Annotated in this window: 184 protein-coding genes and 2 pseudogenes; 71 read left to right on the top strand and 115 right to left on the bottom strand. The window is 73.2% G+C overall.

All coding sequences use genetic code 11. From position 1 onward, the window contains the following. Positions 1–250: 250 nt before the first annotated feature. The 7 genes from D2L64_RS12315 to gltB form a co-directional block, all read right to left on the bottom strand. Complete coding sequence (locus tag D2L64_RS12315) at positions 251–676, bottom strand: hypothetical protein (protein WP_119575518.1); 426 nt, start codon at positions 674–676, stop codon at positions 251–253. A gap of 16 nt (positions 677–692) precedes the next feature. Beyond that, the gene (locus tag D2L64_RS12320) at positions 693–956 is read right to left on the bottom strand and encodes a DUF6244 family protein (protein WP_119575520.1); all 264 of its coding nucleotides are present in this window, start codon (positions 954–956) and stop codon (positions 693–695) included. An 85-nt stretch (positions 957–1,041) separates the two neighbouring features. Then, entirely contained in the window at positions 1,042–2,007 is a 966-nt protein-coding gene (locus tag D2L64_RS12325; protein ID WP_119575522.1) for a hypothetical protein, read from the bottom strand. Position 2,008: 1 nt separating this feature from the next. Then, on the bottom strand, positions 2,009–4,594 hold the full coding sequence (locus D2L64_RS12330) for an FtsK/SpoIIIE domain-containing protein (protein WP_119575524.1): 2,586 nt from the start codon (positions 4,592–4,594) through the stop codon (positions 2,009–2,011). A 250-nt stretch (positions 4,595–4,844) separates the two neighbouring features. Next, the gene (locus D2L64_RS12335) at positions 4,845–5,645 is read right to left on the bottom strand and encodes an SGNH/GDSL hydrolase family protein (protein WP_119575526.1); all 801 of its coding nucleotides are present in this window, start codon (positions 5,643–5,645) and stop codon (positions 4,845–4,847) included. Positions 5,646–5,854: 209 nt separating this feature from the next. Further along, entirely contained in the window at positions 5,855–7,351 is a 1,497-nt protein-coding gene (locus D2L64_RS12340) for a glutamate synthase subunit beta (protein WP_119575528.1), read from the bottom strand. After that, a complete protein-coding gene (gene gltB, locus D2L64_RS12345; protein WP_119575530.1) occupies positions 7,344–12,080 on the bottom strand; it encodes a glutamate synthase large subunit in 4,737 nt (1,578 codons plus the stop codon). Before gltB ends, D2L64_RS12340 begins: the two co-directional genes overlap by 8 nt. A gap of 147 nt (positions 12,081–12,227) precedes the next feature. On the opposite strand from gltB, the gene D2L64_RS12350 reads away from it, so the two are divergent. Beyond that, positions 12,228–13,163, top strand: coding sequence for a GNAT family N-acetyltransferase (locus tag D2L64_RS12350; protein ID WP_119575532.1), 936 nt, complete (start codon positions 12,228–12,230; stop codon positions 13,161–13,163). Positions 13,164–13,340: 177 nt separating this feature from the next. Here D2L64_RS12350 and D2L64_RS12355 read toward each other — a convergent pair whose 3' ends face one another. The 5 genes from D2L64_RS12355 to trpC all read right to left on the bottom strand — a co-directional run bounded on the left by D2L64_RS12355 (position 13,341) and on the right by trpC (position 18,710). After that, positions 13,341–14,525 (bottom strand): FAD-dependent oxidoreductase, encoded by a 1,185-nt coding sequence (locus D2L64_RS12355; protein WP_119575534.1) that lies wholly within the window; start codon positions 14,523–14,525, stop codon positions 13,341–13,343. 13 nt (positions 14,526–14,538) lie between these two features. Continuing rightward, on the bottom strand, positions 14,539–15,612 hold the full coding sequence (gene lgt, locus D2L64_RS12360) for a prolipoprotein diacylglyceryl transferase (protein ID WP_119575536.1): 1,074 nt from the start codon (positions 15,610–15,612) through the stop codon (positions 14,539–14,541). A gap of 197 nt (positions 15,613–15,809) precedes the next feature. Beyond that, a complete protein-coding gene (trpA, locus tag D2L64_RS12365) occupies positions 15,810–16,613 on the bottom strand; it encodes a tryptophan synthase subunit alpha (RefSeq protein ID WP_119575538.1) in 804 nt (267 codons plus the stop codon). Then, entirely contained in the window at positions 16,610–17,833 is a 1,224-nt protein-coding gene (trpB, locus tag D2L64_RS12370) for a tryptophan synthase subunit beta (protein WP_119575540.1), read from the bottom strand. The genes trpA and trpB overlap by 4 nt, the downstream gene beginning before the upstream one ends. Positions 17,834–17,906: 73 nt before the next feature. Continuing rightward, entirely contained in the window at positions 17,907–18,710 is an 804-nt protein-coding gene (gene trpC, locus D2L64_RS12375) for an indole-3-glycerol phosphate synthase TrpC (protein WP_199714513.1), read from the bottom strand. Positions 18,711–19,141: 431 nt separating this feature from the next. On the opposite strand from trpC, the gene D2L64_RS12380 reads away from it, so the two are divergent. Both D2L64_RS12380 and D2L64_RS12385 read left to right on the top strand, forming a co-directional pair. Further along, the gene (locus D2L64_RS12380; RefSeq protein WP_119575823.1) at positions 19,142–19,393 is read left to right on the top strand and encodes a hypothetical protein; all 252 of its coding nucleotides are present in this window, start codon (positions 19,142–19,144) and stop codon (positions 19,391–19,393) included. A gap of 104 nt (positions 19,394–19,497) precedes the next feature. Then, positions 19,498–19,686, top strand: a complete 189-nt coding sequence (locus tag D2L64_RS12385) for a hypothetical protein (RefSeq protein ID WP_119575542.1) — start codon at positions 19,498–19,500, stop codon at positions 19,684–19,686. Between the two features lie 82 nt (positions 19,687–19,768). Here the strand turns inward: D2L64_RS12385 and D2L64_RS12390 are convergent, their stop codons facing one another. From D2L64_RS12390 to D2L64_RS12405, 5 genes and pseudogenes are all read right to left on the bottom strand, one after another. Beyond that, complete coding sequence (locus D2L64_RS12390) at positions 19,769–20,341, bottom strand: Trp biosynthesis-associated membrane protein (RefSeq protein ID WP_233558926.1); 573 nt, start codon at positions 20,339–20,341, stop codon at positions 19,769–19,771. Positions 20,342–20,573: 232 nt separating this feature from the next. Further along, positions 20,574–22,127, bottom strand: a complete 1,554-nt coding sequence (locus tag D2L64_RS12395; RefSeq protein WP_119575544.1) for an anthranilate synthase component I — start codon at positions 22,125–22,127, stop codon at positions 20,574–20,576. Further along, entirely contained in the window at positions 22,124–22,552 is a 429-nt protein-coding gene (gene hisI / locus D2L64_RS27880; protein WP_119575829.1) for a phosphoribosyl-AMP cyclohydrolase, read from the bottom strand. Before hisI ends, D2L64_RS12395 begins: the two co-directional genes overlap by 4 nt. A 180-nt stretch (positions 22,553–22,732) precedes the next feature. Then, positions 22,733–23,437 (bottom strand): annotated as a pseudogene (locus D2L64_RS28385) (phosphoribosyl-AMP cyclohydrolase); the annotation flags it as partial. 102 nt (positions 23,438–23,539) lie between these two features. Then, complete coding sequence (locus tag D2L64_RS12405; protein ID WP_119575546.1) at positions 23,540–23,932, bottom strand: MerR family transcriptional regulator; 393 nt, start codon at positions 23,930–23,932, stop codon at positions 23,540–23,542. A 112-nt stretch (positions 23,933–24,044) separates the two neighbouring features. Between D2L64_RS12405 and D2L64_RS12410 the strand changes: the two genes are divergently transcribed. The 3 genes from D2L64_RS12410 to D2L64_RS12420 are packed head-to-tail and all read left to right on the top strand — an operon-like array spanning position 24,045 to position 26,177. Continuing rightward, complete coding sequence (locus D2L64_RS12410) at positions 24,045–24,779, top strand: ABC transporter ATP-binding protein (protein ID WP_119575832.1); 735 nt, start codon at positions 24,045–24,047, stop codon at positions 24,777–24,779. Then, entirely contained in the window at positions 24,776–25,531 is a 756-nt protein-coding gene (locus D2L64_RS12415; RefSeq protein WP_119575548.1) for an ABC transporter permease, read from the top strand. The genes D2L64_RS12410 and D2L64_RS12415 overlap by 4 nt, the downstream gene beginning before the upstream one ends. A gap of 49 nt (positions 25,532–25,580) precedes the next feature. Then, positions 25,581–26,177 (top strand): TetR/AcrR family transcriptional regulator, encoded by a 597-nt coding sequence (locus D2L64_RS12420; protein ID WP_119575550.1) that lies wholly within the window; start codon positions 25,581–25,583, stop codon positions 26,175–26,177. A gap of 11 nt (positions 26,178–26,188) precedes the next feature. Here the strand turns inward: D2L64_RS12420 and D2L64_RS12425 are convergent, their stop codons facing one another. The 3 genes from D2L64_RS12425 to D2L64_RS12435 form a co-directional block, all read right to left on the bottom strand. Further along, entirely contained in the window at positions 26,189–26,944 is a 756-nt protein-coding gene (locus tag D2L64_RS12425) for a DUF2470 domain-containing protein (protein ID WP_119575552.1), read from the bottom strand. Between the two features lie 61 nt (positions 26,945–27,005). After that, on the bottom strand, positions 27,006–28,784 hold the full coding sequence (locus D2L64_RS12430) for an ABC transporter ATP-binding protein (protein ID WP_119575554.1): 1,779 nt from the start codon (positions 28,782–28,784) through the stop codon (positions 27,006–27,008). 2 nt (positions 28,785–28,786) lie between these two features. After that, the gene (locus D2L64_RS12435; protein ID WP_119575556.1) at positions 28,787–30,649 is read right to left on the bottom strand and encodes an ABC transporter ATP-binding protein; all 1,863 of its coding nucleotides are present in this window, start codon (positions 30,647–30,649) and stop codon (positions 28,787–28,789) included. A 154-nt stretch (positions 30,650–30,803) separates the two neighbouring features. Here D2L64_RS12435 and D2L64_RS12440 point away from each other — a divergent pair, with 154 nt between their 5' ends. From D2L64_RS12440 to D2L64_RS12450, 3 genes are all read left to right on the top strand, one after another. Continuing rightward, positions 30,804–31,433, top strand: coding sequence for a TIGR03085 family metal-binding protein (locus D2L64_RS12440; protein WP_119575835.1), 630 nt, complete (start codon positions 30,804–30,806; stop codon positions 31,431–31,433). Positions 31,434–31,558: 125 nt separating this feature from the next. After that, the gene (locus D2L64_RS12445; RefSeq protein ID WP_119575558.1) at positions 31,559–32,497 is read left to right on the top strand and encodes a terpene synthase family protein; all 939 of its coding nucleotides are present in this window, start codon (positions 31,559–31,561) and stop codon (positions 32,495–32,497) included. A gap of 146 nt (positions 32,498–32,643) precedes the next feature. Then, positions 32,644–34,467 carry an AMP-dependent synthetase/ligase gene (locus tag D2L64_RS12450; protein WP_119575560.1) on the top strand — a complete coding sequence of 608 codons (1,824 nt, stop codon included), beginning with the start codon at positions 32,644–32,646 and terminating at the stop codon, positions 34,465–34,467. An 81-nt stretch (positions 34,468–34,548) separates the two neighbouring features. Here the strand turns inward: D2L64_RS12450 and D2L64_RS12455 are convergent, their stop codons facing one another. Together D2L64_RS12455 and yczR are read right to left on the bottom strand one after the other, a co-directional pair. After that, entirely contained in the window at positions 34,549–35,859 is a 1,311-nt protein-coding gene (locus tag D2L64_RS12455; RefSeq protein WP_407663091.1) for a low temperature requirement protein A, read from the bottom strand. 69 nt (positions 35,860–35,928) lie between these two features. Further along, a complete protein-coding gene (yczR, locus tag D2L64_RS12460; protein WP_119575564.1) occupies positions 35,929–37,386 on the bottom strand; it encodes a MocR-like transcription factor YczR in 1,458 nt (485 codons plus the stop codon). Between the two features lie 57 nt (positions 37,387–37,443). Here yczR and yczE point away from each other — a divergent pair, with 57 nt between their 5' ends. Then, positions 37,444–38,097, top strand: a complete 654-nt coding sequence (gene yczE / locus D2L64_RS12465) for a membrane protein YczE (protein WP_119575566.1) — start codon at positions 37,444–37,446, stop codon at positions 38,095–38,097. 154 nt (positions 38,098–38,251) lie between these two features. Next, positions 38,252–38,713 carry a hypothetical protein gene (locus D2L64_RS12470; RefSeq protein WP_119575568.1) on the top strand — a complete coding sequence of 154 codons (462 nt, stop codon included), beginning with the start codon at positions 38,252–38,254 and terminating at the stop codon, positions 38,711–38,713. A gap of 104 nt (positions 38,714–38,817) precedes the next feature. Here the strand turns inward: D2L64_RS12470 and hisF are convergent, their stop codons facing one another. The 8 genes from hisF to hisD are packed head-to-tail and all read right to left on the bottom strand — an operon-like array spanning position 38,818 to position 44,655. Next, the gene (gene hisF / locus D2L64_RS12475; RefSeq protein ID WP_119575570.1) at positions 38,818–39,585 is read right to left on the bottom strand and encodes an imidazole glycerol phosphate synthase subunit HisF; all 768 of its coding nucleotides are present in this window, start codon (positions 39,583–39,585) and stop codon (positions 38,818–38,820) included. Positions 39,586–39,604: 19 nt separating this feature from the next. Next, positions 39,605–40,330 (bottom strand): bifunctional 1-(5-phosphoribosyl)-5-((5-phosphoribosylamino)methylideneamino)imidazole-4-carboxamide isomerase/phosphoribosylanthranilate isomerase PriA, encoded by a 726-nt coding sequence (gene priA / locus D2L64_RS12480; protein WP_119575572.1) that lies wholly within the window; start codon positions 40,328–40,330, stop codon positions 39,605–39,607. Positions 40,331–40,349: 19 nt separating this feature from the next. Further along, positions 40,350–40,670, bottom strand: coding sequence for a hypothetical protein (locus tag D2L64_RS12485; protein WP_119575839.1), 321 nt, complete (start codon positions 40,668–40,670; stop codon positions 40,350–40,352). A 30-nt stretch (positions 40,671–40,700) separates the two neighbouring features. Continuing rightward, a complete protein-coding gene (gene hisH / locus D2L64_RS12490; RefSeq protein ID WP_119575574.1) occupies positions 40,701–41,378 on the bottom strand; it encodes an imidazole glycerol phosphate synthase subunit HisH in 678 nt (225 codons plus the stop codon). Continuing rightward, complete coding sequence (locus tag D2L64_RS27555) at positions 41,375–41,548, bottom strand: hypothetical protein (protein WP_407663092.1); 174 nt, start codon at positions 41,546–41,548, stop codon at positions 41,375–41,377. The genes hisH and D2L64_RS27555 overlap by 4 nt, the downstream gene beginning before the upstream one ends. A gap of 43 nt (positions 41,549–41,591) precedes the next feature. After that, on the bottom strand, positions 41,592–42,203 hold the full coding sequence (gene hisB / locus D2L64_RS12500; RefSeq protein WP_119575578.1) for an imidazoleglycerol-phosphate dehydratase HisB: 612 nt from the start codon (positions 42,201–42,203) through the stop codon (positions 41,592–41,594). Beyond that, positions 42,200–43,321, bottom strand: a complete 1,122-nt coding sequence (locus tag D2L64_RS12505) for a histidinol-phosphate transaminase (RefSeq protein ID WP_119575580.1) — start codon at positions 43,319–43,321, stop codon at positions 42,200–42,202. The genes hisB and D2L64_RS12505 overlap by 4 nt, the downstream gene beginning before the upstream one ends. 14 nt (positions 43,322–43,335) lie before the next feature. Continuing rightward, positions 43,336–44,655 (bottom strand): histidinol dehydrogenase, encoded by a 1,320-nt coding sequence (gene hisD / locus D2L64_RS12510; protein ID WP_119575582.1) that lies wholly within the window; start codon positions 44,653–44,655, stop codon positions 43,336–43,338. A 106-nt stretch (positions 44,656–44,761) separates the two neighbouring features. Here hisD and D2L64_RS12515 point away from each other — a divergent pair, with 106 nt between their 5' ends. Continuing rightward, the gene (locus tag D2L64_RS12515) at positions 44,762–45,463 is read left to right on the top strand and encodes an LON peptidase substrate-binding domain-containing protein (RefSeq protein ID WP_119575584.1); all 702 of its coding nucleotides are present in this window, start codon (positions 44,762–44,764) and stop codon (positions 45,461–45,463) included. On the opposite strand, the gene D2L64_RS12520 is transcribed toward D2L64_RS12515, so the two are convergent. The 24 genes from D2L64_RS12520 to mraZ all read right to left on the bottom strand — a co-directional run bounded on the left by D2L64_RS12520 (position 45,375) and on the right by mraZ (position 70,707). Beyond that, positions 45,375–46,280, bottom strand: a complete 906-nt coding sequence (locus tag D2L64_RS12520) for a DUF2567 domain-containing protein (RefSeq protein WP_325049905.1) — start codon at positions 46,278–46,280, stop codon at positions 45,375–45,377. The two genes, D2L64_RS12515 and D2L64_RS12520, sit on opposite strands and share 89 nt — an antisense overlap. Beyond that, entirely contained in the window at positions 46,277–47,716 is a 1,440-nt protein-coding gene (locus D2L64_RS12525) for an AAA family ATPase (protein WP_119575586.1), read from the bottom strand. The genes D2L64_RS12520 and D2L64_RS12525 overlap by 4 nt, the downstream gene beginning before the upstream one ends. 97 nt (positions 47,717–47,813) lie before the next feature. Further along, positions 47,814–48,863, bottom strand: a complete 1,050-nt coding sequence (locus D2L64_RS12530; protein ID WP_119575588.1) for a hypothetical protein — start codon at positions 48,861–48,863, stop codon at positions 47,814–47,816. Positions 48,864–48,906: 43 nt separating this feature from the next. Further along, positions 48,907–49,851 (bottom strand): RluA family pseudouridine synthase, encoded by a 945-nt coding sequence (locus tag D2L64_RS12535; protein WP_119575590.1) that lies wholly within the window; start codon positions 49,849–49,851, stop codon positions 48,907–48,909. After that, a complete protein-coding gene (locus D2L64_RS12540; protein WP_119575592.1) occupies positions 49,848–50,507 on the bottom strand; it encodes a signal peptidase II in 660 nt (219 codons plus the stop codon). The genes D2L64_RS12535 and D2L64_RS12540 overlap by 4 nt, the downstream gene beginning before the upstream one ends. Before the next feature lie 68 nt (positions 50,508–50,575). After that, positions 50,576–50,995 carry a TraR/DksA family transcriptional regulator gene (locus D2L64_RS12545; RefSeq protein ID WP_119575594.1) on the bottom strand — a complete coding sequence of 140 codons (420 nt, stop codon included), beginning with the start codon at positions 50,993–50,995 and terminating at the stop codon, positions 50,576–50,578. 293 nt (positions 50,996–51,288) lie between these two features. Next, positions 51,289–51,594, bottom strand: a complete 306-nt coding sequence (locus tag D2L64_RS12550; RefSeq protein ID WP_119575596.1) for a DUF167 domain-containing protein — start codon at positions 51,592–51,594, stop codon at positions 51,289–51,291. 9 nt (positions 51,595–51,603) lie between these two features. Further along, the gene (locus D2L64_RS12555) at positions 51,604–52,149 is read right to left on the bottom strand and encodes a hypothetical protein (RefSeq protein ID WP_119575598.1); all 546 of its coding nucleotides are present in this window, start codon (positions 52,147–52,149) and stop codon (positions 51,604–51,606) included. A 68-nt stretch (positions 52,150–52,217) separates the two neighbouring features. Beyond that, positions 52,218–53,018 (bottom strand): DivIVA domain-containing protein, encoded by an 801-nt coding sequence (locus D2L64_RS12560; protein ID WP_119575600.1) that lies wholly within the window; start codon positions 53,016–53,018, stop codon positions 52,218–52,220. 44 nt (positions 53,019–53,062) lie between these two features. After that, positions 53,063–53,368 carry a YggT family protein gene (locus D2L64_RS12565; protein WP_092382392.1) on the bottom strand — a complete coding sequence of 102 codons (306 nt, stop codon included), beginning with the start codon at positions 53,366–53,368 and terminating at the stop codon, positions 53,063–53,065. 29 nt (positions 53,369–53,397) lie between these two features. After that, the gene (locus D2L64_RS12570; RefSeq protein ID WP_119575602.1) at positions 53,398–54,090 is read right to left on the bottom strand and encodes a cell division protein SepF; all 693 of its coding nucleotides are present in this window, start codon (positions 54,088–54,090) and stop codon (positions 53,398–53,400) included. Between the two features lie 194 nt (positions 54,091–54,284). Further along, positions 54,285–55,031, bottom strand: a complete 747-nt coding sequence (locus D2L64_RS12575; protein ID WP_119575604.1) for a YggS family pyridoxal phosphate-dependent enzyme — start codon at positions 55,029–55,031, stop codon at positions 54,285–54,287. Between the two features lie 9 nt (positions 55,032–55,040). Continuing rightward, the gene (ftsZ, locus tag D2L64_RS12580) at positions 55,041–56,156 is read right to left on the bottom strand and encodes a cell division protein FtsZ (protein WP_119575606.1); all 1,116 of its coding nucleotides are present in this window, start codon (positions 56,154–56,156) and stop codon (positions 55,041–55,043) included. Positions 56,157–56,398: 242 nt separating this feature from the next. Continuing rightward, entirely contained in the window at positions 56,399–57,178 is a 780-nt protein-coding gene (locus tag D2L64_RS12585) for a cell division protein FtsQ/DivIB (RefSeq protein WP_199714515.1), read from the bottom strand. A 32-nt stretch (positions 57,179–57,210) separates the two neighbouring features. After that, positions 57,211–58,740, bottom strand: a complete 1,530-nt coding sequence (murC, locus tag D2L64_RS12590; protein WP_119575610.1) for a UDP-N-acetylmuramate--L-alanine ligase — start codon at positions 58,738–58,740, stop codon at positions 57,211–57,213. Between the two features lie 58 nt (positions 58,741–58,798). After that, positions 58,799–59,908 carry an undecaprenyldiphospho-muramoylpentapeptide beta-N-acetylglucosaminyltransferase gene (gene murG / locus D2L64_RS12595; protein ID WP_119575612.1) on the bottom strand — a complete coding sequence of 370 codons (1,110 nt, stop codon included), beginning with the start codon at positions 59,906–59,908 and terminating at the stop codon, positions 58,799–58,801. Further along, positions 59,908–61,326 (bottom strand): FtsW/RodA/SpoVE family cell cycle protein, encoded by a 1,419-nt coding sequence (locus D2L64_RS12600; RefSeq protein ID WP_119575614.1) that lies wholly within the window; start codon positions 61,324–61,326, stop codon positions 59,908–59,910. The genes murG and D2L64_RS12600 overlap by 1 nt, the downstream gene beginning before the upstream one ends. A gap of 439 nt (positions 61,327–61,765) precedes the next feature. After that, positions 61,766–62,899 carry a phospho-N-acetylmuramoyl-pentapeptide-transferase gene (gene mraY, locus D2L64_RS12605; RefSeq protein ID WP_119575616.1) on the bottom strand — a complete coding sequence of 378 codons (1,134 nt, stop codon included), beginning with the start codon at positions 62,897–62,899 and terminating at the stop codon, positions 61,766–61,768. Beyond that, complete coding sequence (locus D2L64_RS12610) at positions 62,896–64,320, bottom strand: UDP-N-acetylmuramoyl-tripeptide--D-alanyl-D-alanine ligase (protein WP_119575618.1); 1,425 nt, start codon at positions 64,318–64,320, stop codon at positions 62,896–62,898. The genes mraY and D2L64_RS12610 overlap by 4 nt, the downstream gene beginning before the upstream one ends. Next, positions 64,317–65,837: a UDP-N-acetylmuramoyl-L-alanyl-D-glutamate--2,6-diaminopimelate ligase gene (locus D2L64_RS12615; RefSeq protein ID WP_119575620.1), complete on the bottom strand. Its 1,521-nt coding sequence runs from the start codon at positions 65,835–65,837 to the stop codon at positions 64,317–64,319. The genes D2L64_RS12610 and D2L64_RS12615 overlap by 4 nt, the downstream gene beginning before the upstream one ends. Before the next feature lie 294 nt (positions 65,838–66,131). Further along, complete coding sequence (locus D2L64_RS12620; RefSeq protein ID WP_119575622.1) at positions 66,132–68,354, bottom strand: peptidoglycan D,D-transpeptidase FtsI family protein; 2,223 nt, start codon at positions 68,352–68,354, stop codon at positions 66,132–66,134. Between the two features lie 3 nt (positions 68,355–68,357). Next, a complete protein-coding gene (locus tag D2L64_RS12625; RefSeq protein ID WP_119575624.1) occupies positions 68,358–68,963 on the bottom strand; it encodes a hypothetical protein in 606 nt (201 codons plus the stop codon). After that, on the bottom strand, positions 68,960–70,066 hold the full coding sequence (gene rsmH / locus D2L64_RS12630) for a 16S rRNA (cytosine(1402)-N(4))-methyltransferase RsmH (protein ID WP_119575845.1): 1,107 nt from the start codon (positions 70,064–70,066) through the stop codon (positions 68,960–68,962). Before rsmH ends, D2L64_RS12625 begins: the two co-directional genes overlap by 4 nt. A 209-nt stretch (positions 70,067–70,275) precedes the next feature. Continuing rightward, positions 70,276–70,707 (bottom strand): division/cell wall cluster transcriptional repressor MraZ, encoded by a 432-nt coding sequence (gene mraZ / locus D2L64_RS12635; RefSeq protein WP_119575626.1) that lies wholly within the window; start codon positions 70,705–70,707, stop codon positions 70,276–70,278. Positions 70,708–71,061: 354 nt separating this feature from the next. Here mraZ and D2L64_RS12645 point away from each other — a divergent pair, with 354 nt between their 5' ends. Genes D2L64_RS12645 through D2L64_RS12655 form a run of 3 tightly spaced genes read left to right on the top strand, consistent with a single transcriptional unit; the run spans position 71,062 to position 73,779 of the window. Then, the gene (locus D2L64_RS12645; protein WP_119575628.1) at positions 71,062–72,309 is read left to right on the top strand and encodes a Mur ligase family protein; all 1,248 of its coding nucleotides are present in this window, start codon (positions 71,062–71,064) and stop codon (positions 72,307–72,309) included. Then, positions 72,299–73,021, top strand: coding sequence for a type 1 glutamine amidotransferase (locus D2L64_RS12650; protein ID WP_119575630.1), 723 nt, complete (start codon positions 72,299–72,301; stop codon positions 73,019–73,021). The genes D2L64_RS12645 and D2L64_RS12650 overlap by 11 nt, the downstream gene beginning before the upstream one ends. Further along, a complete protein-coding gene (locus D2L64_RS12655; protein ID WP_119575632.1) occupies positions 73,018–73,779 on the top strand; it encodes a TVP38/TMEM64 family protein in 762 nt (253 codons plus the stop codon). Before D2L64_RS12650 ends, D2L64_RS12655 begins: the two co-directional genes overlap by 4 nt. Positions 73,780–73,848: 69 nt before the next feature. Here D2L64_RS12655 and leuS read toward each other — a convergent pair whose 3' ends face one another. From leuS to mbhE, 7 genes and pseudogenes are all read right to left on the bottom strand, one after another. Further along, positions 73,849–76,680: a leucine--tRNA ligase gene (leuS, locus tag D2L64_RS12660; RefSeq protein ID WP_119575634.1), complete on the bottom strand. Its 2,832-nt coding sequence runs from the start codon at positions 76,678–76,680 to the stop codon at positions 73,849–73,851. A gap of 258 nt (positions 76,681–76,938) precedes the next feature. Further along, positions 76,939–77,289 (bottom strand): monovalent cation/H(+) antiporter subunit G, encoded by a 351-nt coding sequence (gene mnhG, locus D2L64_RS12665; protein ID WP_119575635.1) that lies wholly within the window; start codon positions 77,287–77,289, stop codon positions 76,939–76,941. Then, positions 77,286–77,543 (bottom strand): monovalent cation/H+ antiporter complex subunit F, encoded by a 258-nt coding sequence (locus D2L64_RS12670; protein WP_119575851.1) that lies wholly within the window; start codon positions 77,541–77,543, stop codon positions 77,286–77,288. The genes mnhG and D2L64_RS12670 overlap by 4 nt, the downstream gene beginning before the upstream one ends. Further along, a complete protein-coding gene (locus tag D2L64_RS12675; protein ID WP_119575637.1) occupies positions 77,540–78,001 on the bottom strand; it encodes a Na+/H+ antiporter subunit E in 462 nt (153 codons plus the stop codon). The genes D2L64_RS12670 and D2L64_RS12675 overlap by 4 nt, the downstream gene beginning before the upstream one ends. Further along, a complete protein-coding gene (locus tag D2L64_RS12680) occupies positions 77,998–79,461 on the bottom strand; it encodes a proton-conducting transporter transmembrane domain-containing protein (protein WP_119575639.1) in 1,464 nt (487 codons plus the stop codon). Before D2L64_RS12680 ends, D2L64_RS12675 begins: the two co-directional genes overlap by 4 nt. A gap of 101 nt (positions 79,462–79,562) precedes the next feature. Beyond that, positions 79,563–79,859 (bottom strand): annotated as a pseudogene (locus D2L64_RS12685) (sodium:proton antiporter); the annotation flags it as partial. 46 nt (positions 79,860–79,905) lie between these two features. Then, positions 79,906–82,686, bottom strand: a complete 2,781-nt coding sequence (gene mbhE, locus D2L64_RS12690) for a hydrogen gas-evolving membrane-bound hydrogenase subunit E (RefSeq protein WP_119575643.1) — start codon at positions 82,684–82,686, stop codon at positions 79,906–79,908. Between the two features lie 283 nt (positions 82,687–82,969). Between mbhE and D2L64_RS12695 the strand changes: the two genes are divergently transcribed. Genes D2L64_RS12695 through D2L64_RS12705 form a run of 3 tightly spaced genes read left to right on the top strand, consistent with a single transcriptional unit; the run spans position 82,970 to position 87,813 of the window. Next, positions 82,970–84,022 carry an AAA family ATPase gene (locus D2L64_RS12695; RefSeq protein ID WP_119575645.1) on the top strand — a complete coding sequence of 351 codons (1,053 nt, stop codon included), beginning with the start codon at positions 82,970–82,972 and terminating at the stop codon, positions 84,020–84,022. Position 84,023: 1 nt separating this feature from the next. Further along, positions 84,024–85,322: a DUF58 domain-containing protein gene (locus D2L64_RS12700; protein ID WP_119575647.1), complete on the top strand. Its 1,299-nt coding sequence runs from the start codon at positions 84,024–84,026 to the stop codon at positions 85,320–85,322. Positions 85,323–85,338: 16 nt separating this feature from the next. Beyond that, on the top strand, positions 85,339–87,813 hold the full coding sequence (locus tag D2L64_RS12705; protein ID WP_119575649.1) for a transglutaminase TgpA family protein: 2,475 nt from the start codon (positions 85,339–85,341) through the stop codon (positions 87,811–87,813). Between the two features lie 263 nt (positions 87,814–88,076). Here the strand turns inward: D2L64_RS12705 and D2L64_RS12710 are convergent, their stop codons facing one another. The 6 genes from D2L64_RS12710 to D2L64_RS12735 all read right to left on the bottom strand — a co-directional run bounded on the left by D2L64_RS12710 (position 88,077) and on the right by D2L64_RS12735 (position 97,130). Beyond that, positions 88,077–88,472, bottom strand: a complete 396-nt coding sequence (locus tag D2L64_RS12710) for a DUF3040 domain-containing protein (protein ID WP_119575651.1) — start codon at positions 88,470–88,472, stop codon at positions 88,077–88,079. Positions 88,473–88,587: 115 nt separating this feature from the next. After that, on the bottom strand, positions 88,588–89,847 hold the full coding sequence (locus D2L64_RS12715) for a DNA polymerase IV (RefSeq protein ID WP_119575653.1): 1,260 nt from the start codon (positions 89,845–89,847) through the stop codon (positions 88,588–88,590). Positions 89,848–89,886: 39 nt separating this feature from the next. Next, the gene (locus D2L64_RS12720) at positions 89,887–91,125 is read right to left on the bottom strand and encodes an alkaline phosphatase family protein (protein ID WP_119575655.1); all 1,239 of its coding nucleotides are present in this window, start codon (positions 91,123–91,125) and stop codon (positions 89,887–89,889) included. Further along, complete coding sequence (locus D2L64_RS12725; protein WP_119575657.1) at positions 91,122–91,886, bottom strand: methyltransferase domain-containing protein; 765 nt, start codon at positions 91,884–91,886, stop codon at positions 91,122–91,124. Before D2L64_RS12725 ends, D2L64_RS12720 begins: the two co-directional genes overlap by 4 nt. A gap of 27 nt (positions 91,887–91,913) precedes the next feature. Next, positions 91,914–95,375, bottom strand: a complete 3,462-nt coding sequence (locus D2L64_RS12730) for an error-prone DNA polymerase (RefSeq protein WP_119575854.1) — start codon at positions 95,373–95,375, stop codon at positions 91,914–91,916. 72 nt (positions 95,376–95,447) lie between these two features. Beyond that, entirely contained in the window at positions 95,448–97,130 is a 1,683-nt protein-coding gene (locus D2L64_RS12735) for a DNA polymerase Y family protein (protein WP_119575659.1), read from the bottom strand. On the opposite strand from D2L64_RS12735, the gene D2L64_RS12740 reads away from it, so the two are divergent. Further along, positions 97,129–97,725 carry a hypothetical protein gene (locus D2L64_RS12740; protein WP_147376230.1) on the top strand — a complete coding sequence of 199 codons (597 nt, stop codon included), beginning with the start codon at positions 97,129–97,131 and terminating at the stop codon, positions 97,723–97,725. The two genes, D2L64_RS12735 and D2L64_RS12740, sit on opposite strands and share 2 nt — an antisense overlap. A gap of 116 nt (positions 97,726–97,841) precedes the next feature. Here D2L64_RS12740 and D2L64_RS12745 read toward each other — a convergent pair whose 3' ends face one another. Both D2L64_RS12745 and D2L64_RS12750 read right to left on the bottom strand, forming a co-directional pair. Further along, entirely contained in the window at positions 97,842–98,564 is a 723-nt protein-coding gene (locus tag D2L64_RS12745; RefSeq protein WP_119575856.1) for a hypothetical protein, read from the bottom strand. A gap of 132 nt (positions 98,565–98,696) precedes the next feature. Beyond that, entirely contained in the window at positions 98,697–99,146 is a 450-nt protein-coding gene (locus D2L64_RS12750) for an SAV_6107 family HEPN domain-containing protein (protein ID WP_119575663.1), read from the bottom strand. 552 nt (positions 99,147–99,698) lie between these two features. Here D2L64_RS12750 and D2L64_RS12755 point away from each other — a divergent pair. The 6 genes from D2L64_RS12755 to D2L64_RS12780 all read left to right on the top strand — a co-directional run bounded on the left by D2L64_RS12755 (position 99,699) and on the right by D2L64_RS12780 (position 105,015). After that, positions 99,699–100,187 (top strand): YbaK/EbsC family protein, encoded by a 489-nt coding sequence (locus D2L64_RS12755; protein WP_119575859.1) that lies wholly within the window; start codon positions 99,699–99,701, stop codon positions 100,185–100,187. Continuing rightward, positions 100,184–100,924, top strand: coding sequence for a monooxygenase (locus tag D2L64_RS12760; RefSeq protein WP_119575665.1), 741 nt, complete (start codon positions 100,184–100,186; stop codon positions 100,922–100,924). Before D2L64_RS12755 ends, D2L64_RS12760 begins: the two co-directional genes overlap by 4 nt. Beyond that, the gene (locus D2L64_RS12765; RefSeq protein ID WP_119575667.1) at positions 100,921–101,487 is read left to right on the top strand and encodes a GNAT family N-acetyltransferase; all 567 of its coding nucleotides are present in this window, start codon (positions 100,921–100,923) and stop codon (positions 101,485–101,487) included. The genes D2L64_RS12760 and D2L64_RS12765 overlap by 4 nt, the downstream gene beginning before the upstream one ends. Next, the gene (locus D2L64_RS12770) at positions 101,484–102,341 is read left to right on the top strand and encodes a carotenoid biosynthesis protein (protein ID WP_119575669.1); all 858 of its coding nucleotides are present in this window, start codon (positions 101,484–101,486) and stop codon (positions 102,339–102,341) included. Before D2L64_RS12765 ends, D2L64_RS12770 begins: the two co-directional genes overlap by 4 nt. Further along, complete coding sequence (locus tag D2L64_RS12775; RefSeq protein WP_119575671.1) at positions 102,338–103,465, top strand: glycosyltransferase; 1,128 nt, start codon at positions 102,338–102,340, stop codon at positions 103,463–103,465. Before D2L64_RS12770 ends, D2L64_RS12775 begins: the two co-directional genes overlap by 4 nt. 62 nt (positions 103,466–103,527) lie before the next feature. Continuing rightward, complete coding sequence (locus D2L64_RS12780; protein WP_119575673.1) at positions 103,528–105,015, top strand: phytoene desaturase family protein; 1,488 nt, start codon at positions 103,528–103,530, stop codon at positions 105,013–105,015. Positions 105,016–105,031: 16 nt separating this feature from the next. On the opposite strand, the gene D2L64_RS12785 is transcribed toward D2L64_RS12780, so the two are convergent. Then, positions 105,032–105,721, bottom strand: a complete 690-nt coding sequence (locus D2L64_RS12785) for a CDP-alcohol phosphatidyltransferase family protein (RefSeq protein ID WP_119575674.1) — start codon at positions 105,719–105,721, stop codon at positions 105,032–105,034. Between the two features lie 43 nt (positions 105,722–105,764). After that, a complete protein-coding gene (metF, locus tag D2L64_RS12790) occupies positions 105,765–106,682 on the bottom strand; it encodes a methylenetetrahydrofolate reductase [NAD(P)H] (RefSeq protein WP_119575676.1) in 918 nt (305 codons plus the stop codon). A 233-nt stretch (positions 106,683–106,915) separates the two neighbouring features. Between metF and D2L64_RS27560 the strand changes: the two genes are divergently transcribed. Both D2L64_RS27560 and D2L64_RS12805 read left to right on the top strand, forming a co-directional pair. Then, complete coding sequence (locus tag D2L64_RS27560) at positions 106,916–107,434, top strand: helix-turn-helix domain-containing protein (RefSeq protein WP_199714511.1); 519 nt, start codon at positions 106,916–106,918, stop codon at positions 107,432–107,434. Positions 107,435–107,443: 9 nt separating this feature from the next. Beyond that, positions 107,444–108,526, top strand: coding sequence for a polyprenyl synthetase family protein (locus D2L64_RS12805; RefSeq protein WP_119575678.1), 1,083 nt, complete (start codon positions 107,444–107,446; stop codon positions 108,524–108,526). Positions 108,527–108,654: 128 nt separating this feature from the next. On the opposite strand, the gene D2L64_RS12810 is transcribed toward D2L64_RS12805, so the two are convergent. Then, positions 108,655–109,038, bottom strand: coding sequence for an Rv2175c family DNA-binding protein (locus tag D2L64_RS12810; RefSeq protein WP_233558927.1), 384 nt, complete (start codon positions 109,036–109,038; stop codon positions 108,655–108,657). Between the two features lie 164 nt (positions 109,039–109,202). Here D2L64_RS12810 and pknB point away from each other — a divergent pair, with 164 nt between their 5' ends. Beyond that, positions 109,203–111,191 (top strand): Stk1 family PASTA domain-containing Ser/Thr kinase, encoded by a 1,989-nt coding sequence (gene pknB / locus D2L64_RS12815; RefSeq protein WP_119575682.1) that lies wholly within the window; start codon positions 109,203–109,205, stop codon positions 111,189–111,191. Then, positions 111,191–112,063 carry a deoxyribonuclease IV gene (locus D2L64_RS12820; protein WP_119575684.1) on the top strand — a complete coding sequence of 291 codons (873 nt, stop codon included), beginning with the start codon at positions 111,191–111,193 and terminating at the stop codon, positions 112,061–112,063. The genes pknB and D2L64_RS12820 overlap by 1 nt, the downstream gene beginning before the upstream one ends. 177 nt (positions 112,064–112,240) lie before the next feature. Here the strand turns inward: D2L64_RS12820 and D2L64_RS12825 are convergent, their stop codons facing one another. The 5 genes from D2L64_RS12825 to D2L64_RS12850 form a co-directional block, all read right to left on the bottom strand. Beyond that, entirely contained in the window at positions 112,241–113,215 is a 975-nt protein-coding gene (locus D2L64_RS12825; RefSeq protein WP_407663095.1) for a threonine aldolase family protein, read from the bottom strand. A 223-nt stretch (positions 113,216–113,438) separates the two neighbouring features. Beyond that, complete coding sequence (locus D2L64_RS12835; RefSeq protein ID WP_119575689.1) at positions 113,439–114,845, bottom strand: class II 3-deoxy-7-phosphoheptulonate synthase; 1,407 nt, start codon at positions 114,843–114,845, stop codon at positions 113,439–113,441. Between the two features lie 87 nt (positions 114,846–114,932). Then, positions 114,933–115,412: a hypothetical protein gene (locus D2L64_RS12840; protein ID WP_407663093.1), complete on the bottom strand. Its 480-nt coding sequence runs from the start codon at positions 115,410–115,412 to the stop codon at positions 114,933–114,935. A gap of 129 nt (positions 115,413–115,541) precedes the next feature. After that, the gene (locus D2L64_RS12845; protein WP_119575691.1) at positions 115,542–117,146 is read right to left on the bottom strand and encodes a glycosyl hydrolase family 18 protein; all 1,605 of its coding nucleotides are present in this window, start codon (positions 117,144–117,146) and stop codon (positions 115,542–115,544) included. Positions 117,147–117,304: 158 nt separating this feature from the next. Further along, positions 117,305–117,922, bottom strand: a complete 618-nt coding sequence (locus D2L64_RS12850; protein ID WP_119575693.1) for a hypothetical protein — start codon at positions 117,920–117,922, stop codon at positions 117,305–117,307. A 706-nt stretch (positions 117,923–118,628) separates the two neighbouring features. Here D2L64_RS12850 and D2L64_RS12855 point away from each other — a divergent pair. The 4 genes from D2L64_RS12855 to D2L64_RS12870 all read left to right on the top strand — a co-directional run bounded on the left by D2L64_RS12855 (position 118,629) and on the right by D2L64_RS12870 (position 122,142). Then, positions 118,629–120,320, top strand: a complete 1,692-nt coding sequence (locus tag D2L64_RS12855) for a hypothetical protein (RefSeq protein WP_119575695.1) — start codon at positions 118,629–118,631, stop codon at positions 120,318–120,320. Then, a complete protein-coding gene (locus D2L64_RS12860; RefSeq protein WP_119575697.1) occupies positions 120,295–120,666 on the top strand; it encodes a hypothetical protein in 372 nt (123 codons plus the stop codon). Before D2L64_RS12855 ends, D2L64_RS12860 begins: the two co-directional genes overlap by 26 nt. Before the next feature lie 104 nt (positions 120,667–120,770). After that, positions 120,771–121,256, top strand: a complete 486-nt coding sequence (locus D2L64_RS12865; RefSeq protein WP_119575699.1) for a glutathione peroxidase — start codon at positions 120,771–120,773, stop codon at positions 121,254–121,256. Positions 121,257–121,470: 214 nt separating this feature from the next. Beyond that, positions 121,471–122,142 (top strand): NADPH-dependent F420 reductase, encoded by a 672-nt coding sequence (locus D2L64_RS12870; RefSeq protein WP_119575701.1) that lies wholly within the window; start codon positions 121,471–121,473, stop codon positions 122,140–122,142. Positions 122,143–122,283: 141 nt separating this feature from the next. Here the strand turns inward: D2L64_RS12870 and D2L64_RS12875 are convergent, their stop codons facing one another. The 7 genes from D2L64_RS12875 to D2L64_RS12905 form a co-directional block, all read right to left on the bottom strand. Then, positions 122,284–122,853 (bottom strand): GNAT family N-acetyltransferase, encoded by a 570-nt coding sequence (locus tag D2L64_RS12875; protein ID WP_119575703.1) that lies wholly within the window; start codon positions 122,851–122,853, stop codon positions 122,284–122,286. After that, the gene (locus D2L64_RS12880) at positions 122,853–123,344 is read right to left on the bottom strand and encodes a GNAT family N-acetyltransferase (protein ID WP_119575705.1); all 492 of its coding nucleotides are present in this window, start codon (positions 123,342–123,344) and stop codon (positions 122,853–122,855) included. Before D2L64_RS12880 ends, D2L64_RS12875 begins: the two co-directional genes overlap by 1 nt. An 88-nt stretch (positions 123,345–123,432) precedes the next feature. Next, positions 123,433–123,801, bottom strand: a complete 369-nt coding sequence (locus tag D2L64_RS12885; protein ID WP_233558928.1) for a DUF2203 domain-containing protein — start codon at positions 123,799–123,801, stop codon at positions 123,433–123,435. Positions 123,802–123,938: 137 nt separating this feature from the next. Continuing rightward, positions 123,939–124,757, bottom strand: coding sequence for a pyrroline-5-carboxylate reductase (proC, locus tag D2L64_RS12890; protein ID WP_119575709.1), 819 nt, complete (start codon positions 124,755–124,757; stop codon positions 123,939–123,941). 70 nt (positions 124,758–124,827) lie between these two features. Next, positions 124,828–125,856, bottom strand: a complete 1,029-nt coding sequence (locus tag D2L64_RS12895; RefSeq protein WP_119575711.1) for a 6-phosphofructokinase — start codon at positions 125,854–125,856, stop codon at positions 124,828–124,830. Positions 125,857–126,012: 156 nt separating this feature from the next. Further along, the gene (locus tag D2L64_RS12900) at positions 126,013–126,513 is read right to left on the bottom strand and encodes a pyridoxamine 5'-phosphate oxidase family protein (protein ID WP_119575713.1); all 501 of its coding nucleotides are present in this window, start codon (positions 126,511–126,513) and stop codon (positions 126,013–126,015) included. Between the two features lie 96 nt (positions 126,514–126,609). Beyond that, positions 126,610–127,107: a polyadenylate-specific 3'-exoribonuclease AS gene (locus D2L64_RS12905; protein WP_119575865.1), complete on the bottom strand. Its 498-nt coding sequence runs from the start codon at positions 127,105–127,107 to the stop codon at positions 126,610–126,612. 261 nt (positions 127,108–127,368) lie between these two features. Between D2L64_RS12905 and D2L64_RS12910 the strand changes: the two genes are divergently transcribed. Beyond that, positions 127,369–128,061 (top strand): Crp/Fnr family transcriptional regulator, encoded by a 693-nt coding sequence (locus D2L64_RS12910; protein ID WP_119575715.1) that lies wholly within the window; start codon positions 127,369–127,371, stop codon positions 128,059–128,061. 196 nt (positions 128,062–128,257) lie between these two features. On the opposite strand, the gene D2L64_RS12915 is transcribed toward D2L64_RS12910, so the two are convergent. Next, positions 128,258–128,476, bottom strand: a complete 219-nt coding sequence (locus tag D2L64_RS12915) for a hypothetical protein (protein ID WP_119575717.1) — start codon at positions 128,474–128,476, stop codon at positions 128,258–128,260. Between the two features lie 173 nt (positions 128,477–128,649). On the opposite strand from D2L64_RS12915, the gene D2L64_RS12920 reads away from it, so the two are divergent. From D2L64_RS12920 to D2L64_RS12930, 3 genes are all read left to right on the top strand, one after another. Continuing rightward, a complete protein-coding gene (locus D2L64_RS12920; RefSeq protein WP_119575719.1) occupies positions 128,650–132,189 on the top strand; it encodes an ATP-binding protein in 3,540 nt (1,179 codons plus the stop codon). Between the two features lie 442 nt (positions 132,190–132,631). Then, positions 132,632–133,480, top strand: a complete 849-nt coding sequence (locus tag D2L64_RS12925; RefSeq protein WP_119575868.1) for a DUF308 domain-containing protein — start codon at positions 132,632–132,634, stop codon at positions 133,478–133,480. A 175-nt stretch (positions 133,481–133,655) separates the two neighbouring features. Then, positions 133,656–135,071, top strand: a complete 1,416-nt coding sequence (locus D2L64_RS12930) for an alpha,alpha-trehalose-phosphate synthase (UDP-forming) (protein WP_119575871.1) — start codon at positions 133,656–133,658, stop codon at positions 135,069–135,071. A gap of 55 nt (positions 135,072–135,126) precedes the next feature. Here D2L64_RS12930 and D2L64_RS12935 read toward each other — a convergent pair whose 3' ends face one another. The 6 genes from D2L64_RS12935 to D2L64_RS12960 form a co-directional block, all read right to left on the bottom strand. Then, positions 135,127–135,960: an alpha/beta hydrolase gene (locus tag D2L64_RS12935; RefSeq protein WP_407663094.1), complete on the bottom strand. Its 834-nt coding sequence runs from the start codon at positions 135,958–135,960 to the stop codon at positions 135,127–135,129. Further along, positions 135,957–137,363, bottom strand: a complete 1,407-nt coding sequence (locus D2L64_RS12940; RefSeq protein WP_119575721.1) for a flavin-containing monooxygenase — start codon at positions 137,361–137,363, stop codon at positions 135,957–135,959. Before D2L64_RS12940 ends, D2L64_RS12935 begins: the two co-directional genes overlap by 4 nt. A gap of 92 nt (positions 137,364–137,455) precedes the next feature. Then, positions 137,456–138,160 (bottom strand): endonuclease/exonuclease/phosphatase family protein, encoded by a 705-nt coding sequence (locus D2L64_RS12945; protein WP_119575723.1) that lies wholly within the window; start codon positions 138,158–138,160, stop codon positions 137,456–137,458. A gap of 1 nt (position 138,161) precedes the next feature. Then, a complete protein-coding gene (locus D2L64_RS12950) occupies positions 138,162–139,118 on the bottom strand; it encodes an ROK family glucokinase (RefSeq protein WP_199714517.1) in 957 nt (318 codons plus the stop codon). Positions 139,119–139,180: 62 nt separating this feature from the next. Further along, positions 139,181–139,855 (bottom strand): hypothetical protein, encoded by a 675-nt coding sequence (locus D2L64_RS12955; protein WP_119575725.1) that lies wholly within the window; start codon positions 139,853–139,855, stop codon positions 139,181–139,183. Between the two features lie 40 nt (positions 139,856–139,895). Next, positions 139,896–140,351 carry an SRPBCC family protein gene (locus tag D2L64_RS12960; RefSeq protein WP_119575727.1) on the bottom strand — a complete coding sequence of 152 codons (456 nt, stop codon included), beginning with the start codon at positions 140,349–140,351 and terminating at the stop codon, positions 139,896–139,898. 169 nt (positions 140,352–140,520) lie between these two features. Between D2L64_RS12960 and D2L64_RS12965 the strand changes: the two genes are divergently transcribed. The 5 genes from D2L64_RS12965 (at position 140,521) to D2L64_RS12985 (ending at position 147,406) form a co-directional block, all read left to right on the top strand. Continuing rightward, the gene (locus D2L64_RS12965; protein ID WP_119575880.1) at positions 140,521–142,320 is read left to right on the top strand and encodes an AMP-dependent synthetase/ligase; all 1,800 of its coding nucleotides are present in this window, start codon (positions 140,521–140,523) and stop codon (positions 142,318–142,320) included. 14 nt (positions 142,321–142,334) lie between these two features. After that, positions 142,335–144,029 (top strand): sensor histidine kinase, encoded by a 1,695-nt coding sequence (locus tag D2L64_RS12970; protein ID WP_119575729.1) that lies wholly within the window; start codon positions 142,335–142,337, stop codon positions 144,027–144,029. 7 nt (positions 144,030–144,036) lie between these two features. Next, positions 144,037–144,705, top strand: a complete 669-nt coding sequence (locus tag D2L64_RS12975) for a response regulator transcription factor (protein ID WP_007072219.1) — start codon at positions 144,037–144,039, stop codon at positions 144,703–144,705. Positions 144,706–144,864: 159 nt separating this feature from the next. Next, the gene (locus D2L64_RS12980; RefSeq protein WP_119575731.1) at positions 144,865–145,674 is read left to right on the top strand and encodes an SAM-dependent methyltransferase; all 810 of its coding nucleotides are present in this window, start codon (positions 144,865–144,867) and stop codon (positions 145,672–145,674) included. Positions 145,675–145,753: 79 nt separating this feature from the next. Further along, positions 145,754–147,406, top strand: coding sequence for a putative bifunctional diguanylate cyclase/phosphodiesterase (locus D2L64_RS12985; protein ID WP_119575883.1), 1,653 nt, complete (start codon positions 145,754–145,756; stop codon positions 147,404–147,406). 46 nt (positions 147,407–147,452) lie between these two features. On the opposite strand, the gene D2L64_RS12990 is transcribed toward D2L64_RS12985, so the two are convergent. The 3 genes from D2L64_RS12990 to D2L64_RS13000 all read right to left on the bottom strand — a co-directional run bounded on the left by D2L64_RS12990 (position 147,453) and on the right by D2L64_RS13000 (position 151,369). Then, positions 147,453–148,577, bottom strand: a complete 1,125-nt coding sequence (locus tag D2L64_RS12990) for a glycosyltransferase family 4 protein (RefSeq protein ID WP_119575733.1) — start codon at positions 148,575–148,577, stop codon at positions 147,453–147,455. Further along, positions 148,577–149,833, bottom strand: coding sequence for a M48 family metallopeptidase (locus D2L64_RS12995; protein WP_119575735.1), 1,257 nt, complete (start codon positions 149,831–149,833; stop codon positions 148,577–148,579). Before D2L64_RS12995 ends, D2L64_RS12990 begins: the two co-directional genes overlap by 1 nt. A gap of 102 nt (positions 149,834–149,935) precedes the next feature. Then, the gene (locus tag D2L64_RS13000; RefSeq protein WP_119575737.1) at positions 149,936–151,369 is read right to left on the bottom strand and encodes an NYN domain-containing protein; all 1,434 of its coding nucleotides are present in this window, start codon (positions 151,367–151,369) and stop codon (positions 149,936–149,938) included. A 127-nt stretch (positions 151,370–151,496) separates the two neighbouring features. Between D2L64_RS13000 and D2L64_RS13005 the strand changes: the two genes are divergently transcribed. The 5 genes from D2L64_RS13005 to D2L64_RS13025 all read left to right on the top strand — a co-directional run bounded on the left by D2L64_RS13005 (position 151,497) and on the right by D2L64_RS13025 (position 157,197). After that, positions 151,497–153,251: a DEDD exonuclease domain-containing protein gene (locus D2L64_RS13005; protein WP_119575739.1), complete on the top strand. Its 1,755-nt coding sequence runs from the start codon at positions 151,497–151,499 to the stop codon at positions 153,249–153,251. A gap of 129 nt (positions 153,252–153,380) precedes the next feature. After that, positions 153,381–155,168, top strand: coding sequence for a RelA/SpoT family protein (locus D2L64_RS13010; RefSeq protein ID WP_119575886.1), 1,788 nt, complete (start codon positions 153,381–153,383; stop codon positions 155,166–155,168). Positions 155,169–155,221: 53 nt separating this feature from the next. After that, entirely contained in the window at positions 155,222–155,764 is a 543-nt protein-coding gene (locus D2L64_RS13015; protein WP_119575740.1) for an NUDIX hydrolase, read from the top strand. Next, the gene (locus D2L64_RS13020; protein WP_119575742.1) at positions 155,761–156,696 is read left to right on the top strand and encodes a sugar phosphate nucleotidyltransferase; all 936 of its coding nucleotides are present in this window, start codon (positions 155,761–155,763) and stop codon (positions 156,694–156,696) included. Before D2L64_RS13015 ends, D2L64_RS13020 begins: the two co-directional genes overlap by 4 nt. Before the next feature lie 210 nt (positions 156,697–156,906). After that, on the top strand, positions 156,907–157,197 hold the full coding sequence (locus D2L64_RS13025) for an Lrp/AsnC family transcriptional regulator (RefSeq protein WP_119575744.1): 291 nt from the start codon (positions 156,907–156,909) through the stop codon (positions 157,195–157,197). Between the two features lie 76 nt (positions 157,198–157,273). Here D2L64_RS13025 and D2L64_RS13030 read toward each other — a convergent pair whose 3' ends face one another. From D2L64_RS13030 to ctaE, 5 genes are all read right to left on the bottom strand, one after another. Continuing rightward, positions 157,274–157,951: a DUF4142 domain-containing protein gene (locus tag D2L64_RS13030; RefSeq protein ID WP_119575746.1), complete on the bottom strand. Its 678-nt coding sequence runs from the start codon at positions 157,949–157,951 to the stop codon at positions 157,274–157,276. A gap of 167 nt (positions 157,952–158,118) precedes the next feature. After that, positions 158,119–159,744 carry a cytochrome bc1 complex cytochrome b subunit gene (qcrB, locus tag D2L64_RS13035; protein WP_119575748.1) on the bottom strand — a complete coding sequence of 542 codons (1,626 nt, stop codon included), beginning with the start codon at positions 159,742–159,744 and terminating at the stop codon, positions 158,119–158,121. Then, positions 159,741–160,817 (bottom strand): cytochrome bc1 complex Rieske iron-sulfur subunit, encoded by a 1,077-nt coding sequence (gene qcrA / locus D2L64_RS13040; protein ID WP_119575889.1) that lies wholly within the window; start codon positions 160,815–160,817, stop codon positions 159,741–159,743. The genes qcrB and qcrA overlap by 4 nt, the downstream gene beginning before the upstream one ends. 11 nt (positions 160,818–160,828) lie before the next feature. Continuing rightward, positions 160,829–161,665: a cytochrome bc1 complex diheme cytochrome c subunit gene (gene qcrC, locus D2L64_RS13045; protein ID WP_119575750.1), complete on the bottom strand. Its 837-nt coding sequence runs from the start codon at positions 161,663–161,665 to the stop codon at positions 160,829–160,831. A 70-nt stretch (positions 161,666–161,735) separates the two neighbouring features. Then, positions 161,736–162,335 (bottom strand): aa3-type cytochrome oxidase subunit III, encoded by a 600-nt coding sequence (gene ctaE / locus D2L64_RS13050; protein WP_119575752.1) that lies wholly within the window; start codon positions 162,333–162,335, stop codon positions 161,736–161,738. 107 nt (positions 162,336–162,442) lie between these two features. Between ctaE and D2L64_RS13055 the strand changes: the two genes are divergently transcribed. The 4 genes from D2L64_RS13055 to D2L64_RS13070 all read left to right on the top strand — a co-directional run bounded on the left by D2L64_RS13055 (position 162,443) and on the right by D2L64_RS13070 (position 165,479). After that, positions 162,443–163,426 carry a cytochrome c oxidase assembly protein gene (locus D2L64_RS13055; RefSeq protein WP_119575754.1) on the top strand — a complete coding sequence of 328 codons (984 nt, stop codon included), beginning with the start codon at positions 162,443–162,445 and terminating at the stop codon, positions 163,424–163,426. Between the two features lie 163 nt (positions 163,427–163,589). Further along, positions 163,590–163,985, top strand: coding sequence for a response regulator (locus D2L64_RS13060; RefSeq protein ID WP_119575756.1), 396 nt, complete (start codon positions 163,590–163,592; stop codon positions 163,983–163,985). An 81-nt stretch (positions 163,986–164,066) separates the two neighbouring features. Beyond that, positions 164,067–165,113: an anthranilate phosphoribosyltransferase gene (gene trpD / locus D2L64_RS13065; protein ID WP_119575758.1), complete on the top strand. Its 1,047-nt coding sequence runs from the start codon at positions 164,067–164,069 to the stop codon at positions 165,111–165,113. A 171-nt stretch (positions 165,114–165,284) separates the two neighbouring features. Further along, a complete protein-coding gene (locus D2L64_RS13070) occupies positions 165,285–165,479 on the top strand; it encodes a hypothetical protein (protein WP_119575892.1) in 195 nt (64 codons plus the stop codon). A 230-nt stretch (positions 165,480–165,709) separates the two neighbouring features. Here the strand turns inward: D2L64_RS13070 and D2L64_RS13080 are convergent, their stop codons facing one another. Together D2L64_RS13080 and ctaC are read right to left on the bottom strand one after the other, a co-directional pair. After that, entirely contained in the window at positions 165,710–166,138 is a 429-nt protein-coding gene (locus D2L64_RS13080; protein ID WP_119575760.1) for a cytochrome c oxidase subunit 4, read from the bottom strand. Positions 166,139–166,148: 10 nt separating this feature from the next. Then, a complete protein-coding gene (gene ctaC / locus D2L64_RS13085; RefSeq protein WP_119575762.1) occupies positions 166,149–167,120 on the bottom strand; it encodes an aa3-type cytochrome oxidase subunit II in 972 nt (323 codons plus the stop codon). A 195-nt stretch (positions 167,121–167,315) separates the two neighbouring features. On the opposite strand from ctaC, the gene D2L64_RS13090 reads away from it, so the two are divergent. Then, complete coding sequence (locus D2L64_RS13090) at positions 167,316–168,467, top strand: cysteine desulfurase family protein (protein ID WP_119575764.1); 1,152 nt, start codon at positions 167,316–167,318, stop codon at positions 168,465–168,467. After that, positions 168,464–168,703 carry a sulfurtransferase TusA family protein gene (locus tag D2L64_RS13095; protein WP_119575766.1) on the top strand — a complete coding sequence of 80 codons (240 nt, stop codon included), beginning with the start codon at positions 168,464–168,466 and terminating at the stop codon, positions 168,701–168,703. The genes D2L64_RS13090 and D2L64_RS13095 overlap by 4 nt, the downstream gene beginning before the upstream one ends. Positions 168,704–168,760: 57 nt before the next feature. On the opposite strand, the gene D2L64_RS13100 is transcribed toward D2L64_RS13095, so the two are convergent. The 3 genes from D2L64_RS13100 to D2L64_RS13110 form a co-directional block, all read right to left on the bottom strand. Beyond that, a complete protein-coding gene (locus D2L64_RS13100; RefSeq protein ID WP_119575768.1) occupies positions 168,761–169,738 on the bottom strand; it encodes a carbohydrate kinase family protein in 978 nt (325 codons plus the stop codon). Positions 169,739–169,980: 242 nt separating this feature from the next. Further along, on the bottom strand, positions 169,981–170,349 hold the full coding sequence (gene erpA / locus D2L64_RS13105) for an iron-sulfur cluster insertion protein ErpA (protein WP_013735179.1): 369 nt from the start codon (positions 170,347–170,349) through the stop codon (positions 169,981–169,983). A 192-nt stretch (positions 170,350–170,541) separates the two neighbouring features. Then, a complete protein-coding gene (locus D2L64_RS13110; protein ID WP_119575770.1) occupies positions 170,542–171,681 on the bottom strand; it encodes a glycerate kinase family protein in 1,140 nt (379 codons plus the stop codon). A 67-nt stretch (positions 171,682–171,748) separates the two neighbouring features. On the opposite strand from D2L64_RS13110, the gene nadA reads away from it, so the two are divergent. The 3 genes from nadA (at position 171,749) to D2L64_RS13125 (ending at position 175,215) form a co-directional block, all read left to right on the top strand. Then, positions 171,749–172,924 (top strand): quinolinate synthase NadA, encoded by a 1,176-nt coding sequence (nadA, locus tag D2L64_RS13115; protein WP_119575895.1) that lies wholly within the window; start codon positions 171,749–171,751, stop codon positions 172,922–172,924. Between the two features lie 212 nt (positions 172,925–173,136). Continuing rightward, a complete protein-coding gene (gene murA, locus D2L64_RS13120; RefSeq protein ID WP_119575772.1) occupies positions 173,137–174,492 on the top strand; it encodes a UDP-N-acetylglucosamine 1-carboxyvinyltransferase in 1,356 nt (451 codons plus the stop codon). Positions 174,493–174,606: 114 nt separating this feature from the next. Beyond that, positions 174,607–175,215, top strand: a complete 609-nt coding sequence (locus D2L64_RS13125; RefSeq protein WP_119575773.1) for a DUF3043 domain-containing protein — start codon at positions 174,607–174,609, stop codon at positions 175,213–175,215. A gap of 135 nt (positions 175,216–175,350) precedes the next feature. On the opposite strand, the gene D2L64_RS13130 is transcribed toward D2L64_RS13125, so the two are convergent. Continuing rightward, complete coding sequence (locus tag D2L64_RS13130) at positions 175,351–175,659, bottom strand: AzlD domain-containing protein (protein WP_119575775.1); 309 nt, start codon at positions 175,657–175,659, stop codon at positions 175,351–175,353. Then, positions 175,653–176,567 carry an AzlC family ABC transporter permease gene (locus tag D2L64_RS13135; RefSeq protein ID WP_233558929.1) on the bottom strand — a complete coding sequence of 305 codons (915 nt, stop codon included), beginning with the start codon at positions 176,565–176,567 and terminating at the stop codon, positions 175,653–175,655. The genes D2L64_RS13130 and D2L64_RS13135 overlap by 7 nt, the downstream gene beginning before the upstream one ends. A 65-nt stretch (positions 176,568–176,632) precedes the next feature. Here D2L64_RS13135 and D2L64_RS13140 point away from each other — a divergent pair, with 65 nt between their 5' ends. Continuing rightward, on the top strand, positions 176,633–177,193 hold the full coding sequence (locus tag D2L64_RS13140; protein WP_119575898.1) for a helix-turn-helix domain-containing protein: 561 nt from the start codon (positions 176,633–176,635) through the stop codon (positions 177,191–177,193). A 333-nt stretch (positions 177,194–177,526) separates the two neighbouring features. Then, positions 177,527–181,360, top strand: a complete 3,834-nt coding sequence (locus tag D2L64_RS27890) for a WG repeat-containing protein (protein WP_233558930.1) — start codon at positions 177,527–177,529, stop codon at positions 181,358–181,360. Positions 181,361–181,408: 48 nt separating this feature from the next. Here D2L64_RS27890 and D2L64_RS13150 read toward each other — a convergent pair whose 3' ends face one another. The 3 genes from D2L64_RS13150 to D2L64_RS13160 form a co-directional block, all read right to left on the bottom strand. After that, entirely contained in the window at positions 181,409–182,923 is a 1,515-nt protein-coding gene (locus tag D2L64_RS13150) for a hypothetical protein (RefSeq protein ID WP_147376231.1), read from the bottom strand. A gap of 39 nt (positions 182,924–182,962) precedes the next feature. Continuing rightward, entirely contained in the window at positions 182,963–183,532 is a 570-nt protein-coding gene (locus tag D2L64_RS27070) for a hypothetical protein (protein ID WP_147376232.1), read from the bottom strand. 91 nt (positions 183,533–183,623) lie between these two features. Next, entirely contained in the window at positions 183,624–184,163 is a 540-nt protein-coding gene (locus tag D2L64_RS13160; protein ID WP_147376233.1) for a DUF3558 family protein, read from the bottom strand. Between the two features lie 177 nt (positions 184,164–184,340). Between D2L64_RS13160 and D2L64_RS13165 the strand changes: the two genes are divergently transcribed. Both D2L64_RS13165 and D2L64_RS13170 read left to right on the top strand, forming a co-directional pair. Then, the gene (locus D2L64_RS13165) at positions 184,341–185,000 is read left to right on the top strand and encodes a TetR/AcrR family transcriptional regulator (protein WP_119575783.1); all 660 of its coding nucleotides are present in this window, start codon (positions 184,341–184,343) and stop codon (positions 184,998–185,000) included. A gap of 56 nt (positions 185,001–185,056) precedes the next feature. After that, positions 185,057–186,055 (top strand): aldo/keto reductase family protein, encoded by a 999-nt coding sequence (locus tag D2L64_RS13170; protein WP_119575785.1) that lies wholly within the window; start codon positions 185,057–185,059, stop codon positions 186,053–186,055. A gap of 56 nt (positions 186,056–186,111) precedes the next feature. Here D2L64_RS13170 and D2L64_RS13175 read toward each other — a convergent pair whose 3' ends face one another. Both D2L64_RS13175 and D2L64_RS13180 read right to left on the bottom strand, forming a co-directional pair. Beyond that, positions 186,112–186,903: a site-2 protease family protein gene (locus tag D2L64_RS13175; protein ID WP_119575787.1), complete on the bottom strand. Its 792-nt coding sequence runs from the start codon at positions 186,901–186,903 to the stop codon at positions 186,112–186,114. Further along, the gene (locus tag D2L64_RS13180) at positions 186,903–187,103 is read right to left on the bottom strand and encodes a hypothetical protein (RefSeq protein ID WP_119575789.1); all 201 of its coding nucleotides are present in this window, start codon (positions 187,101–187,103) and stop codon (positions 186,903–186,905) included. The genes D2L64_RS13175 and D2L64_RS13180 overlap by 1 nt, the downstream gene beginning before the upstream one ends. Before the next feature lie 173 nt (positions 187,104–187,276). Between D2L64_RS13180 and D2L64_RS13185 the strand changes: the two genes are divergently transcribed. The 4 genes from D2L64_RS13185 (at position 187,277) to D2L64_RS13200 (ending at position 191,615) form a co-directional block, all read left to right on the top strand. Continuing rightward, a complete protein-coding gene (locus tag D2L64_RS13185) occupies positions 187,277–187,483 on the top strand; it encodes a Rho termination factor N-terminal domain-containing protein (protein WP_119575791.1) in 207 nt (68 codons plus the stop codon). A gap of 70 nt (positions 187,484–187,553) precedes the next feature. Beyond that, complete coding sequence (cobU, locus tag D2L64_RS13190; protein WP_119575793.1) at positions 187,554–189,491, top strand: bifunctional adenosylcobinamide kinase/adenosylcobinamide-phosphate guanylyltransferase; 1,938 nt, start codon at positions 187,554–187,556, stop codon at positions 189,489–189,491. Then, entirely contained in the window at positions 189,481–190,254 is a 774-nt protein-coding gene (locus tag D2L64_RS13195; RefSeq protein ID WP_119575795.1) for an adenosylcobinamide-GDP ribazoletransferase, read from the top strand. The genes cobU and D2L64_RS13195 overlap by 11 nt, the downstream gene beginning before the upstream one ends. A gap of 68 nt (positions 190,255–190,322) precedes the next feature. Then, complete coding sequence (locus tag D2L64_RS13200; RefSeq protein WP_119575797.1) at positions 190,323–191,615, top strand: DUF2314 domain-containing protein; 1,293 nt, start codon at positions 190,323–190,325, stop codon at positions 191,613–191,615. A gap of 113 nt (positions 191,616–191,728) precedes the next feature. Here D2L64_RS13200 and gcvT read toward each other — a convergent pair whose 3' ends face one another. Then, positions 191,729–192,853 carry a glycine cleavage system aminomethyltransferase GcvT gene (gene gcvT / locus D2L64_RS13205; protein ID WP_119575799.1) on the bottom strand — a complete coding sequence of 375 codons (1,125 nt, stop codon included), beginning with the start codon at positions 192,851–192,853 and terminating at the stop codon, positions 191,729–191,731. Positions 192,854–193,015: 162 nt separating this feature from the next. On the opposite strand from gcvT, the gene D2L64_RS13210 reads away from it, so the two are divergent. Further along, positions 193,016–194,587 carry a leucyl aminopeptidase gene (locus D2L64_RS13210; RefSeq protein WP_119575801.1) on the top strand — a complete coding sequence of 524 codons (1,572 nt, stop codon included), beginning with the start codon at positions 193,016–193,018 and terminating at the stop codon, positions 194,585–194,587. Between the two features lie 63 nt (positions 194,588–194,650). On the opposite strand, the gene D2L64_RS13215 is transcribed toward D2L64_RS13210, so the two are convergent. Further along, positions 194,651–194,980: a hypothetical protein gene (locus tag D2L64_RS13215; protein ID WP_119575803.1), complete on the bottom strand. Its 330-nt coding sequence runs from the start codon at positions 194,978–194,980 to the stop codon at positions 194,651–194,653. A gap of 260 nt (positions 194,981–195,240) precedes the next feature. Here D2L64_RS13215 and lpdA point away from each other — a divergent pair, with 260 nt between their 5' ends. Continuing rightward, complete coding sequence (gene lpdA / locus D2L64_RS13220) at positions 195,241–196,632, top strand: dihydrolipoyl dehydrogenase (RefSeq protein ID WP_119575805.1); 1,392 nt, start codon at positions 195,241–195,243, stop codon at positions 196,630–196,632. A gap of 72 nt (positions 196,633–196,704) precedes the next feature. Continuing rightward, a complete protein-coding gene (gene sucB, locus D2L64_RS13225; protein WP_119575807.1) occupies positions 196,705–198,504 on the top strand; it encodes a 2-oxoglutarate dehydrogenase, E2 component, dihydrolipoamide succinyltransferase in 1,800 nt (599 codons plus the stop codon). A 273-nt stretch (positions 198,505–198,777) separates the two neighbouring features. Here sucB and D2L64_RS13230 read toward each other — a convergent pair whose 3' ends face one another. Beyond that, entirely contained in the window at positions 198,778–199,725 is a 948-nt protein-coding gene (locus tag D2L64_RS13230) for an SDR family NAD(P)-dependent oxidoreductase (RefSeq protein WP_119575809.1), read from the bottom strand. Positions 199,726–199,861: 136 nt separating this feature from the next. On the opposite strand from D2L64_RS13230, the gene D2L64_RS13235 reads away from it, so the two are divergent. The 3 genes from D2L64_RS13235 to D2L64_RS13245 all read left to right on the top strand — a co-directional run bounded on the left by D2L64_RS13235 (position 199,862) and on the right by D2L64_RS13245 (position 204,088). Continuing rightward, positions 199,862–200,440, top strand: a complete 579-nt coding sequence (locus tag D2L64_RS13235) for a TetR/AcrR family transcriptional regulator (RefSeq protein ID WP_199714512.1) — start codon at positions 199,862–199,864, stop codon at positions 200,438–200,440. 295 nt (positions 200,441–200,735) lie between these two features. Further along, positions 200,736–202,064 (top strand): low temperature requirement protein A, encoded by a 1,329-nt coding sequence (locus tag D2L64_RS13240; RefSeq protein WP_119575814.1) that lies wholly within the window; start codon positions 200,736–200,738, stop codon positions 202,062–202,064. 308 nt (positions 202,065–202,372) lie between these two features. Continuing rightward, positions 202,373–204,088: an LVIVD repeat-containing protein gene (locus D2L64_RS13245; protein ID WP_233558931.1), complete on the top strand. Its 1,716-nt coding sequence runs from the start codon at positions 202,373–202,375 to the stop codon at positions 204,086–204,088. A 72-nt stretch (positions 204,089–204,160) separates the two neighbouring features. On the opposite strand, the gene D2L64_RS13250 is transcribed toward D2L64_RS13245, so the two are convergent. Continuing rightward, on the bottom strand, positions 204,161–204,796 hold the full coding sequence (locus D2L64_RS13250; protein ID WP_158603496.1) for a DUF305 domain-containing protein: 636 nt from the start codon (positions 204,794–204,796) through the stop codon (positions 204,161–204,163). A gap of 298 nt (positions 204,797–205,094) precedes the next feature. Between D2L64_RS13250 and D2L64_RS13255 the strand changes: the two genes are divergently transcribed. Beyond that, positions 205,095–205,994: a TIGR01777 family oxidoreductase gene (locus D2L64_RS13255; RefSeq protein WP_119575907.1), complete on the top strand. Its 900-nt coding sequence runs from the start codon at positions 205,095–205,097 to the stop codon at positions 205,992–205,994. The last annotated feature ends 162 nt before the right edge of the window (positions 205,995–206,156 follow it).

The raw sequence follows: 206,156 nt of genomic DNA on the forward strand, positions 1-206,156 counted from the left end.
TCCCCGGGGCTGCCAGCCACGGCGCCAGCGCGGATCATCCAATGCTGTCTATCGATCACCGGCCCGCCGCACCCGACTTCGAGACACGACCTAGCTAGACCTTCGCTGCGCCCGCAGCCCCGCCCCGAGTTAGGACTTACTCGTCTAGGGGCCGGGACGACGGTGGGCTGACCGACCGCGCCGGCCATCGGGTCACGTTGCGACCGGTCGCTGCGTCCACGCTCCGGCACCGCCCGCTCGACCCGGGTGGCTACCCGGCCGGCTCCGGCTGCCGGCCCACGCCACGCGCCACGGCGAGCAGCACGTCGCCGTGGATCAGCTCCGGGTCGACCAGGACGTGCACGGCCACGCCCGGCTCGGCGAGCCGGAACGCCTGACCGTCACCCACCAGGCCCGCCCCGTCGTCGTGCGGGAACTCGGCCAGCTGCCAACCGTCCGGATCCCGCTCGTGATAGCTGGCGAGGAAGGCGCGCAGCGCGTCGAGATCGCCCAGCCGCTCCCCGCGCAGCACGTGCACCCGCAGGTCCACCCGGTAGCCGTCGGCCGTCTGCCGTTCCCAGACCCGGGTGGTGAACCGCACGTCCTCCCACTCGGTGGCGAAGTCCGACACCTCCTCGCCGACCTCGTCGGGTACGACCGCGATGTGGAACCCGTCCAGCATCCCGCCGTCACGCATTCCTGCCTCCCAGTGGTCAGTTGCCCAGGGCGCGTACCTTCGCGATGGTCTCCTGCACGTGCTGCCGGGCGGGCTCGCCGCCCTGCGCGGCCTGGGCGAGCGCCTGCCGGTACGAGTCGATCATGTTGATCAGCGGGCCGGCGGCGACGCCCTGCAACGCGCCCGCGACCAGTTGCCGCGCCTCGGCCGCGTCCTGAGCGGCAGCCGCCGTCTTCGCCTTGGCCTCGTCCAACTTCTGCGCCGCCGCGGCCAGCCTGGCGATCATCTCCGCCGCACTCACACACCCTCCCGAGGGCTCGAAGAGACGGATCTCGGCACGAAACCGTGCCGACCGGGGCCGGAACGTACCACGATCCGAAGTGGATTCATCGCATCGTCCGGACCAGGATCAGGTATCCGCAGTAGGCCAGGGGAACGGCCAGGAAGCAGAGCAGGAAACCGAGCACCGGGTAGCGGGGTGGGGTGGCGGCACCGGCCGCGGGTCGGCCCCACCGACCGAGCACCAACCAGCCACCGATCAGCGAGACCGCGGGTAGGCCGGCGCACATCCAGGAGTAGAGGGTCCATCCGCTGACCACGCCGACCCCGGAGGCCAGCACCAGCACCAGCATGAGCAGCACCGAGGCGGCGGCGAAGCCGAGGTAGACGGTGACCGCCCGCGCCATCGGCGACCAGGTCGGCAGCAGCGCCGGCCGCTGGGCCAGCAGCTGCGCCTGCTGCGCGTACCGGTCGGCCTCGTCGGCCCAGCGCCGGGCCAGCTCCAGCTCCGTGGCCGGGTCCACCTCGGCGGCCCGCTGCGCCGGCACCCCGGCCGCCGTCGCGCTCAGCGCCACCGGCAGTGCGCGGTCCGTCTCCCCCACACCCACCTGGGGGTACGCCCCGAGCACCGGCCGCCCCGGCGCGGCGGCTGCGCCGCCGTCCGACCCCGTTCCCGGTACCGCGGTGCCGCCCGCACCGGCCATCCCGGACGTACCACCCACCGCGCCGGGCGCACCCACCGGACCGGGCGGAGCGGGCGCATCCGACGCACCGGGCGCACCGGCAGTACCTGGCCCGCCCGCCGCATGGTGCGCGGGCACACCCGGCGGGGCGGAGACCGGCACACCCGGCGGGGCGGAGACCGGCGCGTCGGTGGGTGGCGCCGTGGCGCCGATGGTCCGGCCGAGGTGGTCGAGGCGTTGGCCCTGGGCGAGCAGGCGCCGGTCCAGGTACTCCACGGTGCTGCCGAGATCCCGACGGCGGTCGGCCTCGGCGGCGGCGCCCTGCTCGTCAGCGCGCTGCTGGGCAGCCAGGTGCCGGGCCAGCGCGGCGTACTCGTCGAAGGTGGACACGTCACTCCTGCCCGTCGGTGCCGTGCTCGTCGCGCGCGAACGGCACGATCAACCGGACCCGTTGGTCGTGCCGGTCCACCAGCAACGCCCGGTCGGCCCGAGGGGTGTACGCGAGATCGTGCACCCCGAGGTGCAGGCCCAGGTCGGCACCGGGCACGTTCAGCGCGACCAGGCAGGCGACGTCGTCGCGGTTCTGGGTACCGCCGAGGTCGTCGGCGAGCCGGCGCAGCCCACGCCACCAGCCGAGCAGGTGCACCCCGTGACCCGGGCCCTGGCGCAGCAGGGTACGCAGGTCGTCGTGGCCGGAGCGGAAGGTGGCCGGATCGGTCTCGGCGAGCAGCCCGGCGGCGGCGTCCATCCCGAAGACCACCAGGTAGCTACGGTCCGGTGTCGAGCCGGGCGACCGACCCGCGGGCCCGTCGTCCACGGGTGGACCGGCGGACCCGGGTGCGGTGCTGGCGAGGGTGCCGATGTGGGCGCGTACCCCGGCGGTGTCGAGGCGTTCGACCCGGTGCCCGGCGGCGGTCAACGCGGCGAGGGTGTCGTCGGCGGCCGAGTCGGCGGCGGCGACCAGCGGGGCGAGCAGGAACGTCACCTCGCCGGGGGCGTGTTGCCGGGCCAGGCTCAGGGTGGCGGCGCGCAGCACCTCCGCGCCGGTGGGCGAGGTGCCCACCACGGCCAGGTGCCGGCCGGGGGCGGTGTCCATGATGAACAGGGCGGTGGTGCCGTCCACGTCGACGGTCCGGCCGACCAGGGCCAGCGGGCGCCGGCCGCCGGGGCGCAGGCCGGTGAAGGTGGCGTCGTCCTCGACCCGGGCAGTCTCGTAGCCCCGGAACACCGACGGTGGCCGGGCACCGGCCGGGCGGGCCTGCCACAGCTCGTGGCGCAGGCGGGTCAGTTCGCCGGCGGCGGCGTACGCGTCGGGGAAGCGGACCAGCGTGTTCGCCCCGGGTGCACCGGCGGCGGTGTTGAGCACCGCCGAGCCGACCGGCAGGGTGGCCGCGGCGTCGTTGAGCGGGTCGAGCACTCCCCCGCCACCGGGCAGCGCCACCCGCAGGGCGAACTGCCCGAAGACCGCCTCGGCCCGACCGTAGAGCGCCTCGATGCCCGTGGTGCTCTGGCTGGCCAACACCAGGTGTACGCCGTACGAGCGGCCCTTGCGGGCCAACTCCTCCAGCAGGTTCACCGATTCCCGGGCGATCGGGTCGTTGCCGGCGAGCAGCACCTGGAACTCGTCGACCACGGCGACGATCCGCGGCACGGCGGTGTCGGCGGGCAGGTCGGCGAGCTTGGTGACGCCGTGCCGTTTCAACACGGTGGCCCGGCGGTGCAGTTCACGGCGCAACTCGCGGAGCACGGCCACGCCGTACTCGCGGTCGCTCTCGATGCCGACCGCACGGGCGTGCGGCAGCCAGGACGGGTCACGTCCGGTGGGGACGAACTCGGTGAAGCTCACCCCCTCCTTGAAGTCGAGCAGGTACAGCTGCAACTCGGTGGGCGGGTAACGGACCGCCAGTCCGTAGAGGACGTCGAGCAGGAACACGGTCTTGCCGGCGCCGGTGCGCCCGCCGACCAGCCAGTGCGGGGTGGCGTCGTCGAAGGAGACGGTGCACGGTTCCCGGCCGGCCCGGCCCACCACGGTGCGCAGCCCGGCGCGGGCCGAGCCGGCCCACCGCCGCGGCGGCAGCAGGTCGGCGAAGTCGACGCCCGCGCCCCGACGGGCGGCCTCGCCGAGGTGGGTGGCGAGGGCGGCGACCGAGGCCGGTGGTGGGTCGCCGTCGAGGATCACCGGGGCGGCCAGGCCGCTGCCGTCGGCGCTGAACGGGGCGTCGGGCGGGTCGCCGACCCGCGCGTACCGGTCGGTCATCCGCAGTGGGGTGGTGCCGCCCAGCGGCGGTGCCGCCTCGCCCGGTCCGGCGGCCGGCCAGCCGGCGAGCAGGACGCAGACGGCGGCGGCCGGGCCGGCGTGGGTGAGCGCGGCCAGCCGGGCGGCCTCCCGCGGTGAGGGTACCGACGCGGCGACGAGCACCAGCAGGTCCTGGTCGGGCCGGTCGGCCTGGCGGGCCTGCCGGGCGTGCCGTTCCGCGGCGTCGAGCAGCGCGGCGACCTCCGCGTCGCTGGTGGCGGGTGCCTCGATGACGCCGGCGTCGAGCAGCGGCCGCAGTGGACCGAAGGTCGCGCCGAGAGCGGCGCTGTCCAGTCCAGCCACCCGGACACCGCCGGGCACGGCGGTGGCCAGCAGCCGCAGTACGAGCGCACGCAACAGCCCGGCCACGGCCGGGTTCCGGGCGTCGGCGTCGACGGCCAGGTGATGACCGGCTCCGAGCGGCACCAGCACGGGGAAGCCGCCCCCGGCGGTGACCGCCTCGCCGAGGCGTACCGGCACCGGCCGGCGGGTCAGCGGCGTGCCGGGGGTGGGGGTGGCCAGGGCGGTGCCGACCCGGTGTAGCCGGGCCAGCAGGTCGGGGTCGGCCGCCGGGGTGGACGGTGCGGGCGCCCGCAGCGCGTCCCGGGCGGCGTCGAGGTGGGTCCGGGCGGCTCGGTGGGCGGCGATCGCCTGTCCGTACGCGGCCGTGAGCCTGCCCAACCTCTGCCCCTCCGCCGAGCGTCGTCTGGTCGGTGAAACCCTAACGGACCGCGGCCGGGCGGGCACGTGTCCGACGCGGGACGTGTCGGCCGGCGGCGCGGCGCGGCGCCCCGCGGTGCGACGCGGCGCGGTGCGGCGCGGCGCGGCGCCCCGCGGTGCGGCGGTGCGGCGCGGTGCGGTGCGGGCACAGTGGAGGGCCGGCGGCGGCCGGTGGCACGCGGGTGCGTACCACCGACCGGTGCGGCTCGGCTCAGCCGGTCACCGCGTTCAGCGCCGGCAGGAAACCGTGGCGGTAGCCGTCGGCGTTCGGGTGGTACGCCTCGATGACGCCGGTGACGTCGCGGATCCACGGCTGGGCACCACAGACGCCGTGGCCGGCGAAGGTGGGTCGGGTGTCGGCGAAGGTGGCACCGGCCGCCGCCGCCCGCTCGGCGGTCACCTCGGCGAGCACGTCGGCGGCCTCGTTGAGGATGGTTCGCTTGTAGCTGCTCATCGCGAGCAGGCCGCACGAGCCGGTCTCGAACAGCCTCGGGTAGCCGAGCACGATCAGCCGGGCGTTCGGCGCCCGGTCCCGGATCGCGGCGTAGGTGCGGTCGAGGCGGGTCGGCAGCGTACCGGTGGCAAAGCTCTTCGCCTGGTTGACCGCGTTGGTGCAGGTGGAGGTGCTGCCGAACCGGCAACTGGTCATCACGTCGGCGAAACCGGCGTCGTTGCCGCCGATGGTGATGGTGACCAGGGTGGTGGTGGCGCTGAGCGAGCCGAGCTGGTTGTCGAGCACGTCGGCGGTGACGGCGCCGCCGCAGGCGGGGAAGCGGAAGCTGGCCACGCCGTTGGCGGCGGCCCACAGTGGGGCGTACGACTTCTGGCTGCGCAGGCAGGTGGACAGGTCGTACGGGCCGGCGCCGACGCCGGAGGAGTACGAGTCCCCGAGGGCGACGTAGTGGATGGGGGCGGCGGCCTGGGCGGCGCCGGGTGCGACCAGCGCACCGAGGGTGGCGGTGGCGAGGGCGACCAGCGCGGCCAGGGCACGGGCCAGCGGACGGTGGGGCATGGCGGACCTCCACAGAGGGTGGTGGTGGAGCCCGAGAACCGCGCGCGTGGCCAAGGGTTGTTACTGGGCGGTAATGCTATCGAAACGCGCCGATGAAGTGAATACCCCGAGGTGCACCAACGACGTACGCCCGGTCGCTGTCGACCGGGCGTACGTCGGGTGGACAAGGTGCCCCTGCTGGGCACGAGGGCGTCCGGAGGGTTCCTTCCTCACACCGCCAGCGGGCGGGTGGCGGGGTGTACGGGGGCCGGCAGGGCGCCGGTGCCGCCGAGGTAGGTGTGGATCGCCGCGGCCGCCGCCCGGCCCTCGGCGATCGCCCAGACGATCAACGAGGCCCCCCGGTGCATGTCGCCGGCCACGAAGACCCCGTCGGCGGCCTGCCAGTCCGGCCCGGCGTCGATCGCGCTGCGGGCGTTGCGGGCCACCCCGAGCTGGGTCAGCAGCGGCTGTTCCTCGGTGCCCTCGAAGCCGATCGCCAGCAGCACCAGGTCGGCGGGCAGTTCCCGTTCGGTGCCCGGCACGACGGTGAGGATGCGCTGCCCGTCGCGCTTCTCGACGGTCACCTCGGCGATCCGGACCGCCCGGACCGCGCCGGTGCCGTCGTCGACGAACTCCTGCACCGCCACCGCGAAGACCCGCTCACCGCCCTCCTCGTGGGCCGCGTACTCGCGCAGGATCCACGGCCAGGTCGGCCACGGGTCGCGGGCCTCGTCCCGGCCCCGCGGCGGGCGCGGGTAGAGGTCCAGCTGGTGTACGCCGGCCGCGCCCTGCCGGTGGGCCACCCCGAGGCAGTCCGCCGCGGTGTCCCCGCCGCCGATGATGACCACGTGCTTGCCGGCCGCGTCGATCGGCGTACCGTCGGCGAGGGTGGCCAGCGCGGGGCGACCCGCGCCGGCCGCGGCGACCACCCGGTTCGCGGCGACCAGGTGCGCCATCGCCTGGTGCACCCCGCGCAGCTGCCGGCCCGGGGTGTCGGTGTCGCGGCCCTGCAACGCCCCGCAGGCCAGCAGCACCGCGTCGTGCCGCGCCCGCAGCTGCTCGGCGGTGACGTCGACCCCGACGTCCACCCCGGTACGGAACTCCACGCCCTCGGCGGCGAGCTGCGCCAGCCGAGCGTCGATGTGCCGCTTCTCCAGCTTGAAGTCGGGGATGCCGTACCGCATCAGGCCGCCGAGCGCGTCGTCGCGCTCGTACACCGTGACGGCGTGCCCGGCCCGGGCCAGTTGCTGCGCGGCGGCGAGCCCGGCCGGCCCGGAGCCGACCACGGCGACCGACCGGCCCGACGGTGGCGGCACCGGGCGCGGCGTCAGCCCCCGGGCCGCGGCCGCGTCGGCGATCTCCACCTCGACCTGCTTGATGGTCACCGGGTCGCCACCGGCGATGCCGAGGACGCAGGCGGCCTCGCAGGGTGCCGGACAGAGCCGGCCGGTGAACTCGGGAAAGTTGTTGGTGGCGTGCAGCGACTCCACCGCCGCGTCCCAGTTGCCGGTGCGGACCAGGTCGTTCCAGTCCGGGATGCGGTTGCCCAACGGGCAACCGTCGTGGCAGAACGGGATGCCGCAGTCCATGCAGCGGGTGGCCTGCTCGCGGATCAGCTCCTCGCCGGCCGGCGGGTAGACCTCCCGCCAGTCGCTGATCCGCACGGGCACCGGCCGGCGCGCCGGCAACTGCCGGGGATAGCGCAGGAAACCGTTCGGGTCAGGCACGAGCCACCTCCTGGGCGATCACCCGCGTTGCGGGCGGGACCGGCAGCGACGCGTCGGAGGGCGCCGGCTGCGGTTGCTGCGCGGCCGGCACCGCGAGGGCGCTCATCACCGCGTCGTCGACGTCCTGGCCGGCGGCTTCGGCGGCCCGCATGATCTCCATGACCCGGCGGTAGTCCCGGGGTACCACGGCGGTGAACTCCTCGACCGCCTCCGGCCAGCGCTTGAGCAGCGCCTCGGCGACCGCCGAGTCGGTCTCGGCGAAGTGCCGCTGCACCAACTCGTGCAGCCGGACCCGCTCCTGCTCACTGGGCGCGGAGAGGTCGACCAGCTCGGAGTTGACCCGGCGGCGGTCCAGGTTCCAGACGAAGGCGGTGCCACCGGACATGCCGGCGGCGAAGTTACGCCCGGTCGGACCGAGCACCACCACCGTGCCGCCGGTCATGTACTCGCAGCCGTGGTCGCCGACGCCCTCGACGACGGCCGAAGCGCCGGAGTTGCGAACCGCGAACCGCTCCCCCACCCGGCCACGCAGGAAGACCTCGCCGGAGGTGGCGCCGTACAGGATGGTGTTGCCGGCGATGATCTGGTCCTCGGCGCGGCCACCCGCGGCGGCGTCGGTGGCGACGAACGGCGCCACCGCGTGCGGCCGGACGACCAGCCGGCCGCCGGAGAGCCCCTTGCCGACGTAGTCGTTCGCGTCGCCGTACAGCCGCAGGGTGACCCCGCGCGGCAGGAAGGCACCGAAGGACTGCCCGGCCGTGCCGCGCAGGGTGAACTCGACGGTGTCGGTGGGCAACCCGGCGCCGCCGTGCCGACGGGTGACCTCGCCGCCGAGCATCGCGCCGACGCTGCGGTGCTCGTTGCGGATCGCCACCTCGGCCCGTACCGGAGTGACCTGCCCATCGTCACCCGCACCGCGCAGCGCCGGCTGCGCCAGCGCGATCAGCTCGTTGTCCAGGGCCAGCTCCAGGCCGTGGTCCTGGGCACGGACGCCCCGACGGGCCGCGCCCGCCGGCAGTTCCGGCAGGTGCAGCACCCGGTGCAGGTCGAGCCCACCGGCCTTCCAGTGCTCGATCGCCGGTGCGACGTCGAGCAGTTCGGTGCGGCCGATCGCCTCGTCGATGCTGCGCAGGCCCAGCTCGGCCAGGTAGCCGCGGATCTCCTCGGCGAGGAAGAGGAAGAAGTTCTCCACGAACTCCGGCTTGCCGGTGTACCGCTCCCGCAGCACCGGGTTCTGGGTGGCGATGCCGACCGGACAGGTGTCCAGGTGGCAGACGCGCATCATGATGCAGCCGGAGACGATCAGCGGTGCGGTGGCGAAGCCGAACTCCTCGGCGCCGAGCAGCGCCGCGACCACCACGTCGCGGCCGGTCTTGAGCTGGCCGTCGACCTGCACGGTGACCCGGTCGCGCAGCTTGTTGAGCAGCAGCGTCTGCTGCGCCTCGGCCAGGCCCAGCTCCCAGGGGGTGCCGGCGTGCTTGAGCGAGTTCAGCGGGGAGGCGCCGGTGCCGCCGTCGTGCCCGGAGATCAGGATGACGTCGGCCTTGAGCTTGGCCACCCCGGCGGCGACGGTGCCGACGCCGACCTCGCTGACCAGCTTGACGTGCACCCGGGCGGCCGGGTTGACGCACTTGAGGTCGTGCACCAGCTGGGCGAGATCCTCGATGGAGTAGATGTCGTGGTGCGGCGGCGGCGAGATCAGGCCGACGCCGGGGGTGGCGTGCCGGGTCCGGGCGATCCACGGCCACACCTTGTTACCGGGCAGCTGCCCGCCCTCGCCGGGCTTGGCCCCCTGCGCCATCTTGATCTGCAGGTCGTCGGCGTTGACCAGGTACTCGCTGGTCACCCCGAACCGGCCGCTGGCGATCTGCTTGACCGACGAGCGGCGTTCCGGGTCGTGCAGCCGGTCGACGTCCTCGCCGCCCTCACCGGTGTTGGACTTGCCGCCGAGCCGGTTCATCGCGATCGCCAGGGTCTCGTGCGACTCTGCCGAGATCGACCCGTACGACATGGCACCGGTGGCGAACCGCTTGACGATCTCGCTGGCCGGCTCGACCTCCTCGATCGGCACCGGCGGCAGCTCGCCGGTACGCAGCCGGAACAGCCCGCGCAGCGCACCGGCCCGGGCGGCCAGGTCGTCGACCTTGGCGGTGTAGGTGCGGAACACGTCGTACTGGCGGCTGCGGGTGGCGTGCTGGAGCAGGAAGACCGTCTCCGGGTTGAACAGGTGCAGCTCGCCCTCGCGGCGCCACTGGTACTCGCCGCCGACGGGCAGCCGGTCGCTGGCGGTGGCGCCGGGCGCTGGCCAGGCGAGCGCGTGCCGGGCGGCCACCTCGGCGTGGATGCCGTCGAGGCCGACGCCGCTGATCGTGCTCGGCGTGCCCCGGAAGTACCGCTCGACCAGGCGGGTGTGCAGCCCGACCGCCTCGAAGACCTGCGCACCGCAGTACGACGACACGGTCGAGATGCCCATCTTGGACATGATCTTCAGGACGCCCTTGCCGAGCGCCTTGACGTAGTTGCGGATGGCCGCCCGCGGCTCGACGCCGGTCAACGCACCGGTGGAGATCATGTCCTCCACCGACTCGAAGGCCAGGTACGGGTTGACCGCCGCCGCGCCGTAGCCGATCAGCACCGCCGCGTGGTGCACCTCGCGGCAGTCACCGGACTCGACGATCAACGCCACCTGGGTACGGGTCTGCTCGCGGACCAGGTGCTGGTGCACCGCCGCGGTGAGCAGCAGCGACGGGATCGGGGCCAGGTCGGCGTTGGAGTCCCGGTCGGAGAGGACCAGGATCCGTACGCCGTCCTCGATCGCCTCGGAGACGTGCCGGCAGATCTCGGTCAGCCGCGCCTTGATCCCGGCGCCGCCGTCACGGATCCGGTAGAGCCCGGAGACCCGGACCGCCTTGAAGCCGGGCAGGTCGCCGTCCTCGTCGATGCTGAGGATCTTGGCCAGTTCCGCGTTGTCGATCACCGGATAGGGCAGCACGATCTGCCGGCAGCTGGCCGGGCCGGGATCGAGCAGGTTGCCCTCCGGGCCGATGGTCGAGGCCAGGCTGGTCACCAACTCCTCACGGATGGCGTCCAACGGCGGGTTGGTGACCTGCGCGAAGAGCTGATGGAAGTAGTCGTAGAGCAGCCGGGGCCGGGTGGACAGCGGGGCGATCGGGGTGTCCGTGCCCATCGACCCGATCGGCTCCGCGCCGGTGCGGGCCATCGGGGCGAGCAGGATCTTCAGCTCCTCCTCGGTGTAGCCGAAGGTCTGCTGCCGGCGGCGTACCGAGTCGTGGGTGAAGACCTCGTGCTCGCGGGCCGGCAGGTCGTCCAGCTCGATCAGCCCGGCGTGCAGCCAGTCGGCGTACGGCTGGGCCGCGGCCAGCTCGGTCTTGATCTCCTCGTCGTGCACGATCCGGCCGGCGGTCGTGTCGACCAGGAACATCTTGCCGGGCTGGAGGCGACCCTTGGCGACCACCGTGGCCGGGTCGAGGTCGAGCACGCCCGCCTCGCTGCCGAGCACCACGAGCCCGTCGGTGGTCTGCCACCAGCGCCCCGGGCGCAGGCCGTTGCGGTCGAGCACCGCGCCGACGATCTCGCCGTCGGTGAAGGCCACCGAGGCGGGGCCGTCCCAAGGCTCCATCAGGCTGGCGTGGAACCGGTAGAAGGCGCGCTTGTCGGCGGCCATGTCCGGGTCGTTCTCCCAGGCCTCCGGGATCATCATCAGCACCGCGTGCGGCAGGCTGCGCCCGGCCAGGTGCAGCAGCTCCAGGACCTCGTCGAAGTTCGCCGAGTCGGAGGCGGCCGGGGTGCAGACGGGGAAGACCCGGCGGATGTTGCCGGGCAGCTCCGGGGTGCGCAGCAGCGCCTCGCGGGCCTGCATCCAGTTCCGGTTGCCGCGAATGGTGTTGATCTCACCGTTGTGGGCGATGAACCGGTACGGGTGGGCCAGCGGCCAGGACGGGAAGGTGTTGGTGGAGAACCGGGAGTGCACCAGGGCGATGGCGCTGTCCACCCGCTCGTCGGTGAGATCCGGGTAGAAGGCGGGCAGCTGGTCCGGGGTGAGCATCCCCTTGTAGACCATGGTCCGCCCGGACAGCGACGGGAAGTACGCCGGCACCCCACGCTCGGCGGACTCCCGCTCGGCCTGCTTGCGTACGCAGAACGCCACCCGCTCCAACTCGATGCCGCGCAGCGGGGAACCGGCCGGCCCGGCGGGAGTGTCGGTGAGCCGGTTCGCGGCGAGGAAGAGCTGCCGGACCCGGGGCATCGCCGCCAGGGCGGTCTCACCGAGGTCGGACGCGTCGACCGGAACGTCCCGCCAGCCGAGCAGCTCCGCCCCCTCGACCAGGGCGTACTTCTCGACCACCTGCCGGGCGCGGGCCTCGGCGGCGGCGTCGTCGGGCAGGAAGACCAGACCGGTGGCGTACTCGCCGGCCGGGGGCAACGGGAAGTCCACCACCGCGCGCAGGAACGCGTCCGGCACCTGGATCATGATGCCGGCACCGTCGCCGGTGTTCGGTTCCGCACCGCGGGCACCCCGGTGGTCCAGCCGGCACAACGCGCCGAGGCCGTTGGCGACCACCGTGTGGGAGCGCCGCCCGTGCAGGTCCGCCACGAAGGCCACCCCGCAGGCGTCGTGCTCGTGGGCGCCGTCGTAGAGGCCGGTGGGGGACGTCACCTGGCCGTGTCGCGGCACCGGCTGGGGGCGGTGAGGGTACGCAAAGGCCACCGGGCCTCCTGTCGTCGTTCAGGGTGGATCATGGTCGGGACGACGTCGGCCCTCTGACGGACTATTGAGTCTACGTTAGGGCGTGGTACGCAAGGCCAGTGCAGATTGATCACACCGTCCAGAGTCTGGGACGGATAGTCTCGCGCGGTGGATACACGGCACGCTAACCTGCTGGCCCGCCTGGAACACTTCTACGACGCGGTGCCCCGCGACGCCGCCCGCGTGGAGGATCACGGCGGCTGCGTCCTGTTCGTCCGCGAGGGTGCCGGCTGGCCGTTCTACGCCCGACCCCGCCTCGGCGCCGACCGGTCACCGACCCTTGCCGACCTCACCGCCGTCCGGGCCCGACAGCGGCAACTGGGCCTCCCCGAGGCCCTGGAATGGGTACACGAGGTGCATCCCGAACTACTCGCGGTGGCCCGTTCAGCCGGGCTCGCCGTACTGGAAGCACCGCTGATGGTGCTCGACCCGACCACCCTGGCCAGGCCGGCTGCCCTGGCCGGCACGGGCGCCCAGGGCGAGCCGGGTGCCCAGGTCGGGCCGGCTGCCCTGGCCGGCACAAACGCCCAGATCGGGAGCGCGGGATCGGGCGGGGCTACGGTGCGGTTGCTGGCCCCGTCGGGGCCGACCGTCGCCGACGACGTGGCCGCTCGACGAGCGGTCGCCGCGGTCGGGTTCTCCGTATCCGGCACCGGTCGCGGCGAGGCCGGACCGGCCCAACGCGACGCCGCCCGCACCGGGCTCGACGTCGCCGTACTCGACGAGGAACGGACCCGCCTCGCCGACGGCAGCCGGTACGCCGCACTGGCCGAGACGCCCACCGAGGGAGCGCTGGCCAGCGGGATGGCCATGCGGGTCGGCGACATCGCCGAGATAGCCGGGGTGGCCACCCTGCCGTCGGCCCGCCGCCGGGGGCTGGCCACCGCGATCACCGCCACCCTGGCCCACGCCCTGCTGGCCGACGGCGTCGAAGTGATCTTCCTCTCCGCGGGCAGCGAAGAGATCGCCAGGATCTACCTACGAGTCGGCTTCCGCCGCATCGGCACCGCCTGCATCGCCGAACCCCCCACCATCACCCCCTAAACCCCACCCCCACCCCACCCCCGCGCACCCCCGCGCCGCAGCTCCGTCGATCATGGAGTTTCGGTCGCCGTTTAGTCCGCTATCACCATCTTTGTCCCGACAGAGCGCCATGATCGGCGCAACATGGCGGGTGACCGGGCACGCGGGGCGCGGAGGGGAGGGGAGGGAGGGGCGGGGTTAGCGGGACGGGGGGCGCCATTGGGCGGCTACGGTGGCGGCGCTGCCCAGCAGGCGAGGGGTGATGGTGCCGAGGGCGGCGTCGCGGGCGCGTAGCGCCAGCCGGCCCCGGGTCTGCAGCACCGCCGACATCCGGCGGGTCTGCCGGACCACGGCCGCCGCGCGTGGTCGACGGACCCGGTCGTAGGCGACCACCGCGTCGGGCAGGGTCGACTCGCGCAGCAGTGCGGCCAGCGTCGCGGCGTCCTCGAAGGCGAGGCAGGCGCCCTGGCCGAGGTGCGGGGGCATGGCGTGCGCGGCGTCGCCGAGCAGCACCACTCCGCCCGGTCCGACCGGGAAACCGTACGCCTTCGGCAGCGGGCGCAGTTCCCGGATCTCCTGCTGCACCAGGTCGACCGGGTCGGTAGCGGCCAGCAGGTCCTCGACCGGGGCGGGCCAGCCGGCGTACCAACGGCGCAACAGCGCGAGCTGCGTCTGCGGCGGCTCGGGTCGGGGCGCACCGGCCGCCGTGGCCATCCAGTAGATGCCGCCCCGGCTGGAGGCACCGGAGGAGCCCCGCTCGCCCAGGGAGGCGGCGCCGAAGCGGTACCCGGCGCCGAGGATCTCACCGCCCACGGAGTCGGGCAGGCTCGGGGCGCGGTACCAGGGGATCACCGCCCGCCAGGCGGCGCAGCCGGAGCTGACCACGGCGGCCTCGGGCGCGAGCTGCCGGCGGATCACGCTGTCGACGCCGTCGGCCGCCACCACCAGGTCCGCCTCGTACGTGTGCCGCCCGTCACCGACCGCCGGCCGCTCGCCCTGGCTCGCGCGGACCGTCCGAACGGTCACCCCGGTACGCAGTTCGACCCGGTCTCCCAGGCCTGCGATCAGCGCGTCGTGCAGGTCTTCCCGGTGCACCACCACGGGCAGCCGCTCGGCGGGGGCCGGCCGGGGCTGCACCAGCCAGTGCCCGTCCGGACGTCGCACCCCGCCGTCGGCCAGCGGGGTGGCGATGGCGTCCAGGCCCGCGCCGAGGTCCAGGGCGCGCAGCGCGCGGACCCCGTTGGGCCACAGTACGACGGCGGTCGGCTCCGGCCGGATCCGGTCGGCCCGTTCCAGGAGGGTGACCTGCCAGCCGGATCGGGCGAGGGCACCGGAGACGGCCAGGCCGCCGAGTCCTCCGCCGACCACCACCGCCGTCCGCATGCCGCCCCCTCGTTCAGCTGTCGCGGTCGGCGGGCCGGGCCGACGCGGTCGAGGCGTCCTCGGCGGGTTCGGTCGGCGCCTCGCCGGTCTGGCGCCAGTGTTCGAACTCCGCCTCGTCGACCACCCGGTAGCCCTCCGGGGCGACCTGCTCGGTGCCGGCCGCCTTGCTGGCCGACAGGTCCACCTGGGAGACGTCGGAGGTGGCCGCCGGCGGGGTGGCGGCGGCCGTCCCGCCGACGGGGATCAGGTAGTCACGCGGACCGCGGACCCGGACGAAGTAGATCAGGGCGCCGAGGAACACCAGCGCCGCGGTCCAGACGTTGAGGCGTACGCCGAAGATGGTGTTGGCCTCGTCGGTGCGCATCATCTCGATCCAGAACCGCCCGACGGTGTAGCCCATCACGTACAGCGCGAACGCCCGGCCCCGGCCGAGCCGCAGCTTACGGTCGACGAGGTACACCAGCGCGGCGACGCCGACGTTCCAGAGCGCCTCGTAGGCGAAGGTCGGGTGGTAGAGCCCCTCCTCCAGGATCGGCTGGCCCGCCTCGTCGCGCAGCGCCTGGCCGCCGTCCATCCGGTGGATCTCCAGCCCCCAGGGCAGGTCGGTGCGGCCACCGTAGAGCTCGTTGTTGAACCAGTTGCCGAGCCGACCGATCGCCTGCGCCAGCGGCAGGCCGGGCGCCAGCGCGTCGGCCACCACGGTGAACGGGATGCCCAGCTGCCGGGCGGCGAGCCAGGCACCGACCGCGCCGCCGCCGACCGCACCCCAGATGCCGAGCCCACCCTCGTGGATGAAGAAGATCTTGAACCAGTCACCGCCGGTGCCGAAGTAGGCCGCCGGAGAGGTGATCACGTGGTAGATCCGGGCGCCGATGATGCCGGCCGGCACCGCCCAGAGCGCGATGTCCAGCACCGCGCCGGGTGCGACCCCGCGCTGGCGCAGGCGTCGTTCGGTGACCCAGCAGGCCACCACGATGCCGGCGATGATGCACAGCGCGTACGCCCGGAGCGGGAACGGTCCGAGCTGCCACACGGCGGTGCTCGGGCTGGGGATGGCGGCCAGGTACGTCGGCGAGGCGAGACTCACGGGTGCACACGCTACCGCTGCCGACCCCCTCGGCGTCACCCCGGTCCGGGCACTCCCGCCAGCCCCACTCGCCGCGATCTTGCCCCTACTGTCGCGACAAACCCTGACATTCCAGGCATTCCGTCGACCAGAAGTGCATGATCGCCGCCAAAGTGGGGCGGGGGTGCGGGAGGAGCGGGGCTAGAGGTGGGTGAGGTTCAGGGGGTGGGGTGGCGGACGCCGTCGGCGAGTTCGGCGCTGAGCGTGCTCAGGGCGGCCAGGGCGGTGGTCTCGTCGGGCGCGTCGAACAGGCAGCGGATCAACGCGCTGCCGACGATCACCCCGTCGGCGTACCCGGCGACCGCGGCGGCCTGCGCCCCGGTGCCGACGCCCAGCCCGACACCGACCGGCAGGTCGGTGACCTCCCGTACCCGGGACACCAGCACCGGCGCCGCCTGCGAGGTCTGGCTACGGGCACCGGTCACGCCCATGATCGCGGTGGCGTAGACGAAGCCCCGGCAGTGCTCGACCGTCATCGCCAACCGCTGGTCGGTCGAGGAGGGCGCCACCAGGAACGTGCGGTCCAGCCCGTACGCGTCCGAGGCGGCGAGCCACTCCCCGGCCTCCTCGGGGATCAGGTCCGGGGTGATCAGCCCGGTGCCGCCGGCCGCAGCGAGATCCCGGGCGAACGCCTCGACGCCGTACCGCTCGATCGGATTCCAGTAGGTCATCGTGACCACCGGCGCGCCGGTGGCCGCGACCTCCTCGACGATCCGCAGGGTGTCCCGGGTGCGTACGCCGCCGGCCAGGGCGATGTCGCTGGCCCGCTGGATGACCGGACCGTCCATCACCGGATCGGAGTACGGGATCTCCACCTCGATCACGTCGACCCCGGCGGCGACCATCGCCTTCATCGCGGCGATGCTGCCCTCGACGGTGGGGAACCCGGCCGGCATGCAGCCGACCAGCACCGCCCGGCCGTCGGCCCGCGCCTTGTCGAACGCCACCCCGATCCGGCTCATGCCGACTCCCCGTCCAGGATCCCGAAGTACCCACCGGCGGTGTGCACGTCCTTGTCGCCCCGACCGGAGAGGTTGACCACGATGGTGGGCTCCCGACCCAGCTCGGCGGCGAGCTTCCCGGCCACGGCCAGGGTGCCGGCGAGGGCGTGCGAACTCTCGATCGCCGGGATGATCCCCTCGGTACGACAGAGCAGTTCGAACGCGGCCATCGCCTCGTCGTCGGTGACCGGCAGGTAGCGCGCCCGACCCGTGTCGTGCAGCCAGGCGTGCTCCGGACCCACTCCGGGGTAGTCCAGGCCGGCGGAGATCGAGTGCGACTCCACGGTCTGCCCGTCGGCGTCCTGCAGCACGAAGGTGCGGGTGCCGTGCAGCACCCCGGTGGAACCGCCGGTGATGCTGGCCGCGTGCCGGCCGGTGGTGACGCCCTCGCCGCCGGCCTCGAAGCCGTACAGCCGCACCTGCGGGTCGTCGACGAAGGCGTGGAAGATGCCCAGCGCGTTGGAGCCGCCACCGACGCAGGCGGTGACCGCGTCCGGCAGCGCGCCGGTCAGCTCCAGGCACTGTGCCCGGGCCTCGTCGCCGATGCCGCGGACGAAGTCGCGGACCAGCGCCGGGAACGGATGCGGACCGGCGGCGGTGCCGATCAGGTAGTGGGTGTCGTCGACGTTGGCGACCCAGTCCCGCATCGCCTCGTTCATCGCGTCCTTGAGCGTGCGGGAACCGTTCGTCACCGGCACGACGGTGGCGCCGAGCATCCGCATCCGGGCCACGTTCAGCGCCTGCCGCTCGGTGTCGACCTGCCCCATGTAGACCACGCAGTCCAGGTCGAACAGGGCCGCGGCGGTGGCGGTGGCGACGCCGTGCTGACCGGCACCGGTCTCGGCGATCACCCGCTTCTTGCCCATCCGGCGGGTCAACAACGCCTGGCCGAGCACGTTGCGTACCTTGTGCGCGCCGGTGTGGTTGAGATCCTCGCGCTTGAGCAGCACCCGGGCACCGGCCCGGGCGGAGAACCGGCGCGCCTCGTACAGCCGCGACGGGGTGCCGGCGTAGTCCTGCAGCAGACCGGCGAACTCGGCCCGGAACGTCCCGTCGGCCATCGCCGCGCGGTGCGCCGCCGCCAACTCGTCGAGGGCGGCGACCAGGGCCTCCGGTACGAACCGGCCGCCGAAGCGACCGAAGTGACCGGCGGCGTCGGGCAGCGCAGCGGGGGCGCTCATGCCGGGGCCGCGCTGACTCGATGACACGCGCTCATCGCGGGAATCCTCTCCCTGTGCGGGACCGGCGCGCAGCTCAGCGCACCGGGCGGGGCGTGGCGGGGTGGTTGCCGGCGTTGACCAGCTCGGCCACCGCCTCCCGGGGGCTCTTCTGGGTGACCAGTCCCTCGCCGACGAGCACCGCGTCGGCACCGGCCGAGGCGTACCGGATCAGATCGTGCGGACCCCGCACCCCGGACTCGGCGATCTTGACGACGCTGCTCGGCAGCCCGGGCGCGATCCGCTCGAACACCGACCGGTCTACCTCCAGCGTACGCAGGTCACGGGCATTGACCCCGATCACCTGCGCGCCGGCCTCGAGGGCCCGGTCGGCCTCTTCCTCGTCGTGCACCTCGACCAGCGCGGTCATGCCCAGCGACTCGATCCGCTCCAGCAGGCCGACCAGCGCGTTCTGCTCCAGCGCGGCGACGATGAGCAGCACCAGGTCGGCACCGTGCGCACGGGCCTCGTGCACCTGGTAGCTGGAGACCACGAAGTCCTTGCGCAGGACCGGGATGTTCACCGCGGCCCGCACGGCGGCGAGGTCGTCCAACGAACCGCCGAACCAGCGCCCCTCGGTAAGCACGCTGATCGCCCGGGCACCACCGGCGGCGTACTCACCGGCCAGGTCGGCCGGATCGGCGATCTCAGCCAACTTGCCCTTGGACGGCGAGGAGCGCTTCACCTCGGCGATGACGGCGACGCCCGGCCGCCGCAGGGCCGCGTACGCGTCCAGCGGTGGCGCAGCGGCGGCGGCGAGTTCGCGGATCCGCTCCAGCGGAACCTGCTCCTGCCGCCGGGCCACGTCCTCCCGGACGCCGGCCAGGATCTCGTCGAGCACGCTGGTGGGCGCGGCCGAAGCGGCGTCGTCCCCCTCCGCGTGCGCATGCTCAGCAGTCACCATCGGACTCCCCTCTCCGGGTGTCATGGGCCGATGCTAGGGGGCTCGACCTGGCACCGAGCGCCGGGGGTATGGCGCTCCTCACGAAATGGGCTGGGGCATAATGGCCGACTTGCGCGAACGCGCTGTGACTCTACGTCACCAGCCCATCGACGATCAACCATATCGGCCCGACCGGCGACTCTCACCACGACCGGCGTCGATGCTGTGAGCAAGCTCAAGGACGAACGGCCCTTTGCCTGGTCAGGGCCGCTGCCGCAGAGTTGACGGCGCAGTCATCACGACGAAACCTCAACCGCGCAGCATCTACCTCGGGCAGACTCGATGACGCGCCTGCCCCACCATCACGACGATCTCTCCCCGGGGTGATCATGACTTCCTCCGCGCCGCACCAGACCATCGGGCTCACCACCATCTCGCGCACCGTCGCGTCGCTCGCCGTCGGTGTCGTACACACGCTGGAGCGCGCCATGGTCGGCCCGGACCGGATGCGGACCGCGCGCGGCAACGCCTGGGAGGCCATCTGCGCCGACCGCGCCCGCGCCGACCAACGCGCCGCCCTGGACCGGCTGGTGGCCGAGTTGGCCGCGACCCCGCTCCGCGACCGGCAGCCGGTCGCCTAACCGCCCCGCCTCCCACCGAACTCGACCGGCGCCCGGGTGGCGACCACCGTCCCGACCGCGCCCGACGGCGAACCTCACCGACCGGCGCAATCCCGACGAGGCCCATGATCACGCCCGATCAGACCGGCGCAATCCCGACGAAGCCCATGATCACGCCCGATCAGACCGGCGCAATCCCGACGAAGCCCATGATCACGCCCGATCAGACCGGCGCAATCCCGACGAAGCCCATGATCACGCCCGATCAGGGATCGAGTGGTCTCGCAACGACCGCCAGGCCACTCGATCCCTGATCGAGCACGATCTTGCGCCGCCAGCCCCCCGGGACCGCGCGAAACGGCGTGCAAGCTGGGCGCTGCGCCGCCGGGGGCGGCCTCAGCGCACCGTCGGGTCCTCGCCCCGGTCCAACGCCTCCCAGGCGTCCGCCGTGCCGGCCCCCTGGATCGGGCCGCCCGGCTCGACCGGCCGGCGTGACCGCCGCTCGTAGCGGGCGCCCATCGCCGGCCACCGCTGGCCACGCAGGGCCGTCAGCAGTCCACCGGCCGCGACCAGCAGCCCGCCGAACAGGCAGAGCGCCGGCCAGTGCCAGACCACCCGGCCACCGAAGTCGGCGACCAGGCCGTAGACCCCGCCCGCCGCCACCGTCAGACCGAGCAGTGCCAGCAGCCCACCCAACACCCGGCGCAGGCGGCCCCGGGTGGCCAGCACCGCGCCCCCACCGGCCAGTCCGACCAGCGCCAGCGCCGACAGCCAGGGCAACAACTGCGCGCCGGTCCGTCCCTCGGCCAGCAACGGCATCGGATCCTGGCGGACGACCTCGACCGACTCCCAGGTGGCCGAGGTCGCCCAGACCGCCAGTCCCGCGCCGGCCAGGCAGAGCAGCACGGCGTACGCCAACCCACGCCGGCCCGCCACGGGCGCCCCGGGCACCGCCGAACCGCCGCTCACGGGTTGGACCCTTCGCTCACGACTGCGGGACTCCGCTGCGCTGCGTTCCTCGCGCTCACCGGACCAACCCTTCGCTCACGACCGCGGGACTCCGCTGCGCTGCATTCCTCCCGCTCACCGGACCAACCCTTCGCTCACGACTGCGGGACTCCGCTGCGCTGCATTCCTCCCGCTCACCGGACCAACCCTTCGCTCACGACTGCGGGACTCCGCTGCGCTGCGTTCCTCGCGCTCACCGGGCCGGCCTGAGGGTTTCGGCGGTGGCGATGGCCGCCAGTACCGCGGCGGCCTTGTTCCGGGTCTCCTGGTCCTCGGCGGCCGGGTCGGAGTCGGCCACCACCCCTGCGCCAGCCTGCACGTACGCCCTTCCGGCGCGGATCAGCGCGGTCCGGATCGCGATGGCCATGTCGAGGTCGCCGCCGAAACCGAAGTAGCCGACCGTGCCGCCGTAGAGGCCCCGGCGTACCGGTTCGAGTTCCTCGATGATCTCCATGGCGCGCACCTTGGGCGCGCCCGAGAGGGTGCCCGCCGGGAACGTCGCGGCGAGTGCGTCGAAGGCCGTGCGGTCCTCGCGCAGGGTGCCGACCACCGTCGAGACGATGTGCATCACGTGGCTGTACCGCTCGATGGTGGCGAACTCCGGCACCTCGACGGTGCCCGGCCGGCAGACCCGGCCCAGGTCGTTGCGGCCCAGGTCGACCAGCATCACGTGCTCGGCACGTTCCTTCGGGTCGGCGAGCAGTTCGGCGGCCAGCCGGGCGTCGGCCTCCGGGGTGGCGCCGCGCGGCCGGGTACCGGCGATCGGGTGCAGCAGGGCCCGCCGCTGCCCGTCGGTCTCGCCCGTCACCTTCAGGTGCGCCTCGGGCGAGGAACCGACGATGTCGAAGTCGTCGAAGCGCAGCAGGTACATGTACGGACTGGGGTTGGTGGTACGCAGCACCCGGTAGACGTCCAGCGGGTCGGCGTCGGTGTCGCGTTCGAAGCGCTGGGCGAGCACGATCTGGAAGCACTCGCCGGCCCGGATCGCCTCCTTCGCCGCCTCGACCGCCTTCGGGTAGCCGCCGTCGGGGGTGCGGCTGCGGACCGGGCCGGCCGGTGGGCGACGCACGGTGGCGACCATCGGCGGGATGGGCCGGGACAGCGCCGTGGTCATCGCGTCCAGCCGCCCCACCGCGTGGTGGTACGCGGCGGCGACCAGCGCCGTGCGGTCCGGGGCGTCCGGTGGCGGCAGGACCGCGTTGGCGACCAGGATGGCGGAGCCGTCGAAGTGGTCCAGCACGACCAGGTCGGTGGCGAGCATCATGCCCAGCTCGGGCAGGGCCAGGTCGTCCTCGGTGAGCGCGGGCAGGCGCTCGAACCGGCGGATCAGGTCGTAGCCGAGGTAACCCACCATGCCCCCGGTCAGCGGGGGCGTCCCGGCGTCCGGGTCGCCGGGCGGACCGGCCAGCGCGGCCACCGTCGCCCGCAGCACCGCGACCGGGTCGCCGGTGGTCGGCAGTCCGGCCGGGGGCGTACCGAGCCAGGCGGCGACGCCGTCCCGTTCGACCAGGGTGGCGCTGCTGCGTATGCCGATGAAGGAGTACCGGGACCAGGCCAGCCCCGCCGATCCGGCGCCCTGCTCGGCGGACTCCAGCAGGAACGTGCCCGGGCCGCCGGCGAGCTTGCGGTAGACCCCGACCGGGGTCTCCGCGTCGGCGAGCAGCCGCCGGGTCACCGGCACCACCCGCCACCGACCGGCCAGTTCGGTGAAGGTGTTCTCGTCCGGGCTGACCGTGCCGTCGGTCACGACGCCACCTCGCCGGAGCTGACCGGCAGCTCGGTGGAGAAGCAGGTGCGCTGACCGGTGTGGCAGGCGGCACCGACCTGGTCGACGCTGACCAGCACGGCGTCGCCGTCGCAGTCGATCGCCACCGAGCGGACGTACTGGTGGTTGCCGGAGGTGGCGCCCTTGACCCAGTACTCCCGCCGGCTGCGCGACCAGTAGGTGGCCCGGCCGGTGGTGAGGGTGCGGTGCAGGGCCTCGTCGTCCATCCAGGCCACCATCAGCACCTCGCCACTGTCGTGCTGACGGACCACGGCGGCCACCAGTCCGTCGGGGGTACGCCGCAGCCGGGCGGCGATCTCCGGGTCGAGCCGGGACGGCCGGTCCGGACCGTCGGGCGGCGGCACTTCGAGGTGGGCGCCGGTCACCGGCGCGTCAGGTACGGGCACAGTGACCCATTGTCCCGCACGCGGCGCGGGTACCCCAGCGGGCTCCCGGCTGACGGACGACACCGGCCCGGCGGGCCGCGTCAACTGGGCCACGTAACGGTCCAGCCGGCCGTCGAGCAGGGCGTCGGCGAGGTCCCGGCCGCCCACCTCGGCCACCTCGGCGGCGTACGGACGGACCAGCGGAAGGGTGCCGGTCACCAGCCGGGCCGCGGCCGCGCAGAGCTGGGCGGTGGTGCCGGGGCGCAGCCCGAGGCAGCGCAGCATGTCCTCGCGGTAGCCGGCCGGCGCGACCGGCAGGTCGAGCGCGGCGGCGAACGCCGACCGGCGGGACACCACCCGCACCGACGGGTTCGCCAGCCGCAGCACCGAGGGGCAGAGGCGGGCCAGGTCGGCGGCGGCCAGTCGGACGCCCAGCGCGTCGGCGGCGGCACGGGCCGCGGCGACCTTGCCGAGGGTGGCGATCAACTCTTCCAGCCGGGGTTCGTCCGCGGGCTGGCAGAGCACCGGCAGGTCGATCCGGTGCCGCCAGTACGGATCCGCCCAGAGCAGCCGGGCGGGGGCCGTCACCGGCAGGCCGAACGCCCAGTCGGCCGGCTCACCGAGCCGGGTCACCCAGGACCGGACGTCCCGGGCAGCGACCGAGACGTGGGTCAACCGACCGGAGTGCTCCGCGAAGTACGCCTGCCGGGCGGCGTACGGCGCGCCGCCGACCAGCACGTCGACGTCGACGTCGCTGTGCGCGGTGGCGGCGCGACGGGCGTGGCTGCCGCGGAGCAGGATGCCCACCACGGGCCGGTCGGCGCTCGCCCGCAGCCGCGCGGTCCAGTCGTCGAAGAACCTACTGTCCGGTGACGGAGCGTGATCCACTGCGCCATCCTGTCGCACGTCCGATCAGGGCGCAATGACCGATGACGGACCCAGTGTCCGATACGATGGCTGTCGCCCGTGGTATGGCTTTGACGCCTTACGGGCCTTTCGGGCGTACGGTCAATCCGCCCCGCCCGACTCCATCCGGCGATAGGCGTCCACCTTGAAGTCGAGCACCTTGAGATCCTCCGCCAACTCGGCCATCCGGCGCCGCACCCGCACCCGGTGCTCCTCGAAGAGGGCCCGCCGGGCGCCGAGCGTGCCGTCACCCTGCCGGGCCAGCTCGACGTAGCGGCGCATGTCGCGCACCGGCATCCCGGTGCGACGCAGCCGGGTCAGCAGCATCAGCCAGTCCAGGTCCCGCTGGGTGTAGCGACGCCGCCCGGCCGAGTCCCGGTCGACCGGGGCGACCAGCCCCTCCTGCTCGTACCAGCGCAGCGTGGAGGCCGTCAGGCCGACCCGCTCGGCCGCCTCGCCGACGGTCAGGGCCGTCTCCCGCGTACCGATCTCCATCTCGCCAGGGTCTCAGCCACCGTCAATGCCCCGGCCGGGGCCCTTGCTCCGGCGCCTGGATTTCATCTAGCGTTGATTTCAACAGTTGATGAGTTTTATGGAGGTGGGTGCGATGGACCACGTGATCGCCGTCCGTGGCCTGGTCGTGGACCGGGGCCGGCGGCGGGTGCTGGACGGCATCGACGCCGCCGTCCCGCGCGGCTCGGTCACCGGGCTGCTCGGGCCGAGCGGGAGCGGCAAGACGACGCTGATGCGGGCGATCGTCGGCGTCCAGGTGATCGCGGCCGGCACGGTGACCGTGCTGGGCCAGCCGGCCGGTTCGGCGGGGCTGCGCCACCGGGTCGGCTACCTGACCCAGGCGCCGAGCGTCTACGCCGACCTGACGGTCCGGGAGAACGCCCGCTACTTCGCCGCCCTGCACGGCCGTGGCCGGGCCGAGGCGGACCACGCCGTCGCCGACGTCGGTCTCGCGTCGGCGGCCCGGCAGCTGGTCGGCAGCCTCTCCGGCGGCCAGCGCAGTCGGGCATCGCTGGCCTGCGCCCTGGTCGGCGAGCCGGAACTGATCGTGCTCGACGAGCCCACGGTCGGCCAGGACCCGGTGCTGCGGGCCGACCTCTGGGCCCGTTTCCACGCCCTGGCCGCGGCCGGGACGACGCTGCTGGTGTCGAGTCACGTGATGGACGAGGCGGCCCGCTGCGACCGGCTGCTGCTCATCCGGGAGGGGCGGCTGATCGCCGACGACACGCCGGACGCGGTCCGGGCCGCCGCCGGGGTGGACGACCTCGACGAGGCGTTCCTGCGGCTGATCCGGGCCGGCGAGCCCGAGCACACCGGGGAGGCGTCGTGAACCCGCGGATCCTCGCTGCCACCGTCGGACGCATCCTGCGCCAACTGCGCCACGACCGGCGCACCGTGGCCCTGCTGGTGGTGGTGCCCACCGCCCTGCTCACCCTGGTCTACTACATGTACGCCGACCAGCCCACCCCACCCGGCGCGCCGTCGGCTTTCGACCGGATCGCGTTGGTGATGCTCGGCTTCTTCCCGTTCATCATCATGTTCCTGGTGACCAGCATCGCCATGCTCCGCGAGCGGACCAGCGGCACGCTGGAACGACTGCTCACCACCCCGCTGGCCAAGACCGACCTGCTCTTCGGCTACGGCATCGCCTTCGGGCTGGCCGGCGCCGCGCAGGCCACCATCGCCTCGGCCGGGGCGTACTGGGTCTTCGGCCTGCAGACCGCCGGCAGCAGCGGGCTGGTGATCATGATCGCCGCGCTGAACGCGGTGCTCGCCGTCGCCCTCGGGCTGCTCTGCAGCGCTTTCGCCCGTACCGAGTTCCAGGCCGTACAGTTCATGCCGGTCGTGGTGGCGCCACAGCTGCTGCTCTGCGGACTGTTCGTACCCCGCGAGCAGATGGCGGGCTGGTTGCAGGCGGTGAGCGACGTGCTGCCCCTGACGTACGCCGTCGAGGCGCTCCAGGAGGTCGGGGCGCACGCGGAACCGACCGGCACGATGTGGCGTGACGTGGTCGTGGTCGGCGGTGCGGCGGTGCTCGCGCTGGTGCTCGCCGCGGCCACCCTGCGGCGGCGCAGCGGCTGACGACGGCGCGGCGCCCGCGGGCGCGGGCATCCAGCGAGTGGGGAGGGCGATGGCACGGCGTACCGGACGGCGGCCCGGCAATCCGGCGACCCGGGACGCGATCCTCGACGCGGCCCGGGCAGCCTTCGCGCAGCGTGGCTTCGACGCCAGCACGATCCGGGCCATCGCCGCCTCCGCCGGGGTGGACCCGGCCCTGGTGCACCACTACTTCGGCAACAAGGACCAGCTCTTCCTCGCCGCCATGCAGGCGCCGGTCGATCCTCGGGAGTTGCTGCCGAAGGTGCTCGCCGGTGACCGTGACGGGCTCGGCGAGCGGTTGGTGCGGATGTTCCTCACCGTCTGGGACTCCCCCGCCGGTACCGCCGGGGTCGCCCTGTTGCGCTCCGCGGTCAGCAACGAGTGGACCGCGCGGCTGCTGCGCGAGTTCCTCGCCACCCAGGTGTTGCGCCGGGTCCTCGACCACCTCGACGTGGACCCGGCGGAACTGCCGTTGCGCGGATCCCTGGTGGCCACCCAGCTGATCGGGCTGGCGATGATGCGGCACGTCGTCCGGCTGGAGCCGGTCGCCTCCGCCACCCCGGAGAGCCTGGTGGCGCTGGTCGGCCCCACCGTCCAGCGTTACCTCACCGGCGACCTGCCCGGCTGAGCGGCCGAGGGCTACCGCCGCCGGTCACCGCTGGCCGAGCGGGCGCCGAGCACCGGACGCAGCAGCCGGGCCAGGTCGGCGGGGCCGGTCAGGGCCCGGCCGAAGGCGAGCCGGGCCCGCCGCCGGGCGCCGGGCCGCCCGAAGGTCACGAGCATGCCGTACCTGTCGATCCGTTCGACCCGGGGAGCGTGGTCGGCCGGTCCGGCGGCCAGGCCGAGCTGCCGGCGCAGGTAGCCGGTCATCCGGTCGGCGTGGTGTTCGGTGAGGTGGCTGAGCAGACTCGCCTCGGTCGCGTGCAGCGGATCCGCCTCGGCCTCGGCGTACGCCACGGGGTCGATCCGACGCGGCTCGCCGCCGCGCTCCCACCGGGCCTCGGCCACCTCGAAGCGGAACAGCCCGAAGCGGGTGCCGACGTCGAGCAGGTCGCCGGTGGGTGCCACGGCGGCGAAGTCGAGCGCGGCGGCGCGGGCCCGCTCGCCGTCGAGTCGGCGGACCCAGCCGGAGACCAGGGCCCGGCCGAGGGACGGCGCCCCGGCGACGGGTGGCAGGTCGAGCACGTCGAGCACCGCCGCGACGGCGTCCGCGCCGTCGCGCGGACGCAGCGCCGGCACGAGATCGCTGACCACCGGCACCAGCAGCAGCACCCGCCCGTCCGGGTCGGTGACGTGCCGGACGTGGTGCAGGCCGGGCCGGCAGGCGAGGTGCACCAGGCCGGGCAGCCGGCCCGCGACCAGGGTCCGGACGATCTCAGCGGGGCTGGGCCGCATGACGACCTCCTTAAGGTTAGGCTTACCTAACTCGGAGGGTATGGCATCGGCCCGGCGACGTCTACCGGGTCTGCTCAAGCCAGGAGGCGTAGAGCAGGGCGTAGACCGAATCGGGATCCCGGACCAGTTCCTCGTGCGGGCCGCGCTGCACGATCCGGCCACGGTCCACCACGATCACCTCGTCGGCGCCCTGCGCGGTGGAGAGCCGGTGCGCGATGGCCAGGGTGGTACGCCCCCGGGTCACCGCGTCCAGGGTCCGCTGCAACCGGACCTCGGTGGCCGGGTCCACCGCACTGGTCGCCTCGTCCAGCACCAGCAGATCCGGATCGGCCACGTACGCCCGGGCCAGCGCCACCAGCTGCCGCTCCCCCACGCTCAACGCCTCGCCACGCTCGCCCACCCCGGTGGCCAGTCCGGCCGGCAGGCCGTCCAGCCAGTCGGCCAACCCCAGCTCGGTGAAGGCGGCGGTGAGCTGCTCGTCGGTGAGTTCCGGCCGCCCGAACCGGACGTTGTCGGCGACGGTGGCGTCGAACAGGAACCCGTCCTGCGGCACCATCACCACCCGGGCCCGCAACGAGTCGAACCGGACGTCGGTCAACGGCACCCCGGACAGCAGCACGCTGCCGGCCGTCGGGTCCATCAGCCGGGTCAACAACTTGGCGAAGGTGGTCTTGCCGCTGCCGGTCTCACCGACGATCGCCACCCGGCTCTTCGCCGGGATCTCCAGGCTGACGTCGTGCAGCACGGTCGGGCCGTCCGGATAGGCGAAGCGGACCTCGGCGAAGCGGATGTCCAGCGGACCGGCCGGCAACTCGCGTCCCTGCCGGCCCGGATCGGCCACGTCCGGCGCGACGTCCAGCACGTCCAGCACCCGGCGCCAGCCGGCGATCGCGTTCTGCGCCTCGTTGAGCACCTCGGTGGCGATCTGCACCGGCTGGATGAAGAGGGTGACCAGGAAGAGGAACGCGGTCACCGCGCCGATGCTCAACGTCTGGTCGGCGCCGAGGAAGACCCCGAGCACCACCACGCCGGCCAGCGCCACCCCGGCGGCCAGTTCACCTATCGAACTGCCGAGGATGCTGATCCGGATCGCCTTCTGCTGGGCCCGCTGCTGGCCGTCGATCGCCTGGTCCAGCCGGCGGGCCGTGCGCCCGGCGATGCCGTAGGCCCGGATCACCGGCGCGCCGACCACGCTCTCCCCGACCGCCGCCAGCAACGCGCCGGTACGCTGCCGGACCACCCCGTACGCGGCGGCCAGCCGGCGCTGGAGCCGCCGGATCACCACGACCGCCGGCACGAACGCGGCGTAGACCACCAGGGTCAGCTGCCAGGAGTAGGCCAGCATCACCACGGTGGTGACCGCCAACTGCCCGAGGTTGACCAGCAGGATCACCCCGCCCCACTGGAGGAACTGGGTGATCTGGTCGACGTCGCTGGTGACCCGGGAGACCAGCGAACCGCGCCGCTCGGACTGCTGGTGCAGCATGGACAGGTCGTGCACGTGCCGGAAGGCCCGCACCCGCACCCCGGCCAGTGCCGTCTCGCTGACGGTGAACAGCCGCCGCATCATCAGGTAGCCACAGGCGGTGGTCACCACCAGCACGGCGGCGGTGATCGCGACCACGGTGAAGAGCGCGTTCAGGTCGAGCCCGCCGACGATGCCCCGGTCGATGCCCTGCTGTACGGCCACCGGGACGGCCACCCGGCCGACCATGTAGACCAGCGCCAGGCCCAGCGTGCCGGCCAGCCCGACCTTCAGCTCCGGGGAGAGGGCCAGGCCACGACGCAGCGTCCGCCAGGTCGACTCGATCGGCTGCGCTGCCGGCGTCGTCTCGTCCACGCTCACCGGTCCACCTCCAGGCCGGAGGCCAGCGGGGTGACCTCGTCGTAGCCGCGCTTGGGTTCGTGGTCGACCTCGGCCTGCTCGTACGCGGTGACCAGGTTCGCGTAGCCCGGCACGGTGGCCAGCAGGGTGGCGTGGGTGCCGCGGGCGAGTACCCGACCCTGTTCGAGGTAGATCACCTCGTCGGCGAGCGCGATGGTGGCCCGGCGGTACGCGACCACCAGGATCGACGCGCCCGGCCCGCCGTCGGCCGAGGAGCGCAGCCCGGCCAGGATGGCCGCCTCCACCCGGGGGTCGACGGCGCTGGTCGCGTCGTCGAGCACCAGCAGCCGGGGGCGCCCGGCCAGGGCCCGGGCCAGGGTGAGCCGCTGCCGCTGCCCGCCGGAGAGCGAGGTGCCCCGCTCGCCGACCATGGTGTCCAGGCCGTCGGGCAGGGCGGCGACGAAACCGTCCGCCTCGGCCAGCCGCAACGCGGCCCAGACGGCCTCGTCGTCGATGCCGGGCCGGTCCAGCGAGACGTTGGCCCGGACCGTGTCGTCGAAGACGAACGGCACCTGGGCCACCAGCGCGGCGGTGCCCGCCAGCGAGTCCGCGGCCAACTCCCGGACATCGACCCCGTCCACGCGCACCGTGCCGGAGCGCGGATCGACCAGGCGTACGGCCAGCGCCGCGATGGTGGACTTGCCGGCGCCGGTCGGCCCGACCAGCGCCACGGTCCTACCGGCGCCGACGGTGAAGGAGACCTCGCCGAGCACCTCCGTGCCGGGCTGGTGCGCCTCGGCGGGTTCGTACCCGAAGGCCACGTCGGCGAAGGTCAGGGTGGCCGGACCGGTCCCGTCGAGTCGCGCGTCGCCGTACGGCATCTCGCCGGTGGCGTCGAGCACCCGGCGGACCCGGTCCCAGCCGGCGACGCTGCGCGGCAACTCGGCCAGCACCCAGCCGATGGCCCGGACCGGGAAGGCCAGCACGGTAAAGAGGAAGGCGACGCTGACCAACTCGGAAACCTCGATGGCCCCCTGCCGCAGCCGGTACGCGCCGACCACCAGCACGGCGAGGGTGCCGAGGCTGGGCAGGGTCTCCAGCATCGGGTCGAAGATGCCGCGCAGCCGGCCGACGGAGATCAGCGCGTCGCGCAGTTGCCCGGCCCGGTCGGCGAACCGGGCGGTCTCCTGCGCCTCCCGACCCATCGTCTTGACCACCAGCGCACCGTCGAAACTCTCGTGGGCGATGCCGCTGACTTCGGCGCGCAGCCGCTGGGCCCGGGCCTGCCGCGGGGCCATCCGCCGGGAGTACGCCACGTTGAGCGCGAACAGCGCCGGGAAGACCGTCGAGCCGACCAGCGCGAGCGCCCAGTCGGTGACGAACAGTGACGCCATCGCCCCGATCAGCATCACCAGCGTGCCGACCGCGAACGGCAGGGGGGCGATCGGATGCCAGGCGGCCTCCACGTCGGAGTTCGCGTTGGACAGCAGGGTGCCGGTGGCGTTGCGGTGGTGCCAGGACAGCGGCAGGTCGAGGTAGCGGCGGGTGACCCGACGCCGGTACGCGGCCTGGAGCCGGTACTGCATGTAGCCTGCGCCGAGCCGACGGCCGAAGATGCCGACCACCCGCAGCACGCTGAGCCCGAACAGTGCCGTCGCGGCCAGGGTGAGGGCGCCCACCGCGACCGAGCCGCGCTCGATCGCCGGGAGCACGACGTCGCCGACCACCCGGCCGACCACGAACGCGCTGGCGACCACCATCGCGCCGAACAGCACGCTGCCGCTGACCGCGACCGCGAAGATCCTCGGCTGTTCCCGGATGGCCCGCCCGAGGACGGCCAGTCCACGACCCAGCACGTCCCGACTAGTCCCGCTCGCCACCTGTCCCCCCGCCGTAAGCCGCCACAATCCTCCCTCATCCTTACCGGTGCCCGCGGCTCACGCCGACCGGCGGTGATATGTCCGACGTCACCCCGCCGGGGTTGAACCGGTTCGCCCGTCGGCGCCGGTGCCGTCGGCGATCTACGATCACCACATGCCGCGGTACGCCCGATCGGAGCGCGAGGCGCTCGCCGACCTGATGTCGACGCTGGGCCCGGAGGCCCCCACCGTCAACGAGGGCTGGACCACTCGTGATCTCGCCGCGCACCTGCTGGTGCGGGAACGCCGGCCGGACGCCGCGGCGGGCATCTTCGTTCCGCCGCTGGGTGGTTACGCCGAGCGGGTCCGGCGCCGGGTCACGGCGGGCGACTGGGCGCAGCTGCTCGACCGGCTCCGCCGTCCTCCGCTGTGGAGTCCGGTGAGCAATCCGTTGACCGACGAGCTGACCAACACGCTGGAGTTCTTCATCCACCACGAGGACGTGCGCCGGGCCCAGGCGGGATGGCAGCCCCGGCAGTTGCCGGCCGGGCTGGACCAGACACTGTGGCGCCGAGTCGGGATGCTGGCGCGCCTGGCATTGCGCCGTTTCCCGGCCCGGGTACGGGTGCGCGCGCCGGGGCACGGCGAGGTTGCCGCCGGTCGGGGTGGCGAGCAGTTGCAGTTGGTGGGCGCGCCGGGCGAGTTGGTGCTCTTCCTGTCCGGCCGGCAGCGGGTGACGCGGGTACAGCTCGACGGGGCGCCGGAACTCGCAGCCCGGTTGCAGGCGGCCCACCTGGGCTTCTAACCCTCTGTGCAGAAACGGTCACGGCGATATCCGAAACGTTATCCGCCCGATCGCCCAGGTGACCGGAGCGTTACCGTACGCTGGCCGCGCCGCTCCGTGGGGGGGCGGCGTGACCAGGGAGCGCGATGCGAAGCTTTGCGGTCTCCGCCCTGCGGGAGCCCCCGTTTTCCGGCGCTCGGCACGACCACACGCAGCGGGTGGCCCGGGAGAGCACCGACTGGGCGCAAGCGCTGGGGTTGATCAGTAACGGGCAACGCCTGCGGCGGGCGGACGCGGCCGGGCTGGCCGGTCGGGCCTGCCCAGAGGCGCCGCTGGATCGACTGCGCCTGCTGGCCGATCTGATCTCCTGGCTGTTCGTCATGGACGACGCCTGCGACGAGGACGGTCTCGGCGCCGACCCGACCCTGCTCGCGCCGACCGTGGCGGCGCTGCTCGACGTGCTGGACCGGCAGGGCGCGCCGGACGACGTACCGCCCGGCGCCGCCGGGCCACTGAGCGTGGCGCTGGCCGACCTCTGTCGGCGCACCCGCGCCCACGGGCATCCCGCGCTGCTGCTGCGGTTCACCACCGCCATGCGCGACTACCTGCTCGCGCTGCTGTGGGAGGCGGCCAACCGCGAACACGAACGGGTCCCCTCGGTGGGCGAGTACGTGCAGATGCGCCGGCACACCGGCGGCGTCTACCCCAGCCTCACCCTCACCGAGCTGGCGCTGGACGGCTTCCCGCCGGCCGCCCGCCGCGCCGATCCCGACTGGGCCGAGTTGGAGACGCTCGCCGCGGACCTCATCTGCTGGTGCAACGACGTCTTCTCCTACGGCAAGGAGCACCAGGTCGGACCGGACGCGCACAACCTGGTCACCGTGCTGGCCCGGGAGACCGGCGACGAGTCGGCGGCGCTGCGGGCGGCCGCCGACCGGTTCAACGACACCCTCGGCGCGTACCTGGCGGCCGAGAACGAACTGCTGGCCGCCCACGGTGACGCGGTACGGCCGGCGCTGGCCGCCCGGCGGAACTGGATCCGGGGGACGTACGACTGGTCGCTGGCGGCGGAGCGGTACGCCTGAGGCCGGAAACCGGCCCCGGAGGGCACCGGGACCGGTTGTGATGATCACCTGAGGACTAGCCGATGCCCTGCGCACGCAATACCCTTCGGTAACGAACACCCGACGTGACGATGGTCACGCCTCCACCCCCGAAGGCGGCTACAGCGATGGCTCTCGATGTACCGTACCGTTCCATTCCTGACATGTTCCTCAAGCGCGTGGCGGCGACCCCTGACCGCCACGCTTTCGGTCGCCCCGGCCACGACGGCTCCCCGGTCTGGCTGACCTGGGCGCAGGTCGCCGACCGCGCCAAGGCGGTCGCCGCCGGCCTGCACGGGCTCGGCGTCGGCCAGGAAGACCCGGTGGCGATCCTGGCGAACACCCGACTCGACTGGGTGATCGCCGACTTCGGCATCATGTGCGCCAGCGGCGCCACGACCACGGTCTACCCGACGACCGAGCCGCAGGATGCCTCCTACATCCTGGCCGACTCCGCGTCCCGGGTGCTGTTCGCCGAGGACCCCGGCCAGGCGGCGAAGATCGCCGGGGCGGACCTGCCCGCGCTGACCCACGTGGTCCTCTTCGACGGCGAACCCGACCCGTCGGCGGCCGTACCCCAGCTGACCCTCGCCCAGCTCGAGGAGCAGGGCGCCCAGCGGCTCGCCGAGGACCCGGAGCTGGTGGACCGGCTGGTGGCCGAGATCGGCCCGGAGCACCTGGCCACCCTGATCTACACCTCCGGCACCACGGGCCGGCCCAAGGGCGTCGAGCTGCTGCACGGCGGCTGGTGCTGGGAGGGCGTCGCGCAGGAGGCGGTCGGGCTGCTGCGCAGCGACGACCTGCAGTACCTCTGGCTACCGCTGTCCCACTCGTTCGGCAAGACGCTGCTCTGCGGCGCCACCCACGTCGGCCTGCCCACGTACGTGGACGGTCGGGTCGACAAGCTGGTCGAACTGCTCTCGGTGGTCCAGCCGACGCTGATGTGCGGCGCTCCCCGGGTGTTCGAGAAGGTCTACAACAAGTCGGTGACCACCGCCCGGGACGCCGGCGGCGCCAAGGAGAAGATCTTCGGCTGGGCGGTCGGTGTCGGCAAGGAGAAGGTCGCCCTGGAACAGGCCGGCAAGCCGGTGCCCGGCGGGCTGAAGGTCAAGTACGCGGTCGCCGAGAAGCTGGTCTTCAGCAAGCTCCAGGCTCGCCTGGGTGGCCGGATCCGGGTGCTGGTCTCGGGCGCCGCCCCGCTCAGCCCGGAGATCGCCACCTTCTTCGCCGCCGCGAACCTGCCGATCTCCGAGGGCTACGGGCTGACCGAGAGCAGCGCCGGCAACTTCGTCAACCCGCCCGGCGGGTTGCGCATCGGCACGGTCGGTAAGGCCCTGGGCGACCTGGAGTGCCGCATCGACACCGACGGCGAGATTCTGATCAAGGGTCGGCCGGTGATGCGGGGGTACCACAACCTGCCCGCGGAGACCGCCGCCGCCTTCACCGACGACGGCTTCTTCCGTACCGGCGACATCGGCAACCTCGACGAGGACGGCTACCTGCGCATCACCGACCGGAAGAAGGATCTGGTCAAGACCTCCGGTGGCAAGTACATCGCGCCGTCGCACATCGAGGGCATGTTCAAGGCGACCTGCCCGTACACCTCGCAGGCGGTGGTCATCGGCCAGGCCCGCAACTACTGCACCATGCTGGTCACCCTGGACCCGGACGCCATCGTCGGCTGGGCGGCCGGCACCCCGCTGGAGGGCCGTCCGTACGCCGAGATCGTCGCCTCGCCCGAGGCGCAGGCCATGGTCGAGGAGTACGTCGCCGAGCTGAACAGCAAGCTCAACCGCTGGGAGACCATCAAGAAGGTCACCATCCTGCCGCGCGACCTGACCATCGAGGACGGCGAGGTCACCCCGTCCATGAAGATCAAGCGCCGTGGGGTGGAGAGCAACTTCGCCGCCGAGATCGACAAGATGTACGCCGGTACGGTCGCCGAGATGTGACCGGGCGTCCCGCCGTCGACGGCGGGCACCCGACGTCGGCCCCGCGCCCGGCAACGGGCGTGGGGCCGAGGCGTACCCGCCTCACAGGTGGCGCCCCCGCCAGGTGGTCTGCTCGGCCTCGGCGGCCAGTTGCTCGGCCATCGCCGTCTCCCGGACCTCGCGGCGCAGCGGCGCGTCGGCCAGCGTCTGCGCCACCGTCACCGCCAGCACGACCACGGTGAGCAGCGTCAGGGCGAGCAGTTCCGGCACCCGGGCGACGAGCGGGACCAGCAGCACCAGCAGGAGCACGCCGCCGATCGTCGGCCACCGCAGCGTGTGCAGCACCCGCCAGCCCAGCGCCACCAGCGTCACCAGGTAGAGGGCCACCCCGCCGTGCAGCACCAGCAGGTCACCGCCGGGCAGCAGGCTCCCGGCCGGGGTGGCCGGGGTGGCGGCTCCGCTGAGCACCCGCTTGAGCCCGAGGGCGAACAGGATCGGACCGGCCACCAGCGGCAGGTGCAGGTAGGTGTAGGCATCGCGGGCCAGCGCCGACCGGGCGCGCGGGTGCCGGGTCCGGTGCAGCGCCTGCTCCAGCGCCAGCGCCAGCGTGTCGAAGTACGACCACCACAGCGCGGCGACCACCGCCACCGCGAGCATCGCCGATACGATCACCAGCCAGGTCAGCGGCAGCTCGACGACGAAGCCCGCGCCGAGCCCCAGCGCGATGATCGTCTCGCCGAGCGCCACCAGCACGATCAGGGCGTGCCGCTCGGCCCAGTGGCCGGCCGAGAGCAGCGTCCAGTTGCTGCTGCCCAGGGCCAGCGCCGCGCCGTACTCGACGATGATCGCCGCGATCCAGAGCAGCAGCCGTAGCCCGATCTCGGCCGCGTCGTCGGCGAGTTGCTGCGGCAGCAGCGCGGCGGCCAGCACCAGCGTGCCGACCACCGCCGTCCGCCCCAACGCGGCCAGGAAGCGGCGACGCAGCTCGGCGTCGCCGCGGGCCAGCCAGCCCAGGATGCCCACCTGGACGGCCCGGACGGCGAAGTAGCAGACCGCGAAGACCAGCGGCCCGGGTAGTCCGCCGCCCTCGCTGCGGAACGCCTGCGGCATGGCGAGTGCGAAGATCAGGGCGCCGCCCATGGTGGCGAACGCGAGGAAGGGCAGCACTCCCTGGTCGGTACGGACCAGGTTGCCGATCACCGCGAACCCGGTCCAGGCCCACCAGAGCAGCACCAGCACGACCACGCACTGGAGCAGCCCGCGCGGCGTGAAGTTGTCCGCGGTGAGCGTGGTGACCTGGATGAAGGCGAAGACGAAGACCAGGTCGTAGAAGAGTTCCAGGCGGGTGGCGCGGGATCCGGGGGCGCTGGGTCGCACGCCGCGCGACCATCGCACCCCTCTGACGGCGTCCACCTCGGCAGTCTGCCGGTCACCCGCCGACGGCCGCAGTGGATCAGGCGATTCCGGCGCGGCCGAACCCGGTCAGGCGATGACGCTGGGCTCCCGCCAGCGGGGTTGCCCCGCCCGGTCCAGGTCGTAGCGGACCGCGGCGATCCGCCCGACCGCCTCGACCAGGTCGGCGACGGGCAGGGTGAAGGGCAGCCGCAGGAAGCGTTCCAGGGTGCCGTCCAGGCCGAACCGGGGGCCGGGCGCCAGCCGTACGCCGACCTCCTCGGCCGCCCGGGCCAACGCGCTGGAGATCGGCCCGTCCAGCTCGGCCCAGAGCGTGACGCCGCCGCGCGGGACGGTGACCCGCCACTCCGGCAGCCGGGTGGCCAGCGCGTCGAGCAGCGCGTCGCGCTGGATCGTCAGCTGGGCACGCCGGGCCGCGACGATGGCCGGTGCGGCGGTCATCAGGTGCACGGCGACCAGTTGGTCCAGTACCGGGCTGGCCATGTCGACGCCCACCCGCGCGGCGGCCAGCCGCTGCACCTGCGGCGCGGAGGCCCGGATCCAGCCGATCCGCAGCCCGCCCCAGAACGGCTTGCTCATCCCGCCGATGCTGATCACCCGGGAGTGCCGGTCGAAGCTGGCGGTGGGCGGCGGCATCGCGGTGCCGGCCAACGACAGGTCCACGAAGGACTCGTCGATCACCAGGTCGGTGCCGACCGAGTGCGCCCCGGCCACCAGCCGTTCCCGAAGCTCCGCCGGCATCAGGTGACCGGTCGGGTTCTGGAAGTCGGGGATCAGGTACGCCATCCGCGGGCGTACCTGCCGCAGCGAGCCGAGCAGCAGGTCGGCGTCCCACCCGCCGTCGGCGGCGGCCAGCCCGTGCGTGGTGATCCGGGCCCGCCGGGCGGCCAGCGCGGCCAGCGCGTTGGGATAGCTCGGCGACTCGACCAGCACCCCGCCGCCGGGGGCGAGGGCGAGCCGCAGTACCAGGTCCAGGGCGTGCTGGGTGCCGTTGGTGACCATGATCTGATCGGGTGAGGTGGGTAGCCCCCGGGCGGTGTACGCCTGGGCGACCGCCTCCCGCAGCTCGATGATGCCGATCGGGTGGTACCCGGCGCCGCCGAGGTAGCGGGGCAGGTCCTCGGCCGCGGCCCGGGCCGCCGGCAACAGCTCGGGCGGTGCGGCCAGCGCCGCCACCCCGAGGTCGAGCATGTCCCGGTCGTCCAGCGGGATCCACAGCCCGTTGCTCGCCACCCGGTGGGTGCCCGGCAGCATGGTCCAGCTGCCGGCGCCCCGCCGGCTGGCCAGGTGGCCGCTGTCGCGCAACTGCCGGTAGGCGGCGGTGACGGTGGTACGGCTGATGCCCAGCGCCTCGGCCAGATCCCGTTCGGCCGGCAGGCGTACGCCCAGGGGCAGCCGACCGTCGGCGAGCAGGCCGCGTACGGCGCCGGCCAGGGCGGCGTAGTCGGGGCTGCGTCGTCGACCGGGCAGGGCGTGCCACTGGCCGAGCAGTCGGGCCAATTGGCTGCCCCGCACCTGACTCGTCATGCCACTCCCCCGATATTGGCTCTTTGTGGAGACGAATTGGCCCCTAGGGTGGCATGCGTGGACCTCATTGGCAACCTCCGGCAGCGACCGACCCGCCGCCTCGTGCAGCTCTTCGTCGGCCTCTGCCTCTACGGCTTCAGCATGGCCCTGATGGTCCGCTCCGAACTCGGCCTCAACCCGTGGGACGTGTTCCACCAGGGGCTGTCCCGGATGACCGGGCTGAGCATGGGCACCGTGGTCATCGCCGTCGGCGCGCTGGTCCTGCTGGCCTGGATCCCGCTGCGGCAACGCCCCGGCATCGGCACCGTGGCCAACGTCGTGGTCGTCGGCCTGGCCGTCGACGCGACCCTGGCCCTGATCCCGCCGGTCCAGCCGCTCGTCGCCCAGATCGCCCTGCTGGTGGCGGGAATCGTGGGCAACGGCGCGGCGACCGCCCTCTACCTCGGCGCCCGCCTCGGTCCCGGCCCCCGCGACGGGCTGATGACCGGCGTCGCCGCCCGCCGGCCCGGCTGGTCGTTGCGGCTGGTCCGCACCGCCCTCGAACTCGGCGTACTGGCCGTCGGCGCGCTGCTCGGCGGCACACTCGGCGTCGGCACGATCGCCTACGCGCTGGCCATCGGACCACTGGCGCAGCTCTTCCTGCCGATCTTCGACGTGCCGCGGCCGGCCCCACCTGCGCCGGAACGGATCGAGCCGGCACCGGCCGGCTGACGGTCACCCGGCACAACACGCTGCGTAGGCGCCGACCGAGGACAGTACGACGACCAGGCCCGGACGCCAACCCATCGAGCCCACACCATCACGCAGCGCCACAGTGGGGTGGGCGGTGTTTTCATCTGGGTGGGTCGGACGGCAGAATCCTCACATGGGGGAGAACACCTGGCGTCGTACCGATGCATGGATCTTCGTCTCGCTGGTGATCGCCAGCGGCGCGGGTCGGCACCGACGGTCCCCGACCACCCGCCGCCCGGAGGGGGTACGCCTGGCCGACGTGCTCTCCACCGCCGACCACCTCGACCAGGCCATCCCGCAGCGCCACGACATCGAGGAGGCGATCCGGCGGTTGCTCGGTGCCGGCCTGGTCGACGTCGCCGACGGCTGGTTCCGGATCACCGCGGACGGCGAACGGCTCTGGCGGTCCCGGCCCAGCGCCGGGCTGGCCACCACCGTCGACACCGTGCAGAACGTGCTCGGGCGCCGACACACGCCGGGCAGCGCCGAATGGCACCTCGCCGAGGCCGAACACGCGGCCGCCGTGCAGGAGTACCTGGTGCGGTCCATCCCGATGCAGCGCCGCTCACCGGAGGACCGGCCCGGCCGCGCCTGAACCCGCCGGCCCGGAGCCTGCGGCCCGTCCGGGTGTGCCCTGCCGGCCCGGCCAGGCGCGACGGGATGCGCCCGGCGGCCCGCCGGGCGCGGGCCCCGGCGGAGTCAGCGGACCGGGTGACCCGCGCCCCGCAGCGCGTCCTTGACCTGCGCCACGGTCAACTCGCCGAAGTGGAAGACGCTGGCGGCCAGCACCGCGTCGGCGCCCGCTCCGATCGCCGGCGGGAAGTGACCCACCTCGCCCGCGCCACCGCTGGCCACCACGGGCACGTCGACCACCCGACGCACCGCCCCGATCAGTTCGAGGTCGAAGCCGACCTTCGTACCGTCGGCGTCCATTGAGTTCAACAGGATCTCGCCGGCGCCCAGCTCGGCGCCGCGACGCGCCCACCGCACCGCGTCCAGGCCGGTCCCCCGCCGGCCACCGTGGGTGGTGACCTCGAAGCCGCTCGGGGTGGTGCCGGCCGGGGCCCGCCGCACGTCCAGCGAGAGGACCAGCACCTGCCGGCCGAACCGTTCCGCGATCTCGGCCAACAGCTCGGGCCGGGCGATCGCCGCCGTGTTCACCCCGACCTTGTCGGCACCCGCCCGCAGCAGGGTGTCCACGTCGGCGACGGTACGCACCCCGCCGCCGACGGTCAGCGGGATGAACACCGACTCGGCGGTACGCCGGACCACGTCGAGCATGGTGCCCCGGTCACTGGACGACGCGGTGACGTCGAGAAAGGTCAACTCGTCCGCGCCGGCCCGGTCGTACGCCGCCGCCAGCTCCACCGGATCACCGGCGTCGCGCAGGTCGAGGAAGTTGACCCCCTTGACCACCCGCCCGGCGTCCACGTCGAGACAGGGGATCACCCGTACCGCCACCGTCATGCCGTCAGCCTATCGCCGCTCACGCCTCGGCCAGGACGGCCAGGGCCTGCGCCACGGTGAACGCCCCGGCGTAGAGCGCCTTGCCGGCGATCACGCCCTCCACCCCGATCGACTCCAGCGTGGCCAGCGCGCGCAGGTCGTCCAGGGTCGAGACGCCGCCGGAGGCGATCACCGGCGCGTCGGTACGGGCACACACGTCCCGCAGCAGGTCCAGGTTCGGCCCGCGCATGGTGCCGTCCTTGGTGATGTCGGTGAGCACGTACCGCGACGCCCCGGCCTTGTCCAGCCGCTCCAGCACCTCGTAGAGGTCGCCGCCATCCCGGGTCCAGCCGCGGGCCGCCAGGGTGCGCCCGCGTACGTCCAGGCCGATCGCGACCCGGTCGCCGTACTCACCACAGACCCGGTCGCACCACGCCGGATCCTCCAGCGCCGCGGTGCCGATGTTCACCCGGGCGGCGCCGGTGGCCAGCGCGGCCCGCAACGACGCGTCGTCGCGGATGCCACCGGACAACTCCACCCGCACGTCGAGCCGGCGCACCACCTCGGCGAGCAGTGCGGCGTTGGAACCCCGGCCGAACGCCGCGTCGAGATCCACCAGGTGGATCCACTCGGCGCCGTCACGCTGCCACGCCAGCGCGGCCTCCAGCGGGTCGCCGTAGGTGGTCTCGCTGCCCGCGGCGCCCTGCACGAGCCGGACGGCCTGGCCGTCGGCGACGTCCACGGCGGGCAACAGGGTGAGACTCACGTGTCTTTGTCCTCTCGATTCAGGAACGACGGTCCAGGGCGATCACCACGATCACCGGCAGTACCAGCAGCAACAGCACGACCAGCACGATGCGCAGCCCCAGGTCGGGTACGAGCACCCAGATCAGGGCCACCACCGCCAGGGTCAGCGCCACGATGGTGGCCCGCTCCCGCCGGGAGTACCGGCGTAGTCGCCCCGTGCGGCCCCGTCGGGTGGGCACCATCTTGCGGATCAACGCCCGCCGCCGGGCCCGGCGGGCGAGCGCGCGTTCCCGGGCCACCCGGCGACGGGCCGCCTCGGCCTCCCGGGCCGCCCGGCGCTGCGCCCGCTCCTTGCTCACCGCGACCTCCGGCACGCCCGGCCCGGGAACTCAACCATCGGCGGGCACCGTGGCCAACCAGTTGCGCAGCAACGCGGCCCCGGTGTCGGCGGACTTCTCGGGATGGAACTGGGCGGCGGACAGCACCCCACGTTCCACCGCGGCGACGAAGTCGGTCTCGTGGTGGGCGGTGGTCACCCGGGCCCCGGCCGAGGTCAGCGCGGCGGCGTCCCGTACCGCGTACGAGTGCACGAAGTAGAACCGGCTGTCGGCCGGCAACCCGGCGAACAGCACCGAACCCACCGGTGCCTGCACCGTGTTCCAGCCCATGTGCGGCAGCCGGGCGGCGGCCAGCCGGGTCACGCTGCCGGGCAGCAGACCCAGCCCCTTGGTGACCACGCCGTGCTCGTCACCGGACTCGAAGAGGATCTGCATGCCGACACAGATGCCCAGCACCGGCCGGCCGGCGGCGACCCGCCCGGCGATCACCGGGCCGGCGCCGAGCGCCTCGATGCCGGCCATGCAGGCGGCGAAGGCACCGACCCCGGGCACCACCAGACCGTCGGCGTCGGCCGCCGCGGCCAGGTCGTCGGTGACCAGCACGTCGGCACCGGCGGCGGCCAGCGCCCGCTGCGCGGAACGCAGGTTGCCCGAGCCGTAGTCGAGTACCACCACCCGGCGGCGCGGGCCTGCGTCGCCGGCCGGTCGGCCGGAGCGCCGATCGGTCACGAGCCCTCCCCGGGCAGCAGCCAGAGCACACCGGCGACGGTGGCCAGCACGGCAAGCAGCCCGGTGACGACCACCGCGCCGCGCGGCGCGCCCTGCCGGTGCAGGGAGAACGTCCCGCCGACCAACACCCCGGCGAAGATCAGCAGCAGCGTCGGCAGCACCCCGCTCACCGGCGCCACCCCCGCGCCACGCGCCCGGCGGCGCCCGCCGCCGTCACAGCGCGCCCTTGGTGCTGGGCACCACGCCGGCCGAACGCGGATCGATCGCGGTGGCCTCCCGCAACGCCCGGGAGACCGCCTTGAACTGCGCCTCCACCACGTGGTGCGCGTCCGGGTGGCCGCCCGGCCGGGCCGCCCGCAGCACGTCCACGTGCAGCGTGATCCGGGCCGCCTGACCGAAGGACTCCCAGATGTGCCGGGTCATGCTCGTCGGGTACACCGGCCCGATGTACGGGGCCAGCGGCGGCTCGTCGTGCAGCACATACGGCCGACCGGACAGGTCGACGGCGGCCCGGACCAGCACCTCGTCCATCGGTACCGTGGCCGAGCCGTACCGCCGGATGCCGGCCTTGTCCCCCAGCGCCTGGTCGAACGCGGCGCCCAGGGCCAGCGCGGTGTCCTCCATCGTGTGGTGGGCGTCGATCTCCAGGTCGCCGACCGTCTGCACGGTCAGGTCGAAGCCGCCGTGCCGGGCGATCTGGTGCAGCATGTGGTCGTAGAAGCCGACCCCGGTGCTGATCTCGGCCGCTCCGGCGCCGTCCAGGTCGATCTCGACCAGGACCTTCGTCTCCTTGGTGATCCGCTCCACCCGGGCGGTCCGGCTCATCGTGCGCTGCCTTTCGGTCGCGGCTGCGGGGCGGGCGGGCCCGCAAGCCGGGTCTTGTCCATCGCTGCCAGGAAGGCGTCGGTCTCGGCGGGGGTGCCCGCGGTCACCCGCAGCCAGCCGGGCAGGCCGACGTCGCGGACCAGCACCCCGTGGGCCAACATCGCCTGCCACGCCTCGGCCTGGTCACCGCCGACGGAGTACAGCACGAAGTTGGCGTCGCTGTCGGCCACCCGCAGGCCACGGCCACGCAGTTCGGTGACGATCCGGTCGCGCTGTTGCATGATCGCGGTAACCGTACCGAGCAGGACGTCGCGGTGCGCCAGCGCCGCCCGGGCCGCGGCCTGGGTGAGCGCGGAGAGGTGGTACGGCAGGCGGACCAGCTGCACCGCGGCCACCACGGCCGGATCGGCCGCCAGGTAGCCGAGCCGGCCACCGGCGAACCCGAACGCCTTGCTCATCGTGCGGGTCACCACCAGCCGCGGGTGCCCGGGCAGCACCGCCAGGGCACTGACCGTACCGGGCCGGGCGAACTCCGCGTACGCCTCGTCGACGACGACCATCCCGGGCGCGACGTCCAGCACGGCGGCGACGACCGCCGGGTCCAGCGCGGTGCCGGTCGGGTTGTTCGGTGAGCAGAGGAAGACCACGTCCGGGCGGTGCTCGCGGACCTGGGCCACCGCCTCGTCGGCGGTCAGGCCGAAGTCGACGTCGCGGCGGGCCGGCACCCACCGGGTGCCGGTGCCCAACGCCAGCAGCGGGTGCATCGAGTACGCCGGGGTGAAGCCGAGCGCGCTCCGCCCGGGCCCGCCGAACGCCTGCAACAGCTGCTGCTGGATCTCGTTGGAGCCGTTGGCCGCCCACACCCCGTCGACGGTGAGCCCGTGGCCGAGGTAGCCGGCCAGGTCGGCGCGGAGCGCCACGGCGTCCCGATCGGGGTAGCGGTTCAGGTCCCGCAACTCGGCCGCGACGGCCTTACCGATCGCCTCGACGACCGCCTCCGGCACCGGGTACGAGTTCTCGTTGGTGTTCAGCCGTACCGGCACGTCCAGCTGCGGCGCACCGTACGGCGACAGCCCGCGCAGGTCGTCGCGGATCGGCAGTTCCTCCAGGCCGGTCATGCTGTCCCCATGGTTCACGACACCCCCGGGAAGCGGGCGCTGACCGCCTGGCCGTGCGCCGGCAGGTCCTCGGCGCCGGCGAGGGTGACCACGTGCGGTGCCACCTCCCGCAGCGCCGCCTCGGTGTACTCCACCAGGTGGATGCCGCGCAGGAAGGACTGCACGGACAGGCCGGACGAGTGCCGGGCGCAGCCGCCGGTGGGCAGCACGTGGTTGGAACCGGCGCAGTAGTCACCCAGCGAGACCGGCGAGTACGCGCCCACGAAGATCGCCCCGGCGTTGCGTACCCGCATCGCCCAGTCCCGGGCGTCGACGGTCTGGATCTCCAGGTGCTCCGCCGCGTACGCGTCGACCACCCGCAGCCCGGCGGCCAGGTCGTCGACCAGCACGACCCCGCTCTGCGCGCCGCCCAGGGCGGTGCCGACCCGCTCGGCGTGCTTGGTGGCCGGCACCTGCCGGGCCAGCTCCCGGTCCACGGCGTCGGCCAGGGCCACCGACGGGGTGACCAGCACACTGGCGGCGAGCGGATCGTGCTCGGCCTGGCTGATCAGGTCGGCGGCGACGTGCACCGGGTCGGCGGTGTCGTCGGCCAGGATGGCGATCTCGGTCGGGCCGGCCTCGGCGTCGATGCCCACCACGCCGCGCAGCAGCCGCTTGGCGGCGGTGACCCAGATGTTGCCCGGGCCGGTGATCATGTCGACCGGCGCGCAGTGTGCGCTACCGGCGGCGTCGACGGCACAGCCGTAGGCCAGCATGGCCACGGCCTGGGCACCGCCGACGGCGTAGACCTCGTCGACCCCGAGCAACGCGCAGGCGGCCAGCACCCGCGGGTCGGGCAACCCGTCGTTGTCCCGCTGCGGCGGGCTGGCCACCACCAGCGACCGGACACCGGCCGCCTGGGCGGGCACCACGTTCATCACCACGGTCGACGGGTACATCGCCAGTCCGCCGGGGACGTAGAGGCCGACCCGGTCCACCGGAACCCAGCGCTCGGTGACCGTTCCGCCCGGCACCACCTGGGTGGTGTGGTCGGCGCGGCGCTGGTCGTCGTGGACCTTACGGGCCCGCGTGATCGACTCCAGCAACGCGGCGCGCACCTGCGGGTCGAGCGTCTCCTCGGCGGCGGCGATCGCCTCGACCGGTACCCGCAGCACCTCGGGCGCCACCCCGTCGAACCGCTCGCTGGCCTCGCGGACCGCCAGGTAACCATGCTCGCGCACCGCCGTCACGAGCGGACGGATCTGCTCGACGGCAACCGACACGTCGAGCTGGGCGCGGGGCAGCAGGTGGCGCGGATCGCTCGCGCCACCGCGCAGGTCGATGCGGTTCAACACGCCTGCGAGTCTAGGCGGCCCCGCGCGGCGCCGACCCGCGCCGCCCGCTGGCCGGGACGGTGAGGCAGGACACGCCGGGCGTGGCGGGTGCGGCTACGCTCGACCCGTGACCGTACGGCTGCCGGTGTTCCCGCTCGCCACGGTGCTCTTCCCCGGGCTGGTACTGCCGCTGCGCATCTTCGAGGAGCGCTACCGTGCCCTGGTCCGGGACCTGATGGAGCTACCCGAGGGCACGCCACGCGAGTTCGGCGTGGTCGCCATTCGCAGCGGCTGGGAGGTGGCGCCCGCCTCCGGCCGGATCGTCCCGGGCACCGGGGAGGTGACGCTGCACGAGGTGGGCTGCACGGCGGAGCTGCGGCAGGTCACCGAGCTGGCCGACGGGGGCTTCGACATCGTCACGGTCGGCCGGCGGCGGTTCCGGTTCGACCAGGTCGACCACCAGTCCACGCCGTACCTGACCGCCGAGGTGCGGTGGCTGCCGGAGCCGACCGGGCCGGACGAGACCGCCGACCTGCTGGCGGCCCGGGTGATCGCGGTCTTCCGGCAGTACCTCGGCCTGATCCGGGTCGAGACCGGGCAGCTGACCGAGCAGTTGCCGGAGGATCCGACCGTGCTCTCGCACCTGGTGGCGGCGACGGCGGCGCTGACCGTGGCGGACCGCCAGCGGCTGCTCGCCATCGACGACACGGCGGCCCGGCTGCGCGCCGAGCTGCACCTGCTCAACCGCGAGGCGGCTCTGTTGCGCCAGGTGCGGGCGGTTCCGGTGCCGTTGACGGAGTTGGCCACGACGCCACCGGCCCCGAACTGACACCGTCCGCCGACCCGCCCGGCGGACCCGGCCAGGACGTCGCGCCCGGCGCAGCCGGCCAGGACGTCGCGCCCGGCGCAGCCGGCCCGACCGGGAGGGCTCCGGCGGCGGGGCCCGGCCAGCCGGTGGGCTCCGGCTCGGGGCGCAGCGACGGCCACCGCGACCAACCGGCCAGCAGGGTGTACACCACGGCGGCGCCGAACGCGGGCAGCAGCAGGTTGCCGAACGGCACCGGCACTACCCCGAAGAGCAGTTCGATCCCGCCGGCCCGCAGGTCGGCCGGCTTGGTGAAGGCGGTGCCGTCCGGCAGGGTCGCCAGCATCCGCTCGTAGGTGCCCAGCCCGATCCGCCGCCCGAGCTGCCAGGCGACCACTGCGGCGGCGAGCGTCCCGGCCACCGTCACGACCAGCCCGACCGGCCCCCGCCGGGCGCGCAGCACGGCCCACACCGCGATCGCGGCGAGCACCCCGAAGCCGAGGCCGAGCAGGCTGAACCATCCGTCGGCGGCGATCGGCTGCTCCGGCTGCGGCTGGCCGTACACCGCGCCGGCCGCGGTCTTGACCACCGGCGTGGCCGGCGCGATCGCGGCCCAGAGCAGCCCCAGCGGCACACCGAGCAGAGTCAGCACCAGCAGGGGCGCCCCGGCCAGGGCCGCGGTACGGCCGGGACGGCGCGGCGGGCCGGCCGACACCGGCAGCTGGGTCGAAGCCGGCGGGTCAGTCGACGGTGCCGGTACGGGCGGTTCGGTGGCGGGCGTGTCCGGGCTCACCCGATGATCCTCCCAGTTGCCGGCGCGGGCCGTGCGGGGTGTGCTCACCTGGCGAAGGGCTCCAGCATCACCGAGGCCGCCCGTAGCCACGCCTGCCGGGTCTCGGCCTGGAGTTGGTGGTACTCGATCGAGGAACCAGTCTCCAGGGCCGGGTCGTACGGCACCACGGCCACCGCCCGGGTACGGGTGGCGAAGTGCCGTTCCAGGTCGTTCTGCAACGGCAGCCGTCCCGGCGTGGGACAGGAGATCAGGGTCACGGCGTTGTCGGCCAGCTCACCCATCCCCTCCTCGTGCAGCAGGTCGAGCATCCAGTCCGCGCTGAACGCGGCGTCCTCGCGCGGCACGGTGGTGACCACCAACTGGTCGGCCGCCTGCATCACGGTGCGCCAGTTCGGGCTCTCCACGTTGTTGCCGGTGTCCACACAGATCACGTCGTGGGTACGGCGGAGCAGTTCGAGCACCCGCTTGACGGTGAACTGGTCCAGCCGCTGGGCGAAGCGCGGGCTCTCCTCGCCGGCCAGCACGTCGTACGAGCCGTCGGAGGCGTGCCGGAGGTAGTCGTCCAGGATCTCCAGCAGGTCGTTGCCCTCGCGGATCTCGATCTGGACGAGATCGGCGACCAGATGGCGGATCGTCCGGGCGTGCCGGGCGCTGCCGGCCCGCAACCCCAGGGTGCCGCGCAGCTCGTTGTCGTCCCAGGCCAGTACGCCACGCCCGCGTACACTGCCGACGGTCGCCGCGGCCAGCACGGTGGCCGTGGTCTTGTGCACGCCGCCCTTCGGGTTGGCGAAGGCGACCACGCGCGGGCTGCCCAACTCCTTTCGGAGCACCGCGGCGGCCCGTTCCAGCTCGTTCTCCACGCCCTGGGCGCGCCACTCGATCCGCCCCGGGCGACCGGCCACCGCGGAGGCGGTCGGAGCGGGGGCGACCGGTGGTGGCGGTGGGGTCGTCGGGGCGCTCGGTGCCGGTGGGGCGGGCGGCTGGTAGCCGCCGTTGTCCAGCAGCGCGTACCGCGACTCCACCGGCGGCGCGGCGTGCCGGTAGCCGTTGTCCAGCAGGGTGTAGCGAGACTCCACCGGCTGCGGCCGACGCGGCTCCGGCACCGCGGGGTAGGCCGCCGGCTCCGCCGGGTATCCCGCCGGCTCCGGGGGGTAGGCCACCGGCTCCGTGGGGTATCCCGGCTGGGCGCGGTACGCCTGACTCGGGCGGCCGGGGTCGACCGGGTAGTTCGTCTCCGGGCGAGGCGCTGCCTCCCCGCCATAGGGGCGCTGCACCGGCGGCCCGACCGGCGCGACCCGTCCCGAGTAGCCGGAACCGCCGGGGCGCCGCGGCAGCGGCTCGGTAGGCGGCGGTGCCTCCTCGGCCTGCCGTTCGGTCGCGGGCTGCTCCGCGCCGCGACCGCCGAGGCGGGCTCGGTCGAGCAGCGCCCGCCATCGCGGTGCCGGTTCGGCGGGCCGTCCCCAACCGGTCTCGCTGCCGTCCACGGCTCGCCTCCCCAGCGCCTCGGTCTCCGTCTGACAGGCTACGAACGAAACCCTATTCAGGCCACACCGGGTCACCCACCGATGTGGCCGCAACCCGTCACGGTGTCGGGTCCGGTTCGCCCGCCAGGACGGCGTCTGCCGAGGTGGCCGGGGGCGCCGGCGGCGCGGAGGGCGACGTGGGCGGGGAACCCGCCGACGATGGTGACGAATCCGTCACGTCCGGTACGGCGGGCGTTCGGTTCTCCGGCGCCGGATCGGGAGCCGACGGCGACCAGGAGAGCGTCGGCGACGGTGTCGGCGAGCCACTGACGGCACCCGGCAGCGGCTCCGGCGCCGGATCGCGGTCGACCGGTGGCCGGGCCACGTCCCGCTGCTCGGGCAGCGGCGGGGTGAAGACCGTGCGTTCCAGTCGCCGCACCTCCGGGGCGGGGTCGACCACCCGCACGCCGGGCCGGGCCGCCACGCCCCGCAGCACCGCCGGCTCGGCGCGCACCACCAGCGCGTAGACGCAGGCACAGCCGGACCGGTAGGCGCTCGCCTCCGCCGCGGCGACCTGCGCGCCGCTGACGTACAACTGGCGCAGCTCGCGTTCCTGCGGCCCGCCGCCGCCCAGCGCGGCCGCCCGGGACCGGTAGTCGGCGGCCTCCCGGTCCTTGCGCTGCGCCAACGCGGCCATGCCGGCCGTCACGTCCTCGGGCAACCGCTGCGCCGGAATGCGGACGATCTCGGTCTGCCGGTCCGGCAGCGGCACCCGCCCGAAGACCACCGCCACCCCCACGTCGCCGACCACCGCGGCCAGCGACTGCGGGGTCAGGTACGCGGAGAGCGAGACCAGGGCGTACGTGCCCTCGGCCAGCGCCGTGGCGCCGGTCAACGCGGCCAGGTCCGCCGCCGCCGTCCGCTCGTAGCCGGGAATCGAGTCGCCGTCGGCGACCCCGACCCGGGTCACCTCCCCGACGGTGCGGTCGGACAGCGGCCCGCCGCCGGTGGCGAACACGGCGGTGGCCAGCACGGCGGCGCAGGACAGCACCGCCACCCAGCCGAGCAACGGGGTCCGCGCCGAGCCCTGGCCGAGCCGGGTCAGCACGGTGGCGAGGCGGGGCAGCAGACGCTGGTCCAGCTGCCGCAACAGATCGCCGGCGCGCACGGGCGGCCCCCTCGTCAGGTCGGTCGGGACGGGCAGGGCGCGTTCAGTCGCGGAGGATGTCCAGCGCGCGTCCCAGATCGTCAGGGTAGTCGCTGACGAAGCGGACCTCGTCCCCCGTACGGGGGTGCTGGAAACTCAACTCTCTGGCGTGCAACCACTGCCGGTCCAGTCGGAGCCGGGCGGCGAGAGTGGGATCCGCACCGTACGTCAGGTCACCCACGCAGGGGTGCCGCAGGGTGGAGAAGTGCACCCGGATCTGGTGGGTGCGGCCGGTCTCCAGCCGGACGTCGAGCAGGCTCGCCGACGGGAACGCCTCGAGGGTGTCGTAGTGGGTGATGCTCGGTTTGCCGTCGGAGACCACCGCCCACCGGTAGTCGTGGTGCGGATGCCGGTCGATCGGGGCGTCGACGGTGCCGCGCAACGGGTCGAGGTGCCCCTGCACCACCGCGTGGTACCGCTTCTCCACCTCGCGGTACTTGAAGGCCCGCTTCAGGAAGCTGTACGCCTGCTCGCTCTTGGCCACCACCATCACCCCGGTGGTGCCCACGTCGAGCCGGTGCACCACGCCCTGCCGCTCGGCGGCGCCGCTGGTGGCGATGGTGTGGCCGATCGCGGCCAGCCCGCCGATCACCGTCGGGCCGCGCCAGCCGGGGCTGGGGTGGGCGGCCACCCCGACCGGCTTGTCGACCACCACGATGTCGTCGTCGGCGTAGACCACCCGCAGCCCGGGCACCGCCTGCGGCACCACCGTCGGGGCGGCGGCCGGCGCGGGCAGCGTGACCTCCAGCCAGGAACCGGCCCGCACCTTGTGTGAGTTGGCCCGGACCGTGCCGTCGACCAGCGCGTCACCGGCGTCGACGAGGGCGGCGGCGGCGGTCCGGGACAGGCCGAACAGCCGGGCGACGGCCTGGTCCAGCCGCATCCCGTCGAGGCCGTCGGGTACGGGCAGGCTGCGGTGGTCGCCGCCGGCGGCGAAGGCGGTGGTCATGCGCGCTCCCGCCGTCCGCCGTCGGTGTCGGCGGCGTCCCCGGCGGTCTCCGCCGAACCCGCGGCGCCGCCCGCCGACTTCACACCCTTGCGGTCGTCGGCGACCAGCCGGGTGCCGTCGCGCTGACGGCCGGTGAACTCCAGCCCGATGGCCAGCACCACGCCGCAGACCAGGGCGCTGTCGGCCACGTTGAAGATCGGGAAGACCCGACCGTACGGGTCGAAGACGCTGATCATGTCCACCACGTGACCGACGAACCAGCCGGGTGCCCGGAAGATCCGGTCGATCAGGTTGCCCGTCACGCCGCCGACCACCAGGCCGAGCGAGATGGCCCAGGGCACCGAACGAAGCGTCCGGCCCATCCAGCCGATCCAGGCCAGCACCCCGATCGCGATCAGCGGGAAGATCCAGGTGTAGTCCTTGCCGAGGCTCCAGGCGGCCCCGCTGTTGCGGGTCAACGAGAGGTAGACCGCCCCGCCGAGCAGGCGCACCGGCTCGCGGTCGCTCAGCTCCACCAGCGCCAGGTGCTTGGTGAGCACGTCGACGATCACCGCGAACGCCGCGAGCCCGAGCAGAATCGTCGCGGGCCTACGCCGCGACGTCGGGACGGTGCCCGACTCGGTGGTGCCGGATCCAGCGGGCGGTGCTGCGTTCATCTGCTCCCCATCGACCTATCGCGGCGGTGCGGTCGCACCGCCGCGCACCGGTGCCGGGGAGCGTGCCGTCAGCGCCGCTCCTCCAGCTGTTTGCAGGTCACGCAGAGGGTGGCCGACGGGAAGGCGGCCAGCCGCTCCACCGGGATGGGGTTGCCGCACCGCGCGCACCAGCCGTAACCACCCTCGTCGAGGCGTTCCAGGGCCCGCTCGACCTGCGTGATCCGTTCCAGAATGCTGTTGGCGAGGGAGATCTCCTGCTCCCGCTCGAGCGTCTTGGTGCCGGTGTCGGCCTGGTCGTCCCCGGCCGAGTCGGTCAGCCGATCGCGCTGCAGCTCGGTGATCTCGCTCAGCGTCTGATCGTACTCGGCGCGCAACTCGTCATGCCGCGCCGCCAGGGCGGCGCGGATCTTCTCGGTCTCCGCGGCACTGCGGGTGGACTTCATCGCCGGTTTGCGGCCTGCGGTCCTGGTGTCGGCTGGCTTCGCCATCGTCGCTCCCTCGGCCACGGAGCCGCGGTGTCCCGCGGCGCCTGGACAGGGGCCGCCAGCATCGGCCGCCCCGGTACAAAACGGGCGCGCGACCAGCTGGCCGCGCACTCCGGAGGTTGGCAAGGATACGGAACGTACAGGCGTCCGACAACGTGCCGCACCGGAACACCCGTTCCACCCCGACTCATGCCAGATCAGGGCAAAGGGAACGCTAGCAGATCGGATGGTGCCGTCCGGGCGTACGCGCAAAGCCGCCACAGTGGATACGCCGACCGGCGCACCCCGTCGACCGGTCAAGCGACCGGTGCGGCACCGTCGCGGAGGCGACCCAGCCGCGCGGCCGACTCCGGGCCGGCGGGGGCCACCAGGAAGAGCTTGTCGCGGCTCGCCGCACCGGTACGCAGGGACACCGAGGCCGGGCGGACACCGAGCGCACCGGCCAGAGCGCGCCGGGCCGCCTCGGTGGCGCGACCGTCGACCGCGGGAGCGTTGACCGCGATCACCAGCGCGGGCCCGTGCGGGCCGTCGTACCGGCCACCCACCCGGGCCCGGGACGCCCCGGGCTTGACCCGGACGGCGACCGTGAGAACGTCGGCCATCGGAACCGCTCAGCGCAGTCCGGATTGCGACAGCAAAGTGGTGCCCGGCGTGCAGTGGGCACACGGGCTGAAGCCGAGTTCGACCGCCTCGGCGGCCCGCAACGGCTCGTGTTCCCGGCCGACCAGGTGCGGGCACTCCACGAGGTGGAACCGGGGCCGCCCGTCGACGACCCGGACCTCGTCCGACAACTGCGCCAGTCGGACAGCCTGCTCCGGCGTGATCTCCTGGGCGGCAGGCTCGTCGTCGTACGCCTCGGCCGCGCCGTCACCGGCCTCGGGCCCGACCGGCGGTCCGGGTGGTTGCCGCCACCCGGAATCGCCGCTGGCCGTGGTCGGTGGGATGTGCTGTGCCGGGATGCCGGAGTCCGACGCGGCCGTCTCGCGCGACGCCGAAGCCCGGCCGGCGGCCGCCTGGCGGGCGCCCACGACCAGCGCGACGGCGGCCAACAGGCTCGCCCCGATGGAGACGACCAGCAGCGGGCTGGAACCACCCGCCAGGCCGAACACCAGCAGTACCGCCGCGACGAGGATGAGCGCGAGACTTACGACTATCACGGCTCACCCCCGTCGCGTCGTACCGATGAGGCATCGTGCGCGGACCACCGGAATGGTCACGCCGTGGTTCAGCGACCGGCCTCGAGCGCGCCGGAGCGGCCCCCACCGAAGGAACCGGCGAGACCGGCGGCGGCCAGTCCGTTGCCGGCGGCCCGGGTGCCGTCACCGCGGGTCATCTCGGCCTCCAGGCCCTGGCCACGACCGTCGAGGTCGCGCAGCTGACTCTCCAGGTACGCCTTGAGCCGGGTGCGGTACTCCCGCTCGAACTGCTTGAGCTCCTCGATGTGCTTCGACAGCGCCGTGCGCTTGGCGTCCAGGCCGCCCATGGCCTCCTGGTGACGCTGCCGGGCGTCGCGCTCCAGCGCGTCGGCCTTGGCGCGCGCCTCGCGGGTGACCTCCTCGGCCTTGGAACGGGCCTCGGAGAGCAGCTGGTCGGCCTCGCGGCGGGCGTCGGAGACGTGGTCGTCCGCGGTCCGCTGGGCCATCATCAGCACCCGCAGTGCCTGCTGCTCGCCGTCGCCGCCCGGCACGACACCGCCACCGGCGGTCCGCACCTGCTCCAGCTCGGCCTGCATGGCGCGGGCGGCCTGCTCGGCGGCGGCCTTGTCGCGCTGCACCCGGTCGAGCTGGGTCTTGACGTCGTTGAGCTCGGCGGCCAGGCGGGCGTCGCCGCCGGGACCGGCGGGGGCACCGCCCCGCCCACCGCGCTCCACCTGGGCGCGCAGTTCGTTGTTCTCCTCGATCAGACGGGCGAGTTCGCGCTCGACCTCGTCCAGGAAGGCGTCGACCTCCTCCTCGTCGTAGCCCCGCTTGCCGATCGGCGGCTTCTTGAAGGCGACGTTGTGGACGTCGGCCGGGGTCAGCGGCATCGAAACTCCTCGGGTCAGTTGCGGCCGCGATAGCGCGTCGGTCATCAGGCGGTCCTGATGATCGCCGGCTCTAACACAAACCTCATCAGCACGAACAGGATAACCAGGAGCACAAGGGAGGCCAGGTCGATGCTCACGGTACCAATTCGCAGCGGAGGGATCACACGCCTCAACGCCCAGAGCGGGGGATCAGTGACGCTCCACACGGATTCCAGTCCGGCCGATGCTCCGCGACCAGGTTGCCAGCGCCGGCCGTACTGCAACACCGCACTCAGTACGAAACGGGCCAGAAGAATGATCAAGAAGACATAAGTGATCAGGTAGAGCACCTGAAACAAGATCGACAACACGGCAGGCGACGTCCCTCGGTTCGGGCGGGTCAACTCAGACTGAAGAACCCACCCTCAGCGATCTTGGCCTTGTCCTCCGCGGTGACCTGGACATTGGCCGGCGAGAGCAGGAACACCCGGTTGGTCACGCGCTCGATCGTACCGCGCAGTCCGAACGCCAGCCCGGCGGCGAAGTCCACCAGACGGCGGGCATCCGCCTCGTCCATCTCGGTGAGGTTGATGATCACAGGAACGCCGTCGCGGAAGTGCTCGCCGATGGTGCGGGCCTCCCGGTAGGTGGTCGGGTGCAGCGTGGTGATCTGGTAGCGCTGCTCCTCCTCGGGCAGCACCACCCGCTCCCGGGGCTGCACCTGCGGCGCCAGGGCGAGGTTGTCGCGGGTGTGGTAGGTCAGCGCACCGGACGGGTCGGCGTTCGACCGGGTGATCGACCGGACGCTCGACCGCTCGGCCCGCTCCGGACGCTCGGACTCAAGCCGCTCGGAGTCGCCGAGCCGGCCACCGGCACGCTCGCTCAACCGACCACGGTCACCGAGCCGTGGACGAGGCGCAGGCGGCTCGTCCACCTCCTCGTCCGCCTCGTCGGCGAACTCCTCGGCATACCGGCTCTGCCGATAGCGCGACTCCCGGTAGCCACCCTTGTCGTAGCCACCGTCGTCGTAGGCCCGCTCGTCGTCCTCTTCGACCAGTCCGAGCCAGACCCCCGCCTTGCGCAGTGCACCCATCCCCGCGCCCTTCCCGTCCGCCGTGCGGCACACGCCCCCGCCGTGTCGCCTGTCGCGAGTGGACCATTCCTGCCCACCGGACCGGAACGGCAATCCCCTGACGCGCAATTCGCGTTGCGCGTCACGCCCCCCGGTCGCCGGGAAGGCCGCCCCCACAAACAACACTGATGTAATTTGCTTCCCTCGCGGTCAGGCTACCGCAGCGTGGGACGCATTCCGAGCAACGCGCTGCCGACGCGGACATGTGTCGCGCCGTGTTCGATCGCCGCCTCCAGGTCACCGCTCATCCCCGCGGAGAGCACGGTGGCCTGCGGATGCTCGACTCGCACCGCCGCGGCGAACGCGGCCAGCCGCTCGAAGGCCCGCGCCGGCTCCCAGCCCAGCGGCGCCACCCCCATCAGGCCGGCCAGCCGAAGCCCCGGCGCGGCGGCCACCGCGGCGGCCACCGGACCGAGACCGAGATCCGGATCCGCCGAGCCCGGCACCGCGCCGCCCCGGCTCGGATCACCGTCGATGCTGACCTGCACCAACACGTCCAACGGCCGATCCCGGGCAGCGGTCGCGGCCACGTCCAGCGCGGACGCCAGCCGCACGCTGTCGACCGACTGGACCACATCGGCGTACCGGACCACCGACTTCACCTTGTTGCGCTGCAGCCGGCCGACGAAGTGCCAGCGTGGGCCGGCCCCGGCGGCGGCGACCTCGGTGGCCTTGGCCGCCGCCTCCTGGTCGCGGTTCTCCCCCACGTCGGTCACCCCCAGGCCCGCCAACGCGATCACGTCGGCAGCCGGGTAGGTCTTGGTCACCGCGATCAAGGTCACCTCGGTCCGGTCACGACCGGCCGCGGCGCAGGCGTCGGCGATCCGGGCACGCACCCGGGCCAGCCCGGCGGCGAGTTCGGCACGTCGGTCGGGGCGCACCAGGGCGGGGCTGTCGGTCATGGCCGGTGTTCAGGACCCGTTCTTGAGAAAGTCGGGCACGTCGACATCGTCGAAGAGCACCCGACGCGGTGACTGCGGGGCGACCGGCGGGGCCGGCGACGGCACGACCGGCGTACTGGGCTGGGCGGGTTGGTTCTGGTTGGTCTTACGGGCCGGCTCGGCCGCCTTGTAGGCCGGCGTACCGCCATCGAAGCCGGCGGCGATCACGGTCACCCGGACCTCGTCGCCCAGCGCGTCGTCGATCACCGCACCGAAGATGATGTTGGCATCCGGGTGGGCCGCGTCGGTGACCAGCTGCGCGGCATCGTTGATCTCGAACAGGCCCAGGTCCGAGCCGCCGGCGATGGAGAGCAGCACGCCTCGGGCGCCGTCCATGCTCTGCTCCAGCAGCGGGCTGGAGATGGCCGCCTCGGCCGCCTCCACGGCCCGGTTCTCGCCCCGGGCGCTGCCGATCCCCATCAGGGCGCTGCCCGCGCCACTCATCACGCTCTTGACGTCGGCGAAGTCCAGGTTGATCAGACCCGGCGTGGTGATCAGGTCGGTGATGCCCTGGACACCGGAGAGGAGCACCTGGTCGGCGGTGCGGAAGGCGTCCATCATGCTGATGTTGCGGTCACCGAGCGCCAACAGCCGGTCGTTGGGGATCACGATCAGGGTGTCGCACTGGTTGCGCAGCTCGTCGATGCCCGCCTCGGCCTGCACCTGCCGGCGCTTGCCCTCGAAGGAGAACGGCCGGGTCACCACGCCGATGGTCAGCGCGCCCAGCTTACGGGCGATGTTGGCCACCACGGGTGCACCGCCGGTGCCGGTGCCGCCGCCCTCGCCGCAGGTCACGAAGACCATGTCGGCGCCCTTGAGCACCTCTTCGATCTCGTCGCGGTGATCCTCGGCGGCGTTCTTGCCGACGTCCGGGTTGGCACCGGCGCCCAACCCCCGGGTCAGTTCGCGGCCCACGTCGAGCTTGACGTCGGCGTCGCTCATCAACAACGCCTGCGCGTCCGTGTTGATCGCGATGAACTCGACGCCCTTGAGCCCAACCTCGATCATCCGGTTGACGGCGTTGACGCCGCCGCCCCCGATGCCGACGACCTTGATGACCGCCAGGTAGTTGTGCGGAGGTGTCATCTCCGGTCCTTTCCCTTCGAGATTGGCTACTCCCCGACCGGCTACGGTGCGGCCAGACCAGCGGTCGACGCAGCTGTCACCAGCGAGGCCGAGGGGTAAACCCTCACCCTCTACTAGAGGGTTACAGTTATGTCAACCACTGATCCTCTTCCGGGCAACGTAAGCGCACCCGAGCGATGAGCCAAGGACCTGCTCGGCGTGTCGCCGGTCGAGCGCCACGGTTCACAACCCTGACCGGTCGCTCACCGGAAGGTGACCACGTCCGGCGCGCTGACGTCGATCCGGATGGCGTCCTGGTCGAGCAGGGCGGTGGTCACCCGCGCCTTGTCCGCCCCGCGGGTCGCGTCCCCCCAGAACACGGTCAGGTCACCGCGTAGCCGCAGGCTGATCCGGGCCAGCCCCTCGACCGTCAGCTCCACCAGGTCAGCGCGCAGTTGCGGGGTCAGCGCGGCGAGCACCTCCAGCCCCGCCCGGGTCGCCGGATCGTCTGGACCGGGCTCGGCCAACCGGACCAGCGGCAGGCCGTCCGGGCGCTGCGGCACCGTCCGGAACGCCACCCCGGCGGCGTCGATCACGACGAACTGCTCCCCGCTGGGCACCGCCGCCACACCGGTACGTTCGGTCAGCCGCACGACCAGCGCGTCCGGCCAGTCCCGCTGCACCGACACCCGCTCCACCGGCGCCAGGGCACCGATCCGCCCGGCCAACTCGGCCAGGTCGACCCGGGCCAGCGGGGCGTTGTCGGGCACCCCGGCGGCCGTGCGCACCTGCACGGCCGTCACCAACTCGGCGCCCTCCACCCGGACCTCCCGCACCCCGAACAGGCCGGTACCGAGCAGCACCCAGGCCACCAGCCCGGCCAGGGCGGACACGCCGCCGACCACCGCCCAGGGCAGCGCCGCGCGCATCCGGCGACGTCGGGCCCGGGCCATGAACCGCCGGGTCGAGGCGGGCACCGCGTCGCGTCCGGCGCGGACCAGCTGCCAGCGCCGGACCGGACGGCGCCCCCCGCCGCCGTCCACTCCCGTGCCGCGCCCGCGGGCCGGGCCGGGACTCATTCCGCCACGGGTGCCGGGCCGTCCACACCGACGCCGGGAACCGTCCCGCCGACGCCCGGAACCGTCCCGGTGATGCCGGCCGCGACGGTACCCACCGGTGCCTGCGGATCGACCGGACGCGCGGCCAACGCGGCCAGCAGCTCGTCGCCCAGCAACGAGATCGGCGGTGCGCCCATCGTCACCACGACGTCGCCGGGACGGGCCCGGCGAGCCACCTCCGCCGGGGCATCGTCGCCGGAGTCGACGAAGACCTTCCGCTCCGCCGGCAGCCGCACCGCCTCGATCAGCGCCGCCGACCCCTCCCCCGGGCCCCGCTGCTCGCCCGGCCCGAAGACCTCCAGCAACACCAGTTCGTCGGCGATCGCCAACGCCTCGGCGATCTCCTCCTGCAGATCCCGGGTCCGGTAGAGCCGATAGGGCTGGAAGACGACGATCAACCGCCCCTCCCCGGCTACCTCCCGCAACGTCCGCAGGGCCAGGGTCATCGAGGTCGGGTGGTAGGCGTACTCGTCGTAGACGAGGACCCCGTCGACCACGCCCTTGCGCTCGAAGCGCCGACGCACGCCGGGGAACGACGCCAGCGCCGCCTCCGCCGCCGCCAACGGCAGCCCGAGCAGGTACGCGGCCAGCACCGCCGACGCGCTGTTGAGCCCCATGTGCCGGCCCGGCACCGGCAACCGGAACTCGCCCAGCGCCTGGCCGTCGACGTGCGCCAGATAGCGCACCCCCTGCGCCGAGGAGGCCATCTCACTCAACCGCAGATCGGCGTCGGCCGCCTCGCCGTAGGTGTACACGCGGCGCCCCTCGGCCCGCAGCGTCGCGGCCAGCCGCTGCCCGCCCGGATCGTCCGCGCAGGTGATGATGAAGCCCGCCGGGTCGGTGAGCCGGGCGAACTCGGCGAAGGTGGCCTCCAGGTTCGCCAGGTCGCCGTAGGTGTTCAGGTGGTCCGCCTCGACGTTGGTGACGATCGAGACGAACGGACGGTAGATCAGGAAGGACCGGTCGCTCTCGTCCGCCTCCACCACGAAGTACTCACCGGTGCCGTGGTGCGCCCCCGAACCGCCCTCGGAGATCTCCCCACCGATCACGAAGGACGGATCCGTACCGGCCCGCTGCAGCACCATGGTGACCATCGAGGTGGTGGTGGTCTTGCCGTGCGTACCGGCCACCGCCACCGTGCGGCGACCGGTCATCGCCGCCGCCAGGGCCTCCGACCGGTGCAACACCCGCAGGCCACGCGCCCGCGCCTCGACCATCTCCAGGTGGTCCGCGGGAATGGCCGAGGAATACACCACCGTGTCGACACCGTCGAGATTGGTCGCCTCGTGGGTCATGTGGATCGTGCCGCCGAGCGCCCGCAGACCGGCCAGCGACGGCCACTCACGCAGCTCGCTGCCGGAGACCGGCAACCCCCGGGTGAGGAAGAGCCGGGCCAGTCCACTCATCCCGACCCCACCCACCCCGATCAGGTGGATGTGGCCCAGATCCTCGGCGGTCAACGTACCGGCCGGACTGAACGTTCTCATCGGGGCCAACCTTTCGTTCGCGACTGCGGGGCTCGCAAACCCGGCTCACTCCTCGCGCTCATTGGGAAGCCACCGCCTCGTAGACGAAGTTGAGCAGGGCCTCGTCGCCGTCGCGCCGGCCGTAGCCGGCGGCGGCGGCGCCCATCGTGTGCAGTCGCTGCGGGTCGCGGATCAGCGGGATCACCGTGCGTTCGAGCCAGTCCGGGGTCAGCTCGGCGTCGTCGACCAGCAGCCCGCCGCCGGCCTCGACCACCGGCAGTGCGTTGCGCTTCTGCTCCTGGTTACTGTGCGGGTACGGCACGTAGATGGTCGGCAGGCCGATCGCGGCCACCTCCGCGCAGGTCATCGCGCCACCCCGGCCGAGCATCAGATCCGCGGCTGCGTAACCGGCGTCCATGTCGGACAGGTACGGCAGGGTCACGTACGGCACCGGCAGGTCGCTGGGGATCGGCACCGGCTCGTTGCGGGCCCCCATCACGTGCAGCACCTGGATGCCGTTGCGGGCCAGTTCCTTCGCGGCACCGGCCACCGCGAGATTGATCGACCGGGCACCCTGCGAACCGCCCGCGACGAAGAGCACCGGCAGGTCCGGGCGGAGCCCGAAGTGGGCGCGGGCGGCGTTGCGCATGGCGGCCCGGTCCAGTCCGGCGATGTTGCGCCGCAGCGGTACGCCGACCACCCGCGCGTCGCGCAGCGCCTCGGCCTGCGCGGGCTGGTGCGGGAAGCCCACCGCCACGTGCTTGGTGAACCGCATGCCCAGCCGGTTGGCCACCCCCGGCGGGACGTTCACCTCGTGGATCACGATCGGCAACTCCCGGCGCCAGGCGGCCAGGTAGGCCGGCACCGAGACGTACCCGCCGAAGCCGACCACCACGTCGGCGCGTACCTCCTCGATGACCTTGCCCGCGGCGCGGGCCGCGGTCCACATCCGACCCGGGGTACGGACCAGGTTCATGTTGATCGAGCGGGGCAGCTGGTACGCCGGGATGTTGCGCAGGTCGTAGCCGGCCGGCGGGATCAGCTCGTTCTCCAGGCCCTTCGGCGTGCCGAGACAGGTGATCTGGACGCCGGGGTCGTGTCGGCGCAGGCAGTCGGCGAAGGCGAGCAGGGGATAGATGTGCCCCCCGGTGCCGCCTCCTGCGAGCACCACCGAACGCAGCGGACCCATCAACGTCTCCTCTCGTCCGCCGCCCCGCCGCGGCCCCGGCCCTGCCGGGTGCCACGCGGTACGGCCTGGTCGTCCCCGCGCCGCTTGCGAGCCCGGGGCACGGTTCCCCGGGCGGCCGGCGGTGGCGTCGCACGGCGACGCCGGCCGGGAAGCGGCGGCAACGGAGCCCACACTAGTCGGACCCACTGGGCCGGCGGACGGGCATGCAGGGCCCGGGCCGCGTCGGGTTCCGCGCGGGCGAACGAGGCCAGCATGCCGACCGCGGCGAGGGTCACGACCAGGGCGGAGCCGCCGACCGAGATGAACGGCAGCGGTACGCCGGTCAGCGGCAGCAGACCGATCACGCCGCCGATGTTGATGAAGGCCTGGCCGATCAGCCATGCGGTGGCGCCCGCCGCGGCCAGCCGGCGGAACGGGTCGTCCACCCGGCGGGCGATGCGCAGGCCGGTGTAGGCGAGTACGGCGAAGAGACTGACCACCACCACGCAGCCGACCACGCCGAGCTCCTCGGCGATCACCGCGAAGATGAAGTCGTTCTCGGCCGCCGGCAGCCAGGCCCACTTGCTGCGCCCCTGGCCCAGCCCGGTACCGAACCAGCCACCGTTGGCGATGGCGTAGCGGGCCTGCACCATCTGGTAGCAGAGCTGCTCCCGGCACTGCTCCAGCGGCGGCGGGCTGACGAACATGGTCAGTCGTTGCAGCCGGTAGTTCTCCTCGCCCCGGACCCCGGAGCCGGCGCCGAGCGAGGCCACCGCGACCAGCAGACCGATGCCGGCCAGGCCGATCGCGCTGAGCGTGGCGAAGACCCGCAGCCGCACCCCTGCCGCCCAGAGCAGGCCGACCACCAGGGCCAGCAGGCAGAGCATGCTGCCCAGGTCGTTGTAGCCGACCAGGACGAACAGCAGACCCACCACCGGGAACAGCGGAGCGGCCAGTTCCCGCCACCAACCCAGCGCCGCACCCTTGCGGGCCAGCACGTACGCCCCCCACAACACGAGCGCGAACTTCGCCACCTCCGAGGGCTGTAGTCCGACACTACCGACGTACAGCCCGAGCAGCTCGGCCTCCAGCGGCCCGATCCGCGCCGGTGCGCCGGTCAACCGCCCGTACGCCACCAACAGGTTCAGCAGCACCAGCAGCCCCACCGCGACGGCCAGCGTGGGTCGACCGAGCGCCCGGTAGGTGCTGGCCGGCAGCCGCTGGCACGCCCAGAACGCCACGATGCCGATCACCGCGAAGATCGCCTGTTTGGTCAGCGATGCGGAGGCGTTGCCACCCGCGGCGTAGTCGCGCACGCTGGTGGCCGAGAAGACCATGGTCAGGCCGATCAGCAGGAGCAGCCCCGAGCTGGCCAACAGCAGGTGGTACGAGGCCAGTGGCCGGGCCAGCAGGCCGCGCAGCGCGGCCAGCCCGCCCATCGCGTCCAGCCCACGCCAGGGACCCCCGTCGGCGCCCGCAGCGGCGGTACCCGTCCCGGCCGAGCGCGTGGCGCCCGACCCCGCCGGTCGCGGCGCGTCCTCGCCCCGTACCGCGGTGCCCGTTCGCCCTGTCTCGGCCGTTCCCGCGGCCCGCGTCGCCCCACCGGACCGGCGGCCGCCCGTCTCGTCGCCGTTGTCGCCTCGCGCCTCCCCCACAGCGCCATCATCGCCGCTGTCGGCACCCGACACCCCCGGTATCCCCCACTCGGCGTGTCGCACTTGCCATCCCCACCCCCACCCACCCCTGCCCCTGCCCGCCGCCCGCCGCCCGCCGCCGTTGATCATGAAGTTGTTGTCACGACACGCCGGGCGGGGTGACAACAGCTTCATGATCAACGGTGGCGGGCAGGTGGGGGTGGGGGTGGGGGTGGGGGTGGGGTCAGCCCATGTTGGCTAGGAAGTCGCTGTAGAAGAGGCCCAGGGCGATGGCTACGCCGATGCCGGCGATGATCCAGAAGCGGACCACGATGTTGACCTCGCTCCAGCCGGCGAGTTCGAAGTGGTGCTGGAGGGGGGACATCCGGAACACCCGTTTGCCGGTGGTCTTGAAGGAGATGATCTGGATCACCACCGACATGGTGATGATCACGAACAGGCCGCCGATGATCAGCAGCAGCAGGATGGTCCGGGTGGACATCGCCATGCCGGCGATCAGGCCGCCCAGCCCGAGCGCGCCGGTGTCGCCCATGAAGATCCGGGCCGGTGAGGTGTTCCACCACAGGAAGCCCACACAGGCCCCGGCCGCCGCCCCGGCGATCAACGCGATCTCCAGCGGATCCCGCACCGTGTAGCAGTAGTTGTTCGGGTTGGCGGTGTACGCCGGATCGGCGCACCAGTGCCGGTACTGCCAGAAGGCGATCACCGCGTACGCGCCGAGCACCATCACCGAGGCCCCGGTGGCCAGGCCGTCGAGCCCGTCGGTGAGGTTCACCCCGTTGGTCGCCGCCATCACCACGAAGATGAAGATGATCACGGCGCCGATCTTGGTCACGTCCAGCGCCGGGATGTCCCGGATAAAGCTCAGCGTGGTGCTGCCGACGGTCTCGGTGTTGGTCACCGCGCCCGAGGCGTCGGTCATGGTGGACGGGAAGTAGAGCGCGATCACGCCGAACACCGCGCCGACCAGGATCTGCCCGAGCAGCTTGCCGCGGGCGCTCAACCCACCGCTGTGCCGCTTGCGCACCTTCAGGAAGTCGTCGATGAAGCCGACCGCGCCGCAGAAGACCATCAGCCCCAGCAGCACCAGCGCGGTGATGGTCGGCTCCACCTGGGCGATCTGCGCGTCCGGCAGGGTGGTCAACGCCAGGTGACCCGCGACGTACGCGATCACGGTGGCGAGGATGAACACCACGCCGCCCATGGTCGGGGTGCCCTTCTTGCCCTGGTGCATCTGCGGGCCGTCAGTCCGGATCGGCTGACCCGCCTTCAGCCGGGTGAAGACCCGGATCGCGATCGGGGTGCCGAACAGCGAGACGAGGAAGGCCACCCCGATGGCCACGATGACCGCTCTCACGCCGCGCCACCCCCGGCCACCGGACCGGCCGGGGAGCCGGCGACCGCGTCGGCACGCAGCGCGTCGGCCACCTCCCAGGTCCGGTACCGGGACCCCTTCACCAGGACGACGTCGCCCGGCCGTAGCTCGCTGCGCAGCACCTCGACGGCCGCCGCCTGATCGGTGAGCAGCACCGATTCTCCTCCCCAGTCACCTACCGATGTCGCCCCGTGGTGGATCGGCGCCGCCGCCTCGCCGACCACGAGCAGCCGGGCGACGCCCAGCTCGGCCGCCAGGCGGCCCATGTCGGCGTGCCCCTGCGTCTCGAACTCACCCAGCTCGGCCATGTAGCCGAGCACCGCGACGGTACGCCGTCCGACGCCGATGCCGGCCAGCGCACGCAGCGCCACCGCCATCGACGCCGGGTTGGCGTTGTACGAGTCGTCGATCACGGTCACCCCGTCGGTACGCTCGAAGACGTCCATCCGACGGGTGGAGACCAGCCCGAGCGCACCCAGCGCGACGGCCGTCTCGGCCAACGGCATGCCCAGCTCCCGGGCCACCGCCGCCGCGGCGAGGGTGTTCCAGACCTGGTGCCGCCCGGTCAGCCCGAGCCGTACCGGCGCGCTGCCCTCCGGCGTCACCAGGGTGTACGCGGGCCGCCCGCGCTCGTCCAGTGTCACGTCCACGGCCCGTACGTCGGCGTGTGCCGCCTCGCCGTACCGGACCACCCGGGCGGTCGTCCGGCTCGCCATCGCGTCGACCAGCGGGTCATCGGCGTTGAGTACCGCCAGCCCGTCGGCCGGCAGCGCCTCGACCAGCTCGCCCTTGGCCAGCGCGATGTTCTCCTGCGAACCGAACTCGCCGATGTGCGACACCCCGACGTTGAGCACCACGGAGATCCGCGGCGGCGCCACCTCGCACAGGTACCGCACGTGCCCGATGCCCCGGGCGCCCTTCTCCAGCACCAGGTAACGGGTGGACGGCCCCGCCTGCAACGCCGTGTACGGATGCCCCAGCTCGTTGTTGAACGACCCGGGCGGCGCCACCGTCTCGCCGAGCCGGGCGGTGAGCTGGGCGATCAGATCCTTGGTGGTGGTCTTGCCGGAGGAGCCGGTCAGCCCGATCACGGTCAGCCCGGGCAGCCGGTCGACCACGGCGCGGGCCAACCGGGCCATCGCGGTCAGCGCGTCGGCGACCACCACCATCGGCACGCCGGGCACCTCACGGGTACCCAGCACCGCCACCGCACCGGCCGCGACGGCCCCGGCGGCGAAGTCGTGCCCGTCCACCTGCTCGCCGTCGAAGGCGACGAAGAGTCCCCCCGGGGTGACCTTGCGGGAGTCGAACTCGACGCTCCCGGTCACCTGGGCGGCGGGGTCGGCGGCGACCAGTCGCCCGTCGACGGCCGACGCGACCTCGGCCAGGCTCAGCGCGATCACCGGTGACCCGCCAGCTTGCCGAAGCGGGCCCGCAGCGCGTCGGCCAGCTCGGTCACGTCGTCGAACGGGAACACCTCGCCGGCGATCTCCTGGCCGCGTTCGTGGCCCTTGCCGAGCACCGCCACCACGTCACCGGGGGCCGCCAGCCGGACCGCCTCGTCGATCGCCGCGCGTCGCCCGGCCACCTCCACCACCCGGGCCGGTGTGTCGGCTCCGTACGCGCCGGCCAGCACCTCGGCCCGGATCGCCGAGGGCTCCTCGGTGCGCGGGTTGTCGTCGGTCACCACCACCACGTCGGCTCCCTCCGCGGCTGCGGCACCCATCAGCGGCCGCTTGCCCCGATCCCGATCGCCGCCCGCGCCGATCACACAGATCAGCCGGCCGGCACTGAGTTCCCGCAGCGCGGCCAGGACGGCCACCACGGCGTCGGTCTTGTGCGCGTAGTCGACGACCCCGCGTACCCCGCCGGCCACGCCCACCGACTCCAGCCGGCCGGGTACGCCGCCGCAGTCGGCCACGCCCCGCGCGGCGGTCGCCGGGTCGATCCCGGCGGCGACCAGGGTGGCGATGGCCAGCAGCGCGTTCGCCACGTTGTGCCGGCCGGGCAGCGCCACCCGGGCGTCCAGGACCAGCCCGTCCGGGCCGTGCGCGGTGAACCGCTGGGCGTACCCCTCGCCGTCGACGTCGTCGGCCCACCAGGTGGCGGCCCGGTCACCGGCGGCCGAGAAACCCACCGTCGCGGGCCGGAACAGCGCCTTGAGCGCCGGGTCGTCCTGGTTGAGCACCTCGACGGCGCAGCGACCGTCGAACAGGCGTGCCTTGGCGGCGAAGTAGTCCGCCGAGTCGGCGTGGAAGTCGAGGTGGTCGGAGCCGAAGTTGGTCCAGCCCCCCACGGTGAACCGCACGCCGCCGACCCGGCCCATCGCCAGGGCGTGGCTGGAGACCTCCATGACCACCGCGGTGACCCCGCGCTCCCGGGCGGCGGCCAGCATCGCGTGCAGGTCGGTGGCTTCCGGCGTGGTCCGTACGCTGTCCAGCACCAGGTCGCCGAGGCGGGTCTCCACGGTGCCGATCAGGCCGGTGGTGTGTCCGGCGGCGCGCAACCCCGACTCGACGAGGTACGCCGTCGAGGTCTTGCCGGCGGTACCGGTCACCCCGATCACGGTCAGCGCCGCGGTCGGATCGCCGTAGACGGCCGAGGCGAGCCCACCGAGTTCCGCCCGGGGGTCGGCCACCACCAGGGCCGGCAACCCACTCGCGGCGGCCAGTTCGGCGCCCGCCGGGTCGGTGAGTACTGCCACCGCTCCGGCGCCCGCCGCGGCGGCGGCGAACTCCGCGCCGTGTCGACGGGCACCGGGCAGCGCCGCGTACAGATCGCCGGGGCGCACCTCCTGGCTGGCGTGGGTCACCCCGGTCACCACCGGATCGATGCTGGTGGAGGGCGCCACGGCGAGCCGGGCGGCTAGGTCACCGAGCCGGATTCCGGGCACGGTACGGGGACGAGGATTGCCGCGCACGGCGTCAGACCCTACCCGGTCGCCCGCTGTCGGCCGCACGGCGCGCCTGAATCTCCGTCGCAGGGAGTCAGACCGCAGGTCGCCGCCGCCGGGACCGCTGCCGTCCTCGCCCGGATCATGATCACGCTCGATCCCGGACCGATTGGCCTTCGGGACGGCGGCAGCCACTCGATCCGGGATCGGGCGCATCGCACCAGACAGCGGATGCGGCCCGGCCGCCGGCGAATCCGCGACACCCCGCCACGGATCCACCGACGTCGTCGGACGGCTGGTCGAAGACGACGACCGACGTCATTACGGGAAGACCGTGAACTTCGGTGCCGGTTCGCTCGACGGCGGCACCTTGAAATGGCGCAGGGTGAAGGTCATCATTTCTCGGAACGCCGGAGCGGCGACGGTTCCGCCGCCACCACTCGGGCTGTGCACGAATACCGCGATCACATATCGAGGATTCTCCGCCGGAGCCATTCCGATGAACGAGGCTACGTCGCCGGGCTGTTTCTTGCCGTCGACCAGCCGCCAGCCGGTCCCGGTCTTGCCGGCCACCCGGTAGCCGGGCACCGCCGCGGCCCGCCCGGTGGCGTTGTCCACGGTGGTGACCGCCTCCATGATGGTACGCAGCGAGGCGGCGTGGTCCGGACTGAGCACCTGGCGGGTCACCGGGGCCTCGGCCGGCGTCCGGTTGCCCTTCGGGTCGATCGTCTCCTTGACCAGGTGCGGCTGGATGTACGTGCCGTCGTTGGCGATGGCGGCGTACGCGGCGGCCATCTGCAACGGGGTGGCGTCGACGCTGTGCCCGATCGGCACCGACCCGTGTGACGATTCGCTCCACTCCGAGATCGGCAGCAGCCGGCCGCTGGCCTCACCGGGCATGCCGACCCCGGTCGGCTTGCCGAGGCCGAATCGCCGCTGGTAGTCGAGCAGGCGTTCCGGGCCGAGCTTGTCGGCGATCTGGATGGTGCCGACGTTGGAGGAGTAGGCCATCATTCCGGCCACGCTCATCCGTCGTCCGTTGGCGAAGTGCGTGTCCGGGAACCAGGTGTCACCCTTACGGATGGCGTTGGCGACGGGGAACGACGTCTCGGGCGTGATCACCCCCTCCTGGAGGGCCGCCCCGAACGTGATCGCCTTGTGCACCGAGCCGGGGTCGACCACGAAGCTGGTGGCCGCGTCCTCCCGGTCGGTCGGGTCGCTGCTGCGCGGCCTCGCCGCGTTGTAGGTCGGGTCGCTGGCCTGCGCCAGCACCTCGCCGGTGCGCACGTCCAGCACCACCGCGGCGGCGGTGCTGGCCTGCACCGCCTTCGCCTGCTCGCTGAGGATCCGCTGCGTCATGAACTGCAGGTCCCGGTCGATGGTCAGCACCATCGAACTGCCCGGCTTGGCTTCGGTGGTCCGGCTGTAGCCGCCGGGGATGGGCGCGCCGAGACCGATCTCGAAGGTCCGTTCGCCGTCCTCGCCGTGCAGCAGGTCGTCGTAGCGCGCCTCCAACCCCTCCAACCCGGCCATGTCGAGGCTGGTGAAGCCGAGCAGGTTGGCGGCCAGGTCGCCGCCGGGCACCTCCCGCCGCTCGTCGCGCTGGGTGTGGATGCCGGACAGGTCGAGCGCGGCGATCTCCCGCGCGCGGTCGATGTCCACCCCCCGGGCCAGGTACTCGAACTCGGAGTCGACGCCGTTGATCCGCTTGCGCGGTTGCATCTTCGTCGCCAGCTCCGAGGCCGGGATGCCGAGCAGCGGGGAGAGTGTCCGGGCGGTCGCCTCGATGTCCTCGACCCGGGTGGGGTCGGCGTAGACGTACCGGGCCTCGACGCTGTGCGCCAGCGGGGCGCCGTCCCGGTCGTAGATCGCGCCGCGGGGCGCCGGCAACTTCACGGTCCGCAGCCGGTCGGCGAGCCCGCCGTCGGCGTACGCCGGTGTCTCCACCGCCTGGAGCACGACGAGCCGGACACCGATCGCGACGAACAGGGCCATCGCCAGCGCGGTGCCCAGGCGCAGTCGGCGGCCCGGGTCGGCGAGCTTGGGCGGGCGGGGTGGCTTGCGGGCCGGGCGGCGGCCCGGCGGCCGGTCGTCGCGGCGGGGATCCCGGCCGCCGACCCGCCGTCGCGGTGCCGCGGTCGTCGCCGCGTCGGACCGGGTGCGGGCGGTGACGGTACGCACCACCGTGGTGCGGCCGGCCGCACCGTCCCGACGGGCCGGACCGCCCTGCCGGTCACCGGCCCGGGTCGCGGCGGCCCGGCCGCCGTCGAGCACCTGCAACGCCGGCCGGAACGGATCCTGGGACCGGCTGCTGCGGGGCGTACGACGCTGCTCGGCACGCCCGGCGGCCGGCGCGCCGCCACCTTCCCGGACGGTCCGGCCCCGTGGGGTGTACGCGCGGGCGTCGGAGATGCCACCGATGCTCGATTCGCCGCCACGTTCCCCGCCGGTGCGGGGCGGTACCCCGCGATCCGACCCACCACGCGACGAACCGCGCCGGGAGCCTGTGGCGTCCCGGCGCGGTTCCTCCGACCTCGATGGCACGGCCTACCGCTCCGCGCCCTGGGTGCTCGTGATCGACGCCTGCCCGCCGGCCGGCTGCGGCACGCCGATCAGCTTGCCGTCGGGCAGCCGGATCAGCGCCGGCTCACCCGACTCGACCAGCCCCAGCTTGCGGGCCTGGGCGGCCAGGTTGCCCGGCGCCTCGGCGTCGGCGATCTCCTTGGTCAGCTGCTGCTGCTCCACGTCGAGCTTGGCCTGCTGCTCCTGGAGCTCCAACAGCCGGAAGGCGTTCTCGTTGATCTTCGTGTTGACCGCCAGGATGCCCAGTACCCCGCCGACCACCAGCACCACGACCAGCGCCGCGAAGGGCGCCCGGGGCACCCGTACCGGCGGCGGCGGGGCGACCCGCAGCCGCGGCGACTCCGCCCGCTGCGGCTCGGCGGCGACCCGCTCCACCGGACGCAGCGCGGCGCTGCCCTGGGTGGGGAACTCGCGCGCCCCCCGGGCGCGAGTCTCCTCCAGTCGGCTCACCCGGTCGGTGCGCCGGTTGACGTCTCCGGTCCCCCTGGCCCGCTCCGCCGCGATCCGGCCCCCCGACCGCGGTGCGCGCTGCCCGACGTCGGCGACATCCCGACGCTTGTCCACGTTCATGTTCCCTCCCCCTCTTCGTCCGTCGTCTCCCCCGGGCCCCGCCTGGGATCCGATCCGGAACCACCGGCCGAGCCCGTCCCCGGTTGGTGCATCGCCTTGACCCGGCGGCGGTACCGTTCGCGGTCGGTACGCCCCTGTTGCCGGGCCTGCGGGTCGATCCGTTCCGCCGCCCGCAGGCGGACCGAAGCGGCCCGCGGGTTGGCGTCGACCTCCCCCTCCCCGGGCAGCTCCGCGCCCCGGCTGAGCAGCCGGAACGTCGGCTCAGACCCGGGCAGTTCGACCGGGAGGTCGACCGGGCCCGTACTGCGGACCCGGCCGGCGAGCGCCTGTTTGGTGAGCCTGTCCTCCAGCGAGTGGTAGGACAGCACCACCAGGCGACCGCCGATGGAAAGTCGGTCCAGAGCGGCCGGCAACGCGGTTTCCAGCGCCGCCAGTTCCCTGTTTACCTCGATCCTTAAAGCCTGAAACGTTCTCTTTGCCGGGTGCCCGCCCGTTCGTCGGGCTGGTGCCGGAATGGACTCCCGGACCAACTCGGCCAACCGCGCCGACGAGGTGATCGGGGCCCGCTCCCGCTCGCGGATGATCGCCGAAGCGATCCGGCCGGCGAACTTCTCCTCGCCGTACACCCGCAGCACCCGGGCCAGATCCGGGTGGGCGTAGGTGTTGACCACCTGCTCGGCGGTCACCCCCCGGGTCTGGTCCATCCGCATGTCCAGCGGCGCGTCCTGCGCGTACGCGAACCCGCGGTCGGGCGCGTCGAGCTGCAACGAGGAGACGCCGAGGTCGAACAGGACGCCGTCCACGGCCGGATAGCCCAGCCGGTCGAGCACCTCGGGCAACTCGTCGTAGACGGCGTGCTCCAGGTGGATCCGGTCGGCGAACCGAGCCAGCCGGACCCGGGCGTGGGCGAGCGCCTCGGTGTCCCGATCCAGCCCCACCAGGATGGTCTCCGGGTGGGCCTGCAACACCGCCTCGGCGTGCCCGGCCAGGCCCAACGTCGCGTCGACGTGCACGGTGCGGCCACCCCGGCCCAGCGCGGGGGCCAGCAGCTCGAGACACCGCTCGAGCAGCACCGGCACGTGCGTGCCGCGTAGCTCCCCCATGTCGACCCCCACTGGTTGCACCGTTGTCGTTCCCGCGCCCTGCTCGTCGGACGACGCCGTGCCGTCGTACCGCCAGATCCCCATCCGCTCCCCGCCCGCCCGTCGGGCCACGGCCCTCCGTGTCGGATCGTGCCCCTGGCACCGGGGAAGGGATGCCAGGAACTCGAAAGCGGCTGGAGATCTCGCAGTACGTCGGGCGCCGTCACGCCCTACAGACCGCCTGGCAGCACCCCTTCCTCGATGTCGGCGAAGTCGTCTTCGCTCTCGGCGAGGTAGGTCTCCCAGGCGACCTTGTCCCAGACCTCGACCCGAGTGCTCGCCCCGATGACCACCAGATCCCGGTCGAGCCCCGCGTAGCTGCGCAGGTGCGCCGGGATGGTGACCCGGCCCTGCTTGTCGGGGACCTCGTCGTGCGCGCTGGCGAAGAAGACCCGGCTGTAGGCCCGGGCCGCCTTGTGTGTCATCGGCTGCGCGCGCAACTGCTCCGCGATGCGCTGGAACTCGGGCGTCGGAAAGACGTAGAGGCAGCGCTCCTGCCCTTTGGTGATCACGACACCCCCCGCCAGCTCATCCCGGAACTTCGCCGGAAGGATCAACCGGCCCTTGTCGTCCAGACGTGGGGTGTGGGTGCCGAGGAACATCGGCCCAACCCCCTCGCCCTTCTAGCGGCGTTCGCGCGCCGCAGACCCCCCGGGCCGGTGGGCCCTCCCGGCCTCACCAATGCGCCCCACTCTACTCCACTTCCCTCCACCCGCAACCAGATTCGACCGCGTGGCGCGCCGCTCTGGACGACAAAACCGCACGTCAGCCGGGGTGGAGCGGAGTGGAGGGCCGAGGCGCCGCGGGGGCGGGTCCGCTATCCGACATAGATCGACTCCGTCCGGCGGAGCGGTCGCCGCCCGGCCGCCACGAAAGCTGAGCCGAACGGATCGTCGTCGGTGGCGATCTGACCCCTCCGGTGGTCCGGTAACCTCGCTCGCGTGACGGACGCGAAGATGCCCCTGCGGGCGAAGGTGGCCAGCTCCGTGTCGCGGACCGCCGCGGCGCTGTCGCGCGCCGCGGGACGCGGCGACGGCTCGGTGATCGGCGGCTGGCTCGGTCTCAAGATCGACCCGGACCTGCTCGCCCACCTGTCCTCGGGGCGGGCCATCGCACTGGTCTCCGGCACCAACGGCAAGACGACCACCACCCGGTTGGCCGCCGCGGCGGTCGGCGTCCTCGGCCGGGTCGCCACCAACTCGTTCGGCGCCAACATGCCGACCGGCCACACCTCCGCCCTGGCGAAGGCGGGCAGCACCCCGTACGCGGTGCTGGAGGTCGACGAGCACTACCTGGCGCAGGTGATCGAGGCGACCGAGCCACACGTGGTGGCGCTGCTGAACCTCTCCCGCGACCAGCTGGACCGGGCCAAGGAGGTCGCCATGATGGCGCAGCTCTGGCGCGCCGCGCTGGCCCGCCACCCGGACATCCGGATCGTCGCCAACGCCGACGACCCGATGGTGGTCTGGGCCGCCACCCCGCCCGCCAGCCACGACCACCAGATCACCCCGCCGCACGTCACCTGGTTCTCCGCCGGGCAGCGCTGGCACGACGACTCCTGGGTCTGCCCCGAGTGCGGCTCCACCATCCAGCGCTCCGGCGACCAGTGGTGGTGCACCGGCTGCGCGCTGCGCCGGCCCGAGCCGCAGTGGACCGTGGACGAGGAGGGCGTGGTCGACCCGACCGGCGCCTGGTACAAGGTCAAGCTCCAGCTCCCGGGCAAGGTCAACGTCGGCAACGCGGCCACCGCCCTGGCCGTGGCCGCCGAGTTCGGGGTACGCCCGTTCGACGCCGTCCCCCGCCTCGGTGACGTCACCTCCGTCGCCGGCCGGTACGCGCAGGTGGTGCGGGACGGCCGCACCGTCCGGCTGTTGCTGGCCAAGAACCCGGCCAGCTGGCTGGAGGCGTTCGACATGGCCGACCTCGCGCCGACCCTGCTGTCCATCAACGCCCGCGACCCCGACGGGCTGGACACCTCCTGGCTGTTCGACGTCGACTTCGCCCCGCTGCGCGGGCGCCAGGTGCTGATCACCGGCGACCGGGCCTACGACCTGGCCGTCCGGCTGGACGTCAACGACGTACCGTTCCAGCACGTACGCACCTTCGACGAGGCGGTCCGGGCGGTACCACCGGGGCGGCTGGAGGTCATCGCGAACTACACCGCGTTCCAGGACATCCGAGCGGAGTTGGACCGTGTCAACTGAGACCCTGCGTATCGTCTGGATCTACCCGGACCTGCTGTCCACCTACGGCGACCGGGGCAACGTGCTGATCCTGGCCCGGCGGGCGCGCCAGCGCGGGTTCCCGGTCGAGGTGCTGGAGGTCCGCTCCGACCAGCAGCTGCCCACCACCGCCGACATCTACCTGATCGGTGGCGGCGAGGACGGGCCGCAGGCGCTCGGCGCGCAACGGCTGCTCGCCGACGGCGGGTTGCACCGCGCGGTGGCCCAGGGGTCGGTGGTCTTCGGTGTCTGCGCCGGTTACCAGCTGCTCGGCACCTCGTTCTTCGCCAAGGGCACCCAGTACCGCGGGCTGGAGCTGCTCGACCTCAGCTCGGACCGGGGCGAGACCCGCGCGGTCGGCGAACTCGCCGGTGAGATCGACGCCCGGCTGGGCCTGCCGCCGCTGACCGGCTTCGAGAACCACGGCGGGCGCACCCGGCTCGGCCCGGGTGTCGCCCCGCTGGCCCGGGTCACCACCGGGATCGGCAACGACGGCAACACCGAGGGGGCGTGGCGGGGCAAGCTGCTCGGCACGTACTCCCACGGGCCGGCGCTGGCCCGCAACCCGGCCCTGGCCGACCTGCTGTTGCGCTGGGCCACCGGCGCCCAGCAGCTCCCGCCGCTGGACGACACCTGGGCCGACCGGCTGCGGGCCGAGCGCCAGACCGCGGTGGCCGTCGCCGCCCGGCCATGACCCCGGCCGTCCGGCGGCTGCTCGGTGTCGTCCGGGCCTGGGCGACCGGGAGCGGCACCACGCGAGCCGGACGGCGCGGGCTCCGGTTCGGGCTACCCCCGTCGGTACTCCGGTTCGGCGTACTGCTGCTCCTGCTGGCCGGATTCGGGCTGACGCTGCTGCTGGCGCCGCTGCCCGACCCGGCGACGTTGCCGCAGCTGGCCGACCGGCTGGGCGCGTTCGCCCCGGTCGCGGCCGTCCTCGGCGGTGCGCTGCTGCTGGTGGCGCTGGTGCCGCGTACCTTCATCACGCTCGCCTCGGGGGCGATCTTCGGAATGCTGCCGGGCGCCCTGTACGCGCTGGGTGCCGCCCTGGTCGCGGCGGCGGTCGGCTTCACCGTGGGTCGACTGCTGGGCCGGGAGTTCGTGGCCGAACGGGTACGCGGCCGGCTGGCCCGCCTGGACGGCTGGTTCACCCGGCAGAGCGTGCTCGGCGTGATGACCGTACGGCTGCTGCCGGTCTCCGGCTTCGGCCTGGTCAGCTACGGCTACGGCACCACCGGCGCCCGGCTGCTGCCGTTCCTCGCCGGCAGCGTGATCGCCTCCGTGCCGACCGCGTTCGGCTACGCGGCGGTCGGTGCCGCCGTCACCTCCCCCGGCGGGATCAACTGGTTCGCCGCCGCGCCGGCCGCGCTCGGCCTGATCGCCAGCGCGGTGCTGATCGCCCACTGGTGGCGCGCCGAGCAGCGACGCCGCACCACCCCCGCACCACCTGGTTGATCATGAGGTTGGCGGCGGCTTGAAGATCAGCCACTGCCGCCAACCTCATGATCAACGGAGCGGGTGGGGTCACCGCACCACGGAGACCATGCGGCCCTTCACCACGATGACCTTGCGGGGATCCTTGCCGGCCAGTACGCCGGCCACCGCGGCCAGCGCCTCGGCGCGGACGGCCTCCTCGGTGGCGTCGGCGGGAACCTCGATGCGGCCGCGGACCTTGCCGTTGACCTGGACCGGGTAGGTGACCGTCTCGGCGACCAGCAGGGCCGGGTCGGCGACCGGGAAGTCCGCGTAGGTCAGCGAGGTGTCGTGACCCAGCCGCCGCCACAACTCCTCGGCGATGTGCGGGGCGACCGGCGCCAGCATCAGCACCAGCGGCTCGGCCACCTCCCGCGGCGTACGGGCCAGCCGGGTCACCCCGTTGGTCAGCTCGATCAGCTTGGCGATCGCGGTGTTGAACCGGATCCCCTCCATGTCGCCCCGGACGCCGTCGATCACCTTGTGCAGCAGCCGTCGGGTCGCCTCGTCGGCGGGCTCGTCGACCACCCGCGACTCGCCGGTCTGTTCGTCGACGATGGCCCGCCAGACCCGCTGCAGGAACCGGTACGAGCCGACCACCGCCCGGGTCTCCCACGGGCGGGACACCTCCAGCGGCCCCATCGACATCTCGTACACCCGGAACGTGTCGGCACCGTACGCCGCGCACATCTCGTCCGGGGTGACCACGTTCTTCAGGGACTTGCCCATCTTGCCGTACTCGCGGCTGACCTGGACGTCGCCCAGGAACCAGCCGCCGTCGCGCTCGACGACCTCCTCGGCCGGCACGTACGCGCCCCGGGCGTCGGTGTACGCGTACGCCTGGATGTAGCCCTGGTTGAACAGCTTGCGGAACGGCTCGAAGCTCGACACGTGCCCCAGGTCGTACAGCACCTTGTGCCAGAACCGGGCGTACAGCAGGTGCAGCACGGCGTGCTCGGCGCCGCCGACGTACAGGTCCACGCCGCCGCAGTCGCCCTCGCCGCGCGGCCCCATCCAGTACCGCTCGGTCTCCGCGTCGACGAACCGGTCGCCGTTGGTCGGGTCCAGGTAGCGCAGCTCATACCAGCAGGAGCCGGCCCACTGCGGCATGACGTTTGTCTCCCGGGTGTAGCGCTTGGGACCGTCACCCAGGTCCAGCTCCACCTCGACCCAGTCGCGGCGGCGCGACAGCGGCGTCTCCGGGTTGCTGTCCGCGTCCTCCGGATCGAAGGTACGCGGGGAGAAGTCGTCCACCTCGGGCAGCTCGACCGGCAGCATCTCCTCCGGCAGCGCGATGGCGGACCCGTCGGCGTCGTAGACGATCGGGAACGGCTCACCCCAGTACCGCTGCCGGCTGAACAGCCAGTCCCGCAGCCGGTAGGTGGTCGCGCCCCGACCGGTGCCGGTCTCCTCCAGCCAGGCGATGATCCGCGCCTTGGCGTCGGCCACCCCCAGGCCGTCCAGGTCCAGACCGCGCTCGGGCGCGGCGCTGTTGATCGCCGGACCGTCCCCGGTGTACGCCTTACCGTCGAAGCCCTCCGACGGCTGCACGGTACGCACGATCGGCAGCTCGAAGACCTCCGCGAACTCCCAGTCCCGCTCGTCCTGGGCGGGTACCGCCATGATCGCGCCGGTGCCGTAGCCGGCCAGTACGTAGTCGGCGATGAAGATCGGGATCTGCCCACCGGTGACCGGGTTGGTGGCGTACCCGCCGGTGAAGACGCCCGTCTTCTCCTTGGTGTCGGCCTGCCGCTCGACGTCGGTCTTGGCACCGGCCGCCTTGCGGTACGCCTCGACGGCGGCGCGCGGGCTGGCGTGCCCGCCGGTCCACGCGTCCCGGGTGCCCTGCGGCCAGGCCGCCGGCACCAGCGCGTCGACCAGCTCGTGCTCGGGCGCCAGCACCATGTAGGTGGCCCCGAAGATGGTGTCCGGCCGGGTCGTGAACACCCGGATCGGGGCAACGGCGGTCGGGAAGTCGATGTGCGCGCCGGTGGACCGGCCGATCCAGTTGCGCTGCATCAGCTTGATCGGCTCGGGCCAGTCCAGCTTGTCCAGGTCGTCCAGCAGCCGGTCACCGTACGCGGTGATCCGCATCATCCACTGCTTCAGGTTGCGCTTGAAGACCGGGAAGTTGCCCCGCTCGGAGCGGCCGTCGGCGGTGACCTCCTCGTTGGCCAGCACCGTGCCCAGCCCGGGGCACCAGTTCACCGGCGCCTGCGACACGTACGCCAGCCGGTGGTCGTCGACGACCTGACGGCGCTCGGCCGCGGACAGCTCGCTCCACGGGCGACCGTCCGCGGTACGCCGGGTCCCGGCGGCGAACTCGGCGGTCAGTTCGCTGATCGGGCGGGCCCGACCGGCCTCGCGGTCGTACCAGGAGTTGAAGATCTGCAGGAAGATCCACTGGGTCCAGCGGTAGAAGTCGGTGTCGATGGTGGCCACCGAGCGCCGCTGGTCGTGGGCCAGCCCCAGCCGGCGCAGCTGCTCCCGGTACCGCCCGATGTTCGCCTCGGTGGTGGCCCGGGGGTGGGTGCCGGTCTGCACCGCGTACTGCTCGGCGGGCAGGCCGAACGCGTCGAAGCCCATCGCGTGCAGCACGTTGCGGCCGGCCATCCGCTGGTAGCGGGCGAAGCAGTCGGTGCCGATGTAGCCCAGCGGGTGCCCGACGTGCAGCCCCGCGCCCGACGGGTACGGGAACATGTCCAGCACGTACAGCTTCTCGGCGCCGGTGCGCGGGTGGGCCGGGTCGGCCAGCGGACCGGACGGGTTCGGGGCGTGGAAGCTGCCCTCCCGTTCCCAGACGTCCTGCCAGCGGCGTTCGATCTCGTCGGCCAGCACCGCGGTGTATCGGAACGGTGGGCTGTCGCTGGTCGGGGTACTCATGGCCTCTCCTCGAGTCGCTCGGCGGAGTCTGTCCGTGCTGGCTGGTCTCGGAACTGCGCCCGGCGGCCCGTCCCGGGCCGGCGCCCGGGCAGGAGGTGCGGCGGGCACAAAAAAGCCCCTCGCGCAGGAGGGGCCGCCGTGCTGTCGCGCGTTCAGCGCATCAGCACGGCCCGGTAAGAAGCAGGAAGACTCCGGCCATGTCCGGCAGTGTACCGCCATCGACAGGCCACCGTCGCCCGCCACCCCCGCCCCGCCCGCTCAGTCCTGGTCGGCGGGGGTGGGGCCGGCCCGGCCGCCGAGTTCGTCGTAGCGGGTCACGGCCGCCAGCGGCGCCCCGGACCGGTACGCGGCCCGGGCCAGGGCGTAGCCGCCGACCGGCGCGGTGAACAGTTGCAGGCCGACCGCCACCAGCACCACCACGGCGGTACGCGGACCCGGCATCAGCAGCAGCACCCCCAGCAGGACGAAGCTCAGCCCGAGGCTGGCCGCCTTGGCCACCGAGTTCATCCGGTTGTACACGTCCGGCAGGCGGACCATGCCCACCGCGCTGATCGCGATCAGGGCGGTACCGAGCAGCAGCAGCACCGACGCGGCGAGGGTACGGATCACGGCTGCCGCCGGTGCACCAGTCGGGCCATCGCCACGGTGGCCAGGAAGCTCACCAGCGTGCCGGTGAGCACCAGGTCGAGCAGATCCGGTGCGTCCAGCCGGGCGGCGAGCAGGGCCAACGCCGCCAGGAAGACGAAGAACCCCAGGTCCAGCGCGGCGGCCCGGTCGGCGTCGGTCGGCCCGATCACCAGCCGGCCGATCACCACCGCCATCGCTCCCACCAGGACCACGAGCAGTACGTCGAGCAGGATCATCGCCACCTCCACGGCACGCCCGCGCCGTCGCCGGGCGGTTCGTCGTCGGGTCCGTTCTCGGCGGGGTGGTCGGCCGGGCGGATCGCGGCCAGCACCCGCCGTTCCAACTCGGCGACGTCCCGGCGGAAGGCCACCGGGTCGGCGGCGTACATGCCGTGCACCGACAACGCCGTCGGGTCGCGGTGGATGGCCAGGGTGAGGGTGCCCGGGGTCAGGCTGACCGCCAGCGCCACCGCGGCCACCTCGGTGTCGGTGACCGCCCGCAGCGGCACCCGCACCACCCCCGGCGTCAGGCCCGAGCCGGGGGTCAGGATCTCCCAGGCCACGGCGAGGTTGGCCTGGCACAACCGGACGGCGAAGTAGCCGGTGAAGCGGAGCACCCGACCGGCCCGTACCGCCACGCGCCGGGTGGGCCCGGTGGGGGTGCCCCGGCTCGTTCCGCCGGTGGGTCGCCTCATCGGCCGGTCACCGCCCGGACGTAGCCGGCCGGGTCGCGCAGCCCCGCCGCGGCGGTCTCCGCCACCACCAGCAACGGTTCGGCGGCCAGCCCCGCCACCAGTGCGACGGCGGCCAGCGCCAGCGGCGGGGCGGTCAGCGCCGGGCCGATCCGGGCCGCCACGGCCGCCGAGGCCGGCGGTTCGCTGGTGAACAACGCACTCCAGATCTTCAGCATGGACAGCAGGGTCACCAGGCTGACCAGCACCGCCACCGTCATCGCCAGCCAGGCGCCGGCCTCCGCGGCGGCCCGCAGCAGCAGGAACTTCGCCAGGAAGCCGGCGAACGGCGGCAGGCCGGCCAGCGACAGCGCCGCCCCGGCGAAGGCCACGGCCAGTACCGGTCGCACGGTGGCCAGACCGCCGGCACCGCGCAACCGATCGGTACCCCGCCCAGCGCGCACCGCCGCCGCACAGAGGAACAGCGCCGCCTTCACCAGGACGTACTGGGCCAGGTAGTAGACGGCCGCGGTGAGGCTCGCGGCGGTGAACAGCGCCAGGCCGAGCAGCACGTAGCCGATCTGGCTGACCATGTGGAAGGTCAGGATCCGGCGCATCGAGTTCTCCCCGACCGCGCCGAGCACCCCCACCACCATCGACAGCACCGCCACCGTGCCGAGCAGCCAGTGGTAGGCCGGGTCGCCGCCGTACACCACCGCGTAGACGCGGATCACCGCGTACAGGCCGACCTTGGTCAACAGGCCGGAGAAGAGCGCCACCACCACCGGCGAGGCCACCGGGTAGGTGCGGGGCAGCCACTCGTGCGTCGGCACCAGCGCGCTCTTCACGCCCAGGGCCAGCAGCACCACCCCGGCGGCCACCGCCACCAGCGGTTCGTCCCGGGCCGCGCCGGCCAGTTCGCCCAGGCCGACCACCCCGGTGGTGCCGTACACCAGGGCCACACCGGTCAGCAGCAGGGTGGAGCCGAGCAGGTTGGTCGCCACGTACACCCGGCCCGCGCCGTCGCGCCCGGCCCCACCGGCCAGGCTCAGCAGCACGTACGACGGCACCAGCATGACCTCGATCAACACGAAGAGGTTGAACAGGTCGGTGGTGAGGAACGCCCCGTACGCTCCCGCCGAGAGCACCAGCACCAGCGGCAGGAAGTGCGGCCGGCGGTCGTCTCCGCTACCCACGGCGGAGACCAGGCAGCAGCACACCACCAGCGCCGCGACGGTCACCAGCAGGGCGCTGAGCGCGTCCGCGGCCAGGCCGATCGCGGCCACCGGCGGCCAGCCACCGACCCGCAACACGGGTACCGATCCGTCGGCGGTGCCGACCAGCAGCACCACCCCCGCCACCAGCACCGCCACCGTGGTGACCAACGCGGCGGCCCGGTGTACCCGGATCCGGCCCGGCAGTACGAGCAGCACACCGGCCACCAGCAGCGGCCCGGCCACCGGCAACAGCAGCAGGGTGGTCACGACGGCTCCCCCGTCGGTCGGGTGTCGTCGGCGCGGCCGCCGGGGTCGGCGCGGCCGGGTGCGGCGGGATCACCGGCGGCGCCGGGGCCGGCGGACCCGCCGGTCGCGGTGGGCTCCGGCCCGCCGCGGCGGCGGAGCAGGCCGAGCAGGTGGATGGTGATGCCGAAGGTGATCACGATCGCGGTGAGCACGAACGCCTGCGGCAACGGGTCGGCGGTCTGCGGACCCACCTCCTCCAGCGCCGTGGTGCGGCGGTCCAGCCCTCCGGCGGCGAGCAACACCACGTTGACCGCGTGCCCGAGCAGGACGAAGCCCAGCACCACCCGCAGCTGCCCCGGTCGCAGCAGCAGGTACACGCCGGCCGCCACCAGGACACCGACCATGACCGTGGCGCTCACCCCGGCCCCCCGTCGGCGGGACGGGGGCGGCGACGGCGCCCGCCGCTCACCGGGCGACTCCGGCCGCCGGGCGGGCGGCGGGTGTCCCGAGCCGCCGCACCGCGGCCACCACCAGCGCCAGCACCATCAGGTAGACGCCGAGATCGAACACGAGCGAGGTGGTCAGCGAGGGCAGCCCGCTGGGTGACTCGACGTGCAGCGGGGCGAGCAGGGGCCGGCCGACGGTCAACGGCGCCAGCCCGGCGCCGACGGCGGCCGACAGCCCCGCCGCGAGCAGCGGTACCGCCGGCAGCCGGCCCAGCAGTGGTGCGCCGCCGGGGCAGGCGAGCTGTCCCAGGCCGACCGCGGTGCCGGCGAGCAGTCCCCCGATGAAGCCGCCGCCGGTCTCCTCGTGGCCGCGGAGGAAGAGCACCGCCGAGGCCACCAGCATCACCGGCGCGAGCACCCGGTAGGCGAGGCCGAGCACGACGTCACCGCCGGTGGGTTCACCCGCGACCGGGCCGGCGCCCGCGGCGGCGCCGCCGAGTGGCCGGGTGCCGGCGCCACCGGCCGGCGCGGTGAGGCGGACCAGCCCGAGGGCCACCACCGCGAGCACCACCGCCTCGCCGAGGGTGTCCAGGGCCCGGAAGTCGACCAGGATGGTGTTGACGACGTTCGCCCCGCCGGTCAGCTCCTCCGCCTGCTCCAGGTACCACCGGCCCGGCTCGGAGAGCTGGGTACGACCGGTCAACGCGGCGGTGCCGGCCGCCGCAGCGACCCCGGTCGCCACCGCCAACAGCGCCGCGCCGAGCACCGGACGACCCGGGCCGACGCCCGTCAGGCGGCGCGGCTGCTGCCGCAGGGCCAGCATGACGACGACCGCGGTGAGCACCTCGACCAGCATCAGGGTCAGCGCCACGTCCGGGGCTCCGGTGGTCAGGAACCAGGCCGACAGCAGCAGTCCCACCACCCCGGTCAGCCCGATCGCGGCCAGCGCGGAGCGCACCACGAGCAGCCCGGCCAGGGTCGCCACGAGCAGTCCGACCAGCAGCCAGTCGCCGGGCCGGCCCGGGCCGCCGGGCGCGGGGGCCGGGACTCCGGGCAGCACCAGGGCGAACACCGCCAGCGCCACCACCGCCAGCAGCGGCCGCACCAGGTACGGGGCCGGACCGGGCGGATGCGCCCCACGGGCCACGACCGCACCGAGGCGCAGCAGCGCGTGTCGACCCCGGTCCAGCAGTACGGCGAAGGGCGGTGTGGTCGGTACCGCCGACAGCCAGCGGTGCACCCGGACCCGTCCGACGAACAGCAACGTACCCAGCAGCACGGCGGCGACGCTCAGGCCGAGCGCTGGGGTGAAGCCGTGCCAGAACGCCAGGTAGGGCGAGCCGCCACCGGGGCGGGCGTCGTCGGCGGCCCGCTGCACCAGCGGGCTCAGCACGGTCACCGCCGGCCCGAGGGCGGTGGCGAGCACCGCGGCCAGCCCGGCCGGGGCGAGGAACGCCCAGGACGGCTCACGCAGCTGACGCTGCCGGGTCGGTCCCTCGCACATGCCGTGCACCAGCCGGGCCGCGTACCCGAAGGTGAGTACCGAGGCGAGCAGCCCGAGTCCGGCGGCGCACCAGCCCAGCCACGTCCCGCCGGGGGCGGCACCGAGCGACTCGAAGATCGCCTCCTTGCCGACGAAGCCGATGGTGGGCGGCAGCCCGGCCAGCGACATCGCGGCGAGCGCGGTGAGCCCGACCGTCACCGGCATCACCCGGTGCAGGCCGGACAGCTCCCGTACGTCGCGGCTGCCCGCCTGGTGGTCGATGATGCCGACGAGCATGAACAGGGTGGCCTTGAACAGCGCGTGCGCGACGGTGTAGAGGATCGCCGCCGCGTCGGCGGCCGGGGTACCCACCCCGATCACCCCGACCAGCAGGCCGAGTTGGCTGACCGTGGAGTACGCGAGCAGCGCCTTGAGGTCGTACTGCCGCAGCGCCAGCGCCGCGCCGAGGACCGCGGTGAGCAGCCCGACGGCCAGCAGCGTGAGATCCCACGCGAGGGTGCCACCGAACACCGCCGAGAACCGCATCAGCAGGTAGACGCCGGCCTTGACCATGGTAGCCGCGTGCAGGTAGGCGCTCACCGGTGTGATCGCCACCATCGCGCCGGGCAGCCAGAAGTGGAACGGCAGTTGCGCGGACTTGGTGAACGCGGCGACCAGGATCAGCGCACCCACCGCCCAGGCCGGGCCGCCGGTGAGCCGCTCCGGCTCGGCGATGATGGTGTTCAGGCTGGTGGTGCCGAGGTGCACCGCCAGCAGCACGATCGCGGCCAGCAGGGCGAGCCCGCCGGCGACGGTGACCAGCAGCGCCTGCACGGCGGGCCCGGTGGCCGCCGGTCGGCCGCCCTGCCCGATCAGCACGAAGGAGACGATCGAGGTCAGCTCCCAGAAGACGAAGAGCACCAGCAGGTCGTCGGCGAGTACCAGGCCCAGCATCGCGGCGGCGAAGACGGTCAGCGTCACGTACACCCGGGCGTAGTCCTCGTCGGAGTCGGCGCTCAGGTAGCGGGGGCAGTAGGCCATGATCAGCGCGCCGACGCCGAGCGCGAGCAGCGCGAAGACCAGGCCGAGCGCGTCCATCCGCAGCGCGGCGGAGACCGCCAGTTCGGGCAGCCACCGCCAGGCGACCGCGACCTCCCGGTCGTCGAGGATCACCGGCAGGCGGCTGAGTAGCAGCGCCGCCCCGACCAGGTACCCCACGGCGAGTGGGTAGCCGGCGTCGCGCCCGAACCGCCGGGTCAGCAGCGGGACGCAGGCGGCCAGGCCGAGTTGCCAGCCGAGTACGACGGCGAGGATCATGCCGGCTCGGACCGGCGGCCCCGCTGAACGTCCGTCGGCATGTTCCTCCTCTTCCGGGCCGGGTCGCGCCCTTACCCGGCAGAACCGGTGACATGCGTTCCGTGACGACAAATCGCTGCGTAAGCACTCAAACACCTGCGGCGGTCGGCGTTGGCGACAAACATGGTTAGCCTGAGAGGCCAGTGAGATTGCTGCGGCAGACGAGGCTCGCACGTCGCGAACCCAGCGGCGGGTCCAGGTGCTCTACTACAGAGCTGCCGTGACTGCGACGAGGAGGAGGCCCGTGACACAACAGACCTGGGACGAAGTTGGCGGTCTGCTGCCGTACGACGAGTTCCGCGCCGCGAGCGACGCCATCGTGGCCAACATCGAGCAGGTCATCCAGGGCAAGACCGCCACCGTGCGGCTCGCCCTGGCCGTCCTGCTCGCCGAGGGTCACCTACTCATCGAGGACGTGCCCGGGGTCGGCAAGACCAAGCTGGCCAAGGCCCTGGCCCGGTCGATCGACTGCTCGGTACGGCGCATCCAGTTCACCCCCGACCTGCTGCCCAGCGACGTCACCGGGGTCAGCGTCTACAACCAGGAGACGCACGACTTCGAGTTCCGCCCGGGTGCCGTCTTCGCCAACCTGGTCGTCGGCGACGAGATCAACCGGGCGTCCCCGAAGACCCAGTCCGCCCTGCTGGAGTGCATGGAGGAGCGGCAGGTCACCGTCGACGGGGTGACGTACCAGCTACAGACGCCGTTCATGGTGATCGCCACCCAGAACCCGATCGAGATGGAGGGCACGTACCCCCTGCCGGAGGCGCAGCGGGACCGCTTCACCGCCCGGATCGCGATGGGCTACCCGGACCCGACCGCCGAGCTGGCCATGCTCGACGGGCACGGCGCCGTGGATCCCCTGCCGGCGTTGCGGCCGGTCTCCGACGCCGACACGGTACGCCGGCTGATCGGGCACGTCCGGCAGGTGCACGTCGCCGACGCGGTCAAGCAGTACGCCGTCGACCTGGTCACCGCCACCCGTGAGTCGCCCGACCTGCGGCTCGGCGCGTCCCCCCGGTGCACGCTGCAGCTGCTGCGGACCGCCCGGGCGGTGGCCGCCCTGGACGGGCGCGACTACGTGCTCCCGGACGACCTGCAGGTGCTCGCGGTGCCGGTGCTGGCGCACCGGCTCATCCCCACCGCCGACGCCCAGCTCGCCCGGCGCACCACCGACGCGATCATCGCCGACCTGGTGCACCGGCTGCCGCTGCCGCACGACCGCAAGCGCTCGCCGTACGAGAACCGTCCGCCGGCCGGCAACGGCCGGGCCCCGTTCGAGCCGCGGAGGCCGTGACGTGCGTGCCGGGCTACGCGGCCTGACCACCCGCGGCCGGTCGTTCCTGGCCGCCGCGCTGGCGGCGGCCATCTCCGCCGGCATCCTCGGCGAGAAGGACCTGCTGCGGGTGGCGGTACTGCTGGCCGTGCTGCCGCTGCTCGCCGCGCTCTACGTCGGGCGCAGCCGGTACAAGCTGGCCTGTCACCGGTCGCTGGAGCCGCACCGGGTGCCGGTGGGCGCCAGCGCCCGGGTGGTGCTGCGGCTGCAGAACATGTCCCGGCTGCCCACCGGCACCCTGCTGCTGGAGGATCGGCTGCCGTACGCGCTGGGCAGCCGGCCCCGGGTGGTGCTGGAGCGGCTCGGCGCGCATCAGGCCAGCTCGGTGGCGTACACGGTGCGCGCCGACGTTCGCGGCCGGTACGAGGTCGGTCCGCTGGTGGTCCGGATGACCGACCCGTTCGGTCTCTGCGAGCTGAGTCGGGCCTTCCCCGGCACCGACCGACTCACCGTCGTCCCCCAGGTGGTGCCGCTGCCGTCGGTACGGCTGCCGGGCGAGTACACCGGCAGCGGTGAGAGTCGGGCCCGCTCGGTCGCGGTGCACGGCGAGGACGACGCGGCGACCCGCGAGTACCGGCGCGGCGACGACCTGCGCCGGGTGCACTGGAAGTCGACCGCGCGGACCGGTGAGTTGATGGTGCGGCGGGAGGAGCAGCCCTGGGAGAGCCGGGCGACGGTCCTGCTGGACACCCGCGCGTACGGCCACCAGGGCGACGGCCCGACGGCCAGCTTCGAGTGGGCCGTCTCGGCCGCGGCCAGCATCGCCATGCACCTGCGCCAGGCCGGTTACAAGCTGCGGCTGGTCACCGGTGCCGGCGACGACGTCGACGCGACCGAGGGTGCCGGCGACGGGCTGCTGCTCGACCAGCTCGCCGAGGTCCGGATGGACCAGCGGGTGGAGATCACGACGCTGGTGCAGCACGTCCGCCAGCGGGCCGACGGTGGTCTGATCATCGGCCTGTTCGGGTCGCTGAGCACCGCCGAGGCCGAGCTGCTGGCCGGGCTGCGGGCCAACGGCGCCACCTGCGTGTGTTTCCTGCTGGACAGCTCCGCCTGGCTCAACCTGCCGGCCGCCGCCCGGGCCGAGGCCGACCAGGCCCACGACGCCGCCGCGCTGGTGCTGTTGCAGGCCGGATGGCGGGTGATCGGCGTCGACCACGGCGGCCGGCTGCCGGCGCTCTGGCCGCAGGCGGGCCGGGGCTCCCAGGGCTTCGCCCTGCGCGCCGCGATGGCCGAGACGGTGGCCGGCGGCGCGCGATGAACGGAAGGTCCCCCTCATGATCGCCCATCGGAACCTTGGCCTGGTGGCCGCGGCCGCGACGCTGCTCGCCGCCGCACCGCTGTCGGCCATCTTCGAACGCTGGACGTGGCTGATCCAGGCGGTCATCGCGGTGGCCGCGGTGGCCGCCGCCGCCGCGCTGGCCCGGCTCGGCCGGACCCCGCTGTGGGCCCAGGTGCTGGCCATGCTCGGTGGCCTCACGCTCGCCCTGACCTGGCTGTTCCCCAGCGGCGAGGAGCTGCTGGCGGTGCTGCCCACCCCGGGCACCTTCGGGCACTTCGCCGAGTTGCTCACCGGCTCGGTCGAGGCCATGCGCTCGTACGGCGTGAAGGTTCCGGACGTCGACCCGCTGCTCTTCGTCACCGTGCTCGGCATCGGGGCGGTGGCGGTCCTGGTCGACGTGCTCTGCGTGGGGTTGCGTCGCCCGGCCCTGGCCGGGCTGCCGATGCTGGCGATCTACTCGGTGCCGGTGGCGGTCTACGTGGACAGCGTGCCGCCGGTGCCGTTCGCGATCGGCGCGGCCGGTTTCCTCTGGCTGCTGGTCGCCGACAACGTCGACCGGGTGCGCCGGTTTGGCCGCCGGTTCACCGGCGACGGCCGGGACGTCGACGTGTGGGAGGCGTCGCCACTGGCCGCCGCCGGTCGCCGGCTGGCCGTGCTGGGGCTCGCGCTGGCCGTGCTGGTCCCGCTGGCCGTGCCGGGGATGACGGTGGGCCTGATGGGCACGCTGAACTCCGGCGTGGGCTCCGGTCTCGGCGGGCCGGGCCTGGGCGCCTCGCCCGGTCGGGTGGACCTGTTCGCCGCGCTCAGCGGTGAACTCAACCAGTCCCGGGTGACCGACCTGGTGAAGGTCACCACCACCGAGCAGGATCCGTTCTACCTGCGCTTCGGCGTCGCCGACGACCTGCGCGCGGACGGTTTCCGGGTACGCGGCCCGAACGGCCAGCGCGCCACCGGCAACCTGCCCGAGCCGGCCGAACGGTCCCGGCCCGGCATCGAACGGACCCGGCACCAGGCCACCGTCGAGGTGACCCGCGAGCTGAACATGCCGCTGCTGCCGTTCTACGCCGAACCGGCCAGCTTCTCCGATCTCGGCAACAGCTGGTTCTACGACCCGAACCTGCAGGTGCTCTTCGCCAACCGGGACAACTCGCGGAGCAAGAAGTTCTCGTTCGAGTACATCCGTTCGACGTACACCCCGCAGGCGCTGCGCTCGGCCCAGCCGCTGCCGGCCGACCTGCCGCTGCGCCGCCAGCAGACCGTCACCCCCGACGTGCCGGAGGTGCGGGCCCTGGTCGCGGAGCTGACCGAGGGCGAGCGCACCGAGTACGACAAGGTGCGGGCCATCTACGACTACTTCTCCGAGGACAACGGCTTCACGTACCAGCTGAGCACCGAGGAGGGCACCAGCGGCCAGGAGATCCTCGACTTCCTGGAGAACAAGGCCGGCTACTGCCAGCAGTACGCCGCGGCGCTGGCCTGGATGGTCCGCGACGCCGGCATCCCGGCCCGGGTCGCCTTCGGGTTCACCAACGGCAACCGGCGCAGCGGTGACACCCTGACCCTGACCAACCGGAACCTGCACGCCTGGACGGAGGTCTACTTCGACCAGATCGGCTGGGTGCCGTTCGACGCGACCCCCTCCTACGGGGTACCCGGCTCGACCCGCTCGGCCTGGGCGCCGGACATCGACGCCCCGGAGGAGTCGACTCCGCAGACCGATCCGACGGACACGCCCGACGACGCCGACCCGTCGGCGGCGCCGGAGCGCGGCCCGGACCAGTTCGAGGCCGGTGACGAGTCGGGTGCCGTCGGCGGCGGCGACACGCCGGCCCGGCAGACCCCGCGCTGGCCCCTGCTGACCGTGGTCGGTGTGCTGGTGCTGCTGCTCCTGCTCGCCATGCCGGCACTGCGCCGGTACGCGCTGCGTCGTCGACGCGGACGGCCGGCGCCGGTGCTGCGTACCGTCGACGTACCGGACGGGGACTCCGCCGAACCGGGTCGGCCGCTGGTGCTGGTCGGTGCCGACTCGGACCGGGCACGGGCGGACGCGCACGCCGCCTGGGCGGAACTGATCGACACGCTTGTCGACTACCGGGTCCGGGTGGACCCGACGGAGACCCCGCGGGCGACCGCCGACCGGCTGGTGCGGGAGACGCTCACCGCCGACGCCGAGGCCGGGACGGCGGCCCGGCTACTCGGCCGGGCCGAGGAACGGGCCCGGTACGCGCGGGATCCGCTGACCGGCGAGCCACTGCCGGCGGCCCTGCACTCGGTGCGTGGCGCGCTCGCCGGGCAGGCCGACCGGCGGACCCGGCTGATCGCGGCCGCGTTGCCGCCGTCGGTGCTGCGCCGGTGGCGGACCACCCTGGCGGACGGTTCGGAACGGCTGGTGACCGGCGTGGGCCGGCTCCGGCACCGGATGCTGCGGTTCAGCCCCCGTCGGCTGATCGCCCAGCGGGTGAGCCGCTGACCGGCGGCCCGGAAACGCCAGAGACCTCCGGCGGTGGGCGACCACTGCCGGAGGTCTTGCTTCGTGGCCGGCGCCGGGCCTGCTGGCCCCGGACGGTGGCGGGCATCGTGGCACCACGACGGTGGCGGCGGAACAGCCGACCGAGCCGGCCGGCTCAGGTGTGAGCGAACGGCAGCGACTCGATCGGCGGCAGGCCGATCGAGCACGATTCACCCCGCAGGGGTGGCCCCGGTGACGCGCCCCGCCTTACCGACGGGGCGGGTTCAGCGGTGCCCCTCCGGGCGCTGACGCCACCGGTCCTCCATCCGGTCGATGAAGCCCGGTCGCCGGCCGGCACGACCGCGGGACCGGCGACGAGTCGCCGTGCCCCCGACCACGTGCAGGTCGGGCGACTGCGCCCGACGGTGCGACTGCACCGCGAACGCGGCCGAGGCCAGCATGACAACGAACCCCGCCACGGCCAGTGGCGGAGTCTTGATCACCGCGCCATACACCAGCAACGCCAGGCCGGCGACGATCAAGCCGGCAGCGACGAGCAGGCGACGCCGCGCATGGAAGCGCGGATCGCTGGCGCGCACGGCCGAGGCGAACTTGGGGTCCTCGGCAAGCGACCGCTCGATCTGCTCGAACAGCCGCTGCTCGTGCTCCGAGAGCGGCACGGCACTCCTCCCCGGTCACGTTGGTCGGTCCGGTCGGACCGACAGACCGTGGCAGCCAACCGGCTGCTTACCCGCAAGTCTACGAGGGCCCTCGCGCGTCGGAAAGCGGGACGACCTATGGCCGGGTCGGATTTTCCTTTCGGCGCAGATCGGGGGCGCCGAGAAGACTGGCCGGCGCGACGACGGACCGCCCGAAACGGGCCGCCGCGGCGTCCGCGGCGGCCTCCGCCTCCCGCCAGCCCCGCTCCGGCGCGCCCAGGGTGAGCTGCCGGGGCGTCCGGTCCGCCGCGGTCAGCCCCTCGGCGCGTACGCCGACCAGGCGGATCAGCTCACCGGGCGGCAGAGCGGTGAACAGCGCCCACGCGGTGTCGAACAACTCCCGGGCCACATCGGTGGGTATGTCGAGGGTGCGCGAGCGGCTGACGGTGCGGAAGTCGGACATCCGCACCTTCACCGACACCGTCCGCCCCAGCTGCCCGGCGGCCCGCAACCGGCCGCCGACCTTCTCGGCCAGGGCGAGCAGCGTGCGGCGGATCTCCCGCGGGTCGACCACGTCGACGTCGAAGGTCACCTCCGCGCCGATCGACTTCTCCGCCTGCTCCGGGCTGACCCGGCGCGGATCCCGCCCCCAGGACAGCTCGTGCAGGTGGGTGGCGGCCGCCGCGCCGACCGCGGTACGCAACATGCCGACCGGCGCCTGGGCGAGATCACCGACGGTACGCAGGCCGAGCCGCTGCAACGCCTCGGCGGAACGCTCCCCCACCCCCCACAGCGCGGCGACCGGCAGCGGGTGGAGAAACTCGAGCAGCTGGCCGGCGGGGACGACCAGCAGCCCGTCCGGCTTGGCCCGGGTCGACCCGAGCTTGGCCACGAACTTGCTCGGCGCCACCCCCACCGAGCAGGTCAGCCCCTGCTCCGCGGCGATCCGTTCGCGGATCCGGCGGCCGATCGCCGCGGGCGAACCGAACAGCCGCCGGGCACCGGCCACGTCGAGGAACGCCTCGTCCAGCGAGAGCGGCTCGACCAGCGGGGTGACGTCGCGGAAGATCTGCATGACCGCCCGCGACGCGGCCGTGTACCGGGTGAAGTCCGGCGGCAGGAAGACCGCGTGCGGGCAGAGCGCACGGGCGCGCAGCGTCGGCATGGCGCTGCGTACGCCGTACCGTCGGGCCTCGTAGCTGGCCGAACTGACCACGCCGCGCGGGCCGACCCCGCCGACCACGACGGCCCGGCCGCGCAGCTCGGGCCGGTGCCGCACCTCGACCGAGGCGTAGAAGGCGTCCATGTCGACGTGCAGGATCGGGCAGCCGGTGTCGTCGGCGTCCGGCCCGAACCGGGGATCACCGCCCCGGGGTAGCGACTGGCTGCGGCCCATCCGGGCAGGTTAGCGCCCCGGTCCGACGTTCTGCTCCGGTCAGCCCCGCACGGTCAGCAGCGGGATGGTCATCTCGGCCGCCGTGTCGGCGCCGTGGAAGGCCACCAGCCGGGACAGCACCGGACTCTCCGCCCGGCTGGCCAGCACCGCGTACCTGCCATTGCAGACCACCACGAGGTCGCCGATGCGGCTCAGGTGCTCCTCGGGTACCGGCCCGAACCAGCCGGTGGCCACCGCCTCGTCCCGGGTCAGCACCCGGGCGGCCGGCCCCAGCACCCCCGCCCAGGCGGCCCGGACGTCTTCGGTGGCGCCCGGTGCGACGTGCAGGTAGCGCACCCGGGGCTCACCCGCGACGACCCGCACGCCGTCGGTCAGCCGCGGGTTGGTGTCCAGGTCGAACCGGTGCCCTGCCGGCACGTCCAGCTGCCCGTGGTCGGCGGTGACCAGCAGCGCCGCGTCCGGTGGCAGCCCGTCGACCAGCCGGGCCAGCAGCCCGTCCAGCTCGGTCACCGCGGTCCGCCAGGGCACCGAGTCGACGCCGCTGAGGTGGCCGTGCCGGTCGACGTCCGGGTGGTAGCCGGAGACCAGGGTCGGCCCGTCCCCGGCGCTCAGGGCGGCCAGCATGGTGGCGGCCAGCGCGTCGACACCGGCCGCACCCCGGTAGTCGGCACCCCGGTTGGCGGCCACCGTCAGGCCGGTGCCGCCGAACTCGGGCCGGCTCACCACGGTCACCGCCACCCCGGTGGCCCGGGCCCGGGCCAGCTGGGTGGTGACCGGCTGCCAGCGCAGCGGTGCCGGGTCGCCGGCCCACTCGATGTGGTTGAGCACCCGGTCGGTGCCCGGCACCCGCAGGGTGAAACCGAGTACCCCGTGCGCCCCGGCGGCGACGCCGGTGCCCAGGGTGACCAGGCTGGTCGGCGTGGTGGAGGGAAACCCGCAGGTCAGCGGCTTGCCGACGGTGGCGGTCAGGCCCGCCAGGGTGGGCGCGTACGGCGCGGCGGCCGGGATCTGATACCAGCCGAGGCCGTCGACCAGCAGCACCGCGACCCGGCGTACCCCGGCCAGCTCGGCGGTGAGCCCGAGCAGGTCGACGGCGCCGGGCACACCGAGCACGGCGAGCGCGCTGGGCAGTACGTCGGCCAGGCTCCCACCGCCGTACGCCGGCACCACCGGAGCAAGGAAGGGCACCTCATCAACGCCTGGTGCGCAGGAAGGGCCCACTCCTGGCACCGGCTGCCCGGCGGGCGCCGGGTCGGGGGCGGGCGCCGGGTCGGTCATGCCGGGCGGCGGGCGAACAGGTGCAGTTGCGCGGCGACATCCCGCCAGGGCGGCCGGGCGGCCAGCGTCCGTTCCAACTCGACCAGGGCGGCCGGCTGGCCGTCGGCCACGACCGCGGGCAGCAGGTCCGCCAGCACGCGTACGCCGTGGATCTCCTCGACGGTGAGCCCGGCGGCGGCCAGCAGCGCGGCGGCGCCGTCGGCGTCGAAGCGGCGGCGCAGCGTGTCCCGGGGCCCGGCGGCGCCGTCGGGGTCGGCCGCCAGCGCGGCGGCCACGTCGAGGTGACCGTTCATCGCCCGGCCGAGCACCGCCGCCGACCGGCCGGCCACCAGCACACTCGCCGCGCCACCCGGGCGCAACGCGCCGGCCAGCGCGGCCACCACCGACGCCGGGTCGTCGACGACCTCCAGTACGGCGTGACAGAGCACCAGGTCGACGCCGGCCGGTTCGACCAGTCCGGCGAGCGCGTCACCGTCGCCCTGCACCGCGCGTACCCGGTCGGCCACCCCCGCCTCGGCGGCGCGGCGGCTGAGCGCGGCCAGTGCGTCGGGGCTGGCGTCGACCACGGTGACCTGGTGGCCGGCCTGGGCCAGCGGTACGGCGAACCCGCCGGTGCCGCCGCCCACGTCGAGCACGGTCAGCTCGGTGTCGGGCCGGCGGTCCAGTTCGGCGCGCAGCACCGACCAGACCACGGCGGTGCGGGGGGTCAGTGGCGGCCCGGACGGGTTGAGGGTCTGCTCCACCCGGTCGAGCCTAGTCAGCGCGGGCCGGACGTGTTCCCCCGGCGGTCAGCGGAAGTCGCGGGAGGCCGGGCTGACCGGGGGTTCGATCGCCTCCAACCGGTCGGCGACCAGGTTGACCACGCCCTCGTGCCGCTGCAACAGCCCGCGCACCACCAGGGCCGCGCTGGTCCGGGCCACCCGCCGGTGCCGCTGCCACAGCCCCGGTGAACAGGTGACGTTGAGCATTCCGGTCTCGTCCTCCAGGTTCAGGAAGGTGACCCCACCCGCGGTCGCCGGCCGCTGCCGGTGGGTGACGATCCCGCCGACCCGGATCCGGCGACCCGGCTCGACCCGACCCAGCCGGTCGATCGGCACCGCACCCAGGGCGTCCAGCTGTGGGCGGACGAACCGGGCCGGATGGTGCTCCGGGGACAGTCCGGTGGCCCACACGTCGGCGACCAGCCGGTCCACCTCCGCCATGCCGGGCAGGGTGGGTGCCGTCGCGCCGGTCACCGTGCCGGGCAGCCGGTCCGGCCGGTCCTGGGCCGCCGCGCCGGCCACCCAGAGCGCCTGCCGGCGGCTCAGTCCGAAGCAGGCGAAGGCGTCCGCGGTGGCCAACGCCTCCAACTGCGCGGCGGTCAGCCCCACCCGCCGGGCCAGCTCCGGCATGTCCCGGTACGGCCCGTGCGCCGCCCGCTCGGCCACGATCCGCTGTGCCACCTCGTCGCCGAGGGTACGCACGCCGGACAGTCCAAGCCGGACGGCCGGCCCGTCCAGCCCCCAGGCGTGCGGCGGTTCCCCCGGCCGGCTGCCCCACCGAGTCTGCGGGGTGGACTCCAGCACCGGCTGCACACCGCTGGCGTTGACGTCCGGGCGGCGTACCTGCACCCCGTGCCGGCGGGCGTCGTCGACCAGGGTCTGCGGCGAGTAGAAGCCCATCGGCTGGGCACTGAGCAGCGCGGCCAGGAAGGGCCCGGGGTGGTAGCGCTTGAGCCAGGAGCTGGCGTAGACCAGGTAGGCGAAGCTCATCGCGTGGCTCTCCGGGAAGCCGTAGCTGGCGAAGGCGGTGAGCTTGCGGTAGACGTCGTCGGCCAGCTCACCGGTGATGCCGCGCTCGGCCATGCCCCGGTAGAGCCGGTCGGCGATCTTCGCCATCCGCTGCACCGACCGCTTGGCGCCCATCGCCCGGCGCAACTGGTCGGCCTCGGCCGCGTCGAAGCCGGCCAGGTCGATGGCGAGCTGCATCAACTGCTCCTGGAACAGCGGTACGCCGAGCGTCTTCTCCAGCGCGTTGCGCATCAGCGGGTGGGCGTAGGTCACCGGCTCCTGGCCGTTCTTGCGCCGGATGTACGGATGCACCGAGCCGCCCTGGATCGGACCGGGCCGGATCAGCGCCACCTCGACCACCAGGTCGTAGAACGTCCGGGGCTTGAGCCGGGGCAGGGTGGCCATCTGGGCGCGACTCTCCACCTGGAACACCCCGACCGAGTCGGCCCGACAGAGCATGTCGTAGACCTCGGGGTCGTCAAGCGTCATGTCGCCGAGATCCAGACTCATCCCGATCATGTCGTAGCCGTAGTGCAGCGCCGACAGCATGCCGAGACCGAGCAGGTCGAACTTGACCAGGCCGACGGCGGCGCAGTCGTCCTTGTCCCACTGGAGCACGCTGCGGCCGGGCATCCGGCCCCACTCCACCGGGCAGACCTCGATCACCGGCCGGTCGCAGATCACCATGCCACCGGAGTGGATGCCCAGATGCCGGGGGAACGTCTGCAACTCGTTGGCGTACGCGATCACCGGCTCGGGGATCTCCGGCACGTCCACCGTGGCCACGTCCCCCCACCGGTCGATCTGCTTGCTCCAGGCGTCCTGCTGGCCGGGCGAGAAGCCGAACGCCTTGGCCACGTCCCGCACCGCCGACCGGGGCCGGTAGGAGATCACGTTGGCCACCTGGGCGGTGTGCTCCCGCCCGTACCGGGTGTAGACGTGCTGGATGACCTCCTCCCGGCGGTCGGACTCGATGTCCACGTCGATGTCGGGCGGACCGTCGCGCTCGGGAGCCAGGAACCGCTCGAACAGCAGCCGGTGCCGGACCGCGTCCACGTTGGTGATCCGCAGCGCGTAGCAGACCGCCGAGTTCGCCGCCGAGCCCCGGCCCTGGCAGTAGATGTCCACCCGCCGGCAGAAGTCGACGATGTCGTAGACCACCAGGAAGTAGCCGGGGAAGCCCAGCTCCTCGATCATGTTCAGCTCGTGGTCGAGTTGCGCGTACGCCTGCGGGTGCGCGGCACGGGGGCCGTAGCGTTCCCGCGCGCCGGCTTCGGTGAGGTGCCGCAGCCAGCTCATCTCGGTGTGCCCCGGCGGCACCGGGTACGCCGGCAGCTGCGGCGCGACGAGCTGGAGGTCGAAGGCGAGTTCCGCGCCGAACTCGGCGGCCCGGGCCACCGCACCCGGGTACGCGGCGAACCGGGCCGCCATCTCGGCGCCGCTGCGCAGGTGGGCGGTGCCCGCGGCGGGCAGCCAGCCGTCGATCTCGTCCAGGCTGCGCCGGGCCCGGACCGCCGCGACGGTGGTGGCCAGCCGACGCCGCCTGGGGGTGGCGTAGTGCACGTTGTTCGTGGCGACCGTGGGCAGCCCGGCGGTGGCGGCCAGCTCGGCCAGGGCGTCGTTGCGGTCCCCGTCGACCGGGTGCCCGTGGTCGGTCAGCTCCACCGCCACCGTCTCCGCGCCGAACAGCGCGGTGAGCCGGTCCAGCTCGCGGGCTGCCGCGTCGACCCCCTCGGTGAGCAGGGCGGACGGCACGTGCCCCTTGCGGCAGCCGGTCAGCACCAGTACGTGATCACGCAGGTCGGCGGCGACCTCCTCCAGTTCCCCGTAGACCGGACGGCCCTTCTCCCCGCCCCGCAACTGGGCCCGGGCGATGGTCGCGGCCAGTCGGGCGTACCCCTCGTGGCCGTGCGCCAACACCAGCAGATGGCTGCCGAAGGGGTCCGGTACGCCGTTGCGCCCCACTCCCCGGCGCGACGCGGACTCCCCCCGTGGGGCGGACGGTCTCCGGCGCTGGCGCCCCGGTGGAGCCGGTGGTCCGGGCTGCGGGTCGGGCAGGCCGAGGGTCAGCTCCGCTCCGAAGATCGTCGGCAGGTGCAGCGCGCGGGCCGCCTCGGCGAAGCGCACCACCCCGTAGAAACCGTCATGATCGGTGACGGCGAGCCCGGTGAGCCCCAACCGGGTCGCCTCCTCGACGAGTTCCTCCGGGTGGCTGGCGCCGTCGAGGAAACTGAAGTTGGTGTGCGCATGCAGCTCGGCGTACGGCACCGCATCGTCGGGACGGGTCAGCTCCGGCGGTGCGTAGTGCTCCCGCCGCCGGCTCCACGCCGGTGAGTCGCCCCCGTCGGCGTCGACCGCGAGCGGATCCACCACATGCAGATGCCGTCCGCTGTTCTTCCCGCCGCCCTTCCCCGTGTCGGGCCGCCCGGAGAGCACCCGCTCCAACTCCGACCAGGGCAACCGTGGATTGTGGAAACTCACCGCCCCCACCTCGCCACCACGATCTTGGTACGCGGGTGCCCCCGGGAGAGCCGTTTCGTACCAAGGTTCACGTCAGTCATAGATCGCCTCCACTCGCCAGCGACCTGCCTCGACGGCGAGCAGCAGAGCCGAGCCGTCGGCCAGGCAGACCTGGAAACGGGCCCGACGGACGGCCTCGGCGGGCACCCACCACCGCTCGTCGACCGGCCACGGGCCGGCCCAGCCGACGATCTCGGACGCTGCCGCGGTGGGGGCGGGGGTGGCGAGGGTCAGTCGGGCCGGCGGGGCGCTCACCGTCAGCCGTGCACTCACCACGACCGGCACACCGGTGGCGTCCACCACGTTCGCGGCGAGCGGGACGGGCAGCACCACCGCCGGTGCGGGCGCCGGCAGCCGTCCCGGCCAGGACGGTACGGCCGCCGCATCCACCCGCCGTCCACCGGCACCCGCCGCCCGGCCGGGGACGGGGTCCGGCAGCGACGGCAGGGGCAGCGCCAACGCACCGGAGGCGGGGTCGGGCGGCGGGAAGGGCAGTGGCGGCGCACCGGGGCGGGTGGGCCGCCGCTCGTCCCCCCAGGGCACCAGCCGCACCTGGTCCGCCGGTGACCGCCCGCCGCCGAGCACGGCGGTGACCACCGCCTCGGGGCCGAGCAGGCCCTGCACCCGGCTCAGCGCCCGGTGTGCCCGCTCGCGTTCCTCGCCGGCCTCCCCCCACAGGCCGGCCTGTAGGCCGACCTGGGCGAGCACCCCGTCCGGCACCAACCGCAGCCGGATGATCCCCGAGGTGGGGCGAGCGAGCCCACCCCGGCGGGCACCGGAGAGCCAGCCGTCCAGCTGCCAGCGGACCCGGTCGGCGATCGCCGCCGCGGTCAGCAGGCCGTCGTGTCGCCAGACCCGGTGCAGTTCCTGGCCGTGCTCGGTGACCGCCTCGATGCCGAGCCGGGTGCAGGCCAGCCCGTGGCCGGCGAGGCGTTCGTGCAACCGTTCGGCCAGCGTCCGGGCGGCGAACGCCGCGACGTCGACCCGCTCGATCGGCTCGTCCAGGTCGGCGGTGACCGTCAGGTCGACGGGTGGCCGCCGGACCGCGAGCGGACGGTCGTCCCGGCCGCTCGCCAGCCGGTGGGCCAGCGCCCCGTCGGAGCCGAACCGGGCCAGCACGTCACCGGCGGACAACGCGGCGAAGTCACCGAGCGTACGCACCCCGAGCCGACGCAGCAGATCGGCCAGGGTGGGCCGGCCGAGCGCCTCGACGGGCTGGGCGGCCAGGAACTCCGGCGTCCCACCGGGCGGCACGATCCGCCCCCGCCGGGCGGCCAGCCCGGCGGCGAAGACCCCGTCGGCGACGCCGACCTGGCTCTCCACCGCGCAGTTCTGGGCGACGTGCTCGACGATCCGCTCGGCGGCCGCCTCCTCACCGCCGAGGTACCGGCTCGGCCCCCGGGCGGCCAGTGCGCAGGCTCCGGGCCGGATCACCTCGACACCCGCGGCCACCTCCTCGACCGCGGCCACCACCGGCTCGAAGGCGCGCGTGTCCCGGCCGGGGTCGTGGTCGACGACGGTGAGTCGCGGGCAACGGCTCTGTGCCTCCCGGCGCCGCAGCCCGCGCCGGACGCCCTCGGCACGGGCCTGCTCGGAGCAGGCCACCACCCGGTTGGCGGACAGCACCGCGACCGGGTCGGTGGCGGGCACCCCGTCGACGATCTCGGCGGCGAGCACCGGCCAGTCCGGGCACCAGAGCAACAGGGTGCGCGTCATGACCCGAGCCACCGGTGGCGTACCCGGACCGGATCCGGCCTGGATGTGGACGTGGCGGTGCGCACAACCAGGCCGATCACTTGACTTCATCCTGGTGCCGCTCGGCCTGCTGGCCCTCGCCCAGCGCGTCGCCGACACCGGGTCGGGCCGCACCGCCGTCGCCGCCTTCGTCACCAGCACGGTCGGCGCCGGCCTGGTGCTGCCGTACTACGGCGCCGAGGCGTTCGGCCTGCACGCGATCGCCCGCCAGGCCGCCGCCGACCCGCGGATCGACCTGCTCGCCCTGGCCGACCAGGTGCGGTACGACCCGATCGCGGTCACCACCTTCGGTGCCGGCCTGCTGGCGCTCGGCGCCGGCGCCACCCTCGCCCCGGTGGCGCTCTGGCGCGGCCTGCGCCGGCCCGGCGGTGGCGGTGGCGGTGGCGGTGACAACCTGCCGTCCCGGCTCAGTGGGGTGCCGTTCGCCCTCGGGTTCCTGCTCTTCCTGCCCCAGTTCTCCACCCCGGCAGCCGTCCGGATCGGGCACGGCGTACTGCTCGGTGCCGGGCTGCTCTGGCTCGCCACGGTGCTGTGGGGTACCAGCCCCAGCCGCTGACCGGCTACCCCGGGCCGGGCCGCCGAGCCCGGCACCGACCACACCGACCGGGCCGGTGCCAATCCGCCACACCGACCTGGCGCCGACCGCACCGCGAACCGCGCACCGCGGGTCACTCATGCCGACGCCACCATGCGCAGCCCGGTGGCTCCCGACCGACTGGCACCGGTCGACCGGGGAATGATCTGGGTCAGTTCGGTACCGGGCAGCCAGAGCTTGACCTCCTTGGGCCGGGCGGCCGCGCCCCGACCACGGGCCGAGACGGTCACCTCGCGGCGGCGCAGCCGGCCCCGCCCCGCCCCGAGCCCCTCCCACGCCCCACGCACCACCTCGAGCGTCACGTCCGCGCCGTCCCACCGGCCGTACGGAACGAGCACGCTGCCACGCTGCCGGGCCCGCGCGGCCAGACGGCTGGCGACGGAGCCGGCGACGGTGTCCGGCACGGCGGTGACCACCACGTCGACCCCGTCGATGAGCGCGGCGACCACGGTGGGCCACTCGGGCCCGGGCTGCGGCACCAGGGCGAGCCGGTCCAGGGCGATCCCGGCCTCGGCCGCCGCGCCGACCCCGAAGGTCGGCATGCCGACCACCGCACACCACGAACCGGCGCGGGACGCCTCGGCGAGCAGGGCGAGCAGCAGCGAGGTGGTGCCGCTGGGCCGGGAGCGCCCCAGACCGACCGCGATGGTGCTGCCGCGCCGCAGTCCTCGGCCGGGCAGCAGCCCGGCCAACTCGGACCGTACGGGCAGCACCCGGTGCCCGCCCGCCGGGTCGGGTGCGCTGGCCGGGCGCACCAGCCCGGCCAGCGCGGCGGAACCGACGACCATGCGGCCCGCCATCGGCTCCACCCCCGTCGTGTCACCACCGGGCACCGGCCGGTGGATGGTGCTGTCGTTGATCGGACAAGGACGTTCACGCCGGACGGCGTCCGGTCACCCTGGATCCCGCCGGTGGTGACCGGACGCCGTGACTCAGGCGACGAGACCGTCGATCGCCGGCTGATGGGCCAGACCGAGCGCGCACTCCACCACCGCCACGAACTCCACGGCGGCACGGAGCAGGTCGTCGGCCTCCCGGGCGGTCACCACCCGAGGTATGCCGGCCTCGGCGGCGGCCCGCTTGCCGGCGGCGATGGCGAAGTAGCCGGCCCACTCGTCGAGTTCGGGGGCGACGCTGGCGAGCAGGACCCAGACGCTGGTGATCCGGCTGCGGCGGGTCGGCGCGGGGCGGGCCCGGGCGGCGAGCACCGCGGCGGCGGCGCGCAGGGCCGCGAGGTGCGCGGCGGCGTACCGGAGCCCGTCCGGGCCGGTCCGGGCCGCCTCGGCGAGCCCCTGCCGGGCCACCGTCAACAGTTGCGCGGGGGTGCGGTGCGGCAACACGTGCGCGGGCACCGTCGGCACCTGGGCCGGACTGGTCGGCATGTCTCTCCTCCAGGTGGACCGGGGCGGGCGATCGCGCGGCGGAGCGGATCCGTCGGCGCGGGACACCCGCGGCGGGCGGTGCGGAGGAAGACGCACCAGATGGGTGGCCGGCCGGGTGCGGAGCTTCCCCACACCACACCCGGCCGGCGTACCGGCGGGTCCGTCGCCCGCCGCCCGGGGGTCGTGGGCGGCGGGCGACGATCCTGCCTGATGGGTCCGGACTCGCGACTGCCCGAAGCCCGGTGCGGTCCGCGGCACCGCACCTCCTCCGGGCCGGTGCCGCGAAACACCTGCCCCGAGGGAGGGTTGGAACGAACGTTCGAGGCAATCGAACACTCGTTCTAACTGCTGCTGACAGTACACCCTTCCACCGACGAAAACGCAACGTGTGACGCGCCGACATCCGACCCGGTGACCGACCGCCTGCCCCCGGGCGCCCGGCTGCTGGAGATCGGCGCGGGCACCGGGCAGGACAGCGCGTACTCCGTGGACACCGGCCACGCCTACCGGCTCCAGTCGCTGACACTGCGCCGCCCCGGGGAGAATGGCGGGATGCAGTCACACCCGAACGTACGGGCGGTACAGGACGCGCTGGCCGGCGCGGACGCCCGGGACGGTGCCGGCGCACCGGCCACCGTCCGCCTGCTGCCCGACGCGGTGCACACCGCCGCGGCCGCCGCCGAGGCGCTCGGCGTCGACGTGGGCGCCATCGCCAACTCGCTCGTCTTCGACGCCGACGGGGCCCCGCTGCTGGTGCTCACCTCCGGGGCGCACCGAGTGGACACCGCCGCGCTGGCCACCCGGCTCGCCGTCGGCCGGCTACGCCGGGCCACCCCGCAGTTCGTCAAGGACCACACCGGGCAGGTGATCGGCGGGGTCGCGCCGGTGGGCCACCCGCAGCCGTTGCGCACCCTGGTGGACACCGCCCTGGAGAAGTACGACGAGATCTGGGCCGCCGGTGGCGTGCCGCAGGCGGTCTTCCCCAGCACGTACGCCGAACTGCTGCGAGTCACCGGCGGCACCCCGACCGACGTGGCGTGAACGAGCCGGCGAGCGTCCCGCGACTGGTGACCCTGCACGTGTGGCGGATCCCCCGCACCGCGCTGCCCCGGGCGCTGGTCCGGATGGCGCTGGATCCGCGCCGGCTACGCGCCCTGCCCGGCGTACGGTTCGGCAAGCTGCTCGGCACCGGAACCGGCACCGGCTTCGGGCCGGGCGACGCCGACCCGACCCGCTGGGCGGCGCTGACGGTGTGGGACTCCCCCGCCGCCGCCACCCGGTTTGCCGGCTCGCCGGTGGACCGGGCCTGGTCCGGCATCGCCGAGGCCGGTGTCCGGCTCGACCTGCGGCCGCTGACCAGCCGGGGTGAGTGGTCCGGCCGCCGCCCCTTCGGCGAGCCGACGGGTGGCCAAGTGACCGGCCCGGTGCTGGCCCTGACCCGGGCCAGGCTGCGACCCACCCGGGCACTCACCTTCTGGCGGGCGGTCCCGCCGGTCGCCGCCGCGCTGCGGGCCGCGCCCGGCCTGCTGGCCCGCTTCGGCGTCGGCGAGGCCCCGCTGGGCTGGCAGGGCACGGTGAGTGTGTGGCGTGACCCGGCAGATCTGGTGGCGTTCGCGTACCGTCACCCGGAGCACCGGGCCGCGATCACCCGGACCCCGACCGAGCGGTGGTACGCGGAGGAGCTCTTCGCCCGGTTCGAGGTGCGGGACGTGACCGGTGACCGGACGGTACTGGGGTGGGTCGCCGACGACGGCCCGGCGAAGGGTGGGCAGGCGTGAGGTTGGTGCGGTGGACACCGGACGATCTCCTCCGGCGGCTGGGCGACGTGGTGGCCGTCTACGGCGAGGCCATGGGCTACCGCGCCGACCTGCTGGAGGCCCGTCGCGGCTACATCGCCACCCACGTCCGCCGGCCCGGTTTCCGGGCCGTCGCCAGCCTGACCAGCGAGGGACACCTGGCCGGCTTCGGCTACGGCTACGTCGGCGCCCCCGGACAGTGGTGGCACGACCAGGTCTGGCGGGCCCTGGACCCGGCCACCCGGCAACGCTGGTTGACCGACTGCTTCGAGGTGGTCGAGTTGCACGTACGCCCACCGGCGCAGGGCCACGGCCTGGGCGCCGGGCAACTGCGAGCCCTGCTCACCATCGCCGAGGGCAGCACCACGCTGCTGTCCACCCCGGAGGCCGACGAGAGCACCTCACGCGCCTGGCGGCTGTACCGCCGGTTCGGCTTCGTCGACCTCCTGCGCGACTTCAACTTCCCCGGTGACGAACGCCCGTTCGGCGTACTCGGCCGGGATCTGCCCCTGCCCGCGCCCGGACAGCCGCCCGTCCGGTCATGACCGCGCGATCACCGGCCCGGGCCTACCCCTGGGTACTGCTGGCGCTGCTGGTGCTGGCCCAGATCGGCTACCCGCTCACCGAGGGGCCCGTCCGGGCCCGACTGACCGTGGCCACCGTGCTGATCGGCTACCTGCTCTCGGTCGGCCACGCCCTGGCCAGCCGAGGGCCGCGTACGGCGATCACGCTGGTCGTCCTGGTCACCGGTGGCGGCTTCGCCATCGAGGCGCTCGGCGTGGCCACCGGCTTCCCGTTCGGCAGCTACGACTACTCCGGCCAGCTCGGGCCGAAGCTCGCCGGGGTACCGCTGATCATCCCGCTGGCCTGGACCTGGATGGCCTGGCCGGCCTGGCTGGTGGCGACCCGACTGGCCGGCGGCGACACCAGCGCCGGCACCGGTCGACGGTGGCGGTGGCCGGCGCGGATCGGGCTGGCCACCCTCGGGTTGGCCACCTGGGATCTCTTCCTCGACCCGCAGATGGTGGCCGAGGGCCACTGGGTGTGGCGGGCGGCCACCCCGGCGCTGCCCGGCCTGGCCGGCATCCCGGTCAGCAACTACCTGGGCTGGCTACTGTTCGCGGTGCTGGTGATGACCGCGCTGCGCCCGCTCGCCGGGCCCGCCGTGGCCGACACCGACGCCCGCGACCATCCGATGTACGCGCTCTACCTGTGGACGTACGGCTCCAGCGTGCTGGCCCACGCGGTCTTCCTCGGCCTGCCCGCCTCCGCGCTGTGGGGCGCGGCCGGCATGGGGGTGGTCGCGGTGCCGCTGGCGGTGACGCTGCTGCGGGCCCGCCGCCGCGGCCACGACGACACCACCGTGCCCGCGCGCACCCGGGTCGACGCCCCGGCATGACCGGCCCGCTCGTCGCGCTGCTCGTCGTCGCCGCGTTGACCGCGCACACCGTGGTCAACGCCGGCCGGTGGTTGCGCCGACCGACCGACGGGCCGGTGGAGTGCGCCGAACGGGTGGTGGTGCTGCTGCCGCTGCGCGACGAGGCCACCCGGGTCACCCCGTGCCTGCGGGCCCTGCTCGCCCAACGCGGGGTACCCCGGCTGCGCGTGCTGGTCCTCGACGACGGTTCGACCGACGGCACCGCCGACGTGGTCCGCGCGGTGGTCGCCGACGACCCGCGGGTCACCCTGCTCACCGGGGCCGCCCCGCCACCCGGCTGGCTGGGCAAGCCGCACGCCTGCTGGCAGCTGGCCAGCCGCACCGAGGCGTCCGCCGACGCGCTGGTCTTCGTGGACGCCGACGTGGTGCTCGGCCGGTACGCCGTGGCGGCGGCCGTCACCGAACTGCGCGCCGCCGGGGCGACCCTGCTGTCGCCGTACCCGAGGATCGTGGTGCGGACCGTGGCCGACCGGCTGGTACAGCCGCTGTTGCAGTGGCTGTGGTTGACCTTCCTGCCGTTGCGCGCGATGGAACGCTCGGCGCGGCCGTCACTGGCCGCGGCGGGCGGGCAGTTCCTGGTCGTCGACCGGGCCGGCTACCTGCGGGCCGGCGGGCACGCGGCGGTCGCCGACCGGGTGTTGGAGGACGTCGAGCTGGCCCGGGCGGTGAAACGCGCGGGCGGCCGGATCGCGCTGGCCGACGGCTCCCGGCTGGCCTCCTGCCGGATGTACGACAGCTGGCCGCAGCTGCGTGACGGCTACACCAAGTCGCTGTGGGCCTCGTTCGGACACCCGACGGCCGCCGCGCTGGTGGTGACCGTGCTGCTCCTGCTCTACACCGTGCCCGCGCTGGTCGCCGTGGTGGCGCTACTGGCCGGGGCACCGCTGCTGGCCGGGGTGGCCTTCCTGGCGTACCTGGTGGGGGTGGCCGGGCGGGTGGTCAGCGCCCGGGCCACCGGCGGGCGGGCCTGGCCCGACGCGCTGAGCCACCCCGTGTCGGTCGCGGTCCTCGGTTGGCTGACCCTGCGGTCGTACCATCTGCGCAAGCGGCGGCGCCTGTCCTGGCGCGGTCGTCCGGTCGGCTGACGCCCGCGGCGGTGCCGCGGCGAACGACCGGGGAACTCGGCCCCGGCCTGGGAGGACGTGGGATGGCGCGGATCGTGGTCGTCGGTGCGGGGGTGGGTGGGCTGGCCACCGCCGCCCGGCTGGCCGTCACCGGGCATCAGGTCACCGTCCTCGAACGGGCCGACGTGGTCGGCGGCAAGCTCGGCCGGCACACCCGGGACATCCCGGAGGGCTCGTTCCACTTCGACACCGGTCCCAGCCTGCTCACCCTGCCCGAGGTCTTCCACGAGCTGTTCGAGGCCACCGGGGCGAAGCTGGACGAGTACCTCGACCTGGTGCCGCTGGACCCGATCGTGCGGCACGTCTTCCCCGGCGGCGGACCGGTGCTCGACTCCTGCGCCGACCCGGCGGAGTTCACCGCCCGGATCGGCGCCGCCCTCGGCGACCGGGCCGCCGCCGACTGGCAGCGGCTGTGGCGCCGGGCCGCCCGGGTGTGGCGGGCCTCCGAACACGACATCCTGCGCCGCCGCGTCGACTCGCCCCGGGATCTGACCCGACTGGCCTGGCGGCTCGGCGACCTGGCCGCCATCCGGCCCGGGCAGAGCCTGCGCGGACTGGGCCGCGCCCAGCTGACCGACCCCCGGCTGCGGATGCTGCTGGACCGGTACGCCACGTACACCGGCGCCGACCCGCGCCGGGCGCCGGCCGCCCTGGTCGCGGTCCCCTACGCCGAGCTGGCCTTCGGCGGCTGGTACCTGCGCGGTGGGCTGGGCAGCCTCGCCGACGCGCTGCTGTCGCGCTGCCTGGACCTGGGAGTGGTCGTCCGCACCGGCGCCGCGGTCACCCGGATCGACGCGGCGGGCGGGCGGGTGCACGGCGTACGCGTCGCCGGGCAGCACGCCCCGATCCCCGCCGACGTGGTGGTGGCCAACGTCGACGCGCTCACCGTCTACCGTGACCTGCTGCCCGACCCGCGTCGGCTGGCCGGGCTCACCGACCGCAGCCTGGCCGGGTTCGTGCTGCTGCTCGGCGTACGCGGAAACTCCGGGCTGGCCCACCACAACGTCTTCTTCCCGCGTGACTACGACGCCGAGTTCGACGCGATCTTCGGCGCACCGGGGCGCGGGGTGCGCGCGCGACCGGCCACCGACCCGACGGTCTTCGTCACCGTGGCGGACGACCCGACGGTCCGCCCGACCGGACACGAGGCGTGGTTCGTGCTGGTCAACGCCGCCCGCCAGGGCACGGCACCCGGTGCGGTGGACTGGCGGCGGCCGGGACTGGCGGCGGCGTACGCCGACCGGATCCTCGACGTGCTGGCCGAACGCGGCGTGGACGTCCGCGACCGGCTGCTGTTCCGCGACATCCGTACCCCGGCCGACCTGGCCACCGCCACCGGCGCACCGGGCGGGACCATCTACGGTACGGCCGGCGGCCTGCTCCGCCCGGCCAACCGGGGCCCGGCCCACGGCCTGTGGCTGGTCGGCGGCTCCAGCCACCCGGGTGGCGGCCTGCCGATGGTCACCCTGTCCGCGCAGATCGTCGCCACCGAGATCGGCCCCGCCTGGTAGCTGCGACGGGTGCGGCTCAGCCGGCGTCGATCAGTGCCCGGCGGACGGCGGAGAGCAACTGCCCCAACCCGAACGCGGCCAGCAGCACCCACACCGCCGTCGCCATGGTGATGGTGCCGGCCGCCAGGTCCAGCTGGATCAGCCCGGTCAGACCGGCCAGCAACAGTCCCGCCACCGCCACGCAGACCCGGGTGGGCCGCTCCCCCACCGTCACCGCGCCGATCTCCCGCATCCCCGCGGAGACCGCGCGGGCCCGCACGTACTCGTGCAGCCAGGACAGCGCACCCGCCGCGACGACCAGCGCCCCCGGCGCACCGACCAGCCAGAACGCCACCAGCCAGGCGGCCTCACCGAGCCGGTCGGCCAGCGAGTCGTAGACGTAGCCGAGCCGGGTGGTGCGACCGGTGGCCACCGCCACCGCCCCGTCGACGCTGTCCGCCACCGACGCCAGCAGCACGAACAGGGCACCGAGGAACGGCCCGTCGCCGGGCCGGGTCGCGAACAGCGGCACGCAGAGACAGAGCAGCACACCGACCGCGGTCACCGCGGTCGGGCCGACCCGGAGCCGGCCCAGCAGGAACCCGAGGTGGTAGGAGAACCGCAGCCAGCCGCGTACCACCGGCGTGGCGGCGCGCGGGTCGAACCCACCGTGCAGCCGGGCCCACGCGGTGGCGTACTCGTTCCAGTTCAGCTGTCTGCCCACCACGGTTCAACCGTCGCGGCGGCGCTGAGGTATCGCGCCGCGAACCTCACGTCGGGGCGCCCACCCGCAGGTTCTGCCAGATCTCCCGGGTCGCGGTGGACCGGTTGAAGGTGATGAAGTGGATGCCCGGCACCCCCTCGTCGAGCAGCCGCTGACACATCTCGCTGGTCTGCTCGATGCCGAGCCGGCGGACCGCCTCCGGATCGTCGGCGACCCGCTCGAAGCGGGCGGCCAGCGCCGGCGGGAAGGGCGCCCCGGACAGCTGCACCGATCGTTCGATCGTGCCGATCCTGATCACCGGCATCACCCCGGCCAGGATCGGGGTGTCGCACCCCGCGGCGACCACCCGGTCGCGCAGGCGGAGATACTCGTCGGCGTCGAAGAACATCTGGGTGATCGCGAACTCGGCACCGGCCCGACACTTCCGGACGAAGTACTCGGTGTCGCTGGCGACGTCCGCCGAGCGGGGATGGCGGTACGGGAAGGCGGCCACCCCGACGCTGAAGTCGCCGGAGCGACGCACCAAGCGGACCAGGTCCTCGGCGTAGTCGACGCCCTCGGGGTGGGGAACCCACTCGCCGGTCGGGTCACCGGGCGGGTCGCCCCGCACCGCCAGCACGTTGCGCACCCCGGCGCCGGCCAGCCGTCCGATCACGTTCCGCAACTCGGCCACCGAGTGGTTGACCGCGGTCAGGTGGGCCATCGGCAGCAGGGTGGTCTCGGTGGCGATCCGTTCGGTGACCGCGACCGTGGTGTCGCGGGTCGACCCACCGGCGCCGTAGGTGATCGAGACGAACGACGGGCGCAACGACTCCAACTCACGGATGGCCTGCCAGAGCTGTCGCTCGCCCTCCGCCGTCTTCGGCGGCATGAACTCGAAGGAGAAGGTCGGCTGGCAGTCACGGACCAGCTCCCCGATCGCGGGTTGCGGATTCGGGAGGACCGAGGGTAGACCGAGCGCCACGCACCGACTCTAGCGGGCCGCCGCCGACTCCCCCACCGCTTCCCACAGTGGGGACAGCCGCGTCGGCGTCCGCAGCGGTCCGCCGTCGAGAGCGGAAACGTCGTACCCCGCGGGTAGTTCTGGAACCAGCGCGGGTGGGGTTCGCGGCCACACGGGGGACGCGTGGGGGTCTGATCCGATCGGTGCGCCGGGCGTCCGGGCGCACCACCGCCGCGTCGATCCCGGAGGACCGCATGCCCCCGCCCGACCACTCTCCGCCGGCCGGTCCACCACCGACAGGCCCACGGCTGGCCCGGCTGCGGCTCGCCCGAGGCTGGAGCCAGTCCCGACTCGCCGCCGAACTCTGCGCCGCCGCCGGCGTGCCCACGTTGAGCCGGCACGAGATCTCGCGGTGGGAACGACAACGCCGGGTGCCCGGCCGGTTCTGGCGGGGCTGGCTGGCCCAGGTCCTCGACCCGACGGCCAGCCCACCGACGGCCGGCCCACCGAAGGCCGGCCCACCGACGGCCGGCTCGCTGGCGGCCGGCCCACCGAAGGCCGGCTCGCTGGCCGGGCGAGCGGCCCGCCGGACCGCCGGGGGTGCGGCCCGCCGGACCGCCGGGGGTGCGGCTGGTGACCGGGCTCGTCGGGCCGGTCCCGGCCGACCGGTTCGGGGCGGCCCGTCGCCGCGACGCGCCGTCCGGAGCAGGAACAACCACATCGCGACGCGCCGGGACGCGGGTGGGTGGGCGTGCCGCGCCACGACCCACTAGCGTCGGGACGTGACCCACGCTGCTCCCGTTTCCCCAGTCGACCGCGCCAGCCTCCGCGAGCGGGTCGACCGGGCGCTGTCCGACTTCCTCACCGGTCGCCGCTCGTGGATGACCGGCGTCGACGACGCCCTGGTGCCGGTCGCCGAGGCGATCGAGGCGTTCGTGCTGGGCGGGGGCAAGCGACTGCGGCCGGCCTTCGCCTACTGGGGGTACCGGGGCGCCGGCGGGGTGGACACCGACGCCGTGGTGACCGCCCTCGCCGCGCTGGAGTTCGTGCAGGCCAGCGCCCTGATCCACGACGACCTGATGGACCGTTCGGACACCCGCCGGGGTGAACCGGCGGTGCACCGCCGGTTCGCCAGCCGACACCGCAGCGCCGGTTGGGGTGGGGATCCGGACGGCTTCGGTGACGCGGCGGCGATCCTGCTGGGTGACCTGTGTCTGGTCTGGTCCGACGAGATGCTGCACTCCGCCGGGCTGGATCCCCGAACGGTGGCCCGGGCCCGACCGGACTTCGACGAGATGCGCACCGAGGTCACCGTCGGGCAGTACCTCGACGTGGTGACCCAGGCCGCCGGGGAGACCTCGCTGGAACGGGCCAGCAAGGTGGCCCGGTACAAGTCGGCGAAGTACACCGTGGAGCGGCCGTTGCTGCTCGGCGCGGCGCTGGCCGACGCGCCCGCCGACGTACGGGTCGCCTACTCGGCGTACGGGTTGCCGCTGGGCGAGGCATTCCAGCTGCGCGACGACGTGCTGGGCGTCTTCGGCGACCCGGCCCAGACGGGCAAGCCGGCCGGCGACGACCTGCGTGAGGGCAAGCGGACGTACCTGGTGGCGGCGGCCCTGGAGGCGGCCGGCGACGCCGACCGGGCGCTGCTGCTCGCCGGGCTCGGCGACGCCGACCTGGACACCGCCGGGGTGGCCCGGCTACGTGAGGTGATCATCTCGACCGGTGCGTTGACCCGCACCGAACAGCGCATCGTCACGCTGACCGACGCCGCGCTCGCCGCGCTGACCGGGGTCGACCTGGACACCGAGGCCCGCCAGGCCCTGGTAGACCTGGCCATCGCCGCCACCCGCCGAGCCGACTGACCCCCAACCTCACCGCCGCACCTCTCACCGCCCCGCCCCCGCCCCGCCCACGCCCCGGCCCGGGCGCGTGGGAGTGGGCCGGGAGGCGCGTGGGGGTGGGTGGGGGGCGCGTGGGGGTGGGGTGGAGGCTAGAAGCCGAGGGCTTGGGCGCGGCGCTTGATCTCGCGGGCCTGGTCACCGCCGAGAGCGGCGGCGGGGGTACCGCCGAGCAGCGTGTCGTCGGGCTCATAGAGCCAGCGCAGTGCCGCCTCGTCGTCGTAGCCGGCGTCGGTCAACAGGGTGAGCACGCCGGGCAGGTGCTTGCGCACCGTGGGGTTGGCCACCAGCTCGGCGGGGATCCGACGGACGCCGTCCCGGCGTACCGCGATCAGTTCCCGGTCCCGGATCATCTGATGGACCTTGCTGATCGTCAGGTCGAGTCGCTCGGCGACGTCCGGCAGGGTGAGCCAGTCCGCCGGTTCGGCGGCGCCGGCGGAGGGAACGGTGCCCTCGGCGGGTACGGAGTCGGTCACCGGACCACCCTGCCACGGCACCGTGCCCCCGGCGCAACAGCCTCCCCGCAGCCACGCCGAACAGGCCGAACCGGCACCTCCGGACGTACGGTGGACCCGCCGGAGTCCGCTCGGCGGTAGCATCCTGTTCAACCTTCATCCCCCGACACATAGACTCCCTGCCGATGGACACACAGGTCGCCGACACGTTGCTGGGCTCGCTGATCGACGGGCGCTACCGCATCCGCGGTCGCGTGGCCCGTGGCGGCATGGCGACCGTGTACACCGCCACCGACGAGCGGCTCGAACGCACCGTGGCGGTCAAGATCATTCATTCCACCCAGGGTCCGGGCGGGCAGGCGGGGCTGGGCGGCTTCGTCGACCGGTTCGCCGACGAGGCCAAGACGATCGCCCGGCTGACCCACCCCAACGTGGTGGCGGTCTACGACCAGGGCACCCACGCCGGAATGCCGTACCTGGTCATGGAGTACGTACGCGGGCGCACGCTGCGCGAGGTGCTGACCGAGCGGCGCCGGCTCAACCCGGACGAGGCGCTGGCCATCGCCGAGCAGATGCTCGCCGCGCTCGCCGCCGCCCACCGGGCCGGGCTGGTGCACCGCGACGTCAAGCCGGAGAACGTGCTGGTCGCCGAGGCGCCCAGCGGCGGCCCGGCCAACCTCGTCGACGGCGTCGTCAAGGTCACCGACTTCGGGCTGGCCCGGGCGGTGGAGGCCAGCACCGACCACGACAGTGGCAACCAGCTGATGGCCACCGTGGCGTACGTCGCCCCGGAACTGGTCACCGACGGCCGCGCCGACGTGCGTACGGACGTCTACTCGGCGGGCATCGTCCTGTTCGAGATGCTCACCGGCCGGGTGCCGTACGACGGCAACCGGCCCATCGACATCGCCTGGCAGCACGTCGACCGGGACGTGCCCGTGCCGTCGACGTTGGTGCCCAGCCTGCCGAGGGTGCTCGACGACCTGGTCGCCAAGGCCACCCGACGCGACCCGGCCGCCCGGCCCGCCGACGCCGGCACCCTGCTGGCCGAGGTGCAGGTGGCCCGGGACAGCCTCGGCAACCCGAACACCCACACCGCCATGCTGGCTCCCGTCTCCGACGGCCCGGCGGTGTCCCAGCCGACCATGGTGGTGGCGGCGGTCCGGCCGGCCGAGCGGCCGACCTGGGCACGGCTACCCGAGGGCGGCGCGCCCACCCGGGGACGGCGCCGGGCGGCCCCGGACGGCGAGACCGACGTGTGGTCCCGGCTGGCCGCGCTGCGTACCCGGTTGGTGGGCGAGTCGAACGGACGCCTCGCCGTCGCCGCCGTGGTGGTGGTCCTCGGCCTGGTCGCCGCCCTCGGCGGTTGGTGGTTCGGCGTGGGCCGGTACACCGACGCGCCGCAGTTGGTCAGCATGACCAAGGCCGAGGCGGAGGCGCAGGCGGCGCAGGGCGGTTTCACGCTGCGTTACGCCGACCCGCGTCACGACGAACAGGTTCCCCGCGACGGTGTGCTGGCGCAGCAACCGGCCGGCACGGACCGGATCCTCAAGGGCGGCACGATCACCCTGACCCTCTCGCTGGGGCCGGCCAAGTTCCCGATGCCCGACGTGGTGGGCAAGGAGTTCGACCTGGCCGAGGCCGACCTGGCCAGCGCCCAACTCGAGGTGGTCAAGGGCACCGCCCGGTACGACGACGGCCTGCCGGAGGGCATGGTGGTGGCCACCAGGCCGGAGGCGGGCAAGGAGGTCAAGCCGGGCGACAAGGTAACCGTCATCCTCAGCAAGGGCCGCGCCCCGATCACGGTGCCGAACCTGGTCGGCAAGAACCTCAACGACGCCCGTAACCAGATCGCGCAGCTCGGCCTGGTGCTGGTGGAGCCGACCTACAAGGAATCGGACAAGCCCCGCGACGAGGTGATCGGGCAGAGTCCGGCCGACGGCAGCGGCGTGGAGAAGGGCGCCCAGATCCGGCTGGAGGTCAGCGAAGGTCCGCCGCTGGTGACCGTGCCCCGCGTCGTCGACCTGCCGTGTCAGCAGGCCAAGCAGGTGCTGGAGAGCCAGGGCTTCCCGGTGGCGGTGCAGTTCAACCCCGAGGCGGTGGCCCGGTTCCAGAACCCGAACGAGAACGCCCAGGTGCCACCGGGTACCCAGGTCACCATCGGGTGCTTCTGATGGCGGCCACGGACCCCGGCCACCGGCCGATCGGCTCGCACACGCCCACCTCCGGCGGGCTGGCGAAGGCGGTACTGCCGTACCTCGACGCCACCGGTTCCGAGGTGGCGCAGGTCTACGTCGGCAACTCCCGGGGCTGGGCGACGCCGGCCGGCGACCCGGCCCAGGACGCGTTGTTCCGCGACGGCTGCGCGCAGCGGGGCGTCGCCGCCTACATCCACGCGTCACTACTGGTCAACCTTGGTTCGCCGACCGCCGCCACGGTCGAACGGTCGGCCCAGAGCCTGGCCCACGCGCTGCGCCGGGGGACGGCGATCGGTGCCCGCGCGGTGGTGTTCCACGCCGGCAGCGCGGTGGACGCCGGACACGCCGAGACGGCGATGCGGCAGGTACGCGAGTCCCTGCTGCCACTGTTGGACTCGGCCGCCGAGAGCGGCGGGCCGATGCTGCTGGTCGAGCCGAGCGCGGGCGGCGGCCGGTCACTGGCCAGCCGGGTGGAGCACCTCGGCCCCTACCTCGACGCGGTGGACCGGCACCCGTGGCTGGGCGTCTGCTTCGACACCTGCCACGCCTTCGCGGCCGGGCACGACCTGGCCGCCGAGGGCGGCATGACCGAGACGCTGGACACCCTGGTGGCCACCGTCGGCGCGGACCGGCTCCGGCTGGTGCACGCCAACGACTCGAAGGATCTGTGCGGTTCCACCCGGGACCGGCACGAGAACATCGGCAAGGGCAGCATCGGTGAGCCGGCCTTCGCCGAACTGATGCGCCACCCCGCCACCGCCGGCGTACCGATCCTGGTGGAGACCCCCACCGAGCGTCACGAGGGCCACGCCGCTGACATCGCCCTCCTCCGCCACCTCCTGCCCTAACACGCCCCTCCCAGCGCCCTCGCGCCCTCGCGCTCTTGCACTTCCGGTCGCAGGAGTGTCCGCTTATGCGCCTTATGTCGCGGCGAGAAGTACAAGATCGGCGGCGCGGAGCGCGCGGCGTGCGGGCGCGGGGTGCGGCGTGCAGGCGCGGGGGTGCGAGAAGGGGTGGACGGGGAGTCAGGCGCGGAGGATACCGGCCAGCACGGTGCCCGCCCGGTCTACGGCGGTGTCGGTGACGTCCATGTGGGTGACCAGGCGGGCGGTACGGGGACCGAGCACCGAGACGAGCACTCCTTCGGCGCGCGCCGCCGCGGCGAGCGAATGCGCGTCCAGTGCTGCCTTGGTCAGGTCCAGCGGGACCAGGTTGGTGCGTACCGGCCCGGCCAGCACACCGTACGGCGCGATCGCCTCGGCCAGCCGGGCGGCCTTGGCGTGGTCGTCTGCGAGCCGGTCGACATGGTGGGCGAGGGCGTACCGTCCGGCGGCGGCCAGAACACCAGCCTGGCGCATCCCGCCACCCATCCGCTTGCGGACCACCCGAGCCCGCTCGATCCGCTCGGCCGAACCGACGACCAGCGACCCGACCGGCGCACCAAGCCCCTTGGAGAGACAGACCGACAGCGTGTCGAACAGCGAACCGTACTCGACCAACGACACCCCGTCGGCGACGTGCGCGTGCCAGATGCGGGCACCGTCGCAGTGCAGCGCCAGCTGCGCCGCGTCGGCGATCTGACGCAGCCGGCGCAGCGTACCCAGTGGGATCACCCCACCGCCGCCACGGTTGTGGGTCTGTTCCACGGCGATCGCCCGGGTGGTCACCGCCCAGTAACCGTCCGGGCGGATCATGCCGGCGACCACGTCGGGGTCCACGTCCGCGCCGACCGCCGGCCAGGTCCGCGAGGTGATTGCGCCGTACGCGGCAGCCGCCCCCATCTCGTACGTGACCACGTGGGCGTCGGCGTCGCAGAGCAGCTCAGCACCCGGCGGCACCACCAGTTGCAGGGCGATCTGGTTGGCCATCGAACCGGTCGGGCAGAACAACGCGGCCTCGTGCCCGAACAGCGCGGCGACCTCGGCCTCCAGGGCGTTGACCGTCGGGTCCTCGCCGTAGACGTCGTCGCCGACCTCGGCGGCGGCCATCGCCGCCCGCATCCCGGCCGTGGGCCGGGTCACCGTGTCCGACCGCAGATCGACGATCGACTCAGCCACAGTTGTCCCTTCGGCCGCCGACTGCGGGGCTCGCAAGCTCACTCCTCGCGTCAGCCACAGTGCCCCCTTCGGCCGCCGACTGCGGGGCTCGCAAGCTCACTCCTCGCGTCAGCCACAGTGCCCCCTTCGGCCGACGACTGCGGGGCTCGCAAGCTCACTCCTCGCGTCAGCCACGGAGCATCTCGGCTACGAGGAAGGCCAGTTCCAGCGACTGCTGGGTGTTCAGGCGCGGGTCGCAGGCGGTCTCGTACCGGTCCGGCAGGTCGAGGTCGGCGATGCCCTGCGCCCCGCCGAGGCACTCGGTGACGTCCTCACCGGTCAGCTCGACGTGCAGCCCACCGGGGTGGGTCTCCAGGCCGCGGTGCACCTCGAAGTAGCCCAGTACCTCGTCGACGATCCGGTCGAAGTGGCGGGTCTTGTAGCCGTTGGACGACTCGTGGGTGTTGCCGTGCATCGGGTCGCACTGCCACACCACCTTCGCCCCGGCGGCGGTCACCTTCGCCACGATCGGCGGCAGCGCGTCGCGTACCTTGTGGTTGCCCATCCGGCTGATCAGCGTGAGCCGGCCGGGGATGTTGTCCGGGTTCAGCTTCTCGCACAGCTCGATGGCCTCGTCCGGGGTGGTGGTCGGGCCGAGCTTGACCCCGATCGGGTTGGCGATGCGGGAGATGAAGTCGATGTGCGCGCCGTCGATCTGCCGGGTGCGCTCACCGATCCACAGGAAGTGCCCGGACAGCCCGTACGCCCGGTTGCCGGAGACCCGGGTCAGCGCCCGGTCGTACTCCAGCGCCAGGGCCTCGTGAGAGCAGTAGAGGGTGACCGTACGCAGTGCGTCGTCGTCGGTCATCCCGCAGGCCCGGATGAAGGCCAGCGCCCGGTCGATCTCCCGGGCGATCGCCTCGTACCGCTCGCCGGCCGGCGAGTTGCGCACGAAGCCCTTGTTCCAGTCGTGCACCGCGTGCAGGTCCGCCAGGCCGCCGGCGAGGTAGGCACGGAGCATGTTCATCGCGGCGGCCGAGTTCGCGTACGCCCGGATCATGCGCTGCGGGTCGGCGACCCGCGCCTCCGGCGTGGCCTCCAGCGAGTTGATCATGTCGCCGCGGTAGGCGGGCAGCCCGCGGGCGTCGGTCGGCAACGACCGCGGCTTGGTGTACTGCCCCGCGACCCGGGCCACCTTGACCACCGGCAGTGACGCGCCGTAGGTGAGCACGATCGCCATCTGCAGCAGCGTGCGGGCGTTGGCCAGCAGGTGGCTCTCGGTGTTGTCGGCGAACGTCTCCGCGCAGTCGCCGCCCTGCAGCAGGAAGGCCTTGCCCTCGCAGACCAGCGCGAGACGCTGACGCAACTGGTCGACCTCGTACGGGGCGACCACCGACGGGACCGTGTCGAGCACCTTGCAGACCTCGGCGACCTGGGCCTGGTCGGGCCAGGGCGGGGTCTGGGTGCGGGGTAGCTCCCGCCAGCGGTCCAGACCGAGGGCCGCGTCCTCGGCGGAGTCGACGGTCGGACGGCTGGTCTGCAGCACCGGGCTGCCGACCGCCGGATGACTCAGCTGATGCCACTCATGGCGCATGACATGCAGCGTACGGCGACCGGCCGGGTGGCCGACCAGCCAGGGGCCGGGTTCCGGCAGATGGACGACGGTGGGCGGCGACGCAGGTCAGGGCGTCGGCGCGGGAGCCGGGCTGTGCCCGCCGGGCCGTTCGTCGGAGATGCACCAGTCGAGCCCGTCCCGGGTGACCGTGAACAGCAGCGGCCGGGTGGCCTCGCGCTTGCCCACGGTCACCGTGACCGCGGTGCTGACCTCCTGCCCGACCGGACCGGGGCGGATGTCGGTGATCTCGACCTGCGACACCTCGAAGTGGTCGGCGAAGTCGCCGTTGGGCCCGGTGGCCGCCGCGTCGAACGCCTTGTGCAGCACGGCGCAGAGTTGGCTGCGCCCGGCCGCCACGTCCTTGGCGGTCATCGCGTCCAGGTACGCCTGCACCCGTTCCCGGGACATCGCCAGCGCCTCCTCGGCCGGCGCCCGACCGGGCTTCTCCGCCTCGTCCTCGGTGTCGAGCAGACCACAGCCGACCAGCGCGAACGGCACGGTCGTGAGCAGGGCCGCGAAGGGCCAGCGCGGATGACGCATCCGCATCACCACCTCCCGGTCACCGACATCGAGACAGGTTCGACCGGCGAGTCTGTCACACCCACCCGGCACGCGGACGGGGAGGGGCCGGTGCGGCCCCTCCCCGTCGTGTGGGGTGTTGCGTCGGCCTACGGCTCAGCCGAGACCGCCCCTGATGGCGCCGATCAGCTCTCCGTTGCTGGTGTCACCGGAGAGTTCCCAGAAGAAGGCACCACCGAGGCCCTGGTTCTTCGCGTACGTCATCTTGCCGCCGATGGTCGACGGGGTGTCGTAGCTCCACCAGTTGCTACCGCACTTGGCGTACGCCGTACCACCGACGGTGCCGGTGGCCGGGCAGGTGTTCTTGAGTACCTTGTAGTCCTCGATGCCCTGCTCGTAGGTGCCCGGAGCCGGCCCGGTGGCGGTGCCACCCGGCGTGGTCTGGGTCACCCCGGTCCAGCCGCGGCCGTAGAAGCCGATACCGAGCAGCAGCTTGTTCGCCGGGATGCCCTTGCTCTTGAGCTTCTGGATGGCCGCGTCCGACCAGAATCCCTGCTGCGGGATGCCGGTGTACGAGGTCAGCGGCGAGTGCGGGGCGGTGGGGCCCTGCGGGGCGAAGGCGCCGAAGTAGTCGTACGTCATCGGCATGATCCAGTTGAGGTTGGCCGCCGCGCCGGCGTAGTCGGTCGCGTCGATCTTGCCGCCGTTGCTGCCGTCCGCGGTGATCGCGGCGGTGACCAGCGCCGAGGAGCCGAACCGGGTACGCAGCGCGCTGACCACGTTCTTGAACGCGTTCGGGCCGCTGGCGTCGCAGGTCAGGCCACAGGCGTTCGGGTACTCCCAGTCGATGTCGATGCCGTCGAAGACGTCCGCCCAGCGCGGGTCCTCGACCATGTTGTAGCAGCTCTCCGCGAAGGCGGTCGGGTTCTGCGCGGCCTGGGTGAAGCCGCCGGACCAGGTCCAGCCGCCGACCGAGAAGATCACCTTGATGTGCGGGTACATCCGCTTGAGCTTGCGCAGTTGGTTGAAGTTGCCCCGCAGCGGCTGGTCCCAGGTGTCGGCGACGCCGTCGACGCTCTCCGCCGCGGTGTACGCCTTCTCGTAGTCGGCGTAGCTGTCACCGATGGTGCACCGGCCGCCGGTGGTGTTGGCGAACGCGTACAGGATGTGGGTCAGCTTCGATGCCGAGCCGCTGGTGTGGATGTTCTTGACGTGGTAGTTACGGCCGTAGACACCCCACTGGGTGAAGTAGCCGACCACTTTCTGGCCGCTCGGCGGCGGCGTGGTGGGGGGCGGGGTGGTCGGCGGCGTCGTGGTCGGCGGGGTGGTCGTCGGCGGAGTGGTGGTCGGCGGCGGCGTGCCACCGCCACAGGAGACGCCGTTGATGGTGCAGTTCAACGGCGCCCGGTACGCACCGGTGCCGTTGTAGCCCCAGCTGAAGGAGGCTCCCGGGGCCAACGCGCCGGCCCAGCTCTTCTTGACCGCCACGTACCGGTTGCCGCTGCTGGTGACGTCGGCGTCCCAGGAACTGCTGATGCTGGTGCCCGAGGGCAGCTCGAACTCGATGCGCCAGGTGCTGACGCTGGCGTTCGACCCGTTGGTGACGGTGACCCTCGTCTCGTGACCGGTCCCCCAGTCCGAGACTCGGGCGAAGGAGGCGGTCACGCTTCCGGCGCCGAACGCCGAGGTCATCGGGACCGTGGCGACGGTCACCGCGACCACGGCGCCGACCCAGAGGGTCCGGCGGAGCGATCTCTTCATGTGGCGTCTCCAAACAGTTAGGAAACTTTCCAAAAGGTTGAGGAGACGCTACTCACACGACACCACTTCGTCAAGATGTCCATGTATCGATTTCCTGCTGGAGCGCAGGGAGACGGGAACGACCGCACCCGCCGGCCGAACAACCCGCGGGCGATCCGTCAGCACGGCGAGGAGGGAGCCGCCTTGCCGTGCAGGATCCGGTACCCGTACGCGGGGTCGACTGACAACTCGTACCGGATGCGCCACCGCGTGCAGATCTCCTCTTCCCGCCCCTTCGGCCCGTAGCCCGGTGCCTGCTCGCTCCGGAAGGTGACCTCTGCCCACAGTGCCCCGCGCCGGTCGGCGTCCCGGACGGCACGCAACACGATGTCCGAGTCCCGAGTAGTCGCCAATGCCAGACCGAACCGCTCGACCGCCTCCTCGTTGCGAGGGTCGAGCACCTTGCCCGCCGGGTCGAACAGCGCCGCCGCCTGGCGATGATCTCCGTTGTTGATGCCTCCGAAGTAGCTGTCGAACATCGCCGCGACATCGGCGGCACGCGGGTCAGACAGGGCGGACTCGACGATGGTGACCAGCCCCACGGCGACCGGCATCGAAACAGTGGGCTCGGACGAGGAAGACGGCAGTTCGCCAGCGTCCGCGCCCGGCGTCGGCTCGCCGACCGGCAGCGAGGCCACGCCACCGGACGCCGCCTGGCCGACCTGCATCTCGTCGCCGCCCTTGTCGTCGCCGTCGAGCAGCAGGAGACCGAACGCGCCACCAGCGACGACGACCACGACGACCAGAGCCAGCGTACGCGCGAGGCTGATCCCACCCGGTCCGCCACTACCGTCCGACGCAACAGGCGACGGGACGTCCGGGATCAGGGCGTCCGCAGTGTCGCCGACAATCGACGCGCCGCTCTTCGGCGCGCCCGGGCGCCCGGCAACTGGCTCCTGTGGCGCGGCGGGCGGCGCAACGGCGTGCCGTTCCGGCCGGGCGGCCGCGACAGGGCCGGCGTCAAGCGACGATCCGGGCAATCCCGCCTGGCAGATTCCACAGAGGGTCGCCGCACTGTCGTTCTTGAATCCGCACTCCGGGCACTCCGCGTTCGGCACAGACTGCTCCCTCCGTATCGGAACTGACGATTGATTCGCGGCTCCGAGTGGACCCCAGGGAGCCCGATGACGCAACCCGCCGATGAGTCCGACCCGCTTTTACCCAACCCGCCAGCCAGTCCCCAATGATCAATACGAACAACGGTCCGACCGATCCCCGCAACTGGCCAAGCGGGCCAACTGAACGAACTCACCCCGGTGGCCGAACTCCCACGAACGGGCCATGTCGGCCGACCCGGACATCTTCTAGCGTCGACGGACCGACTCACACCGCCATCGATCTGGTAGGGATATGACGAACACAACGGGAACTGACCGGAATCCGACAGAAGAGCAATTCTTCTTCACCCACGATGTACCCGGCGCCGGGAACCGTCCATCGCGGATGTCACCGACCACCCGCTACCTGTGCGGCGCGGCATATTCCAACCACGACTTCGCGGAGGAGGTGATCGCAGAACTGGTCGAGAACGGCCGGCGGGCCGTCGTGCCGGCCATCGGGTACGACCTGGGGCCGGTCCTTCGGCACTGCTATCGGGCTCGGCAGCTCTGGTTCGGCCAGAATCTGATCATCACCGTCATCCTGTTCCTCGGTGTCATCCTCGCCTTCGCCTCCACCGCGACGCTGCTACTGTTCGCGCTCGCCGTCGTCGGCTTCAGTCACCTGCTCAACAGTCCGGCCAGGTCCAACTGGCGCATCGCGATTCTGATCGGCGTCATCCTGCTACTCGTCCTCATCGCGCCGGCTCTGCTGCAGTTGGTCGCGTCTGTTGCCCCCGACTCGCCCCTGCTGCCGGGCGACGACGGCCCGTCGATGACCGCGGTGATCGGCTGGGCGGTCGGGCTCGCACTGGCGGTACTCGGCACCATCGCGGCAACTCGACGAACGGTGTTGCGCACGCTGACCCAGGATCTCGCGCCCGAGCGGAAGCCAGCGGACCTGCCGAGCGCACCGGCCGACCGCCTACTGGCACGGCATCGCGTCGAAACCGTGGAGGAAGCACAGCACGGCAACATCGTGCTGCACTCCGGGCCCGATCCCTTCCTCGGTGCTGGCCGGGTCACCCACGCCTGGTCCATGGCGCTGGAGTTGCGCCGCGACAACGCCGCCGGACAATCCGCGGAGCGGGCCGCCGACGATCGTGTGGCGGTCGATCCGGTTGCCCTCAACCGGCACGTCAAGCGTTGCCTGGCCGCGCTGGCCGGCACCGACCTCCCGCCACACGAACGCCTCGCCGGGCTCGCATTGCGCGACCAGATCATGGCTGCTGGTACCCGGTGGCGGAAGTATCCCTTGATCGACCAGGAGTTTCGGCTGCCGTATCCGTACGCGACACCGCAGGCGATGGAGGCGATCATCCGCGCGCCGCAGACCAGCGCCCGACATTTCCTGCGAGCCACCGTCGGCGCAGAAAACCGCGAGGTCGTCGAGGACAAGGGCACCACCATCATGCCGGCCGAGTACCAGAACATCGTCGTCTCCACCTTCACCCACATCGCAGTCGAGGGTGGAATGCTCTACGTCGAGAACGTCTCCACCGTCCTGGGCCCACTACGCCAGGAGTTCCTCGACATCGACCAGTACGCTCCCGGCGACGAGAACGGCAGCGAACCGCTGTTGCAGGCGTTGCGTACCTTTCCGGGCAGCACCCTGCTCGCGCCGGTGCGTCTACTCCAGGCAATCAGTCGGGCGTTCTCCGTCAGCCGGGCCATGGGGCGCGCCGAGCGCGACACCGACAGCCAACCGGTGTACGACTTCGGCGCGCGTGCCGAGGCGCGCCAACTGGCCTCCGCGCCTCGCCCGGTCACCTACCTGCAGCGGCTGGACGCGGAGAAGTACAGCAAGCTGATGGAGCGGCGCATCAGCGAGGCGATCATCGGCTACCTACGCAACAACGGAATTGACACCGCCGAGTACGAGACCCGGATGAACGTCTTCAACAACAACGGGGTGTTCATCAGAGGTGACAACCAGGGGGCCGCGGCCGCCGGCACCGGCGCCCATGCCCTGCTCAATCAGAACACGCCGAACCAGCGAAAGGACGGACAGCGTGCCGGAGCCGGAGCCCAGAAATAACTACGGCGTCTACGTACACGGGAACCAGACCGGAGCCGCGGCGGTCAACGGGGATGCGATCGTGTACCAACAGGTGCCCAACAACGACCCAGCCGAACTGGCCCGCATCCTGGATCAACTCCGGACGATCCGTAGCCTGATAGAGGCGAACCGTTCGGCACTGCCGGAGGCGGACCTGGCGATCCGCGATGTCGACCGGATTGCAGACCTGCTCCAGGCCGAACAACTCGACCGCACGAGCATCAAGGCCGGCATGGACCGGCTGTTGCATCGAATGGGGGCGGCCGGCAGCCTGGCCGGAGGCATGATCGCTCTCCATCAGCTCGTCACGGGCTTCCTGGGCTGAACACGACGCGTTCAGCTTCGTCGTAGCCTGCCCGCCGGGCTCCAGATCAACACGTTCCCCGACCTGGACCCGGCGGACGGCGCCGCACGACGTAGCCTCCGACCATGACAATCTTCGACATCCCGATCGGTGCGCTCACCGGTGGACCGGCCGACCTCGCGCAGTACCGGGGGCGTGCCCTGCTGGTGGTCAACGTCGCCTCCCGGTGCGGCCTCACCCCGCAGTACGCCGGACTGCAGGCCTTGCAGGACGAGTACGCCGGCCGGGGGCTGGTGGTGCTCGGCGTGCCCTGCAACCAGTTCGCCGGTCAGGAACCGGGAGACGCCACGGAGATCAGCGAGTTCTGCCAGGTCAACTACGGGGTCACCTTCCCGCTGACGGAGAAGGTCGACGTCAACGGTCCGAACCGGCACCCGCTCTACGCCGGGCTGGTGGATACTCCCGACGCCGACGGCCACACCGGCGACGTCCGGTGGAACTTCGAGAAGTTCCTGATCGCCCCGGACGGCACCGTCGCGGCCCGCTTCGCGCCCACCGTCACCCCCGACGACCTCACCCTCCGCACCACCCTCGAGAAGACCCTCCCCTAACAGCCCCGCCTCCCTCACCTCACCTCGGCTCGGCTCACCTCGGCTCACCTCGGCTCACCTCGGCTCGGCGATCTTGCAGCTATGGTCACCCCTTTCTGGCTTTCATGCCTCTTTGTGGCGACGCAAACTGCATGATCGGCGAGGCGGAGCGGCGCTCGGCGAGACGCGCTAGGCGAGGGGCGGGGTAGGTTCGGTGGTGGCGGAAGGGGTGGGTATGGCGACGGTGGGACTGATCGGCAGCGGCCACATCGGTGGGACGCTGGCGCGGCTGGCGGTGCACGCCGGGTACGAGGTGGTGTTGAGCAACTCGCGGGGCCCGGAGACCCTGACCGACCTGGTCGACGAGTTGGGGCCGCAGGCGAGCGCCGGGACGGTCGACGCGGCGGCCCGGGCCGGAGACCTGGTGGTGGTCACGATCCCGCTCAAGGCGTACCGGTCGGTGCCGGTCGCGCCGCTGGCCGGCAAGGTCGTCATCGACACCAACAACTACTACCCACAGCGGGACGGCCAGATCCCCGAGCTGGACGAAGGCACCGCCACCAGCAGCGAGCTGCTGCAACGCCACCTGCCCGAGGCGCGCGTGGTGAAGGCGTTCAACAACATCTTCTTCAAGCACCTGTCCGCCCTGGCCCGACCTACCGGCGCTGCCGACCGCAGCGCGCTGCCGATCGCCGGCGACGACGCCGAGGCGAAGACCGCTGTCACCGCCTTCCTCGACCGGATCGGCTACGACGCGGTGGATGCCGGCACGCTCGCGGAAGGCCGGCGCTTCCAACCGGACACCCCGGCGTACGGCACGATCTACTCCGCCGACCCGGCGAACCTGGAGCGGGAGGCCCCCGCCGACGCCGACGTGGTGCGGACCGCCCTCACCGAGGCCGGCTAGCCCCGACCCGTCCCGCCGAGGCCAGCAAGCCCCGCCCGGCCCCGCCAAGGCCGGCAAGCCCCGCCCGGCCCCGCCAAGGCCGGCAAGCCCCGCTCGGTCCTGACGGGGCCGGTCAGCCCGGCCCGGTCGGGCGAGGCCCGGTCAGCGAGGCCCGGTCAGCGAGGCCCGGTGGGTCCGCCACTCGGGGGCCAGCAGCGACCAGACCTCCAGGTCGATCCGCCCGTCCGGCCCCGGTGACACCGCACGTAGTACGCCGTCCCGGCGCATGCCGAGCCGACGGGCCACCGCGATGCTACGCACGTTGCCGGCGACCACTCGCCACTCGACCCTATGCAGGCCGCGTTCGTCGACCACCCAGTCGATCAGCCGGCTGACCGCGCGGGTCACCAGCCCGCGTCCCTCGGCGGCCGGCTCCAACCAGCAGCCGGCCTCGCAGACGCCGGTGTCCGCGTCGAGCGACACCAGCAGCACCCCGCCGACCAGCCTCCCGCCGGCCCAGATTCCCCAGATGCCGCCGTCGTCGCGGGCCCACCGGTCGGCGTAGCGTTGCAGCACGTGGCGGGCCTGGCCCAGATCGGTGGCCACGAAGGACGGCGACACCCAGGGCGAGATGCTCTGCCTCGCCCGGTCCAGGTTGGCCAGGAACTCCTCGGCGTGCCACGGGTTGAGCGGACGCAGCTGCGCGTCCTCGGTCAGCGCGGCGGCGAACATCAGTTTCCTCCTGTGCTCGGTGCGATCCACCGCATCGCCACCGTCGACGTGGGGCGGAAACCCAACTCCTGGTACAGCGCGGCGCCGTCGCCGCTGGCCTTCAGGTCGACGGTGCGTACGCCGCGGGCCGCGAACCAGTCGAGCAGCGCCGTCAGGCAGGCGCGCGAGTATCCCCGGCGGCGGTACGCCGCGTCGGTCACCACGTTGAAGACGTACCCCGATCGGCCGGTCGGGTCGGCCGGCCCGCCGAGCCGGAGGTCGATCACGCCGACCACGCAGGCGGCCAGCGTCCCCGGCCGGCCCGGGGCGTCCACCACGTACGCGGCGAGTTCGGCCTCCGGGTCCGGCAGCAGGTTCCGCAGCGTACGTAGCATGGTGTGCTGCCACGCACCGGGGGCCGGCGGTACGCCGTCCAGCGCGGCGAACATGACGGCCCGCAGCCGGAGGAGTTCGGAAACGTCGTCCACCGTCGCCCGCCGTGCGTCACCCACCGGCCCACCGTAGCGAGCTGATCTTCGCCGACCGTCGCCGGGATCGGCGCGCCGCACGGCGGCGCCGGAGCAGGGCCGGGGAGCCGGGTCAGACGGGACGGCGGCCGGCGAAGCCGCAGTCAGCGCGGTGGTACCAGCGCACGTCGGTGTCCCCCTCCAGCCAGCACCAGAGCACCTGCCGGCCCTCGCGCTCGCCAGGAAAGTCGAGCAGCACCGGTGCGATGCTCTTGACCTCGATGCCCGGTCCGCGCAGCTCGTCGAGGATGCCGTGCAGTCGGGCCTCCAACGCCTTGACCTCGGGCCGGCCGCCAAGCGCGCTCACCCCGTGGCCGGTCAGGTCGGCCTGCAACTCGGCCAGGTCGGCGCGGACCCGGATCAGTTCGTCGACGCGGGGGTGCAGGGTGGCCACCAGGTACCGAGCCTGGGCGAGAGTGAACACCGCGCCAGTATGCGTCACCCGGACATTCTTCGGGTACCAGCGCCGGGCCGACAAAGCGGCGATGGACGCGGTTTCGCCGGTCCGGCGGCATCGCCGGCTCGGGAATGCCGCTCATCGGCGCCGCGGAGTGGATCACGGCCCTGGCGGCGGGCGGCTCACTCGGCCTGGGCGGCCAGTTCGCGGGCCCGGTCGCGGGCGGCTTCGAGGGCGGCCAGCAGGGCGGCGCGTACGCCGTGGTTCTCCAGCTCGCGCACGGCGGAGATGGTGGTGCCGGCGGGCGAGGTGACCGCCTCGCGCAGCTTGACCGGATGCTCGCCGGAGTCGCGCAGCATCACCGCCGAGCCGATCGCGGTCTGCACGATCAGGTCGTGCGCCACCTGGCGGGGCAGGCCGAGCAGGATGCCGGCGTCGGTCATCGCCTCGACCAGCAGGTAGAAGTACGCGGGGCCGGAGCCGGACAGCGCGGTCACCGCGTCCTGCTGGCTCTCCGGTACCCGGATGGTGGCGCCCAGCGGCTTGAACATCTCCTCGGCCAGGGCCAGGTGCTCGCCGGTGGCGTGCGCCCCGGCGGAGATGGCGGTCATCGCCTGGTCCACCAGGGCGGGCGTGTTGGTCATCACCCGGACCACCGGGGTGCCCTCAGGCAGCCGGCGGCTGAAGAAGCTGCTGGGCAGCCCGGCGCAGAGGGAGATGACCAGCTTGCCGGTGGGTACCTTCGGGCCGATCTCGTCGAGCAGGGCGGCGGCGTCCTGCGGCTTGACCGAGACGGCGAGCACGTCGGCCTCGTCGACGGCGGTGGGGTTGTCGACCACCCGTACCCCGTAGCGGGTGGCGAGTTCCTCGGCGCGCGCCGGCCGGCGGGCGGTGGCCAGCAACCGGTCGGCCGGCCAGCCCGAGCGCAGCAGACCGGAGAGCATCAACTCGCCGATCTTGCCCGCGCCGATCACCGCGACGGTGTGCACCCCGGTTGACACCTGACGTACCCCCCTCGATGTGCCGGCGTCGCGGCGGACCGGCTGGCCCGCCGCGACGCCGGAACGACGATCAGCTACCGAAGAAGACCTCGGCCTCGGCGTAACGCTCCAGCGGCACGGTCTTCAGCTCGCGGGTGGCGTCGGCCAGCGGGACGCGGACGATGTCGGTGCTCTGCATCGCGACCATCTTGCCCCAGTCACCCTCGTGGGCGGCGTCGATGGCGTGCAGGCCGAGCCGGGTGGCGAGCACCCGGTCGAACGCGGTCGGGGTGCCACCGCGCTGGATGTGCCCGAGCACGACCGTGCGGGCCTCCTTGCCGGTCTTGGCCTCCAGCTGGTCGGCCAGCCACTGGCCGATGCCGCCGAGCCGGACGTGACCGAACGCGTCCAGCTCCTGGTTCTGCAGGACCATCTGGCCCTCCAGCGGCTGGGCGCCCTCGGCGACCACGACGATCGGGGCGTACTGGTGCTGGAAGCGCTTCTCGACGTAGCCGGCGACCTGCTCGACGTCGAAGTTCCGCTCCGGCAGCAGGATCACGTTGGCGCCGCCGGCCAGGCCGGCGTGCAGGGCGATCCAGCCGGCGTGCCGGCCCATCACCTCGACCACCAGGGTGCGGTGGTGGCTCTCGGCGGTGGTGTGCAGCCGGTCGATCGCCTCCATCGCGATGTTCACCGCGGTGTCGAAGCCGAAGGTGTAGTCGGTGGCACCGAGGTCGTTGTCGATGGTCTTCGGCACGCCGATGACGTTGACGCCCAGCTCGTGCAGCTTGGTGGCGACACCGAGGGTGTCCTCACCGCCGATGGCGATCAGCGCGTCGACGCCCTGCGCGGCCAGGTTGTCCTTGATCCGCTCGACACCGTTCTCGATCTTGAAGGGGTTGGTCCGGGAAGAGCCGAGGATGGTCCCGCCGCGCGGCAGGATCCCGCGGACCTCCGCGATGCCCAGCGGGCGGGACAGACCCTCCAGCGGGCCCTTCCAGCCGTCCCGGAAACCCACGAACTCATGGCCGTAGCTGGCGACGCCCTTACGGACCACCGCCCGGATGACCGCGTTGAGACCCGGGCAGTCGCCGCCGCCGGTGAGCACGCCGATACGCATGATCGCTCATCCTCCTGGGGAGCATCTGGTCAAGCCCGATCAAGCCCCAGGATATGTGTCAGGTCAGACCATCGGCGCCGTTGCCGGCCCGGGGCGGGCCGTCACACCGACTGTAGTCGCCACCGGGCCGCGCCTGACACCGCGCCCCGCTACCGGTCAGTAGCCGCCCTCGTCCGGCGCACCGACAGCCGGCGCCCGAGGGCGGGAGACCGGCTCCGGTCGACCGATCAGCTCCCACCGGCGGCCCCGCCGGTCCCAGCACCGGCCCCCGGTGACGTGCACGGCGACCGTGGTCAGGCCGGCCGTCTCCGGCCCACCCGGGAACCAGGCCGTCAGGCCCGGCTGCCACAGCTGCCGGGCCCGCACCGGGTCGTAGTCGTCCCGGGCGCTGCCGGACAACGACACCCGGACCGGCCCGTCTGGGTCGCCGAAGCTCACCTCCACCTCCGGGTTGACCCGCAACTGCCGGACGGTGGCCGACTTGGCGGACGCGACGAACCACAGCTCGCCGTCGAACTCCGTCCGTTGCAGGAGCATCGGCCGGCCGACCAACCGGCCGTCCAGGGAGATGGTGGTGAGCGTGCAGGTACCCGCCGCCCGGATCAGTTCGGTGACCCGTCGCCGCGCCGCCCGGACCGTCGTCGCCTCGTCACTCATGCTGGCTCTCGCTCGTGCCGGCGCTCGCTCATGGCGGTGCTCCCTCGCATCGACCCCCGCAGGCCGAACCGGTGCCCAGGACGGAACGGGCCAAACCTACGAGGTGGTCATCGCCCGCCAGCGGGCCAGGTTGTGCCGCGCGTCGACCAGGGCGTCGTGCCGGGCGGAGGCGGCGTTCGGCAGCCGGGGCCGGCCCAACTCGTCCCAGAGCTGGCGCAGCTCCTTGGTGAACCGGGGGATCTCCCGGGGCAGCGCCGGCATCGCACCCCACAGCTGCGCCAGCGCCACGTGGTCGTACGCGGCGTACCAGGCCCACAGCTCCAACTCCTCGCCGGGACGGTCCCGGATCGGCTCGACGAGGAAGTCGTACAGGTCGTCCCGGATGCGTTCCCGCGAGCGCCAGGCCCGGTCCGCCGGGGAGGGCAGCTTGTCCAGCACGTTGCGGCGGACCCAGGGCACCGCGCGGGATCCGTCGAACTCGGTGGAGACCGCGTAGAACTCGCGGCCGTACTCGTCGACGATGCCGATCGACACCAACTCGACCGTACGGCCGTCCTCGATGAACTCGCAGTCGTAGAAGTAGCGGTAGACCATCTCCGCCATCCTCGCGGACGCCGTTCCGAGCCGAACGGGCGGGGCGTGGTGTCCGGGAGCGCTTCCAGCGGTACCGACCGGACGACATCCCAGCTGAGAGTGTCACAGAAGTGATTCGAGGGGTGTACAGCACGCGACCGGACCGTCATGATCTGATGTGTACCGCTACCGGACGCCGAACGGGTGTCAGTTCGCCTAGTCAAGGGCCGCCAGGCTCACCCGGTGCGCGAGTTGGGGTTCTGACCGGGGAGGGGTGGGGCCGTGGAGATGCGCCTGCCGGAGCCGGGCGACGCGCTCACGGGTGTCGAGATGTTCGCCGGGCTGGAGCCCGAGGTACGCCAGCGGGTGATCGCCGCGGCGGTGCCCCGGACGTACCGCAAGGGTCAGCTGCTGTTCGTCGAGAACGACCCGGGCGAGTCGCTGATCGTGCTGCGCCGGGGCGCGGTGGCGGTGTTCCGCACCGCGCCGACCGGCGAACGGGCGGTGCTGTCGGTGATCCGACCGCCCGACGTGCTCGGTGAGGTGTCGCTGCTGGACGCCTCCACCCGGTCCGCCTCGGCCGAGGCGATCGAGGACTGCACCGCCCTGGCCCTGTCCCGGGGCGCCTTCATGGAGCTGGTGCACTCCAACCCGCGCATCCTCGACGCGGTGATGCGTTCCCTCGGTGCGCTGATCCGTCGGCTCACCGAGCAGAACGCCGACCACGTCTTCCTCGACCTGCCCGGCCGGGTGGCCAAGACCCTGGTCCGGCTCGCCGGTGAGAGCCAGGCTCCGATGATCACCATCGAGTTGAACCAGAGCCAGCTCGCGGAGATGGCCGGCGGCTCCCGGCAGAGCGTCAACCAGGCGATCGGATCGTTCGCCAACCGGGGTTGGCTGCGCACCGAGGGCCGGCGGATCGTGGTGACCGACGTACCGGCGCTGCGCCGCCGGGCCGGCATGAACGACCGCTGAGCAGCAGCCACCGCGGCATGGCCGAGCAGCGGGCACCGAGGCATGGCCGACCGCCGAGCAGCGGGCACCGAGGCATGGCCGACCGCCGAGCAGCGGGCACCGAGGCATGGCCGACCGCCGAGCAGCGGGCACCGAGACGCGACGTGGGGGCCGGGGCGCTGACGCGCCCCGGCCCCCACGTGGTGAGCCGCCCTGGTCAGGGCTTGGTGCTGCCCGGACCGACCCACTCGGAGCCGCCCGGGCCGACCCACTCCCCGCCCTCCTTGCCGCCGCCACCGGTGCCGGCGCCCTCGCTGACGATGCCCTGGGCCTGCAGCAGGGCGAGCGTGGCGGCATCCACGTCGACGGAGTCGCCGGCCAGGTGGCTCACCCCGTTGCCGTCGGTCCAGTCCTTCTGCAGCATGACGTAAACCATGAAACTGTCCCCCTGATCAGCGGTTCGACGATCGGCTGCCTGAATCTAGCCGTTCTCCGCCACAGCTGGAGTCCGGTGCAGTGTCCACAAACCAACAGCCCGGTACCCGACATCGGACCCGGCCGGAGATACTTCCTGTCAGACGACGTCCACGGACGTCGGGGTTCTCGGCAGTGGAGGGTGTCATCGCCGCGCGATGTGACCGTTGTGGACGCACCGCCGCCGACGGCGACCGTTTCTGCGGTGGCTGCGGGGCGGAGCTCGGCTCGGTCTGCCCGCACTGCCTGCGTCCACTCGCCGCCGACGTGGCCTTCTGCACCTCCTGCGGGGCACCCCGGGCGGGCAGCGAACGGCCGTCGGCGATCCCCCAGGAGGACCGCCGCCGGGTCAGCGTGCTCTTCGTCGACCTGATCGACTTCACACCGTACGTGGAACGGGCCGACCCGGAGCTGGTCCGCGGCATGCAGACCGGGTTCTTCTCCGCCGCCCGGCGGGTGGTCGGCCAGTACGGCGGGGTGGTCGAGAAGTACATCGGCGACGCGGTGATGGCGTTGTTCGGTGCGCCGGTCGCCACCGAGACCGACGCGCTGCGCTGCGTACGGGCCGGGCTGGAGCTGCAACGGGTGCTCACCCGGTTCACCCCCACCGGCACCGACGGGCTGCGCTTCCGGGTCGGGGTGGCCACCGGCGAGGCCCTGGTCGACGTGGCCGCGGCCCGCGACGGCGGGCAGGCGATCGTGGCCGGGGACGTGGTCAACACGGCCTCCCGGTTGCAGTCCGTGGCGCCGCCTGGCGGGGTGCTGGTCGACGGCACCACGCACGCGCTGACCCGGGACACCATCCGCTACGACGAGCAGCCCCCGGTCACCCTGCGCGGACGTTCCGCACCGACCGAGGTGTGGCTGGCCCTGGCCGCGGTCCGGCAGCAGCACACCGACCGGGAGCCGGACGCCACCCCGCTGATCGACCGTGAGCACGAGCTGGGCATGTTGGTCAACGCGCTGCACCGCAGCCTGCGCGACCGCCGGCCCCAGGTGGTCACCGTCTTCGGGCGGGCCGGGATCGGCAAGAGCCGGCTGGTGCGCGAGTTGCACCGGCACACCGGACGGCTGGTGGACGAGCCGCTGACCTGGCGCATCGGCCGGTGTCCGCCGTTCGGCGAGAACGTCACGTTCGCCGCGCTGGCCGACATCGTCAAGACCGAGGCGGGCATCCTGGACACCGACCCGGCCAGCACCGCCGCGCAGCGACTCACCGCGGCCGTCGCCGAGCTGGTCGGACCGGCCGAACGGGACCGGGTGGCCGACGCGCTGCGCCCGCTGGTCGGCCTGCCCGGCACGTCACTGCCGGCCGAGGAGGCCGAGTCGGCGTGGCGCCGCTTCCTGCTGGCGCTGGCCGCCCGCCGCCCCACCGTGCTGGTCTTTGAGGACCTGCACTGGGCCGACGACGCGATGCTGCGCTTCGTGGAGCTGCTCGGCGCGGCGGCCCGGGACGTCGCCCTGCTGCTGCTCTGCACCGCGCGGCCCGAGCTGGTGGAGCGGGATCCGAGCTGGGCGGGGACCATCACCGGCTCGGTGACCATCACCCTGCCCCCGCTGCGGGACACCGGCATCGCCGCGTTGTACGCGCACATGTTCGGCAAGGCCGCGTTCTCGGCCGACCTGCTGACGCCGCTGATCGAGGTGGCCGGCGGCAACCCGCTCTACGCCCACGAGTACGTCCGGATGCTGATCGAGCAGGGCTCGCTGCGCCAGTCGGGGCGGGGTTGGTCGCTGGAGAAGCAGCTGGAGCTGCCGATGCCGGAGAGCGTGCACGCGGTGATCGCCAACCGGGTCGACCTGCTCGACCCGAAGGACCGGGCGGTGCTGCTGGCCGCCGCGGTGGTCGGGGTGCAGTTCTGGCCCGGTGCGGTGGCCGCCGCGGTGGGGCAGCCCGTCGAGTCCGTCGAACGGGCGCTGCGCCGGCTGGAGCAGCGGGACTTCGTCCACGAGCAGGGCGCCTCCACCATGGCCGGCCAACCGGAGTACCGGTTCCGGCACGTGCTGGTACGCGACGTGTGCTACCAGCGGTTGCCGCGTACCGAGCGGGTGGCCCGGCACGAGCGGACGGCCGACTGGCTGGACACGTTGTCGCAGAGCCGGGACACCGACCTGGCCGAGGTGCTGGCCCACCACCGCTGGGCGGCGCACGAGATCGCCCGCACGCTGGGCATGGAGACCGACCGCTACGCCGGTCCCGCGCGGGCCGCGCTGCACCGGGCGGCCCGGCGGGCGTACGCGCTGCACGGGCTCGACGCCGCCGCCGGGCACGCCGGCCGGGCGCTCGGGCTGGCCGACGACTCCGACCCGGTGGGTCGGCTCCAGCTGGAACTGCTCAGCACCGAGATCTCGTTCTACCGCGACGGCAACGCCTTCCTCTCCGGTGGCGGGTCGGAGCAGGTGCAGACGCTGGCCGACCGGCTGCTGGCGTACGGCGACGAGGCGTGTGCGGCGCGGGCCTGGACGCTGCTCGGCCAGGCGGCCTGGCTACGCGCCGACCGCAAGGCCGCGCTGGCCTGCCTGGACCGCGCCGTGCAGCTGTTCGAGCCGCTACCGGACAGCGCCCAGAAGGCGGACGCCTACGCCGAGCTGGGCCGGTTGCACATGCTCAACTACGAACGCGACCCGGCGGTGCGGGCCGCCGACACCGCGGTCGAGATCGCCGAGCGGCTGGGGTTGACCGAGACCGGGACCAACGCCCGGATCACCGCGGCCACCGCCCGCTACCAGGCCGGCGACCGGTCCGGCCTGGACGAGCTGTACGGCATCGTCGAGTTCGCCCGGGCCCGGCAGCTGCTCGCGCTGCCCCGGGCCACCCAGAACCTGTCCTACGCGATCTGCGAGGAGGGTGACTCGCTGCGCGCCGACGCGCTGCTGTCGGCCGCCCCGGCCCGGACGGCGAGCGGGCAGTCGTTGACCACCAGCTACTCCGCCGAGGCGTTGCGGTCCTGGTTCGCGGGCGACTTCGGCCGCTTCCTGGCCGCCGCCGAGGCGTTCGTGGACACCCCGACCGGCAGTTGGGACATGCAGGTACGCGGCCTGCGGGCGGTGCTGCTGGTGCTGCGCGGCCAGCCGGTGCCGCCGGCCGATCCGGGGCGCGACGACGTGGCCGACGCGCTGGACACCGCCCGGCGCAGCGGCTTCCACCGGGTGCACTGGACGATGCTGGCGATGGGTGCGCTGTGCCGCGCGTTGCAGGGGCGGGCCGACGAGGCCGCCGCCCTGATCGACGAGCTGGCCGAGGCGTGGAGCGCGGTGCCGGCCCTGGCCAGCGGCGAGTGGATCGCCGCCGCCGGTTGGGCGGCGACGCTCGCCGGGCGCAAGCCGGCCGCCCGGGTACGCGGCATGCTGGACCAGGTCGGTCACCGTACGCCCTGGTCGGAGGCGGCACTGCGGACCGTGACCGGCGCGCTGACCGGCGCCGACGGCGACCACCGGCGCGCGGCCGAGCTGTTCCTGGCCGCCGCCGAGCTGTACGCCGGGATTCCCGCCCTCAGCGATCGGATGCTGGCGCTGACCTTCGCCGCCCGGGAGCAGGAGTCGGTCGGTGATCGCTCGCCGGCCGCCGCCGCGCTGCTGGCCGAGGTCCGCGCCTTCGCCCACCGCAACGCCGCGCCGGGGCTGCTCACCCTGGCCCACCCGGCCGCCGACGACGCCCCCCGGCTGGCCGGCTGACCGCCTGAACAACAGCCCCAGCACGGCCGAGCCCGAGGTACAGCGCGATGCCCGGTGGTGTCTGCCGGTACTCCAGGTCGTGCCGGTCGGCGAAGCTCTGGAACTGGGGGTGGGATCTCCTCGGGTTCCTCGTACCCCGCCATGCCGGCCTCCTTCCGATGGCTACCGGGTCACCGGAGTGCCTCGTTCTGTCCGGCGAGGGCTGGGGTGGGCGCCCTGGCGCGGCGCGCACAAAAGGACAAAGAGCGCCGCCGCCACCAGCGCCGGCAGCGACCTCGCCGTACGCCGCGCCACAAGGCACTCCCCGAACCTGGTCCGGACGTGTCACGATTCAGAGCACGGCGTGTGGTTCACGCCGAGGGGGCTGGACGCGGGCGTCGTCGCGCTCGCCTCGACGGACAAGAGCGGGGCGCGCCGACGGCGCGATGAGGAGGGTGGTCCGGTGTCAGCGGGTGGGGCCCGTCGGGGACGGCGGGACAACGGGCTCGACGCGAGCGAGTACGCCGTGGCCGGCGACGTCGATCCACGCGTCGGCGAGCACCTGCTCGACGTGCTGGCCGCCGGCGGCATCGCCGCCTATCTGCAACCGTCGGCGGATCTGAACCCGGTGACCCGCACCACCACGGTGCCGTCCCGTCCGGTCGACCGGCTCTACGTGGACCGCTCGCACCTGAGCACCGCCCGCGACTACCTCAGTCAGCTCGCCGACGAGGGCGACTCCGGGCGTACCGCGGAACCGGACATCGACGCCGAGTGGGCGCGGATCGTCGCGGGCTTCCACGCGTCGCCCGGCACCGGCGAGCACCCGTGGCCGGCTGCGGAGGACGTCGAGGAGGAGCCGCCGGGCCGGACCGGCAGCACCGCCACCGCGACCCGACCGGGCGTCGACGAGCCGGCCGGGCCGACCGCGACCGACGTACGGCGGTTGCCGTACGCGGCGGACGTCTCCGGTGTCTCGGTGGGCCGGGGCCCGCGTGACGGCGAGGGGCCCTCCCTGCTGGAGGGGCTGGACACCTTCGGCAACGACCTGCCCGACGATCCCGACGCGGAGGAGGGCTACGTTCCGCCGCCGCCTCCGCCGCTGCCCCGGGTGTCGAAGTACGCGGTGGCCGGGGTACTGGCCGTGGTGCTCGGCTTCACGTTGTTCCTCTTCCCCGACCTGCTCCCCGCCGACCAGGGGGTGGTGACGCTGCTCGGGTTCACCAGCATCCTGGCCGGTTTCGTCACGCTGGTGTGGCGGCTGCGCCCCGGCGACGAGGAGCGGGATCCCGACGACGGGGCGGTCGTCTGAGTCACGGCGCAGGGTAGCCGCCCGGATACCGGGACGCGGACCGCCCGCGCGCGGGCGCGTAACAGTGGTGTAACTTACTGTCAGTAGGAATACCGCAGTACGTCACTTCACCCCCTGGCTGCCCGGTTGTTCCTTTCTCAGGGCGGTCACTCCCCTGCTGATCGGAATGCCCGAGATGCGACAGAGCTCCCTCGTAGTTGTGGCAAATCGCCTCCCCGTCAACGACAACGTGGCGCTCGACGGCGCCTGCGAGTGGCGCCGCAGCCCCGGTGGGCTGGTGAGCGCGTTACACCCACTGTTACGACACACCCCGGCGACCTGGGTCGGCTGGGCCGGCGGCACCGGTCCCGCGCCTACCCTGCCCGACGTCGACGGGGTACGCATGCACACCGTGCCGCTGACCGGTGACGACCTGCGTGACCACTACGAGGGCTTCGCCAACGCGACGCTCTGGCCGATCTACCACGACGCGGTGGAACAGCCGGAGCACCACCGCCGCTGGTGGGACGCCTACCAGCGGGTCAACCAGCGGTTCGCCGACGCGACCGCGGAGGTCGCCGAGCCGGGTGCGGTGGTCTGGGTGCAGGACTACCACCTGCAGCTGGTGCCGGGGCTGCTCCGGGCCATGCGACCGGACCTGCGGATCGGCTTCTTCCTGCACGTGCCGTTCCCGCCGCCGGAGTTGTTCATGCAGCTGCCCCGCCGGGCCGAACTGCTGCGCGGAATGCTCGGCGCGGACCTGGTCGGCTTCCAGCGGGCCCAGGCCGCGCACAACTTCGCCCAACTGGTGACCAAGGTGCTCGGCCTGCCGGCCACGGACCGGCGGATCGGGGTCGACGACCGGATGGTGCGCATCGGCGCGTTCCCGGTCTCCATCGACACCGCCGAGATGTCCGCGCTGGCCAGTCGCCCGGAGGTCGCCGACCGGGCGCGCCGGCTGCGCCACGATCTCGGCAGTCCGGAACAGGTGATCCTCAGCGTCGACCGGATGGACTACACCAAGGGCATCGAGCAGCGACTCAAGGCGTACAGCGAGTTGCTCACCGACGGGCACGTCAAGGTCCGCGACACGGTACTGGTGCAGGTGGCGGTCCCCAGCCGGGAGCGGGTCGGCCAGTACCAGATCCTGCGTGAGCGGGTCGAGCGGGAGGTCGGGCGGATCAACGGGGAGTTCGGCCGGGTGGGCGAGCCGGCGATCCACTACCTCACCCAGCCGTTCGACCGGGCCGAACTGGCCGCGCTCTACCGGGTCGCCGACGTGATGGCGGTGACCCCGCTGCGCGACGGGATGAACCTGGTCGCCAAGGAGTACGTGGCCGCCCGGGTGGACGACGCGGGCGCGCTGCTGCTCAGCGAGTTCGCCGGTGCCGCCGCCGAGTTGCCGCAGGCGTACCTGGTCAACCCGCACGACCTGGAGGGGCTCAAGCAGGGCCTGCTCGCGGCGTTGCGCGCCGAACCCGCCGATGTGCAGGAGCGGATGCGGGCCATGCGGGCGCACCTGCGCGAGCACGACATCCGCGCCTGGGCCCGCTCCTATCTGTCCACCCTGGACCAGAGTGGGTCGCTGCTCAGCCGCCTCACCGGCGGCTGAGCAACCCGGCCCGCCGCCCGGCGGCTCGGTGCCGCCCGGTTTCGCCGCCGGTGGCTCAGGGGCGGTCGGCGCGGGCCGGGGCCTTGACCAGCCAGTCGAGGATGGCGTCGATCGGCTCCCGCCAGCGGGCGTCGAGCATCAGGTCGTGCCCCATGCCGGGGAAGAGCAACGGGGCCGAGCCGTACCGGCGGGCGGCGCGGGTCAGCGCCGAGGCGGGCACCACCCGGTCGTCCGGGCTGCCCAACACCAGCACCGGCGGCCGACCGACCGCCGGCTCCGGGTCGGCGCCGGTCAACAACTGCCACTGGGCGCGTCGGGCGGCCCGACCCAGCCGCGCGGTGTACCGCCGGGCGTCGGCGTCGGGCAGTTCCCGGCTGAACAACTGGCGCCGGTGCAACCGCAGCCCACCGCCGAACACCGCCGGCAGGGTGCCGAACGGGTGGTGCACCAGCGCGGCGCCGAGGGTGGCCCAGCCGCCGAGCACCGGTGCCACCAGCACCGCCGCGCGGGCCGGGTAGCGGGCCAGGGCGTGCGCCACCACCAGGGCCCCGGCGCCGTGGCCCACCAGCACCGCCTGCCGCGGCAGGCTCGCCGCCACCTGGGTCACGTCGTGGGCGTACGCCCGCAGGTCCGCCTCTGGTGCGGAGGCGCTGCCGCCGTGCCCGCGCAGGCTCACGGCGTACGCCGGGAAGCCCCGGGAGGCGGCGTGGCCGAGCCAGTGCTCGGCGTACGCCCAGGCGCCGTGGCCGAAGCCGGGTACGAACAGCAGCGGCGGCTGGCCCTCCTCCAGCTCCGGGGTGGCGCTGAGCACCTCGCGCCGGACCGGCCGGACCGGGCGGGCCCACTCCCAGTTCCGCAGCACCCGCGTCCGCTCGCTCAACTCGGTCACTTGCCCTCCAGGTCGCGCAGCGCACGCTCCAGGGCGCGCAGGTAGTCGACGTGGCCCACCTCGAACCAGTGCCGGGTGGAGTCCTCGACCCGGCCCGAGTAGCGCTCCCCCGCCCCGGCGCTGACCCGGGCGGCGAAGGCCGCGGCCCGGTCGGGTCGGGTCGCGCGCAGCCGCAGCAGCCGGGCGAACAGCACCGCCTGCCAGTGCGACAGCGGGAAGAGTCCGGAGTCCGGCTGCACCAGGCCGGTCACCGCGAGGGTCGGATGATCGGGGACGAAGGCGTTGAGCCACAGCCGGGGTCGGCCCACCCCCGCGTCGTCGCCGAGGATCTTCGCGTCGAGGAACTCGAAGCGCGGCAGGTAGCCGGTGGCGAAGACGACCAGGTCCGGGTCGATCTGCCGGCCGTCGGTCAGCTCCACCGCGTGGGCGTGGAACCGCGCGACGTCCGGCACCGGGGTGATGTCGCCGTGCCCGACGTGGTAGACGAGTTGGCTGTTCGCGATCGGGTGGGTCTCGTACACCCGGTGGTCGGGCTCGGGCAGGCCGAACCGGGTCAGGTCGCCGACGGTCAGCCGCAGCGTGCGGTGGTAGAGCCACTGCCGCAGCCGCAGCGGCACCCGCAGTGCCAGCAGGGTGTCGTTGACCTGGTCGGCGGGGCGACCGAAGACGTACTTCGGGGCGTACCAGTAGCCCCGGCGGGTGGAGTGCCAGCAGCGCGACGCCTGCTGCGCGGCCTCCACCGCGAGGTCACAGCCGGTGTTGCCGGCCCCCACCACCAGCACCCGCTTGCCGCGTAGCTGCGCCGGGTCCTTGTACGACGAGGCGTGCATGACCTCGCCGCGGTACTCCTCCAGGCCGTCGTAGCGGGGCAGCTTCGGCGACCAGTTGTGCCCGTTGGCGATCACCACGGCGGCGTACCGGGAGGTGCGCTCGGGGCCGTAGCCGCCGGTGCTGCGGGTGCTGACGTCCCACCGGTCACCGGCGACCGGCTCGACGCGGACCACCTCGGTGCCGAACCAGATGTGCCGGCGCAGGTCGAAGTGGTCGGCGTAGCGCTCGAAGTAGGACAGCACCCGGCTGTGGTGCGGGTAGTCCGGCCAGTCGTCGGGCATCGGGAAGTCGGGGAACTGGGTGAACGGCCGCGACGAGATCAGGTGGGTGCTGGCGTACACCGGGCTGCGGTCGTGGCGCCAGTTCCAGGCGCCGCCGACGCCGGTCTCGCGCTCGTAGCAGTCGACGCCGAAGCCGTGCTCGGCAAGGTTCTTCACGGCGGTCAGGCCACTGGCTCCGGCGCCGATGACACAGACGGTGTCGCCCCGGTCGGAGACCGGGCGGCCGTCACTGCTGCGGGCGAGCGTGGTCGTCTCCGGATCGGGCCGGCCGTGCTCGGTGGGGGTGGACACCGGGGATCTCCTTCGTCTCGGCACGAGTGCCGGGTCGCGCGAAATCCTCTCCACATCCGGGCGGGTTGTCCAGTCCGGCAGGCCCCCGCCGGTCAGTCGGCAGCGGGCAGGAGCAGGTCGACCAGGATCGGAAAGTGGTCGCTGGCGCGGCGGGTCAGCGGCGTGTCCAGCACGTCGTAGTCGACCACCGTGATCCGCGGGTCGACGAAGAGCGCGTCGATGCGCCGCCGCGGGTTGGCGCAGGAGTAGGTGAGCCGGTCGGCCCGGTCGGCCGTCACCGCCGCGTCGGTGAGTCCCGCGGCGACGGTGGTCCACGCCGGACCGCCCGGTTCCTCGTTGAGGTCGGCCGCGGCGATCACCGGGAACGGCGCGGCGGCCAGCTCCCGCTTGAACAGTTCCGCCTGGCCGGGCCGCTCGACCGGGTCGGTGGCCAGGTGCGATCCGGCCACCGTGAACCGCGCGCCCGACTCCACCGCGCAGTCGGCGTACGCGGCACCACGCAGGTGCCGGCCGGGGGTGAGCGGGAACCGCCCGCACCGGGTGTCGGTCACCCGCACCCGCAGGCTGGTCAGCAGCAGGTTGCCCAGCGACGGCAGGCCACCGGCGGCGACCACCATGCCGACCGAGGCGGCCAGCGCGGCCGACTTCTCCCGCCAGCGGAACCGGCGCGGTCCCTCCTGGACGATCAGCACGTCGGGCGTGACCTGCCGGACCGCCTCGGCCAGCGCGGCGGTGTCGTCGCGCTGGCCGTGGACGTTGTACGACACGACGCGCAGCGGCACGCCGGTGTCGGTCACCTCAGATCCGCCGGGCCAGGTCGGCGGCGCCGATGACCCCGGCGGAGTTGCCCAGCTCGGCGGGGCGGATCTCGGCCACCGGCAGCCGGCTGCGCTGGGCGAGCGCCTCGGTGTAGGACCGGCGGGTCGGCCCCATCAGCAGGTCACCGGCGTCGATGACGCCACCACCGACGACGAGCACCTGCGGGTCGAGGATCTGCGCCATGTCCGCCAGGCTGGTGCCGAGCCAGCGCCCGACCTGGGCGAACGCCTCGGCGGAGACGGGGTCGCCGCCCTTGGCCGCGGCGGTCACCATCGGCCCGGTGATCGCCTCCGCCTCGCCGTCGGCCAGCTCCAGCAGGGCGGTGGCCCGGTGCGGTTCCTGGCGGGCGGCGGCGCGGGCGAAGCGGACCAGGGCGCTGCCGCTGGCGTACTGCTCGATGCAGCCCAACCGGCCGCAGCCGCACTGGTGCCCGTCCGGGACGGTGAGCATGTGGCCCAGTTCGGCGGCGATGCCGTTGGCCCCGCGCACCAGAGCGCCGCCGAGCACGATGCCGCCGCCGACGCCGGTGCCGATGGTGAACATGACCATCGAGTCGTCGGCGTGCCGGGCGGCGCCGTAGCGGAACTCCGCCCAGGCGGCGACGTTGCCGTCGTTCTCCACGATCACCGGCAGTCCGACGGCCGCGCTGACGTACGCCCGCAGCGGTTCGTCGCGCCAGGCCAGGTTCGGGGCGAAGAGCACGGTGGAGCGGCTGGCGTCGATCCAGCCCGCCGCGCCGATGCCGACGGCCTGGATGTCGTGCCCGGTGGCCAGCTCGGTGACCAGCTCGGTGATGACGTCGCGGGTCTTGCCTACGTCGTCGGCGGGGGTGTCCCGTCGGGTCTGCACCAGCACCGTGCCGGTGTCGTCGACGACACCGCCGGCCACCTTCGTGCCACCCACGTCGACTCCGATGGTCAGCGTCACCGCTGCCACTCCCCTCTGCTGTGCCACCCCGCGCACACCTGCCCTCGCCGGTGGTGCGGGTCGTCCTGAGATCAGGCTCCGTCGCCTGGTGGGCCCTGTCGTTCGGCGCCGGTGACCGCCGACGCGCCCGCGGTGGGCTCGCCACCCGGTGCGGGCTCTCCGTCGGGCAGTCGTGAGGCGGGCACCACCCGACGGTCGTCCGGCGTCCGGTGTCCGGCCGGTGTGGCCGGCCCGGCGGCGTCGACGGGCGCAGCGGCCGGGACGGCGGCGTCCTCCGCCCGGGTCGCGGCGGACCAGACGTCCCGCTCCGGTGCCGGCTGAGAATCATGCCCGGTCCGGGTCGCCTCGCGCCACACGTGGTCGTCGGCGGGCCGGCCGGCGGTGGGTTCCGCGGCGGTGTCGGCGGGGGCGAAGGCGCGCAGGAAGCTGGCGAGACCGGCGGCCAGGTCGCCCGCGCCGGTGGCCAGCCGCTCGGCGAACTCCGGGCTGGGATCGCGCAGGGCGGCGATTCCCCGACAGACCGGGCAGACACAGCATTCCGCCGTACCGGTGGCCAACCCGGCCGCCGGTGGGCCGGCGGGCTGGCCCGGCGCGCCGCTGTGACCGAGGACACTCGTCACGATCCCGCCCAGCGGGCCCCAGGTCTCCCCGGCGGGACCGGTTCCGGCCATCCGCGCCGTCGCCAGCAGAGTGGCGACCAGCCGCTCCGCCTCCTCCCGGGCCGAACCCGGATCCGTTGCACCCATGCTGGGCTCCTCTACCGTGGCGACCGCGCCGCCGGACGCGTCACTGCGCCGAACCAGTTGCTTCTACCCGGCGCTTGAGCTGCTTCAACGCGGCGTCCATGATCATTTTCTCGGCCTTGCGGCGGAACATGCCGAGCATCCCGACCGCGAGCTCCACCTCCAGCGTGTACGTCACGGTGGTACCCCCGTCGGCGTTGCCGGCCAGGTCGTACGAACCGCGCTGGAGCTTCTGCATCTTCGAGGGCGCGACCAGGTGCCACTCGATGTGGGACAGGTCCTCGGCGTAGGCGTACTCGAGGACGTACTCGTCGGCCATCACCCCGGCGTCGAGGACGAACCGGACCTGACTGGCGTAACCGTCCTCGTACTCCTCGACGACCTCGGCCTCACGTACCGCGTCGGCCCACTCCGGATAGCTCGCGAAGTCGCAGATGACCGCCGCCACCTGGTCCGGTGACGCGCCGATGATGATCGACTGGGTGGAGGTGTCCGCCATGGGGGGAGGCTACCCGTACCAGGGTGGGCGTCGTGCCGCGCCGCCCACCTGTGCCGTGCCGCGCCGCCCCACCTGTACTGTGCCGCGGACCGCCCGGGCAGGTAGGTTTCGACAGAGCCGACCGCCAGCGGGCGGCCCGTTCGGCCAGTGCGAGCACGAGGGAGTGCAGGTGCGCGAGTTCTCCGTCCCACCGATCGTCACCGTCGGCGACTCGGCCAACCTCACCGATCCGGTCTGGGAGAACGCCGAGAGCGCTCCGGACGCGGTGCAGTTCCTCCGCCGTGACGCGGCGGGCAACTGGGTGGACGTGACCTGCCGGCAGTTCCGCGACGAGGTGGTGGCGGTCGCCCGCGGGCTGGTCGCCGCCGGTGTGCAGCCCGGCGACCGGGTCGCGCTGATGAGCCGGACCCGCTACGAGTGGACCCTGGTCGACTACGCGATCTGGGCGGCCGGCGCGGTGACCGTGCCCGTCTACGAGACCTCCAGCGCCGAGCAGGCCGCCTGGATCCTGGCCGACTCCGGCGCGGTGGCCGCCGTGGTGGAGAGCACCGCGCACGCGACGCTGGTGGCCGGCGTCCGCGGCCAACTGCCCGACCTGGTCAACCTCTGGCAGATCGACCTCGGCGGCGTCGACGACCTGATCGCCGCAGGCGCGGCGGTGGAACCGGCCGAGATCGAGCGGCGCCGCGCCGGGCTGCGTTCGTCGGACCTCGCCACCATCATCTACACCAGCGGCACCACCGGCCGGCCCAAGGGCTGCGTGCTCACCCACCGCAACATGTACGCCGACATCGCCAACGCGGTGCCGGTGCTGCCGAACCTGTTCGGCCCGAACGCCTCGACGCTGCTCTTCCTGCCGCTGGCGCACTCCTTCGCCCGGCTCATCCAGATCGGCGTGGTGCAGGCCCGGGCCACCATGGCGCACTGCTCGGACACCCAGCACCTGGTCGCCGAGTTGCAGGAGGTCAAGCCCACCTTCGTGCTCTCCGTGCCGCGGGTCTTCGAGAAGGTCTACAACGGCGCCAAGCAGAAGGCCGAGGCCGCCGGCAAGGGCAAGATCTTCGCCCGGGCCGAGGCGGTCGCCATCGCCTACAGCGAGGCGCTGGAGACCTCCGCCGGACCCGGCCTGGCGCTACGGGCCCAGCACGCGCTCTTCGACAAGCTGGTCTACGGCAAGCTGCGGGCCGCGCTCGGCGGGCGCTGCCGCGACGCCATCTCCGGTGGTGCGCCGCTCGGCGCCCGGCTGGGGCACTTCTTCCGGGGCGTCGGGGTCACCGTCGGCGAGGGGTACGGCCTCACCGAGACCTCCCCGGCCGCGTCGGCGAACCTGCCGGACTACATCCGCATCGGTACGGTCGGCCGGCCGCTGCCCGGCGTGACCATCCGGATCGCCGACGACGGCGAGGTCCTCATCGCCGGTGACCTGGTCTTCCAGGGGTACTGGCGCAACGAGGAGGCCACCGCCGAGGCGATCAGCCCCGACGGCTGGTTCCGCACCGGCGACCTGGGCTCGCTCGACGGCGACGGCTATCTGACCATCACCGGCCGGAAGAAGGAGATCATCGTGACGGCCGGCGGCAAGAACGTCGCCCCGGCCGTACTGGAGGACCAGGTCCGGGCGCACCGGCTGGTCAGCCAGTGCCTCGTGGTGGGCGACCGGCAGCCGTTCATCGCCGCGCTGGTCACCCTCGACGAGGAGGCGTTGCCGGCCTGGTTGGAGTCCGCCGGCCTGCCGGCCGACACCAGCGTCGAGACGTTGCGCGAGCACGAGGGGCTGCGGGCGGAGATCCAGGCCGCGGTGGACAAGGCGAACCGGTCGGTCTCCAAGGCCGAGGCGATCAAGGTGTTCCGGATCCTGCCCCGGGACTTCACCGAGGCCACCGGTGAGCTGACCCCGTCGATGAAGGTCAAGCGTCAGGTCGTCCACAAGACGTACGCGGCGGAGATCGCCGACATCTACCGCGGCTGACTACGATCCGTCACGTGCCCGCCTCGACATCCGCCCTGGCCCGCTCCCACCCGCTCGCCGCGGCGGCGCGGGTGGTCGTGCTGGCGCTGGTCGCCGTCCTGACCCTGCTCGCCACCCGGGACCTGAGCCAGCTGTGGTGGATCGCCCTGCTCGCGGTCGCCGGGCTGCCCGCCTCGCTGGCCCCCCAGCACCCGGTGATCGGCCCGATCAGCCGGGTGGCCGAGGTGGCGGTGCTCGGCCTGGCGGCGAGCCAGGTCGCGGCGGTCGCCACCATCGGCGGGCACATCGACGGGTTGGGTGCCTCCGCGGTGCTGCCGTACCTGGCGGTGCCGGTGACCGTCACCGCGCTGCGGCGCCGCTTCCGCGAGGGTGCCGCGCTGATCGCCACGGTGGCCGGCACGCTGCTGGTCGCCGGTGCCTTCACCGAGGTCGGCGGCGTACGCCAGGTGAGCCAACCGGGCTATCTCGCGGTCTGCGCCCAGTGGCTGATCCTGGCCGTGCTCGGCCTGTACGCGGCGCAGACCCTGCACCGGGTGATGCAGGTCCGCAACGAGGGCAAGCCCCAGCCGTACGCGGAGGCGACCCGGCTGCTGACCCAGCTGCGTACGGTGGCCCGGCAGTTGCCCGGTGCGACGCTGGACCCGGGCGGCATCTCCGAGCACCTGCTCGAAGAGCTGCGCACGGTGGCTCGGACCGACCGGGGGGCGGTGCTGTCCGCCAGCGGCGGCGGGCGGCTGGTGGTGCTCGCCCAGATCGGCGCGGACCGGGTCGACTGGGAGACCACTCTCGACGCCGACTCGGCGATCGCCGACGCGTGGGCCAGCCAGCAGCCGCAGACCGCGGCCCGCTCGCAGGCCCGGTCGCATCGCGGCGGTGAGGTGTCGGCGCTGATCGTGCCGCTGGTCGCCGGGGTCCGCACGGTCGGTCTGGTGGTGCTGGAAGCCGACGCCGCGCAGGCGTACCCGGCACCCGTGATGGCGCAGGTGACCGGGATGACCGGCGCGGCGGCGCTGCGCCTGGAGGCCGCGCTGCTCTTCGACGAGGTGCGGTCGCTGGCCACCAACGAGGAGCGGCAGCGGCTGGCCCGGGAGATCCACGACGGGGTGGCCCAGGAACTCGTGATGGTCGGTTACGGCATCGACAACGCCCTGGCCACCGTGCACGACGACGCCGAGGAGACCGCCGAGAGCCTGCGTACGCTGCGCCAAGAGGTCACCCGGGTGATCACCGAGCTGCGGCTGAGCCTGTTCGAGCTGCGCAGCGAGGTGGACCGGCACGGCGGGCTGGCCGCCGCGATCGCCGAGTACGCCCGGACCGTGGGCGCCTCCGGCGGGCTGCGGGTGCACCTGTCGCTGGACGAGTCCACCGCCCGGCTGCCCGCCGCCACCGAGGCCGAGTTGCTGCGCATCGCCCAGGAGGCGGTGACCAACGCGCGCAAGCACGCCGGAGCGGCCAACCTCTGGGTCACCTGCGAGGTGGATCCCCCGTACGCGCAGATCGAAGTGTCGGATGACGGTCACGGCATAGGTGACCAGCGCTCGGATGGGCACTATGGTCTTGCGATCATGGCCGAGAGGGCGGAACGTATCCGGGGCCGGTTGGAGATCAGACCGCGTCAGCCCAGTGGGACGACCGTGGCGGTGGTGGTCGGCTCCTCGCCCCGGCGCGATAACGTTCGCGGTAGCGCCGCCGCAGCAGAAGGGGAGTAACCCGAGGATGACCACAAGTCCGACACCGGCTACCCGTACCAAGGTCCTCCTTGTCGACGATCACGACTTGATCCGCAAGGGCCTGCGGCACGCCTTCGAGCGTGACCGGCAGTTCGAGGTCGTCGGTGAGGCCGCCACGGCGGCAGAGGGGGTACGGCAGGCCGGCGCGTTGCAGCCGGACGTGGTGATCATGGATCTGCGGCTGCCCGACGGCAGTGGCCTGGAGGCCACCCGGGCGCTGCGCAAGTCCAGCGCGTCGATGGGCATCGTGGTGCTCACCATGTACGCGGGCGACGACCAGCTCTTCGGTGCGCTGGAGGCCGGCGCGAGCGCCTTCGTACCGAAGACCGCACCGGCCGACGAGGTGGTCGCCGCCGCCCGGCACGCGGCCTCCTCCCCCAGCGCCTTCACCGCCGCCGACCTGGCCGAGGCGATGAAGCGCCGGCTGGCTCCGTCCGGCCCGCAGCTGTCGCCCCGTGAGGGCCAGGTGCTGCGGCTGCTCGCCGACGGGATGAGCGTCGCCGGCATCGCCAAGCAGCTGTTCGTCAGCGAGTCGACCGCCAAGACGCACATCTCCAAGCTCTACGAGAAGCTCGGCGCGGCCAACCGGGCGCAGGCGCTGATGACCGCGCTGCGGCTCGGTCTGCTCGAGGCACCGGACGCACCGAAGTTCTGACACCGGTCGTCGACGAGGGATCCGGGCCCGCCATCGAGGCGGGCAAGGATCCCTCGATCGATTTCCGTCCGCACCGCCGCGCTATGGTCTGGCAACCGAAAGCGGGGCAGAATACCCGCCGGGGCACTGACGCCCCATACGCGTGCGGAGAGGTGAGGCATGCAGCGGCCGGACTGGGCACCCGAGACCATCGACGTCGAGCGGCCCAGCGTCGCCCGGATGTACGACTACTACCTCGGCGGCTCGCACAACTTCGCGGCGGACCGGGCCGCGGCCCAGGCGATGATGGCCGCGGTGCCCGAGGCGCCGCTGATGGCCCAGGCCAACCGCGCCTTCCTGCGCCGGGCCGTGCAGTTCCTCACCGGCGCCGGGGTCCGACAGTTCCTCGACATCGGCTCGGGCATCCCGACCGTCGGCAACGTCCACGAGATCGCCCAGCGGCACGCCCCGGACTCCCGGGTGGTCTACGTCGACGTCGACCCGGTGGCCGTGGCGCACAGCCGGGAGATCCTGGCCGGCAACGACGGCGCGACGGTGGTCCAGGAGGACTTCCGGCACCCCGATCGGATCCTCGCCCACCCGGACGTCCGCGCGGCACTCGACCTCACCCGGCCGGTGGCCGTCCTGATCGTGGCGGTGCTGCACTTCGTCCCCGACGACGACCGGCCCGCGGAGTTGCTGCGTGCCCTGCGCGACGCCCTGCCCGCGGGCAGCTACCTGGTGCTCTCCCAGGCCAGCGACGACGGCCGCAGCGACGCGGAACGGGCCGAGGCGCAGCGGGTCTACCAGCGCACCGACAGCCCGCTGTCGGTGCGCAGCCGGGCCCAGCTGACCACGTTCTTCGACGGCTTCGAGCTGGTCGAGCCCGGGGTGGTGTGGGTGCCGCAGTGGCGGCCCGAGACCCCGGAGAGCGCGGAGAACGCCGAGCGGGCGGTGTTCCTGGGTGGGGTTGGGCGGCTCGGTGGGTGACGGTCCGGACGCCCGAGGCCATGCGGGTGCGTTCGCCCGGGCCTGGGCCAAGGCGCTCGCGGGCACCAGCTACCTGCCGATGACCCACGCCCAACTGGAACTGCTGCTGCAACGCCTCACCGACCGGCTGGCCGAGGCGCTGCGCACGGAACCGCTCGACCTGCGGGTCGGGCACCGGGTCGGCACCGAACTGGTGGCCGCGCACATCGCCTCCGCCGAGGCGCTCGGCCGTACCGTGGAGGTCATCCAGCTCCGGCTGGTCCGCGACCTCGACCTGGTCGCCGACGACATCGACGACCGGATGGCCCGGCTGCTCGCCGCGATCGCCACCGGCTACGCCCGCGCGCTGCGCGACCGCACACTGGACGAACAGGAGTCGATCCGTCGGGCCGCGTTGACCGCCCGGGCCGACGCGGAACGGGCGCTGCGCGCCAGCGAGGCCCGCTTCCGGCACCAGGCCACCCACGACCCGCTGACCGGCCTGCCCAACCGCACGCTGTTCGGCGAACGCCTCGCGGCGGTCCTCGACGGGCCCACCAGCGGGGTGCACCGGGTCGGGCTCTGCTTCCTCGACCTGGACCGGTTCAAACGGATCAACGACTCGTACGGCCACTCGATCGGCGACCGGGCCCTGGTGGCGGCGGCCCGGCGACTCAGCCGCGCCGTCGAGCCCCACCTGGTGGCCCGGCTGGGCGGGGACGCGTTCGTGATCCTGGTGGAACGCTCCACCGGTACCGGAGACGTGGTGGCCGTCGCCGAGGCGGCCCTGGCCGCCCTCGCCGAGCCGATCCTCGTCGGCGGGCACGACGTGGCGGTCCCCGCGAGCGTCGGCATCGTGGAGCGGCGGGTCGCGGACACCTCACCGGACGACCTGATGCGGGCCGCCGGCAGCACCCTGCACTGGACCAAGCTCGCCGGGGGTGCCGGCTGGACGCTGTACGACGCCGAACGCGACCGCCGGGAGCAGGCCCGCCAGGCGCTCAGCGCAGCCATCCCGGGTGGCCTGGAACGCGGCGAGTTCTACCTGGACTACCAGCCGTTGACGTCGTTGCAGGACGGCTCGCTGCTCGGCGTCGAGGCGCTGGTGCGCTGGCGGCACCCGCAGTTGGGGGTGCTGGGTCCGGACAACTTCATCGGGCTGGCCGAGGAGACCGGCCTGATCGTGCCGCTCGGCGCCTGGGTACTCGCCGAGGCGTGCCGGGAGGCGGTCGGCTGGACGGCCGCCGTGGGCGAACCCCCGTACGTCAGCGTCAATCTGGCGGTGCGGCAGGTCCGCCGCCCGGGCCTGGTGCAGGAGGTACGTGGTCTGCTCGCGCGTACCGGCCTACCGCCGAACCGGCTGCAACTGGAGATCACCGAGAGCATGATGATGAGCGGCACCGAGGAGGCGGTACGCGTCCTGCGTGCCCTGGCCGACCTCGGCGTACGCATCGCCATCGACGACTTCGGCACCGGCTACAGCAACCTGGCGTACCTGCGGAACCTGCCGGTGACCGAGCTGAAGGTGGCCGGCGAGTTCGTCCGGGGGCTGCGTGCTCCGGAGGCCGCCGACGAGCGGATCCTCGCCTCGCTGGTCTCCCTGGCCCACGCGCTGGACCTGACGGTGACCGCCGAGGGGGTGGAGACCGTCGGTCAGGCCGAACGGCTGCGGGCCATCGGCTGCGACGCCGGGCAGGGCTGGCACTTCGGCCGCCCCGCCCCCGCCGACCACATCCTCTCCCGCATCCGGTGAGCGGACGATCCCCCTGGTCGGCGTCGGCGGTGTGGCAGAGGTCCGGTCAGCCGGCCAGCAGGGCGCCCAGGCGGTGGGCCTGGGTCTCCCAGCGCCATTCCCGTTCCACCCAGGCGCGGCCGGCCGCGCCGAACCTGCGGGCCAGGTCCCGGTCGGCGAGCAGGGTACTCACCCGGTCGGCGAGTTCGGCCAGGTCCCGGCCGTCGACCACGTAACCGGTCTCGCCGTGTCGTACCGCGTCGGGTGCGCCGCCGGAGTCGCCGGCCACCACCGGCAGGCCGGTCGCCGACGCCTCGAGGTAGACGATGCCGAGCCCCTCCACGTCGAGGCCGCGGTTGCGGGTACGGCAGGGCATGGCGTACACGTCGCCAGCCGCGTAGTGGGCGGGCAGGTCGGCGGCCGGGACCGAGCCGGTGAAGACCACCTCCCGTTCGACGCCGGCCTGGCGGGCCAGCCGCGCCAGGGTCGCCCGGTACGGTCCACCGCCGACGACCAGCAACGCCGCGTCGGGCACCCGGCGCCGGATCGACGGCAGGGCCCGGATCAACATGTCCTGGCCCTTGCGGGGCACCAGCCGGGAGACGCAGACCACCACCGGCCGGTCGGCCAGGCCCAGCCGGTGTCGTACGGCGGCGCCGTCGACGGTCGGGTGGTACAGCTCGGTGTCCACGCCGGGGGCGAGTCGCCGTAGTTCGGTCAGCCCGTCCAGGGCCCGCACGAGCCGGCTGCGGGTGTACTCCCCGAGGTAGGTGACGACGTCGGTACCCCGGCCGATGCGGCGCAGGGCACCCCGGGCCACCGGCAGCGCCGCCCAGCCGACCTCGTGTCCGTGGGTGAGGGCGACCACCCGTCGCACCTGGGCCCGGCGCCGCAGCCCGGCGGCGAGCAGACCGAGCGGTGCGGCCGCGCCGAACCAGACCGTGTCACAGTCGTACGCCCGGGCCAGCCGGGCGGCGCGGCGCGCCACCAGTGGGGTCGGCAACAGCACCCGGGTACGTTCCCGGACGACTTCGAACGGTTGGTCGGCGTCGAACTTCTCGGCGTCGGGCCAGCTCGACGCGTAGACCACCACCGAGCCCGCCGGCTGGCGCACCGCGAGGTTGTGCACGAACGACTGGATGCCACCGGGCCGGGGCGGGAAGTCGTTCGTGACCAGCAACGTGCGACCCATCAACCGGCCTTTCTGGCGTACGCGCGGGCGGCGGCGATCCGCTCCACCGTGGACGGGTGGGAGGCGGAGTAGAGGTACTCCCAGCGGGGCGGATCCGGATCGGAGAGGTTGACCGCGGAGAGCCGCCGCTGCATCGACTCGAAGGCGGCCGGGTCGCCGGTGAGGGCCAGCGCGTGCGCGTCGGCGCGGGCCTCGACCCGGCGCGACATCAGCGCCTGCGCCGGGGCGAAGACCAGCCCGGCGACGGTGACCAGGGCGAGCAGCAACCCGAAGGCGCGGGGCTCGGCGATCGAGTCGACGCCGGCCAGGCGCAGCAGGGGCGGCCACGAGCCGATCAGGTAGAGCGCCACCACGGCGGCCGCGGCGCCGAGCGCGCCGGTGAGCGTACCGACCGTCACGTCCCGGTCCTTGGCGTGGCCGAGTTCGTGCGCCACCACGGCGGTCACCTCGGCCGGGGTCGCCTCACGCAGCAGGTTGTCGTAGACCACCACCCGGCGGGTCGGGCCGAGCCCGGAGACGTACGCGTTCACCGCCCGGGTGCGTCGGGAGGCGTCGGCGACCAGCACGTCGCGGACCGGTACCCCGTCGCGGGCGGCCAACTCCGTCAGCTGGGTGCGCAGTGGCCCCGGCTCCATCGGCGTGAACCGGTTGAACACCGGTTCCACCAGCACCGGCAGCACGAAGGAGAGCAGCACCACCAGGGTCGCCGCACCGGCCGCGCCGAACGCCCACCACCAGCGCGGGGCCAGCCGGACGACGGTGTAGAACCCGAGCAGCGCCACCGCGCCGATGACGGCACTGACCGCGTACGACTTGAGCAGGTCCACGGTCCAGCCGGTCCAGCCGTTGGTGGCCAGCCCGTACCGGGTGAGCACGGCGTGCCGCCAGGCGGCGAACGGCAGGGTCACCAGGTCGGCGACGAGCACCACGGCCAACCCGCCGAGGACGGCCTGGGCGGTCCAGTGGTCGCCGAAGGGGCGCCCGGCCAGCTCGATCAGGCGACCGCCCAGCGGGGTGAGCCCGAGCGCGAGCGCCACCAGCAGCCCGACGCCGAGCGCCAGCCAGCCGCCGGGGCGCAGCTCGGCGCGGAACTGCCGAGCCTGCCCCACCTGGTCGGCGGGCAGGTCACGCAGCGCGGCGAGCTGGTCTGCCCGGGGCGCCGGAGGACGGCTCCAGGGGATCAGCACCAGCGCCGCCACCAGTACCGCGACGCCGAGTCCGGCCAGCGCGAGCAGCGCCCAGCCGCGCGGGCTCATCGTCGTGCTCCGCGTCTCATCCCGTCGCTCCTGTCGCCATGGGCGCCAATCCTATTGCCCGGCCCGTCGTGGTCCCGTGGGTGTCGAGCACCGCCGGATCGGTCAGGACCGGGACAGCCGGCGCAGCAGCGAGTCCGCGCCGAGCGGGTAGGCGCCGTGTCGGCGTACCCCGTCGGCGACCTCCCGATCGGAGGAGACCACCACCACCGGGCGGCCCGGCGGTTCGGCCCGGACCAGGCGGCGGATCAGCTCGTCGGCGGTCTCCCCCTTGCGGGAGAACAGCACCCGTACGCCCCGGGGGGCGGGCGGCAGGCCGTGCATCCGTTCGGCCCCGTCGAAGACCACGGTGACCTCGTCACCGGTCTGCGCGGCGATCCCGCCGAGGCCGGTGATCAACCGTTTGCGTTGCTGCTCCAGGGACATCTCGCCGAAGCCGCGCTTGGTCACGTTGTAGCCGTCGACCACCAGGTGCGCGCGGGGCAGGGCGAGCAGTTGGTCCAGCCGGGCCGGGTCGTCGGTGTCCTGGGCGCGGGCCGCGGCGCCGGCCGAGGTGGCCGTGGTGGCCGTCGAGGAGTCGGCGAAGGCGTCCGCGACGAAGTCGGCGGGCAGTCGGTCCACCGGGTCGAGGGCCAGTTCGCGGCGCAGCCCGACGGCGGCCTGGCCGATGGTTTCCAGCAGCAGCCACAGCCGGGCGTCGTCGACCGACCGGGCCTCCTTGGCGCTGGCCCGGGCCACCCCGGCCGCCGCCTCGGCCTCGGCCAGCCGGGCCCGGGCGCGACGAAGTTCGGCGTCGGCGTCGGCCGCCGCCCGCGCGGCCCGGCCCCGTTCGGTGGCCAGCAGTTCGTTCGCCCTGCGCTCGCGGGCCTGGCTCTCCCGCAGGGTACGGGTGAGCTGCCGGGCCTCCTCGCGCAGCTGACCGAGTTCCTCGCGGACCCGGGCGAGTTCGTCGCGGAGCTTGTCGGCTTCGACGCGGGCCACCGCGCGGTCGTGCTCGGCCCGGGTGGCCCGCTGCTCGGCCTGGCGGACCAGTTCGGCCACCACCGCGGTGTCCGCCTCGGCGCGTACCGCCGCACCGCTGGCCTCGATCAGCTCCCGCCAGCCGCGCGGCCGGGCCAGGTAGGCCAGGGCGGCCACCTCGACCGGGTCGGCGGCCGCCGGTGCCGTCCCCTCGACCACGGCGGTGCCCAGGTCACCGGCGTCGGCCAGGATCCGGGCGGTGACCCGCTGCCGGAACAGCGGGTCGGCGGCGAGCTGGGCGGCGATCACGGGAGCACCGAGGCGGGCCCGCCGGTTGGGGGCGAACTTGGCGACCCGGCGCAGCGGTACGGGCACCTCGTCGGCGGGTAGGCCGGGCAGCACGGTGGCGGTCAGCGAGACGATCCGCTGGCGGACCGGCTCGGGCAGGCTCGGCTCGGGCTCCGCCGCCTCGCCCGACGCGGCGTCGGCTATCCCCTCGGTGGTGTCACCGGCGGCCGGCACGGCGACGACCTGCTCCTCCGGGAGGAGGTTGTCGTCGTGCGGCTCGGTGAGGGGCATGTGGCAAGTCTCCCACCGCGACCGGGCCCACCGCCTAGTGAGTGAGCCGATCTCTCATCCTAGACCGGTGGGGACGCCTGGGACGGTTGGGGCAGGAGTGTCGGACCGGACGGTTAACCTGCCGCCGATGGCACGACAGGACTATCTCCAACCGGCACTGGCCGGGCTCGACCCGGCCGTCGACGGGGTCGACCCGGCGCTGCCGCTGTACGCGGCGACGTTCGTCGTGGTCGACCTGGAGACCACCGGCGGGGCGCCCGACGGCGGCGGCATCACCGAGATCGGCGCGGTCAAGGTGCGCGGCGGCGAGGAGCTGGGGGTGCTGGGCACGCTGGTCAATCCCGGCGTGCCGATCCCACCGTTCATCACCGTGCTGACCGGCATCACCCAGGCGATGCTGGTGCCGGCGCCGCCGATCGAGCAGGTGCTGCCGAGCTTCCTGGAGTTCGTCGCCGACGCCGTGCTGGTCGCCCACAACGCGCCGTACGACGTCGGTTTCCTCAAGGCCGCCTGCGCGAAACACGGCTACCGCTGGCCGAACCCCCGGGTGCTGGACACCGCGGCGCTGGCCCGGCGGGTGCTGCTGCGCGACGAGGTGCCCAACCGCAAGCTGGGCACCCTGGCCGCCTACTTCCGGGCCGCCACGCAGCCGACCCACCGGGCCCTGGACGACGCCCGGGCCACCGTCGACGTGCTGCACGGGCTGATCGGCCGGCTCGGCGGGCACCGGGTCGACACCGTCGGCGACGCCATCGAGTTCGCCCGCGCGGTCACCCCCACCCAGCGACGCAAGCGGCACCTCGCCGACGGCCTGCCCCGCTCCCCCGGGGTCTACATCTTCCGGGCCGCCGACGACCGCCCGCTGTACGTCGGCACCTCACGCGACATCGCCACCCGGGTCCGCAGCTACTTCACCGCGGCGGAGAAGCGCGCCCGGATCTCGGAGATGCTGGCCGCCGCGGAGCGGGTCGAGGCGGTCGAGTGCGCACACTCGCTGGAGGCGGAGGTACGCGAGCTGCGGCTGATCGGGGCGCACGCGCCGCCGTACAACCGGCGGTCGAAGTTCCCGGAGCGGGTGCTCTGGCTGAAGCTGACCGACGGGCCGTACCCCCGGTTGTCGGTGGTCCGGGAGATCTCCCCCGGTGATCGCGCCTACCTCGGCCCGTTCTCCTCACGACGGGCGGCGGAGCTGGCCGCCGCCGGTTTCCACGACGCGGTGCCGCTACGCCAGTGCACCCACCGGCTGTCGCTGCGTACCGTCACGCCGGCCTGTGCGCTGGCCGAGCTGGGCCGCTGCCCGGCACCCTGCGAGCACCGGATCACCCCCGAGGAGTACGACGCCCGCGCGGTGGCGCCGTTCGCCGACGCCACCACGGGCGATCCCGGACCGGTGGTGGACGCGCTGCTCGCCCGGATCGAGGTGCTGGCGGCCGGTCAGCGGTACGAGGAGGCCGCGGTGCTGCGGTCCCGGCTGGCCGCGGTGCTGCGGGCAGCGGTACGCATGCAGCGGTTGGCGGCGCTGAGCGGGATCGCCGAGCTGGCCGCCGCCCGGCCGGCCGCCGGTGGCGGCTGGGAGTTGGCGCTGGTGCGGCACGGCCGGCTGGCCGGTGCCGGGGTCTCCCCGGCCGGCGTCCACCCGCGACCGACGTTGACGGCGATCCGGGCCACCGCCGAGACGGTGCCGGTGGGGCACGGTCCGGTGCCGGCGGCCGTTCCCGAGGAGTCGGAACGGATCCTGTCCTGGTTGGAGCGACCGGAGACCCGGCTGGTGGAGATGTCGTCCGGATGGGCGTCCCCGGTGGCCGGCGCGGGCCGCTTCCGCGACCTGCTGGCGAGGGCCGAGAACGCCGCGTCCCAACAACTCTGGTCCGAACGCTCATGAGCAACTGTCCGATCGGACTACGTCGACTCACTTAGGCTGTTAAGGAAGTGCATTACTGCCCGTTTCGAGGTTCTGCTCCCGGTTGCCGGTCCACCGGCGGCCCGGAGCAGGGGTTTGGGGGTGTCCCAGGTGGACGTCGACGCCGGACGCGGCGGCGCCCTGGGGGGTGCGCTCCCGACACAGCCGGGTGAACTGCCGCTCGCCCGCCGGCTCCGGTCGCTACTGAGCTGGCCGACCGCCGAGACCGAACCGGTCGGCCAACTGGTCCGCACCCACCGGAGCATCCACGCCGGTGCCGATCCGGCGGTGCTGCGCCGGTCGTACACCATCGCGGAGAACATGCACCGTGGCCAGTTCCGCAAGAGTGGTGAGCCCTACATCACCCATCCGCTCGCGGTCGCCCAGATCTGCGCCGAGCTGGGCATGGACACCACCACACTGGTCGCGGCGCTGCTGCACGACACGGTGGAGGACACGCACTACACCCTGCAGGCCCTGGCCGAGGACTTCGGACACGAGGTGGCCCATCTCGTCGACGGGGTGACCAAGTTCGACAAGGCGTTCTACGGGCAGGCGGCCGAGGCGGAGACCATCCGAAAGATGATCATCGCAGCCGGCAAGGACGTCCGGGTGCTGATCATCAAGCTCGCCGATCGGCTGCACAACATGCGCACCCTCGGCGTACGCTCGGCCGCCTCCCGGGAACGGATCGCCCGCAAGACCCAGGAGGTGCTGGTCCCGCTCTGCGACCGGCTCGGCATCCAGACCCTGAAACGGGAACTGGACGACGTGGTGCTGCTGCACCTGGCGCCGGAGGAGCACGCCCGCATCGCCCGGCACGTGCACGACCGTCCCGGCTGGGACAACTACCTCGCCGAGGTGGTGGCCCAGGCCAAGGTGGCGATGCGCCGGGGCCGGGTCGACGCACAGGTGGCCCCCCGCCCACGGCACCTCTACTCGATCTGGAAGGACACCGTCGCCGGCGGCCACACCGTGCCGTACGACCTGCCCCGCATCACCGTCGTGGTGGACGGCCCGGCCACCGACTGCTACGCGGCGCTCGGCGCGATCCACGGGCTCTGGCGGCCGATCCCGGGCCGGTTCAAGGACTTCATCGCCTCCCCGAAGAACAACCTCTACCGGTCCCTGCACACCAGCGTCTGCGGCCCGAAGAACCGCACGGTGGAGGTGCTGATCCGGACCGAGGAGATGCACCGCTCGGCCGAGTACGGGGTGGTGGCCGACTTCCGCTTCCCGCGCTCCGGTGCCACGACCGCCCGCGCCGAGCAGTTGGACTGGCTACGCCGGGTGCTGGACTGGGAGCAGGGCGCCGCCGACCCGGCGCAGTTCCTCGAGTCGCTGCGCTGTGACCTGGCCGAGGCGCAGATCCAGGTGGTCGCCGAGGGCCGGCAGATCGTGCTGCCGGCCGGCGCCACCCCGGTGGACCTGGCGTACGAGTTGGGCACCGACCGGGGCGACCGATGTCTCGCCGCGCGGATCAACGGCCGGCTGGTACCGCTCGCCTCCGAGTTGGAGGAGGGCGACGTGGTCGAGATCTTCACCGAGACCGACGAGGAGAGCAGCCTCGACGCCGAGGTCGCCCCGCGCGGTCCCCGCCGCGAGTGGCTGGGTTTCGTCAAGTCGCCGCACGCGCAGATGCAGATCAACCGGTGGTTCGCCGACCACAGCGAGCCGGGCATCTCGATCAGCGACAAGGTCCGGCTCGGCCGGGCCACCATCGGGCTGGCGCTGCGCCAGCACAACCGGGGACTGGCCAGCGACCTGCCGCTGCTGCGGCTGTCGGAGGAACTCGGCTATCCCGACCTGGAGACGCTGCTCGTCGCGGTCTTCGACCGGGTGATCGAACCGGACGAGGTGGTGCGGCAACTCATCGACCTGGTCGACCACCGACAGTGACGCGGGCGCGGTCCCCGGGCGCGAGCACGGCTCGGGGCCACTAGCCTGGACCCATGATCCCCCGCTCGCGCCGCACCGGCCGCGCCGTCGCGTACCAGGTCTTCTACCGGTTGCCCCTACCGGTACGCCGCCGGCTGGTACGACTGGCCGTGCCGAAGTACATCGTCGGCGCGGTAACCCTGGTACGCGACAGCGAGGCCGGGGGCGCGGGGCGACTGCTGCTGCTGCGGCAGCCACCCGGTCGGGGTTGGACGCTGCCGGCGGGGCTGTTGCAGCGCGGCGAGAACCCGGCGGTGGGTGCGGCCCGCGAGCTGCACGAGGAGTCCGGCATCCGGCTCTCCCCCACCGCGTTGAGCCCGGCGGCACCCAACGCCGTGGTGCACGCCAAGGGGTGGGTGGACATGGTGTTCACCGTCGAGGTGCCGGCGTCGAGCACCGAACTGAAGGTCGACGGCGCGGAGGTCTTCGAGGCCGCCTGGCATCCGCTGGACGACCTGCCGAAGCTGACCTGGCCCACCGCCCGGCTGCTCGCCTACTACGACATCGGTCCGCTGGCCGGGCAGTTCCCGCCACCGCTGCCCGACCGCCTGCCATGACCGGACCAGACGACCGAGCGGCACGGCCCGACGACCTCGCAGCACGGCCCGACGACCGAGCGGCACGGCCCGACCACCCGGCGGCGCGAGCCGAGGACGGCATCTGTGCGGTGGTGCTCGCCGCCGGAGAGGGCACCCGGCTGCGGCCGTTGACCGAGCGGCTGCCCAAGGCACTCTGCCCGGTGGGCAACGTGGCGCTGCTGGACCGAGCCCTGGCCCGGCTGACCGGGCTCGGGCTGACCGGACCGCAGCAGGTCGCCGTCAACGCCTGTTACCTGGGCGAACAGGTGGTCGAGCAGGTCGGCGACCGGGCCCGGCTCTCGGTGGAACCGGGCAGCCCGCTCGGCACCGCCGGTGGCGTGGGGCGGCTGCGGGACTGGATCGCCGGTCGCGGCGTACTGGTCGGCAACGCCGACGCGTACCTCGCCGACCCGACCACGGCACCCGGGCCGGACATCGCCGCGCTGCTGGACGGTTGGGACGGCGAATCGGTACGCCTGCTCGGCCAGCCGGCGTCCGACCCGAGGGCACCAGGCACCTTCGACGGGCACGTCTTCACCGGCTTCTCGCTGCTGCCCTGGCGACTGGTCCGGAACCTGCCCCCGGCCTTCGGTGACCTGGTCCGCGCGGTGTGGCGCCCGGCCGAGGCCGCCGGCCGACTGTCCGTGGTGCCCTACCGGGGAACCTTCTACGACACCGGCACCCCGGCCGACTACCTGGCCGCGAACCTGCACGCCGCCGGTGACGGCTGTCTGGTCGACCCGGCCGCCTCGGTCACCGGCGACTGCCGGCGTTCGGTGGTCGGCGCGGGCGCCACGGTACGCGGCACGGTGACCCACTGCGTGGTCTGGCCCGGTGCCACCGTCGAGGCCGACGAACGGCTGTCCGACGCGATCCGGGTCGGCGCCGACCTGACCGTCCCGGCCACCTGAGCCGCCCGCTGGGCCTCGTACGTGGGCCTCGTGCGAGGAGCCCCTACGTGGACCTTCATACGGCAGGCCTCCCGAGGGCTCGTTACATGGGCTCGTGCGGTGTCCAGAAACGTTCACCGGGCTCCCGCCGGGTCAGGTGACGCGACACCGCCAACACCCCTGGACGCCGCACTAACATGAGCGACGACGCCGACGAACGGAGAAGTTCCCGTGATCACCGCGATCGTGCTGATCGACTGCGCCACCGACTCGATCCCCGAGGTGGCCGAGGCCCTGGCCAACCTCTCCGGGGTGAGCGAGGTGTACTCCGTGGCCGGGCACGTCGACCTGATCGCGATGGTCCGGGTCCGCGAGTTCGACGAGATCGCGCAGGTCATCGCGGGCGGCATCTCCAAGGTGCCGGGCGTGCTAAACACCGAGTCGCACATCGCCTTCCGCGCCTACTCCCGCCACGACCTCGAGGAAGCCTTCGCCATCGGCCTCGGCGCCACCACCGACTGACCCCTGCACTCCCTAGCTCCCTAGGAGAGCCGGTCCGCCCCGGGTGGGGTGGACCGGCTCGCCGTGTGCCGTCGGGTCAGCTCTGCTGGGGTGCCGGGCTCTCGGTGACGGTGCCACCCGGAGCCGGGGCCTCCTCGGTGAAGGTCTCACCCGGGGTCGGCGTGGTGCCACCCGGAGCCGGGACGGTGCCGCCCGGGCTGGGCGTACCGGACGGGCTGGCCTCCGGCACCGGGATGCCGAGCTCCTCGGCCAGCTGCACCAGGGCGTCGTAGTGCGCCTGCAGGACCGGCAGCGCGGTCTGGGCCAGCTGGACCACCTGGGTCTCGGTACCCTGCGAGATCTCCGTCTGGGTGGCCTGGATGGCCTGCAGGTGGCCGGCGAGGCCCTGGGTCACCCAGAGCCGGTCGAACTCCTCACCACTGGCGTTGTTCAGCTGGTCGAGAGCCGTCCGCTGATCCGGGGTGGGCTCGTTCGGCAGCTGGACGTTCAGCTGCCCCGCCAGGTCCGTCACCGACCGGTCCAGCTCCTGGTGGTCGGTGACGATCATCTGGGCCAGATCCTTCAGCTGCTGGTTCTGGGCCTTCTTCTGCGCCAGTTCACCAGCCTGGACCTCGTACAGGTTGACCTGGTGGATCGCCTGCAGGTACTGGGTGTCCTGCTCCGACGGCTGCGCCGCCGCCTGGGCTGCCGCGGCGGGCGCGACGCCCACCAGCACCAGTGCGGCCAGCAGGCCGAGCCGTTTGATTCCCAACATGCTTCCTCCCCGTTGAGACGTTGGACCGCACGGATACCCGGCTGACCGGGGTTATTCCTGCGATCCGGTGACGGGCGGGAAGCTCCGACGAGGGCGCGAAGGCCAGGAAAAGGGCGTGGCGCCCGCCGGAGGACTCCGGCGGGCGCCACGTCACGCTGTGGCGAACCTCAGCTCTGCTTCTCCCCGCTGCCGATCTCGGCACGCTCGGCGCGCGGTTCGACCGGCGGGTGTCCCGGCGAGACCGGCGCCTCGGCCGGCTTCTCGATCGGGTAGAAGAAGCCCCGGACGGCCGGGCCGAGGGCACCGAGCCGGTTCATCTTCTTCGGCACGACCCAGCCGGCGTACGGCAGCTCGCCGTGCCCGTGCTCGTCGGGCGCGCTGAGCGGCTGGTGCACCTCGACGAACCGGCCGTCCGGCAGGCGCCGGATGATGCCCGTCTCCACGCCGTGCGCGAGCACCTCCCGGTCGTGCTGCTGCAGGCCGAGGCAGAGCCGGTAGGTGACGTAGTAGGCGATTGGCGGCAGGATCAACAGACCGATCCGGCCCGCCCAGGTCATCGCGTTCAGGCTGATGTGGAACTTGTCGGCGATGACGTCGTTCGCCCCGGAGAGGGTGAGGATGACGTAGAACGTGATGGCCATCGCGCCCAGACCGGTCCGGAACGGCACGTCCCGGGGACGCTGGAGCAGGTTGTGGCTCCGGTAGTCCTTCAGGTAGCGGGCCTCCAGGAACGGATAGAGCGTGGAGAGCCCCACCAGGATGCCGGGTAGCACCACGGTCGGCCAGAACAGCGGCGGGATCACGTAGCCGTCGCCGATCGGGATGAAGATCTCCCAGTCCGGCATCAGTCGGGTCGACCCGTCGAGGAACATGACGTACCAGTCCGGCTGGCTGGCGGCCGAGACCACCCACGCCTCGTACGGGCCGAACAGCCAGATCGGGTTGATCTGGAACAGGCCACCCATCAGCGCGATCACGCCGAAGACGACCATGAAGAAGCCGCCCTGCTTGATCGCGTACCGGGGGAACATCCGCTCGCCGACGACGTTGCCGTTGGTCCGCCCGGGGCCCGGCCACTGGGTGTGCTTCTGCTTGAAGACCAGGCCCAGGTGGACGCTGATCAGCGCGACCAGCAGCGCCGGGATGAGCAGCACGTGGGCGATGAAGAACCGGCTGATGATGATGGTGCCGGGGAACTCACCGCCGAAGATCGAGGTGGTCACCCAGGAGCCGATCACCGGGATGGACAGCATGATCGCCGAGGCGATCCGCAGGCCGGTGCCGGAGAGGCCGTCGTCCGGCAGCGAGTAACCGGTGAAGCCGGCCAGGAAGCCGACCCAGAACAGCAGCGAGCCGATGATCCAGTTGGTCTCACGCGGCTTGCGGAACGCGCCGGTGAAGAAGATCCGCAGCATGTGGACCACGATCGCGGCCATGAACAGCAGCGCCGCCCAGTGGTGCATCTGCCGCATGATCAGGCCACCCCGGACGTCGAACGAGATGTCCAGACTGGAGGCGTACGCGGCCGACATCGGGGTGCCCCGCAGCGGGGCGTAGCTGCCGTTGTAGATGACCTCCGTCATCGACGGCTCGAAGAAGAAGGTCAGGAAGACACCGGTGAGCAGCAGGACGATGAACGAGAAAAGCGCGATCTCGCCGAGCAGGAACGACCAGTGGTCGGGGAAGACCTTGTTGAGCAGCCGGCGCAGGGGGGTGGCCACCTGGAAGCGGTCGTCGACCGCCCGGGCGGTGTTGCCCGGCACCGCTGCTACGTCAAACTTGCGCCGCTTCACGGCCGCTCCCAGAAGTCGGGCCCGACGGTTTCGGTGTAGTCGGACCTAGCCACGAAGTAGCCCTCGGCGTCGACCTCGATCGGCAACTGCGGCAGTCGCCGGCTGGCCGGGCCGAAGACGGGCTTGGCGTTGTCGGTGATCAGGAACTGCGACTGGTGGCACGGGCAGAGCAGACGGTTGGTCTGCTGCTCGTACAGGCTCGCCGGGCAGCCGGCGTGCGTGCAGATCTTCGAGTAGGCGGCGTAGTTGCCCCACATGTAGTCGCCGTGGCCCTCGCGCTCGTTGTTGCGGCGCGATTCCTCGGCGTCGGCGTCCCGCAGGTGGATCAGCAGGGTCGGCGAGTCGGCGTACTTGTTGCTCACGCCGTGCTCCACGCCCGGGAAGACGGTGATCTGGCCACCGGCGCTGATGTCGGCCGGCCGGATCGGCCGCCCGTCCTCGCGGATCAGCCGGATCTTCTGCCCGTCCCGGGGGGCGAACCCGGTGGTGAACATCTGGTTGTTCTTGTGCGGCTGGGAGATCAGCCCACCCACCAGCGGTGCCGCGACGACCGCGCCGACCGGGGCCAACCCGGCCAGCAGCGACACGCCGAGCAGCGGGCGGCGCTTCACGCCCAGCTCGTCGGCCATGTACGTCATGGTCTCGCCGGTGATCAGCCGGTCGTCGCTGGACACCACGCCCTCATGCCGGTCCTGGATCGACACCTCCTTGGGCAGCAGCTTCTTGCCCCAGGTGAGGATGCCGAAGCCGATGCCCAGCAGCGCGATGCCGAGGGTCACGCCGAGCAGCGGGGTGTAGAGCTTGTCGCCGCCGCGACCCGGCTCGTACTCCCAGGGCCACCAGATGTAGATCACCAGGAAGGCGGTCGCCGCCACACCGGTGAGCAGGAACATCGCCGCCACCGTACGGACCAGCCGACGCTCGGCCTTGCTGCCCGGGACGACCTGCGGCTCGTAGTGGACGATCTCGATGTCGTCCCGGCGCGCGCCCTCGCGGACGATGTCGAACCGGCTCAGCCGTGGGTCGTTCAGGTCGACCGGCTCGTGTCCCGGCTCGGCGGTGTGCGTGCTCATGTTGCCCCCGGTCACGACTTGCCCGCAATCCACAGGCTGGCGAAGACCAGCGCGACGATGCCGACCAGGAAGATCGCGATGCCCTCGGTGGAGGGTCCGTACCGGCCCAGGTTGAACCCGCCCGGGTCGCCGTCGGAGTTCAGGGTCTGCTGGATGTAGGCGATGATGTCCGCCTTCTGCTCCGGCGTGATCTGGTTGTCACCGAAGACCGGCATGTTCTGCGGACCACTCAGCATCGCCGCGTAGATCTGCCGGTCGGTGGCCGGTCGCAGGCTCGGGGCGTACTTGCCGGAGGAGAGGGCACCGCCGCCGCCGCTGAACGCGTGGCACTGCGAGCAGTTGATCCGGTACAGCTCACCGCCGATCGCGACGTTGCCGTCGGCGTGCAGGTTGTCCCCGGCCGGTACGACCGGGCCGCCACCCAGCTCCTGGACGTACGCGGCCAGCTGGTCGATCTCGTCCGGGCTGAACACCACGGGCTTGCGGGCGGCCTGGGCCTCCTGCCGGGCCATCGGCATCCGGCCCGAACTCACCTGGAACTCGACCGAGGCCGCGCCGACACCGATGAGGCTCGGCCCGCGCCCCTCGACCCCCTGCGCGTTGCGACCGTGGCAGGTCACACAACTCACGTCGAACAGCGCCTTGCCGTCGGCGGCGGCGGTGCTCAGCGGCGGATTGTCCTGCGCCGACGCGCTCGGGGCGAGCAGCGTGTAGGCGCCGCCGGCCAGCATCAGCGCGGCGACCAGCCGGACCGCGGCACCCAGCCGGCGGCGGCCCCTGCTGCGCGCCACGGGCCGCCCGCGCAACCGCGCGAGCAGACCGCGTCGGCGGTCGTTGTCAGAAGTCATGACCTGTGTCCTTAACCGGTTTGGACCTTGTCTCAGGGGTGGTGCAGCGGCGCGGCGCGGCGCGCCAAGATCACTGCAGCCAGTAGATCATGGCGTAGAGCCCGATCCACACGACGTCGACGAAGTGCCAGTAGTACGACACGACGATCGCCGAGGTGGCCTGCGCCGGGGTGAACCGGCCCATGGTGGTACGGATCATGAAGATCACGAAGGCGATCAGACCGCCGATCACGTGCAGACCGTGGAAGCCGGTGGTCAGGTAGAACATCGAGCCGTAGCCGTCCGCGTTGATCTTGATGCCGTGGGCGACCAGCTCGCGGTACTCGTTGGCCTGGCCCATGACGAAGATCAGGCCCATCACGAAGGTGATGGTGAACCAGCGCCGCAGCGCGTGCACGTCACCCCGCTCGGCCGCGAACACGCCGATCTGGCAGGTGATCGAGGAGAGCACCAGGATCACCGTGAAGGTCGTCGCGTACGGGATGTTGAGCACCTCGGTGTGCTTCTCCCACTGCTCCGGCGCAGCCGCGCGGATGGAGAAGTACATGGCGAACAACGCCGCGAAGAACATGAGCTCGCTGGAGAGCCAGACGATGGTCCCGACGCTGACCATGTTGGGGCGCGTCAGGGAGTGGATCCGGCTCTTGTCAATGGCTGGGGCCGCAGTCACGCGGTCATTATTGCCGTTGACCACGGCCGGCGATCAGCGGGGGGCCAAACCCGGATACGGATGGCCCGATCGGTACCGTCCGGTTCGCCTGACCTAGGCTGATTGGCGTGCTGCACGTCGACCCGATCCCGCTGACCCTGGCGGCCGCGCCGCAGCTCACCGCGGCCCCGACCAGCGGGGCCGACGCGGGGGTGCTGGCGGCCGAGGCCGGCCCGCCGCCGTTCTCGATCACCGCGGTCGTCACCGAGGCCAGCCTGGACAACTGGCTCGCCGTCGCCCTGGTCCTGGCCGCCGGCCTCTACCTGTACGGGGTGCACCGGCTGCGGGTACGCGGCGACCGCTGGCCGGTCGCCCGGACGGTCTTCTTCCTCGGGCCCGGTCTCGGCGGCATCGCCTCGGTCACCCTCAGCGGCCTGCACGCGTACGACACCACCCTGCTGTCGGTGCACATGGTCCAGCACATGGTGCTCTCCATGATCGCGCCGATCTTCCTGGCGCTGGGCGCACCGGTGACCCTGGCCCTGCGGACGCTGCCGACCGGCCCGCGCAAGCGGCTGCTGGCGGTGGTGCACAGCCGGATCGCCCGGATCTACACCTTCCCGCTGGTGGCGTTCGCCATCTTCGTGGTCAACCCGTTCGCGCTGTACTTCACCGACCTGTACCGCTACACCCTGGAACACGCCTGGGCACACGAGCTGGTGCACGCCCACTTCATCATGACCGGCTGCGTGTTCTTCTGGCCGCTGCTCGGCCTGGACCCGCTGCCGGGTCGCTGGCCGTACCCCGGCCGGGCCCTGCTGATGCTGCTCTCCGTGCCGTTCCACACCGTGCTCGGGCTGACCATCATGCAGAGCACCACCCTGTTCGGCGGCGACTGGTACCCCGCGTTGGGGTTGAGCTGGGCCGACCCCTGGGAGGACCAGGTCCTGGCCGGCGGCATCCTGTGGGCCGGCGGCGAGTTCGTCAGTGTGACCATGCTCGCCGTACTGGTGGTGCAGTGGATGCGCCACGCCGAACGGGAGGCCCGCCGGGTCGACCGCGAACTGGACCGCCAGGAGGCCCGGCAGCGCGCCGCCGAGGCCGCCGGCTGACCAGCCGGGCACGGCGGGGGGCGTGCGGCGCAGAGCACACCGACCGGTACGATCGGCGGCGCAGCTACGAGGTGGAAGCCGTCTCGAAGCCATTCGCGGGCGGGCCAGCCGGCTCACCGCGACGGTCGGTGGCGGACGGCAGCAAGCGAAGCGGAGTGTCGGCATGAGCGATCGTCTGTGCACCGTCCTGCTCTACAGCGACGACCCACAGGTACGCGACCGGATGCGGCTCGCCGTCGGCACCCGCCCTGCGGCCGACCTGCGGATCGAGTTCGTCGAGGCGGCAAACTACGCCGAGTGCGTCCGGCTGGTCGACGACTACGAGATCGACCTGATGGTGCTCGACGGCGAGGCCTCCCCCGGTGGCGGCATCGGCATCGCCCGGCAGATCAAGGACGACTTCGACGACGCCCCGCCGACCTGCGTGGTGATCGCCCGCGCCGCCGACCGATGGCTGGCCGCCTACGCGGAGGTCGACGCCACCCTGGTGCACCCGCTCGACCCGGTGACCACCGCGGCCACCGTGACCGAGCTGCTGCGTACGCACGCACCCGCCTGACGTCCCCCTCCGGCACCGCCTCGGCGCCGGGTGAGCCGGCGCCGGTCCCCCACCCGCACTCGTCTGCTCGGGAGGCCCGCAATGGGCGATCGGACCTGGCCGCACCTGCTCACCGCGCTGCTGCGCGGGGAGGAACTCTCCACCACCGACACCGCCTGGGCGATGGGCGAGATCATGTCCGGCTCGGCGGCCCCCGCCCAGATCGCCGGCTTCGCCGTGGCGCTGCGCGCCAAGGGCGAGACGCCGGCCGAGGTGAGTGGGCTGGTCGAGGCGATGCTGCGCCGGGCCGTCCCGGTCGAGCTGCCCGAGGAGGTACGCGCCGGTGCGCTGGACGTGGTCGGCACCGGTGGCGACCTCGCCCACACGGTGAACATCTCCACCATGACCGCGCTGGTCGTGGCCGGTGCCGGGGTACCCGTGGTCAAGCACGGCAACCGCGCCGCCTCCTCCTCGTGCGGCACCGCCGACCTGCTGGAGTTCCTCGGCGTACCGCTGGATCTCGGCCCCGAGCAGGTGGCCCGGTGTGTGACCGAGGCCGGCATCGGCTTCTGCTTCGCCGCCCGGTTCCACCCGGGCATGCGGCACGCCGGTCCGGTCCGCCGGGAGTTGGGCGTGCCGACCGCGTTCAACTTCCTCGGCCCGTTGACCAACCCGGCGCGTCCCCGGGCTGGCGCGGTCGGCTGCTTCGACGCGACGATGGCGCCGGTGATGGCGGCGGTCTTCGCCGCCCGGGGCGACTCGGTGCTGGTCATGCGCGGCGAGGATGGGCTGGACGAGTTCACCACCGCCGCACCGACCCGATTCTGGATCGCCCAGGGCGGCGCCGTACGGGAGACCGTGGTGGACTCGATCGACCTCGGCGTACCCCGGGCCACCCTCGCCGACCTGCGCGGCGGTGACGCCCCGTTCAACGCCGACGTGGCCCGGCGGCTGCTCGCCGGTGAGCCGGGTCCGGTCCGCGACGCCGTCCTGGTCAACGCCGCTGCGGCGCTGGCCACCCAGGGCCCGCTGGACGGCGACCTGACCACCGCCCTTCGCGCCGGCCTGGACCGGGCCGCCGAGTCGATCGACTCCGGCGCCGCCGCCCGCGGCCTGGACCGCTGGATCGAGGTCGCCCGCACCGCCTGACCATCCGCGGGCGGCGGCAGCGGCAGCGGCAGCGGCAGCGGCAAGAGTCCCAGGGTGGCGTGGGAAACTACAGGTGAGTAATTCCCACGATCGTCGACGGTCACCGCGACGGCCGCCCCGGTGCCGTCCCGCCCGGCGGCCCCGTGGACCGGCGAGCGGGAGGAGCCGCACATGGCCGAGCGTGAACTGTACTGCGACACCTGCGAGTGCCTCCAGCCGTTCGAGGTGCCGCCCTGCCTCGACGGGCACGGCTCCACCTGCCCCGAACTGGCCTGCACCCGCTGCGGCACGGCGTTGTTCCTCGCCCCCGCCCCGACCACCTCGCCGCGCCGGCACCAACACCCCACCCCCCGCCGCGCCGCCTAACCCCCACCCCACCCCGGACCCCCACCCCGGGCCCGCGCCCCCACCCCGCGCCCACCCCGCCATCCGCGCTGATCTTGCACTTTCCGTCGCCACAATGCCGCATGTCCGGACAGAAGTGCGACCAGAACTGCAAGATCGACGGGTGGGGAGGGCGGCGCGAGGGAGGGGTGGGGTGTGCGAAGGCCCGCCTCCGGGGAGGCGGGCCTTCGTGGGTGTCGGTTGGGGTTGGGTCAGTGCTCGGCGGTGCGGCGGGTGCCGGTGTAGTACTCGAACAGCAGGCCGCAGGCGGCGAAGATGATCGCAACCGCGCCCACCCCCAGCAGCCAGAACTGCCAGAACACCAGACCCAGGCCGGCGACCGCGGCGGCCAGCGCCAGGCCGAACGGCCAGTAGCTGCCGGGGCTGAAGAAGCCGATCTCGCCCGCACCGTCGGCGATCTCACCGTCCGGCCGGTCCTCCGGCCGCAGGTCGATCCGGCGCGAGACGAACCAGAAGAAGCCGCCGCACATCGAGCAGAGCAGGAACGACAGGAGCAGGGCGACGGTGCCGATCCACTCGACGTGGCCACCCGAGTCGGCCCAGGTCCAGCCGCCGTACAGGGCGGTCGCGAAGAGCAGGAACGCGGCAATGATCAGGAAGATGCGCCACTCGGTCTTCATGCCCGCCGCCTCAGCTTCCCGCGCCGACCGGGGCGCTGCCCTGGTTGAAGTTGTCCTGGGTACGCCGCGTCTCGAACGGCCGGGTGGTGACCGCGTACGGCTCCTCACCGATCGAGGTCAACGCCTGCTGGGTCGAGGCGCCGTCCTGCTTGGCCGCGAGGAAGCGGTCGAAGTTCTCCGGTGAGACGACCCGCAGCTCGAAGTTCATGAAGGCGTGGTAGCTGCCGCACAGCTCGGCGCAGCGTCCCACGTACGCGCCCTCGGACTCCAGCGAGGAGACCTCGAAGACGTTGCGGATGCTGCCCGGCATGACGTCCCGCTTGAACAGCATCTCCGGCACCCAGAACGAGTGGATGACGTCCTTGCTGGTCTCCTCGAACCGGATGGACCGGTTGCTCGGCAGGACCAGGATCGGGATGACCTCGCTGGTGCCCAGCACCGAGGCGGTGGTGTTGGCGTCGACGCCCTGCCCGTCCCGGTAGTTGAACTGCCAGTTCCACTTGAAGGCCACCACCTCGACGGTCACGTCGGGGTTGTTGGTGGTCTTCACCACGTCGGTCTGCACGACCGCGGTGTAGTAGAAGAGGACCGCGACGACCAGCACCGGCGCGATGGTGTAGAGGAACTCCATCGGCAGGTTGTAGCGGGTCTGCACGGGCAGTTGGTTGCCGCGCTTGCGGTAGCGCACCACGCACCAGAAGATCAGAGCCCAGACGAAGACGCCGACCGCGAGCGCCGCGATGCACGAGGCGATCCACAGGTCGTACATCCGCCGGGCCTCGGGGGTGATGCCACCCTGCGGCCAGCCGAAGCCGCCGAACGCCGCGCCGACGTCACAGCCCGTGAGCAGGACCAGCAGTGCCGCCCCACCGAATCCGAGGCCGGCGAGACGCCCGGCACGACGCCCCCGCCGGCCACCGGCTTTCGGGAACGCGCTGCGCCGTACGGCCGTCGGCCGTACCTCCGAACTCCTTGCGACCACCTGGTCCTGCCTCCCTAGCGCGCCGCGGTGCTTCCTCGATCTGGCCGGCTCCGCCGAGCGGAGCCACCGCACCAGCGGCAAAGGCGTCACCGACGGTCGCAGATTACTCGACCATGACGGGCTCGACCCGGTTGGGGTCAGTGTCCGCCCCCGACGGGGGATCTTGTCCCGACCGAGGCGATAGCGTGGGCAGATGTGATCCCATCCTCGGTCTACCTGGATGCCGCCACCGCCGCGCCACTGCACCCGGTCGCGCGGCAGGCGCTGCTGGCCGCCCTCGACGACGGCTGGGCCGACCCCGATCGGCTCTACTCGGCGGCCCGGCGCGCCCGCCAGTTGCTCGACGCCGCGCGCGAGGCCGCGGCGGAGCCCCTCGGCGTACGCCCGGACGAGCTTTCCTTCACCGCCAGCGGTACGACGGCGGCACACTCGGCCGTGCTCGGTGGCCTGGTCGGGCGGCGGCGCTTCGGCACCGGACTGGTCCATTCGGCGATCGAACACTCCGCCGTGTTGCACGCCGCGCAGCGGCACGTGGCCGGCGGCGGCACCGCGACGGAGGTACCGGTGGACCGGCTCGGCCGGCTGGACCTCGACGCCTGGGCGGCGGCCGTCGCCGCCCCCGGGGTGGCGCTGGCCGCGCTGATCGCGGCCAGTCACGAGGTGGGCACCGTCCAGCCGGTGCCGGCCGCCGCGGCGGCCTGCGCGGCCGGTGGGGTGCCGCTGTACGTCGACGCGGCGCAGTCGGTGGGACGGGTGCCGGTGCCGGAGGGCTGGTCGGTGCTGACCGCGAGCGCCCGCAAGTGGGGTGGCCCGCCCGGCGTCGGCCTGCTGGTGGTCCGCAAGGGCACCCGCTGGGAGTCACCCTGGCCGGCCGACGAACACGAGTCGGGGCGTACTCCCGGGACGGTGAACCTGCCGGCGGTGGTCGCGGCGGCGGCGAGCCTGCGCGCGGCGGCGGCCGACGCGGCGGCGCAGGCGGCCCGGCTGGCGCCGCTGGTGGATCGGATCCGGTCCCGGGTGGCCGCCCAGGTGCCGGACGTCGAGGTGGTCGGCGACCCGGACGACCGGCTGCCGCACCTGGTCACGTTCTCCTGCCTGTACGTCGACGGCGAGGCGCTGCTGCACGCGCTGGACCGGCGCGGCTTCGCGGTCTCGTCCGGCTCCTCCTGCACCTCGTCGACGTTGCGCCCGTCGCACGTGCTGGAGGCGATGGGGGTGCTCTCGCACGGCAACGTACGCGTCTCGCTGCACTCCGGTACCACCGACGCCGACGTGGAACGTTTCCTCGCCGAGCTGCCCGGGATCGTGGCCGACCTGCGGGCCGAGGCCGGGGTGGTCGGGCTGTGACCGCGCCCGAGACCCCGGCTCCCGACGCGGTGCTCGACTGCCTCGGTCAGCGTTGCCCGCTGCCGGTGATCGCCCTGGCCCGTCGGCTGCCGTCGCTGCCGGTCGGTGGGGTGATCCGGGTACTGGCCGACGACCCGGCGGCGGCGGTGGACATCCCGGCCTGGTGCCGGATGCGTGGCCAGGAGTTCCTCGGCGCCACCGCCGGCCCCGGCTACGACGTGCGCCGGTCGCGGTAGGTCGCCGCGGAACCGTTCAGGCTCGTGGGCCGGGGCGCCGTCGCGGCGACCCAGCGGTCAGGGCAGCAGGTACGGGCGGACCTCGTCGGCGGTCTCGTCGCCGTACGACTCGGCGAGCCGCTTGACGAACAGGTCCCGGCGTACCTGGTACTCCTGGGTGCCGACGGTCTCCAGCACCAGGGTGGCCAGCAGCGAGCCGACCTGCGCGGCGCGTTCCAGCCCGACGCCCCAGGACAGCGCGGTGAAGAAGCCGGCGCGGAAGGCGTCGCCGACGCCGGTGGGGTCGACCGCCTGGGTCTGGCGCGCGATGGGCACGTGGATCGGGTCGATGTCCCGCCCGGCGATCTCCACACCGTCCTTGCCCAGCGTGGTGACCCGGACGCGGACCCGGTCCAGCAGCTGCTCGTCGCTCAGCCCGGCCTTGCTCTGCAGCAACGACTTCTCGTAGTCGTTGGTCATCAGGTAGTCGGCGCCGTCGATCAGCGTCACCACGTCCGCGCCGTCCATCCGGGCGAGCTGCTGCGACGGGTCGGCGGCGAACCGGTAGCCGCGCTCACGGCACTCGGCGGAGTGCCGCAGCATCGCCTCCGGGTCGTTGGCGCTGACCAGCACCAGGTCGAGCCCGCCGAGGCGCTGGGCGACCGGGTGCAGTTCGATGTTGCGGGCCTCGCTCATCGCGCCCGCGTAGAACGACGCGATCTGGCACATGTCGGTGTCGGTGGTGCAGACGAAGCGCGCGGTGTGCGCCACCTCGCTGATGTGCACCGAGTCGCAGTCCACGCCGTGCCGCTCCAGCCAGGAGCGGTAGTCGGCGAAGTCGGCGCCGACGGCGCCGAGCAGCACCGGACGCAGGCCGAGCTGCCCCATGCCGAACGCGATGTTGGCCGCCACCCCGCCCCGGCGCAGCACCAGGTCGTCCACCAGGAAGGAGAGCGACACCTTGTGCAGCTGGTCGGCGATGAGCTGGTCGGCGAACCGGCCCGGGAAACTCATCAGGTGGTCGGTGGCGATCGAGCCGGTCACGGCGATCTTCATGGCAACCCTCGGGGTCGGGAGCAGAGCGCGGTCAGCCTACCGCCACCCCGCCCACCGAGCGACCAGCCCGCCCAACCACCCAACCTCCGCCCCGGCCGCGTTGATCAAGAAGTTTCGGTCGCGCCGCGCGGGCCGGGAAGACCAGAATCCCGCGATCAACACGGCAGCTGGGTGGACGCGCGACGGCGGGGCGGCCCGGTTGGGCCGACCCGCCGTCACGGTCGAGGCTCAGTGCTCGAGGCTCAGCTGAAGGAGTCGCCGCAGGCGCAGGAGTTACCCGCGTTGGGGTTGTCGATGGTGAAGCCCTGGGCGTCGATCCGGTCGGCGAAGTCGATGGTGGCGCCGGCCAGGTACGGGGCGCTCATCCGGTCGACGACGACCTCGACACCGTCGTAGTCGGTGACGACGTCACCGTCGAGCGAACGCTCGTCGAAGAAGAGCTGGTATCGCAGGCCGGAGCAGCCGCCCGGCTGTACGGCGACCCGGAGCCGCAGGTCGTCGCGGCCCTCCTGCTCGATCAGGGCCTTGACCTTCTGCGCCGCGACGTCGGTGAGGACGACGGACGTGGGGGCCTTGGCCTCGGTCGACTCGGTCTGCGCTGGCGTGGTCACGTGGAATTCTCCCTGCGCGCGTGTGGTGTGGTCTCCCCTGGCCAACGTCAGCCGCCGGTCAGCGATTCCCACAGTGGTCCAGTTTCCGATTGTAGGCCGCCCGCCGCCGGGCCACCCGGCGGCGTGACCAGCCGGTCCACCTCCGGCGCGCGCCGGGCGGGCGGGTACCGGCACCGGCGGGCGTCGAACCGGTCAACGGCTCCACTGGCGAGCCAGTCGGGCACCCAACGCCCGCAGCCCCTCCCCCGGGCGGTCCAGGGCCGCCGCCAACCCGCCGCTCTCCTCGCCGCCGAAGTGCTCCACCAGGCTGTACGCCTCGGTCACCCCGACCGTCGCCGCCTCCCGCCGCCCGGTGCTCACCTGGCCGGCGAGCACGACGCACGGTACGCCCCGATCCCGGGCGGCACCGGCGACGCCGGCCACCACCTTGCCGCGCAGCGACTGGTGGTCGAACTTGCCCTCACCGGTGATCACCAGGTCGGTGTCGTCGAGCGCGGCATCCAGCCCGACGGCCCGGCTGACCAGCCCGATCCCGGATTCGCACCGTCCACCGAGCGCCAACAGCGCGGCGCCGACGCCACCGGCGGCACCGCCACCGGGCAGCGCGCCCAGCCCGCTGGGACTGCCGGGCAGGCTGTGCTGCAGCACCTCGGCGAAGCGTTGCAGGGCGGCGTCGAGCAGCAGCACGTCGGCCCGGTCGGCGCCCTTCTGCGGCCCGAAGACGCTGCTCGCCCCATGCAGGCCGAGCAGCGGGTTGTCCACGTCGGTGGCGGCGATCAACCGCGCCTCGCGCAGCCGGGGCGCACCGTCGAGCGTGGCGGCGGTGGACAGCGCGGCGCCGCCGTACGGCAGGGCCGCCCCGGTGGCGTCCAGCGCCACGGCGCCCAGCGCGGCGAGCATCCCCGCACCCGCGTCGTTGGTCGCCGAGCCGCCCAGTCCGACCACCACGGTGCGGGCGCCGGCCTCGACCGCGGCGGCGATCAGCAGCCCCAGGCCGTACGAGGTGGTGGTCTTCGGGTCGCGCTCGGTCACGTCGAGCAGGTGCAGCCCGCACGCCTGGGCGCTCTCCAGCCACGCGGTCGTGCCGTCGTCGGTGAGCAGGATCTCACCGGCGGCCGGGCGGCCCAGCGGGTCGACCGTGGGCACCGGTACCCGCCGACCGGGCAGCGCCTCGGCGAGCACGTCGAGGAAGCCGGGCCCCCCGTCGGCCAGCGGCCTGACCAGCAGGTCGTCGCCGGGAGCGACCTCCCGCCAGCCGTCGGCCACCGCGGCGGCCACCTCGGGGGCCGACAGCGTGCCGGCGAACTTGTCCGGACAGAGCAGTACGCGCATGCCTGGCAGTGTGGCAGCCCACACCGGTGGGGGCGGCGTGCCGGTCGCGCTGTGGGACCATGGGGGCGTGACGTCGACCTGGGTTGAGCCCTCCAACACCGCCACTGCGCTGCTGCTCCTCGGCCGCGGCAGCGACCCCGCCACCGAGCGTGGCGTGGAGTGTCCGGGTGACCTGCCGGCGCCGAGCGACCCCGACCTGGTGGCCCGGGCGGCGGCGGCGAAGGCCGCGCTCGGCGACAAGGTCTTCGTGCTGGGCCACCACTACCAGCGCGACGAGGTGATCCAGTTCGCCGACGTGACCGGCGACTCGTTCAAGCTGGCCCGCGAGGCCGCCGCCCGGCCGGACGCGGAGTACATCGTCTTCTGCGGTGTGCACTTCATGGCCGAGAGCGCCGACATCCTCACCTCCGCCGCGCAGCAGGTCATCCTGCCGGATCTGGCGGCCGGCTGTTCGATGGCGGACATGGCGGCGCTGCCGCAGGTCGAGAGCGCCTGGGACGTGCTCACCGAACTGGGCATCGCGGCGCGGACCGTTCCGGTGACGTACATGAACTCTTCGGCTGACATCAAGGGCTTCGTCGGGCGAAACGGCGGGGTGGTCTGCACCTCCTCGAACGCCAAGCGGGCCCTGGAGTGGGCGTACCAGCAGGGCGAGAAGGTGCTCTTCCTGCCCGACCAGCACCTCGGCCGGAACACGGCGGTGCTGGAGATGGGCTTCTCGCTGGACGACTGCGTGCTCTACGACCCGCACAAGCCGGGTGGCGGGCTGACGCCCGAGCAGCTGCGCGACGCGCGGATGATCCTGTGGCGGGGGCACTGCTCGGTGCACGGCCGGTTCACCCTCGACAGCGTCGACGACGTACGCGAGCGGGTACCCGGGGTGAACGTGCTGGTGCACCCGGAGTGCCGGCACGAGGTGGTGAACGCGGCCGATCAGGTGGGCTCGACCGAGTACATCATCCGTACGATCGAGGCGGCTCCGGCCGGTTCGGCCTGGGCGGTCGGCACCGAGCTGAACCTGGTCCGCCGGCTCGCGCTGGCCCACCCGGACAAGCAGATCATGTTCCTCGACAAGGCGGTCTGCTACTGCTCGACGATGAACCGCATCGACCTGCCGCACCTGGTATGGGCGTTGGAGGAGCTGGTCGCCGGCCGGGTGGTCAACCGGATCACCGTGGACGCGGAGACCGCACACCACGCCCGGGTCGCGCTCGACCAGATGCTCGCACTACCCGGCGCCTGATCACTCTCAGCAACCATTGCCGCACATAAAAGTGCCGGATCACCGATAAATGCCCCCAGGGGTAGTGTGACCGGATCCATTCTCATCACAGAGGGCTATGCTGCCGGGCGGACGACAACGCGGGCGCGTGCGTTTGGCCGCGACCGCGCCGTGGGTAGCGACCCGCGGCGAACCCACATCGACACGGCAGCACGCACGCGCTGGAGGTTGCGTTGACCGACGACGTCCTGGTCGTACACGGAGGCACCCCGCTTCAAGGGCGGATCCGCGTGCGCGGTGCGAAGAACCTGGTTTCCAAGGCGATGGTCGCCGCGCTGCTCGGCGACAGCCCGAGCCGCCTGTTCGACGTACCCAAGATCCGCGACGTCGAGGTGGTCCGCGGCCTGCTCGGGCTGCACGGCGTCAAGGTCTCCGACGGCGTCGAGGACGGCGAGCTGGTCTTCGACCCGGCGAACGTGGAGAGCGCCAGCACCGACCAGATCAACGTGCACGCCGGTTCCAGCCGGATCCCGATCCTGTTCTGCGGGCCGCTGCTGCACCGTCTCGGGCACGCCTTCATCCCGGACCTGGGCGGCTGCCACATCGGGCCGCGGCCGATCGACTTCCACCTGCAGGCGCTGCGCGAGTTCGGCGCCACCGTCGACAAGACGCCCGAGGGGCTGCACCTGTCCGCCCCGAACGGCCTGCACGGCACCAAGTTCTCGCTGCCGTACCCGAGCGTGGGCGCCACCGAGCAGGTGCTGCTCACCGCCGTGATGGCCGAGGGCGTCACCGAGCTGCGCAACGCCGCCGTGGAGCCGGAGATCATCGACCTGATCTGCGTACTGCAGAAGATGGGCGCGATCATCAAGGTGCACACCGACCGGGTGATCGAGATCCAGGGCGTACCGAAGCTGCACGGCTACACCCACCGGCCGATCCCGGACCGGATCGAGGCGGCGAGCTGGGCCGCGGCGGCCCTGGCCACCCGGGGTCACGTCGAGGTGCTCGGTGCCGAGCAGGCCGACATGATGACCTTCCTCAACGTCTTCCGCTCGGTCGGCGGCGAGTACGAGGTGACCGACACCCGTCCGCCGCGGCCGGGACAGCCGGGCCAGGAGGGCGGCATCCGCTTCTGGCACCCGGGCGGCGAGCTGCAGGCCACCGCCCTGGAGACCGACGTGCACCCGGGCTTCATGACCGACTGGCAGCAGCCGCTGGTCGTCGCCCTGACCCAGGCCCGGGGCCTGTCGATCGTCCACGAGACGGTCTACGAGCAGCGGCTGGGCTACACCGAGGCGCTCAACTCGATGGGCGCGAACATCCAGGTCTACCGGGACTGCCTGGGCGGCACCCCGTGCCGCTTCGGCCGGCGCAACTTCAAGCACTCGGCGGTGATCGCCGGGCCCAGCAAGCTGCACGCCGCCGACCTGGTGATTCCCGACCTGCGGGCCGGCTTCAGCCACCTGATCGCCGCGCTGGCCGCCGAGGGCACCTCCCGGGTGTACGGCGTCGACCTGATCAACCGGGGCTACGAGGACTTCGAGGCCAAGCTCGCCGACCTCGGCGCGCACGTCGAGCGGCCGTAGTCCGAGCCACGGTCGGGCCGCTCGACGTCAGCTCGGGCCGGCGGCGACATGGTCAGCAAGGGTCCGGTGCACCGCGATGTGCACCGGACGCCGGCCGTTGGCTACCCTTGCCGCGTGCCGTCGCTGTTTCGCCGCAAGTCCGCCGACCTCGCCGACCCCGCCTCCGAGCCGCTGACCCCGGCCGAGGAGGAGACGGCGGGCGAGTCCACCCGTCCGCGTGGCTACACCCCCGCCAAGGGGCGCGAGACGCCGAAGCGGCCGGCCGCCGGCCGCCGGCCGCCGGGGAGCACCAAGCCGCTGAGCAAGGACGAGGCGAAGGCGCTGCGACGCGAACGGCGGGCCGAGGCGGCCGCCGAGTTCCGGCGCGAGGGTGGCCCGCGCGACCGGGGCCCGGAGCGGTTGCTGGCCCGCAACGTGGTCGACTCCCGGCGTACCGTCGGCACCTGGTTCTTCGGTGGCGCGCTGGTCGTGCTGATCGGCTCGAACCAGGCGATGCCGCCGGTGATCCGGCTGGCCTCAAACCTGCTGTGGGGTGCGCTGGCCATCGGTGTGGTGATCGACTCGGTGCTGATCTCTCGCAAGATCAAGAAGCTGGTTCGGGCCCGCTTCCCGCAGAGCACCCAGCGGATGGGGTCGCTCTACCTCTACGCGATCATGCGGGCGATCACCTTCCGGAAGCTACGCACCCCGGAGCCGCGCGTGGCCATCGGCGACCAGGTCTGACCGACCCCTGCCGATCGGCGCGATCAGCGTCGGCAAGAGCCGCCGGCCGCAGCTGGCCACGTCGCCGCCGGCCCGAGCCGACCGGGTCGTCGCCAGCCCGAGCCGACCGGTTCAGCCCCAGTCGGGACTGACCGCTCAGGGCACCCCGAGCAGGCGCAGCAGCGCCGTGGTGCCGGCGGCAGCGATGACCACCAGCACGAACGGCGCCCGCCGCCAGGCCAGCAGCACACCCACCAGCACACCGGCCGGCCGGGCCCAGCCGGCGAAGCCGCCGACCTCGGTCAGCGCCGCGGTCGCCGCGAGGGCCGCCAGCAGGGCCGCCGCACCGGCCGGCAGCAACCGCAGTGCCCAGGCCGGCAGGTCGAGTCGGTCACGCACCAGCACCCCGGCCACCCGGAAGGCGTACGTCCCGACGGCCAGCGCCACGATCACCGCGATCAGCACCGTCCCTCCTCCCGAACGCTCGGCGTCCGCTGCGGCGTGGCCGACGGGACGTCGGCGAGTCGGCGGCCGGGCCGCCCTTCTCCGACCGGTGGCGACTCAGCCGACGGCAGCTCGACCGACGGCTCGTCGGCGGGCAGCCGGTCGGGGCCCGATCCGGCAGCCGACGGCGGTTCGACCGACTGATCGTCGGCCGGGGAGGATCCGGCCGAGGGCTGGTCGGGCCCACCCGACGAGGGGCGCCGGAGCCGGTGTAGCGCGAGCAGGGCCGGGCCCACCAGCGCCAACAGCACGGGCAGACCGGCCGGCAGGAGCGGGGTGGTCAGGACCGCCACCACCGCTCCACCGAGCGCGGCCGCCCGGATGTCCCGGTCCCGCAACGTGGGCAACAGCAGCGCGATCAGGCCCGCCGGAAACGCCGCGTCCAGCCCGAGCGCGGCCGGATCACCGGCCACCCCGCCGGCCAGCACGCCGAGCACGGTGCCGACGTTCCAGGCCAGGAAGAGCAGTACGCCGGCCAGCCAGAACGCCCGTCGCCGGGCGGCGTCGGAGGGACGGGACAGGGTGAAAGCGGTCGCCTCGTCGGTCATCAGATGGCTGCCGAGCAGCCGGTGCCAGCGCCGGGGGCCCAGGGCGTCGCCGAGGCTCAGCCCGAACGGCAGATGCCGGGCGTTGAGCAGCAGCCCGGCCAGCACGGCGGCGAGCGGGCTGCCGGCGGCCACCAACCCGACCGCCATGAACTGCGCACCGCCGGCGTAGACCAGCACCGACATGGTGACCGCGGCCCAGCCGGGCAGCCCCGCCGCGACCGCCATCGCGCCGAACGAGGCGCCGACCGCCACCATCGCCGCACCGATGGCGGCGACGTCGCGGATCGGGTCTGCCCCCGACGTTCGGTCTGGCGTACGCATGGCCCATCATGATGAACACGGCCCCACCGTTCGTCAAATAGAACAACATGACCGACGGAGCGAACATGCCCCCGGATCCCGCGCCCCCACTGGCCACCATCGCCGCCGCGCTGCGGCACGAACGGCAGCGCGTCGGCCTCTCGCTGACCGAACTCGCCCGGCGGGCCGGGATCGCCAAGTCGACGCTGTCCCAACTCGAATCCGGTACGGGCAACCCGAGCGTGGAGACGCTCTGGGCACTGGGCGTGGCACTCGACGTGCCGTTCAGCCGACTGGTCGAGCCGCCGGTGGCCGCCGTACGGGTGATCCGGGCCGGCGACGGCCCGCGGATCCGCTCCGAGCACGCCGACTTCTCCGGCACGCTGCTCGCCGCCGGGGCGGCGCACGCCCGCCGGGACGTCTACCTGATCGAGTTGGAACCGGGCCGGGTACGCAGCGCCGCCGCGCACACCCCACGCAGCGTCGAGCATCTCGTGGTGGGTGCGGGCCGGCTCCGCTGCGGGCCGGAGCACGAGCAGGTGGAACTCGGCCCGGGTGACTACGCCACCTTTCCCGGTGACGCACCACACCACTACGAGGCCCTGGAGCCGGGCACCTTCGCCGTACTGATCATGGAACATCCCTGACCGGCGACGACGCCGAGCCGACGGTGACCGTCGGTGGAGTATCGTCGGAAGTCCGATTCCACCAAAGACCTAAATGTCCGGATCGATAGGATAACGTTTGGGTTCACCGGGGGTGCCGCAGTGGCGGTGACCGAGCCCGCGCCGCTACCCTCCTTCCGCAGCCCTTTCGGTGCCGGGACGAGCGACTTTACCGGTTCCGGCGGGTGCCCAGCGCGACCATTTCCGACGAGGTGACATCGCCGTGAGCGAGCGGACGCGAGCCGACCACCGGGGCGCGGCCGTGAGCGAGCAGACCGGCCAGATCTCTCCCGGCCGCCGCGACGGGTCCGCCGGATGAGTCGCGGCTACGCCGACCGGTGGCACGACCCCGCCGAGCCGTCCTGGGTCGTCGAACCGACGACCGAATGGCAGCCGCAGTTCCCCGGCCAGCGCTACCCGGGCGACATTGGCGTCGAGCACCAACAGCCGCCCGCCCGGGGCCGGGCCACCGCCGTCGGGCGGGCCGAGGTGCCACCCCTGGCACCGACCAGACCGGACGGCACGTACGTGGGTCGGTCCTGGGACGACGACCCGGAGGGCCGGCCGGGCCGGCAGGAGCTACCCGACCAGCGACGTACCGACGACGCCAACGGTGCTCGGCCGTACGAGCAGTCCGGGTACCCGAGCGCCCGGTCGGCGCCACCCCGGTCCGACGGGCGATGGTCGCCACCCGCCGAGGCGACCCGCGGGCGCGACGGCGTCACCTGGTCCGACGTCGGGCCGCAGGCCCGGGGCGCGACCGGTACACCACCTCGCCGGGACCAGCGCGAACCCGACCGGTACCCGACGCGCGACGTCGACGGCTATCCACCGTACGAGCCGGACCGACGCGACCGGGGCGGTTTCGACCAGCGCGAGCGACGCGAGCCCGGTCCGTACTCCCGACGCCAGCCCGACCGACGCGAACCCGACCGACGCGAGGGCGACCGACGCGAGGGCGACCGGTACCCGCCAGCCGAGCCGGGCTGGCGCGAACGGCGCGAGGGTGACCGGCGCGAGGGTGACCGGCGCGAACCCGATCGACGCGAACCCGACCGGCGGGAGGGTGACCGGTATCCGCAGCGCGAACCGGAGTGGCGCGACCAACGCGACGCCGACCGGTACGCCCGACGACCACGCCGACCCGAGCCGACCGATCCTGACCAGTACCGGCACGGCGCGCCGGTCTCACCGGCGGGGCGGACGGAGCGCGGCTGGGCGCCGGAGCCGACCGAGGAACCGCACCGCCCGGCCGCGCACCGGCCCACCGAGGACGCCGAACGTCGTCCCGCGGCTGACGCCGAACGTCGTCCCCGCTACCAGTGGAGCAGCCACCCCGTTCAGCCCCGGTCCGAGGACGGACTCCGGGTGGGCGGCTACGGGGTGGACGGTTACCGGGAGGAGTTCACCGTCGGTGACCCCGACGCCGCCCCGTACCCGGACGGCTACGTCGACGAGGAGCCGATTCGTGGCCGGCGCGACGAACGGGGTCGCCCGGGCTGGTCGCCGGAGCGCGGCGGCGACCAGCCGGCGTCGCCGGAGGCGGAGGGGTACGCCGCCGCTCCGCGCCGCGACCTGCCGTGGCCGGAGCCGGGACCGCTGCGTCCGAGTTCCGGCCGGGACCATCGGGAGTACCAGCGCCCCGTCACTGCGGACACCGGCGACCGGCCCCGACCCGACGACCGGCGCCCCGCCGCCACCCCGGACGGGCCCGGCCCGCAACGGTTCGTCGACCGGCCGGCCGCCCAGGGGGCGGACCCGGCCGCCCGGCCCGTGTCGCCCGCCCCCGACCGCGAGCCACCCCGCCGCCACCTGTCGGTGGTCCCCGACCAGCCGGTCTCCCCCGCAGCCGGGCGGGCCCGACCGGTCTCCCCCGCCCCGACGTCGGGGCGACCCGACATCGCCCGTCCGGACCGCGACCGGTCGGAGGCGGCCGGGCCGGTTCAGGACCGGCGTGGCGTCCACCCGGACCAGGAGGCACCGGACCGCCCCGGCCCCGCCACGGAACGGCCGGCGGCCGCAGCCGACCGGGTACCGGCCGGAGACACCGTGCGCCCCGCGCCACTGCACCAGAACGAGGTACGCCCGGCACCACTGCACGAACACCAGGTCCGGCCCGCGCCGCTGCACGACCAACCGGTGGTGGCCACCCCACCAGAGGTGCCCACGCCGCTGGTCGCGTCGGCACCCCCGGCCGCCGGCCCGCCCACCCACCGACCGGTGTCGGCACCGCCCACCCACCGGCCCGTCTCGGCCCCGCCCGTCGTGGCGACACCCCCGGCCGCCGACGCGCCCACGCCCACCGGCCCGGCCTCGGACAGCCCACAGTCCTGGTTCGGATCGCCCGCATCCGGGCGACCGAGCCCACCCGAGCGCACCGACCCACCCGCCCCCACCGAGGGCCCGGCAACCCCGTCCGGCGCCGGACGCGACGCCGCCGAGGCGGCCGCCAGGTCCGAACCGGCTCACCCGGCCACCGAACCCGCACCCACTCGGCCGGTCGGACCGCCACCGAACTGGACGGCGCCGGTTTCGGCACCACCTGCCTGGCAGGAAGCCTCGCCACCGGTCTCGGCACCGCCGGCCGCGTCGAGCCCCACTCCGGCCACGCCGGTCGCCGCCCCGCCCGACGCACCGGAGTTCGCACCGCCGGTCTCCGCGGTACCGGCCGCCGCTGCGCCGACGCCGCCGACCCGGCCCGCAGAGGACGGGCCGGCCGCCGTGCCGATGGCCGCGGAGCCGGCACCCGGGTCGACACCCGAGCAGGAGCAGGAACCGAAGCCGGCGCCCGGGCCGCCTCTCGAACCAGCGCCGGAACCAGAACCGGAGCCCGAGCCGGAACCGGAACCGCCGGCCGATCCCGAACAGTTGTTGGCGGGCTACCGCTGGCGCCTCGACCCGGTGACGCTGCGGGAGATCGTGGCGGACCCGGAGGAACTGCGGACGATCCGCGAGCGGCTCACCGAGAAGCTCGGCACGGCCCTGGACAACCGGTCCCGGGCCCGGCTGCTGAGTCTGCGGGCGGTTGCCTCGCGGGTGCTCGGTGACCTCGACGACGCGCTGGACGACGGCCGGATGGCACTCACCTACGCGGAGGCGACCGGCGAACTACGCCGGGCCGCGCTGGCCCAGGCCCGGCTGGCCCACGTACTGCGCTGGCGCGGCGACTTCGCCGAGGCGGACCGGCTGTTCGCGGAGGCGAACTCGGCCGAGTTGCCCGACCGGCTGCGCGCCGCACTGCACGAACACGCCGCCCGGTGCTGCTACGACCAGGGTCGGTTGATCGAGGCGTGTCACCACTTCGAGCGGGCCCTCGACCTGCGCGGCGAGGGCGACGCCGAGTTGCTCGCCCGGGTACGGACCGGGCTGGACGCGGTCGCCGCCCGTGCCGCCGAGGCCGGCTTCGGGCCGTACCACCGCAGTGCCGACGAGGTGTTGGAGCGGGACCGCAGCCCGGTGCCCGCGCGCGACGGCGGCCAGGGCCTGTGGGGGTACGCGGACGCCGAGGGCGACATGGTCGTGCCGGCCCGGTACGCGGAGGCGCAGCCGTTCCGGGACGGCCGGGCCTGGGTGCGTGGCCCGGAGACGGACCGCTGGGCGTTGATCGGCCTGACCGGCGAAACCGTCGTCGCGCCGACCTACCTCGCGGCCCGACCGTTCTCCGACGGGCTGGCGTGGGTGGTCCGCGACGAGAGCGGCTGGCTGGCCGTCGACGCGACCGGCGAGGTGGTGGTGCCACCGGGCTTCGCCGAGGTACGACCGTTCCGCAGGGGTGTGGCGGCCGTCCGGCGGGAGGGCTGGGGTGCCGTCGACCGGACCGGCCGGATCGTGGTGCCGACCCGCTACCACGGCTTCCACACCACGCTGGCCGACGGTCGGTACGTCGACGGCTTCACCGACGAGGGCCTGGCCGTGGTCGACCTGGCCGGGCGCAAGGGTGTGGTGGACCGGACGGGTCAGGTGATCGTCGCGCCGGCCCACCCGGTGCTGCTGATCCACCCGGTGGCCTTCCTGGCGACCAACGGTGCCGGGCGCTGGGGTGCGCTCGACCGGCGGGGCGGGCCGCTGATCGACCCGGTGTTCCAGCACCCCGACGAGGTCGTCGCGGAGATCGAGGCGTTGCTCACCGACGCGACACCGGTGCTCTGACCCGGACGAGCCATGGTGCTCGGCGCTGACCGGCCACGGGCACGACGCTCAGCTCTGGCAGCCGGCCGGCTCGTACTGGGGCCGGTCGAAGATCTTCATCCGGCCGGGTGGCTGCGGAATGCCGCCGCTGGCCGCGATCGGTCTGGCCCGGAACACCCGCAGGAAGAAGTTGACGACCTGAACCACCGGCTCGGGGATGGCGTACCCGACCGAGTAGGTCAGGTGGATCGACAGACTGGCGCCCCGGCAGTCGATGCCCCGGGTGCCGGGCGCCAGGGGGAAGAACTGGGCGAGCGCCGATCCGCGGGCCACCCCGGTGGAGACGGTGAACCCGAAGTGGAGCCCGGCCTTGAAACCGAGCACGCCGAGGCCCAGGGTGAACGTGGTCTTGTAGGTCAGTACGACGCCGTTGGCGCCGACCGAGATGCCCTTGATCGAGTCGACGAGGCTGCTCCGCATGATCGGGCCTTCCGGCCGGCTCACGCCCCAGTCACCGTCGCGGTACCCGAAGCCGAGCGCACCCCGGATGTCGTACGAGCCGGCCGCGCTCAGATTGCCGTTCCGGGCGCTGAAGGCGGTCTTGACCAGCACCTCCTGGCTGGCGCTGAGGGTGAACGGAATCCCCAGCAGGTGACCGACCGGCACGGTGAAGTCGACGGGGATGGTGAACCGGCGGTCCAGTTGCCGGTCGGCGCCGACCCGGCTGTCCCCCTGGATGCTGACCTTGATGCCAGCACCGCCGAACACCTGCAGTTCGGCGACGTCCACCCGGCCGCCGGAGATGGCCAGCCGGAACCGCGCCGACGGGTTCTGCATCGCCAGCAGGACGCTGGCCCGGAACCGGATCTGGCCGTCGTCGTAGGTCAGGTCGGCGCCGACGCCGTCTCGGCAGCAGCGTGGCGTGGTGGTGAAGCCGTTCGCGCTGACCCCCTTCGGCACCCCGGACGGATGGGGCATCGAAACCCGCTCCCGTTCCGCGGGGTCGGCGGCCTGGTGTACGGCAGCCACGGTGAAGGTGGCCGGCCGCACCGACGCGGTCTTCGTGGACGTCTCCGCCGCCTCGGTGACGGCGGACTCGTCGGTCCAGAGGGCGCCTTCGGCGCTGTACGCGATCGGGTCGTCCAGGGCGACGGGTTGCTCGCTGGCGAACTCGCCGTCACGGATCACCTCGGTGAGTTCGACCGGTGCGATGGTGACGACCGTGTCGCCCGCCGCGTGTCGCACGTCGACGACCCGACCGACCCCGCGGGAGCTCGCGAACATGACACTGCCCGGCGCGAGATCCGACACGCCCCGGGCGGCGGTGTCCAGGGTCCAGGTCAGACCGTCGACCGTGACCGAGCGGACGGCCTCCGCGCCGTCCTCGATCAACACGACGTCCGGTTGGTAGGTCACCGCCCGGTATGGTCGGGGGGCCTGACCGTAGCGGTACTCCTGGTCCGACAGCTCCTGGCCGCCCACCGCAACCCGGGGCCGGTCACGGCCGGCCCCGCCGGTGCACGCCGTACCGGTGGCCACCACGACCACCACCGCCAGCAGGCCGGCGACCACACGTCCGCGCATCCGTCCCACCTCGCTCCGATCACCCACCCGGTCCGGGGGTCAGATTCGGCCGGCCACCGTGCCGGCCAGGTCCGTCAACGGCCCTCGGTTGCGGGCCGGGTCGTCGAGCCGGACGAGGCGTACCGACACCCACCGTTGCGCGCTGCTGACGAAGACCATCCGCCCCTTGGCCCACAGGTACGACTCGTCGCCGATCCCGGGCAGGACCGTCAGTTCGTGGCCGAGTGCGCGTTGGACGTCGAGCTGTTTGCGGGCGCCGTCGCCGACGTAGACCTCCACCTGTGCCGTCGGCCCGCTGACCGGCCCGGTGTAGGTGCACGAGTTGCGGGCCGGCCGGGCGTCGTTGAGCGGGGTACGCGCGAGCTCCTCCGCCTCCTGCCTGGTGACCAACAGACACGGGTCGAGGGCGGCATCGGTCGGCGGCGCGGCCGTGGCGCTGCCGGCGGGTTGCGGGCCGCTCTCGGCGGCCTGCGGATCCACGCTCTCGAAGACTGGTGGCACCGCCGGTGGTGCCGGGTCCTCGGTCCGGGTGCAGGCTGTCGACCCGACGAGCAGGAACGCCGCCAGCCAGCACGATGCCGGACGCGGTCGGCGGGGGTGGTGTCTCATCGGTTCTCCTCGTGTCTCGGCAACCGTCGGCTGTCGGCAACCGACCGGGTCCGGCGGCAGCTCGTGGGCGGGGGCTGCCCGGTGGCGGGCGTCAGAGTCGGCCGCTGACCTGACGGGCGAGCCGGATCATGGCGGTCCGGTCGCTGCTGTCGGTGACCTTGGTGACCACCCGCAGGCGGCAGATCCGGTCGCCGACGGCGAACTCCGCCTCGTCGAGTACGAACCGGATTCCGTCCGGCCCGGCCTCGGCTGGCCCGAGCATCGGGTCCACGCTGGGCAGTACGCCGCCGGGGGCGGTGCCGACGAGGCCGATGTGCAGGCTCACCGAGTGGTAGGTGTCCGGGTTCTCCCACAGGCAGCCCTCCGAGGTCGCCCGGCCACCGTCGTTACGCCCGATGACCGCGGTCACCTCCGCCTCGGTCAACAACGAACACCCGTCGACCCGCTCCGCCGCGCCGGCCGCCCGGGTGGGTTCGACAGCCGGCCCGGACCGGTCGGCCGTCGGCGCACCGGTGGGCGGCCCCTCGGCGCACCCGGCCAGGGCGAGGACCAGGGCGAGTGGAATGCAACCCCAGCGCCGGGCAGCGACCGCGCGGCGGCGACGCAGCGGAACGGCAGGTGCGGTGATCATGGCGGTGTCCCCTTCGGACGACGGAGGTTCGCGACTGGCCGGGCGGCGTACGAACGGGTGGACGGACATGGCGCCTCCCGGGGTCGACGATAATCCGATGGACAGCACTATATTCGATAGTCCCGGGCTATTGGATAGCCGCTGGTCCAGTGAATATGTTGCTAGTATGACGACGCCATGGATGAAGTCAAGGACGGAAGACCGACCAGGCCGTACCGCTCCCCGATCCGGGAGGAGAACGCCCGCCGCACCCGGCAGGCCGTGGTCACCGCCGCGACCCGCCTCTTCGTCGAACGCGGGTACACCGGGACCGCGCTGGCCGACGTGGCCGCCGCCGCCGGAGTGGCCCGACCCACCGTGTTCGCCGCGTTCGGCTCCAAGGCCGCCCTGTTGCGCCAGGTGCTCGACCAGGCGCTGGCCGGCGACGACGAGCCGGTGCCGGTCTCCCAACGCTCCTGGTACCGGCCGGTCTGGGAGGGCCGCACCCGCGCCGAGGTGCTCGACGCGTACGCCGAGGTCTGCACCCTGATCGGTGCTCGGACGGCCCAGGTGTTCGAGACCGTCCGGCGGGCCGCCGACGGCAGCCCCGAGGTGGCGGAGGTCTGGCAGACGCTGCTGCGTAACCGACGGATCGGCGCCCAGATGGTGGTCGAGCGGGTGTGTTCGCTGGCGGGGTCGCTGCGCCAGGGCTCCGATGTGGAGGCCGCTGTCGACGAGGTGTGGTTCTACAACGACCCGGCGCACTACGGTGCGCTGGTGCTGGAGCGGGGCTGGACCGAGGACGCGTTCCGCAGCTGGCTCGGCCGCACCCTGCGCGACGCGCTGCTGCCGCGCTGATCACTTCTGCCGTTCACCGCCTCGGCGCGGCCGGGCGGGCGGACTAGTGTCGGGGTATGGAATTCCGACACCTGGGCCGCTCAGGCCTGATGGTCAGTGAGATCTCGTACGGCAACTGGATCACCCACGGCTCGCAGGTGGAGGAGGACGCGGCGTTCGCCTGCGTCCGCGCCGCCCTCGACGCCGGCATCACCACCTTCGACACCGCCGACGTCTACGCCGGCACCCGCGCGGAGGACGTGCTCGGCCGGGCACTCGAAGGTGAGCGGCGCGAGGGACTGGAGATCTTCACCAAGGTGTACTGGCCCACCGGTCCGGGCCGCAACGACCGGGGCCTGTCCCGCAAGCACATCATGGAGTCGATCAACGGTTCGCTGCGCCGGCTGCGCACCGACCACGTCGACCTCTACCAGGCCCACCGCTACGACTACAGCACGCCGCTGGAGGAGACGATGGAGGCCTTCGCCGACGTCGTGCACTCCGGCAAGGCGCACTACATCGGCGTCTCCGAGTGGAAGGCGTCGCAGATCCGCGAGGCCCACGCCCTCGCCCGTGAGCTGCGCATCCCGCTGGTCTCCAGCCAGCCGCAGTACTCGATGCTCTGGCGGGTCATCGAGAGCGAGGTCGTGCCCACCAGCGAGGAGCTGGGCATCGGGCAGATCGTCTGGTCGCCGATGGCACAGGGCGTCCTCACCGGCAAGTACCTGCCCGGTCAGCCGCCGCCGGCCGGTTCCCGGGCCACCGACGAGAAGTCCGGTGCGGGCTTCATCGCCAAGTGGCTCACCGACGACGTGCTGACCCGGGTGCAGCAGCTGCGGCCGCTGGCCGACCAGGCCGGGCTGAGCATGGCCCAGCTGGCGATCGCCTGGGTGCTGCAGAACCCGAACGTCTCCTCGGCCATCATCGGGGCGTCCCGCCCGGAGCAGGTGCACGACAACGTGAAGGCGGCGGGCGTCAAGCTCGACGCCGGCCTGCTGAAGGCGATCGACGAGATCGTCGAGCCGGTGACCGAGCGCGACCCGGCCCGTACCGAGTCGCCGGCCGAGCGGCCCTGACCCGGCCGCCCCCGGCCGGCCCGCGCCGGCCGGGGACGGCGGTCCCGCCCGGTGGCTCAGCCTTGCCAGAAGCGGATCAGTTCCAGGCCGGTGGCGTAGAGCCACGGCGGCAGGCCGAGGAAGTCGGCGACCGCGAAGACCGCCGAGAAGAACCAGCCGCCGATGCGCGGGTTCCACAGCAGCGCGAAGAGCAGGATGAAGCCGTACGGCGCGAACAGGTCGTACATCCGGCGCCACTGCGGGTTCAGCCACGGCTGGATCATGTTGCCGCCGTCCAGGCCCGGTACCGGCAGCAGGTTGAGCACGCTGGCGGTGAGCTGGAGGAACCCGAGCAGCGCCACCGCGGCCCAGAACTCCACCGGACCGCCACCGGGCGCGACGAGCCGCAGCACCGCCACCAGCACCAGCGCGAACAGCACGTTGGTGGCCGGACCGGCCAGGCTGACCAGGGTGTGTCGCAGCCGACCGGGGATGACGTGCCGATCCACCCAGACGGCACCACCCGGCAGGCCGATGCCGCCGAGCAGCACCACCACGACCGGCAGCGCGATCGACAGCAACGGATGGCTGTACTTCAGCGGGTTCAGCGTCAGGTAGCCCCGGTGGGCCACCCCCCGGTCGCCGGACCGGTACGCGACCACCGCGTGGGCGTACTCGTGCAGGCAGAGCGAGACCACCCAGCCGGAGACCACGAACCCGAAGACGGCGAGCCGCACGTTGCCGATCCCGTGCCAGGTCAGTACCCCGCAGGTGACCAGCAGCGCGACCAGGGCGAGGAAGATCGGGCTGGGCCGGAACGCCGCCCGGGGCACCCCGAGCACCAGCGGCTCCGCGTCCCCGGGGGGCATCACTCCGCCACGGGCAGCAGGCTCATCCGGTACTCCACCCGGTCGTCCTCGACCAGCGTGACGGAGGTGACGCCGGACGCCGCGAGTTCCCGCCAGGCCTGGCCGATCCAGGACTCGGCGTCCGCCTGGCTGCCGAACGCCTCACCCGGCCCGTCGACCGACTCGCCGTTCGCGCCCTCGTACCGCCAGCTCCACGCCATGTGCGCGTCTCCCCTCGCCGCTGATGTCCCGAACCCCCGCCAGCGTAGTCGGCCGTGGGCCCACCGACCGGGCGCCGGCCACCACCCCGGCTCAGCGCGATGCGGTGTCGGCGAGGTTCGCCGCCCCGCCTCGGGGTATGTCCGTTGGACGCGAGGTTGGACAGGAGGCGACGATGACGAGGCCGATCCCGGAAATGGACACGGCGGAGCTACGGAACATCGCGGTACGTGGCGGCATCGAAGGGGCACGGGACATGGAGCGGCAGGATCTGATCGACGCCCTGGTCGCCCGGCCCGGCGAGGGCGCCTGGCAGGAGGATCCGAAGCCGGCGGACGTCAACCCCAACGACTACCTCTACCAGACTCCCGAACACCGCTGAGCGGTGCCGGGCCCGGCGGTACGGCGCACCTGCGGTGCCCGTGGCGGCCGGCTGGTCGTAAGGTACGAACATGTCCCTCGACGGGTGGAACACGGTCCTGGTGCTGGGCGGCATCCGCTCCGGCAAGTCGGAGTTCGCCGAGTCCCTGGTCGCCGACGCGACCACGGTCCGGTACGTCGCCACGGCCGCGGGCCCGACCGACGACGACCCCGAGTGGGCGGCCCGGCTCGCCGCGCACCGCGCCCGCCGGCCGGCCGGCTGGAGCACCGAGGAGACCTCGGCCGACCCACGGCGACTCGCCGACGTGATCGCCGCGGCCCGGCCGGACGAGACGCTGCTCGTCGACGACCTCGGCGGCTGGGTGACGGTGCTGCTCGACCCGGCCCACCAGCCGGCCGACGACACCGTCACCATCGACGAACTGATCGCCGCCGTGCGGGCCTGCCCGGCCCGGCTGGTGCTGGTCAGCCCGGAGGTGGGGCTGTCGCTGGTGCCCGCCACGCCGCTGGGTCGGGCGTTCACCGACGCGCTCGGCACGGTCAACCGGGCGGTGGCGGACGCCTGTGACACGGTGGTGCTGGTGGTCGCCGGCCAGCCGTGCCGACTGAAGCCGACCGTCACCGAGCCCACCCCGGCCGGGCCCGCCGTCGAGCCCGCACCGGCCCGGCCGGCAGCCGGGACCACACCGGCCACCGAGGCGACGCTGCCGGCGGTCGGCGCCGCCACCGGTGCGGCGGTACCCGCGCAGGCCGGTCCAGTGGCCGCAGCGGCCAACGACAGCGGCATCAGCGTGCCGGCCTCGCCGCCGGTGACCAGCCCGCAGCCGCCAGCCGCGACCGACGGCACCGGCGGGTGGACGGCGCCCACCATGGCGCTGCCGGTGGCCGCCAGCGGGCTGATCATCCAGCCCGGCATGGAGCTGCCCATGCCCGACGAGTACGCCGGCCCGCAGGCGGTGGACCGGCTGGCCACCCTGGACGTACCGGGCACCGGGCTCGGTGTGCTGGAGCAGGTGGTCTCGTTCGCCGCCGCCACCCAGGGCACCGCGACCCCGGCACCCTGGCGGTCGGTACGGGTGCTGCTGCTGCACGGTGACCACGACGGTGACGCCGCCGCGGGCAGCCTTCCCGGCGAGTCGGCCCGGCAGGCGGAGCAGGCCCGCTCCGGTGCGGGCGTACTCGCCCGGCTGACCGCCGACTACGGGGCCGGTCTGCAGGTGGTCGAGGCCCCGACCGCCGCACCGATCGAGCGGGAGCCCGCGTTGAGCGCCGAGCAGGTCGACGCGGCCCTGCGCTACGGCTGGCGGCTGGCCGAGGAGGCCGTGGACGCCGGCGTACAACTGCTGGTGCTGGCGGCCTGCGGGGCCGGCACCGAGGCCGCGGCGGCCGCGGTGCTCGCGGCGACCGCCGGTGCCGAACCACCGGCCGTACTGGCCCGGGTGGTCACCGAGAACGGCGAGATCGACGACGTGGCCTGGATGGCCCGCTGCGCGGCGATCCGGGACGCGCTGCACCGCACCCGCCGTTCCTCCCGCGACGCCAAGGACGTGTTGGCCCAGCTCGGCGGCGGCGACATCGCCGTGGCCACCGGCATCCTGCTGGGCGCCACCGCGCGCCGGACCCCGGTACTGCTGGACGGGCCGGTCGGCGTGGCCGCCGGGCTGGTCAGCCGGGATCTGGCCGGGCAGGCGCGGCACTGGTGCCTGCTGGCCGACCACGGCGGGCACCCGGCCGTCAAACTCGCCGCCGACGTGCTCGGCCTGACTCCGCTGACCGAGCTGCGGCTGGGGCTGGGCGAGGGGGCGAACGCGATGACCGTGCTGCCGATGCTGCGCTCGGTACTTGCGCTGGCCGCCGCGCTGCCGGCCCGGCCGGACCGCGACCCCGCCGACGGCGGGACCGACGAGCCGGCGCAGGAGACCGAGCCCGACTTCCGCGAGCCCGAGCCGGACGGGCCCGGGCCGACCAGCACGGAACCGGCGGAGGATCCCGGCGTCCGTGCCGGCTGAGTCCCGCCTCGGCGACGGGGCGCGGCTGGCGCTGACCACCCTCACCATCGCACCGGTACGCGCCGGTCGCGTCGACCGGGCCACGGCGGGTACCGCGATGGCGCTCGCGCCGGCCGTCGGTGCCCTGCTCGGTGTGCTGACCGCCGGCGTACTGCTGCTGTTGGACCCGCTCACCGCCCCGCTGGTCGCCGCCGGGGTGGCCGTGGCCGTGTGCGCCCTGCTCACCCGGGGGCTGCACCTCGACGGGTTGGCCGACACCGTGGACGCGCTGGGGTCGTACCGGCGGGGACCGGCCGCGTTGGAGATCATGCGCAAGCCGGACGTCGGGCCGTTCGGTGTGGTCGCGCTGGTGCTCGTCCTGCTGGTGCAGGCCGCGGCGCTGGCGGAGCTGGCGGGCCGGGACCGGGCGGCCACCCTCGTCGCGGTCGTGACGGCCACCGCGGCCGGCCGGCTCGGCGTGACGTTGGCCTGCCGCCGGGGCGTGCCGGCGGCCCGCCCGGAGGGGCTCGGCGCGCTGGTGGCCGGCACCGTCGGGCCGCTCGCGTTGGCCGTCGGCACCGGCGCGGTCGCCCTGCTGGCGGTCGCCGCGGTGCCGGGCCGGGCCTGGCAGGGACCGCTGGCCGTGCTCGCCGCGCTGGCCGTCTCGGCCGGGCTGCTGCGGCACGTGGTGCGCCGCCTCGGCGGCATCACCGGTGACGTGCTCGGCGCGACCGTCGAGCTGGTCACCACGCTGGTCTACCTGGGACTGGTGCTGTCCGGCTGAGCCGGGCGGGCGGCGGCGGGTAGCGTACCTGCATCGACAGCACCGGCGCGGCCACCCCGGGGGACCACATGCTCATCACCGACGACTTCCTGCCCGTACCGGTCCCGGAGTCGCTCAGCGCGACCTACCTGGTGCCGACAGTGGGGCTGCCGTCGGTGACCGCCCGCACGGCCGTCCGCCGGCTGGCCGGTCGACTGGCCGAACCGGTACACGGGTTGGCCACGCAGATGCTGGACAGCCCCCTGATGAGCGTCGACGTGCGGCCGATCGGCGAGTTCCCCGAGCTGCCACCGGACCTGCTCACCGCGTTCGGGGCCAGCGAGGCGCAGCTCGACCGGTTGGCCGCCGCGAGCCACCTGGTGGTGGTCCAGGCCGAGTACCGGCCGGGCTGGCCGCCGGCGCACGAGTGGGCGGCCCGGGCGGTGGCCGCCGCGGTGGCCGAGACGGTCGGCGGCGACGTGGTCGACGTCTTCGGGTTGCAGTTCCTCGACCCGGCGGCGGCGCTGCGTTCGTTGCCGGACGAGCGGGGCCGGGTCCGGCTGGTCGACTGGGTGCTGGTGCCCTACTCGTCGGACGCCGAGGGCCTGTGGTTCACCACCAAGGGGCTGCGCCGCTTCGGGCTGCTGGAGTTGCAGACCCAGGGGGTGCCGGACCACCTCACCCGGGCCTGGGGCGCGGTGATGACCGGTGCCGCCCGACGGTTGCTGCGGGACTGGACCGACGGGCTGGCCGGTGACGAGGTGCCGGCGTTCGTGCAGCTGCCGGTACTGGCCACGGTGACCGGGCACGACATCGCGGTGGCGTACGGCAATCCGGAGCAGCACGGCGCGACCGCGCCGGTGCTGTTGCGGCTGGAACTGGACCCGGCCACCGACCCGGACGCCGATTCGTTCCTCAGCCTGCGTCCGCCGGCCGGGCACCCCGGACCGGCCGGGCGCTACTACGCCACCGCCTGCGCGACCCTCTTCTCCGGCATCCAGCCCGACGTGCGCTACGCGCGGGCGGGCGACGCGATGAGCCGGGCGGTCGCCACCGCCCGTGCCGGCCTGGGCGACATCCGGGCGCGGTTCCGCACCGGCCAACTGCCGCCGGAGACGCAGCTGGTGGTCAAGTACGGATTGTCCGGCGACGACGGACCCGAGTACGTATGGGCCGGGGTGACCGCCTGGGACACGCCGGAGCGGGTCGTCGGCGCGAGCGCCAGCGACGCCAACACCGACCCGACGGTGCGGATCGGCTCCGCCGTGGTGATCGAGGCCACCGACATCGTCGACTGGGCCCTGTTGAACCCCACCGGCGTGATCGAAGGCGGCTGGACCCAGGCAGTCCTGGACGCCGGCAACCCGCCCCCCACCCCCTAACCCACCCACCCCACCCCCGGCGCCATGAATGTTGATCATGAAGTTGTTGTCACCCGCCTCGGCGTGTCGCGACAACAACTTCATGATCAACCCTGGGTGGGCGGGGGTGGGGGTTACTTGACGGAGGGGTGGGTGAAGGGGGGGCGGGTCAGGAGCATGGGGAGACGGCGGCCCCGGATGTCGACCTGGAGTTCGGTGCCGTCGGGCAGGGCGGGGGCGGTGTCGACCAGGGCGAGGGCGATGCCGCGCTTGTTGGTGGGGCTGAAGGTGCCGCTGGTAACCGTGCCGACCCGGGTGTCACCGTGGAAGATCGCCATGCCGGGGCGCGGGATGGCCCGGTCGACGGCCACCAGGCCGCGCAGCGTACGCGCCGGTCCGGCCGCCTTCTCCGCGAGCAGCGCGTCCCGACCCCAGAAGGCCGGCTTGTCCCAGCCGACCGCCCAACCCGAACGGGCCTGCACCGGCGTGATCTCCAGCGACAGGTCCTGCCCGTGCAGCGGGTACCCCATCTCGGTACGCAGGGTGTCCCGGGCGGCCAACCCGCAGGCCCGCGGCGCCGGTTCGGCGGCGAACAGCGCGTCCCAGACCACGACCGCGTCGCCGGCCGGGACCACCAGTTCGTAGCCGCGCTCGCCGGTGTAGCCGGTGCGGCACACGGTCAGCTCGACGCCGTCGAGGGTGGCCGGCGAGAAGCTCATGTACTCGTGGGCGGTGGGCAGGCCCAACGCGTCCAGCAGTTCGGTCGAGCGCGGCCCCTGCACGGCCAGGACCGCGTACGCCTCGTGCTCGTCGGTGATCGTGACCTGCGGCGGGGCGGCGGCGCGCAGCCGGCGTACCACCTCGGCGGTGTTCGCGGCGTTCGGGATGAGGAAGACGTGGTCGTCGGCGTACAGGTAGGCGATGATGTCGTCCACCACGCCGCCGGTGGCGTCGTCGCAGCAGAGGGTGTACTGCGCCCGCCCCGGACCGATGCGACCCAGGTCGTTGCTGAGGCAGGCGTTCACGAACTCCGCCGCCCCCGGGCCGGTCACCCGGACCTTGCCCAGGTGCGACACGTCGAACACGCCGACGTCGGTGCGGACCGCGGTGTGCTCGCGGAGCACCCCGCCGCCGGCGTACTCCAGCGGCATCTCCCAGCCACCGAACGGGGCGAACTTGGCGCCGAGCGCGGTGTGCCGCTCGGCCAGCGGGGAACGACGCAGCCGGGTCGCGGCGGCGTCGGTGGTCACGTCGGTCATGGGTCGCAACTTACCGGGGCCCACCCGTCTGGTTAGCATCGGCGGGACCCGCCGGATGAGCCGGCGGGTAGCACCGACGTCCGGCGGACAATCAACCGTCGGCCAACTCCATCGCCGGTACGCCACCACGCGACCGGCCCGGCCCGCCCGGGAGCACCTTCCGTGACATCGTCCAGCACCACCCTGAGCCTGGTCGACACCGACCCAGCCGAACTCGCCGTCGACGCGATCGTGATCGGCGTGCACAGCACGTCCGGCGGACAGGACGCCACCAGCGGCCTCGCCGGCACCCTACTGCTCGCCAGCGGAGCGGAGAGCATCGCCGCCGCCTTCGACGGCAAACTGACCGAGACGCTCGCGTTGCTCGGTACGACCGGTGGCCCGGGCGAGGTGATCAAGTTGGCGACCCTGGGCACCATCAGCGCCCCGGTGATCGCCGCGGTCGGCCTCGGCCCGGAGCCCAGCGGCGCGGCACCCGCCCCGGAGACCCTGCGTCGGGCCGCGGGGGCCGCCGTACGGTCGCTGGCCGGCGCGGCGCGGGTGGCGCTCGCGCTGCCGCTGCCCGACGACGCCGACGCCGCGGCCGCGGTGCGCGCGGTCGCCGAGGGGGCGCTGCTCGGTGGGTACCGGTTCGCCGGCTACAAGACCCGGCCGCAGCCGAACCGGCGCGAGCCGGTGGCCGAGGTGCTGGTCGCGGTGCCGGACGCCGCGGACGCGACGGCGCGGGCCGAGGTGGCCCGGGCGGCGGCGGTGTCCGCCGCGGTGCGGCGTACCCGGGACTGGGTCAACATCGCCCCGAACGAGCTGCGCCCGCCGGCCTTCGCCGACTCGGTGGCCGAGGCCGCCCGGGCGGCGGGTCTCGGGGTGGAGGTGCTCGACGAGGCGGCGCTGCGGGAGGGCGGCTACGGCGGCATCATCGCCGTCGGGCAGGGCTCGGAGGCTCCGCCGCGACTGGTCAAGCTGACCTACACGCCCGACGGCGGCGACAGCGGCAAGCGGGTGGCGCTGGTCGGCAAGGGCATCACCTTCGACACCGGCGGCGTCTCGATCAAGCCGGCGCAGGGCATGTGGGAGATGAAGTCCGACATGGCCGGCGCGGCGGCGGTGGCCGCCACCATGCTGGCGGTGGCCGAGCTGAAGCCGTCGGTGACGGTGACGGCGTACGTGCCGATGGCGGAGAACATGCCCTCGGGCACCTCGTACCGGCCGGGCGACGTGATCACCATGTTCAACGGCAAGAAGGTCGAGGTGCTCAACACCGACGCCGAGGGCCGGATGATCCTGGCCGACGCGATGGCCCGGGCCTGCGCGGACGGCACCGACTACCTCTTCGAGACCTCGACCCTGACCGGTGGACAGGTGGTCTCGCTGGGCAAGCGGATCTCGGGTGTGATGGGCACCATGGAGCTGTGCGAGCGGGTCCGTGTCGCGGGCGACGCGGTCGGCGAGCCGGCCTGGCCGATGCCGCTGCCGGACGACGTGCGCAAGGGCATGGACTCCGAGGTCGCCGACATCTCGCAGGTCAACGCGGGCATGGACCGGGCCGGGCACATGCTGCAGGGCGGGGTGTTCCTGCGCGAGTTCGTCACCGACGAGGTCGCCTGGGCGCACATCGACATCGCCGGCCCGGCGTACCACTCGGGTGAGGCGACCGGCTACTGGACCAAGGGCGGCACCGGTGTGCCGGTGCGTACCCTGCTGCACCTGATCGACGACGTCGCCGCCAACGGCTGACCCGCACGGAAGGGCCCCCTGCCGACGGCACGCCGATGGCAGGGGGCCCTTCGCGGCGGTCGGTCAGTACAGCTCCGGGCGGCGCTTTCGCCGCTCGTTGTAGTCGCGCATGCGCTGCGGGTAGCCCATCAGCGCCACGTCGTAGACCGGGATGCTCAGCCGGTACGCGAAGCGCCGGGCCCCGTCCGGGCCGTCGATGCGGCGCCGGGTCCACTCGCCGTCGTCGGCGATCAGGATGACGGTGGTCTCGGTGACCGTGGTCCGTGGCTCGATGAACGCCTCGACACCCTTGCGGGTGCGGACGAAGTTCTCAAGGTGCTCCAGATCGGCGCGATTGGCCGTACGGTCAGGTTCGGCCCCGCGTGCCCGCTTGCGTCGCCGGAACAGTCCCACTGAGCCGTCTCCCCACCTGTCACGTCGTCGAGAAAAGCGAACCCTCTCCCACCCTCCGTGCGGCCGTCCGACCGCAAGGACGGACGCCGCGCGCGGTTCGGGTCGAAAAGGATTCGGTGCCAAGGGTACGTGCCGACAACGTGTCGTTGGGCACCTCGGTACGCGGCTGCGGCACGGTGGTGACAAGATGGCCGAGGTGGGGTGTGTCCCTGTTACCCCGCCGTGACCCCCGATGCAGCGAAGCGACCTGGGAGTTGGACGTGAGCGAGCCGAACGACGCAACCTTCGACATCGTCATCCTCGGAGGTGGGAGCGGCGGCTACGCGACCGCGCTGCGCGCCGCCCAGCTGGGGCTTTCCGTCGCGCTGGTGGAGAAGGGCAAGGTCGGCGGCACCTGCCTGCACAACGGCTGCATCCCCACCAAGGCGCTGCTGCACGCCGCCGAGATCGCCGACCAGACCCGCGAGTCCGAGCAGTTCGGCGTCAAGGCCGAGCTGGTCGGCATCGACATGGCGGCGGTCAACTCGTACAAGGACGGCGTGATCTCCCGCCTCTACAAGGGCTTGCAGGGTCTGGTCAACGGCTCCAAGAACATCACCGTGGTGGCGGGTGCCGGCCGGCTGGTCGCACCGAACGTCGTCGAGGTCGACGGCAAGCGGTACACCGGTCGCAACATCGTGCTGGCCTCCGGTTCGTACGCCAAGAGCCTGCCCGGCCTGGAGATCGACGGCGAGCGGGTGATCACCAGTGACCACGCGCTGACCCTGGACCGGGTGCCCAGCTCGGCGATCGTGCTCGGCGGCGGCGTGATCGGTGTCGAGTTCGCCAGCGTGTGGAAGTCCTTCGGGGTGGACGTGACGATCATCGAGGCGCTGCCCCGGCTGGTCGCCGCCGAGGACGAGGAGTCGTCGAAGGCGCTGGAGCGGGCGTTCCGCAAGCGGAAGATCAACTTCAAGGTCGGCAAGCCGTTCGAGAAGGTCGAGAAGACCGACAACGGCGTGAAGGTGACCATCGCCGGCGGCGAGACCGTCGAGGCCGAGCTGCTGCTGGTCGCGGTCGGCCGGGGCCCCAACACCGCCGACCTCGGGTACGAGGAGCAGGGCGTCAAGATCGACCGGGGCTACGTCCTGACCGACGAGCGGCTGCGCACCGGCGTGCCGAACGTCTACGCGGTCGGCGACATCGTGCCCGGCCTGCAACTCGCCCACCGCGGCTTCCAGCAGGGCATCTTCGTCGCCGAGGAGATCGCCGGCCAGAACCCGGCGGTGATCGACGAGGCGGGCATCCCGCGCGTCACCTACTGCGACCCGGAGCTGGCCTCGGTCGGCCTCACCGAGGCGAAGGCCAAGGAGCAGTACGGCGCTGACAAGATCAAGACCTACAACTACAACCTCGGCGGCAACGGCAAGAGCCAGATCCTCAAGACGACCGGCTTCGTGAAGCTGGTCCGGGTTGAGGACGGCCCGGTGGTCGGCGTGCACATGGTCGGTGCCCGGGTCGGCGAACTGGTCGGCGAGGCGCAGCTGATCTACAACTGGGAGGCGTACCCGGGCGAGGTCGCGCAGCTCGTGCACGCCCACCCGACGCAGAACGAGGCCCTGGGCGAGGCGCACCTGGCCCTCGCCGGCAAGCCGCTGCACGCGCACGCCTGACCACGACGTACCCGCGGCGTCCGGCGACGGGCGATGATCCCCCCACCAGGGAAATGAAGGAGTCTGGAGAACATGCCGGTATCGGTCACCATGCCCCGGCTCGGCGAGAGCGTCACCGAGGGCACCGTCACGCGCTGGCTCAAGCAGGAGGGTGAGACCGTCGAGGTCGACGAGCCCCTGCTGGAGGTTTCCACCGACAAGGTCGACACCGAGATCCCGTCGCCCGCGGCCGGCGTGCTGACCCGGATCGTGGTGGGCGAGGACGAGACGGCCGAGGTCGGCAGCGAGCTGGCGGTGATCTCCGGCGAGGGCGAGTCGGCCGGCGGCGCGACCCCGCAGCAGGCCCCCGCCGAGCAGGCCGCCGAGGCGGCCGAGGAGCCCGAGGCCGAGGCGGAGCAGCCGGCCGTCGAGGAGCCGGCCGAGCAGTCGGCCCCGGCCGCGGCGCCGTCGGGCGAGGGCACCCCGGTGCAGATGCCGGCCCTCGGCGAGAGCGTCACCGAGGGTACGGTCACCCGCTGGCTCAAGCAGGTCGGCGAGACCGTCGAGGTGGACGAGCCGCTGCTGGAGGTCTCCACCGACAAGGTCGACACCGAGATCCCGTCGCCGGTCGCCGGCACCGTCCTGGAGATCAAGGTCGCCGAGGACGAGACCGCCGAGGTGGGCGCCACGCTGGCCGTGGTCGGTACCGCCGGTGCGGCGCAGGCCGAGCCGGCGCCCAAGCCCGAGCCGAAGGCGGAGGCCAAGCCCGAGCCGAAGGCGGAGGCCAAGCCCGAGCCGAAGCCGCAGGTCTCCGAGCCGACGCCCGGCACGTCGTACAACGAGCCGGCCGCGGAGGCCGAGACCGCGCCGGAGCCGGCCAGGGTCGAGCAGGCCGCCACTCCCCCGGCTCCGACCCCGAAGCCCACCGCCACCCCCAGCGCCAACGGCGAGGCCGCCGGGTACGTGACCCCGCTGGTCCGCAAGCTCGCCGGTGAGCACGGCGTGGACCTGGCCTCGGTCAACGGCACCGGCGTCGGGGGCCGGATCCGCAAGCAGGACGTGCTGGACGCCGCGGAGAAGGCCCGCGCCGCCAAGGCCGCACCGGCCCCGGCGGCACAGCCGACGGCCGCCGCCCCGGCCAAGCCGGCCGCCAAGCCGCAGCCCAGCGCCAAGCGCGGCACCACCGAGAAGCTGCCCCGGATCCGGGCGGCCATCGCCAAGCGGATGCTCTCGTCGCTGCACGAGATGGCGCAGCTGACCACCGTGATCGAGGTGGACGTCACCAAGATCGCCAAGCTGCGGGCCCAGGCGAAGGACTCCTTCCTCCAGCGGCACGGCGTCAAGCTGTCGTTCCTGCCGTTCTTCGCCCTGGCCGCGATCGAGGCGCTGCAGACGTACCCGATCGTCAACGCCAGCATGGACCTCGACGGCGGGACGATCACCTACCCCGACGCCGAGAACCTCGGCATCGCGGTGGACACCGAGCGCGGCCTGCTGGTGCCGGTCATCCACAACGCCGGTGACCTGAACCTGGGCGGTATCGCCAAGCGGGTCGCCGACCTGGCCGAGCGGACCCGGACCAACAAGATCAGCCCGGACGAGATCGCCGGCGCGACGTTCACGCTGACCAACACCGGCAGCCGCGGCGCACTGTTCGACACCCCGATCGTGCCGTCGCCGCAGTCGGCGATGCTCGGCACGGGTGCCGTGGTCAAGCGTCCGGTCGTGGTCAACGACCCGGAGCTGGGCGAGGTCATCGCGGTCCGGTCGATGGTCTACCTGGCCCTGTCGTACGACCACCGCCTGATCGACGGTGCCGACGCGGCCCGCTTCCTGGTCTCGGTCAAGGAGCGCCTGGAAGCCGGCAACTTCGAAGCCGAACTCGGCCTCTAACCCCAGCACGCCCCGAGGGCGCCCCGGTCTCCGACCGAGGCGCCCTCACCCTCTCCCGCCCTCACCCTCTCGCCCCGCCCCGCCGAGCCCCGCCCGCGCCCCGCCGCGCCCGCGCCCCGCCGCGCCCCGGCGCGCCCGCCGCAGCTCAGCGATCATGCACTTTCGGTCGCTGATTCGTCCACTTTCGCGGCTTTTGTCGAGGCAGAAAGTCCATGATCGGCGCCGAAGTGGGCGGCACTGACGGGGACGGGGCGGACGGGGACGGGGGTGAGGTCAGGGGGTTGCGAGGGTTTGTTCGGTGGTTTGCCAGAGGCGGTCGGCGGCCTCGGGGTCGAGGGCGTACGGGGCCACGCCGGTGCGGGTGCCGGGCTGGTTCAGCCCGGCCTGCTGGCAGTCCTCGAAGTAGCGTCCACCGATGCCGTCGAGCAGCGGTGAGGTGGCCAGCAGGACCGAGGTCGCGGCGCCCTGCTCGGGCGTCTTCCAGGAGGGGGCGGCGGGTCCGCTCTCGGAGCGCAGCCGGGCCAACTGCTCCTCTGTCACGTAGCGCTGCAGGTTGGTCTGGATGGCGCCGGGGTGCAGCGCGTTGACCAGGATGCCGTCGTCGGCCCAGCGCCGGGTCGCCTCGACGGCGAAGAGCACGTTGGCGGTCTTGGACTGCCCGTACGCGGCCCACGGCTCGTACTCGCGGCGCTCGAAGTGGATGTCGTCGAAGACGACCGGCGAACGCAGGTGGGCCGCCGAGCTGACCGAGACGACCCGTGCGCCCTGCGCCGCGGCCAGGGCCGGGCGCAACCCGCTGGCGAGCGCGAAGTGACCGAGGTGGTTGGTGGCGAACTGCATCTCCCAGCCCTGCGGGGTACGCATCAGCGGGGAGGCCATGATGCCGGCGTTGTTGACCAGGATGTGCAGCGGCCCGTCCCAGGCCGCCACGAAGGCGGCCACCGAGGCCAGGTCGTCCAGGTCGAGCCGGGCCACCCCGATCCGCTCGTTGCCGGTGCTGGCGGCGATCTCCCTGGCGGCCCGTTCACCCTGCTCCGGCTTGCGTACGGCGAGGGTGACGTCGGCGCCCGCGGCGGCCAGCGCCCGGGCGGTCTCGACCCCGATGCCCGATCCGCCGCCGGTGACGACCGCCCGGCGACCGTGCAGGTCCAGGCCCGCGACCACCTCGAGCGCGGCGGAGGAGGCGTTGAACGGGATGTTGACGGGTGTACCGATGGTCATGATCCATCCTTGTCGGAGACGCGCGGCGGGACGGACCGCCGCTACGATGAGAAGCGGAGGCTCCTCCGTTACAGCCGAGGCTAACCGGAGGATCCTCCGTTTGCCACCGGTCGGTGACCGGAGTTCAGGAGGAGACGTGCCGGAGGCAGGCCCCCGACCGCTGCGCGCCGACGCACGGCGCAACCGCGAGCGCCTGCTGGACGCCGCCGTCCGGGCGTTTTCCCAGCGCGGCGCCGAGGTAACGCTGGAAGCGATCGCCAGGGACGCCGGGGTGGGCATCGGCACGCTCTACCGGCACTTCCCCACCCGAGAAGCGCTGGTCGAGGCGGCCTACCGCAACGAGCTGGCGAAGCTCTGCGACTCGGCCGCCGCGCTGCTGGACGAGCTGCCGCCGGCCGAGGCGACCCGGGCCTGGATGGACCACTTCGTCGACTATCTCGCCACGAAACGGGAGATGGCCGACGCCCTGCGCCTGGTGATCGCCGCGGGCAGCAATCCGTTCGCGCAGAGCCGCGACCGGCTCGTCGCCGCCCTCGCTTCCCTGCTGGGCACCGGTGCGGCGGCGGGCACGATACGCCCCGACGTCGACCCCGCCGACCTGCTGGTCGGGCTCAGCGGGGTGAGTCTGGCCGCCGGCGGACGAGAGCAACGCGACCAGGCCCGGCGGCTACTGGACCTGCTGATGGACGGCCTGCGCCACCGCCCACCGGTCTGACCACCCGGCGGCCCCCGCCGGGCCACCCCACGACCCTGGGCCCGCCAGCCCGACCGGCCCCCGACGCCCCCGCCGAGTTTCCCCCACCACCCCGCCCCAGCAGCCCGCCCCGCCCCGCAGCCCCCGCCGAGCTGACCCCACCACCCCGCGCCCCACCAGCCCCACCGGCCTCCGACGAGCTGACCCCACGCCCTGCGGCCGTGCCGGCCTCCGTCGGCCCCGCACCTCGCCGACCCGACCGGCGGGCTGGTCCGAATCCCGCCCAGCCCCACCGCACGCTTGGGAAACTCGGGCAGTGAGCGACAGAGGCTGGCGAGGGCGACTGGGGCCGGCCGTCGGGATAGCGCCGGGCGCGCGGGTCGACAAGTTCGAGATCTTCTTCGACCTGGTCTTCGTCTTCTCGTTCTTCAACATCGCCCGGACCACCGCCGCCAACATCGACGGTCAGGCCCTGCTGCACGCCCTGCTGGTACTCGCCGTGCTCTGGTGGTGCTGGGTGGTGCACACGGTGATCGCCACCCGGGTACGCATCGGTGAGGGCTTCGTACCGGTGCTGATGGTCATCGGGATGGCCGCGCTGTTCTGCTTCGCGCTCGCCCTGCCGCAGGCGTTCCAGGATCCGCACCGTGGCGAGGCCGGGGCGGTCGTACTGGCGGTCAGCTACCTGGTCATCCGCGCCGTCCACCTGGCCCTGTTCCTGCACGTGGTTCGCCACGATCCGGTGGAACGCCGGCAACTGCTCCGATACGCCCCGGAGCTGACGCTGAGCACGATCCTGCTGCTGCTGGCGGCGTTGCTGCCGCCGCAGCTGCCCGACTCGGGTACCGCCCAACTGGTCCGCGACGGCCTGTGGATCAGCGTCATCCTGCTCCAGTACGCCACCGGGCTGCTCGCCAGCACCTGGGGCTGGGAGGTGACCTCGGCCGAGCACTGGACCGAACGGTACGACCTGATCCTGATCATCGCGCTCGGCGAGTCGGTGATCTCCGTCGGCCTGGGCAGCAACCTGATCGGACAGCCACCGACCCTGCCGGGGGTGACCGCGGCGGTGCTCGGCATCGTCTTCACCGCGGCCCTGTGGTGGCTGCACTACGACGTGATCGGTCCGGCCGCCCGGATCGCCCTGCACGCCAGCCAGGGCCGCGCCCGGGTGCTGATGGCCCGGGACGCGTACGCGTACCTCTACCTGCCGATGATCGGCGGGATCATCCTGTTCGCTCTCGGCGCCGAGGGCATCGTGCACGACATCGCCGAACCGGGGGTGCCGGTCGGCGAACCGGCGCGGGGACCGGACGTGCCGCTGCTGTTCGGCGGAGTGATCTGCTACCTGGTCGGCAACATGCTGTTCCAGCTGCGCACCCTGCGCACGTTGTCCTGGCTGCGGCTCGGCACGGTGGTCGTACTCGCGCTGAGCGTTCCGCTGGCCATGCCCCTGCCCGGCCTGCTCACCATGGGGCTGCTCACCGCGATCTGCGTCGGTCTGGTCGTCGCCGAGGTGGTGCTGATGTCCGAGGCCCGGCACGCGCTGCGCGCCGCGGTCTTCGAGGAGCGCACCGCGCACGAGGCCGCCGAGGCCGCGTACCGCGCCCGTTGGCACGAGAATCCGCCCGATCCGACGCCGTGAACGGCACCGCCGGAAGGGACGGGAAAGGCCCGCCCGACCGCCGCCATTCGACGAATGGCGGAGATTACCGCGAGATTTCCCACCTGCTTTCCGGTACCTGACGGAACTCGCCCTTCCCCGCTCTCACCTGGCCTTTTCTTCATCCGAAAGGCCGAGATGCCACATCACCGCTGGTCGGTACGGTCCTTACTCACACGACGCGCCCGCGCACCCCCCACGGATGCCGCGTCCGTCTTTCCATCGAAAGGCAGGCAATGACACTTCGATCCCCCTCCCGGCCCCGCAGGGGTCGGCAGATCCTGGGCCTGATGGCCGCAGGGCTACTCCTGGCCGGCGTGATGCCCGGCACGGCGTCGGCCGCGGAACCCGATCCGCGGGTCGACCTCGGCGCCGGCTGGCTCGACGCGCAGTCCGCCATCTCCAACCTGGAGCACCTGGCGCACCGCGACAAACCAGCCGGCTTCGTCGACCCGGCGAACCCCGGCAGCGGCTCGTACATCGCCTCGGACCTCGGCTTCGGTGGCAAGTACGCGTTCCTGGGCAACTACAACGGGTTCAACATCGTCGACGTCTCCAAGCCGGCCGACCCGACGCTGGTCACCAGCGTGGTCTGCCCGGGCGGACAGGGCGACCTCTCGGTCTACGGGAACCTGCTGTTCATGTCGGTCGAGGAGACCCGCGGCCGGCTCGACTGCGGCACCAACTCCAGCGTCGGCACCCGCTTCCAGGGCGTCCGCGTCTTCGACGTCAGCGACGTGCTCAACCCGGTGCAGGTCGCGGCGGTCCAGCTCTGCCGTGGTTCGCACACCCACTCGGTGGTGACCGACCCGAAGGACAAGGACAACGTCTACGTCTACGTCTCGGGCACCGCTGGCGTACGCCCGGCGACCACGATGGCCGGTTGCAACAACAACACCGCCACGGGTGAGAACCCGTCGCGCTGGCGCATCGAGGTCATCAAGGTTCCGCTGGCCGCCCCCGAGCAGGCCGCTGTCGTGAACGAGCCGCGGCTGTTCGCGAACCCGGAGACCGGCCGCGTCGACGGCCTGCAGAACGGGCCGCTTGAGCCGCGCCACCCGTCCGGCTCGACCTGGTCGCCGTCGCCGAACACCAACGCCTGCCACGACATCACCGCCTACCCGGAGATCGGGCTGGCCGCTGGCGCCTGCCAGGGCAACGGCATCCTGATCGACATCTCGGACCCGGCCAACCCGGTCCGGATCGACGAGGTCGCCGACCCGAACTTCGCGTACTGGCACTCGGCGACGTTCAACAACGACGGCACCAAGGTGATCTTCACCGACGAGTGGGGTGGCGGTAGCGGTGCCCGCTGCCGGGACACCGACCAGCCCGAGTGGGGCGCGAACGCCATCTTCGACATCGTCGACGGCAAGATGGAGTTCAAGAGCTACTACAAGCTGCCGGTTCCCCAGTCGCTGCAGGAGAACTGCGTCGCGCACAACGGTTCGCTGATCCCGGTGCCGGGCCGCGACATCATGGTGCAGGCGTGGTACCAGGGCGGCCTGTCGGTGTTCGACTTCACCGACTCGACCAACCCGCACGAGATCGCCTTCTTCGACCGCGGCCCGGTCGCCGCGGACCGGCTGGTGACCGGTGGCTTCTGGTCGGTGTACTGGTACAACGGCGCCATCTACGGCAACGAGATCGCCCGTGGTCTCGACGTGTTCGCGCTGAAGCCCAGCGCGCACATGTCGGCGGCGGAGATCAAGGCCGCCGGGCAGGTTCAGCTCGCCGAGTTCAACGCCCAGTCCCAGCCGGCGATCAGCTGGACGCCGAGCTTCGCGGTGGCGCGGGCTCACTACGACCAGGCGGTACGGGCCGACGCCATCGGCCACCCGCTGAAGTCCCAGGTGGACATGTTCCTGCAGCGGGCCGAGAAGTTCGCGGCCGAGGGCAAGCGGTCCGCCGCGGTGTCCCAGCTGGGGGAGATCTCCGCCAAGCTCGTCGCTCCCGAGCACCAGGCGCTGAAGCGGGCGATCCTGGACCTGCAGGCGTCGCTCTGATCCGTCCCTGACGTAACCGGCCCCCGACTCGAAGCCTTCGAGTCGGGGGCCGGTTCGCTACCGCCGCGGCGGTCAGCGCATCGCGGCCAGCATCCCCTGCATCCGCTGGATCTCGATGCTCTGGTCGGCGTTGAACTCGCGGGCGAGCTGGTCGGTGGCGGGCTCGGCACCACCACCGGCCTCGTACAGGTCCTTCACCATCACCAGGGCGCCCTCGTGGTGCTGGATCATGAAGGTGAGGAAGAGCCGGTCGAACTCCGCGTCACGTGCCTTCTTGAGCTGCTCGAACTGCTTGCCGGTGAGCATTCCCGGCATCAGCTCGTGCCCACCGTGACCCGCGTTCGGGCCGCTGGTGGGCACGTTGCGGTCCGTCAGCCACCGCTGCATCAACGCGATCTCGTCGTGCTGCGACACGTCGATCCGCTTGGCGAGCAGCGCGATGTCCGGGTTGTCGGTACGCGCCGCCACCAGTGCCGTCATCGCCAGCGCCTGCTCGTGGTGCGGGATCATGCCCTGGATGAACAGGGTGTCGGCCGCGGTGAACTTCGGCGGCGAGATCTGGGCCAGCTCGTCGTCGGTCAACGTCCGGCCCGCCTGCCCCGGCGCGCCCGGCTGCACCACGTGGGCACTCGGCGGACGGTACGGCGGCTCGCTGTCGGGCCAGAGGGCGACGGCCACCCCGGAACCGACCACGGCCGTGGCGGCCACGGCCGAAAGGAGCACTCGACGAGACAGCGGCATGGTTCACGTACCAATCTCAGCTTGAGCTGCACAGATGTGAAGGCCATGGTGCCTCATGCCGGTCCCCGTCACCAGGGACCGGGCGGCTGTTCGTTGCCCGGTCCCGAGCCACCGGACGGCGGCCCGACCTGGACGAACGGACACCCGCGCCGAAGGCCACGCCAACGCCGCGCAAAGCTGCCGGCGAAGCCGCATCCGTGGCGGGAGGGGTGGGGGTAACCGAGTCGACTCGGTCGGGCCGCCGCGCGTACCCGAAGATATGACCATGCGGATCCTCATGGCCGGTGCGTCCGGCTTCCTCGGCACCCGACTGGTCGACCAGCTCGTCGCCGACGGGCACCAGGTGACCCGGCTGGTCCGCCGGGCGCCGCGTGGCCCGGACGAACGGCGGTGGTCGCCGTCGGCGGCGCAGCTGGACCCGGCGCTGGTGGCCGAGGCGGACGCGGTGGTCAACCTGGCCGGCGCCGGGGTGGGTGACCGGCGCTGGAACGACCGGTACAAGCAGCTGATCCGGTCAAGTCGAGTGGACACCACCAGCACCCTGGCGATCACCATCGCCGGGCTGCCCGCCGCGGACCGGCCCGAGGTGCTGCTGAACGCCTCGGCGATCGGCTGGTACGGCAACACCGGTGATCGGGTCGTCGAGGAGGACGCGCCGGCCGGTGAGGGCTTCCTCGCCGACGTGGCCCGGGTCTGGGAGGCCGCGACCCGCCCGGCCGAGGACGCCGGGGTACGGGTGGTACGCCTGCGTACCGGGCTGCCGCTGCACCGCGACGGCGGGCTGCTCAAGCCGATGCTGCTGCCGTTCAAGCTGGGCATCGCCGGGCGGCTGGGCAGCGGACGGCAGTGGATTCCGTGGATCTCGATGGTCGACTGGCGCAACGCCGTCACGTACCTGCTCGCCCGCGCCGACCTGGCCGGGCCGGTCAACGTGGTCGGCCCGGCCCCGGTCACCAACGCCGACTTCACCCGGGAACTGGCCCGGCAGCTGCACCGCCCGGCGGTGCTCCCGATCCCGGCGCTGGCGCTCCAGGTGGCCCTGGGCGGCTTCGCCCAGGAGGCGTTGACCAGCACGCGCGTGCTACCCGGGGTGCTGACCCGCGCCCAGTTCGTCTTCCGCCACCCCGACCTCCCCACCGCCCTACACGCCGCCCTGCACGACTAGTCACCCCCACCCCCGCCGTCCCCGCAGCGTCGATCATGAAGTTGTTGTCGCCCGGCCCGGCGTGTCGCCACAACAACTTCATGATCAACGCTGCGGGGGCGGCGGGGGGGGTTAGCAGCCGATGGTCCAGTGGTTGGGGGCGGTCTGGCGCAGGGTGGTGGT

This window comes from Micromonospora radicis (assembly GCF_003583405.1).
GTDB lineage: Bacteria > Actinomycetota > Actinomycetes > Mycobacteriales > Micromonosporaceae > Micromonospora > Micromonospora radicis.

What these genes read in the sequence shown, in the direction of transcription:
- D2L64_RS12315 (WP_119575518.1), bottom strand. Translation starts at nt 676, where the DNA reads ATGCGTGACGGCGGGATGCTGGACGGGTTCCACATCGCGGTCGTACCC.
- D2L64_RS12335 (WP_119575526.1), bottom strand. Translation starts at nt 5,645, where the DNA reads ATGCCCCACCGTCCGCTGGCCCGTGCCCTGGCCGCGCTGGTCGCCCTC.
- D2L64_RS12355 (WP_119575534.1), bottom strand. Translation starts at nt 14,525, where the DNA reads ATGCGGACGGCGGTGGTGGTCGGCGGAGGACTCGGCGGCCTGGCCGTC.
- trpA (WP_119575538.1), bottom strand. Translation starts at nt 16,613, where the DNA reads ATGAGCCGGATCGGGGTGGCGTTCGACAAGGCGCGGGCCGACGGCCGG.
- trpB (WP_119575540.1), bottom strand. Translation starts at nt 17,833, where the DNA reads ATGAGCGCCCCCGCTGCGCTGCCCGACGCCGCCGGTCACTTCGGTCGC.
- D2L64_RS12380 (WP_119575823.1), top strand. Translation starts at nt 19,142, where the DNA reads ATGACTTCCTCCGCGCCGCACCAGACCATCGGGCTCACCACCATCTCG.
- D2L64_RS12385 (WP_119575542.1), top strand. Translation starts at nt 19,498, where the DNA reads ATGATCACGCCCGATCAGACCGGCGCAATCCCGACGAAGCCCATGATC.
- D2L64_RS12405 (WP_119575546.1), bottom strand. Translation starts at nt 23,932, where the DNA reads ATGGAGATCGGTACGCGGGAGACGGCCCTGACCGTCGGCGAGGCGGCC.
- D2L64_RS12410 (WP_119575832.1), top strand. Translation starts at nt 24,045, where the DNA reads ATGGACCACGTGATCGCCGTCCGTGGCCTGGTCGTGGACCGGGGCCGG.
- D2L64_RS12420 (WP_119575550.1), top strand. Translation starts at nt 25,581, where the DNA reads ATGGCACGGCGTACCGGACGGCGGCCCGGCAATCCGGCGACCCGGGAC.
- D2L64_RS12425 (WP_119575552.1), bottom strand. Translation starts at nt 26,944, where the DNA reads ATGCGGCCCAGCCCCGCTGAGATCGTCCGGACCCTGGTCGCGGGCCGG.
- D2L64_RS12440 (WP_119575835.1), top strand. Translation starts at nt 30,804, where the DNA reads ATGCCGCGGTACGCCCGATCGGAGCGCGAGGCGCTCGCCGACCTGATG.
- D2L64_RS12445 (WP_119575558.1), top strand. Translation starts at nt 31,559, where the DNA reads ATGCGAAGCTTTGCGGTCTCCGCCCTGCGGGAGCCCCCGTTTTCCGGC.
- D2L64_RS12450 (WP_119575560.1), top strand. Translation starts at nt 32,644, where the DNA reads ATGGCTCTCGATGTACCGTACCGTTCCATTCCTGACATGTTCCTCAAG.
- yczR (WP_119575564.1), bottom strand. Translation starts at nt 37,386, where the DNA reads ATGACGAGTCAGGTGCGGGGCAGCCAATTGGCCCGACTGCTCGGCCAG.
- D2L64_RS12470 (WP_119575568.1), top strand. Translation starts at nt 38,252, where the DNA reads ATGGGGGAGAACACCTGGCGTCGTACCGATGCATGGATCTTCGTCTCG.
- hisF (WP_119575570.1), bottom strand. Translation starts at nt 39,585, where the DNA reads ATGACGGTGGCGGTACGGGTGATCCCCTGTCTCGACGTGGACGCCGGG.
- hisB (WP_119575578.1), bottom strand. Translation starts at nt 42,203, where the DNA reads ATGAGCCGGACCGCCCGGGTGGAGCGGATCACCAAGGAGACGAAGGTC.
- D2L64_RS12505 (WP_119575580.1), bottom strand. Translation starts at nt 43,321, where the DNA reads ATGACCGGCCTGGAGGAACTGCCGATCCGCGACGACCTGCGCGGGCTG.
- D2L64_RS12535 (WP_119575590.1), bottom strand. Translation starts at nt 49,851, where the DNA reads ATGACCACCGCCTTCGCCGCCGGCGGCGACCACCGCAGCCTGCCCGTA.
- D2L64_RS12540 (WP_119575592.1), bottom strand. Translation starts at nt 50,507, where the DNA reads ATGAACGCAGCACCGCCCGCTGGATCCGGCACCACCGAGTCGGGCACC.
- D2L64_RS12545 (WP_119575594.1), bottom strand. Translation starts at nt 50,995, where the DNA reads ATGGCGAAGCCAGCCGACACCAGGACCGCAGGCCGCAAACCGGCGATG.
- D2L64_RS12550 (WP_119575596.1), bottom strand. Translation starts at nt 51,594, where the DNA reads ATGGCCGACGTTCTCACGGTCGCCGTCCGGGTCAAGCCCGGGGCGTCC.
- D2L64_RS12560 (WP_119575600.1), bottom strand. Translation starts at nt 53,018, where the DNA reads ATGCCGCTGACCCCGGCCGACGTCCACAACGTCGCCTTCAAGAAGCCG.
- D2L64_RS12570 (WP_119575602.1), bottom strand. Translation starts at nt 54,090, where the DNA reads ATGGGTGCACTGCGCAAGGCGGGGGTCTGGCTCGGACTGGTCGAAGAG.
- D2L64_RS12575 (WP_119575604.1), bottom strand. Translation starts at nt 55,031, where the DNA reads ATGACCGACAGCCCCGCCCTGGTGCGCCCCGACCGACGTGCCGAACTC.
- ftsZ (WP_119575606.1), bottom strand. Translation starts at nt 56,156, where the DNA reads ATGACACCTCCGCACAACTACCTGGCGGTCATCAAGGTCGTCGGCATC.
- murC (WP_119575610.1), bottom strand. Translation starts at nt 58,740, where the DNA reads ATGAGAACGTTCAGTCCGGCCGGTACGTTGACCGCCGAGGATCTGGGC.
- murG (WP_119575612.1), bottom strand. Translation starts at nt 59,908, where the DNA reads ATGGGTCCGCTGCGTTCGGTGGTGCTCGCAGGAGGCGGCACCGGGGGG.
- D2L64_RS12600 (WP_119575614.1), bottom strand. Translation starts at nt 61,326, where the DNA reads ATGGGCGGGCTGGCCGCGCTGCGCGGCCTGCTGGCCCGGCCACTGGCC.
- D2L64_RS12625 (WP_119575624.1), bottom strand. Translation starts at nt 68,963, where the DNA reads ATGAACGTGGACAAGCGTCGGGATGTCGCCGACGTCGGGCAGCGCGCA.
- rsmH (WP_119575845.1), bottom strand. Translation starts at nt 70,066, where the DNA reads ATGGGGGAGCTACGCGGCACGCACGTGCCGGTGCTGCTCGAGCGGTGT.
- mraZ (WP_119575626.1), bottom strand. Translation starts at nt 70,707, where the DNA reads ATGTTCCTCGGCACCCACACCCCACGTCTGGACGACAAGGGCCGGTTG.
- D2L64_RS12645 (WP_119575628.1), top strand. Translation starts at nt 71,062, where the DNA reads ATGCCCCTGCGGGCGAAGGTGGCCAGCTCCGTGTCGCGGACCGCCGCG.
- D2L64_RS12655 (WP_119575632.1), top strand. Translation starts at nt 73,018, where the DNA reads ATGACCCCGGCCGTCCGGCGGCTGCTCGGTGTCGTCCGGGCCTGGGCG.
- leuS (WP_119575634.1), bottom strand. Translation starts at nt 76,680, where the DNA reads ATGAGTACCCCGACCAGCGACAGCCCACCGTTCCGATACACCGCGGTG.
- D2L64_RS12670 (WP_119575851.1), bottom strand. Translation starts at nt 77,543, where the DNA reads ATGATCCTGCTCGACGTACTGCTCGTGGTCCTGGTGGGAGCGATGGCG.
- D2L64_RS12675 (WP_119575637.1), bottom strand. Translation starts at nt 78,001, where the DNA reads ATGAGGCGACCCACCGGCGGAACGAGCCGGGGCACCCCCACCGGGCCC.
- mbhE (WP_119575643.1), bottom strand. Translation starts at nt 82,686, where the DNA reads ATGATCCTCGCCGTCGTACTCGGCTGGCAACTCGGCCTGGCCGCCTGC.
- D2L64_RS12705 (WP_119575649.1), top strand. Translation starts at nt 85,339, where the DNA reads ATGATCGCCCATCGGAACCTTGGCCTGGTGGCCGCGGCCGCGACGCTG.
- D2L64_RS12715 (WP_119575653.1), bottom strand. Translation starts at nt 89,847, where the DNA reads ATGGGCCGCAGCCAGTCGCTACCCCGGGGCGGTGATCCCCGGTTCGGG.
- D2L64_RS12720 (WP_119575655.1), bottom strand. Translation starts at nt 91,125, where the DNA reads ATGACCGACCCGGCGCCCGCCCCCGACCCGGCGCCCGCCGGGCAGCCG.
- D2L64_RS12740 (WP_147376230.1), top strand. Translation starts at nt 97,129, where the DNA reads ATGACCCGAGCCACCGGTGGCGTACCCGGACCGGATCCGGCCTGGATG.
- D2L64_RS12735 (WP_119575659.1), bottom strand. Translation starts at nt 97,130, where the DNA reads ATGACGCGCACCCTGTTGCTCTGGTGCCCGGACTGGCCGGTGCTCGCC.
- D2L64_RS12745 (WP_119575856.1), bottom strand. Translation starts at nt 98,564, where the DNA reads ATGGCGGGCCGCATGGTCGTCGGTTCCGCCGCGCTGGCCGGGCTGGTG.
- D2L64_RS12750 (WP_119575663.1), bottom strand. Translation starts at nt 99,146, where the DNA reads ATGCCGACCAGTCCGGCCCAGGTGCCGACGGTGCCCGCGCACGTGTTG.
- D2L64_RS12755 (WP_119575859.1), top strand. Translation starts at nt 99,699, where the DNA reads ATGCAGTCACACCCGAACGTACGGGCGGTACAGGACGCGCTGGCCGGC.
- D2L64_RS12770 (WP_119575669.1), top strand. Translation starts at nt 101,484, where the DNA reads ATGACCGCGCGATCACCGGCCCGGGCCTACCCCTGGGTACTGCTGGCG.
- D2L64_RS12775 (WP_119575671.1), top strand. Translation starts at nt 102,338, where the DNA reads ATGACCGGCCCGCTCGTCGCGCTGCTCGTCGTCGCCGCGTTGACCGCG.
- D2L64_RS12780 (WP_119575673.1), top strand. Translation starts at nt 103,528, where the DNA reads ATGGCGCGGATCGTGGTCGTCGGTGCGGGGGTGGGTGGGCTGGCCACC.
- D2L64_RS27560 (WP_199714511.1), top strand. Translation starts at nt 106,916, where the DNA reads ATGCCCCCGCCCGACCACTCTCCGCCGGCCGGTCCACCACCGACAGGC.
- pknB (WP_119575682.1), top strand. Translation starts at nt 109,203, where the DNA reads ATGGACACACAGGTCGCCGACACGTTGCTGGGCTCGCTGATCGACGGG.
- D2L64_RS12820 (WP_119575684.1), top strand. Translation starts at nt 111,191, where the DNA reads ATGGCGGCCACGGACCCCGGCCACCGGCCGATCGGCTCGCACACGCCC.
- D2L64_RS12825 (WP_407663095.1), bottom strand. Translation starts at nt 113,215, where the DNA reads ATGCGGGCGGCGATGGCCGCCGCCGAGGTCGGCGACGACGTCTACGGC.
- D2L64_RS12835 (WP_119575689.1), bottom strand. Translation starts at nt 114,845, where the DNA reads ATGCGCCATGAGTGGCATCAGCTGAGTCATCCGGCGGTCGGCAGCCCG.
- D2L64_RS12840 (WP_407663093.1), bottom strand. Translation starts at nt 115,412, where the DNA reads ATGCGGATGCGTCATCCGCGCTGGCCCTTCGCGGCCCTGCTCACGACC.
- D2L64_RS12845 (WP_119575691.1), bottom strand. Translation starts at nt 117,146, where the DNA reads ATGAAGAGATCGCTCCGCCGGACCCTCTGGGTCGGCGCCGTGGTCGCG.
- D2L64_RS12855 (WP_119575695.1), top strand. Translation starts at nt 118,629, where the DNA reads ATGTCACCGACCACCCGCTACCTGTGCGGCGCGGCATATTCCAACCAC.
- D2L64_RS12865 (WP_119575699.1), top strand. Translation starts at nt 120,771, where the DNA reads ATGACAATCTTCGACATCCCGATCGGTGCGCTCACCGGTGGACCGGCC.
- D2L64_RS12870 (WP_119575701.1), top strand. Translation starts at nt 121,471, where the DNA reads ATGGCGACGGTGGGACTGATCGGCAGCGGCCACATCGGTGGGACGCTG.
- D2L64_RS12875 (WP_119575703.1), bottom strand. Translation starts at nt 122,853, where the DNA reads ATGTTCGCCGCCGCGCTGACCGAGGACGCGCAGCTGCGTCCGCTCAAC.
- D2L64_RS12895 (WP_119575711.1), bottom strand. Translation starts at nt 125,856, where the DNA reads ATGCGTATCGGCGTGCTCACCGGCGGCGGCGACTGCCCGGGTCTCAAC.
- D2L64_RS12900 (WP_119575713.1), bottom strand. Translation starts at nt 126,513, where the DNA reads ATGAGTGACGAGGCGACGACGGTCCGGGCGGCGCGGCGACGGGTCACC.
- D2L64_RS12905 (WP_119575865.1), bottom strand. Translation starts at nt 127,107, where the DNA reads ATGGTCTACCGCTACTTCTACGACTGCGAGTTCATCGAGGACGGCCGT.
- D2L64_RS12915 (WP_119575717.1), bottom strand. Translation starts at nt 128,476, where the DNA reads ATGGTTTACGTCATGCTGCAGAAGGACTGGACCGACGGCAACGGGGTG.
- D2L64_RS12930 (WP_119575871.1), top strand. Translation starts at nt 133,656, where the DNA reads ATGCGACAGAGCTCCCTCGTAGTTGTGGCAAATCGCCTCCCCGTCAAC.
- D2L64_RS12955 (WP_119575725.1), bottom strand. Translation starts at nt 139,855, where the DNA reads ATGGGTGCAACGGATCCGGGTTCGGCCCGGGAGGAGGCGGAGCGGCTG.
- D2L64_RS12960 (WP_119575727.1), bottom strand. Translation starts at nt 140,351, where the DNA reads ATGGCGGACACCTCCACCCAGTCGATCATCATCGGCGCGTCACCGGAC.
- D2L64_RS12975 (WP_007072219.1), top strand. Translation starts at nt 144,037, where the DNA reads ATGACCACAAGTCCGACACCGGCTACCCGTACCAAGGTCCTCCTTGTC.
- D2L64_RS12980 (WP_119575731.1), top strand. Translation starts at nt 144,865, where the DNA reads ATGCAGCGGCCGGACTGGGCACCCGAGACCATCGACGTCGAGCGGCCC.
- D2L64_RS12985 (WP_119575883.1), top strand. Translation starts at nt 145,754, where the DNA reads ATGACCCACGCCCAACTGGAACTGCTGCTGCAACGCCTCACCGACCGG.
- D2L64_RS12990 (WP_119575733.1), bottom strand. Translation starts at nt 148,577, where the DNA reads ATGGGTCGCACGTTGCTGGTCACGAACGACTTCCCGCCCCGGCCCGGT.
- D2L64_RS12995 (WP_119575735.1), bottom strand. Translation starts at nt 149,833, where the DNA reads ATGAGCCCGCGCGGCTGGGCGCTGCTCGCGCTGGCCGGACTCGGCGTC.
- D2L64_RS13000 (WP_119575737.1), bottom strand. Translation starts at nt 151,369, where the DNA reads ATGCCCCTCACCGAGCCGCACGACGACAACCTCCTCCCGGAGGAGCAG.
- D2L64_RS13005 (WP_119575739.1), top strand. Translation starts at nt 151,497, where the DNA reads ATGGCACGACAGGACTATCTCCAACCGGCACTGGCCGGGCTCGACCCG.
- D2L64_RS13015 (WP_119575740.1), top strand. Translation starts at nt 155,222, where the DNA reads ATGATCCCCCGCTCGCGCCGCACCGGCCGCGCCGTCGCGTACCAGGTC.
- D2L64_RS13020 (WP_119575742.1), top strand. Translation starts at nt 155,761, where the DNA reads ATGACCGGACCAGACGACCGAGCGGCACGGCCCGACGACCTCGCAGCA.
- D2L64_RS13030 (WP_119575746.1), bottom strand. Translation starts at nt 157,951, where the DNA reads ATGTTGGGAATCAAACGGCTCGGCCTGCTGGCCGCACTGGTGCTGGTG.
- qcrA (WP_119575889.1), bottom strand. Translation starts at nt 160,817, where the DNA reads ATGAGCACGCACACCGCCGAGCCGGGACACGAGCCGGTCGACCTGAAC.
- qcrC (WP_119575750.1), bottom strand. Translation starts at nt 161,665, where the DNA reads ATGACTTCTGACAACGACCGCCGACGCGGTCTGCTCGCGCGGTTGCGC.
- D2L64_RS13060 (WP_119575756.1), top strand. Translation starts at nt 163,590, where the DNA reads ATGAGCGATCGTCTGTGCACCGTCCTGCTCTACAGCGACGACCCACAG.
- trpD (WP_119575758.1), top strand. Translation starts at nt 164,067, where the DNA reads ATGGGCGATCGGACCTGGCCGCACCTGCTCACCGCGCTGCTGCGCGGG.
- D2L64_RS13070 (WP_119575892.1), top strand. Translation starts at nt 165,285, where the DNA reads ATGGCCGAGCGTGAACTGTACTGCGACACCTGCGAGTGCCTCCAGCCG.
- D2L64_RS13080 (WP_119575760.1), bottom strand. Translation starts at nt 166,138, where the DNA reads ATGAAGACCGAGTGGCGCATCTTCCTGATCATTGCCGCGTTCCTGCTC.
- D2L64_RS13100 (WP_119575768.1), bottom strand. Translation starts at nt 169,738, where the DNA reads ATGAAGATCGCCGTGACCGGCTCGATCGCCACCGACCACCTGATGAGT.
- D2L64_RS13110 (WP_119575770.1), bottom strand. Translation starts at nt 171,681, where the DNA reads ATGCGCGTACTGCTCTGTCCGGACAAGTTCGCCGGCACGCTGTCGGCC.
- D2L64_RS13135 (WP_233558929.1), bottom strand. Translation starts at nt 176,567, where the DNA reads ATGCGTACGCCAGACCGAACGTCGGGGGCAGACCCGATCCGCGACGTC.
- D2L64_RS13140 (WP_119575898.1), top strand. Translation starts at nt 176,633, where the DNA reads ATGCCCCCGGATCCCGCGCCCCCACTGGCCACCATCGCCGCCGCGCTG.
- D2L64_RS27890 (WP_233558930.1), top strand. Translation starts at nt 177,527, where the DNA reads ATGAGTCGCGGCTACGCCGACCGGTGGCACGACCCCGCCGAGCCGTCC.
- D2L64_RS13150 (WP_147376231.1), bottom strand. Translation starts at nt 182,923, where the DNA reads ATGCGCGGACGTGTGGTCGCCGGCCTGCTGGCGGTGGTGGTCGTGGTG.
- D2L64_RS27070 (WP_147376232.1), bottom strand. Translation starts at nt 183,532, where the DNA reads ATGAGACACCACCCCCGCCGACCGCGTCCGGCATCGTGCTGGCTGGCG.
- D2L64_RS13160 (WP_147376233.1), bottom strand. Translation starts at nt 184,163, where the DNA reads ATGATCACCGCACCTGCCGTTCCGCTGCGTCGCCGCCGCGCGGTCGCT.
- D2L64_RS13165 (WP_119575783.1), top strand. Translation starts at nt 184,341, where the DNA reads ATGGATGAAGTCAAGGACGGAAGACCGACCAGGCCGTACCGCTCCCCG.
- D2L64_RS13170 (WP_119575785.1), top strand. Translation starts at nt 185,057, where the DNA reads ATGGAATTCCGACACCTGGGCCGCTCAGGCCTGATGGTCAGTGAGATC.
- D2L64_RS13175 (WP_119575787.1), bottom strand. Translation starts at nt 186,903, where the DNA reads ATGCCCCCCGGGGACGCGGAGCCGCTGGTGCTCGGGGTGCCCCGGGCG.
- D2L64_RS13180 (WP_119575789.1), bottom strand. Translation starts at nt 187,103, where the DNA reads ATGGCGTGGAGCTGGCGGTACGAGGGCGCGAACGGCGAGTCGGTCGAC.
- D2L64_RS13185 (WP_119575791.1), top strand. Translation starts at nt 187,277, where the DNA reads ATGACGAGGCCGATCCCGGAAATGGACACGGCGGAGCTACGGAACATC.
- cobU (WP_119575793.1), top strand. Translation starts at nt 187,554, where the DNA reads ATGTCCCTCGACGGGTGGAACACGGTCCTGGTGCTGGGCGGCATCCGC.
- D2L64_RS13200 (WP_119575797.1), top strand. Translation starts at nt 190,323, where the DNA reads ATGCTCATCACCGACGACTTCCTGCCCGTACCGGTCCCGGAGTCGCTC.
- gcvT (WP_119575799.1), bottom strand. Translation starts at nt 192,853, where the DNA reads ATGACCGACGTGACCACCGACGCCGCCGCGACCCGGCTGCGTCGTTCC.
- sucB (WP_119575807.1), top strand. Translation starts at nt 196,705, where the DNA reads ATGCCGGTATCGGTCACCATGCCCCGGCTCGGCGAGAGCGTCACCGAG.
- D2L64_RS13230 (WP_119575809.1), bottom strand. Translation starts at nt 199,725, where the DNA reads ATGACCATCGGTACACCCGTCAACATCCCGTTCAACGCCTCCTCCGCC.
- D2L64_RS13245 (WP_233558931.1), top strand. Translation starts at nt 202,373, where the DNA reads ATGGCCGCAGGGCTACTCCTGGCCGGCGTGATGCCCGGCACGGCGTCG.
- D2L64_RS13255 (WP_119575907.1), top strand. Translation starts at nt 205,095, where the DNA reads ATGCGGATCCTCATGGCCGGTGCGTCCGGCTTCCTCGGCACCCGACTG.